Consider the following 230686-nt stretch of genomic DNA (forward strand, 5'->3'; position numbering starts at 1 on the left):
TGTTTTTTTTTCTTTAGGTGGGGGTCGTTGCTCGCCGGGACAGGCCCCCCCCGCGCCCCCCCCCCCCCCCCCCCCCGGGCCGGCGCCCCCCCCCCCCCCCCCCCCCCCCCAACTCCCCCCGCGATGATGTCAGAGCAAGCGCCCCAACCCTTCAAGCAAACGCTGCAAGGCCCCCTGGTTGGCCTTCATCACCGCCAACCCCGCCGCGCCCATGCGCTGCGCATCCTGCGGCAACTCAATCAGGCGGCGAACTTCGGCCGCCAGCCCCTGGGCATCATCGACTTCCTGCAAGGCGCCGGCCTCGCGCAGCATCGCCGCAATTTCCAGGAAGTTGAACAGGTGCGGGCCACTGAGCACCGGCAGCGACAGCGCCGCCGGCTCCAGCAGGTTGTGCCCGCCATTGGCCACCAGGCTGCCGCCTACGAAGGCAATATCCGCCAGGGCATAGAGAAACAGCAGCTCGCCCATGGTGTCGCCGAGCAGCACTGCGGTATCAGCCGCGACCGCTTCACCACTGGAACGGCGCACGGTCGGCAACTGCCCGCGGCACAACTCGAACACGCTGCTAAAGCGCTCCGGGTGACGCGGCACAAGGATCAGCAAGGCGTCGGCATGGTGTTCGCGCAACTGCCGGTGGGCGGCGAGAATGATCGGGTCCTCGCCTTCATGGGTACTGGCCGCGATCCATACCGGCCGCTGGCCGGCCTGCCACCGCTCACGCAGGGCTCGGGCGCGCGGCAACAGCTGCTCGTCAATGCTCAGGTCGAACTTGATCGAGCCGGTTACCTGCACGCATTCCGGACGCGCGCCCAACTGGCGAAAGCGCTGGGCTTCGGTTTCGGTCTGTACCGCGATCAGGCTCATCTCGGCCAGCATCGGTCGGGTCAGGCCAGCAAAGCGCGCATAGCCCCGCGCCGAACGCTCGGACAACCGCGCATTGGCCAGGGCCACCGGAATACCGCGCTTGGCGCACTGATGAATGTGGTTAGGCCACAGCTCGGTCTCCATGATCACCGCAAGCCTGGGCTGCACGTGATCGAGAAAGCGCCCGGCGGCCCAGGGCAAGTCGTAGGGCAGGTAGCAGTGCTGGATTCGCGGCTCGTCGGCGAACATCGCCCGCACCCGCTCGGAACCGGTCGGGGTCATGCAGGTGATGGTGATCGGCAGCTGTGGATAAGCCTGCAGCAAGGCGCGAATCATCGGCGCGGCGGCAATGCTCTCGCCCACCGACACCGCGTGCACCCAGATGCCGCCCCTGGCCATGGCCGGCAGCTTGCAGGCAAAACGCTCGGCGATGCGCTGCCCATAGGCCGGCGCCTTGCGCGAACGCAGGAACAGGCGCAGCGCAACCAGCGGCAGGCCCAGGTGAAACAGCAAGGTATAGAGGGTTCTGTTCATGGCGCCGAAGTGTACTAGCCAATGGCGCGCAAGTGCACTGCGAAGCGTTCGGCCAACCACTGCGCGGCGGGCCCCAGTGGCTCGTCACGGCGCCACACCAGCTCGACCACCAGTGCCGGCGGTGTCCATTCACTGGCAAGCTCGACCATCTGCGCCTGATAGGTCGGGTACTGCACCACATGCCGCGGCAACCAGGCCCAGCCCAGGCCACGCATCAGCAACTCGGCCATGGCGTAGAAGCTGTCGGCGCGCCAGATCTGCGGGCTGATCGGCTCGCCACCGGGGTAGCCGCTTTCCTGCGGGGTGATCAGCAACTGGCGGTGGCGGGCCAGGTCCTGACGGCTGACGCGCTCAAGACGGGTCAAGGGATGATCCACGGCGCAGGCAGTAACCATCTCGATCCGCCCCACCGCCCGGCGCTCGAGGGATACCGGCATCTGGTCATGGTGGAACAGCAGGCCAAGATCGGCGCGCCGCTCGATCAGCTTGCGCGCCACGTCGCCCTGGGCGCCGCTGGCCATCTGCACTTCGAGCAAGGGGAACTGTCGGGCCAGCTCATCGAGGCTGTCGATCACCGGTTGATAGGGCATGGCCTCATCCTGGGCCACCCGCAATTGCGCCTCTTGCCCGCGCATCAGCGCCAGGGCCCGGCCATCCAGGCGCTCGCACTGGCGCAGCAGCTCGCGGGCATCTTCCAGCAAGGTTGCGCCGGCTTCGCTCAGGCGCGGCTGGCGGCCGCTGCTACGCTCGAACAGGGTCACCCCCAGGTCAGTCTCAAGCAAAGCGATGCCGTTGCTCACCGCCGATTGCGCCTTGCGCTGTTCACGGGCTACTGCCGAGAACGAGCGCAGTTCGGCGACCCGCACGAACATGCGCAACTGCTCCAGATTCCACTGCTCGGCCATCAACCTATCTCCAGAAAAGATAGGTAATGACTTTACCCCATTCAGGCTTGCTCTAGAATGCCCAGCCAGAACAGAGGATCACCGTCATGAATGCCTACACCTACCTGGCTATCGCCATCTGCGCCGAAGTCATCGCCACCGCCTCAATGAAAGCCGTCAAGGGCCTGAGCACGCCCCTGCCGCTGCTGCTGATGGTCTGTGGCTATGCCGTGGCGTTCTGGATGCTGACCCTGGTGGTGCGCAGCATTCCGGTGGGCATTGCCTATGCCATCTGGTCGGGCCTGGGCATCGTCCTGATCAGCATCGCCGCGCTGGTGATCTACGGCCAGAAGCTGGACCTGCCGGCAATGCTCGGCATGGCCATGATCGTCGGCGGCGTGGTGGTGATCCAGGTCTTCTCGAAAACCGCCGGGCATTGATCGGCAACAGGTGCAATGGCTCACAGGCTGTATACTGGGCGTCTGTCCACGCTTGTGAGGTTCATGCATGCCAACCGTAATTTCCACCGATGTGCTGATCGTCGGCGCCGGGGTCGCAGGCCTCTGGCTCAATGCCCGCCTGCGCCGGCTCGGCTATTCGACAGTTCTGGTGGAACGCGCCAGCCTCGGTGGCGAGCAGACCCTCAAATCCCAGGGGATCATCCACGGTGGCGCCAAGTACGCGCTGCACGGTGCCCTGACCGGCGCCTCGGAAGCCATCGCCGACATGCCCCGGCGCTGGCGCGAGGCCCTGGCCGGCAATGGCGAGCTGGACCTGTCCGGCGTGCGCCTGCTGTCCGAAGCCCACTACCTGTGGTCACCTGGCACCCTGGCCGGCAACCTCACCAGCTTCTTTGCCAGCAAGGCCGTGCGCGGCCGGGTCGATCAGGTCAAGGGCGAGCAGTTGCCACCCGCCCTGCAGGACCGTGCCTTCAAGGGCAAGGTCTATCGCCTGGCCGAATTGGTCGTCGATGTGCCAAGCCTGCTCAACAAGCTCGCGGAACTGGCCGGTGACAGCCTGCTTGCCGGGCAAAGCATCGAACCGTTTGAAGAGAATGGCGAACTGGCCGGCCTGCGCGTCGATGGCCGCGAAATTCGCGCCCAGCGCGTGGTGCTCAGCGCCGGTGCCGGCAACGCCGCCTTGCTCGAAGCCTTGGGCCTGAGCCAGCCAGCCATGCAGCGCCGGCCGCTGCACATGGTCATGGCCAAGGGCGCCAGCCTCAAGCCGCTGTACGCCCATTGCCTGGGCGGCGGGCCGAAGCCGCGCATCACCGTCACCAGCCACCCGGGCGCCGATGGCCAGTGGGTCTGGTACCTGGGCGGCGACCTGGCCGAAGCCGACGGCGTAGCCCGCGAGCCTGAAGCGCAGATTGCCGCGGCGAAAAAAGAAGTCAGCAACCTGCTGCCCTGGATCGACCTCAGCCAGGTGCGCTGGGCCACCGTGCGCATCGACCGCGCCGAGCCTGCGCAATCGGGCCTGGTGCGCCCCGACAACGCCTTCCTCGCCGAGCAGCAACGCCTGCTGGTGGGCTGGCCGACCAAGCTGGCCCTGGCGCCGGACTTCAGTGACCGGGTGCTGGCCAACCTTGAGCGCGACGGCATCAAGCCAGGCGGCCAGCCGGCCCTGCCCGAATTGCCGCGACCGCCCATGGCCCTGCCGGTGTGGGAGCAACTGCTGCCATGAGCCTGCCGAGCCTGCACGATTTGCATCGGCCCCTCGGCAGTACCGGTCTGACGGTTTCGCCACTGGGCCTGGGCACGGTCAAGCTTGGCCGCGACCAGGGCGTCAAATATCCCAGCGGCTTCACTATTCCCGACGACCACGAAACACGGATGCTGCTGGCCCAGGCTCGCGAGTTGGGCATCAACCTGATCGATACCGCACCCGCTTATGGCCGCAGCGAAGAACGCCTCGGCCCGCTGTTACGCGGCCAGCGCGACCAGTGGGTGATCGTCAGCAAGGTCGGCGAGGAGTTCGAAGACGGCCAGTCGCGATTCGACTTCAGCGCAGCGCACACGCGCTTTTCCATCGAGCGTAGCCTCAAGCGCCTGGAAACCGACTGCATCGACCTGGTACTGGTGCATTCCGACGGCAACGACTTGCACATCCTTGAGCACGAGGAGGTTTACCAAACCCTCGAAGCCCTCAAGCAGGAGGGCAAGATCCGTGGTTTCGGGCTGTCTGGCAAAACCGCAGCGGGCGGTCTCAAGGCGCTCGAGCGCGGCGATTGCGCCATGGTCACCTACAATCTGAACGAGCAGGCCGAACGGCCGGTGATTGATTACGCCGCCAACCACGGCAAGGCGATCCTGGTGAAAAAGGCCCTGGCCAGCGGCCATGTGTGCCTTAGCCCCGGTGTCGACCCGGTGCGTGCCAGCTTCGAACTGCTGTTCGCCCACCCCGGGGTCAGCAGTGCTATTGTCGGCACCATCAATCCGCTGCACCTGGCCCATAACGTGGCAACCGTTGCCAAGGTGCTGCGCCGCTGACACTCACGCCGCCGCCGCGGCCGACCCCAACGCAAGACGGAGCCGACATGCCGCGAACGCTGATCCGCAAGAACCCGAGCAACTTCAAGACCCTGCCCTTGCACGTCGAGGCCAGCCCCGAAGGGCTGGTGTACCAGAGCATCGGCATGCCGCTGAACTTCGCCCAGACCCTGCAACGGCGCAAGCCGATCCAGGTTGCCGACAGCCAGCACTTTGCTGTCGAACTGGCCAACCTCGGCGTCTCGGTGCGCCTGACCCTGCGCTGGCAGAACCGCGATTACTGGGTGCTGGTACGCCAGCGCCGCCAGGACCGTGGCGATGTCGTGCTGAAACTGATTTCAGGCTATGTGCCGGCCCAGGAGCTGAACCTGCCGCTGCATACGGCAATTCAGGAGGTGGCCGAGGAATGCCTGCTGGAAACCCCGGAAGGCTGGCTGGGCGGGCGCTTCAACGATACCTGGCTGCCGGCGCCCTACGCCGACGCCCTGCACTACCGCGAAGCCCTGCCCTTTGTGCTGACGCCGCAGTCCGGCGCCGCACGGCCGGTACGCTGCGCCAACCTGCAGTTGCTGGAACGGCCACGGGCATATGTGCACTTGCCAACCGCCTCGCTGCAGCTGATCTACGACCTGTGCCTGCAAGTACCACGCGAGGCCAAGTCACTGAGCCTGTTCCACGTCGACGAACGCCTTGAAGGCGACCAACTGGTCGCGCGCCTCAACCGTAAACGCCCCGACCTGTACCTGATGCCGCTGGAAGACGGCCAGCCACGCGCCGAGCTCTACACCCTGAGCAAGGATCGCCTGGTGCCGGCCAGCACCCGCGGGCTGTACCTGGCAGAAAGCTTTGCCCAACAGGATGGCTGGCTGGTCAGGGATGAGCGGATTCGCTGGAAGGATTGGGTCAGGCAGCAAGGCCTGACACCCGCAAAACCGGACAGCGGCTTGAAGCGGCTGACCGGCAGGGCGAGGGAGTTGTTGCAGATGGCGCGTGGCGGGCTGCGAAAGTAGAACCGGTCGCGGGGCAACTTGCCCCGCGATGCTTCAGTTCTTGCGGATCTTCTCGACGATGGCGGTGGTCGAGCTGTTTTCCACCAGCCCCAGCACCTTCACGGTACCGCCGTAGGCCTTGACGATGTCGGCGCCGACCACCTGGTCGATGCCATAGTCACCACCCTTGACCAGCACATCCGGCTTGACCTGGCTCAGCAGGTTTTCCGGGGTGCCCTCAGGGAAGCTGATCACCCAGTCCACGGCGCCGAGGCCAGCGAGTACGGCCATGCGCCGGTCAACGCTGTTGATCGGCCGGCCCGGGCCTTTAAGGCGGCTGACCGAGGCGTCGTCGTTGACCGCGACGATCAGGCGATCGCCCTGGGCCCGGGCCTGCTCCAGGTAGGTCACGTGGCCGGCATGGAGAATGTCGAAGCAGCCGTTGGTGAAGACGATCTTCTCGTTGTGCGCGCGGGCATCGTCGATGGCCAGCAGCAACTGGTCGAGGCTCAGTACGCCACGCTCGGAACCCTCTTCGCGCTGGATCGCGCGGCGCAGCTCGGGGGCACTGATAGCTGCAGTACCCAGCTTGCCCACCACGATACCGGCGGCAAGGTTTGCCAGGCCGACCGCATGAGGCAGCTCTTCACCGGCAGCGATGGCGGCGGCGAGGGTCGAGATCACCGTGTCACCGGCACCGGTCACGTCGAACACTTCACGGGCCCGGGCCGGCAAGTGCAAGGCCGGGTGATCGGGGCGCAGCAGGGTCATGCCGTGCTCGCCACGGGTCACCAGCAAGGCACCCAGTTCCAGCTCGCTCATCAACTGGGCGCCCTTGGCCACCAGCTCGGCCTCGTCGGCACAACGGCCAACGATGGTTTCGAACTCGCTGAGGTTCGGGGTGATCAGGCTGGCGCCTCGGTAGATCGAGAAATCCTTGCCCTTGGGGTCGGCCAGCACCGGAATGCCTTTGGCGCGGGCGGCCTGGATCAGGCTCTGGTGGTTTTTCAACGCGCCCTTGCCGTAGTCCGACAACACCAGCACCTTGACGCCGTCGAGCAAGGTATCGACCTCGGCGCCCAGGGACAGCGGGTCGGTGGCGAAGGGTTCTTCGAAATCGATACGCAGCAACTGCTGGTGGCGGCTCATGACCCGCAGCTTGACGATGGTCGGCTGATGGGCGATACGCTGGAAGATCGAGCGCACACCGGCAGCCTGCAGGCTGTTGGCCAGGCTGTCGGCAGCCTCGTCCTGGCCGGTCACCCCGACCAGCGCCGCCGGCGCGCCAAGGGCAGCGATGTTCAAGGCGACGTTGGCGGCACCGCCCGGACGGTCCTCGATCTGTTCGACCTTGACCACCGGCACCGGCGCTTCAGGTGAAATCCGTGAGGTACCGCCATGCCAGTAGCGGTCGAGCATGACATCGCCCACCACCAGTACCGGGGCTTGATCGAAACGCGGCATGGACAACTTCATGGGCAACCCATATACAAAATAATTAACAGGGGCAGGATATTAGCACAGGCAAAGCGACGGCTTGTTTACCGCCTTGTTGCCAGGCATTCCAGGGAAACGCTGCCGGGGCACAAGGCCCCGGCGCGGTTGACTCAGGTGATGTCGACCTTGGCCGGCTCGTCCAGGCCCATGGCGTGCAGCCTGGCGTAAAAGCCGTTGGCTGCCAGCAGCTCGGTATGGGTGCCACGCTCGACCAGCTTGCCCTGGTCCATGACCAGGATCATGTCGGCCTTCTCGATGGTCGACAGGCGGTGGGCGATCACCAGGGTGGTGCGGCCTTTCATCACATGATCCAGGGCTGCCTGGATGTGTCGCTCGGACTCGGTATCCAGGGCCGACGTGGCCTCGTCGAGAATCAGCAATGGCGCATTCTTGAGCAACGCCCGGGCAATCGCCAGGCGCTGGCGCTGGCCACCGGAGAGCAGCACGCCGTTTTCACCGACCTGGGTGTCGAAGCCTTGCGGCAACTGCTCGACGAACTCCTTGGCATAGGCATCGGCGGCAGCGGCTTCGATCTCGGCCCGCGGCGCCCCGGCCAGGTCGCCATAAGCGATGTTGTTGGCCACGGTGTCGTTGAACAGGGTCACGTGCTGGGTCACCTGGGCGACGTGCTTGCGCAGGTTGCGCAGGCGGTAGTTCTCGATCTCCACGCCGTCGAGGAGGATCTGTCCGTCATCGTGGTGATAGAAGCGTGGTATCAGTGCCGCGAGGGTCGACTTGCCGCTACCTGAACGCCCCACCAGGGCGATCATCTGCCCGGGCTCTGCGGTAAAGGAAATATCGGTCAGCACCTGGCGGTCAGTACCCGGATAGGTAAAGTTCAGGTTGCGCACCTCGAGACGCCCGACCACACGGTCCAGCTCGACGGTGCCGCTGTCGACCTCCGGCGCCTCGTCCAGTTGCTCGAAGATGCTTTCGGCACCGGCCAGGCCTTTCTGGATGGTCGAGCTAACCTCCGACAACTGCCGAATCGGCTTGGGCAACAGGCCCGCTGCGGTAATGTAGGCTACCAGGTCACCGGCAGTAGCCTCGCCGCGCAGGAACAGCACCAGGAACATCAATGCCGCCATGGCGGTGTAGATCACCAGTTGCAGCATCGGCGTGTACACCGCGCCGGTCTTGGTCATGCGCAGCTGCTTGTCAGTGTTGCTCTGGCTGGCGTTGGCAAAGCGCTGCTGCTCGTAGCTCTCGCCACCGAAGCTGCGCACCACGCGGTAGCCCTGGATGGTTTCCGAGGCAACATGGGTGACATCACCCATGGCCACCTGGATCTTCTTGCTCTGCTTGCGGAATTTCTTGCTCGCGGTACCGACCATTACGGCGATGATCGGCAGGATCGCCAGCATCACCAGGGTCAGTTTCCAGTTCATCCACAGCAGGTAGATGAACAGGAAGACCACGGTCAGGCCTTCGCGGATCACCACCTTGATGGCATCGGTCGCAGCACCGGTGACCATGGTCACGTTGAAGGTGATGCGCGAAATCAGGTGGCCGGAATTGTGGCTGTCAAAGTAGCGGTTGGGCAGCACCAGCAGCTTGTTGAACAACTCGACCCGCAGGTCGTGAACCAGACCCAGGGAAACCTTGGCCAGGAAGTAGTTGCCCAGGAACGAGCCCAGACCCTGCCAGGCGGCGATCAGCACGATCAGCAGCGGCACGGCCTGCAGCAGTTGCAGGTCCTTGAGATACGGCACGTTGGGGAACAACACCGCCTGCGGGTTGCTCAAGCCATCGACGAAGTACTTGAGGATGCCGGCCAGCATCGGCTGGGTCGAGGCAAAGATCACGAAGCCGATGATACTCAGCAGAAAAATGCCGATATACGGCTTCACGTAGCTCAGCAGCCGGAAGTAGATTTTCAGGCTGGAGCTCTGCTCCGCCTCTCGCGGTGTTTCGGCCATCGTCGAGCTCGCTGTTCAGATAGAACCGGAAATTTTATCACAGCCTGGCGCCCGGGCACGTACCCAGACCAGGACAGTGGCCAGGCCGACCGGCAGCCAGCTGATGAACCACTCTGCACGCGGGGTGCCGGTCAGGCTTGCGGCGTCGAACTGCATGGCCAGGGTCGAGAACAACCACAGGCCCATCAGACCTTTGCCAAAGGCTGTATCGCGGGCTTTCCAGATTTCGCGCAAGGTGCACAGCCACACCGCCAGCCACAACAGCATGCCGGGGATACCCAGTTCGATGGCAATGTGAGTGAACATGTTGTGGGTGTGGTCGAACTGCATACCGGCGGCGCTGATGGAGTAGAACGACCCCAGGCCCAGGCCGGTCCAGGGATGTTCACCGATCATCTGCAGGCTTACCTCGAAGATCTCCGGCCGGTAGGACGCCCCTCGGTACATGACCAGCGAGTACAACAGCGCAAAACCAATGGCAGCGCCTACCAGCGCTGTTGCAGCAATCACCCGGCTTCTGCGGTCACGGCACCAGAGCGGCATGGCCAGCATCGTGATCAGCAAGCCCAAGGCCGCACCACGACTCTGGCACAACAACACGAACGCCCCCAGGCAGAGCAGGGCAACACCCCAGAGCAACTGCATCAGGCGTTGTTTAACTGGCCAATGGATCATCCAGACAATCGCTGCGCCGATGACGTAAGAACCAAGGATTGGGTGGGAAATTTCACCGATGCCATACAGCCTGGATGCCCACTCCTCGCCGCGGACCAGATAAAACTGCACGATCGACAATACGGCACCGATAGCCAGCCCCGCCCCACCCAGAAGCATCAGCAGGCGAATGCGCTGCTCCCCGAGTTGGGCCAACAGGGGGAAGAACAGCAGGAATACCGCTATGTACAGCAGGCGCTTGAGTTCACGCCCGGGCTCCTCTGTGGCGGCCCACGACAAGCTCAAAGCGGTCCAGCCGAGCATCAGCAGCAACGCCAGGCACAGTGCCTTTTGTGCATGCCAAAGCTCGACCAGCAATGCGCGGGCAGACCACAGCATGACCAGCGTAGGCAGCCACAGAAACGCAACCAGCCCTTGCTGGTAAAGCTTGTTGCTTGGCGCCAGGGCAATGCCCACCAAAAACCAGAAAAAGCCAATTGCCAGCCAGGCCTGCGCCCAGCGCCTCGAATACATCATGCACTTCCCCATTGATTCAACAACACCGGCATGGTGCAACCCTGAACTTTTCGGCATTATTGCCGGTCATTTTGCTTGCCCGCTAACAAGGCCCCTACCATGCAATGTTCCCGGCTCCCCCAAGTCGACTTCAATCAGCTGACGCTTGGTGCCCAGATACTGGAGGCCGACAGCTACGGCGCTAAAGTCTACCTGTTAACAGACGGCAATATCCTCAAGCTCTTCAGGCGCAAGCGGTTAATTTCATCTGCGCTGCTGCGACCTTACTCCCGACGCTTTATCGATAACGCGGTGATGCTAAAGAAAAAGGGAATTCCTACGCTTGAGGTGCTGGAGTACTACAAGCTGGACGCACCTGGAATGACGGCGGTACTGTACCGTCCACTGCCCGGCAAAACCTTGAGCCAGCTGTCTCGCGAGCCCGGTTTCAGCTGGCAGGAACGCCTTCCGGATCTGATCGGACTGGTGCGCCACCTGCATCAGGCGGGTATTTACTTCCGCTCACTGCACCTTGGCAACATTGTTGTTACGCCTGAGCAGCAACTTGGCTTGATCGATGTCGCCGACATGCGTTTCCTGCGAGCCCCGTTGTCCAGCCGAATGATTCGACGCAACGTGCAACATTTTGCCCGGTACATTGCCCGGGAACAGTTGGCTGACCAGTTTCCCCTGGCTGAGCTTGAGCGCGCACTGCTGCCGTAGAGAACTCAGGCCCTGCCCAGTAACGCCCTGGAAGCCTGACTGAAGCGTTGCCAGGCCTGCTCGGGCTGCAGGGCCTGGTATTGAGCGTTGGCAACAGTGCTTGCCTGAAGATCCGAGCACGCGGCAATCGCGTTGCTCCAGGCGCCGACATCACCCGCCGGCGCATAGTAGCCTGCGATTCCCAACTGCTCGCGAAACACCGGCAACTCGCTGCACAGGACAGGCACATCGGCCATTACCGCCTCTTGCAGCACCAGGCCCAACCCTTCGGAGTGCGAAGGAATCAACAGCCAGTCAAATGCCCTGTAGAGCTTTTCCAGCCCGACACAGTGCCCTGGCATCGAGACTTTCTGAGCCAGATCAAGCGCCTGGATCCGCGCCTGCAACTGTGAGCGCAAGCCGCCCTCACCGAGGATCACCAGGCGCAGATCAGCTTGCTGCCGAGCAGCCTGGGCAAAGGCATCGAGCAAGTAGTCAAAACCCTTGCTATCGACCAACCGGCCGACTGCGCCCAGGACACGTACGCCGTGCTCCGCGAGCCCCAGCGCCTGACGTGCCTGTTGCCGGCCTAGCAAGTTGCGACGAAAGCCATCTGGTTCAAGGGCGGTACGCAACACCTGCACCGGCACCCCGAGGTCTTGCTCCAATGCATCGGCAAGGGTTTGTGAGACGGCGACAAACGTCAGCCGAGAGGCAGGAAAAGCGCGCAACAAGGCAATATCGGCCCGGCGCAGGCGGGTCTTGCCATGAAACACGACGGTTGCCCGCAAGTCCGGCATGACCTTGAGCAGCGGCAGTATCAAACGCGACACGCCCAACCCGTCAAGCAACAGCACCTGAGCATTGGCTTGTTCCAGCGCATCGCGAAACCGCCCCCGCAACCAGGGACGCAATGCGCGCCAGACATGCCGCCCCTTGAGCAGGCGATGGGACAAATGCCACTCGCGCGTTGACTCACCGCCATAGCAGGCACCCTGCCCCTGCAGCAGCCAACTGCTGATTTTCGCCCCAGGCCCGGCCTGGGACAGAATTTGTTGATGCACCTTGTGCACCGAGACATACGGCGAACCGCCAGCCCACATAATGTTGACGATATTCACGGGGATGTACCCCTTGTATCGGACTGGATCACTGGCAAGCCAGTTGAATCAATTCGCAAGAAAGCCAATAGCCACTCCCACTGCCAAACCGATCAACAAGGCAGCTGCCAGCTTGACCCGCTCGCGCTGACGCCGGCGTGCTTTGCGCTGACGCTCTTCAGGCAGGCTGACGTGCATGCCGAAGCCGGTATGCAACACGGCATCACCTTCCAGGCTCACGCCGGTCAGGTTCAATTCTGCATAGCGCTTTGACAGTGCCTTTTCACCAGCATAGGCGGCGAACGGCGCACAGCGCTGATAATCGCTCAAACGGCGCAACCCCGGGTTCAGAGAAAAGCTCTGCCACTCAGGCTTGTCCGACAACAACGGGTAGCAGGGCACGCCGGCAATCACTTTGCGTTCGCCAAGATGAATATAGGGGCTGTGCAACTTCAGGTCGTAGACATAGCTACGCAGCCAGACCTGAAGCAGTTCAGGGCTGACCGCCAGAATGGCCTGCGAGTCCTCGACGAAGCCCGGCCGGTAGAACTCCCAGTCATCTTCACAATGGAAGATGTACGAAGTTTTTACATGGCTGTAAGCGAGATCAATCGAGGCCAGCTGACCCAGTTTCGGACGATTGACGAAGACCTTGCAGTGCGGCTTCCAATGCTCGGGCACAGCCTGGTGAACAGCGTCATCTCCCGAATCTTCGGTGATGAACACTTCACGGATAGGCGCGGTATTGAAGCGGTCAAAGCTTTCCAGCGTAAGTTTTAGCAAATCGAAGCGTCCGCAACTGGTGACAACCAGTGTTACGTCGCTATCTTGGCAGAATCGCACCGGACTCCCTCCCCATAAACTGTATTCAAATGTTCGAGACTACTTGCCTGGTTTCAGGACAGCCGGCTCATATGCCCAGTCTCAAACGCAAGCGTTGCCAGCCGGTCAGGGCTGGACGGGGACGAAGAGGTGGCTGCATTTTTTCCACGATGCTACGACCTACCTGGGCGAAGCTGAATTGCGAGACGGCCAGATCACGGCCGTTGTTGCCGATACGCTCGACCAGCCCGGGGTCGGCACGCAATACTTTCAGCTTCTCTTGCAACTGGGCAATGCTGTCATAGAGCACCACGTTATGCATGTCTTTCAAACCCAGGGCGCGATTTTCCGCCTCACCCTGGTCAAAGGCCAGCAAAACGCAGCCACAGGCCATCGCCTCGAAATTCTTGATCATGTATTCGCCCATGCCGACATCCGCGCTAACAAAAAAACGGATGCGGTTGAGCGTGTCGCAATACTCTTCACCGGACTTGGTACGGGTTACCAGCAGGTTTTCCACCTGCGCCAATTCATCGAGCAACGCCTTGCGGCCACTGTAGGCAACGCTGTTGGTGCTGCCGACAAAAGCCAGCTCGATATCCCGTTCACGACCCTGGTCGGCCAACAGCTGCTGGTCGTAGCCCTTGGGTACGAACTCGGCATCGAACCCCTCCTGGCGCAGGCGCTCACTGACCATGTAACCGGAACTGATGACCCGCGCCCAAGGCAGTTGGCGGTAATGGGCGCTGAACTTGCCGGTGTACTTGCAGGGGATGTAGTTCTGGTAGGCATCATGTTCGAGGATGACCAGATTGGGCACCGTACGAATGAAACCGACCTGGCGAATCTCTTGCTTGAAGCGCAGGAAAAACACGATCCGGTCGTACTTGTCGACGTCGACTTCGCGGCGGAAGTAGCGGCGCAGGTTGCGCTGCTCGTCACTGCTCAGCCAGCGCAGGTCGCAGTCGCTGTGCGCAGCAACGCCGTCATACAAACGGTCGAGGATCGCCCGTTGTTCTTTCTGCACCAGAAATAGAACTTTCATTGTCTTCCTTGCGGCGCTCAGGCCACAGCTTTCAATCTTGTAGCATCGTGATCAGAGCTCACGACGCCAGAACAATTCGTGTCGACGCACAGCCTTGCGAAAGAATTCGTTCTCGCCATAGGGCGAAGGACGACGCCCGGCCAGCCAGCGTTGCAGCAGGCGGCGCAGGCGGCGCTTGAACGGCGCAGGCGGCTGCAGGTCGTGCATCATGCCCAGGGCCATGGCTTTGTCGCGCTGGGCGGGCAGGCCCAGCACCAGGCAGTAGGGAGACCAGGCCTGGGCTGCTTGCAGTTGCGGCGGCAAAGCAATGCCTGCACCGCTATCACCCATGGGCCAGCGGTCGTTGTCATGCAGGTGATTGGCATAGCACAGCAGGGTTTCAGGCTGCCACTCAAGGCCTTGCAGCGCTTCGAGCACAGCAGCCTGGGCGCAGATATGATCAGGGTGCGGATCGAGGGTCGGGTGCGGCATCACCAGCACCTGCGGCCGGGCCCTGAGCAACAGTGCACGCAGATCGGCCAGCAGGTTGTTCCAGGTTGGCGCGCCGTCTTCATCACCCGGCAGGGTCAGCGGGTTGAACTGGCGAAACAGGCGGGTATCGGCAAGCCCGGCCTCGCGCGAAGCCATTGGCTCTGCAGGCGCGGCCTGCATGGCCGGGAGTTGCAAGCAGAAATACCCCAGCTGCACGCAGCGAGACTCGGGCACCCCGGCCCAACGCGGCACAGCGATGCTGTCCCAGGCTCGTAAACGGCCTTTCAGGCGCGCAGCATCGGCCTTTTCCAGGCCCATTTGCTGGTAGTGTTCGGCTTCGATTTCACCGGCAGTCAAGGTCACCACCCAGGTCTCCTCGGCCTGGCTGTAGAAGCCAAAGGCTGCGAGCTCGGCATCATCGGCATGGGGCGCAATGACCATGACCCGGCGCTGGCGAAGATCGGCTTCTGGTGCAACCCATAGCGTTGCCTCGCCCACCAGGCGGCAATGCCGGCCACGCAGGCGCAACTGTCCAGCCATCAACGCCTCGGCCAGCCCAGTGAGGTTCAGGTAACGCAGGCCGTTCACGCCCCGCTCGAACGTCTGAACGTCGTCACTGCCCAGGCTTACCGCAGGATCAAGAAACCGCCCCAGCCAATTGCTCTTGAGGCGCAACTGCAAAATCAGCGTTTGCTCGGCGCCAAGCGGCAGCGGCGATGGCAGACGCAGCAAGCCGTCGACCAACTCGAGCGGATAGGCCAGGCAGTCTGGAGGGAACTGATACTGATAGTCTTCAGCTGGTGAATAGAACAGGTGGTCGGCAAACCACGCCTCATGGGCCACCCACAACAACGGCACCAGCAGCAGCGGCAGCCACCACTGGACAAAAACGCCCAGGGCGAGCAGCACCAGCAGGCCAATCAGCAGCCCCAGGCGCTTATTGCGCCGGTGGCGCTTGAGCAACTGCTGCTTGCGGCTCACACCTGAAACACCGGCACGGGGTTGCACCAACGGTCCTTGTACTCGCGATCGGCACGGCCGAAGGAGAACCGCAGCGGTTTGTTACGCGCACGGGCATCTTCCCAGGCAGCCTGGGTATTGAGGAAGCTGAGCACGCTACCTGGGCTGAAAGCCTTGGTTTGCGGATCGACACCACCGTTGATGTACTCGACGCTGATCCACGCTGGCGCCTCGACCCGATAAACCAACTGGATGGCAATCGGCGCATCGTCAAGAAACAGCACCGAACCGATCAACAGCTCGCGCAGGCGCTCGATCACCTCGGCCATGCGCTCGGCGCCAGTAGCCGGAAACTCCCAGCGGCGCTGGAACAGGTCGCAGTAGATCGCCGCAAGTTCGCTACTGGAAAAATCCGTGACCGGCCGCACCTGGCCGCCCGCCTCTTCCAGCAAGCGCAATTCACGGCGCTGGTTGTAGCGAAACTTCTTCGACAGGTCTTCCGGCGTACGCGCCATGGCCAGCGATTCGGCCTGCGCCTTGAGGTTGGCAAAACGGCCCTGGTTGAGCTCGGACAGATAACGCCCGGCATGACGCAGCGGCGCCTGGGCATCGGCAGCGGCGGGCAGGATCAGCTCGGCATTGCCCAGGTCGTACAGGCCTTTTTTGCCCTGACGCTTAAGCACATCCTTGGACAGCGCCAGGTAGCGACCCCAGGTGGGAATCGCAGCCTTGAGCTCGCCGTTTTGCTCCCAGCCCAGGTAACGCACCGGGATCTGCGCCAGGTCAGCCAGCTGTTCAACAACCAGTGGATGGGTGGCGACACTGCCGCCAAACTTTTCCCAGGCCAGGGCGTAGGTTGGCGCATCGATCTGCGTCCAGCCGCGCTCGCGCCAGCCCTGAATATGGTTGAGCATCAGGCCTCCGCTGTCAGGGCACGAACGTGCGGCAGTTGCCAGAAGGACTCGCGCACTGCGGCATCGGAGAAGCGCTCACGCAAACGCTCAAGCATGCGCCCGGCGCACTCCTGGCGCTGCCCGGCATCCAGTGCGGCCAGGTGCTGCAAACCTTGCCCAAGACGCTCGGCGTCGCCCAGCGGGAAGAGGATGCCGACACCCTCGACCACCTCGACCGCACCGCCGCAGGCCGTAGCCAGTAGCGGCACGCCGGCGACCATGGCTTCGAGCAGGACCATGCCGAACGGCTCATGGTCGGAGCTCAAGGCGAAGGCGTCAAAAGCACGAAAGTAGCGACGAGCGTCAGGCACCTGACCGAGAAAGTCCACGTGCGCGGCGATTCCCAGTTCGGCGGCCTGCTCTTTGAGTTGCTGCTCCAGGCGACCCTTGCCAAGAATGGCCAGGCGAGCGCCGGCCGGCAGTTGCGGCAAGGCCTGGGCAAAACCACGCAGCAAGGTGGCCTGGTCTTTGTCTGGATGCAGGCGGCCGACGTTGCCGACGATCCACGCTTGCGGGTCCAGGCCCAACGCCTCGCGCGCCTGCGCGGCGGGCACCTGGCTGGCCTGCAGCGCCTCGATGTCGATGCGGTTGTAGAGGGTCTGGATACGCTCGGCCGGCCACTTGCGCAGGCATTTGCGCATGTCGTCGCGCACTGCGTCAGAAACACCGAGCAGGCTCAGGCGTTTGCTGAACAGGTTGGCAAACAGCTGGCGGCTGCGGCGCAGGTAGTCACCGAAGGCGTGGTGCACGCCGATCACTGGCAAGTTGCTGCCGAGCAAGGCGATATAGATCGGCTTGAAGCGGTGCGCGATGCAGAAGCTGAACTGGCGGCTGGCGACGATCCGCCGCAAGGCGCGGATCGCCCCCAGCTTCAGGCCACGAATGGCCTTGGAGCTGAACTCGAGGAAGATCACCTCGTCCGAGGCGCAGCCGGCCGCGACCTGAGGGTCGGCAGCGCCGGTCAGGAACACCGTCGTGACCTTGTAGCCGCTACCGTCGAACAGGCTGGCGTACTGGCGCGCACAGTCCAGGAACGGACCGTCATAACCATGACAGAACTGCAGGACGCGTTTTTCAGCCCTGGACGTCATAAGTGTCCGCGCCGTCCTTGACCACCAGGATGTCTTCCATGATCAGGTACTGCAGGTCCGAGCCGAAGAACATGTTCAGCGCATCGGTCGGCGAGCAGATCATCGGCTCGCCACGACGGTTGAGCGAAGTATTCAGCGACACGCCGTTGCCGGTCAGGGTCTCCAGCGCCTTCATCATGTCGTAGTAGCGCGGGTTGTACTCGCGCTTGAGCACCTGGGCGCGCGAGGTGCCGTCTTCGTGGACGACTTCCGGCACGCGGGTCTTCCACTCTTCAGCCACTTCGAAGGTGAAGGTCATGAACGGCGCCGGGTGATCGATCTTGATCATCTGCGGCGCGACGGTGTCGAGCATCGACGGGCAGAAAGGCCTCCAGCGCTCGCGGAACTTGATCTGGTGGTTGATGCGGTCGGCAACGCCTTCCACGCTCGGGCAACCGATGATCGAACGACCGCCGAGGGCACGCGGGCCGAACTCCATGCGGCCCTGGAACCAGGCCACCGGGTTGCCGTCGACCATGATCTTGGCGATCTGCTCGGGCATGTTCTCCAGCTTGCGCCATTTTGGCTGGCTCGGATGACGGGCACAGGCGGCGATCACGTCTTCGTTGGAGTACGCAGGGCCGAGGTAGACGTGCTCCATCTTCTCGACCGGTACACCACGGGCGTGGGACACATAAGCAGCAGCTCCGACCGCGGTGCCGGCGTCGCCGGAAGCCGGCTGGACGAACAGTTCCTTGAGGTCAGGGCGGGCAATGATCTTCTGGTTGAGCTTGACGTTCAGCGCGCAGCCGCCAGCGAAGGCCAGTTTGCCGGTCTCCTTGAGGATGTCGCCCAGGTAGTGGTCGATCATCTGCAGGGCGAGCTTCTCAAACAGCGCCTGCATGCTCGCGGCGTAGTGGATGTACGGCTCGTCGGCGATGTCGCCTTCGCGTTTCGGGCCCAGCCACTCGATCAGTTTTGGCGAGAAGTAGAAACCCTTGCCCTTCTCTTTATAACGACGCAGGCCGATGACATTGGCGTAGTCGGTGTTGATCACCAGCTCGCCGTTTTCGAACGAGGCCAGGCGCGAGAAATCGTACTTGCTGGCGTCGCCGTAAGGCGCCATGCCCATGACCTTGAACTCGCCATCGAGCATTTCGAAACCGAGGAACTCGGTGATCGCGCCGTACAGGCCACCGAGGGAGTCCGGATCGAAGAATTCCTTGATCTTGTGGATCTTGCCGTTTTCGCCGTAGCCAAAGAAGGTCGTGGCGTATTCGCCCTTACCGTCGATACCGAGGATCGCGGTTTTCTCTTTGAAACCGGAGCAGTGGTAGGCACTGGAGGCGTGGGCCAGGTGGTGCTCGACCGGCTCGATCTTGACCTTTTTCGGGTCGAAGCCCAGTTGCTCCAGGCACCAGACGATCTTCTTGCGGTAGCGCTTGTAGCGACGGTTGCCCATCAGGATCGCGTCAAGGGCGCGGTCCGGGGCGTACCAGTAACGCTTGGCGTAGTGCCAGCGAGCCTCGCCGAACAGGCTGATCGGGGCGAACGGAATCGCCACCACATCAACGTCGGACGGCTTGATACCGGCCTGTTCCAGGCAGAACTTCGCCGATTCGTAGGGCATGCGGTTCTTTGCATGTTTATCGCGCACGAAGCGCTCTTCTTCAGCGGCGGCAATCAGCTTGCCGTCGATGTACAGGGCCGCGGAAGGGTCATGACTAAGGGCGCCGGACAGGCCAAGAATCGTCAATGCCAAGGGTCTAGCCTCTTCAATCTGTAAAAGTGCGCCTCGGCCCGGAGGGCGGATGGCAGCGAAAGGGCGGGATTATAGCGCATTCACCTGCAACGCGGCACCGGGTGGAATTGGACAGATCGCAGGTGATGAATGAAGGCACCGCGCGGTCATTGCCCGAACGAAAGCCCCACAACGGCATGCACTCATACGACTTCAGCGAAAAGAAAAAGAAAAAGAAAAAGAAAAAGAAACAACTTACATTGCCGTGAGAAGTTTCTATATATACACAAAAGCCCGATAAGAATTAGATAGTCAACACCAGACGACCATCAACAAACAAGGGCACACACATGCAAATTGAACTTGCACCCACAATTGTTTACCCAGATGACTATGGAACCCCTACTTCAAAAGGCGGACAAACACCGCCAGGGCACCCCCTGGTTATTGCCAGAATGTGGAGCCAGCGAAACGAGGCTTATCTATCTGGCAATTGGTGGTCAATGCTTTGCCTCGACCTAAAAAGAGCGCAATACAACAAGCCTCCCTTCTCCCCCGGCCTAATGACCCTGGATCTTATTTGCGCCCACCCCGCCGACCAACTAAAAGCGCTCGACCCGACACTAGAAAACAAAGTGGCATGGCATAAGGGGCGCATCAGGGCCAATACTTACGGAGCAGACAAATCACCATCCCTGACAACCGAAGTGCAATTTTCCGGAGGAATTTTTACCGCCACAAAAGCCATCGCGCATGCCATCTATGGCAAAGGGGCAAAAGCCACAGTCTCTCTGAAAGACATCGGAATCTCTCCCAGCGTCGAAAAAATCCCAGAACTCAAGAGTCTAATCGAGGCTGCAGAAATTGGCTCAACACAAATTGACATCAATGTACCGTATTACACAGGCCAAGACTCGTTCGTAGCTAGGACCTATCTCGGCAATATAACATTACGAATTATTGGCACAATAACTCGAGACAGCGAGGGAAACGTCAGCTTCTCGGGACAGGCAAAAGCGTACAACGATCTATACGATGCAGAAGCAAGCGATCACAGAATACCTCTCGACGAATCAGCTACTACGGCATTGAGAAGCATGTTCAAAGTCACCAATGCAGTGAGCTACGAAATTGAAATGCCGGGCTCATTGCCAATCAACTATTCAACGACCCCATGAAAGCGCCAACCCTTATAACGACGGCAACTCTACTTCTACCCTCATTACTTCTGACACTAGCATGGATCAGCCTTACATTGGCCGTTCAAGGCATCCCTGAAAACCCGGACGATCCACTCGACACCAGAGGGGTGCCGGCCTCCGCAATCTGGACGGTTATTATCGCCATGCTCGGAGCACCTAGCATCGCGCTCTCAAGCATTGCAAATTTTTTAGCCAACAAGATAAGACACAAAGTGATAAGCCGATCAGTGAGCCTGCTGGCAAACCTTCCGACAATAGCGACTTCATTAGTTGGGTTATTTGTTACGACAAGCTATGGCAGCGTGTCTATCGCCACAATACTTCCCGGAGCCTTGTTCCTGGCAAGCGCTGCAGCATCGAGCATCCTGATCCGGGCCCGCTTCAAAGCACCTAGCCAGTAACTGTGGGCAATCAAAGTCTGATTGCCTACCGCTCCTGCCGCGCTTATTCGGCGATCAGCCAATCCATCCGCCAGCTACCCTGGGTCTGCGCCAGCACCTGCGACAGCCATGGCAACAGCGTGCGCAGCTCTTCTTCCAGGCCCCATGGCGGGTTGGCGATGGCCAGGCCCGAGCCGTTGAGACCCTGCGGACTGTCCTGAGGGTGCACGTACAGCTCGACCCGCAGCAGCTTGGGCGCGCCGGTGCTGGTCAGGTCCTGGTAGAAGCGCACCAGCTGGCGCTGGTCCTTGATCGGGTACCAGATGGCCGCGACAGTCTGGCGCATACGACTGATGGTCTCTTTCATCGCCTGGGTGCAACGCTTGAGCTCATCCGCCTGCTCGAACGGCGGGTCGATGAGCATCACCGCACGTTTTTCCTGCACCGGCAGCAAGGCCCGCGGCACATGCCAACCCTCGCCCAGGTGCACGGCAACGCGCGGGTCCTTCTTCATGTTGTCCTTGAGCAGGCGACCGTCTTCGGGGTGCTTCTCGTTGAGCAGCACGCGATCCTGCTGGCGGGCCAGACGCCGCGCCAGCTCCGGGGAACCCGGGTAATAGCGCAGCTCGCCGTCGGGGTTCATCTTACGCAGGATGCGCAGGTAGTCCGCGGTGATTTCCGGCAGGTCGTCGCGCCCCCAGAGGCGGCCGATACCTTCCAGCCACTCGCCGGTACGTGTCGCCTGATCGCCCTGCAGGTCGTAAAGACCCAGGCCTGCGTGGGTGTCGAGGTAGGCAAACGGCTGCTCCTTGCGCGACATCAAGGCGATAAGGCGGGTCAGCACAAGGTGTTTGAAGACGTCGGCGTGGTTGCCGGCGTGGAAGGCGTGACGATAGTTCATGGCAACTCCTGCAAGACCGCGCAGTTTACCTTGTCATGCACAACAGGGGGAGCGGCGATGCGCAGATGCGGCTTGACCCGCGATGTCAGCCATCGCGGGTCAAGCCCAGTGGGAGCGGGCTTGCCCCGCGATGAGACCAATGCCGCCAGCCCACCTGCTGCTACCTGAATTGCGACCGCTTCGCGCTCGATCGCGGGACAAGGCCCGCTCCCACAAGAAGGCCGGGCCGTGGTCAGGCGAAGCTCAACAGTCGATCAATGACCGGCCTTGAACGCCTCGTCGGCGGCTTCGAAGCGCGAAACCATCGCCTTCGACGGGCTGCCGGCCCGGCTGACGAAGTAGATCGCCAGGGCGCCGAGGATGAAGCCCGGGATGATTTCGTACAGACCCCAGATGGAGAAGTGCTTCCACACCACCACGGTGATCGCACCGACCAGGATACCGGCCAGTGCGCCGTCACGGGTCATGCCTTTCCACAGTACCGAGATCAGTACCACCGGACCGAAGGCAGCACCGAAGCCGGCCCAGGCGTAGCTGACCAGGCCCAGCACGCGGTTCTCAGGATTGGAGGCGATCAGGATGGCGACCACGGCCACCAGCAGCACCATGGCGCGACCGACCCAGACCAGCTCCAGCTGCGAGGCACCCTTGCGCAGGAAGGTCTTGTAGAAGTCTTCGGTCAGGGCGCTGGAGCACACCAGCAGCTGGCAGCTCAGGGTACTCATGACAGCCGCCAGGATGGCCGACAGCAGGACACCGGCAATCCATGGGTTGAAGAGGATCTTGGCCAGCTCGATGAACACACGCTCGTGGTTCTCGGTGACCGGGCCAGCAACTTCAGGGTGCGCCGAGAAGTAGGCGATACCGAAGAAGCCAACGGCGCAGGTACCGACCAGGCAGAGGATCATCCAGGTCATGGAGATGCGACGGGCCTTGGCGATCGACTTGACCGAGTCAGCGGCCATGAAGCGCGCCAGGATGTGCGGCTGGCCGAAGTAGCCCAGACCCCAACCCATCAGCGAAATGATGCCGATGAAGGTAGTGCCCTTGAGCATGTCGAAGTTGCCTGCGTCCTTCAGCTCGATAGCCGCGAAGGTGGTATCGAAACCACCGGTTGCGATCAGAACGATCACCGGGGTCAGGATCAGGGCGAAGATCATCAGCGTAGCCTGGACGGTATCGGTCCAGCTCACCGCCAGGAAGCCACCCACGAAGGTGTAGGCAATGGTTGCCGCCGCACCAGCCCACAGCGCTGTCTCGTAGGACATGCCGAAGGTGCTTTCGAACAGGCGGGCGCCGGCGACGATGCCGGAAGCGCAATAGATGGTGAAGAACACCAGGATCACCACGGCGGAGATGATCCGCAGCAGCCCGCTGTTATCTTCGAAGCGGCTGGAGAAGTAATCCGGCAGGGTCAGCGCATCACCGTTGTGCTCGGTCTGCACCCGCAGGCGGCCGGCGACGAACAGCCAGTTCAGGTAGGCACCGATGATCAGGCCGATGGCGATCCAGCTTTCCGACAGGCCCGACATGTAGATGGCGCCCGGCAGGCCCATCAACAGCCAGCCACTCATGTCCGAGGCACCGGCCGAAAGCGCGGTAACCACGCTGCCGAGGCTGCGACCGCCAAGAATGTAGTCAGAGAGGTTGTTGGTAGAGCGATAGGCCATGAAGCCGATCAGCACCATTGCCGCGATATAGATCACGAACGTGATCAAGGTTGGATTGCTTACACTCATTGTTGCGCCCTGGCGTTTGTTTTTATGTAGCGACAGCCTCGAAGAGGTTGCACCCAGGCCGCGAATCCTATGCAACAACGCAAAGAGGGTGCAACCTGTTTTTACAATCAAGTTGCACCTCGTCGGAAATTTTGCGTAACAGCGGGTTTTTGCTCCCTTTTGGAGCAAGAAGACCTGTTTTCAGAAGAAAATGCACCACAAACAGCCATTTTTGCTGTGTGGTTTTACCCTCCGGACGAGTAGCACTTTTTTCCTGCATATTTTGGGTTGCACTAGGTTGCACCCAAAATCGCGCACGGCTAATCTTGGCGCCAGCTTAAGCCACAGCCTGTGGCAATAATGAGGATAAGAAATGGCGACGACCACCCTTGGGGTCAAACTCGACGACCCTACCCGTGAGCGACTCAAAGCAGCTGCGACCTCTATCGATCGCACGCCGCACTGGTTGATCAAGCAAGCGATCTTCAACTATCTGGAGAAGCTCGAGGGTGGCGCCACCCTGACCGAACTCAACGGTCAGCCCGGCCTTCATGCCGACGATGCCGGCGAAGTACAGGCCGACCACGCCCACCAGTGCTTCCTCGAATTTGCCGAAAGCATCCTGCCGCAGCCGGTCTTGCGCTCGGCCATCACCGCCGCCTACCGCCGCCCTGAGCCGGAAGTGGTACCGATGCTGCTGGAACAGGCGCGCCTGCCGGCCGCCATGGCCGAGGCCACCAACAAGCTGGCCGCCGGCATCGCCGAAAAACTGCGTAACCAGAAGAGCGCTGGCGGCCGTGCCGGCATCGTTCAGGGCCTGCTGCAGGAATTCTCCCTGTCGTCGCAGGAAGGCGTGGCGCTGATGTGCCTGGCCGAAGCCCTGCTGCGCATCCCCGACAAAGGCACCCGCGACGCCCTGATCCGCGACAAGATCAGCACCGGCAACTGGCAGCCGCACCTGGGCAACAGCCCGTCGCTGTTCGTCAACGCCGCCACCTGGGGCTTGCTACTGACCGGCAAACTGGTCTCGACCCACAACGAATCCGGCCTCACCTCTTCGCTCAGCCGCATCATCGGCAAGAGCGGCGAGCCGATGATCCGCAAGGGCGTCGACATGGCCATGCGCCTGATGGGCGAGCAGTTCGTGACCGGCGAAACCATCGCCGAAGCCCTGGCCAACGCCAGCAAGTTCGAAGCCAAAGGCTTCCGTTATTCCTACGACATGCTCGGCGAAGCGGCGCTGACCGAACATGACGCGCAGAAATACCTGGCGTCCTACGAGCAGGCTATCCATTCGATCGGCAAGGCTTCCCACGGTCGCGGCATCTATGAAGGCCCGGGCATCTCGATCAAGCTCTCGGCCCTGCACCCACGCTACAGCCGCGCCCAGTACGAGCGCGTCATGGACGAGCTGTACCCGCGCCTGCTGTCGCTGACCCTGCTGGCCAAGCAATACGACATCGGCCTGAACATCGACGCCGAGGAAGCCGACCGCCTGGAGCTGTCGCTGGACCTGCTCGAGCGCCTGTGCTTCGAGCCGCAACTGACCGGCTGGAACGGTGTCGGTTTCGTCATCCAGGCTTACCAGAAGCGCTGCCCGTATGTGATCGACTATGTCATTGACCTGGCCCGCCGCAGCCGCCATCGCCTGATGATCCGCCTGGTAAAAGGTGCTTACTGGGACAGCGAGATCAAGCGCGCCCAGGTCGAAGGCCTGGAAGGCTACCCGGTGTATACCCGCAAGGTGTACACCGACGTTTCCTACATTGCTTGTGCACGCAAACTGCTGTCGGTGCCGGAAGTCATCTACCCGCAGTTCGCCACCCACAACGCCCACACCCTGTCGGCCATCTACCATATCGCCGGCCAGAACTATTACCCGGGCCAGTACGAATTCCAGTGCCTGCACGGTATGGGTGAGCCACTGTACGAGCAGGTTGTCGGCAAGGTCGCCGATGGCAAGCTGAACCGTCCGTGCCGCGTGTATGCCCCGGTCGGCACCCACGAAACCCTGCTGGCCTACCTGGTTCGCCGCCTGCTGGAAAACGGCGCCAACACCTCGTTCGTCAACCGTATTGCCGACCAGTCGATCTCGATCCAGGAACTGGTTGCCGACCCGGTCGCCACCATCGAACAGATGGCTACCCAGGAAGGCAATACCGGCCTGCCGCACCCGCGCATTCCGCTGCCGCGTGACCTGTATGGCACCGAGCGGGCCAACTCCGCCGGTATCGACCTGGCCAACGAACACCGCCTGGCTTCGCTGTCCTGCGCTCTGCTGGCCAGCGCCCACAACGACTGGAAAGCCGCGCCTATGCTCGGTTGCGCCGCCAGCAACGAAGCAGCTGCGCCGGTGCTGAACCCGGCTGACCTGCGCGATGTGGTCGGTCATGTCCAGGAAGCCAACGTCACTGACGTCGACAACGCCATCCAGTGCGCGCTCAATGCCGCGCCGATCTGGCAGGCCACCCCGCCGGCCGAACGCGCCGCGATCCTGGAGCGTGCCGCCGACCTGATGGAAGCCGAGATCCAGCCGCTGATGGGCCTGCTCGCCCGTGAAGCCGGCAAGACCTTCGCCAACGCCATCGCCGAAGTGCGTGAAGCCGTCGACTTCCTGCGTTACTACGCCGTCCAGGCGCGCAACGATTTCAGCAACGACGCTCACCGCCCGCTGGGTCCGGTAGTGTGCATCAGCCCATGGAACTTCCCGCTGGCGATCTTCAGCGGCCAGGTTGCCGCGGCCCTTGCCGCCGGTAACCCGGTGCTGGCCAAGCCGGCCGAACAGACCCCGCTGGTTGCCGCCCAGGCCGTGCGCCTGCTGCTCGAAGCCGGTATCCCCGAAGGCGTAGTGCAACTGCTGCCGGGCCGCGGCGAAACCGTCGGCGCCCGCCTGGTCGGTGACGATCGGGTCAAAGGCGTGATGTTCACCGGCTCTACCGAAGTCGCCCGCCTGCTGCAACGCAACATCGCCGGCCGCCTGGATGCCCAGGGCCGTCCGATCCCGCTGATCGCCGAAACCGGCGGCCAGAACGCAATGATCGTCGACTCCTCGGCGCTCACCGAACAGGTGGTCATCGACGTCGTATCTTCTGCCTTCGACAGCGCTGGCCAGCGTTGCTCGGCCCTGCGCGTACTGTGCCTGCAGGAAGATTCTGCCGACCGCGTCATCGAAATGCTCAAGGGCGCCATGGCAGAAAGCCGCCTGGGCAACCCTGAACGCCTGGCCGTGGACATTGGCCCAGTGATCGACGCCGAAGCCAAGGCCGGTATCGAGAAACACATCCAGGGTATGCGCGACAAAGGCCGTACCGTGTACCAGATGGCAATCGCCGATGGTGAAGAGATCAAGCGCGGCACTTTCGTGATGCCAACCTTGATCGAACTGGAAAGCTTCGACGAACTGCAGCGCGAGATCTTCGGCCCGGTCCTGCACGTGGTGCGCTACAACCGCAAGAACCTCGACCAGTTGATCGAGCAGATCAACGCCTCCGGCTACGGCCTGACCCTGGGTGTCCACACCCGGATCGACGAAACCATTGCCAAGGTCATCGACAACGTCAATGCCGGTAACGTCTACGTCAACCGCAACATCGTCGGCGCCGTGGTCGGCGTGCAGCCATTCGGCGGTGAAGGCCTGTCCGGTACCGGCCCGAAAGCCGGTGGCCCGCTGTACCTGTACCGCCTGCTGTCGACCCGCCCGGCGGGCGCCATCGAGCAGTCGTTCCAGCGCACCGACGGCGAAAACGCCCCGGACACCCGCCTGCGCGACAGCCTGAGCAAACCGCTGCAAGCCCTCAAAGCCTGGGCGGCGAGCAATCAGCTGAACGACCTGAGCGGCCTGTGCGAGCAGTTCGCCCAGCAATCGCAAAGCGGTATCAGCCGCCTGCTGGCGGGCCCGACCGGCGAGCGCAACAGCTACACCATCCTGCCGCGCGAGCACGTGCTGTGCCTGGCCGAGGTCGAAGCTGACCTGCTGACCCAACTGGCGGCGGTACTGGCCGTGGGCAGCTCGGCGGTGTGGCCGGAAGGCGAGCTGAGCAAGACCCTGCGCAATCGCCTGCCGAAGGAAGTGCAAGCGCGCATCCAGCTGGTGACCGACTGGAACAAGGATGACGTGGTATTCGACGCCGTCCTCCACCATGGCGACTCCGACCAACTGCGCGCCGTGTGCGAGCAGGTGGCCAAGCGCGCCGGTGCCATCGTCGGTGTTCACGGCCTGTCGTCGGGTGAAACCGCGATTGCCCTGGAGCGCCTGGTAATCGAGCGCGCACTGAGCGTCAACACTGCTGCTGCCGGTGGTAACGCGAGCCTGATGACTATCGGCTGATAGCCAGCAGCGCCTCTATCGCGGGTCAAGCCCGCTCCTACAGCGTAGGAGCGGGCTTGACCCGCGATGCTTTCTAGCCCAGAAACTTCGCACGTTGATGACGCACCAGCCACCCCAGGCTACCCGCCTTCACGACCTCGGAAGCAATGACGAAAACCAGGGGATCTGACCGCCACGAAAACTACCCTGGACATAAAAGACTATAAAAAATGCATCCATCCCACCCCACCAAAACCGGGTCATACGTGGGAGCTGATTCATAGGCTGACGACTGAAGGCCTCAGACATCAACAAAGATCCCGATGAAAAAACCTGCCAGCAAAACCACGAGAAAAGACACCAGCACTATCCAAACCAGAATCCCGACCGACATCCAGGCCCAATTCAGGAGTGACAAGCGGGAATTAGACTGGCCTTTCGGGTCGCCTACGCAGGTGTTTATCGCCCCCTGAATCCTGGCCATTACCCAAAGAATCACGACATCCATAGCCAATACCGCACTCAACAACGGCAGCGGCGCCAGCTCCATCATCTGGTTTGCCCACAACGAGAGCGCTGTCAGCAGGATCAAGGCGCATACCAACCAGAACGGTGACCACCTGTAGCTACGACCAGACAGGTGTAATTGCCGATCGACCCTGCTCAGCAGGCTGTAAAGAAACAGAATGCCGAAGATGCTTCTTACCAGCGGCAACACTCGCTCCCCGGTTTCCCGCCGGTAGAGCGCCCAGCTTTGGTAATGGCAAAAAAGCCAATAAAAACCAAAGGTGAACAGGTTCATCACGATCAACTTTCTGATCGATACGACGAAGAACATTGGCCCCCTGCCTGTGGCATCAGAGAGATCAGGGCTCATCGAAGCGGTGCTGTTAGTGGTCATGGCTACGGCCTTCGGTAATGGGCCGACTATCTAAGCCTGCTCGTGCATCACAGATCTGCCCTCTGGCTCCGAAGCAAGGGTACGAACATTCCTAAACGCCTTGTGCCTTGCCATCACCCGTATCTATTTCACTGTGCAGTAGCATCGTCACTACCTAGACTCGGCCCATCCCCAGACAGGAACGCCGCCATGTCCGAGACCCTGCTCAGCGCCCGCAACCTGGCCTTCGAACTCTACGAAGTGCTCGATGCCGAGGCCCTGACCCAACGCCCGCGCTTTGCCGAGCACAACCGCGAAACCTTCGATGCCGCTCTGAGCACTGCGCGGACCATCGCCGAGAAGTATTTCGCCCCGCATAATCGCAAGGGCGATGAGCACGAGCCACGCTATGAAAATGGCGAGGCGCTGTTGATCCCCGAGGTCAAGCCTGCGGTCGATGCCTTCCTTGAAGCCGGCTTTCTCAACGCCAGCCGCGACTTCGAAGCCGGTGGCATGCAGTTGCCGACCTTGCTCTCGCAAGCCTGTTTCGCCCACTTCCAGGCGGCCAACGCCGGGACCACGGCGTACCCGTTCCTGACCATGGGCGCCGCCAACCTGATTGAAAGCTTTGGCAGCGACGAGCAGAAGCGCCTGTTCCTGCAACCGATGATCGAAGGCCGCTTCTTCGGCACCATGGCCTTGACCGAGCCGCACGCTGGCTCGTCCCTGGCCGATATTCGCAGCCGCGCCGAGCCAGCCGGCGATGGCAGCTATCGGCTGCGCGGCAACAAGATATTCATTTCCGGCGGCGACCATCCGTTGTCGGAAAACATCGTGCATATGGTCCTGGCCAAGCTGCCCGATGCGCCGCCCGGGGTGAAGGGCATTTCGCTGTTTATCGTGCCCAAGTTCATGGTCAACGCCGACGGCAGCCTCGGCCCGCGCAACGATGTGTTGCTGGCCGGGTTGTTCCACAAGATGGGCTGGCGCGGCACCACCTCGACGGCGCTGAACTTCGGCGACAACGGCCAGTGCGTCGGCTACCTGGTGGGCAAGCCACACCAGGGCCTGGCCTGCATGTTCCAGATGATGAACGAGGCGCGTATCGGCGTCGGCATGGGCGCGGTGATGCTGGGTTATGCCGGCTATCTGTACTCGCTGGAGTACGCCCGCCAGCGTCCGCAAGGGCGCCTGCCAGACAACAAGGATCCGGCCACCGCTGCCGTGCCGATCATCAATCACAGCGACGTCAAGCGCATGCTGCTGACCCAGAAGGCCTACGTCGAAGGCGCCTTCGACCTGGGCCTGTACGCCGCGCGGCTGTTCGATGACACCCAGAGCGGCGAAAGCGATACGGTTCGCCAGCAGGCCCATGAACTGCTCGACCTGCTGACGCCGATCGTCAAGTCCTGGCCTTCGGAGTTTTGCCTCAAGGCCAACGAGCTGGCCATCCAGATTCTCGGCGGTCATGGCTACACCCGCGAGTACCCGGTCGAACAGTACTACCGCGACAACCGCCTGAATCCGATTCACGAAGGCACCCACGGCATCCAGTCGCTGGACCTGCTCGGGCGCAAGCTGGCGCAGAACGGTGGTGCCGGGCTCAAGCAACTGGTCCGCCTGATCGCCAGCACCTGCGAGAGAGCCCATCCGCACAGCAGCCTGGATCGTCTGCGGGTACCGCTGGAGCAGTTGCTCAATCGCCTGCAGGAAGTGACCCTCGGCCTGCTCGGCGATCTGGCCCAGGGCCAGGTCAATGCCGCCCTGGCCAACTCGGCGCTGTATCTAAAGGCTTTCGGTCACTGCGTGATCGGCTGGCGCTGGCTGGAGCAGGCAATCCACGCCGAACAAGGCCTGGCCCGGGGCAACCCGGCCGATCGCGACTTCTACCTGGGCAAATTGCAGGCCGCGCGTTATTTCCTGACCTGGGAAGTGCCGGGCTGCCATAATGAGCTGGCATTGCTCGCGGCCCGTGACGATACCTGCCTGAGCATGCACGATGAGTGGTTCTGAGGGGGAACCACCGCGCACACGGAGGTTCCCGCATGTTCGAGTTGACCGCATTGCTGCGCCAGCGCTTCGCCGCCCTGCGCAGCAGTGGCGAATTTTTCTCCCTGCGTTATGTGCAACAAAGTCAGCAACACCTGTCGGTGCGCAAGAATATCGCCGAGCCGCCGTTTCTCAGCCGCGACGAAGGCGCGATGCTCACCGTGCGCGTCAATGGCGTGGAAACCTACGCCGCCACCGCCGACCTCTCGCAAGCCGGCTTGCAGCGTGCCCTGGAGCAGGCCGAAGCGCTGGCCCGGCAAATAGCCGGGCGTGCCCTGCTCGACCTGCGCGAGCAACCGCTGGCCACAGGCCGCGCCGATTACTGCTCGCCCAACCTTGAGCAAGCCTTCCCGTCCCTGGCCGACTGCTACGCCCTGCTTGCCCAGGAATCTGCCAGCGTGCCGGACGACAGCCGCCTGGTGAACTGGCAGGCAAGCCTGGGCATCAGCACTATCGAGCAGATCTACCTGAACACCGCCGGCGCCGAACTGCGCCAGGCCCAGCGCTTTATCTACCCGGGTTTCAGCACCACCGCCTTCGACGGCCAGGACAGCCAGACCCGCACCCTGGGCCGGGAAAACTTCGGCCAGCAGGGCGGCCTCGATGTGATCGAGCGTTGCGGCCTGGTGGGTGCCGGGGCCAAAGTCGCCGAGCAGGCCCTGCAACTGCTGCTGGCGCCGAACACCCCCAGTGGTGTGCGCGACCTGCTGTTGATGCCCGACCAGATGATGCTGCAGATCCACGAATCGATCGGCCACCCGCTGGAAATGGACCGCATCCTCGGCGACGAGCGTAATTACGCCGGCACCAGCTTTGTCAAAGCCAGCGACTTCGGCAGCCTGCAGTACGGCTCGAAATTGCTCAACGTAACCTTCGACCCGTCGATCCGCGAAGAGCTTGCCAGCTACAGCCACGACGATGACGGCAGCGCTGCGCACAAGCAGTTCCTGATCAAGGACGGTTTGCTGATTCGCCCGCTCGGTGGTGCCCTGTCGCAGTTCCGTTCCGGTCTTGAAGGGGTGGCCAACAGCCGCGCCTGCGGCTGGAACCGCGCACCGATCGACCGCATGGCCAACCTCAACATCGAGCCGGGGGACAAGACCCTGGCGCAACTGATCGGCGGTATCGAGCAGGGCATCCTGATGCGCACCAACCGCTCGTGGTCGATTGATGATGCGCGCAACAAGTTCCAGTTCGGCTGCGAATGGGGCCAACTGATCGAAAACGGCGAGCTCAAGGGCGTGGTCAAGAACCCCAACTACCGCGGCATCTCCGCCCGGTTCTGGGGCAATCTCAGCGCCGTCGGTGACGCCAGCACCTTGCAGGTACTGGGCACGCCAAACTGCGGCAAGGGCGAGCCGAACCAGGTGGTACGCGTGGGCCACGCCTCCCCCGCCTGCGTATTCAGCCAGATCGACGTATTCGGAGGAGACGCCTGATGGCTGCCACCCCACTGCAAAGTTTCCAGCACCTGGTCGCCAGCCTGCGCGACGCGGTGTGCGCGCCAGAGCATTTCACCTTGAGCTACAGCGGCGAGCACTCGCAGTTCATCCGCTTCAACCACGCCAGGGTGCGCCAGGCCGGCGAAGTGCAACAGGCCAGTTGCGTGCTCAAGCTGGTCGCCGACGGGCGCCAGGCCGAGCTGCAGTTCACCCTCGGCAACGATGCCGAAGTCGATCAGCTGCGCCTGCAACAAGCCCTGGAGCAACTGCGCCAGACCCTGCCGCTGCTTGAGCCCGACCCTTACCTGCAACTCAATGACAGCGCCTGGCACAGCCATAGCGTGCAGGATCAAGCGCTGCCAGACAGCGCTGCGGTGCTGGCGCAGATCGAGCAAGGCGCGGGAGATCTGGACCTGGTTGGCATCTACGCCGCGGGCCCGATCTGCCGGGGTTTTGCCAGCTCGTTCGGGGCCTTTGGCTGGCACCAGGCCAACAGTTTCAACTTCGACTGGAGCCTGTTCCACAGCAACGGCGAGGCGGTCAAAGCCAACTATGCCGGCCAGACCTGGGACGGCGAAGCCTTCGCCCTGCGCCTGCAGCAGGCCCGCGAACAGCTCGACTACCTCGGCCGCCCGCTGAAAAAACTCGCCCCCGGCCAATACCGCGCCTACCTGGCACCGGCAGCGCTGGACGAGATCATGGGCATGCTCTGCTGGGGCGGCTTCTCGGCCCAGGCCATCGCCACCAAGAACAGCCCGCTGCAACGCCTGTACAGCACCGATGCCAGCCTCAGCCCGATGGTCCACATTAGCGAACAAGTCAGCGGTTCGCTGAGCCCGTCGTTCTCGGACGAAGGCCTGGTGCGCAGCGACCTGCGCCTGATTGACCAGGGCCGGGCCCACGATCGGCTGATCTGCGCCCGTAGCGCCGCCGAGTTCGAACTGGCGGCTAACGGTGCCGATAGCTACGAGTCGCCATGCGCGCTGAGCATGGCCGGCGGCGAGCTTGCGCAGAGCGAAGTCCTCGCCCGCCTGGGCACCGGCCTGTACATCAGCAACCTCTGGTACCTGAACTACTCGGACCTGCCCGCTGCGCGCATGACCGGCCTGACCCGCTTCGCCACCTTCTGGGTCGAGAACGGCGAGATCCAGGCACCGGTGAGCACCATGCGCTTTGACGACAGCGTCTACAGTTTGCTGGGTTCGCAACTGGAGGCATTGACGACCGAACGCGAGCTGATTCTGTCGACCAGTACCTACGGTCAGCGCCAGACCAGTTCGAGCCATTTGCCGGGAGCTTTGGTCCAACGCCTGACGTTGACGTTGTGATAACCCCGATCGCTGGCAAGCCAGCTCCCACAAGGGTCTGTGTGAACTTGTCCCTGTGGGAGCCGGCTTGCCGGCGATGAGGCCCTCGACCTTGTAGAGATGCCCATGCCCAACCGCGCCCCGCTGGACCCGACCACCGCCCGCTGGATTCCCTGGGTCGTGGCCATCGCCTTTTTCATGCAGTCGCTCGACGGCACCATCCTCAACACCGCCCTGCCGGCCATGGCCCGCGACCTGGCCGAAGACCCGCTGCGCATGCAGTCGGTGATCATCGCCTACATGCTCACCGTGGCCCTGCTGATCCCGGCCTCGGGCTGGATTGCCGACCGCTTTGGCACCAAGCGCATCTTCTTCGGCGCCATCCTCCTGTTCAGCCTTGGTTCGCTGCTCTGCGCCCTGGCCAGCAGCCTCGGCATGCTGGTAGCGGCACGGGTGATCCAGGGCCTGGGCGGTGCCTTGATGCTGCCGGTCGGGCGTCTGGTGGTACTGCGTGCCTATCCGCGCTCGGAGCTGGTGCGGATCATGAGCTTCATCACCATCCCCGGCCTGCTCGGGCCGTTGCTGGGCCCGACCATGGGCGGCTGGCTGGTGGAAATTCTCAGCTGGCACTGGATTTTCCTGCTCAACCTGCCGGTTGGTGCCATCGGCTGTTACGCAGTATGGAAGTTCATCCCCGACCTGCGCGGCTCGGAGCGTACCCGCTTCGACGGCATCGGCTTCGTGCTGTTCGGCGCGGCGATGGTGTTGATCACCATTGCCATGGAAGGCCTGGGCGAGCTGCACCTGCCGCACCTGCGGGTAATGCTGCTGCTGTTTGCCGGCATGGCCTGCCTGGCCGCCTACTGGCTGCGCGCCGGCAGCGTCGACAACCCGCTGTTTTCGCCAAAACTGTTCCGCACCCGGACCTTTTCAGTGGGTATCCTCGGCAACCTGTTTGCCCGCCTGGGCAGCGGCGCCCTGCCGTTCCTGGTGCCGCTGTTGCTGCAAGTGGCGCTGGGTTACTCACCGTCCCAGGCCGGCATGAGCATGATCCCCCTGGCTGCGGCGGCGATGGTCGCCAAGTCGATTGCCCGGCCGCTGATCGAGCGCTTCGGCTATCGCAATATTCTCACCGGCAATACCCTGCTGCTGGGCCTGCTGCTGGCAAGCCTGGGCCTGGTCGACGAACAGACGCCCTACGCCCTGTTGCTGTTGCAACTGGGCTTGCTCGGCGCGGTCAACTCGATGCAGTTCACAGCGATGAACACCGTGACCCTGATCGATCTCGACGACAACAGCGCCAGCAGCGGCAACAGCCTGCTGTCGGTGGTCGCGCAATTGTCGCTGAGCCTCGGTGTGGCCTGTGCCGGCGCCCTGCTTGGCGGTTTTACCGCAGCGGGCAGTGTCGAAGGCGTCGAGAGCACCCTCGGGGCGTTCCAGCTGACCTTTGTGACCATCGGCCTGATGGCCATGCTGGCGGCGGCGATCTTCATGCAGTTGTCCAGGGCAGACGGAAGGCGTGCCCCTCGTCCGGAACCGGAGATCGAGCCTTAGGGCTAAAGGCCATGAGGCTGGTACACTGCGCGACATTTTGTTTTGCAGGCCAGTCTCGTGACCACCATTGCCACCGCCTTCGCCACTTTGCCGCTGTCCGCCGCCATGCTGGCCAACCTGGACGCCCTCGGCTACGCCCAGATGACCCCGATCCAGGCCCAGAGCCTGCCGGTGATGCTCAAGGGCATGGACCTGATCGCCCAGGCCAAGACCGGCAGCGGCAAGACCGCCGCCTTCGGCATCGGCCTGCTCAACCCGCTCAACCCGCGTTACTTCGGGTGCCAGGCGCTGGTGTTGTGCCCGACCCGCGAGCTGGCCGACCAGGTGGCCAAAGAGCTGCGCCGCCTGGCCCGCAGCGAAGACAACATCAAGATCCTGACCCTCTGCGGTGGCGTTTCCCTGGGCCCGCAGATCGCTTCGCTGGAGCACGGCGCGCACATCATCGTTGGCACCCCGGGCCGCGTGCAGCAGCACCTGAGCAAAGGCACCCTGGTGCTCGATGGCCTCAACACCCTGGTGCTCGATGAAGCCGACCGGATGCTCGACATGGGCTTCTACGACGCCATCGCCGACATCATCGGCCAGACCCCGAAGCGCCGCCAGACCCTGCTGTTCTCCGCCACCTACCCGGCCGGCATCAAGCAACTGGCCTCGGCGTTCATGCGCGACCCGCAAACCGTCAAGGTCGAGTCGCAGCACGCCGACAGCCAGATCGAGCAGCGCTTCTACGAGATCACCCCGGAACAGCGCATGGACGCGGTGAGCAAGCTGCTCGGGCACTTCCGCCCGCAGTCGTGCGTAGCGTTCTGCTTCACCAAGCAGCAGTGCCAGGAGCTGGTCGAGCACCTGCAGGCCAAGGGCATTGCCGCCCAGGCCCTGCATGGCGACCTGGAGCAGCGTGACCGCGACCAGGTCCTGACCCTGTTCGCCAACCGCAGCCTGTCGGTGCTGGTAGCCACCGATGTCGCCGCCCGCGGCCTGGATATCGACGCCCTGGACATGGTCATCAACGTCGAGCTGGCCCGCGATGCCGAGATCCACGTGCACCGCGTCGGCCGTACCGGCCGTGCCGGCGAGAAAGGCCTGGCGGTGAGCCTGGTGGCCCCGGCCGAAGGCCATCGCGCCCAGGCCATCGAAGACATGCAGAAGGCCGCCCTGCGCTGGGAACAGCTGGACAGCCTCAAGGCCCAGAATGGTGCACCGCTGCTGCCGACCATGAGCACCCTGTGCATCGCTGCCGGGCGCAAGGACAAGCTGCGCCCTGGCGACATTCTTGGCGCCCTGACCGGCGATGCCGGACTGCCGGGCACCCAGGTCGGCAAAATTGCCATCTTCGACTTCCAGGCCTTCGTCGCCGTCGAACGCGCGGTGGCCAAGCAGGCGCTGCAGCGACTCAACAGCGGCAAGATCAAGGGCCGCTCGTTGCGGGTGCGGATCGTCTGATTACTTTTTTCGCGGGGCAAGCCCGCTCCTACACACCCTCCCTGTAGGAGCGGGCTTGCCCCGCGATCGCTTCACCACCGAATTCTCGAGGATTTTGCAGTGCGTTCCACCGAAGTGATCATCATCGGCGCTGGCGCCGCCGGCCTGATGTGCGCCCTGAGCGCCGCCAAACGCGGCCGTCAGGTGCTGCTGCTCGACCACGCCAACAAACCGGGCAAGAAGATCCTCATGTCCGGCGGTGGCCGCTGCAACTTCACCAACATGTACACCGAGCCGAGCAATTTCCTCTCGCACAACCCGCACTTCTGCAAATCGGCCCTGGCCCGCTACACCCAGTGGGACTTCATCGAGATGGTCGGCAAGCACGGCGTGCCCTACCACGAGAAAAAGCTCGGTCAGCTGTTCTGCGATAACAAGTCCAGCGACATCCTCGGCATGCTTCTGGACGAGTGCGACAACGCTGGCGCCGAGCTGCGCATGGACACCCGCATCGAGCAGATCGAAAAACTCGACAGCGGCTACCTGCTGGAAACCAGCGCCGGCCAGTTCCAGTGCCAGTCGCTGGTCATCGCCACCGGCGGCCTGTCGATCCCGACCCTGGGCGCCACCGGCTTCGGCTACCAGGTGGCCCGCCAGTTCGGTCACACCCTGCTGCCGACCCGTGCAGGCCTTGTGCCGTTCACCATCACCGAGCCGCAGCTCAAGGCGATCTGCACTGAACTGTCGGGCACCTCGGTGGATTGCGTGGCCAGCTGCAACGCCAGCAGCTTCCGCGAAAACCTGCTGTTTACCCACCGCGGCCTGAGCGGCCCGGCGATCCTGCAGATTTCTTCGTTCTGGCAGGCCGGCGACACGGTTGAGATCAACCTGCTGCCCGAGCACGACGCCCTGAGCTGGCTGCAACAGCAGCAAGCCGAGCGCCCCAACAGCGAGCTCAAGACCCTGCTCGGCGAGATCTTCACCAAGAAGATGGCCAACCTGCTGGCCGAGCACTGGTTCGTCTCCAAACCGATGAAGCAGTACACCCCGGCGGAACTGGCCCAGGTCAGCGACAAGCTCGGGGCCTGGCAGGTGGTGCCGGCCGGTACCGAGGGCTACCGCACCGCCGAGGTAACCCTGGGCGGCGTCGATACCCGCGAGGTTTCGTCGAAAACCATGGAGTCGCTGAAAAGCCCGGGGTTGTACTTCATCGGTGAAGTGCTCGACGTCAGCGGCCACCTGGGCGGCTTCAACTTCCAGTGGGCCTGGGCCTCGGCGTACGCGGCCGCGCAGTTCGTCTAACCTTCGCGGTAGAATCAGCGCATCAAGGAACAAATTTTGCTGGTCAGATGGCGGCGGTAACACCGCTGCCATCTGACTGGCTCAATTTCGATCATCGCCCAAGGCCTGCCGACCCGACATGTCATCTTCCTCGTTCAGCCAATCGTTGCGCCGCCTCTGGGCCCTGGACAAGTTCAGCTACGCCATCCGCGTTCTCATCGCCCTGACCGGCAGCATGCTGCTGTGCTGGTACAAGGACGAGATGAGCCTGCTGATCCCGCTGTTTCTGGGGATTATCGCCAGCGCCCTGGCCGAGACCGACGACAGCTGGCAGGGGCGCCTGAATGCCCTGGCGGTGACCCTGGTGTGCTTCACGGTTGCCGCGCTGTCGGTGGAGTTGCTGTTCCCCTACCCGATCATCTTCGGCTGCGCCCTGGCCCTGGCCAGCTTTGCCCTGACCATGCTCGGTGCGCTCGGCGAGCGCTACGGCGCGATTGCCTCGGCGACGCTGATTTTGTCGGTGTACACCATGATCGGCGTCGACCAGCGCGGCGGCGAAGTCACTGACTTCTGGCACGAGCCGTTGCTGTTGGTGGCCGGCGCCGCCTGGTACGGCCTGCTTTCAGTGCTATGGCAGGCGCTGTTTTCCAACCAGCCGGTGCAGCAGAGCCTGGCCCGGCTGTTCCGCGAGCTGGGTCGCTACCTCAAGCTCAAGGCCACCCTGTTCGAGCCGATCCGCCAGCTGGATGTCGAAGCCCGGCGCCTGGAACTGGCGCAGCAGAACGGCCGGGTGGTGGCCGCACTGAATGCGGCCAAGGAGATCATCCTGCACCGGGTCGGCAATGGCCGGCCTGGCTCGAAGGTCAGCCGCTACCTGAAGCTGTACTTCCTGGCCCAGGACATCCATGAGCGTGCCAGTTCTTCGCACTACCCCTACAACGCCCTGACCGAAGCCTTTTTCCACAGCGACGTGCTGTTCCGCTGCCAGCGCCTGCTGCGCCAGCAGGGCGTTGCGTGCCAGCAGTTGTCCGAATCCATCCAGCTGCGCCAGCCGTTCACCTACGACACCAGCTTCGCCCAGGCCCTGGAAGACCTGCACGCCTCGCTCGAACACCTGCGCATCCAGAGCAACCCGGCCTGGCGTGGCCTGCTGCGTTCGCTGCGGGCGCTGGCGGCAAACCTGGCGACCCTCGACCGCCTGCTCAGCGATGCCAGCAACCCCGACAACCTTGCCGATGCCAGCGACAGCAGCCTGCTCGACCGCTCGCCGCGCAATTTCAAGGACGTCTGGAGCCGCCTGCGCCAGCAACTGACGCCGACCTCGTTGCTGTTTCGCCACGCCTTGCGCCTGCCTCTGGCGCTGTCGATCGGCTATGGCATGGTGCACCTGATTCACCCGACCCAGGGCTACTGGATCATCCTCACCACCCTGTTCGTCTGCCAGCCCAACTACGGCGCCACGCGGCGCAAGCTGGTGCAACGGATCATCGGTACGGGCATCGGCCTGACCGTCGGCTGGGCGTTGTTCGACCTGTTCCCCAGCCCGATCATCCAGTCACTGTTCGCCGTGGCCGCCGGGGTGGTGTTCTTCGTCAACCGCACCACCCGCTACACCCTGGCAACCGCAGCGATCACCCTGATGGTGCTGTTCTGCTTCAACCAGATCGGCGATGGCTACGGGCTGTTCCTGCCGCGCCTGTTCGATACCCTGGTGGGCAGCCTGATCGCCATCCTCGCGGTATTCCTGTTCCTCCCGGACTGGCAGGGCCGGCGCCTGAACAAGGTGCTGGCCAATACCCTGAGCTGCAACAGCACCTACCTGCGCCAGATCATGCAGCAGTACGCCCAGGGCAAGAGCGACGACCTCGCCTACCGCCTGGCCCGGCGCAACGCCCACAACGCCGACGCAGCGCTGTCGACCACCCTGGCCAACATGCTCATGGAACCGGGGCATTTTCGTAAGGAGGCCGACGTCGGTTTCCGTTTTTTGGTGCTGTCGCACACCCTGCTCAGTTATCTGTCGGGCCTCGGCGCGCACCGCGACACGGCCCTGGATGCCGAGGTTCGCCAGCAATTGATCGATGGCGCCGGGGCCAGCCTGGCCAGCAGCCTGGATGAAATCGCCGAAGGCCTGGCCAGCAAGTTGCCGGTGGCGATCCACAGTGATGCCGAAGAGGCCCTGGCCAATGAGCTTGAGCAGATGCCCGAAGAGCTCGACGAAAACCAGCGCCTGGTGCAAACCCAGCTGGCGCTGATCTGCCGGCAACTGGCGCCACTGCGCACCCTCGCCGCACACCTGATCAAGGACAGCGCGCCGGCCTGATTACAGGCCGTGCTGCTTGAGCAGCCGGGCATAACTGCCATCGGCTTTCATCTGGGCAATGGCGCGGTCGAAACCGGCGACGATCTGCTGGTGCTCAGGGTTCTTCAGGCTGACGAGGATATGCAGGCTGTTCTCGCTGACCGGCTTGTCGAAGAACTCCACCGCCTCGCGCACCTCTTTCGGTTCGCGCTTGAGGTAATAACCGGCAACGAACTCGTCCTCCAGCGCCAGGCGTACACGCCCGGCGGCGAGCATGCCGACAGCAACGGAAAAACTGCGCACCGGAACCTTCTGCAATTGGGCGTCACTGTCGAACTCGGGCGAGTAGGCGTAATCGCGCACCACGGCGACAGGGAACGGATGGAGGTCGCTCAAGGCATTGAAGCGCAGCGCATCGCCTTTGCGCTTGAGCAGGCGAATACGGTTGGTCAGGTAGCTGGCGGAGAACTGGCCAATTTGTGTACGCGAGTCGTTGTACCAGGCGTTGACCAGCACATCGTAGCGGCCTTCCCCCACCCCCAGCAGCGCCCGGGCCCAGGGCACCTGCTCGTACTGGCTGGTATAGCCGGCACGGGTCAGGGCGGTGGTGACGATGGCTGTGGCCAGACCGCCGTTGGCCATGCTGGCATCGGTGAACGGTGGCCAGCTGTCGGCCACCAGCCGCAGCCGGGTGGCCTGCGCCGATGTGCTCAGCAGTAGCAGTATTCCCATTGAAGCCAAGACTCGAAGCAATGGCCGCATGCTCAAATCCTTTAGCGAACCCCTGGTTCGCGCCGTTGATTTCAACTGCTTGAGAATGTTCAGTGCCTATCAGCCATCGCAGGTTACACAAAGAAGAAGTAATCGGGCAGAGGCAAATGATATCAAATGGCCTCTATTCCGGTCGACTTCGAGCCTGTATTGACCTGGCGCAATTAGACCCTCGCCGCGCAGTCTGCCATGATCAGGGCTATCAACCGCTTGAGAGACGCCCATGGCCATCGACTGGATCTGCAAACACCACAGTGACATTGGCAAGGAACAACTCTATGCCATTCTGCGACTGCGTACCGAAGTGTTCGTGGTCGAACAGAAATGTGCCTACCAGGAAGTCGATGGCCAGGACCTGGAAGGCGACACCTGCCACCTGATGGCCTGGGAAGGTGACCAGTTGCTGGCGTACCTGCGTTTGCTCGATCCACAGTCCCAGGGCGGTGACGTGGTCATAGGCCGGGTGCTGATCGCCCCCCAGGGACGTGGTCGTGGACTGGGCCATGAACTGATGGAGCATGGGCTCAAGTACGCAGAGCATTACTGGCCTGAAGTGCCGGTGTACCTGTCAGCCCAGGCGCACTTGCAGGGCTACTATGCACGCCATGGTTTCAAGGTGGCGGGAGAGGAGTATCTGGAAGACGATATCCCGCATATCGGTATGCGTCGCGGCTGAAATTCAGGGCTGCTGCGCAGCCCATCGCTGGCAAGCCAGCTCCCACAGGAGTCACTCAGAACCTTGTGGGAGCTGGCTTGCCAGCGATGGGGCCCTCAGGGATACCCCAGCACCTCGCGAACACTGCGCAAATGCTGGGTGATCCACTGCTTGTCGATCGCCCCCCAGTCGCGAATCCGGTAGTGCCCGGCATGATTGCGCGCGCCTGCCTGCTGCTCGAACTCACAGACGATGTCCAGGTCGGCCAGGGCGGCAATGGTGTCCTGGGCGGTGCGCCGCGGCATGCCGGTGGCTTCCATCAAGGCCGGGACGGTGCTGGCAGTCTGGCTGTCGATCAGCCAGGCGACATACAGCCGGCGGTAGAAACTGCTCTTGGTCTTGCTCACTTCCATTGGCAAATCCTCAGGGCCTACAGGCTGGCGGGCAGCTCGCGGTAGGTCAGGTAAACGCGCAGGTCGAATTCCAGTTGATGGTAGCCCGGCTGCATATATTCACAGAGCTGGTAGAACGCCTTGTTGTGATCGGACTCTTTCAGGTGCGCCAGTTCGTGCACCACGATCATCTTCAGAAACTGCGGCGCCGCCTCCTTGAACAACGAAGCGATGCGGATTTCCTTCTTGGCCTTGAGCTTGCCGCCCTGCACCCGCGACACCGCCGTGTGCAGGCCGAGCGCGCGGTGGGTGAGGTCAAGGCGGTTGTCGAACAGCACCTTGTCGAGGTTCGGCGCGTTGCGCAGGTGCTCCTGCTTGAGCGCCTGGGCATAGCTGTACAGCGCCTTGTCGCTTTGTACCGCGTGCCGGTCCGGGTAGCGCTGCTGCAAGTAGTCGCCCAGGCGATTGCTGGCAATCAACTGGCGAACCTGGTCTTGCAGGGCGGGCGGATAGGCTTGCAGGTACTTGAGCACGGTCATGGGCAAAACGGCTGACGGTAAAGGCGCAGTGTACCCAACTACAGCTGCTGCCAGGCAAAAAAGCCCGGAAACGCCCCGGCATCACTGGCCGTCATCGGTCGCGCCACCAAAAAGCCCTGCACATATTCGCAGCCGTTGGCCTGCAGCCAGTGCGCCTGCTCGAGGGTTTCGACACCTTCGGCGATCACGCTGATTGCATACTGGCGACACAGGTCGATGACGCAACACACCAGCGCCGCGTCCGCTTGCGAGCCGGGCAAGCGTGCGACCAGGTGGCGGTCGAGTTTAAGCGTGTCGATTGGCAGGTCGCGCAGCAGCCGCAGCGAACAATCGCCCGCACCAAAATCGTCGAGGGCGATGCGCACGCCCAGCTCGCGCAACTTGTGCAACTGTTTCAAAGCCACCTCGTTATTGACCATCAACGACGTCTCGGCCACCTCGACCTCCAGCTGCGCCGGATCAAGGCCCTGGATGGCGATCACCCGGCCCAGTTCCTCGGCCAGGTTGGGCATGGCGAACTGCACGCGGCTGAGGCTAATGCCCAGCACCAGTGTCGGCTCGAAGCATTCCTGCCAGTCACGCCGCTGCGCCGCGCCCTGGGCGTATATCCAGCTGGCCAGGCGCGAAATCAGCCGCGCCTCTTCCAGCAAGGGCAGGAACAACCCCGGCGGCACGTCGCCGACACTGGGGTGCTGCCAACGCAGCAGCGCCTCGAAGCCGCGTAGACGGCCGTCGGCAAATGCCACCTGGGGCTGGTAGACCAGGCTGAAATCCTTGTGCTCGATGGCGCTGCGCACCGAATCTTCGAGCATCAGCCGCGAGCGCGCCCGGCCATTGAGGTCCTGGTCGTAGTAGCGATACTGCTGGCGCCCGGCCTGCTTGGCCGCATACATCGCGGCGTCGGCCGCGCGCAGCAGGCCGTCGAGGTTGGCACCGCAATCGGGGTAGGTGGCAATACCGATACTCACGCCGAGGGTCACTTCCATACCCTCTATCTGCTGGCAGATCGACATGCGCTCGATCACCCGCTCGGCGAAACGCGCCGCCTGCTCGGGGTACTCCAGGGCATCAAACAACGCGGTGAACTCATCGCCGCCCATGCGCGCCAGGATCGCATTGGCGCCCAGGCAATCCTTGAGCTGCTCGGCGACCCAATGCAATACCCGGTCGCCGGCCTCATGACCGAGAAAATCATTGATGCGCTTGAAACCGTCCAGGTCCAGGTACATCAACGCCTGGGTCTTGTCGCTGCGCTCATTGCGCACCAGGGCGCTTTCAGCGGCCTGGTAGAAGCCACGGCGGTTGAGCAGCCCGGTCAAGGGGTCGGTAACCGCCTGAAACTCCAGTTGCTGGTGCAGGTGACGCACCACCGACATGTCCAGCACCGTCACCACCATGGCGCGCTGGCCGTCGGTCAATGGCGAGCACGACAGCGCTACCGGCACCGGCTGGCCGCCGGCGGTACGCAGCAGGGCATCGTGGATACGGAAGATCTGCCGCTCCAGGTAGGCCTGGTAGAACGCCGATTCGGCCCACAAGGTCATCCCCGGCGACTGCACGAAATCCAGCAGGTTGGCACCTTGCAGCAGCTCGACCGGGGCTTGGAGCAATTGCGAAATGGCCGGGTTGGCAAAGCTGATCTCACCCTTTTCGCCCACCACCAGGATGCCTTCGGCGGCATTGTTGAGCACCGACGCGTTGAACGCCCGCGCCGCTTCCAGGTCGCGGCTCAAGCGCTGCAGCGAGCGCCGGTTGCGCTGCTGCTCGAGCAGGGCCTGAACCTTGGGCTTGAGGATCTGCGGATCGAAGGGTTTGAACAGGTAATCCACCGCACCACTGGCATAGCCCTTGAGCACAGCGGCCTGGGACTGTTCGTTGGCGGTGAGGAAGATGATCGGCGTCAACCGCGTACGCTGGCTACCGCGCATCAGGCGGGCAACCTCGAAACCGTCCATGCCCGGCATCTGCACATCGAGCAGCACCAGGTCCACTTCATGTTCGAGCAGCGCGCTCAGGGCTTCCGTCCCCGAGCTCGCGGTGAGTACTTGCCAGTCCTGGCGGGCCAGCAAGGCCCGCATGCTGATCAGGTTTTCCGGATAATCGTCAACGACCAGCAGTACTGAGCCGCTATCGTGTGACTGAGGTTGCGCGCAATCCATGCTGCTTCTCTTAAGGCACCAATGCCGGGCTTCGGCTGAAATCTGTGCGTAACTCTAGACCCGGCTGCCATAAATCTGAAGTCAGCACATTGCCATCATGGGCGGAATGGCCTGTTAGCCGACTAACGGTCTGTCCGTCCGGGCCATGCGCATTGCCTTCCTGGCGCGCAGGCACAAAAAAGCCCGCATCGCTGCGGGCTTTTCTGTTCAGGCTTAGTTGACCTTGGCGGCCAGCTCACCTTTGGCGTAGCGCTGGAACATCGCTTCGAGGGAGATCGGCTTGATCTTCGAGGCGTTACCAGCAGTGCCGAAGGCTTCGTAACGGGCGATGCAGACGTCGCGCATGGCCTTGACGGTTTCGCCGAAGAACTTGCGTGGGTCGAATTCGCTCGGGTTGGTGGCCATCAGGCGACGCATGGCACCGGTGGACGCCAGGCGCAGGTCGGTGTCGATGTTGACCTTGCGCACGCCGTACTTGATGCCTTCGACGATTTCTTCAACCGGCACGCCGTAGGTTTCCTTGATGTCGCCGCCGTACTGGTTGATGATCGCCAGCCACTCTTGCGGTACCGAGGACGAACCGTGCATCACCAGGTGGGTGTTGGGGATGCGCTTGTGGATTTCCTTGATGCGGTCGATCGCCAGCACGTCGCCAGTAGGCGGCTTGGTGAACTTGTAAGCACCGTGGCTGGTACCGATGGCGATGGCCAGAGCATCGACCTGAGTGCGCTTGACGAAGTCGGCAGCTTCTTCCGGATCCGTCAGCATCTGGCTGTGATCCAGTACGCCTTCGGCGCCGATACCGTCTTCTTCACCGGCCATGCCGGTTTCCAGCGAACCAAGGCAGCCCAGCTCGCCTTCAACCGAAACGCCGCAGGCGTGAGCCATGGCAACGGTTTGCTGGGTAACACGGACGTTGTAGTCGTAGTCAGTCGGGGTCTTGCCGTCTTCGCCCAGCGAGCCGTCCATCATCACCGAGCTGAAGCCCAGCTGGATCGAGCGCTGGCAGACGTCAGGGCTGGTGCCGTGGTCCTGGTGCATGCACACCGGGATGTGCGGGAATTCTTCGATCGCAGCCAGGATCAGGTGGCGCAGGAACGGCGCGCCGGCGTATTTGCGGGCACCGGCCGAGGCCTGGACAATCACCGGGGAGTCGGTCTTGTCAGCGGCTTCCATGATGGCGCGCATCTGCTCGAGGTTGTTGACGTTGAAAGCTGGAACGCCGTAGCCGAATTCAGCGGCGTGGTCCAGCATCTGGCGCATGCTAATGAGTGCCATTGTGTATCTCTCTCCCGACAAGCGTCGTTTTTCGTGCAAGCCTGCCGCAGCGGCGGTTGCTATTCAAGTAGTGTGGGCCTTCGAGGCCCGGCCAGTCACGGCGCCTTGCAGCCCCGCCCTATCAAATCGTTGGTGGCGACCCAGTACACCAGGCCTTCGTCACCCTTGCTGTGGAACGCCAGCACTCCATCGCTGTACAACGCACCCGAGCCACTGGGCTCCGGCTTGAGCCGGTAGACCTGGTCGCCGCCACCCAGGCGTACGTCCACCTCCTGCTGGCTGCTGTCGGCAAAGCGCCAGAGCACTTCAACCTGGCTGTCGCAGACCCAGCGGGTCCAGTTGTCGGCCGGTGCCGGCGCAGGCTTGAGGCTTGCGCAACCACCGAGTACTGCCAGGGCCATCAAGGCCGCAACCGCTTTCATCCAATATCCTCTAGCAGACCACAAACCGGCCGGTAGGTTGCCGTGAACCGATCAAGGGCAACCCTGGGCCCGGCGCTGATGTTCGTCGTCGTATTTTTCCAGGCCATCCGGGCCCAGCCTTTTGTTGATCACCGGTGCCGTTTCAGCCTGCCATTCAGACTGATAGCAGCCGCCTTTCGGCGCGCCGGGCTTTGCCGGCGCCTGCTCCGGGTTACTGGAGCAAGCGCCGAGCAGACCGGCCAGGATAATCACAGGCAATTGCTTGACCATGCAGGTCGCTCCCTTTGCCAGGCCGAATGGATCAGGCCTTGGCTCGCTGTTCCAGCACTTCAACGGCCGGCAGCACTTTACCTTCGACGAACTCGAGGAAAGCACCGCCACCGGTAGAAATGTAGGAGATTTGCTCGGCAACGCCATATTTGTCGATGGCCGCCAGGGTATCGCCACCACCGGCAATGGAGAACGCCGCGCTCTCGGCGATGGCCTGGGCCAGGACCTTGGTGCCATTACCGAACTGGTCGAATTCAAACACGCCGACCGGGCCGTTCCAGAGGATGGTCTTCGACGACTTCAGCAGCTCGGCGAAGTTGGCCGCGGTTTGCGGGCCGATGTCCAGGATCATGTCGTCTTCGGCAACGTCGGCAACCCGTTTGACGGTCGCGGCGGCGCTTTCGGCGAATTCCTTGGCAACCACGACGTCCACTGGCAGCGGTACGTTGACCTTGGCAGCGATGGCCTTGGCGGTGTCGATCAGGTCAGGCTCGTACAGCGACTTGCCGACCGGGTGACCGGCCGCAGCCAGGAAGGTGTTGGCGATGCCGCCGCCGACGATCAGCAGGTCGCAGATCTGGCTCAGGCTGTTGAGCACGTCCAGCTTGGTCGACACCTTGGAGCCGGCAACGATCGCCGCCATCGGCTTGGCCGGGGCTTTCAGGGCCTTGCCCAGGGCATCCAGCTCGGCCGCCAGCAGCGGGCCGGCAGCAGCGACCTTGGCGAACTTGGCTACGCCGTGGGTCGAGCCTTCGGCGCGGTGAGCGGTACCGAAGGCGTCCATCACGAACACATCGCACAGGGCGGCGTACTTCTGCGCCAGCTCATCGGCGTTCTTCTTCTCGCCCTTGTTGAAGCGCACGTTCTCGAACAGGACGATGTCACCGGCCTTGATTTCGACACCGTCGAGGTAGTCGGCAACCAGCGGCACGTCGCGGCCCAGGGCCTTGCTCAGGTACTCGGCGACCGGCTTGAGGCTGTTCTCGGCAGAGAACTCGCCTTCGCTCGGGCGGCCCAGGTGCGAGCAGACCATCACGGCCGCGCCCTTTTCCAGGGCCAGCTTGATGGTCGGCAGCGAAGCGAGGATGCGCGCATCGCTGGCAACCACACCGTCCTTCACAGGCACGTTGAGGTCTTCGCGGATCAGTACGCGCTTACCTTGCAGATCGAGGTCGGTCATCTTCAACACGGTCATGAATGCAGTCCTTCAGGGCTGTTTACAAGTGGAGCGGGTTTGATTGACGACGTGCAGAAAGTGATCGGCAACGTCGAGCATACGGTTGGCAAAACCCCATTCGTTGTCGAACCAGGCCAGCAGGTTGACCAGCCGGGGGCCGGAAACGCGGGTCTGGCTGGCATCGACAATCGCCGAATGCGGGTCATGGTTGAAATCACAACTGGCGTGCGGCAGTTCAGTGTAGGCCAGCAGCCCCTGCAGCGGGCCGCTCAGGGCGGCTTCGCGCAGCACCCGGTTGACCTCGCCGGCGGTGGTGTCGCGGGCGGTCTGCAGGGTGATGTCCAGGCACGACACATTGACAGTCGGCACGCGTACGGCTTTGGCCTGAATTCGCCCGGCAAGTTCCGGCAGCAGCCGTTCGATACCACGGGCAAGGCCCGTGGACACCGGGATCACCGACTGGAACGCCGAACGGGTACGGCGCAAGTCTTCGTGGTGATAGGCGTCGATGACCGGCTGGTCGTTCATCGCCGAGTGGATGGTGGTAATCGACACGTACTCCAGGCCAAAAGCCTGGTCCAGCACCCGCAACAGCGGCACGCCGCAGTTGGTGGTGCAGGAGGCGTTGGACACCAGCTTCTCGCTGCCGTCCAGGCAATCCTGGTTGATTCCGTAGACCACCGTGGCGTCGACATCCGCCTCGCTGGCCATGGGCTGGGAAAACAGCACCCGCGGCGCACCGGCGTCGAGAAAACGCATGGCATCGGCGCGGGTGTTGTAGGCGCCGGAGCACTCCAGCACCAGGTCGACGCCCAGCGCCGCCCAGTCGATCCCTTCCGGGGTGGCACTGCGCAAGACTTTCACGCAGTCGCCATTGATATGCAGACAATCGCCGTCGACCTTCACCTCTCCGGGGAAACGCCCGTGGGTGGAGTCGAAGCGTGTCAGGTATTCGATACTGGCCTGGTCGGCCAGGTCGTTCAGCGCAACGATCTCGAAGCCCGCCTTCGCCCCCCGCTCAAAGAGTGCGCGCAAGACGCAACGACCAATACGGCCGTAGCCGTTGAGTGCAACTTTGTAAGGACGCGATTGGGGCATGGGATGCTCACGGAACAGAAGCGTTATCTGCAATCGCGGGGCAAGCCCGCTCCTACAGAACTGTAGGAGCGGGCTTGCCCCGCGATGATTCCAGCACTGTTGATCAGTCTTCCAGCAGCTCTTCAGCAGTACCCAGGATGTTTTCCAGGGTGAAACCGAACTCTTCGAACAGGGCCGATGCAGGTGCCGACTCGCCGTAGGTGGTCATGCCGATGACGCGGCCTTCGAGGCCGACGTACTTGTACCAGAAGTCGGCGTGGGCCGCTTCGATGGCGATCCGCGCGCCGACTTGCAGTGGCAGTACCGACTGCTTGTAGCCAGCATCCTGGGCATCGAACACGCTGGTCGACGGCATCGACACGACGCGGACCTTGCGGCCTTGCTCGGTCAGCTTGTCGAACGCCTGAACCGCCAGGCCGACTTCGGAACCGGTGGCGATCAGGATCAGCTCAGGCTCGCCGGCGCAGTCCTTGAGGACGTAGCCGCCGCGGCTGATGTTGGCGATCTGCTCGGCATCACGCTCTTGGTGCTGCAGGTTCTGACGCGAGAAGATCAGCGCCGACGGGCCGTCTTTACGCTCCAGGGCAAACTTCCAGGAGACCGCCGACTCGACGGCATCGGCTGGGCGCCAGGTGTCCAGGTTCGGGGTGCTGCGCAGGCTGGTCAGTTGCTCGATTGGCTGGTGGGTCGGGCCGTCTTCGCCAAGACCAATGGAGTCGTGGGTGTAGACGTGGATGACCCGCTGTTTCATCAGCGCCGACATGCGCACCGCGTTGCGGGCGTATTCCATGAACATCAGGAAGGTCGCGCCGTAAGGCACCAGGCCGCCGTGCAGGGCGACGCCGTTCATGATCGCGGTCATGCCGAACTCGCGCACGCCGTAGAACATGTAGTTGCCGCTGGCGTCTTCAGCGCTGACGCCTTTGCAGCCTTTCCACAGGGTCAGGTTGGAACCGGCCAGGTCAGCCGAGCCGCCGAGCAGTTCAGGCAGCAGCGGGCCGAAGGCGTTCAGGGCGTTCTGGCTGGCTTTACGGCTGGCGATGGTCTCGCCCTTGGCCGCGACTTCAGCGATGTAGGCTGCTGCTTTCTCGGCGAAATCGGCCGGCAGGTCACCGCTCAGGCGACGCACCAGTTCGTTGGCCAGCTCCGGGTGAGCGGCGGAGTAGGCAGCGAAACGCTGGTCCCACTCGGCTTCAACGGCCTTGCCGGCTTCCTTGGCGTCCCACTCGGCGTAGATCTCGGCCGGGATTTCGAACGGGCCGTGGTTCCAGTTCAGCTCTTTGCGCGCCAGGGCGATTTCGTCGTTGCCCAGCGGAGCACCGTGGCAGTCTTCCTTGCCCTGCTTGTTCGGCGAGCCAAAACCGATGATGGTCTTGCAGCAGATCAGGGTCGGCTGCTCGCTCTTGCGCGCGGTATCGATGGCGGTGCGGATTTCGTCGGCGTCGTGGCCGTCGACATTGCGGATCACCTGCCAGTTGTAAGCTTCGAAACGCTTGGGGGTGTCATCGGTGAACCAGCCTTCGACTTCGCCGTCGATGGAGATGCCGTTGTCGTCGTAGAAGGCGATCAGCTTGCCAAGGCCCAGGGTACCGGCCAGGGAAGCGACTTCGTGGGAAATGCCTTCCATCATGCAACCGTCACCCAGGAACACATAGGTGTGGTGGTCGACGACGTTGTGGCCTTCACGGTTGAACTGGCCAGCCAGGACTTTTTCCGCCAGGGCGAAACCGACGGCGTTGGCCAGGCCCTGGCCCAGCGGGCCAGTGGTGGTCTCGACGCCCGGGGTGTAACCGAACTCCGGGTGGCCCGGGGTACGGCTGTGCAGTTGACGGAAGCTTTTCAGGTCGTCGATCGACAGGTCGTAGCCAGTCAGGTGCAGCAGCGAGTAGATCAGCATCGAACCGTGGCCGTTAGACAGCACGAAGCGGTCGCGGTCGGCGAAGTTCGGGTTGGTCGGGTTGTGCTTCAGGTAGTCACGCCACAGAACCTCGGCGATATCCGCCATGCCCATAGGGGCACCGGGGTGGCCGCTGTTGGCCTTTTGCACGGCATCCATGCTGAGGGCACGAATGGCGTTGGCACGCTCACGACGGCTGGGCATCGCTTATCTCCTGGGTGTTGAATTAGTTACGAAACGAAAAAAGGCGGCCATTTTCGCCCAGGCACGTGTCCGGGGGCAATGACGGATGGTCGATGCAGCATGATTTTCCTGTGATTGAGCAAAGAATCAGGCGTTAACCCGGGCAAACAGCCGGATCGGTCGCTTGGCCTGCGACGAATTGCCCCGCCTATCGAGCAATATCAAAACTTTTTGATATTGGCCTTGCGAGGCAATCGTTGCCTGACTAGACTGCCGCTCCATGAACCTACCCGTGCCGTCGATCCGCCAAGAGCAAAGCGATGCGCTGGCTGCCCTGTGCAAAGCCGGCGGCGATCCGCTGCGCCTTAACGTATTGCGCGCCCTGGCCAGCGATTCGTTCGGCGTACTGGAACTGGCGCAGATCTTCGCCATTGGCCAGTCGGGCATGAGCCATCACCTCAAGGTGCTGGCCCAGGCAGGCCTGGTCGCGACCCGCCGCGAAGGCAATGCGATCTTTTACCGCCGCGCCCTGCCCGATGGCCTGAGCCTGGGCGGCAAGCTGCATGCGGCATTACTTGAAGAAGTCGACGGGCTGAGTCTGGCCGATGAGGTCCAGGCCCGTATCGCCCAGGTGCAACAACGCCGGGCTGCCACCAGCCAGGACTTTTTCCTGCGTGTCGAAGAGAAATTTCGCGCCCAGCAGGATTTGATTGCCGGCTTGCCGCAGTACCGCGAAAGCTTGCTGGCCCTGCTCGACAAGCTCAGTTTTGAAGCCGGCGCCGAGGCCCTTGAAGTGGGCCCCGGCGATGGCGAGTTTCTTCCCGAGCTGGCCCGGCGCTTTGCCCGGGTCACCGCCCTGGACAACAGCCCGACCATGCTCGACCTGGCCCGTAGGGTCTGCGAGCGTGAAGGTCTGGCTAATGTGAACCTGCAGTTGGCCGATGCACTCAGTGCAACGGATGTGGAAGCCGACTGCGTAGTGCTGAACATGGTCCTGCACCATTTCAGCGCCCCGGCCGAAGCCCTGCGGCAGCTGGCCAACCGCGTGAAACCAGGCGGAAGCCTGTTGGTAACAGAGTTGTGCAGCCACGACCAGAGCTGGGCCAGAGAGGCCTGTGGCGATATCTGGCTGGGCTTCGAGCAGGACGACCTGGCCCGTTGGGCCAGCGCTGCGGGACTGGCTCCCGGGGACAGCCTCTATGTGGGCTTACGTAATGGTTTCCAGATTCAGGTCCGCCATTTTCAGCGACCGGCTGGCGACATCACCATCGGTAAATTTTAGGAACCCGTCGAGATGAGCGAATACTCCCTTTTCACCTCCGAGTCCGTGTCTGAAGGGCATCCGGACAAAATCGCCGACCAGATTTCGGATGCGGTGCTGGACGCCATCATCACCCAGGACAAATTCGCCCGAGTGGCGTGCGAAACCCTGGTAAAAACCGGCGTCGCGATCATCGCTGGCGAAGTCACCACCTCGGCCTGGGTCGATCTGGAAGACATCGTTCGCAAAGTCATCGTCGATATTGGTTACAACAGCTCCGACGTTGGCTTCGACGGCGCGACCTGCGCGGTCATGAACATCATCGGCAAGCAATCGGTAGACATCGCCCAGGGCGTTGACCGCAGCAAGCCTGAAGACCAGGGCGCCGGCGACCAGGGCCTGATGTTCGGCTACGCCAGCAACGAAACCGACGTGCTGATGCCAGCACCGATCTGCTTCTCGCACCGTCTGGTCGAGCGCCAGGCCGAAGCGCGCAAGTCCGGCCTGCTGCCGTGGCTGCGCCCGGACGCCAAATCGCAGGTTACCTGCCGTTACGAAGGCGGCAAGGTAGTGGGTATCGACGCCGTGGTGCTGTCGACCCAGCACAACCCTGAAGTGTCGCAAAAAGACCTGCAGGAAGCGGTGATGGAGCTGATCGTCAAGCACACCCTGCCGGCCGAACTGCTGCACAAGGACACCCAGTTCCACATCAACCCGACCGGCCAGTTCATCATCGGTGGCCCGGTAGGCGACTGCGGCCTGACCGGTCGCAAGATCATCGTCGACAGCTACGGCGGCATGGCCCGTCACGGCGGTGGCGCGTTCTCCGGCAAGGACCCGTCCAAGGTTGACCGCTCCGCCGCCTACGCCGGGCGCTACGTGGCCAAGAATATCGTCGCCGCCGGCCTCGCCGAGCGTTGCGAGATCCAGGTTTCCTACGCCATTGGTGTCGCTCAGCCGACGTCGATCTCGCTGAACACCTTCGGCACCGGCAAGATCTCCGACGACAAGATCGTCCAGCTGGTGCGCGAGTGCTTCGACCTGCGTCCGTACGCGATCACCACCATGCTCGACCTGCTGCACCCGATGTACCAGGAAACCGCTGCCTACGGTCACTTCGGCCGTATCCCGCAGCAGAAGACTGTCGGCGACGACACCTTCACCACCTTCACCTGGGAACGCACCGACCGCGTCGACGCCCTGCGCGCTGCTGCCGGTCTGTAAGGGCTGAAGCTACAAGCTGCAAGTTGCAAGCTGCAAGCGAAGCCCCGGCCGGGTGACTGGTCGGGGCTTTTTCATTGGCCTAGACACATGACCTGACATGTTGAACACCTTCAAGGCGCTCAATCTTTCCTAGGCTTGGTATTCCACCCCGCCGAGCAAGGATGCTCGCCATGCTGCACACGTCCCTGCTGTCCCTTCTGCTCTTCTTCTGGCTGCTTCCGGCACACGCGCAGACTTGCCCCGACTGGCCGCCTGTTCAGGCCCGGGCTGAAATCCGCCAGCTCCAGCAGACGCTTGCCGACTGGGACGATCACTATCACCGTCAGGGTGTCTCGCTGGTCGCTGACGAACTCTATGACCAGAGCCGCACACGCCTGGGCCATCTGCAAAGCTGCTTCCCGACGCCAGCCAGGCCGCAGGACAGCCCGTTGAAAACCGCTGTCGGCCCCTTGCGCCACCCGATTGCCCATACCGGCCTTGGCAAGCTGGCCGACGATGCGGCGGTCAAAGCCTGGATGCACGGCAAGCAAGAGCTGTGGATTCAGCCCAAGGTCGATGGCGTGGCCGCTACCCTGGTTTATCGCGACGGCAAGCTGGTGCAACTGATCAGCCGCGGCGACGGCGTCCATGGCCACGACTGGAGCCGGCACATCCCGGCCCTGGGCACACTCAACCAGCAGTTGCCCGAGCCGCTCGACCTGGTGCTCCAGGGCGAACTGTTCTGGCGCCTGGACGGCCACGTACAGGCCAATGCCGGCAGCCTCAACGCCCGCGGCAATGTCGCCGGCCTGCTGGCGCGCAAACGTATCAGTGCCGAACAGGGCGCGGTGGTCGGCTTGTTTGTCTGGGCCTGGCCACTGGGGCCGGCCGATCAGCGCGAACGACTCAAAGGCTTGAGCGCGTTGGGTTTTGAGCATAGCGAGCGTTACAGCGAGCCCTTGAGCAGCTTCGCCGAGGCTGCCCGCTGGCGCGAACACTGGTACCGCAGCCCGCTGCCCTTCGCCAGCGACGGCGTGGTGCTGCGCCAGGGCCAGCGCCCACACGGCAGTCGCTGGCAAGCGCGCGACCCGTACTGGGCAACCGCGTGGAAATACCCCTTTGCCCAGGCGCTGGCGCAAGTCCGGGGCGTACACTTCAACATCGGCCGTACCGGGCGTATCACCCCGGTGCTGAAGATCGAGCCGGTGCAACTGGATGACCGGCAGATCCGCCAGGTCAGCCTCGGCTCCTTCCAACGCTGGCAGCAGCTGGACATCCGCCCCGGCGACCAGGTGGCCATCAGCCTCGCCGGGCTGACCATTCCACGCCTGGATGAGGTGGTGCACCGCAGTGTTCAACGCATGGACATCGCAACCCCTGACCCTGCCCACTACCACTCGCTAAGTTGCTGGCAACCCGACGCTGGCTGCCGTAGCCAATTCGTCGCCCGCCTCAATTGGCTCAGCTCCAAGCAAGGCCTGAACATGCCCCGTTTGGGCCCAGGCACCTGGGAAAAACTCATCGACAGTGGCCATGTGCAAGGCCTGGGCGACTGGCTCGACCTGCAGGATGAAGACTTGCAATCGGTGCCAGGGCTTGGCGAACGCAGCCGCCAGCAGTTACTGCAAGCCTTCGACCAGGCCCGCCGGCAACCCTTTGTTCGCTGGCTCAGTGCCCTCGGCGTTCCAGCCGCGACGCCCTTGGCAGCGGACACCACCTGGGCAGACCTGCGCCAGCGCGATGCCGGGCAATGGCTGGCCGAGCCGGGTGTTGGCCCAGGCCGCAGCGCGCAATTGCTGGCATTTTTCCGCTCACCGCAGGTGCAGATAGTGGCCGAACAATTGCGCAGACACACAATCGAGGGTTTCTAATTTCGCCGGATCAGGGCAGCATCATGGATTCTGCCAAGCCCGCGACAACGGAGCCCCTAATGAAACTGCTTTCCCCGCTTGCCCTGTTCACCGTCTGTTCACTCCTGGCCACGCCCCTGCTGGCTGCCGAACAACAGCCAGGCCTGACCGGTTGCGCAGCCAAGAAGCAAGCCATCAGCGAACAGATCGAACAGGCTCGCGCCCATGGCAACAGCAATCAGCAAGCCGGCCTGGAAAAAGCCCTCAGCGAAGTGACCGAGCATTGCACCGATGCCAGCCTGCGCAAAGAGCGCGAACAGAAAGTCCTCGATGCCCGTCACGAAGTGAACCAGCGCACCAAGGACCTGGACAAGGCCATGAAAAAAGGTGACGCCGAGAAGATCAACAAGCGCAAGGACAAGCTGGCAGAGTCCAAGCAGGAGCTGCAAGACGCTCTGAAAGAGCTGGAGAAGTAACTGACAGCGTTATTGTCGGAGCGGACTTATCCGCTCCCGCAGCCACTCAGTGATTTCGAAACTCGGTATGACAGGCTTTGCACGCCGCCTCGACCTTGTCCATCGGCGCAGCCAGGTCAGCCGCCTTGAGCGGCTGGGTGCGGGTCACCGCGACCAGTTCGGCGGTACTGGCCTCCATCTGCCGAGCCAGGTCCTGGAAGCGTGCCTGCTTCTCCCAGACATCGGCGCGGGCGCTGGTATCATCCTCTTCGCGAACCTGTGGAAAGTGCTTCCAGGGCTCGCGGGACAGGCTGTCGAGCTTGACCGCGCCATCGGCGAACTTCTGCCCATCGAAGGCCAGGCGCCCACGCAGCATGCCGCCGAGGTCTTCACTGGTCTTGAGCATTTGCTTGAAGATCGTCTTGCGCTGGCCCAGTGGCGAGTTGGGATCGACCCCGCCACAGGCACTCAGGGTCAAACACGCCAGCAGTACAACAGAAAGTCGCTTGAGCATCTTGATCACTTCGGCTCACGGAAAAAGGCGGCCAGTATCCTCGCCTCACCGGCAAAGACCAATACCCTTATTAAAACTACGGTTTGCGAAAACGGCTGCAAGCCACGCCAACCGTCGAGGAACCCCGTTGATGAAACTTCCTTTGCGCCACCTCGGCTGGACCCTGTCAGTGCTGGCCCTGCTGGCAGGCTGCAACGGCAGCGCGCCGGAAAAACCCAAGCCACACCCGCTGGCTACCTACGTCGGCGCCACCTGGGAAGACCTGCCACAGGTCAGCGACAGCGACCTGGTCGCCGGTTTCGAGTCCTGGCGCAGTGCCTGCGAGCGGCTCAAGCGCGATGCGATCTGGGCCAACACCTGCAGCGCAGCGGCAGCCATTGCTGCCAGCCCGGCTGAAGTACGCAGCTTTCTTCAGGCGCAGCTGGACGTCTACAGCATGCGTTCGGCCGAGAACAACGCCAACGGCTTGATCACTGGTTACTACGAGCCGGTCTACCCCGGTAGCCTGACCCAGACCGACAGCGCCACTGTGCCGGTCTATGGCGTACCGGACGACATGATCGTGGTGGCGCTGGACAGCGTCTATCCCGAACTCAAGGGCAAGCGTCTGCGTGGCCGCCTCGAAGGCCGGGTACTCAAACCCTACGACACCGCAGAAACCATCAATGCCCAGGGCGCCAAGGCACCGGTACTGGCCTGGCTGACCGACCCGATGGACCTGCAGTTCCTGCAGATCCAGGGTTCTGGCCGCATCCAGCTGGAAGACGGCCGCCAACTGCGCATCGGCTATGCCGACCAGAATGGCCACCCCTATCGCCCGATCGGCCGCTGGCTGGTGGAACAAGGGCAATTGAAGAAAGAAGAAGTGACCATGGGCAGCATCCATGCCTGGGCCCAGAGCAATCCGGCGCGGGTTCCGGAACTGCTGGCGAGCAACCCCAGCTACGTGTTCTTCAGCACCCGCCCGGACAGCAACGAAGGCCCGCGCGGCTCGCTCAATGTGCCATTGACCGCCGGCTACAGCGTGGCGATCGACCGCAAGGTGATTCCGCTGGGCAGCCTGCTGTGGCTCTCGACCACGCGCCCTGATGGCGCGCCGGTGGTGCGTCCGGTGGCCGCACAGGATACCGGCGGGGCGATCACCGGCGAAGTGCGCGCCGACCTGTTCTGGGGCACTGGCACTGAAGCCGGCAAACTGGCCGGCGACATGAAGCAGCAAGGCCAGATCTGGCTGCTGTGGCCCAAGGGCGCAGCCTTGCCGGCCGTGCCCCAGGTGCCGTGACGCGGCTCAGATCGAGACGAAGAAGAACGACGCGATCAGGCCCAGGCCGACGAACCACACCAGCGAACGCAGGGCGGCCCAGTCGGCCAGGTAGCAGATGATGTAGAGCAGGCGGCTGGTGATGTACAGCACCGCCAGCACGTCCTGGGTCACCTGCTCGGCGTTGCCGACGATGTCGGCGATGATCACTGCCGCAGCGAACGCCGGGAAAGCTTCGAAGCTGTTCAATTGCGCCGCGTGGGCCCTGCGCGGCAAGCCTTCGAGTTTGTCGAGGAAAGCCCGCGGGTCGTGGTTCTGGCGCAGGTTGAAGCGCCCGCTGGCAACCTTGGCGATGCTGGTACAGACAATGGGCAAAAACAACGCAATCAGTACACACCAGAAGGCAACGGTCATGGCCAAGTCCTTGTCAGTAGAATTATCAGAGTTTCATGATCAGCATGCCGATCAGCACCAGGGCACAGGCTAAGAGCCTCGGCCCGCCAAAAGGTTCTTTGAGGTAGCGCATGCCGAACAGCACCACCAGAATCACGCTGACCTCGCGCAGCGCCGCCGCCTCGGCCACCGACCCCAGTTGCATGGCCCAGAGCACCAGGGCATAGCTGAACAACACGCAAAAACCCACCGCCAGGCCCAAGCGCCACTGCAGCCGCCAGAACAGCATGAACGGCGCGCGCCGGGCCACCCCGGCCAGCAGCGGAAACGGCCAGGCACTGATCAGCGTCAGCCATACAAGATAGTCCAGCGGCTGTGACCACAGGCGGATCGCCTGGCCGTCGAGCCAGGTGTAGCAACCGATGCACAGGCCGATCAAGGCCACCACCGGCAGCATCGACCAGGGCAGCCGGTCACCGCCGCCGCCCTGCCAGAGCAGGCAGGCCATGCCACAGGGAATGAGCAGGATGCCGATGATCTGCTGGCTGCTCAGGGCTTCGCCGGCAAAGGTCAGGGTCAGCGCCAGCACCACCAGCGGCGACAGGCCGCGCATCAACGGATAGACCAGCCCCAGGTCACCGACCCGATAGGCCTGTATCAGCAGGAACCGGTAGAAGAGTTCAAACACTGCCGAGGCCAGCATCCACGGCCAGACCTCGGCCGGCGGCACCTGGACGAACGCGACCATGGCGAGGGCAAATACCAGCGCCACCACGTCCATGCTGGCAATCACCAGCAGGCGTTCGCCGCTGAATTTGATCAGGGTGTTCCAGGTCGCGTGCAGCAGCGCCGCGACCAATACCAATGAGGTGGCTAACACGCAATGGTCCTTGGCAAGGCAGGTGAGGTCATCAATGGCCAGGCGCTATATAACCACTTCAGCACAGGCGGCTGGAAACGAAATCGAAAGAACGCGGTCAACGAAACCAGTCAAAAGTGTGTCCCGAAGCCCTCGGCAGGTCATCAAAGAAATGCCCGAGGCTATCGGGTGTCGACTTGGAAGCCACTACAGGACCTAGGATGCTTGAGCTCGTTGCTGCGTTTATCTGTTTGACCACCCTCCTCACCTATGTAAATTACCGTTTCATCGGCCTGCCCCCAACCATCGGCGTGATGGTCACCGCCTTGCTGTTCTCGCTGCTGCTGCAAGGCTTGAGCGTGATCGGCTACCCCGGCCTGGAAGAGCGCGTGCAGGGCTTGATGAACCAGATCGACTTCAACGATCTGCTGATGCACTGGATGCTGTCGTTCCTGCTGTTCGCCGGCGCCTTGCACGTGAACCTTGCCGACCTGCGCAGCTACCGCTGGCCGATCGGCCTGCTGGCGACCGTCGGCGTGCTGATCGCCACCGTGGTCATCGGCTTTCTCGCCCACTGGATTTTTGCCCTGTTCGGCTGGCATGTGAGCCTGCTCTACTGCCTGCTGTTCGGTGCCTTGATCTCGCCGACCGACCCGATCGCGGTTCTCGGCGCACTGCGTACCGCCAATGCCTCCAAGCCACTGAAGACCACCATCGTTGGCGAGTCGCTGTTCAACGACGGCACTGCAGTCGTGGTGTTCACCGTATTGCTGGGCATCGCCCAGCTTGGCGAAACACCGACGGTGGCCGACACCGCGATCCTGTTCGCCCGCGAAGCCATTGGCGGCATTGTGTTCGGCGGTCTGGTGGGCTACATCACCTACCGCATGATCAAAAGCATCGAGCAGTACCAGGTCGAGGTCATGCTGACCCTGGCACTGGTGATCGGCGGTTCGGCCATGGCCTATGAGCTGCACGTTTCGGCGCCGATCGCCATGGTCGTGGCCGGCCTGATCATCGGTAACCTGGGCCGCAACCTGGCGATGAACGACATGACCCGCCGTTACATGGACGGTTTCTGGGAACTGATCGACGACATGCTCAACGCCCTGCTGTTCGCCCTGATCGGCCTGGAGCTGTTGCTGCTGCCGTTCTCGTGGATGCACCTGGCGGCGGCCGGCGTGCTGGCAGTGGCGATCCTGCTGTCGCGCCTGCTGACCGTGGCACCGGCCATCCTGATGCTGCGCCGTTGGCGCACCGTTCCGCGCGGTACCGTGCGGGTGCTGACCTGGGGTGGCCTGCGTGGCGGTGTGTCGGTGGCCCTGGCGCTGTCGCTGCCATCGGGCACCGAGCGTGATCTGCTGCTGAGCATCACCTACATCGTGGTGCTGTCGTCGATCCTGCTGCAGGGCCTGACGATCGGGCGGGTGGTGCGCGGGGTTACCGAGCAGCCTTGAGACCGCTATCGCTGGCAAGCCTGCTCCCACAGGGATATATGGGAGCCAGCTTGCCGGCGGCGCCTATCACTCCACGGCGGTATCGAACTGATCCTTGATGTACTTGATCTCAGTGCGCCCGTGCGGCGCCGGCAAGCCGTCTTCACCGAGGTTGACGAAGACCATGCGGTCGACGGTGAGGATGCTCTTGCGGGTGATCTTGTTGCGCACTTCGCACTTGAGGGTGATCGAGGTGCGGCCGAATTCGGTGGCGGTGATGCCCAGTTCGATGATGTCGCCCTGGCGCGAAGCGCTGACGAAGTTGATCTCCGAAATGTACTTGGTCACCACGCGCTGGTTGCCCAGCTGGACGATCGCATAGATCGCCGCCTCTTCGTCGATCCAGCGCAGCAGGCTGCCGCCGAACAGGGTGCCGTTGGGGTTGAGGTCTTCGGGTTTTACCCATTTGCGGGTGTGGAAATTCATATCTGCTCCTGACCGTCTTGCCAATCGATGTGGGTAATGATGGCAGAGCCTGACCCCCTCCTCCATTTAACATCGACTATGGTCTCGATTAATCGACAGAAAACCTTGGGCAGTTGCGCTGGCGCAGCTATAATCGCCAACGCTTCAATACGGTCATCGTCATCCGCGACCGTTCCCGCCACCTGTCCGAGGGGCGCTGCAGCAGGTTCAACCTGTCAGGCTCGGATGGGGCGTTGTCCCGCCAGGCCTGCCTGCGGACACTAAACGCACAACGGCGCCCATTCGCACACTACGAATGGAGGCTCTCAATGAGCGCTGTAAACACGCCTGCTGGTTTTACCGATTACAAAGTCGCCGACATCTCCCTGGCTGCCTGGGGCCGTCGCGAGACCATCATTGCCGAATCGGAAATGCCAGCGCTGATGGGCCTGCGCCGCAAGTACCTTGAAGAGCAACCGCTCAAGGGTGCGAAAATCCTCGGCTGCATCCACATGACCATTCAGACCGCCGTGCTGATCGAAACCCTGGTCGCCCTGGGTGCCGAAGTACGCTGGTCGTCCTGCAACATCTTCTCGACCCAGGACCAGGCCGCTGCCTCCATCGCCGCTGCCGGCATCCCTGTGTTCGCCTGGAAAGGCGAGACCGAGCAAGAGTACGAGTGGTGCCTGGAGCAGACCATCCTCAAGGATGGCCAGCCATGGGACGCCAATATGATCCTCGACGACGGCGGCGACCTCACCGAACTGCTGCACAAGAAATACCCGGCGGTACTGGAGCGCGTCCACGGCGTCACCGAAGAGACCACCACCGGTGTGCACCGCCTGCTCGACATGCTGGCCAAGGGCGAGCTGAAAGTCCCGGCGATCAACGTCAACGACTCGGTCACCAAGAGCAAGAACGACAACAAGTACGGCTGCCGTCACAGCCTCAACGATGCCATCAAGCGCGGCACCGACCACCTGCTGTCGGGCAAGCAGGCGCTGGTCATCGGTTACGGTGACGTGGGCAAGGGCTCGGCCCAGTCGCTGCGTCAGGAAGGCATGATCGTCAAGGTTTCCGAAGTTGACCCGATCTGCGCCATGCAGGCCTGCATGGACGGCTTCGAGCTGGTCTCGCCGTTCATCGACGGTATCAACAACGGCACCGAAGCGAGCATCGACAAGGCCCTGCTGGGCAAGATCGACCTGATCGTGACCACCACCGGTAACGTCAACGTTTGCGATGCCAACATGCTCAAGGCCCTGAAAAAGCGCGCCGTGGTCTGCAACATCGGCCACTTCGACAATGAAATCGACACCGCTTTCATGCGCAAGAACTGGGCCTGGGAAGAAGTCAAACCACAGGTACACAAGATCCACCGTACCGGCCACGGCGACTTCGACCCACAGAACGACGACTACCTGATCCTGCTGGCCGAAGGCCGCCTGGTGAACCTGGGCAACGCTACCGGTCACCCAAGCCGGATCATGGACGGCTCGTTCGCCAACCAGGTCCTGGCACAGATCTTCCTGTTCGAACAGAAGTACGCCGACCTGCCAGCCGCTCAGAAAGCCGAGCGCCTGACCGTTGAAGTCCTGCCGAAGAAACTCGACGAAGAAGTGGCCCTGGAAATGGTCCGCGGCTTCGGTGGTGTAGTGACCCAACTGACCCCGCAACAGGCCGAATACATCGGCGTGACTGTTGAAGGGCCATTCAAGCCACACGCCTACCGTTACTGAAAGTTGGTAGCTGCAAGCTGCAAGCTGCAAGCGGTTCGCGCCGCTTCTGCTTGTCGCTTGCGGCTTGTAGCTTGCCGCTGAAGAGAACCTTCTATGTCTCAGGAACGTCGTTACAGCTTCGAGTTCTTCCCGACCAAGACCGATGCTGGACATGAAAAACTGCTCGCCACTGCCCGCCAGCTGGCCAGCTACAACCCGGATTTCTTCTCCTGCACCTACGGTGCCGGTGGCTCGACCCGCGACCGCACGTTGAACACCGTGCTGCAGCTGGAAAGCGAAGTGAAAGTCCCCGCCGCCCCGCACCTGTCGTGCGTCGGCGACAGCAAGGACGACCTGCGCTCGCTGCTGACCCAGTACAAGGCAGCCGGCATCCAGCGCATCGTCGCCTTGCGCGGCGACCTGCCGTCGGGCATGGGCATGGCCAGCGGCGAGCTGCGCTATGCCAACGAACTGGTGGAGTTCATCCGTCAGGAAAGCGGCGATCACTTCCATATCGAAATCGCCGCCTACCCGGAGATGCACCCCCAGGCGCGCAACTTCGAGGATGACCTGAAGAACTTCGTGCGCAAGGCCAACGCCGGTGCCGACAGCGCCATCACCCAGTACTTCTTCAACGCCGACAGCTACTTCTACTTCGTCGAGCGCGTGCAGCAGATGGGTGTGGATATTCCGGTAGTACCGGGGATCATGCCGATCACCAACTACAGCAAGCTGGCGCGCTTCTCTGACGCTTGCGGCGCCGAGATCCCACGCTGGATCCGCAAGCAGCTGGAAGCCTACGGCGACGATGTGAAGAGCATCCAGGCCTTCGGTGAAGACGTCATCACCCGCATGTGCGAGCAACTGCTGCAAGGCGGCGCTCCAGGGTTGCACTTCTACACCTTGAACCAGGCCGACCCGAGCCTGGCGATCTGGAACAACCTCAAGTTGCCCCGCTGATCGAACCGCTACACCGCAGGTAACAATTGCGTCAGAATACTGAAAAGGCCTTTAGCTTACGCTAAGGGCCTTTCTGCATTCCTGCCCCCAGACGGATTTTCGTGCCTTCCATGCGCCAAGGACTTACCCCTGCTCGACCGCAACTCGTTTACCTGGTCTTCGGGCCGCCCACCTACCACCAGGAAGCCCAGTTCAGCATCGTCAGCGCCCTGGCCAACCTGCGCAAGACACCCGGGGAAGCACTTGATATCCAGGTCTACAGCGACAATCCCGAACCCTACCAGCACCTGCCGGTAAGCGTTCATTCACTCGACGCCGCCACCCGTGAAGCCTGGAACCAGCCCTACGGCTACCACTTTCGCAGCAAGCACGTGGTGCTGCGTCAGGTGCTGGCCAGCGCGCCCATGGCCGTGCTGATCGATACCGACACGTTCTTCCATCAGTCGCCCATCGAGCTGTTCCGCCGGGTCAAGCCAGGCACCCTGCTGTGCAATGCCATCGGCAGTACCTATGGCAATGATCCTCAGTGCCCGCTGTTCCAGAGCCTGGCAGCAATGCTCGAAGAACGCGGGCTGGCCGACCGGCACATGCCGCTGCTGAACTCCGGGGTGATTGGCCTGATGCAGGAAGATGCGCCATTGCTGGAGCGCTCCATCGCCTTGATGGACGAGTACTACCCCCACGCCAACGGCGCCTACACCCTGGAGGAGTTCTGCCTGGGCGTGGCCGCCTACCGGCAGATGCAGGTTAACCAGTGCACCGACCTGATCCATCACTACTGGAGCCGCAAGCAGCTGTTCCGGGCCAAGGTCCAGGCCTGGCTGGCCAAGCACCAGCACGCCCCCCTGAGCGAAGAGGCACTGGTGGATGTCACCCGCGTCAACGCCCAGTTGCCCAAACCGCCGACCTTGCAACGCCTGGGCTACAAGGCGCTGAGCCTGGCCCTGCCGAGCGAACAGCGCCAGTTCATGCGCGAGTTGCTCAATGGCTGCTACGACTACCCCAACGAGTTCGACCGCGCCTGCGCTACGGCCTGGTGGGACAAGGCCCTGGACAACGCCAGGGCTCGCCATCCGCGGCCGATCTGCGCCGATACCCTGCAGCGATGGTTCGAGCACCCAGGCATGCGCCTGTCGCTGGGCCGCAAGCACCGCACGGTGCGTGATTCACTGTTAAAGCGATCACAGCGCTGACACCCAGGCTGGCTCGACATGCACGGCTACTAGCCATAGCCGTGCACACGTCGTAATCTCCAGCCATGCCCGATTTCACCCGCCTGTTGACCGCGCTGATTCTCACTTGCCTGAGTGCCTTTGCCCACGGCGAGAAGCTGCGTATCGTCACCGAACCCTGGGCCCCCTACGTCTATCTCGAAGACGGCCAGGCCAAAGGCATCGACTATGAGGTCACCGCCGAGGTATTCAAGCGCCTGGGGGTCGAGGTGGAATGGCAGTTCCTGCCCTGGAAGCGCTGCCTGGCGATGATCGAGCAGGGCCTGGCCGATGGCGTGCTGGACATTTTCCAGACCGAACAGCGCGACAGCCAGTTGTTCTACCCCAGCGAGCCGCTGTCCGACGTCGAATTTACCCTGTTCTATGCCAACGCCCGCCCGCACAAGGTCAAGCGCCTGGAAGACCTGAGCGGCCTTACCGTCGGCACTTCGCCCGGTTACAGCTATGGTGGCGCGTTTATCGACTCACCGCTGTTCACCCGCGAGCCGGCACCCACTCACGAGGCCAACTTCGGCAAGCTCCAGCGCGGACGTATCGACCTGTTGATCACCGACCGCCGTGTGGGCCGCTATATGATCAAGACATTGGGCCTGGAACAGCAGATCAGCGAACTGCCTCTGGTGATCAGCCGCCACAGCCAGTACCTGGCGGTGCGCCGCAATGTCGGCATGGACCTGCTGGCCCAGCGCTTTGCCGCCGAGCTGCGGCGCTTCAAGCGCGAGCCGGCCTATGCCGCGCTGCATGCACGCTACGCCGGCACTGCGGAAAACTTTCCAACCGCCGTTGAGCAGCAGGAAAGCAGCATGCGCTGAATGCTCTGTTATACTCGGGCCTTCCCGCCAGGCTTACGCCCGGACGCTCGGCCTTGCAAAAGGCATCCCGACCGGCAGGACAGCGCGGCCCAGAGCCCGCCCGCCGCCCCGGATGCGCATTGAAGACCCTGCTGGACCGGACGCGATAGCATCAGCTGATGCCCGTCGCGCCAGGCAAGATTATCCCATCGGGCTCAGCCCCCATTAGAACAGGATTACTCATGTCCTTTGCTTCCCTCGGTCTCTCCGAGGCTCTAGTTCGCGCCATCGAGGCTGCGGGCTACACCCAGCCCACTCCGGTGCAACAGCGGGCCATTCCCGCCGTGTTGCAAGGCCGCGACCTGATGGTTGCCGCCCAGACAGGTACTGGTAAAACCGGCGGTTTCGCCCTGCCGATCCTTGAACGCCTGTTCCCCGGTGGTCACCCGGACAAATCCCAGCGCCATGGCCCACGCCAGCCGCGGGTACTGGTGCTGACCCCGACGCGCGAACTGGCCGCCCAGGTTCACGACAGCTTCAAGGTTTACGCCCGCGACCTCAAATTCGTCAGCGCCTGCATCTTTGGTGGCGTCGGCATGAACCCACAGGTTCAGGCCATGGCCAAGGGTGTCGACGTGCTGGTGGCCTGCCCCGGCCGCCTGCTGGATCTCGCCGGCCAGGGCAGCGTTGACCTGTCCCACGTCGAGACCCTGGTGCTCGACGAAGCCGACCGCATGCTCGACATGGGCTTCATCCATGATGTGAAGAAGGTCCTTGCCCGCCTGCCGGCCAAGCGTCAGAACCTGCTGTTCTCGGCGACCTTCTCCAAAGACATTACTGACCTTGCCGACAAGCTGCTGCACAACCCCGAGCGCATCGAGGTCACGCCGCCGAACACCACGGTCGAGCGTATCGAGCAGCGCGTCTACCGCCTGCCGGCCAGCCACAAGCGCGCCTTGCTGGCACACCTGATCACCACCGGTGCGTGGGAACAGGTGCTGGTGTTCACCCGTACCAAGCATGGCGCCAACCGCCTGGCCGAGTACCTGGAAAAACACGGCCTGACCGCCGCCGCGATCCACGGCAACAAGAGCCAGAACGCGCGCACCAAGGCCCTGGCCGACTTCAAGGCCGGCAGCGTGCGCATCATGGTTGCCACCGATATCGCCGCCCGTGGCCTGGACATCGACCAGTTGCCGCACGTGGTCAACTTCGAACTGCCCAACGTTGAAGAAGACTACGTTCACCGTATCGGCCGTACCGGTCGTGCCGGTCGTTCGGGCGAGGCCATCTCGCTGGTCGCGCCGGATGAAGAAAAACTGCTCAAGAGCATCGAGCGCGTTACCCGCCAGAAGATCCCGGATGGCGACCTGATGGGCTTTGATGCCTCCAAGGTCGAAGCCGAGAAACCCGAGACCCGTGAGCGTCCGCAAAACAATCCGCGTGGTGGCCGTGGCCAGCGCGCCGATGGCAGCAATGCCGGCAGCGGCGGTCGCAAGGACAAGGGTAAGGACCAGGGCAAAGACAAAGGCCGCGACAAGGACAAGGAAAAAACCGCGGAGAAATCCGCCGGTGGTCGCCAGGAGCGCAAGCCCCGCGACAACAAACCGCGTCAGGCCCAGTCGGGCCAGCCAGGTGTTCCGCAAGTTCCGGCCAATCGTGATCCGGAAGAGTTCCTGGATGACGAAGTCGACAACTTCGGCAACCGCGCCGACTACGTCAGCCCTTACCAGAACAAGGGCAACCAGGGCCGTAACCGTCGTCCGGGCGCACCTGCCCAGACCGGCACCGGCGCCAGCACCGGTGGCCAGCCACGTGGCGGCCAGCCGCGCAGCAACAACGGCCCGCGCAGCGGTGGTGGTGCTTCGGCCAATGGCGAGAAGCGCGGCGGCGGTGCCCGTAATGGTGGCGGCAGCCGCGACGGTGGCGGTCGCAATCGCCGCCCGGCGCGCGACGATCAAGCGAGCAAAGAGCCGGCCGTACGCAATCCGCGTGAAGGCCAGCCGCAGCCGAAGATCGTCCACAAGGAGTCGAAGGTCGACCGCTTCCCGACTGCCGAACAGCTCGAGCAGCTGCCAAGCCGTCCACGTGGCGAGAAGCCTGCGCTGCTGACGCGTAACCGCTGATTCAGCGACCGTGCCAACAAAAACGCCGCCCCTAGGGGCGGCGTTTTCGTTTATGCAGCAAGCATTACTTCTGCTTGATACCTTCGATCGAGATGTCCAGATCCAGGGTCTGCGAAGACGGGCCTGGGCCTTTGATGCCGAAGTCGTTCAGGTTCAGCGTGGTCTTGGCGTTGAAGCCGGCGCGTTCGCCACCCCATGGATCCTTGCCTTCACCGTTGAAGGTGGCCTTGAAGGTCACTGGCTTGGTAACGCCGTGCAGGGTCAGGTCGCCAGTCACGTCAGCAGTTTTCTCGCCGGTCGATTTGACAGCGGTGGAGACGAACTTGGCCTCTGGGAACTTGCTCACATCGAGGAAATCTTTGCTGGCGATGTGCTTGTCACGCTCGGCGTGGTTGGACCACAGGCTGGCGGTTTTCAGGTCGACGGCGATCTTGCTGGCTTCAGGCTTGGCGGCGTCCCAGCTGAAGGAGCCATCGAAGTCCTTGAAGGTGCCGTGGATGAAGCTGTAGCCCAGGTGGCTGATCTTCCAGTCAACGAAGGCGTGCTGGCCTTCCTTGTCGATCTTGTAGTCTGCTGCCATTGCCTGACCGGCCGAGAACAGTGCGGTACCGAGCGCCAGAGCGGCAAAAGTCTTTTTCAACATGCGTCTATATCCCTTTTGGAGTTGAGGTTGAACATCAAGCTTTGCGGCCCAGCATGCGGATCAGGGTCGCGTCACGGTCGATAAAGTGGTGTTTCAGGGCTGCCAGGCCGTGCAGCCCGGCAAAGATCACCAGGCCCCAGGCCAGGTAGAAATGGATCTCGCCGGCGACATCGGCCTGATCGGGCAGGTTGCTGACCAGCGCCGGCACTTCAAACAGGCCGAACACCGGGATGCCAACGCCGTCGGCGGTAGAAATCATGTAGCCGGCGAACATCACCGCGAACAGCCCCAGGTACAGCAGGCCATGGCCGGCCTTGGAGGCGAGGCGGGTGAGTTTGCCGTGGTTGGGCAGCGCTGGCGGCGGTGGGCTGAGAAAGCGCCAGAGCACGCGCAGGAGCATCACACCAAGCAGCACCAGGCCGATACTTTTGTGCAGGTCGGGGGCGTCTTTGCGCCATGGGCTGTAGTAGTCCAGGCCCATCATCCACAGGCCCAGGCCGAACAGGCCGAATACAGCCAGTGCAACACCCCAGTGCAGGACGATGCTGACAAAGCCATAACGAGAAGGTGAGTTGCGCAGTTGCATTGCCGTGTTTCCCTGTAAGAACTGTGCTCAGACTAACGATTTATTAATCGAATAAAAGCAGAAAAACTTGCTCTGAAATATCGAGAAATATGATCTTTAGTATGAAACGAAGCTATTAAGGAAACATTAACTACGTGGGAAGGGAAGACCCTGCGGGCCTTGGGGTCGCTGCGCGGCCCATCGCCGGCAAGGCTGGCTCCCACAGGTTCGGTGTGTACTTGCCCCTGTAGGAGCCGGCGTTGCCGGCGATGAAGTCAGCGCATTACTGCGCCTTGGCCTGGGTATTGGCTACCGGCTTTTTCACTGGTTCCGCCTTGGCGGCGGCTTTTTTCGCAGGTGCCGCCTTGGCTGCGGTTTTCTTCGGCTGTTGCGCCTTGGCTGCCGGCTTTTTCGCCGGTGCCTGCTTGGCCGCTGGTTTGGCCGGAGCGGCTTTCACCGGCGCCTTGGCTGGCTCTTCCTTGGCAACCGGGGCGACCGCAGGTGCTGGCGCAGCCGCCGGCGCAGGGGTCGGAGCCACCTCGGCCTGCTTGGCCGCTGGCTGCTCGGCAGGCTTGTCATCGCTACCGAACATGCGCTTGAAGAAGCCTGGCTTGCCCTCATCCTTCTTCACCGGCTCTTCGGCCTTGGCCGGCTTGTCGGACGAGCCGCCAAACAGGTTGCTGAAGAAATTGCCTTTGCTCGCCGCTGCAGCTGCGGTGCCGGCAGCGGCCGTGGCGGCAACCGCCTTGACCGGCTCGAATGACTTGCCCGCGGCCAGGTCCTGGACCTGGCTGGCAGCGCGCTGGCCGCTGCGCAGGGCGCCTTCGAGGGTGCCTGGGTACATCGCATCGGTGTGCTCGCCAGCAAAGGCAACCCGCTGCACCGGACGCTCCCACAGGCGCCAGTACTTGCTGATCTGCCCAGGGCCATAGGCCAGGTAGGCGCCACCGGTACCCACGTCAGTGCTGTAACGGCGTACTTCGTAGCCGGTGAAGGCGCCACGGGCTTGCGGGTAGAAGGCGTGCAGGCGGATCAACACCTGGTCGACCATCTGCTTGTCGCCAAAAGCCTGCAGCAGGCGCGCGTTGTCACCGGAGAGGTTGATCACCACGTTAGCGCCGCCCTTGAGCGCAGGCTCGATCCAGAGCATGCCCAGGCCGGTGTTGCTGTAGATCTCGCCAGACATCCGCGCGCGGCTTTCCCACACCGGGGTCTTGAACTTGAGCATCAGCTGGTCGCGCCAGCCGTAGTTGGTGCCCCTGAGGGCGGCCAGGTGCTTGGTGTCCAGGCCCGGAGTCATCTGGATCTTCGACAGCGCGCGCAGCGGTACGGCCAGCACGACGTAGTCGGCCTGGTAACCGACGCTGCCAACCTTGACGGTGACGCCGTCCTTGTCCTGGATGATGGCGCTGACCGGCGACTGGGTCTTGATGGTTTTCAATTGCTTGACGAAGGCCTGGGCCAGCACCGGGCTACCGCCTGGCAGGCGTGCGGCGCGCAGGTCACGGTCGCTGACGCCGCGGTAGACGCGGGTCTGCTGGGCGAAATAGAGCAGCGACAGGCGCGACGGCTCGTCATAGCGGGTACGGATCTGCTGGTTGACCAGCTGGCGCGCGGTGGCCGGCAGTTGCAGCTTGTCGAGCCAGCCGGAAACGTTGAGCTGGTCGAGGGCGAACAGGGTGCTGTTGGCCGCCGGGTTCAGCGGATCGTCGATCGAGCGTGCGAGGTCGTCGAGGGTCTTCTCGTAACGCTTGAGCGCTTCGGCGGTGGCCGGTTGCTTGGTGCTGAGGTCGGCGGCGCTGAAATACTCGCCATCGATCAGGTAACCCGGGGTACGCACGAACTCAGGTGCCGGCAAGGTGCTGAGCTTGAAGGCATCCAGGTACTGGTTGAGCACCGGCTGGGCCTTGCTGTTGCCGATCCATTCACTGGTGGCCAGGCCCGAGCGCCCGCCCATACCGGTCTTGGCTTCCAGCAGGGTCACCTGCCAGCCCTTGTTCTGCAACTCATAGGCGGCTGTCAGGCCGGCCAGACCGCCACCGACGACGATTGCCGTCGGGGCCTTGTCCTTGGCCAGCGCAGTGCCGCTGAACAGTCCTATCATTACCAGCGCACAGGCGCGCAGCCAACCAGCAGACATTCGGCGAACTCCGGATCAAAGCAGAAGTGTTTGGGGGGATCCCCCAGAAAGAGTAGCCGAAGGATACGCCACGCCAAGCGCCCCCGCCAGCAACGCCAGCACCCTGATTGCGGCGCACGGGTTGTTCTCGACCGGCGCATTGCATAGGCTTGCGCGGCATGTCCGAGCCGCCGTCGCCAGGAGAATCGAAATGGGCCTCAACCAACAGTGGATGCAACGTGACCTCAAGGTCCTGTGGCACCCCTGCACCCAGATGAAAGATCACGAACAACTGCCGCTGATTCCGATCAAGCGCGGCGAAGGCGTGTGGCTGGAAGACTTTGAAGGCAAGCGCTACCTCGACGCCGTCAGCTCCTGGTGGGTCAACGCCTTCGGCCATGCCAACCCGCGCATCAACCAGCGCATCAAGGACCAGGTCGACCAGCTTGAGCACGTGATTCTCGCAGGCTTCAGCCACCAGCCGGTGATCGAGCTGTCCGAGCGCCTGGTGCAGATCACCCCCGAAGGCCTGGACCGGGTGTTCTACGCCGATAATGGTTCGTCCTGCATCGAAGTGGCGCTGAAAATGAGCTTTCACTACTGGCTGAACAAAGGCCAGCCAGAGAAGAAGCGCTTCGTCACCCTGAGCAACAGCTATCACGGCGAGACCATCGCGGCGATGTCGGTCGGCGACGTGCCGTTGTTCACCGAGACCTACAAGGCGCTGCTGCTCGACACCATCAAGGTGCCAAGCCCCGATTGCTACCTGCGCCCCGAGGGCATGGGCTGGGAAGAGCACTCGCGCAACATGTTCGCGGCCATGGAGCAGACCCTGGCTGAACACCACGCCACGGTCGCCGCGGTGATCGTCGAACCGCTGATCCAGGGCGCCGGTGGCATGCGCATGTACCACCCGGTATACCTCAAGCTGCTGCGCGAGGCCTGTGACCGCTATGGCGTGCACCTGATCCACGACGAGATCGCCGTGGGCTTTGGCCGCACCGGGACGATGTTCGCCTGCGAACAGGCCGGCATCCGCCCGGATTTCCTGTGCCTGTCCAAGGCCCTGACCGGCGGCTACCTGCCGCTGGCCGCGTGCCTGACCACCAACGAGGTGTACAGCGCCTTCTACGACGATTACCCGACCCTGCGCGCCTTCCTCCACTCGCACAGCTACACCGGCAACCCACTGGCCTGTGCCGCGGCGCTGGCGACCCTGGATATCTTCGCGCAGGACAATGTCATCGAGGCCAACAAGGCCCTGGCCCAGCGCATGGCCAGCGCCACCGAGCACCTGGTCGACCACCCGCATGTTGGCGAAGTGCGCCAGACCGGCATGGCCCTGGCCATCGAGATGGTCCAGGACAAGGCCAGCAAGACCGCCTACCCGTGGCAGGAACGCCGTGGCCTGAAGGTCTTCGAGCACGCCCTGAGCCGTGGCGCCCTGCTGCGCCCGCTGGGCAGCGTGGTGTACTTCCTGCCGCCATACGTGATCACCCCGGAGCAGATCGACTTCCTCGCCGAGGTGGCCACCGAGGGTATCGACATCGCCACCAGCAGCCGCGTCAGCGTGGCAGTGCCGGCTGATTTTCACCCTGATTTCCGCGATCCGGGCTAACAGCATCGCGGGGCAAGCCCGCTCCTGCAAAGATCCCTGTAGGAGCGGGCTTGCCCCGCGATGAAGCCCGCACTGCCAACACATTTTTAGAGTTAGTACATGAGACTGTCCCGCTTTTTCATCGACGCCCCCCTGAGCCTCGGCGCCCACGACCTGCCCGAAGCCCAGGCCCACTACATCGGCCGCGTGCTGCGCATGGCGGTTGGCGATGCCGTGCAACTGTTCGACGGCAGCGGCCAGGAGTTTCGCGGCCAATTGCTGGAAGTCGGCAAGAAAACCGTCCGCGTGCAGCTCGACGAAGCCTTCGCCGGGCAAGCCGACTCCAGCCTGCAAGTTCACCTCGGCCAGGGCCTGTCGCGCGGCGAGCGCATGGACTGGGCAATCCAGAAGGCCACCGAACTGGGCGTCAGCGCTATCACCCCGATCGTCAGCGAGCGCTGCGAAGTACGCCTCAAGGATGAACGCGCCGACAAGCGCATGGCTCATTGGCGCCAGGTGGCGATCAGCGCCTGCGAGCAATGCGGGCGCTCCAGCGTACCGGTCATCCACCCACCACAGCCGCTGGCAGACTGGCTCAAGGCCTGCGACCAGGACCTCAAGCTGGTCCTGCACCCGGTCGCCGAACCCATGGTCAGCCATCAGCAGCCCGCCAGCCTGGCGTTTTTGATCGGCCCAGAAGGCGGCCTCAGCGAGGCCGAAGTCGAGCAGGCCAAGGCCACCGGCTTCCATGCCGCACGCCTGGGCCCGCGCGTATTGCGCACCGAAACCGCGCCAGTCGTGGCCCTGGCCGTCGCCCAGCAGCTGTGGGGCGACTTCTAGAGCACGTAGAAGAACACCGCGATGAAGTGCAGCAGGCTGCCGGCGATCACGAACAGGTGCCAGATGCCATGCCAATGGCGAAAGCGGCTGTCGTAGGCAAAGAAGATGATGCCGATGGTGTAGAACGCGCCACCGGCCGCCAGCCAGGCAAAGCCTGCGGCGCCGAGGCTGGCCAGCAGCGGCTTGACCGCCACCAGCACGATCCAGCCCATCAGCGCATAGATGATGATCGACATGACCCGCGCTTCGGAGCGCGGCTTGATCTCTTGCAGCATGCCGATCACCGCCAGCCCCCAGACCACCCCGAACAGGCTCCAGCCCCAGGGCCCGCGCAGGCTGACCAGGCAGAACGGCGTATAACTGCCGGCAATCAACAGGTAGATCGACAGGTGATCGAGCTTGCGCATGATCACTTTGGCCTTGCCGCGCACGCTGTGATAAAGGGTCGAGATGCTGTAGAGCAACAGCAGGGTAAAGCCATAGATCGCCAGGCTGACGATCTTCCAGGGGTCGCCTTGCAGGCTCGCCACCACTAGCAGCCAGATGGCGCCGATGCAGGCCAGAACGGCGCCGACCAGATGGGTCCAGGCGTTGAAACGTTCACCGTGATACATGCAACAGGATCCTCCTGACTTAAAACAGGTCTCCCATCCTACACAGGCAAATGCGTCAAACCACCCCTGCGTCTACCAACAGTTGCTCCAGCGCGGGCAGGTCCGGCACCCGTGCCACCTGTTCGCCCACCTGTACCGCTGCCAGCTCCAGGCCGGCCAGCGGCACATCGACGTAGTTGAGCTGGCTGTCGAGCTTGCACGAGCGCGGAATACCCTGCACCAGCAAGGCGACAAAGCGCAGCGAGCTGTTGCCCAGGGCATTGAGCACAACGATCCGCGCCCGCTCGCCCACCTGCAACTGGCCGTCGCAGGCCGACTCGAAACTCAGCAGCGGCAGGCGCTGGCCGCGCCAGTCGATCCAGCCAAGCATCCACTCGGGCGCGTCCAGCGCCGGGCTGCCGGCCTGAAAGCCGATCAGTTCGGCCACGGCCACGTTGGGCAGTACCAGGCAGCGATCGCTCAAGGGCAGCAGCAGGCCGGTGAGGCTGCTGCGCCGGTTTTGCCGGGCCGGTTGTTCAAGCATCGCGGCGACTCCATTGGGCGATGCTCTGCAGCAGCACCGATTCCTGATAGGGCTTGCCCAGGTAGTCATTGACGCCGATGGCCATGGCCCGGTCGCGGTGTTTCTGGCCGGTACGCGAAGTGATCATGATGATCGGCAGGTCCTTGAGCCTGGGGTCGTGGCGGATCTGCGTGGCGACTTCAAAGCCGTCCATGCGCGGCATCTCGATATCCAGCAGGAGAATGTCCGGGCGATGCTCCTGCAGCAGGGCCATGGCATCGACCCCGTCCTTGGCGGTCAGTACGTTCATGCCGTGGCGTTCGAGCAGGCGCCCGGTAACCTTGCGCACCGTCACCGAGTCATCCACCACCATTACCAGCAGCGGCCGTTGCGGCAAGCTGCCATGGCTGTCCCGGCGCAGGCCTTCGCTGCTGTGCTGGTGCAGCGCCAACTGCTGCTGCAAACCGCGCAACTGGCCGAGCAGATCGAGAATCAGCACCACCCGGCCATCGCCCAGCAAGGTCGCCCCGGACAAGCCCTGGACCGCGGCAAACTGCGGCCCCAGGCTTTTGACCACGATCTCGCGGCTGGCCGCCAGGCCATCGACCTGCACAGCGTATTGCTGGTCGTGGGAGTGCACCAGCAGCACCGGCAGCGGCAGGCTCTGGCCCAACAGTTTCGGCTGCGCCGCCCCCTGCAGCAGCTCGCCCAGGTAGCGCAGCTCGTAGCGATGCCCGGCGTACTGGTAATGCGGCGGATCAAGCTGATAGCACGCCTCGAGTTCGGCCGGCGGCACGCGGACGATGCCTTCGATGGTATTGAGCGGAATCGCGTACTGCTCTTCGCCGTAGTGCACCATCAAGCCGCGGTTGATCGACACCGTGAATGGCAGGCGAATCAAAAAGCGCGCGCCCTTGCCCGGCTTCGACTCGATCACCATCGAACCTCCGAGCTGCTTGACCTCTTCATGGACCACGTCCATGCCCAGGCCGCGCCCGGAAATCTGGGTGATCTTCTCGGCGGTGGAAAACCCTGGCTGGAGGATGAACTGCATGATCTCGTGGTCACTGAGCACCGCTGCAGGGTCGAGCAAACCGCGCTTGATCGCCTTGCGCCGCACGGCTTCCAGCGGCACCCCAGCACCGTCGTCGGTCATTTCAATGACGATGTCGGCGCCTTCATGCAGCAGGTTCAGCGAGATCAGCCCGTGCGCAGGCTTACCCGCTGCCAGGCGCGCCTCGCGCGACTCCAGGCCATGGTCGACGGCGTTGCGCAGCATGTGCTCCAGCGGCGCCATCATGCGTTCCAGAACGCTGCGGTCCATCTCGCCCTCGGCATTGCCGACCACCAGTTCGACCTGCTTGCCCAGCTCGCTGGAGACCTGCCGCACCACCCGCTGCAAGCGCGGCACCAGGCGCTCGAACGGCACCATGCGGGTGCGCATCAGGCCTTCCTGCAGGTCGCTGTTGACCCGCGCCTGTTGCTGCAACAGGCTGTGCGCGTCATGGGCGCGCACGCTCAGGGTTTCCTTGAGGTCGAGCAGGTCGGAGGCCGATTCGAACAACGCCCGCGACAGTTGCTGCAGCTGCGAATGGCGGTCCATTTCCAGCGGGTCGAAATCGTCGTAGGCCTGGCCGTCGCCATCGGCCTGGCGGCTGAGGATGCGCCCCTGGGTTTCGGTATCCAGGCGGCGCAACTGGTCGCGCATGCGCTCCAGGGTGGTTTCCATCTCGTTCAGGGCCACTTGCGCGTCGTTGACCTGCTGCTCAATGCGGCCACGGATGATCGAATTCTCTCCGGCCAGGTTGCCCAGGTCATCAAGCAGCTCCGAGGCCACCTTGACCATATCCCCGGCGCCACGCTCAGGGGCGGTCACCGGCAGCTCTGGCGGCGCCGTATCCGCGTGCGCCTGGCCGGCGGCGGTGTCGGCCAGTGCCGCGCTGCTGAAGTTGCGGATGTAGTCGATCAGCGCCGTGGCCGCGTGCAACGGCTGTTGCAGGCGTACTGCATCGAGCATGTGCGCCAGGCGGTCGTGGCAATTCTGCAGCAGGCTGAACAGCGCCGGGCTCGGTTGCAACTGGCCGGCGGCGAGCAGTTCGTAGAGAAACTCCAGTTCATGGGCCAGATCGCCGATCGGCCCGATCTCGACCATCCGCGCACCGCCCTTGAGGGTGTGCAGGTCGCGCAGCAGGTTCTCTACCTCAACGCCATTACGCGGCTCGGCCTGCCAGCGCAGCAAGGCCGCGCTGGAGCTTTCGACCAGGTCCAGGCTTTCTTCGAGGAAGATCTCCAGCAGCTCTTTGTCGCCGGCATCCTGCTGCGCTTCGACGGGTTTATCCACAGGCACCGGCGGCGGCGCCTCATGACGAAACTCGCGCAGCGCCGCCAGCAGCTCTACCTGGGCAGCCGGCACCTGGCCTTGCTGCAGTTGTTCGAGCATCTGCGCCAGTTGCCGGTGGCTGCGCTTGAGCAGGGCAAACAGCTCGGCGCCAGGGCTGAAGCGCCGGTCCACCAAACCTTCGTAAAGCAGCTCAAGCTCTTGTGCCAGCACCTCGAACGCGCCCATGGCGGCCATCTGCGCGCCCCCCTTGAGGGTTTGCAGGTCGCGGGCCAGCGACGACAGCGCCGAGGCGTTGTCGGTATCCAGTAGCCAGCGCGCCAGGGCCTGGTCGGCGCTGTCGAGAATGTCGCTGGCTTCATCGAGAAACAGTTCGAGCATGGCCGGGTCCGGCGCTTGGGCCGCAAGTTCGGCGGTGGCACTGGCAAGCTCGGTGATTGTCCCGCCCTGGCTGCTGACCAGGCCCATGGCCGCTGGGTCGAGGCCTTCGTCAAGCAGCTCGCGCAAGGCCTGCAGGCGTTCCGGACGCGGGTCGACTTCCTGGCCGGCGGCGATCTGGTCGAGCATGTCGATCAGCGCTTCATGGGCGCTTTGCGCCTCGCTGAAGAACCGCGGGCTGACCGCCAGGCTGCTCTCCTCCACGGCGCCATAGAGGTCGAGCAAGGCTTCACAGAGCTCATCCACCTGCCACAGGTCGGCCAGGTGTGCGCTCTGGCCGAGGGTGGTCAGTTCATCAAGCAGGGCATTGAGTTCCTGGCGCTCGCCCGGGTGCTCCTGCCAGCGCAAAAGCAACGATTCGGCGTCGAGCAGGATGTCCATGCCCTGGGCCAGGAAGCTGGCAATCAGTTGCGGGTCGCGCTTGACCCGCAGGCCCTGGCTTGGCGCCTCGAGCAAAGCTTGCAGGCGCGCATCGACCACCTGGTGAATATCGGCGATCAGCGTCGCGGCCCCGGCAATCGGCGCCAGAGGCGCGCTGGAGAGCTGCTGCACGCCACGGCGCAGCAGCGGCTCGGCAGTTTCCAGCAGGTAGATTTCTTCCAGGTCGAAGGCCAGCTGATGGGCCTTGAACTCCCGCGCCAGCAAGTCCAGGGCGCCGGCCAGCTCGGCAATCGGTACTACCCCGGCCATCGCCGCACTGCCCTTGAGGGTGTGCAGGGCACGCTGCAGGTTATCGCTGACCGCCAGCGGCAACTGCTTGTCGGCCTCGTGCAGGAAGGCTTCGAGACTGTCCAGGTGACCCAGGGCTTCGTTGCGAAAGATCTCCAGCAATTGCGGGTCGATGGCTTCGCCGGCCTCGGCCTCGCTGCGCGGATCGTTCATGGCCAGGGCGTGCAGGTGCGCGGCCAGTTGTTCAACCTGCGGATGCGCCGGCGCCAGTGCCTGGGCAAACTCGCCGAGCAAGCCAGGCAGTGTGTCCAGCGCTTGCTGCAAGGCGGCCAGGGGCGCTGCACCGATATCTACCCGGCCCTCGAGCACGCGATTGAGCAGGTGCTCCGCCGCCCAGGCCAGTTCCCCCAGCACCTGGGCGCGGACCATCCGCCCGCTACCCTTGAGGGTGTGCAGACCGCGGCGCAGTTCGATCAGGGCGTCACGATCGGCGCCGTCGGCTTGCCAGCGCGTCCACATCTGATTGAGCAAAGGCAGAAGTTCGTGGGCCTCTTCGAGGAAAATTTCCCGCAGCTCGTCGTCGATTGGTGCTTCTTCATCCGCCGCAACAACAGGCGCTTCCACCAACGCCGGTTCCGGCTCGGGCCGATAACCCAAAGCAGCCAGGCTGTGCTGCGCCGCCTCGAGGAACCGCGAAGGGTTGGCCTGGGGATCGGCAATCAGCCATTGCAGGGAGCATTCACAGGCACTCACGGCCTCGGCCAGGTGGCTCAGGGCTGCAGTATCCGCCAGGGTCTCGCTGCCCAGCAGCTGTGCATGCACGTAGTCGCCGCACTGCCCGATCAACGCCGCTGCGCGCGGCAGCATCAGCATCGCCAGCGCGCCACGCACCTGTTGCAGCAGGCCCGGCACTGGCTGCAGACGCTGCGGCTGCCAGCCGGCGTCGAGGCAATCGCCGATCAGGTCCTTGACCTGCTGCAGCACGGCGAAGGCTTCCTCCAGCACCAGCTGGCGAATCTCCGCCAGGTCGGTGCCCGGCAGCGGGCTCTGGCTGTTCTGCTCCAGCGGCCCGACCATGCCGGCCAGGGTGGCCTCGACATACAACAGCGCGCCGGCGATATCCATCAGCAGCGCATCGGCAGGCTCGCGCTGACCCTGGGCCAGGCTTTGCAGCACCAGCACCTGGTCGATGATCACCCGCCGCGGCTGGCCAAAGCCGAGGACCGCCAGGGTGTCGGCGATCTGGCGCAGCGGCGCCAGTAACGGTTCCAGTTCCTCCAGATGCTGGCGGTCGCCGCGCACGAACTGGTCGAGGCGCTCCTTGACCCGCTTTAGGTCTTCGCACAGGGCGGCGACCACCGAACGCAAGGCATCACGATCGGGCCCGGCCTGCAGGCGATCGCGCCAGGTGCCCAGGTACAGGTCGAGGTTGGCCAGCTCTTCGGCGTCGGCCGGGCTGCTGCTCAGCAGGCTGTCCTGGGCCAGGGCCTGGGCACCGCGCTCGGCACGCAATTGGTTGAGCACTGGCAACACCACCAGCGGCAAGTCGCGGCGGGCGCTGCGCAGGCGCTCCAGGTACAGCGGCAATTGCTCAAGGCCGCGAAACAACGCGCCCAGCGCTTCACCGCGCTGGCTGGCGCGGCCCTGGCGCAAGGCCAGGCCCAGTTGTTCCATTTCTTCGGCGAGCAGCGCCGCGCCGTGCAGTTCGAGCATCAGCAGGCAGCCGCGCACCTGGTGCAGCTGTTCGACGAATCCGTCGAGCACCGCTTCATCGCCGGGCTCGGCGGCAAAGTGTTCAAGGGTCAGGCGTGCCTGGCCCAGGCAGTCGGCGATCGCCCCTCTGACCCAGGCCAGCGCCACCGTATCGTGCCGATCCGCCATAACTGCTCCCATCACCATGATGCCCTCAACGCGGTGGCGTCGGCGGCAGGGTAAAACCGGACACCGAGCGGCGCATTTCACTGGCCATGCGCGCCAGGTTACCGATGCTCTCGGCGGTGGCGGTGGAGCCGGCCGAAGTTTGCGAGGTGATCTGCTGGATCACCGACATGGTATGCGAGATCTGCCCGGCCGAAGAGGTCTGCAGCTGGGCGGCGTCGGAGATGCTGTGAATCAGGTCGGCGAGGGTCTGCGACACGCCTTCGATTTCGGCCAGGGCGACCCCGGCATCCTGGGCCAGGCGCGCACCGCGCACCACTTCGGCGGTGGTCTGCTCCATGGAGATCACCGCTTCGTTGGTGTCGGCCTGAATGGTACGCACCAGCGCTTCGATCTGCCGCGTGGCCGACGATGAGCGTTCGGCCAGGCGCTGTACTTCGTCGGCAACCACGGCAAAACCGCGCCCGGCTTCACCGGCCAGCGAAGCCTGGATTGCCGCGTTGAGGGCGAGGATGTTGGTCTGGTCGGCAATGTCGTCGATCAGGCTGACGATATCGCCGATCTCCTGGGACGACTCGCCCAGGCGCTTGATCCGCTTGGCGGTGTCCTGGATCTGCTCGCGGATGTTGTCCATGCCGTTGATGGTGTTGTGCACCACCTCGTTGCCCTTGTTGGCGATAGCCACCGAACGCTCGGCCACCTTGGCCGATTCGTAGGCGTGGGTGGAAACGCGGTCGATGGATTCAGCCATGTCGCCCACCGCCACCGAGGCATCGCTGATCTGCTGGGCCTGGTGCTCGGAGGCCTTGGCCAGTTGGCGCGCGGTGTTCTGGGTGTCTTGCACGGCGGCGGCAACTTCCTCGGCGCTGAGGTTGATGGTCGCCACCAGGTCGCGCAGCTGGTCGATGGAGTAATTGATCGAATCGGCAATGGCGCCGGTGAAGTCTTCGGTCACCGACACGGTTACGGTCAGGTCGCCGTCAGCAAGGTCTTCAATTTCGTCGAGCAGGCGCATGATCGCCTGCTGGTTGCGCTCGTTCTTCTCGGCAGTTTCGTGCAACTGGCGGTGGGTGGTGCGAACCATCACCAGGCCGATGAGAATGATCGACGCCAGCGCCAGCAAACCCAGTACATAGCCGCCGACGGTATCCAGGGTTCGGCCGCCAGCCAGGTTTTCAAACCCGGTGGCCAGGCGCGAGGCTTCATCGAGCAGGGTTTGCGAAAGGCCGAAGATGCTCCCGGCGGCTTCGCGCACACGGAACAGCTCGGGCGAGGTTTCGAGGATTTCGTCGACGGAGCCTGCGACAAACTGGAACAGCTCGGCGATCTCGCCCAGGCGCGCGCGGGCGTCCGGATCCTGCACGCGGGTAACCTGGATCGCTTCGTTACCGCCGAGCATGGCCTCGAGTACCTGGCCGAAACGGCTGGCGTCGCGGCCGAAGGCATCGGCGGCCTGCACAGCGGTGTCGTCGCCGGCCAGTACGGTATTCACCGAGCCAAGAATACGCTCGGCCAGCAACGACTGGCGCTGGGCCACGGCCACCTGGCTGGCCGGCGCACCGCTTTGCAGGAGGATCTCGACGACCTTCTCGTATTCCACCTGCAACTGCGGCACGGTTTCGGCCAGGGTCGCGGCGACCTGGTGCAACGACAGCACGGTCTGCTCGCTGGCCAGGATGGTGTCGGTGTTCTTGCGCAGGTTTTCCCAGTCACGCAGCACTGCGTCCATTTCCTTGCGCACCGCCGGCGGCGCAGCGGGCAGGCCGGTGCTGGCATCGCCCTTTTTCAGGTAGCCCCAGCGCTGTTCGAAGTCGTTGCGCGCCTCGCTCAACAGGCGGAAGGCCACGGCCTTGCCGGCCGCCGCTTCAGTGGCGTTCTTGGCGATGCGCTGGGACAGCACCCGCAGTTCGCCGGCATGGCCGATGTACTGCTTGTCGTAGTTGGCCTGGGTGTTGAGGTAGGCGAAGTTGGCGAACAGCAGGATGATCGACAGGATCAGCACCACGAACAGCGCCGCGATCTGCGCGCTGCTGCGGGAACCCTGGGGCGATGGAGCCGTCTTGGTCGTGGTCACGGAGGTGGCATTCCTTTACAGCGCGACATCAAGGAAACCCGGCGCCTGGGCCAGGGCGAAGGGGCTGAAGATCGCCCAGCTGCGCTCACGCTGGAAATGCCCCTGGACGAAGGGCGCGGCCGCACTGAGCAACGGCGTTGGCGGCGACAGGTCCAGACTGTGCAGCGGGAAATGCTGCAAACCCAGCACTTCATCGACCAGCAAGCCGGCAAACAACTCGTCATGGTCGAGCACCAGCACTCGTCGCTGCTTGCGCGGTGCCGACAGGCCCAGGGCGAAGAAACCGCAGAGGTCCATCACCGGCAGCAGCCGGCCACGCAGGTTGGCGACACCGCTGACCCAGGGCTTGACCCCGGGGATGCGGCTCAGGCGCGGCTCGTGCAGCACTTCGGCGACTTCGCCCATGGGCGCGACGAACCACTGTTCGGCAATGCGAAAGCCGATGCCGCTCCAGCTTTGCAGGCGGGTTTCCTGCAACGGCAGGTCGGCGGCCAGCAGCCGGCAGCGCCGGTCGATGTCCAGCAGCAGCTCGAAGGCCGTCAGCGACTCGCCCATGGGCTGGGTGGTCAACCTTTGAGCACGTCGTTGAGCTTTTTGATCAGGGTGTCTTCGTCCACCGGCTTGGTCAGGTAGTCCTTGGCGCCCTGGCGCTGGCCCCAGACCTTGTCGGTCTCCTGGTCCTTGGTGGTGACGATGATCACCGGGATATGCGCGGTTTCCGGGTCTTTGCTCAACTGGCGGGTAGCCTGGAAGCCGTTGACCCCGGGCATGACGATGTCCATCAGTACCGCATCGGGCTTTTCGTGGCGGGCCAGGGCTACGCCATCGGCGCCGTTTTCGGCCTTGAGCACTTCATGCCCGTGCTTTTCGAGCATACCGGTCAGTTTGTACATTTCGGTCGGCGAATCGTCGACGATCAGAACTCGGGCCATGCTGTTCCCCATAAGGAATAGACGCCTGCGCGGCGGCGCAACGTCAGGGTGCGTGTTGTTCTTCTGCGGCGAATCCGGGCACATGGGCCTTGATTGCGTCCAGCAGCTCTTCCTTGCTGAAAGGTTTGGTCAAAAATTGATCAGAGCCGACGACACGGCCACGGGCCTTGTCGAACAGGCCATCGCGGGACGACAGGAGAATCACCGGCGTGTCCTTGAAGGTGCTGTTCTGCTTGATCAGGGCGCAGGTCTGGTAGCCGTCCAGACGCGGCATCAGCACGTCGACGAAAATGATCTGCGGCTGGTGGTCGATGATCTTGGCCAGGGCATCGAAACCGTCGATGGCCGTGATGACCTCACATCCTGCTTCACCGAGCAATATCTGGGCGGTGCGGCGAATCGTCTTGGAGTCGTCGATCACCATCACCTTCAATGCCGCGCCGGGCTGTTCCATAATTGCTCTACCATCGCTGCTCGCTATGAGCGGCAAGCTACAAGTTTCTGGCGGCAAGAAAAAGCAGGGTGAACGCGGCGTGCTTTTTCTTGTGGCTTATGGCTTGTGGCTTGCAGCTGGAGACGGCCGTGCAGGCCACGTGCCAGGCCTTTTTAGCACACTCTGGGGGGTGCATTCCATCGGCCCGCGCCGACGCCCGGCGCAGCGCCGCCCAGGATGCGTTTTTCCCTTGACCGCCAGCGCTGCGAGCGCCACCCTGACGCCACTTTTCATTCGAGCCAATGCGGCCCATTGCCGCTGAGAGGATTTTGCCCATGAGCGTTCGCCTCGGGATTGTCATGGACCCCATTGCGCGCATTTCCTATAAAAAGGACAGCTCGCTGGCCATGTTGCTGGCCGCCCAGGAGCGCGGCTGGTCGCTGTTCTACATGGAGCAGCAGGACCTCTACCAGGGCGCCGGCCAGGCCCGCGCACGCATGCGCCCGCTGAAAGTGTTCGCCGACCCGGAGCACTGGTTCGAGCTGGACGCCGAGCAAGACAGCGCCCTGAGCGAGCTGGACGTGATCCTGATGCGCAAGGATCCACCGTTCGACATGGAGTTCGTCTACAGCACCTACCTGCTGGAACAGGCCGAAGCCGCCGGCGTGCTGGTGGTCAACCGCCCGCAGAGCCTGCGCGACTGCAACGAAAAGCTGTTCGCCACGCTGTTCCCGCAGTGCACGCCACCGACCCTGGTCAGCCGCCGCGCCGATATCCTGCGCGAATTCGTCAACCAGCAGGGCGACACCATCCTCAAGCCGCTGGACGGCATGGGCGGCACCTCGATCTTCCGCCATCGCCCGGGCGACCCGAACCTCTCGGTAATCCTCGAGACCCTGACCGGCAACGGCACCCAGCAAATCATGGCGCAAGGCTACCTGCCGGCCATCAAGGACGGCGACAAGCGCATCCTGATGATCGACGGCGAGCCGGTGCCCTATTGCCTGGCGCGCATTCCGGCCTCGGGCGAAACCCGTGGCAACCTCGCCGCCGGCGGCCGTGGCGAAGCCCGCCCGCTGACCGACCGCGACCGCTGGATCGCCGCACAGGTCGGCCCGACCCTGCGCGAGAAGGGCCTGCTGTTCGTCGGCCTGGACGTGATCGGCGAGCACCTGACCGAAATCAACGTCACCAGCCCGACCTGCATCCGCGAGATCGACAACGCCTTCGGCACCCAGATCGGCGTGCAGTTGATGGATGCCATTGATCGCAAGCTCAAGGCGCGCTGACAGCCGACGCGGAGCAACCGCGCAGAGTGGGGTATCATGCCGGTCGTTTTTATGACCTGGGCACCTGCTCTGCCGGTTCCCCCCGGTCTTTGCAGCTGCTGGATACCTGATGACGCTTCCTGCTGACATCCCTGCCGACTTCTCTCCACCCCGCGTACGCCCGGTGGATCGCCTGGGTTTTACCCTGTTCCTGGCAGCGCTGCTGCACCTGGCGCTGATTCTCGGTGTCGGCTTCACCTTCGCCAAGCCCGAAGAAATCCGCCGGACCATGGAAATCACCCTGGCCACCTTCAAAAGCGAGAAAGCGCCGCAGAAGGCCGATTACCTGGCCCAGGACAATCAGCAAGGCAGCGGCACCCTGGACAAGAAGGCGGTGCCGAAAACCACCGAAGTAGCGCCCTTCCAGGACAGCAAGATCAACAAGGTCACCCCGCCGCCGGCCGCCAAGCCCGAAGTACAACCGCAACCGACGCCGCCCAAGGCAGTAGTGGCGACCAAGGCGCCGAAGCCGGAAAAGGTCGAAACCCGACCCAAGGAAGCCAAGCCGCAGCCCAAACCCAAGGCCGCGACCCCGGACTTCGACAGCTCGCAGCTGTCCAGCCAGATCGCCAGCCTCGAAGCCGAACTGTCCAACGAGCAGCAGCTGTACGCCAAGCGCCCGCGCATCCACAGGCTTAATGCCGCCTCGACCATGCGCGACAAGGGTGCCTGGTACAAGGACGAGTGGCGCAAGAAGGTCGAGCGTATCGGCAACCTCAACTACCCCGACGAAGCCCGGCGCCAGCAGATCTACGGCAGCCTGCGGCTGATGGTGTCGATCAACCGCGACGGTTCGCTGTATGAAGTGCTGGTGCTGGAGTCCTCCGGCCAGCCGCTGCTCGACCAGGCCGCCCAGCGCATCGTGCGCCTGGCCGCACCGTTCGCGCCGTTCACCGGCGACCTGGCCGATATCGACCGGCTGGAGATCATCCGTACCTGGCGTTTCGCCCGCGGCGACCGGCTGCAGAGTAATTGATCTAAGGCTCCGCCTGATGGCAAAACAATAGCCATTTTGCGATGATGCGCGCCCGTATATCCCCCTCAAGAAAGGATTCTGTTGATGTCGCGCATCAATTTCGCCCGCAAAACAGCCGCCCTCGGCCTGGCCCTGGCGGCCTGCGTCCTGCCTGCTGCTGCCTTCGCCGACGCCGCCGAGCTGTCGCAGAAGCTGTACAACGAAGTTGGCGAGTACAAGTACGACGAAACCCCGGCGCGCCTGGCCAAGATCCAGGCCCTGCTCGACCAGGGTGCCGATCCGAAAGGCCAGCCGATGTTCCTGGCCGCCTCCTACAAGATCGTCGCGCCGTTCGAGCTGTTCCTGCCAAAGATCGGTGACGTCAACACACCGATCCAGGAAAACGGTGAAACCCTGCTGCTGTTCGTCCTCAACCAGGCCGAGCAATCGAAGGCCTCCGAGGCCGACCTGCGCATGGTCAAAGGCCTGATCAAGGCCGGCGCCGACGTCAACGTGCTGGCCCAGGGCGATTCCGCTACGCCGCTGAACACCGCAGCAGGCAAGGGCTCAGCCGAACTGATCAAGCTGCTGCTGGCTTCCGGCGCCGATGCCAAGGCCGTCCGGCCGAACGGCTTTACCCCATTGACCGGACCGGGTGCCTCGAACCTGGAGGTGATCAAGCTGCTGGTCGCTGCCGGCGCCAATCCCTACCAGGTAACCCTGACCGGCACGACGCCGCTGCACCATGTTTGCGAACGCACCTTTGAGATGAACGGCCAACCTGACCCACAAGCGGCCGAGCGCATTGCCCTGCTGCTGAAAAAAGGCAGCTCGATCGATGCCTACCACGAGCAGCACGGCACCTTCCCGGTCGGTACGCCGCTGGAAGAAGCCGCCCGCACGGACAACCCGGACTGCGTCGCCGCGCTGATCAAGGCCGGCTCCAGCCTCAAGGCCCCGGCGTTCCCGGAGAGCTACCTGGCCAAGTACCCGCAGGCCAAGCAGCAAACCGTCCAGGAGTACGTGCTGTCGGCCGCTGAAGAGTCGCCAACCCTGTACACCGAAGAAGTGGTCAAGCTGTTCAAGTAACCCCGCAGTAAAGCTGACAAGGTGACGCCAGCACCTTGTCAGCGTGGCCACTCACCGCCACACTATCAGGCATGAAGAACCTCAGCCCGGATTACCTCAAGCATCAGTTCCTGATTGCCATGCCACACATGGCCGACCCGAACTTCGCGCAGACCTTGACCTACATCGTCGAGCACAACGCCAATGGGGCGATGGGGCTGGTGGTCAATCGGCCACAAGACCTCAACCTGGCCGATATCCTCGAACAGCTGCGCCCGGACGTCGAACCGCCGGCCAGTTGCATTCATGTACCAATCTATATGGGCGGCCCGGTGCAAACCGACCGCGGCTTCGTCCTGCACACCAGCGAGCGCAGCTTCCAGGCCACCGTCGAACTCGACGGCCTGTCGCTGACCACCTCCCAGGACGTGCTGTTCGCCATCGCCGACGGCCTGGGCCCGAAACAGAGCCTGATTACCCTCGGCTATGCCGGCTGGGAAGCCGGGCAGCTGGAAGCGGAGCTGGCCGACAACGCCTGGCTGAACTGCCCGTTCGACCCCGAGATCATCTTCGGCATGGCCTGTGAGCAGCGCCTGGCCGCTGCGGCGGCAAGCCTGGGGATCAACCTCAGCCTGCTGACCAGCCAGGCGGGGCACGCCTGATGGCCGAAGTACGTCTACTGCTGGGCTTTGACTACGGCAGCCGCCAGATCGGCGTCGCCGTCGGCCAGGTGATCACCGGCCAGGCCCGCGAGCTGTGCACCCTCAAGGCGCAGAACGGCACGCCGGACTGGGCCCAGGTGGAAAAACTGATCAAAGAGTGGAAACCCGACGCCCTGGTGGTCGGCCTGCCCTTGAACATGGATGGCAGCCCCAGCGAGATGAGCGACCGCGCAGAAAAATTTGCCCGCCGCCTCAATGGCCGTTTCAACCTGCCGGTCCACACCCACGACGAACGCCTGACCACTTTCGAAGCCAAGGGCGAGCGCATGGCCCGTGGCGGCCAGCGCGGCAGTTACCGCGACAATCCGGTGGATGCCATTGCCGCCGCCTTGCTGCTGCAGGGCTGGCTGGAGGCCAATACCGGGGCCTGAGACCCGATCATCGCATTCAAGCCGGGCCAGCGCACCGCTCCCCGGCCTCTTGAGGAGCAAGCATGAGCCTACCCAATCCCGCCGAACTGATCCGGCAGATGGCCGTCGACCTTCGCGCCCATCTGGCCCGCCGCGCCATTGCCGAGCCGCGTTTCATCGGCATCCGCACCGGGGGTGTCTGGGTCGCCCAGGCCCTGCTCGAAGAGCTGGGCAGCGACGCCGCCCTGGGCACGCTCGACGTTTCCTTCTACCGCGACGACTTCAGCCAGAACGGCCTGCACCCGCAGGTGCGCCCGTCCGACCTGCCGTTCGAGATCGAAGGCCAGCACCTGGTGCTGATCGACGACGTACTGATGAGCGGGCGTACCATCCGCGCCGCCCTCAACGAGCTGTTCGACTATGGCCGCCCGGCCAGCGTGACCCTGGTCTGCCTGCTCGACCTGGATGCCGGCGAATTGCCGATCCGGCCGAATGTGGTCGGCGCCACCCTGTCGCTGGCTGCCCATGAACGGGTAAAATTGACCGGACCCGCACCGCTCGCCCTCGAGCGCCAGGACCTCGCCTCCGCTTCCGCCCTTTAAGAGTCCCCCGCGATGACGCCAATCGACGCCAAGCGCCCGCTGCAGCTCAATGATCAGGGCCAGCTGCGCCACTTTCTCTCGCTCGACGGTTTGCCCCGCGAACTGCTGACCGAAATCCTCGACACCGCCGACTCGTTCCTCGAAGTCGGCGCCCGGGCCGTGAAGAAGGTCCCGTTGCTGCGCGGCAAGACCGTCTGCAACGTGTTCTTCGAGAACTCCACGCGCACCCGCACCACCTTCGAACTGGCCGCCCAGCGGCTGTCGGCCGACGTCATCACCCTGAACGTGTCGACCTCTTCGACCAGCAAGGGTGAAACCCTGTTCGACACCCTGCGCAACCTCGAAGCCATGGCCGCCGACATGTTCGTCGTGCGTCATGCCGACTCGGGCGCCGCGCACTTCATCGCCGAGCACGTGTGCCCGGAGGTGGCGATCATCAACGGCGGCGACGGCCGCCACGCCCACCCGACCCAGGGCATGCTCGACATGCTCACCATTCGTCGGCACAAGGGCGGCTTCGAGAACCTCTCAGTGGCCATCGTCGGCGACATCCTGCACTCGCGGGTGGCGCGCTCGAACATGCTCGCGCTGAAAACCCTGGGCTGCCCGGACATCCGCGTGATCGGCCCGAAAACCCTGCTGCCGATTGGTATCGAGCAGTATGGGGTGAAGGTCTACACCGACCTCGAGCAAGGCCTCAAGGACGTCGACGTGGTGATCATGCTGCGCCTGCAGCGTGAGCGCATGGCCGGCGGCCTGCTGCCCAGCGAAGGCGAGTTCTACCGCCTGTTCGGCCTGACCACCGCGCGCCTGGCCGGGGCCAAGCCGGATGCCATCGTCATGCACCCGGGCCCGATCAACCGCGGCGTCGAGATTGAATCAGCGGTGGCCGACGGCGCCCACTCGGTGATCCTCAACCAGGTCACCTACGGCATCGCCGTGCGCATGGCGGTGCTGTCCATGGCCATGAGCGGGCAGACCGCGCAACGTCAATTCGAGCAGGAGAACGCCCAGTGACCCTCAGTATTCTCGGCGCCCGGGTCATCGACCCGCTGAGCGGCCTGGACCAGACCACTGACCTGCACATCGATGCCGGCAAGATCATCGCCATCGGCGCCGCCCCGGCAGGCTTCAAGCCGGCGCGCAGCATCGACGCCCAAGGCCTGGTAGCCGCCCCCGGCCTGGTCGACCTCAACGTCGCCCTGCGCGAGCCCGGCTACAGCCGCAAGGGCAGCATCGCCAGCGAAACCCGCGCTGCCGCTGCCGGTGGCGTCACCAGCCTGTGCTGCCCGCCGCAGACCAAGCCGGTGCTGGACACCTCGGCAGTGGCCGAGCTGATTCTCGACCGCGCCCGCGAAGCCGGGCACAGCAAGGTCTACCCGATCGGCGCCCTGAGCAAAGGCCTTGAAGGCGAGCAGCTTGCCGAGCTGATTGCCCTGCGCGACGCCGGCTGCGTGGCCTTTGGCAACGGCCTCAATGCCTTTGCCAACAACCGCACCCTGGCCCGCGCCCTGGAATACGCCGCGACCTTCGACCTGACGGTGATCTTCCACTCCCAGGACCGCGACCTGGCCCAGGGTGGCCTGGCCCACGAAGGCGCCATGGCCAGCTTCCTCGGCCTTCCGGGCATCCCGGAAACCGCCGAGACCGTGGCCCTGGCGCGCAACCTGCTGCTGGTCGAACAGACCGGCGTGCGTGCGCACTTCAGCCAGCTGACCAGCGCCCGCGGCGCGCGGCTGATCGCCCAGGCCCAGGAACTGGGCCTGCCGGTGACCGCCGACGTGGCCCTGTACCAGCTGATCCTCACCGATGAAGCGCTGCGCGACTTCTCCAGCCTCTACCACGTGCAACCGCCGCTGCGCACCCGCGCCGACCGCGACGGCCTGCGCGAGGCGGTGAAGTCCGGGGTGATCCAGGCGATTTCCAGCCATCACCAGCCCCACGAGCGGGATGCCAAACTGGCACCGTTCGGCGCCACCGAGCCGGGCATCAGCAGTGTCGAACTGTTGCTGCCGCTGGCCATGACCCTGGTGGAAGACGGCCTGCTCGATTTGCCAACTTTGTTGCAACGTTTGTCTGCAGGCCCTGCAGCAGCGCTGCGCCTGCCAGCGGGCGAGCTGAAGGTAGGCAGTGCCGCAGACCTGGTGCTGTTCGACGCCAAGGCCTCGACCCTGGCCGGCGAGCAATGGCGCTCGAAGGGCGACAACTGCCCGTTCATCGGCCACTGCCTGCCGAGTGCGGTGCGTTATACCTTGGTCGATGGGCATATCAGCCACGAAGCCTGAGTTTGCGCTGCTACATCGCGGGTCAAGCCCGCTCCCACAGGATTTCACCCATCTCTGTGGGAGCGGGCTTGACCCGCGATAGCCATTACCACTCATCCTGCAAGGTTGAAATCCTTCCCACCACCCCCATATGAGTCTGCATCAGGCATTTTCGCCCCGCTGCGTGGAGACTCTCCCTTGACCACCATCGTTTCAGTTCGCCGCCACGGCAAAGTCGTCATGGGCGGCGACGGCCAGGTTTCTCTCGGCAACACCGTGATGAAAGGCAACGCCAAGAAAGTCCGCCGCCTGTACCACGGCCAGGTCATCGCCGGTTTCGCCGGTGCCACCGCCGACGCCTTCACCCTGTTCGAACGCTTTGAAGGGCAACTGGAAAAACACCAGGGCCATCTGATCCGCGCCGCCGTGGAGCTGGCCAAAGAGTGGCGTACCGACCGCTCCCTGAGCCGCCTGGAAGCCATGCTGGCGGTAGCCAACAAGGACGCATCGCTGATCATCACCGGCAACGGTGACGTGGTCGAACCCGAAGATGGCCTGATTGCCATGGGTTCCGGTGGCGCCTACGCCCAGGCCGCCGCCCGCGCCCTGCTGCAAAAGACCGACCTCTCGGCCCGCGAAATCGCCGAGACCGCGCTGAACATCGCCGGTGACATCTGTGTGTTCACCAACCACAACCTGACCATCGAGGAGCAGGACCTGGCCGAGTAATTCAGCTGTTCTGGCGCCCGGCCCCGGTGGCCGGGCTTTTCCACGCTGACTTATCGAGCCCAAGGACCATCACTATCATGTCCATGACCCCCCGCGAGATCGTCCACGAACTCAACCGCCATATCATCGGCCAGGACGACGCCAAGCGCGCCGTCGCCATCGCCCTGCGCAACCGCTGGCGGCGCATGCAGCTGCCGGCCGAGCTGCGCGTTGAAGTGACGCCGAAGAACATCCTGATGATCGGCCCGACCGGCGTCGGCAAGACCGAAATCGCCCGGCGCCTGGCAAAGCTTGCCAACGCCCCGTTCATCAAGGTCGAAGCGACCAAGTTCACCGAAGTCGGCTATGTCGGCCGTGACGTCGAGTCGATCATCCGCGACCTCGCCGATGCGGCGATCAAGATGCTCCGCGAGCAGGAAATCATCCGCGTCGGCCACCGCGCCGAAGATGCTGCCGAAGAGCGCATCCTCGACGCCCTGCTGCCACCGGCGCGCACCGGCTTCAACGAAGACCAGGTCGCCAGCCAGGACTCCAACACCCGCCAGCTGTTCCGCAAGCGCTTGCGCGAAGGCCAGCTGGACGACAAGGAAATCGAGATCGAAGTGGCCGAGGCCGTGGGTGTCGATATTTCCGCGCCGCCGGGCATGGAGGAGATGACCAACCAGTTGCAGAACCTGTTCGCCAACATGGGCAAGGGCAAGCGCAAGAGCCGCAAGCTCAAGGTCAAGGAAGCGCTCAAGCTGGTGCGCGACGAAGAAGCCGGGCGCCTGGTCAACGAAGACGAGCTCAAGGCCAAGGCCCTGGAAGCGGTCGAGCAGCACGGCATCGTGTTCATCGACGAAATCGACAAGGTTGCCAAGCGCGGTAACGTTGGCGGCGCCGATGTTTCCCGTGAGGGCGTGCAGCGCGACCTGCTGCCACTGATCGAAGGCTGCACGGTGAACACCAAGCTGGGCATGGTCAAGACCGACCACATCCTGTTCATCGCCTCCGGTGCCTTCCACCTGAGCAAGCCGAGCGACCTGGTGCCCGAGCTGCAAGGTCGCCTGCCGATTCGCGTCGAACTCAAGGCCCTGAGCCCGGAAGACTTCGAGCGTATCCTCAGCGAACCGCACGCCTCGCTCACCGAGCAATACCGTGAGCTGCTGAAAACCGAAGGCCTGAACATCGAGTTCGCCGCCGACGGCATCAAGCGCCTGGCCGAGATCGCCTGGCAGGTCAACGAGAAAACCGAGAACATCGGTGCCCGTCGCCTGCACACCTTGCTCGAGCGCCTGCTCGAAGAGGTGTCGTTCAGCGCCGGCGACCTGGCCAGCGCCCACAGCGAAGCGCCGATCCGCATCGACGCCGACTACGTCAACAGCCACCTGGGCGAATTGGCGCAGAACGAAGACCTGTCTCGCTACATTCTGTAGCTCAGCGGCAAGCGGCAAGCTATAAGCTACAAGCTGGACACCGGTGTCTTGTAGCTTGTAGCTTGCAGCTTGTAGCCCAAGAGCCCTTATCCATGACCAGAATCCCCACCGGCATCAACCTGCACAAAGCCTCCAAGACCCTTACCCTGACCTACGGGCCAGGCGAGGTGTACAACCTGCCCGCCGAATTCCTGCGCGTGCACTCCCCTTCCGCCGAGGTCCAGGGCCACGGCAATCCGATCCTCCAGTACGGCAAGCTTGGCGTTGGCTTGAGCGGGCTGGAACCTGCCGGCCAGTACGCACTGAAACTGACCTTCGACGACGGCCACGACAGCGGCCTGTTCACCTGGGAATACCTTGAGCAGTTGTGCCTGCGCCAGCAGGAACTCTGGGATGACTACCTTGGCGAGCTGAAAAAAGCCGGCAAATCCCGCGACCCCAACGAGTCGATCGTCAAGCTGATGCTCTAGCTCGGGCCCCTCAGGGTTTAGAGCGCATTTTCTAATTCTATTTGCTTGAATGCCTGCACCACGGCCAATGAGTGGCCGTCTTGCGCTATACCAAAAAGTCGGGTAACCAATGGATCTGGCAAGTTCCCTGCATCGGATTTAATGCAGGGTCGGGCTGGTATGTAGAGGTCGCGAGCGAAAGCAGGCAGTCTTCTCACGCAGAAAAAACCCGCATGGCTCATCGTCGTTTGCATCCGGCCGCAGGACCGCAGTTCGTTATCACTGGTCACCCGAGCAGCAGTACCGGGCGTTCGTCTGTGTAACGCGCACAGTCAAACCGGTACTCGTCTCAGGACAACGGAGCGTCGTAGATGAGTAACAAGAATAACGATGACCTGCAGCGCCAAGCCTCGGAAAACACCCTGGGTCTGAACCCGGTGATCGGCTTGCGCCGCAAGGATTTGCTGACATCTGCTCGAATGGTCCTGCGTCAGGCCATTCGTCAACCGCTGCACAGTGCCAAGCATGTCGCCCATTTCGGCATGGAGCTGAAAGATGTGATCTTCGGCAAGTCGAGCTTGCAGCCCGAGGGCGACGACCGCCGTTTTCACGACCCGGCCTGGAGCCAGAACCCGCTGTATCGCCGCTACCTGCAGACCTACCTGGCCTGGCGCAAGGAACTGCACGACTGGATCGATACCAGCAACCTCTCCGACCAGGACATCAGCCGCGGCCACTTCGTCATCAACCTGATGACCGAGGCCATGGCGCCGACCAACACCGCAGCCAACCCGGCGGCGGTCAAGCGCTTCTTCGAAACCGGTGGCAAGAGCCTGCTCGACGGCCTGTCGAACCTGGCCAAGGACATGGTCAACAATGGCGGCATGCCCAGCCAGGTGAACATGGACGCCTTCGAAGTCGGCAAGAACCTCGGCACCAGCGAAGGCGCGGTGGTGTTTCGCAATGACGTGCTGGAACTGATCCAGTACCGGCCGATCACCGAGCAGGTGCTGGAAAAGCCGCTGCTGGTGGTGCCGCCGCAGATCAACAAGTTCTACGTCTTCGACCTCAGCCCGGAAAAGAGCCTGGCGCGTTTCTGCCTGCGCTCCAACGTGCAGACCTTCATCGTCAGCTGGCGCAACCCGACCAAGTCCCAGCGCGAATGGGGCCTGTCGACCTACATCGACGCGCTCAAGGAAGCGGTCGACGTGATCCTGGCGATCACCGGCAGCAAGGACCTGAACATGCTCGGCGCCTGCTCCGGCGGTATCACCTGCACTGCGCTGGTGGGCCACTACGCGGCGCTGGGCGAAAAGAAGGTCAACGCCCTGACCCTGCTGGTCAGCGTGCTCGATACCACCCTCGATACCCAGGTGGCCCTGTTCGTCGACGAGCAGACCCTCGAGGCGGCCAAGCGCCATTCCTATCAGGCCGGTGTGCTCGAAGGCCGAGACATGGCCAAGGTATTCGCCTGGATGCGCCCCAACGACCTGATCTGGAACTACTGGGTCAACAACTACCTGCTGGGCAACGAGCCGCCGGTGTTCGACATCCTGTTCTGGAACAACGACACCACGCGCCTGCCGGCCGCCTTCCACGGCGACCTGATCGAAATGTTCAAAAACAATCCACTGCTGCGCCCCGATGCACTGGAAGTGTGCGGTACGCCGATCGACCTCAAGCAGGTGACCACCGACATCTTCAGCGTCGCCGGTACCGCCGATCACATCACCCCGTGGCAGTCATGCTACAAGTCGGCGCAGCTGTTCGGTGGCAAGGTCGAGTTCCTGCTGTCCAACAGCGGCCATATCCAGAGCATCCTCAACCCGCCGGGCAACCCCAAGGCGCGCTACATGACCAACAGTGAAATGCCCGCCAGCGCCCTCGACTGGCAAGAGAACTCGACCAAGCACACCGATTCCTGGTGGCTGTACTGGCACACCTGGCTGGCCGAGCGTTCCGGCAAGCTGAAAAAAGCCCCGGTCAACCTTGGCAACAAGGCCCATGTGGCCGGTGCCGCAGCGCCAGGGACCTACGTTCACGAGCGTTGATAGCGAACACCGCCGCAGCTCGCGAGGGCTGCGGCGTTTATCCACCACAGGGCTTCGCGCATGCCGCAACCGTATATTTTCAGGACCGTCGACCTGGATGGCCAGACCATCCGCACCGCCGTCCGACCCGGCAAGCCGCACTTGACGCCCTTGCTGATCTTCAATGGCATCGGCGCCAACCTGGAGCTGGTGTTCCCCTTCATCCAGGCCCTGGACCCGGACCTTGAGGTAATTGCTTTCGACGTGCCGGGGGTCGGCGGTTCATCGACCCCGCGCCACCCCTACCGTTTTCCGGGCCTGGCCAAGCTTACCGCGCGCATGCTCGACTACCTCGACTATGGCCAGGTCAATGTCATTGGCGTGTCCTGGGGCGGGGCGCTGGCCCAGCAGTTCGCCCATGACTACCCCGAGCGCTGCAAGAAACTGGTGCTGGCCGCCACCGCCGCTGGCGCGGTGATGGTGCCGGGCAAGCCCAAGGTGTTGTGGTTGATGGCCAGCCCAAGGCGCTACGTGCAACCGTCCCATGTGATCCGCATCGCCCCGCAGATCTACGGCGGCGCCTTTCGCCGGGACCCGGACCTGGCCCTGTCGCACGCGGCCAAGGTGCGCTCAGGCGGCAAGCTCGGTTACTACTGGCAACTGTTCGCCGGGCTTGGCTGGACCAGCATTCACTGGCTGCACAAGATCCAGCAGCCGACCCTGGTGCTGGCCGGTGACGATGACCCGTTGATTCCCTTGATCAACATGCGCCTGCTGGCCTGGCGAATTCCCAATGCCCAGCTACACATAATCGACGACGGCCACTTGTTCCTGATCACCCGGGCCGAGGCCGTCGCCCCGATCATCATGAAGTTTCTCCAGCAAGAGCGCCAACGCGCCGTCATGCACCCTCGGCCCGCCCCCAGCAGCTGAGACGCCTGCCACACCCGAGCCCATGGCAGGATGCCAGGCACCCCGGGTGCGCGGCGTGAGGTTGGTGTCGCTCTTGCATTGATGTGTTTGTTGATGGCCTGACGACGGAGTGTTGCCTGATGAAAGACAAACCCGCTAAGGGATCGCTACCGGTCCCCGCCACCTATATGAACGTGCAGAGTGCAATCAGCGGTCTGCGCGGCCGCGACCTGCTCTCGACCTTGCGCAGCGTCAGCCGTCATGGCTTACGCCATCCGCTGCATACCGCCAAGCACATGCTCGCCCTGGGCGGTCAGCTGGGCAAGGTGCTGCTGGGTGAAACGCCCTACCAGCCCGGCCCTCGCGACAACCGCTTCAAAGACCCCGCCTGGAGCCAGAACCCGCTCTACAGTCGCGGCCTGCAGGCCTACCTGGCGTGGCAGAAGCAGACCCGCCTGTGGATCGACGAAAGCCAGCTGGCACCCGATGATCGCGCCCGCGCACACTTTCTGTTCACCCTGCTCAACGATGCCGTGGCGCCGAGCAACTCGCTGCTCAACCCGCTGGCGGTCAAGGAGCTGTTCAACTCCGGCGGCCTGAGCCTGGTGCGCGGCATCAACCACCTGCTCGATGATTTGCGCCACAACGACGGTCTGCCGCGCCAGGTCAATCCGCAGGCCTTCGAAGTCGGCCGTAACCTGGCCACCACGCCGGGCTCGGTGGTGTTTCGCAACGAGCTGCTGGAACTGATCCAGTACAAGCCGATGAGCGAAAAACAGTACGCCAGGCCGTTGCTGATCGTGCCGCCGCAGATCAACAAGTTCTACATCTTCGACCTCAGCCCGGCCAACAGCTTCGTCCAGTACATGCTCAAGAACGGCCTGCAGACCTTTATGATCAGCTGGCGCAATCCCGACCCGCGCCACCGTGAGTGGGGCCTGTCGAGTTATGTCGAGGCGCTGGAGGAAGCACTCAACGTGTGCCGGGCGATCACCGGCAGCCGCGAGGTCAACCTCATGGGCGCCTGTGCCGGTGGCCTGACCATGGCGGCGCTGCAAGGCCATTTGCAAGCCAAGCGCCAACTGCGCCGGGTCAGCAGCGCCACCTACCTGGTCAGCCTGCTCGACAGCCAGATCGACAGCCCGGCAAGCCTGTTCGCCGACGAGCAGACCCTCGAAGCGGCCAAGCGCCGTTCCTACCAGCAAGGCGTGCTCGATGGCCGCGAGATCGCCCGGGTGTTCGCCTGGATGCGCCCCAACGACCTGATCTGGAACTACTGGGTCAACAACTACCTGCTGGGCAAGGCGCCACCGGCGTTCGACATCCTTTACTGGAACAACGACAACACCCGCCTGCCGGCGGCGCTGCACGGCGACCTGCTGGACTTCTTCAAGCACAACCCGCTGGCCCGCGCCGCAGGCCTTGAGGTATGCGGCACGCCGATCGACCTGCAGAAGGTCAACGTCGACAGCTTCAGCGTCGCCGGCAGCAACGACCACATCACCCCCTGGGATGCGGTGTACCGCTCGGCGGCACTGCTCGGCGGCGACAAGCGCTTCATCCTTGCCAACAGCGGCCATGTGCAAAGCATCATCAACCCGCCGGGCAACCCCAAGGCGCACTACGTCGACAACCCGCGCCTGAGCAGCGACCCGCGGGCCTGGCTCTACGATGGCAAGCAGGTCGACGGCAGCTGGTGGCCGCAGTGGCTGGAGTGGATTCAGGCACGCTCCGGCGTGCAGCGCGAAACCCTGATGGCCCTCGGCAACCAGAACTACCCTCCCATGGACCCCGCGCCCGGCAGCTACGTGCAGGCGCGCTGAACAAGAAGAACGGATGAAAACCCGCGACCGTATCCTCGAATGTGCCCTGCAACTGTTCAACCGCCAGGGCGAGCCGAATGTCTCGACCCTGGAGATTGCCAACGAAATGGGCATCAGCCCGGGCAACCTCTACTACCACTTCCACGGCAAGGAGCCGCTGGTGCTGGGGTTGTTCGAACGCTTCGAGGACGAGCTCACGCCGCTGCTCGACCCGCCGCTGGAAGTGCGCCTGGATGCTGAGGACTACTGGCTGTTCCTGCACTTGATCGTCGAGCGCATGGCCCAGTACCGGTTTCTGTTCCAGGACCTGTCGAACCTGACCGGGCGCCTGCCCAAGCTGGCCCGCGGCATGCGCAACCTGCTCAACGCGCTCAAGCGCACCCTGGCGGCGCTGCTGGCCAGCCTCAAGGCCCAGGGCCAGGTGCTCAGCGATACGCGGGCGCTGGGGCAACTGGTGGAACAGATCACCCTGACCCTGCTGTTCTCGCTCGATTACCAACGGGTGCTGGCTCGCGAAGGTGAAGTCGGAGTGGTGGTCTACCAGGTGATGATGCTGGTGGCGCCGCACCTGGAGGCGGGGTCGCGGTATGCGGCAGAGCAGCTGGCCTTGAGGTATCTGGATGGCTGACCCTAGGACTGCTTCGCAGCCCGTTCGCCGGCAAGGCCGGCTCCCACAAACCCGGTACAACACCCATAATGAAAACGCCCGGCACAAGGCCGGGCGTAGACTGACAGCCGCCTGAAATCAGGCCTGGCTGGTCGGGCTTGCCGATGGCGACGACGCCGGTGCGACCGCTGCAGCACTGGCTGCTGGCGCCGGGCTTGGCGACGGTGCAGCGCTGGCCGCAGGGGCCGCCGGCTTCGCCGCTGCAGGTTTAGCTGCTGGCTTGGCCGCTGGCTTTTTCACTGCCGGCTTCTTCGCCGCAGCCGGTTTGGCTGCAGGCTTGGCTGCTACCGGTTTGGCTGCTGGCTTGGCCGCAGGTTTAGCCGCTGCGGTTTTCGCCGCTGGCTTGGCTGCAGGTTTTGCCGCCGCAGTTTTCGCTGCTGGCTTGGCTGCAGGCTTGGCCGCAGGTTTCGCTGCAGCCTTGGCCAATGGCTTGGCTGCGGTCTTGCTCGCTGCCGGTTTCTTCGAGATAGGCGTAACCGATGCACCGGTCAGCTTCTCGATCTGCTTGGTCAGCGTATCGACCTTCGAATGCAGCGCCTTGACCTCACTGCGGCTCGGTACGCCAAGACGCGAGATCGCACTGTTAAGGCGCTTGTCGAAAGCACCTTCGAGCTCGTCCCACTTGCCCAGGGCGCGGTCCTTGACGTCGCTGATGCGCGAGGTCGCCGACTTGGCGGTTGCCTTGGCGGAGTCGACAGAGCCCTTGGCGAGTTTTTCAGCTTTCTCACCCTCCTTGACCAGGTTGTCAAACACCTTGCTGCCATCCTGATCGATCTTGGAGTAGATACCCAAACCAGCCAGCCAGATCTTGCGGGAATACTTCTCGATCCCCCCGACCCAGGAGCTGCCTTCTTTTTCAGTATTCTTCTTGCCAGCCATCCCGCTCTCCTTATTGTTTACGTGCGACACGTTCAAGCAATGCCGTGAGCTCATCGAGCTTGACAGAGAGTGTCTCCACGTCATGTTTAGACGGAATGCCGATGCGATTCAAGGCGCTCGCGACCCGTGTGTCGAAAGCCTTTTCGATTTTGTCGAGTTGAACCTCGACCTTGCCCTTCACGCTGCTCAGTTCGCCCTTCACCGAATCGATCTCGGAGTTGGCGGCATCGACCTTGGCATCGAGCTTTTTCTTGCCGCGTTTTTCTACCGATTCACCGGCCTTGACCAGCTCTTTCAGGTAGTCGGCACCTTCCTGGCCGACCCGGGTGTAAGCCCCGAGGCCTGCCAGCCAGATCTTGCGCGCGTAGCTGCGCACTTCACCCAACGTGCGCTGGGCGTCGTCTTTTTTCTTCAGGATAACTTTGGCCATGCTCTGCACCTCACGCTCTGAACGGAAATGGAGGAACTGCCCAGGGAAGTTGGGCTTGAGCACAAGGTAGGGGGAAAAATTAGAATTGGCACACTAATAAAGGGGGCAGCGACAAGCTTCAAGCGGCAAGAAAGGCAGCGGTGATCTTGAAACTGTCGTGCCCCTCCCACTCACCGCGAACCACTTGCAGCTTAAAGCTTGCAGCTCCCCACTTGAGCCGCTAGGCGAGCGCCTTATCCAGCGCCCGCTCGATTTCGCTTTTGATGGTCCCGCTCATCATCGACAGCATCATGCCCAGCTTCAGCTCGACCTTGATGCTGTCCTCGCCAATCTGCACGCTGCCGTTGGCGCCGCTGCGCTTGACCTCGACCCTGTCGCCGTTCCAGCTGGCCTTGAGGTCGTATTCGCGGGCCAGCTTGTCGACCAGGGCCTCGGCCTTTTGCCGGGCCGCGTCGCGGCCCAGGCTGTGTTTGCGTTCAACGCTGATCTGGGTCATTCATTCAATCCTGGGTTCGAAGGCATACTTATATTATGCCCGCGCCCCACCTGCGACACACCCCGCCAAGACAAATCCGACCGTACGCCCTAGAATGGCCAGTAATTTTTTCCGGTGAAGCGATATGAACGATCAGCGCAAAGGCGACCACGCCGAACCCACCACCCACTTCGGCTACAAAGACGTGCCGGAAAGCCAGAAGGCCGAGAAAGTCGCCGAGGTGTTCCACTCGGTGGCGGCCAAGTACGACCTGATGAACGATGTGCTCTCCGGCGGCATGCACCGCCTGTGGAAGCGCTTCACCATCGAGCTGTCGGGCGTGCGTCCGGGTAACCGGGTGCTCGACATCGCGGGCGGCACGGGCGACCTGGCGGCCAAGTTCTCGCAACTGGTCGGCCCCACCGGCCAGGTGGTACTGGCCGACATCAACGAGTCGATGCTCAAGGTTGGCCGCGACCGCCTGCTCGACCGCGGCGTGGCCGGCAACATCGAGTTCGTCCAGGCCGACGCTGAAAAACTGCCGTTCCCGGACAACCATTTCGACTGCGTGACCATCGCCTTCGGCCTGCGCAACGTCACCCACAAGGAAGACGCCATCCGCTCCATGCTGCGGGTGCTCAAGCCCGGCGGCCGCCTGCTGGTGCTGGAATTTTCCAAGCCGACCAACAAGCTGATGTCCAAGGTCTACGATGCCTATTCGTTCGCCTTCATGCCGCTGGCCGGCAAGCTGATCACCAACGACTCGGAAAGCTATCGCTACCTGGCCGAATCGATCCGCATGCACCCTGACCAGGAAACCCTCAAGGCGATGATGGTCGAGGCCGGTTTCGACCGCGTCACCTACCACAACATGACCAGCGGCATCGTCGCCCTGCACCGCGGAATCAAGCCCTGATGCTCCTGGCCGGCCTGCTCGCCAGCGTCGAACACGGCCTCAACCGTGTTTTGCGCCTGGACAGCACAGCGCTGCCGCGCCTGCGCCCGCTCGACGGCAAGGTGATTGCCATCGACTGCCGCCAGCCGGCCCTGCAGCTGTTCATCCTGCCCAGTGACGAAGGCCTGATGCTTGCCACGCACTGGGCCAATGAGGCCGACTGCACCTTGCGCGCGCCGGCCAGCAGCCTGCTGCGCCTGGCCCTGAGCCAGGACAAGAGCGCCGTGTTGCACAGCCCGCAGGTCGAGCTTGAAGGCGACAGTGCGGTGCTGCTCGACCTGGTGGCGGTACTGCAGGACCTGGAGCTCGACTGGGAGTACGAAGTCTCGCGCTGGCTCGGCCCGGTCGCCACGCAACTGCTCAGCGGCCACTTGCGCAGCCGCGCCAACTGGACCCGCCAGGGCCTGGCGGCGCTCAACCAGAACCTTTCCGAGTACCTCGCCGAAGAGGCCCGGACCCTGGTCGGCCAGCGCGAAGCCGAAGCCCGTTTCAGCGAACTCGACACGCTCAAAGTCGATATTGAACGCCTTGAGGCGCGCATCGAGCGCCTTGCCCGATCCCTTGATACCAGCGATAACGCATGAAGCTGCTTGCCGTCCGCCGTCTGTTGCGCATCCAGCGCGTCGTGATCCGTTACCGTCTCGATGACCTGCTGTTCGCCCTGCCCCTGCCCTGGTGGCTGATGGGCCTGCGCTATGCCATGCCCTGGCGCTGGCTACCGCGCAAGGAGCTGCAGCTTAGCCGTGGCGCGCGCCTGCGCCTGGCGCTGCAGGACCTGGGACCGATCTTCATCAAGTTCGGCCAGTTGCTCTCGACCCGCCGCGACCTGCTGCCCGAAGACATCGCCGATGAGCTGATGCTGCTGCAAGACCGGGTTCCGCCGTTCGATCCGCAAAAAGCCATCGCCCTGATCGAAGAACAGCTCGGTGCGAAAATCAGCGAAGTGTTCAGCCGCTTCGACGTCGAGCCGCTGGCTTCGGCGTCGGTAGCCCAGGTCCACGCGGCCAAGCTCAAGAGCGGTGAAGAGGTGGTGGTCAAGGTCGTGCGCCCGGGCCTCAAGCCGATCATTGCCCAGGACCTCGCCTGGTTGTTCCTGATCGCCCGCGGTGCCGAACGGGTTTCGGCCGATGCGCGCCTGCTGCACCCGGTGGAAGTGGTCAACGACTACGAAAAGACCATCTACGACGAACTCGACCTGTTGCGCGAGGCGGCCAACGCCAGCCAGCTCAAGCGCAACTTCGAAGGCTCGGAGATGATGTACGTGCCCCAGGTCTACTGGGACTGGTGCCGGCCGAAAGTGCTGGTGATGGAGCGCATCTACGGTATTCAGGTCACTGACCTTGCGACCCTGGCCGACCAGCGCACCGACATGAAGATGCTCGCCGAGCGCGGCGTGGAGATCTTCTTCACCCAGGTGTTTCGTGACAGCTTCTTCCACGCCGACATGCACCCTGGCAACATCTTCGTCAGCACGGTCAAGCCGTGGAGCCCGCAGTACATTGCCATCGACTGCGGCATCGTCGGTAGCCTGACCCCCGAGGACCAGGACTACCTGGCGCGCAACCTGTTTGCCTTCTTCAAGCGCGACTACCGCCGTGTGGCGCAGTTGCACATCGATTCGGGCTGGGTACCGGCGCAGACCAAGCTCAACGAATTCGAAGCGGCGATCCGCACCGTGTGCGAGCCGATCTTCGAAAAACCGTTAAAGGATATTTCCTTCGGCCAGGTGCTGATGCGTCTGTTCCAGACCGCGCGGCGCTTCAACATGGAAGTCCAGCCGCAGCTGGTGCTGCTGCAGAAAACCCTGCTCAACATCGAAGGCCTGGGCCGCCAGCTGTACCCCGACCTCGACCTGTGGAGCACCGCCCAGCCGTTCCTCGAACGTTGGATGCGCGAGCGCGTCAGCCCCAAGACCCTGCTGCAGAACCTGCATGGCCAGGTCGAGCAGATCCCGCACCTGGCCGGCATGACCCGCGACCTGCTCGAACGCATGTCGCAGCCGCACCTGTCCGACCCGCCAGCGCCCTGGCAGCACAAGAGCGATCACTGGGCCCTGCGCCTGCTCGGTGCCGGCCTGCTTGGCGGCGGCGCCACTCTGGCAGCCGGCGCGGTGAGCCTCAGCGCCCCTGCTGCCTGGCCGGCCTGGCTGATGCTGGCCGCCGGCCTCTACCTGATCGTGCGTCGATAGCCAGCCGGGCCGCTGGCTGGCACACTAGCGCAAGGGTTCGGCGAAGGATCGAACCCGGTTTTGGAGTCGAAGATGAAAGACTGGCTGGACGAGATCAACTGGAACAGCGATGGCCTGGTACCGGCTATCGCCCAGGACCACAAGACCGGGCGCGTGCTGATGATGGCCTGGATGAACCGCGAATCGCTGGCGCTGACCGCCGCTGAGCAGCGGGCCATCTACTGGTCACGTTCGCGTGGCAAACTGTGGCGCAAGGGCGAAGAGTCCGGCCACGTGCAAAAACTGCACGAAATGCGCCTGGACTGCGACGCCGACGTGATCATCCTGATGGTTGAACAACTGGGTCATATCGCCTGCCATACCGGCCGCGAAAGCTGCTTCTACCGGGTCTTCGAGCACGGTGAGTGGAAGACCGTCGACCCCGTCCTCAAGGACCCGAATGCTATCTACAGCGCAGGACACTGACATGAGCGACACCCTGACCCGCCTGGCCGAAGTACTGGAAGCGCGCAAAGGCGCCGAGCCCGACAGCTCGTACGTGGCCAGCCTGTATCACAAGGGCCTGAACAAGATTCTGGAAAAGCTCGGCGAAGAGTCGGTCGAGACCATCATCGCCGCCAAGGACGCCGCCCACAGTGGCGACTGCAGCGATGTCATCTACGAGACCGCCGATCTGTGGTTCCATAGCCTGGTCATGCTCGCCCAACTGGGCCAGCACCCGCAGGCGGTGCTGGACGAACTGGACCGCCGCTTCGGCCTGTCCGGGCACGCCGAGAAAGCAGCGCGTCAGCCGTCGGCCTAACTGAATTATTTCGAGGGATTGCACCATGGGTATTTTTGACTGGAAACACTGGATCGTCCTGCTGGTGGTGGTGGTACTGGTGTTCGGTACCAAGAAGCTGAAGAACTTCGGCAGCGACCTGGGCGAGTCGATCAAGGGCTTCAAGAAAGCCATGAACGAAGAAGAGTCCAAGCCGGCCGAGCAGACGCCACCGCCAGTGCAACCGGTCCAGCCCCAGGCCGCTTCGCCGCTGAACCAGCCGCAGACCATCGACGGCCAGGCCCACAAGGTCGAAGAGCCGATCAGGAAAGATTGATCAATGTTCGGGATCAGCTTCAGCGAACTGTTGCTCGTGGGCCTGGTGGCCCTGCTGGTGCTCGGCCCCGAGCGCCTGCCGGGTGCCGCGCGCACCGCCGGGCTGTGGATCGGCCGGCTCAAGCGCAGCTTCAATGCGATCAAGCAGGAGGTCGAGCGCGAAATCGGCGCCGATGACATCCGTCGTCAGTTGCACAACGAGCACATCCTCTCCATGGAGCAGGAAGCGCGCAAGATCCTCAACCCCAACAGCGTCACGCCCGAGCCACCGGCAACCCCGGCAGCTACCAGCGAAAGCGCCCCGGCGCCCGCCCCGGTCAGCAGCGAACCCACGTCGCCAGCCACCAGCGCGCCCACCGAACCGACACAGCCACCGCGAGCCCCATGAGCGATATTCCGGAAAACGACCAGCCGATGCCGCTGGTTTCGCACCTCACCGAGTTGCGTACACGCCTGCTGCGCTGCGTCGCGGCCATCTTCCTGATCTTCGCCGGGCTGTTTTCCTTCGCGCAGCAGATCTACACCCTGGTCTCGGCGCCATTGCGCGCACACTTGCCGGCCAACGCGACGATGATCGCCACCGACGTCGCCTCGCCGTTCCTGACGCCGTTCAAGCTGACCATGATCGTTTCGCTGTTCCTGGCCATTCCGCTGATCCTGCAGCAGATCTGGGGCTTCATCGCGCCGGGCCTGTACCGCCATGAAAAGCGCATCGCCATTCCGTTGCTGGTGTCGAGCATCATCCTGTTCTACGCCGGCATGGCCTTCGCCTATTTCCTGGTGTTCCCGCTGATCTTCGGCTTCTTCGCCAGCGCCACCCCGGAAGGGGTGTCGATGATGACGGACATTTCCAGCTACCTGGATTTCGTCATGACCCTGTTCTTCGCCTTCGGCGTGGCCTTCGAGATCCCGGTGGCCGTAGTGCTGCTGGTGTGGATCGGCGTGGTCGACGTGAAGTACCTGAGAAAGATCCGCCCGTACGTGATCATCGGCTGCTTCGTGGTCGGCATGATCCTCACCCCGCCGGACATCTTCTCGCAGACCCTGCTGGCGGTGCCTATGTGGCTGCTGTTCGAGATCGGCGTGCTGTTTGGCGGGCTGATCCGCAAACGCAGCGAGCATCCGCAAGACGCTGCCGACGACCATAACGACCAGCCGCCAGCGACCCAGCCGTGAACCTGCTGTTACTCGAAGAAGCCGATTTCATCGCGGCCGACCGTGTGGTGCTGGCTGACCGGCGCTTCACCCACATGCAGGAAATCCACCGCGTGGCAGTGGGCGACAGCCTGCGGGTCGGGCGTATCGGCGGGCTGATGGGCCAGGCCGAAGTCCTGCGCCTGGAAGGCCATGAAGCAGAACTCAAGGTCAGTTTCGACCAGCCGCCTCCGACCAAACTGCCGCTGACCCTGGTGCTGGCGCTGCCACGGCCGAAGATGCTCCGCCGGGTGTTCCAGACCGTTGCCACCATGGGCGTGCCGAAGGTCATCCTGGTCAACAGCTACCGGGTCGAAAAGAGCTTCTGGCAAACACCGTTCCTCGAACCCGAGGCGATCCGCGAACAGCTGATCCTCGGCCTTGAGCAGACCCGCGACACGGTGCTGCCCGAAGTCATCATCGAAAAGCGTTTCAAGCCGTTTGTCGAAGACCGCCTGCCAGCCATCAGCGCCGGCACCCTCGGCCTGGTTGGCCATCCTGGCCAGTACCCGCCGTGCCCACGCGGGTTGAACGAGCCCGTTACCCTGGCCATCGGCCCGGAAGGCGGCTGGATTCCCTACGAGATTGACCTGCTGGGCAAGGCTGGCCTTGCCCCGGTACAGCTTGGCGAACGCATCCTGCGCGTCGAGACCGCGGTCACCGCGCTATTGGCACGCTTGTTCTGACTTCAGTTTTGCCGCTCCAGGCCGATGCATTGGCACCAGAACAATAATCGCCTCTGCCGATCGCAATGGAGTCCCACCATGTACCGTTGGTTAGCCCAGCACCTGGGTAACGTGAGCGTCAATCTCAAACTCGGCATCGGCTTCGGCCTGGTCCTGTTGCTGACCCTGGCCATTACCCTGACCGGCTGGCAGGGCCTGAACGGCATTACCGAGCGTGGCGACACCCTGGGCGGCATCTCCCAGGTGCACCAGGCCACCCTGGAGCTGCGCATTGCCCGCCAGGGCTTCCAGCTCAAGGGCGACGAGGCTGCAGCGCAGGGTCTGAGCAACGCCCTGGCGGCGCTTGAACGCCAGCTGCAAGCGGTCGACCAACGTATTGTCCTGCCCGAGAACCGCCGCCGTATCGAGCAGCAGCACGACGCCGTGCGCCAGTACCACCAGGCCCTGACCAGTGCCGACAAAGCCGCCCAGCAGCGCGAAGCCGCTCGCGCCGTGCTCGGCAGCAGCGCCGACGAGGCCGCAGCGCTGATCGCCCAGGTCGAGCAACAACTGCTCGGCGGTAGCGACCTGAACCTGTTCAACAGCGTGGTCGGCGCCAGCAAACTGCTGCAACAGGCGCGCTTCCAGGTGCGTGGCTATACCTACAGCGGCAAGCCCGAGTTCCAGCAAACGGCGCTTGAAGCCATCGACCAAGCCACCTCGCAGCTCAAGACCCTGGCCGAAGTGCTGCCGGCCAGTTACACCAGCAACTTCAACCAGGCCGCCCGTGCCCTGGGCAACTACCGTGGCGCGGTGGTCGAGTTCGGCAATGCGCAAAGCGCCTCCGAGCAGGCCGCGCAGCACATGATCGTGCTCGGCCAGAGCCTGATCGAGCAAAGCCAGCAACTGACCACCACCCTCACCGGCCTGCGCGATGCCGAGTCGCAGCATGCCAAGTCGATGCTAGCCCTGGCCACCGTGCTGGCCCTGTTGTTCGGCCTGCTGGCCGCCTGGGCGATTACCCGGCAGATCGTCATCCCCCTGCGCCAGACCCTCAACGCCGCCGACCGCGTCGCCAGTGGCGACCTGCGCCACGACCTCAAGGTCGATCGCCGTGACGAGCTGGGCCAATTACAGCGCAGCATGCAGCGCATGACCGTGAGCCTGCGCGAACTGATTGGCGGCATCGGTGACGGCGTCACCCAGATCGCCAGCGCCGCCGAAGAGCTGTCGGCAGTCACCGAGCAGACCAGCGCCGGGGTCAACAATCAAAAGGTCGAGACCGACCAGGTAGCCACCGCCATGAACGAAATGGCCGCCACTGTGCAGGAAGTCGCGCGCAACGCCGAGGAAGCCTCCGAGGCGGCGGTAATGGCCGACCAGCAGGCCCGCGAAGGCGATCGGGTGGTCGGCGAAGCCATCGCCCAGATCGAGCGCCTGGCCAGCGAGGTCAACCACTCCAGCGAAGCCATGGGCCAGCTCAAGGCCGAAAGCGACAAGATCGGCAGCGTGCTCGATGTGATCAAGTCGGTGGCCCAGCAAACCAACCTGCTGGCCCTCAACGCCGCCATCGAAGCCGCCCGCGCCGGTGAAGCCGGGCGTGGTTTTGCCGTGGTCGCCGATGAAGTACGCAGCCTGGCCCAGCGCACCCAGCAGTCCACCGAAGAGATCGAACAGCTGATCGCCGGCCTGCAAAACGGCACCCAGCAGGTTGCCACGGTCATGGACGCCAGCCGCGGCCTGACCGACAGCAGCGTCGAGTTGACCCGCCGCGCCGGCACCTCGCTGGAAACCATCACCCGCACCGTGTCGTCGATCCAGGCGATGAACCAGCAGATCGCCGCTGCTGCCGAGCAGCAGAGCGCGGTGGCCGAAGAGATCAACCGGAGCGTGATGAATGTGCGCGACGTGTCGGACCAGACCTCGGCCGCCAGTGAAGAGACCGCGGCGTCGAGCGTCGAGCTGGCGCGGTTGGGGACGCATCTGCAGACGCTGGTCGGCAAGTTCCAGCTGTAGAAAGCATCGCGGGTCAAGCCCGCTCCCACATAAGTGGGAGCGGGCTTGACCCGCGATGAGGCCCTAGAGCACCTGGCGCAAAAACGCCTGGGCGCGCAGGTCCTTGGGTGAAGTGAAGAACGCCTCCGGCGGCGAATCTTCCAGCAGCTTGCCGTGATCGAAGAACAGTACCCGATCCGCCACTTCCCGGGCGAAGCCCATTTCGTGGGTGACGCAGACCATGGTCATGCCTTCCAGGGCCAGGGTCTTCATCACATCGAGCACTTCGCCGACCATTTCCGGGTCGAGCGCCGAGGTCGGCTCATCGAACAGCATCACCTTGGGGTCCATGGCCAGGGCGCGGGCGATCGCCACCCGCTGTTGCTGGCCACCGGACAAGCGTGATGGGTACTCGTTGGCCTTCTGGGCGATACCAACCTTCTCCAGCAGCGCACGGGCCTTGGCTTCGCGCTCGGCCTTGCCGCGCTTGCGCACGACTTTTTGCGCCAGGCACAGGTTCTCCAGCACGGTCATGTGCGGGAACAGGTTGAAATGCTGGAACACCATGCCGACTTCGCGGCGGTAGGCGTTGACGTCGGTCTTCGGGTCGGCCAACTGCAGGCCGTCGATGGCCACGGTGCCTTCATCGAACGACTCCAGGCCGTTCAGGCAGCGCAGGAAGGTCGACTTGCCCGAACCCGAAGGGCCGAGCACTACCAGCACTTCGCCCTTGGCCACGTCGGTGCTGACGTGATCGACCGCGCGCACCACCTGCCCACGGGTATCGAAGACTTTTACCAGGTCACGGACTTCAATCACTTTGCGCAAGCCTCCGCTCAAGCCGGCTGGCCATGTGCGACAGCGGCAGGTTGATCAACAGGTACAGGCCGGCGACGCAGAACCAGATCTCGAAGGTCGAGAACGAAGTGGTGATCGCCTCGCGACCGCTTTTGGTCAGTTCGGTGATGGCGATCACCGAGACCAGCGAGGTGTCCTTGACCAGGCTGATGAACTGCCCGGCCAGCGGCGGCAGCACGCGCTTGAAGGCTTGCGGCAGCACCACATGACGCATCGACTGGCCAGCGCTCAGGCCCAGCGAACGGGCCGCTTCACCCTGGCCCCTGGCAATCGACTGCACCCCGGCACGGACGATCTCGGCGACGTAGGCGCCGGTAAACAGCGCCAGCGCCGCCACCCCGGCAAACTCCCGGGACAGGTTGAGCACGGTGCCGATGAAGAAGTAGAAGATAAAGATCTGCACCAGCAGCGGCGTGCCGCGCACCAGCTCGACATAGACCGTCGACAGGTCGCGCAATGTCGGGTTGTTCGACAGCCGGCAGAGCCCGGCAAACAAGCCGATCAACAGCCCCAGCACACCGGAGGCGACCGAGATCCATACCGTGGTCCACAGGCCCCAGGCCAGCGGGCCCGCGGCCCAGTGGTGGGTAACGCCGATCAGGTCGCCTTCGGCCACATCGTCGCCGCGCGACAGCTGTACGCTGGCCTGCTCGACCTCGAAGACCTGCTCGCCACCGCTCTCGTCACGTACGGTGACGCTGGCCATGTCGCCCTTGCTGACGATGGCTTCGATGGTGCCGTTTTCACTCACGCGCTGGGCGACTTCGGCCTGGTAGGCGAAATACTGCGGCACCCGGTTCCAGCGCCACTCGTAGGACATCAGCGAGGTCGCGTAATACAGGCTGATCGCCAGGCCGATCAGGACCAGCGCGGTCAGCCCGTGCCAGGGCCACTGGGCTTTGTTGTGTTTGATCACGAGGGTACTTCCGTAAAAGCGAACGCGCAGGACCAGCCTGCGCGTCGGGTTTCAAGCCAGGCGTGGGGCCTTGGCCTTATTCCATGTCCTTGAGCCAGGCGGTGTCCTTGAACCACTTGTCGTGGATTCGATCGTAGGTACCGTCGTGCTTGATCTGGTGCAGGAAGTTGTTGATGAAGTTGAGGCTGTCGTAGTCGCCCTTCTTCAGGCCGAAGGCCAGCGGTTCGAAGGTGAACGGCTTGTCGAGGAACAGCAGCTTGCCAGCGCCAGCCTTGTTCACCGCCACGACGTTGTACGGCGCGTCATAGACGAAGGCGTCGGCCTTGCCGTTGACCACGTCCATCACCGCTTCCTGCTCGTTGTCATAGCCGTGGTACTTGGCTTTGCCGATCAGCTTCTTGGCGACCATTTCGCCGGTGGTGCCGAGCTTGGAGGTCAGGCGGTACTTGTCGTTGTTCAGGTCTTTGTAGGACTTGATCTCGTCTGCCAGTTCCTTGCGGATCAGCAGGGTCTGGCCGACCACGATGAAGGGTTCGCTGAAGTTCAGCTTGAGGTTGCGTTCCTGGGTCAGGGTCATGCCGCTGCCGATCATGTCGAACTTGTCGGTCATCAGCGCCGGGATGATGCCGTCGTAGGCGGTGGAAACCATCTCCAGCTTGACGCCCATGGACTTGGCCATGGCCTTGAGGATATCGACCTCGAAGCCGATGATCTCGCCGCGCTTGTTGGTCATCTGGAACGGCATGTAGGTAGGGTCCATGCCGACACGCAGGGTGCCGCGCTTGACCGCGTCATCGATGGCACCAGCCGCCTGCGCGGCACTTACCGCAACCAGCGCCGTGACGCCGACCAGCAGCATCGACAGATACTTCTTAATCATCACCAGATCCCCTAGCAGGAAAGCTCGAATTTTATTTTTGGCGCGAACCGTCCGACAGCGACGGGTGCGAGATATTCGGGGTGGGATGCTAACGCATGAACGGCACGGTACATATAGCCGAAGATGACTTTGTTACGCATTGATACCAGAAAAAGCATCGCCGGCAATACCGGCTCCCCCAAGGTCAGTTGTGCATACAACCCTGTGAGAGCCGGCGTTGCCGGCGATTGCTTGAGCCTGTCAGACGATCAGGCGCTGGCCATCGAAGGCTGCGCCGCAGGCTCTGGATGCAACGGCAGCAGCGGCGAGTGCGGATCGTTGGCGATCGACTGGCGCCAGACGCCCAGCCAGGCCTCATTCTGCCCATCCCAGACTGCTGTGTGCAGGCGCGCCAGGGCGACCGGGTCGCTGAGCAGGGCCAGGCGGGTGTTGCCGTCCAGGCCGTTCGGGCCGACCTCCAGGGCTTTGGCGATACGCTCGGCACGCAGTGCCTCGATCGGCGCCGCGACACCGTGGCGAGCAGTGGCCAGGGCACAAGCCAGGGCGTTCTGCTGCGGATCGACCACGGCACGTACGAAACCGTCGTGCATGGCATGCCAGCGGTTCTCGTGGGTGTACTGGTCGGTGGCCAGCAGCTCCTGCGGCGTGGCGTATTCCTCTGGAATCAGGAACAGGCTTTCGTCCTTGGCACGCAGGCCCAGGTGCACGCGGCTGGAGATCACCGAGACCGGGATCGACAGCATCAGCGAACCGACGATCGGCACCAGCCACCACAAAAAGCTCGGGTTGAGCCAGGCCACCAGCAGTGCCCAGGCCACGCCCAGCAGGGTTTGCGGACCATGGCGGCGTACCGCTTCGCTCCACGGGGTGGAGTCGTCGTCACGCTGCGGCGAGTTCCAGGTCGCGGCCCAACCGAGGAACGCGGCGAGCACGAAGCGGGTGTGGAAAATCATCCGCACCGGCGCCAGGAGCATGGAGAAGAGCATCTCCAGCAGCATCGACACGGTGACCTTGAAGCGCCCGCCGAACTCTTTCGCGCCCTTGGCCCAGATCAGGATGACGCTGAGCAGCTTGGGCAGGAACAACAGCACGATGGTGGTGGAGAACAGCGCGATGGCTTTCTCCGGGTGCCACTGCGGCCACAACGGGTAGAGCTGGCGCGGTTCGAGGAAGTACTGCGGCTCCATCAGGGTGTTGGTCGCCAGCAACGCGGTCGACAACACCAGGAAGAAGAACCACAACGGCGCCGACAGGTACGACATCACCCCGGTGAGGAACACCGCACGGTGTACAGGGTGCATGCCCTTGACCAGGAACAGGCGGAAGTTCATCAGGTTGCCGTGACACCAGCGTCGGTCGCGCTTGAGCTCATCGAGCAGGTTCGGCGGCAGTTCTTCATAGCTGCCCGGCAGGTCGTAGGCAATCCACACGCCCCAGCCGGCACGACGCATCAGCGCCGCTTCAACGAAGTCGTGGGAGAGGATCGCACCGGCAAAGGCACCCTTGCCCGGCAATGGCGCCAGGGCGCAGTGCTCGATGAAGGGCTTCATGCGGATGATCGCGTTGTGGCCCCAATAGTGCGACTCGCCGAGCTGCCAGAAGTGCAGGCCGGCGGTGAACAGCGGGCCGTAGACGCGGGTGGCGAACTGCTGCATGCGCGCATACAGGGTGTCCATGCCCGAGGCTTTCGGCGCGGTCTGGATGATCCCGGCGTCCGGGTTGGCCTCCATCAGGCGCACCAGGCTGGTCAGGCATTCGCCGCTCATTACGCTGTCGGCATCGAGCACGACCATGTAGCGGTAGTCGCCGCCCCAGCGCCGGCAGAAGTCGTCGAGGTTGCCGCTCTTGCGTTTGACCCGGCGACGTCGGCGACGGTAGAAGATCCGCCCGAAACCCTTGGACTCGCGGCAGACTTCCAGCCAGGCCTGTTGCTCGGCCACGGCGATGTCGGTGTCGTTGGTGTCGCTGAGCACGAAGAAGTCGAAACGGTCGAGGTCACCGGTGGCGGCCACCGACTCGAAGGTCGCCCGCAGGCCGGCGAACACCCGTGGCACGTCTTCGTTGCAGATCGGCATGACGATCGCGGTGCGGGCACCGGCCTCGATCGGCTCATTGCCGGCACTGCTGCCGGAGATGCGGTATTTGTCCCGCCCGGTGAGCAGCTCAAGGAAGCCCATCAGCGCGGTCCAGAAACCCGCCGAGACCCAGCAGAAGAGGATCCCGAAGAGAATCAGGATGCTGGTCTGCAGGGCATACGGCCAGACTTGCGTGGCGGTTTGCAGCAGCGGCTGGTGCATGACCTCGTCGAGGTCGACGAACGACCAGCCCTGGTACGGCAGGATGCCCTTCATGTACCAACCGGCGACGATGGTCTGGCCGAGCATCAGCGCCAGCAGGATGTAGCGGCGCATCGAACCGACCCAGCGCCAGCGTGCCTTGGGCAGCTCGCGTTTTTCCGGGGCCGGGGCGTTGGTGCGGCCGGTCAGGCGGCGCCAGGCGCGGATCAGGATGTTGGTCCGCCACGGCTCGGGGATGACCCGGGTGCGCCGGATCGGCGGCGTGGCCTTCAGGCACACCCGGCCGCTGCCGTCCACCGCGAGCATCTCGGCGTCTTGCAGCTCTTCGGCGCAGGTCACGTGCAGGCGCTCGCCCACCGAGGCCTGGACGGCCTCGGCAGCGTCGGCGCCCGGCTGGGCAGACAGGCGTTGATGCAGCTCGCTGAACGAGGAGCAGCGGGCGAGTTCCGCGCGCTGCTCGTCGCTCAGGGGCAGGTGGGCCAGGTATTCGCTGAGCGATTCTGGCCGGGTATGGGCATTACTCATCGGCAGGCAACTGATAGCTCCAGGTCTCGGTCAGCACCTGTTCGGTGGTGGCCGGTGCCCCGGTGGTGGAGGCCGCGTCGGCGGCAGGTTGCTCGGCAGGCTTGTCGGCCTTGGCGTGTTTGGCCGCGGCTTTGTCCTGCTTGCTTGGTTTGGCAGGCTTGGCCGGCTCGACCGGAACGTCACGCAGCAGGGCGGCGCGCATTTCCACGGACTTGCCCGGATCCTTGATCTTCAACCGCAGGGTCAGGCGCCAGCCCTTGATGTCCGGGTTGTAGCGCAGGTTGTTCTCGACCACTTCGGCATTGTCGCCAACGCTGACCTGGCTGCGCACGGCGGTGTCTTCCGGCAGTTTAGCCAATACCGGGCCTTCGAAGTCGACCAGGAAGGCCACGCTGCCATCGGGCTGACGGATCAGGTTGGACTGCTTGACGTCACCGGTCGAGCGCAGGGTCTGCTTGACCCAGCCCAGGTTCGGCGAATGCAGGTTGGACTCGTCGATGGTCCAGTGCAGGCGGTAGGCGTATTCGAACGGGGTGCCTGGCTCCGGCAGTTTCTCCGGGCTCCAGAAGGCCACGATGTTGTCGTTGGTTTCGTCGGCAGTCGGGATCTCGACCAGATCGACGGTACCCTTGCCCCAGTCACCGACCGGCTCGATCCAGGCGCTTGGACGCTTCTGGTAGTTGTCGTCGAGGTCTTCGAACTGGCTGAACTCGCGCTGGCGTTGCAGCAGGCCGAAACCACGCGGGTTCTCGACGCTGAAGTTGCTCACGGCCAGGTGTTTCGGGTTGTTCAGCGGGCGCCACAGCCACTCGCCATTGCCGGCATGGATCGACAGGCCTTCGGAGTCGTGCAGGGCCGGACGGTAGTTGAGTACTTTGGACGGCTGGTTGCCGCCGAACAGGAACATGCTGGTCAGCGGGGCGATGCCCAGGCGGCTGACGTGGTCACGCAGGAACACCTTGGACTGCACGTCGACAATGGTGTCGCTGCCCGGACGCAGGGTTAGGCGGTAGGCACCGGTGGAACGCGGCGAATCGAGCAGCGCGTAGATCACCAGTTGTTTGTCGGCAGGTTTCGGGCGCTCGACCCAGAACTCGGTGAAGCGCGGGAATTCTTCGCCCGATGGCAGCGCGGTATCGATCGCCAGGCCACGAGCCGACAGGCCATACACATGGCCCTTGCCGACCACGCGGAAATAGCTGGCGCCCAGCAGGGTCATGATTTCATCCTGCTTGTCGGCCTTGTTGATCGGGTAAAGCACGCGGAAACCGGCGTAACCCAGTTGCTCGGTGGCCTTGGCGTCGAACTGCAGGTCGCCGAAATCGAAACGACTCGGGTCGTACTTGATCTCTTTCACCGCCTTGGTGGTGATTTCGTTGATCTTGACCGGTGTGTCGAAATGCATGCCCTGGTGGTAGAAGGACAGCTTGAACGGCGTCTTGTCCTTGGCCCACTCGGCTTTTTCGTTGAGGAAGCGGATTTTCTGGTAGTCCGCGTACTTCATGTCACGGAACACCGCCGGCAGATTGCTTTTCGGCGCTTCGTACTTTTGTCCGGCAAGATCCTTCGCCTTGGCCGCGACATCGTCAAGGTTGAACGCCCAGAGCTGGCCTGCGCCGAGCAGGCTTACCAGCGTTGCGCCTGCCAACAGCGCCGTGCGCAGCCGATTGCCAGGAGTTCTTGGTGCATTACAGGGACTTACAATCACGAGCAACCCTCGCCGAAAACAGATCATAAAACCAACGGCCAGCGACATATGCCAGGTTGGCGAGCACTGTTCGGACTCCGAAAGGGCGCAATGATTCCCCAAACGGTTCCGGACAGTCTCAAGTCAGAGTGAAACGAACCCACGAACGCAGGCCCACATGGCGCGCGATTATCCAGCAGGCTGCGTTACAACGCATCAGGCTGATCAAACTATTTATGCTACAAAACCCCTTGTTTTCCCGCAAACAGGGGTTTTTTGCCATCAGATTTGTAACATAAATGTTACGGGGCCATCATTGACCAGGTGCACTTGCATGTCAGCACCGAACTGACCACTGGCAACCGTCGCATGTTGCGCCTGCGCCTGGGCCAGCAAATAGTCGAAAAGCTCGGCCCCTAGCGCTGGCGGCGCAGCCGTCGAAAAGCTCGGGCGCAGGCCGCTCTGGGTATCGGCGGCCAGGGTGAACTGCGACACCAGCAGCAGGCCGCCGCCGATATCCTTGAGCGACAGGTTCATCTTGCCCTGTGGGTCGCTGAACACCCGGTAGTTGAGCAGCTTGTGCAGCAGCTTGTCGGCATGGCCGCGGGTATCGCCGGGCTCGACCGCGACCAGCACCAGCAGGCCCTGGTCGATCGCGCCAACGGTTTTGCCCTCGACATCCACCCGCGCGCCACGCACGCGTTGCAGCAAGCCCTTCATGCTTCTTCCAGGGGCAGGTCGAGCAGGCGCCGGGCCATCTGGTCGGCGGCGCGCACCAGGGCGTCGGTGATGCCGGGCTCCGAGGCCGCGTGGCCAGCGTCGCGAATCACCTTAAGCTCACTGTTCGGCCAGGCCTGGTGCAGCTCCCAAGCGTTGTCCAGCGGGCAGATCACGTCGTAGCGACCATGCACGATCACCGCCGGCAGGTGGGCGATCTTCGGCATGTCGCGGATCAGCTGGTCCGGTTCAAGGAAGGCATTGTTGGTGAAGTAGTGGCATTCAATCCGGGCGATCGACAGCGCGCGCTGTGGCTCGGAGAAGCGATCGACCACCAGCGGGTTGGGCCGCAGGGTCGCGGTGCGCCCTTCCCAGGTCGACCAGGCCTTGGCTGCGTGCATCTGGGCGATCTGGTCGTTGCCGGTGAGGCGCTTGTGGAAAGCCTTGACCAGGTCGCCGCGCTCTTCGGCCGGAATCGGCGCGATGTAGTCCTGCCAGTAATCGGGGAACAGGCGGCTGGCGCCGGCCTGGTAGAACCACTCGATCTCTTGCGGGCGGCACAGGAAGATGCCACGCAAAATCAGCCCATGCACGCGCTCGGGGTGGGTCTGGGCGTAGGCCAGGGCCAGGGTCGAGCCCCAGGAGCCGCCGAACAGTACCCACTTTTCGATACCCAGGTGCTTGCGAATGCGCTCCAGGTCTTCGACCAGGTGCCAGGTGGTGTTGTTTTCCAGGCTGGCATGCGGGGTCGAACGGCCGCAGCCGCGCTGGTCGAAGGTAATGATGCGGTACAGGTTGGGGTCGAAGTAGCAGCGGCTCTGGGCATCGCAGCCGGCACCCGGGCCACCATGGATGAACACCACCGGCAGACCTTCCGGCGAACCGCTTTCATCGACATACAGCACATGCGGTGCTTCCACGGCCAGATCGTGCCGGGCGTAGGGTTTGATCTGCGGGTACAAGGTCTGCATTACGCACTCCGTGTGGGAATTATTCTGCCGTTGGGCATCATAAACCTGAATTGCGCTTTGAGCATGTACCTGTGATGGCTTTGGGGCCTCATCGCGGGGCAAGCCCGCTCCAACGAGAACTGTGGGAGCGGGCTTGCCCCGCGATGCAGGCGCCGCGCAATCAGCGCGAATAGCGCTCCTTGCCCCACGCCAGCAAGGTCTGGAGCAACTGCTTCAACACCACCTGGGTCGGCGCCGCCAGGTCCTCGCGGTACTTGAACGGCTCGACCTCTTCCATGTAGGTGCTCTGCGCCAGCTCCAGCTGCACCGCATGAATGTTGTTGGCCGGGTCGCCATAGTGGCGGGTGATATGCCCACCCTTGAAGCGGCCATTGAGCACGTGACTGTACTGCTCAAATTTTGCACAAACACCTTGCAGCCGTTCGGCCAGTTGCGGATCACAACTGGCGCCATTGAAGGTGCCGAGGTTGAAGTCCGGCAGCTTGCCGTCGAACAGGTGCGGGATGTGTGAACGAATCGAGTGGGCATCCCACAGCAAGGCATAGCCGAACTGCTCGCGCAGGCGCGCCAGCTCGCTGCGAATGGTGTCGTGGTAGGGCCGCCAGATGGCTTCCAGGTACCCCGCCCGCTCCTGTGCCGACGGCGCCTGGCCGTCCTTGAACAACGGCTCGCCCTCAAACAGCGTGGCCGGGTACAGGCCGGTGGCGGCGCCAACGTACAGCGGCTTGTCGTCGTCCGGGCGGTTCAGGTCGATGACGAAACGCGAGTACTCGGCGGCGACCACGCTCACGCCCAGGCCTTGGGCAAACTCATATAGCTGCGGAATGTGCCAGTCGGTGTCCGGCAAGCTTTGCGCCTGCCCGACCAGGCCGTCCTGCACCGCTGGGGTCAGCTTCAAACCGGCGTGGGGCATGCTGATCAGCAGCGGCAGCGTGCCCTGGTGAAATTTCAGTACCTTGTCCATACGCCCTCTCTCAATTGGAAATTTCATGGCCCAGGCGCACCACCCGCTTGGGCAGGTCACCGCCGAGCCAGTAGGCCAGGTCGGCCGGTCGTTCGATCTGCCAGGCGACAAAGTCGGCAACCTTGCCCGCTTCCAGCGAACCGTGGCTGTCGCCCAGGCCGAGGGCGGTTGCCGCATGCAGGGTGACACCGGCCAGGGCTTCTTCCGGGGTCATGCGGAACAAGGTACAGGCCATGTTCAGCATTAGCCGCAGCGACAGCGCCGGCGAAGTGCCGGGGTTGAGGTCGCTGGCAATGGCAATTTTCACCCCATGCTTGCGCAGCGCGTCCATCGGTGGCAACTGGGTTTCGCGCAGGAAGTAGAACGCACCGGGCAGCAACACCGCTACGGTCCCGGCCGCCGCCATGGCGATGGCGTCGTCTTCGGTCATGAATTCCAGGTGATCGGCCGACAGCGCCTGGTAGCGTGCCGCCAGGCTGGAGCCTGCAAGCGACGACAGTTGCTCGGCATGCAGCTTGACCGGCAGGCCCAGTTCGCGAGCCTTGATGAACACCCGCTCGACCTGGGCCGGAGAGAACGCCAGGTACTCGCAGAAGGCATCCACTGCATCCACCAAACCCTCGGCCGCCAGGGCCGGGAGCATTTCGTCACAGATATGGCTGATGTAATCGTCAGCCCGATCCTTGTATTCCGGTGGCAAGGCGTGGGCTGCCAGGCAGGTGCTGCGCACGGTGAGCGGCAGCTCCTCGCCAAGGCGGCGGATAACCTTGAGCAGCTTGCGCTCGCTGGCCAGGTCAAGGCCGTAGCCGGACTTGATCTCCAGGGTGGTGACGCCATCATGCATCAGCGCTTGCACGCGCTGGCGGGCACTGGCGAACAGCTCGTCTTCGCTGGCCGCGCGGGTCGCCCGCACGGTACTGGCGATGCCGCCGCCCTGGGCGGCGATCTCGGCATAGCTGACGCCTTGCAGGCGCTGCTCGAACTCGCCGCTGCGGTTGCCGCCAAACACCGCGTGGGTGTGGCAGTCGATCAACCCCGGAGTGACCCAGGCGCCGCCCAGGTCCACGGTTCTGTCAGCGACCAGGGCCGGCAGCTGCTGGCGCGGCCCGATCCATTCGATATGGCCGGCGCTGGTGACAATCGCCGCATCCTCGATGATCGAGTAAGTACCTTGCGCCATGCTTGCCACATGGCAATGCTGCCAGAGGGTTTTCATCCAGAGTCTCCTTGATCAGAGTTGAGAAGGTTCCTGCACCAGCGGCTGCTCGGCGGCAACCACCTGCGGCTTGCACCAGAGCTTGTAGGCCACCACCAGGAACAATACCCAGACCACGCCGACCAGCAGCGCGGCTTGAGTATCAGGGAAGTACCCGAGTACGCCAAAGACGAACAGCATGAAGGCAATCGCTGCCGCCGGGCCATAAGGCCAGAACGGTACCGGGAATTTCAGCTGGGCAACTTCTTCACGGCTCATGCTGCGGCGCATGGCAACCTGGGTTACCAGAATCATCAGCCACACCCAGACGGTCGCAAAGGTGGCGATCGAGGCAATCAGCAGGAACACGTTTTCCGGGATCAGGTAGTTGAGTACCACACCGCCGAGCAACGCTGCGCCCATGACCAGCACGGTCATCCATGGCACGCCATGCCGGGAGATCTTGGCAAAGCCTTTGGGCGCCTGACCTTGCTGGGCCAGGCCGTACATCATGCGCCCGGCGCCGAAGATGTCGCTGTTGATCGCCGAGACCGCGGCGGAAATCACCACGATGTTCAGCACGGTCGCCGCCGAGCCAATCCCCAGGTTACTGAAGATCTGCACGAATGGGCTGCCCTGGCTGCCGATCTGCGGCCATGGGTACAGGCACATCAATACGAACAGGGTCAGCACATAGAACAGCAGGATGCGCATCGGCACGGCGTTGATTGCCTTGGGGATAACGCGCTGCGGGTCCTTGGCTTCACCGGCGGTGATACCGATGATTTCGATACCGCCAAAGGCAAACATCACCACGGCAAACGAGGCGATCAGGCCACCAATGCCGTTGGGCATGAAGCCGCCATGCTCGAACAGGTTGCTGATGCCCACGGCGTTATCGGCAGCGGCATTGCTCAGGCCGAAGGCCATGATGCCGAAACCGGCGAGGATCATCGCGACGATGGCGCCGACCTTGAGCAGCGACAGCCAGAATTCCATCTCGCCGAACACCTTGACGTTGCACAGGTTCAGGCCGCCGATCAGGAAGACGATGCCCAGCACCCAGATCCAGCGCGCCACTTCCGGAAACCAGAAGCCCATATAGATGCCGAAGGCGGTGACGTCGGCGAGGCAGACGATGATCATTTCAAAGGCATAGGTCCAGCCGAGGATAAACCCCGACATCGGCCCCAGGTAGGTACTGGCGTAGTGGCCGAAGGAGCCGGACACCGGGTTGTGCACGGCCATTTCGCCCAGCGCGCGCATGACCATGAAGACCGCTGCACCACCGATCAGGTAGGCCAGCAGTACTGCAGGGCCGGCCATCTGGATGGCCGAGGCGGAGCCGTAGAACAGCCCGGTACCGATCGCCGAGCCCAGCGCCATGAAACGAATGTGTCGCGCGGTCAGCCCGCGCTTGAGTCCTTGAGCTTCTTGCATGTCACGTCCTTATTCTTGTTCTGGTCGTGAGAATGAACGGGCGCGCCAATCCCGGCGCAAGCCCGCCCCAAATGAGGGAGCGGGCTTGCCCCGCGAAGGGCCCCGGGAGCAATTACAGGCTAGGCAGGACCTTGGCCGGCAGCAGGCCGGTCAGGCGCCCTTCGGCCAGCAGGGCGATGGCCGCCTCGATGTCCGGGGCGAAGAAGCGGTCTTTGTCGTAGTAGGCAACCTTGCTGCGCAGGGTTTGACGCGCCTGTTCCAGCTTCGGCGAGGTCTTCAGGCCTTCGCGCAGGTCCAGGCCCTGGCAGGCAGCCAGCCATTCGATGGCAAGGATACCGCGCACGTTGTCGCTCATTTCCCACAGGCGCTTGCCGGCAGCCGGGGCCATCGACACGTGGTCTTCCTGGTTGGCAGACGTTGGCAGGCTGTCAACACTGTGCGGGTGCGCCAAGGCTTTGTTCTCGCTGGCCAGGGCCGCGGCGGTAACCTGGGCGATCATGAAGCCGGAGTTGACCCCGCCATTGGCAACCAGGAACGGCGGCAGCTGGGACATGTGCTTGTCCATCATCAGCGAGATGCGGCGCTCGCTCAGCGAACCGATTTCGGCGATGGCCAGGGCCATGTTGTCGGCGGCCATGGCCACCGGCTCCGCGTGGAAGTTACCACCGGAAATCACGTCGCCTTCGGCGGCAAATACCAGCGGGTTGTCGGACACGGCGTTGGCTTCGATCACCAGCACTTCGGCGGCCTGGCGGAACTGGGTCAGGCAGGCGCCCATGACCTGTGGCTGGCAACGCAGCGAGTACGGGTCCTGGACTTTGCCGCAGTTCTCGTGGGAGGCGGAAACTTCGCTGCCATCACCCAGCAGGTCGCGGTAGCACGCGGCTGCATCGATCTGGCCGCGCTGGCCACGGGCTTCGTGGATGCGCGCATCGAACGGCGAACGCGAACCGAGCACGGCTTCGACGGTCAGGCCACCGACCGACATGGCCGCGGCGAACAGGTCTTCACCTTCGAACAGGCCGCGCAGGGCAAAGGCGGTGGATGCCTGAGTGCCATTGAGCAGTGCCAGGCCTTCTTTGGCCGCCAGGGTCAGCGGCTCAAGGCCAGCAACCGCCAGGGCTTCGGTGGCCGACAGCCATTGGCCGTTGTGACGCGCCTTGCCTTCACCCAACAGTACCAGCGACATGTGCGCCAGCGGGGCGAGGTCGCCGGACGCGCCGACCGAACCCTTGAGCGGGATGTGTGGATAGACTTCGGCGTTGATCAGCGCGATCAGGGCGTTGATCACCTTGCGGCGGATGCCGGAGAAACCACGGCTCAGGCTGTTGACCTTGAGCACCATGATCAGGCGCACCAGGGCGTCGTCGATCGGTTGGCCGACGCCAGCGGCGTGGGACAGCACCAGCGAACGCTGGAGGTTTTCCAGGTCGTGGCTGGCGATACGGGTCGAGGCCAGCAGGCCGAAACCGGTGTTGATGCCGTAGGCGGTGCGGTTTTCCGCGAGAATCTGCTCGACGCAGGCGACGCTGGCGTCGATCTGCTGGTCAGCGCTGGAATCCAGCTTGAGTTTTACCGGCTGCTGGTAGATCGCACGCAGCTGAGCCAGGGTCAGGGTGCCAGGCTTCAGGGTCAATTCAGTCACGTTAATGCTCCGTACTCGTGAGGCGTAGGCGCCTGCATAGATATCAGTATCAACCATTCAGCGCAGATCAGCGCGTGATCATCGGCAGGTTCAAGCCTTGTTCCTTGGCGCAGTCGATGGCGATCTGATAACCGGCATCGGCGTGACGCATGACACCGGTAGCCGGGTCGTTGGTCAGTACCCGGGCGATCCGCTCGGCAGCTTCGTCGGTACCGTCGCAGACGATGACCATGCCCGAGTGCTGGGAGAAGCCCATGCCTACGCCACCACCGTGGTGCAGGGACACCCAGGTCGCACCGCTGGCGGTGTTGAGCAGGGCGTTGAGCAGCGGCCAGTCGGAGACGGCGTCGGAGCCATCCTGCATCGATTCGGTTTCACGGTTGGGGCTGGATACCGAGCCGGAGTCCAGGTGGTCGCGGCCGATAACGATCGGCGCCGACAACTCGCCGCGGCGGACCATTTCGTTGAACGCCAGGCCCAGCTTGGCGCGCTGGCCCAGGCCGACCCAGCAGATACGCGCCGGCAGGCCCTGGAAGCTGATGCGCTCGCGAGCCATGTCCAGCCAGTTGTGCAGGTGGTCGTCGTCCGGGATCAGTTCCTTGACCTTGGCGTCGGTCTTGTAGATGTCTTCGGCATTACCCGACAGCGCCGCCCAGCGGAACGGGCCGATACCACGGCAGAACAGCGGACGAATGTAGGCCGGTACGAAGCCCGGGAAGTCGAAGGCATTGGCAACGCCCTCTTCCTTGGCCATTTGACGGATGTTGTTACCGTAGTCGAAAGTCGGCACGCCCTGCTTCTGGAACTCGAGCATGGCTTGAACGTGGACAGCCATCGATTGCTTGGCGGCCTTGACCACCGCAGCCGGTTCGGTCTGCGCACGGTCGCGGTATTGCTCCCAGGTCCAGCCGGCTGGCAGGTAGCCATTGAGCGGGTCGTGGGCGCTGGTCTGGTCGGTGACCATGTCCGGGCGCACGCCACGCTTGATCAGTTCAGGCAGGATTTCGGCGGCGTTGCCCAGCAGGGCAATGGAGATGGCCTTGCCTTCGGCGGTGTATTTGGCGATGCGCGCCAGGGCGTCGTCCAGGTCCTTGGCTTGCTCGTCGACATAACGGCTGCTCAGGCGGAAGTCGATGCGGCTCTGCTGGCATTCGATGTTCAGCGAGCAGGCGCCGGCCAAGGTCGCCGCCAGTGGCTGGGCGCCGCCCATGCCGCCCAGGCCCGCGGTCAGTACCCACTTGCCCTTGAGGCTGCCGTTGTAGTGCTGGCGGCCGGCTTCGACGAAGGTTTCGTAGGTGCCCTGGACGATGCCCTGGCTGCCGATGTAGATCCAGCTGCCGGCGGTCATCTGGCCGTACATGGCCAGGCCCTTGGCATCCAGTTCGTTGAAGTGTTCCCAGTTGGCCCAGTGCGGTACCAGGTTGGAGTTGGCGATCAGTACGCGTGGGGCGTTGCTGTGGGTCTTGAACACGCCGACCGGCTTGCCCGACTGCACCAGCAGGGTTTCGTCGTCGTTCAGGTTGGTCAGGCTCTCGACGATCTTGTCGTAGCACTCCCAGTTACGCGCGGCACGGCCAATACCGCCATACACCACCAGCTCTTTCGGGTTCTCGGCGACTTCCGGGTCGAGGTTGTTCATCAGCATGCGCAACGGTGCTTCAGTCAGCCAGCTTTTGGCGGTCAGCTTGTTGCCGCGCGCTGCGCGGATTTCGACGTCACGGAATTTCTTGAAGTTGTTGTCAGTCACGGAAATGGCTCCTAAGCGATCGGTCCAGAGCAACCCAGGCATTGGGTGGGTCATGGCACTTATACAAACACATCTTTACTTGTATGTACAAGCATAGGCAATTGAAGTGCCAACTCCTGATCAGTGCGCTTTTCCCGGCGCCAACGCAGGTGCTAGAGCCCCGCGATGCGCGGGCTGTGGCGAATTAAAATTTTTTCCAGGAGATGAGCGGTCGAACCAAGGGGATCAGTGGCGTTGCACCACTTTGGGTCAATCGGTAACAGCCTCGGCCGCGCTGAACGGCCGAGGCGTAACACACTCAGCGCGGGCTGAGCTCGATCAGGCAGCAGCGCCCCTGAATGTTCAAGGTCTGCAGGCCCTGACTCGCCTCCAGGTGCAAGCAGTCATAGCGCCCAAGCAGCTGCACACCGCTGTCCAGCGTCACCTCGACCTGGGAAGCCACGGCAAACAGCAGCACGGTCGTGGCCGAACTGAACAGCCGCTGGCTGCCATCGAGCCACTGCAGGCGCGCGTTGTAGCGCTCGGGAGAATAGATCAGGTTGAAATCGCGAATTGCACCACCGAGCAGCGTGCAACTGACCTGGCTCTGGCCGCTGAAGGCAAAGGCGTCGAACGGCAGCAACGGCCGCGTCGGCTGGCCATCGACCTGCAGGCGCATGCCCTCACCCTCGAGCACGGTGATGATCCGCTGATACCCGGCAAAGCTGGAAAAGCCACCGGACTCGCTGATATCGGCAATCGACAGGCGCCAGCCGAAGCCGTCCAGGCCGACGCCGGCATCGCGGGCAATCTCTTCGGTGCTGCCGCCGCCGTTCTTCCATGGCATGCGGGGGTAGTCTTTGGCGCGTAATACCTGCAACTGGCTCATTTGCTGAAGCGTCCTTCCAAGCGATGACGGGATCCGGGATGAATCAGACGAGCGGCAGTCACTGGCTGGCGCCCAGACCAGGTGCGGCGGCGGATCAGCAGGCACGGCTCGCCCGGTTCGATTTGCAGCAGGCGGCATTCATCCGGGTCGGCAAGAATCGCCTCGACCACGTGTTCGCCCTCGGTCAAGGGTGCGACTTGGGACAGGTAGGCGTAGGGCGTTTGCCGGGTGAAGTCCTGCTGGAGGTATTCGGGCGCTACCGCAGCATTAACGAAGCGGTCTTCGATCTGCACGGCGACGCCGTTCTCGTAATGCACGATCAGCGAGTGGAACACCCGCTGGCCTTCACGCATGTCCAGGGCCAGGGCGCGCTCGGAACCGGCGGCCTCTTCGGCGAGGATGATCACCTTGCAGCTGTGCTCGTGGCCACGGGCGGCGATCTCGTCGGCAATGTTGTTGACCTCGAACAGCGCCGAACGGCTCTTGGGCTCGGCAACAAAGGTGCCGACGCCCTGCATGCGCACCAGCAAGCCTTCGGCAGTGAGCTCGCGCAAGGCGCGGTTGATGGTCATGCGGCTGAAGCCCAACTGGTTGACCAGTTCGCTCTCGGACGGCACCCGGTGATGCGGCGGCCAGCTGCCATTCTGGATCTGCTGGGCGATCATCTGTTTGACCCGGGCGTACAGCGGCGCCGGACCCTCGCCCATCTGGGCAACCAGCGCGGAGACAGGAGGTGTCGGCACGGAAGATATCCTTGTTCGGTTGAATGAACGGTAGCTTGCCGGAGTTTACCCAGCAGGCAAACGTCTGTATATGTATATACAAATAATCACAATGAGGTGCCGTGCCGATGTCCGTCTTCTTTGCCGAACGTGCTTTGCTGCCTACAGGCTGGGCCGAAAACGTCCGAATCGAGGTCGGCGCCGACGGCCTGCTGACCCGCATCGAGGCCAACGCCTCGGCCGAAGGCGCCGAGCACCTGGCCGGCCCGCTGCTGCCGGGCATGCCCAACTTGCACTCGCACGCCTTCCAGCGCGCCATGGCCGGGCTTGCGGAAGTGGCCGGCAACCCCAATGACAGCTTCTGGACCTGGCGCGAGCTGATGTATCGCCTGGTCGGCAAGATCAGCCCTGAGCAGCTGCAGGTCATTGCCCGCCAGCTGTACATCGAGATGCTCAAGGCCGGCTATACCTCGGTCGCCGAATTCCACTACGTTCACCACGACACCCAGGGCCAGGCCTACGCCGACCCGGCGGAGCTGTCGCTGCGCATCAGCGCTGCGGCGCGCGCCAGCGGCATCGGCCTGACCCTGTTGCCGGTGCTGTACAGCCACTCCGGCTTTGGCGGGCAAGCACCGAACGAAGGCCAGCGGCGCTTTATCAACAGCACCGAACAGTACCTGAACCTGCAGGCACGCCTGGCACCGCTGCTCGCCGAGCAGCCGGCGCAGGCCCTGGGCCTGTGTTTCCATTCGTTGCGCGCGGTGACTCCGGAGCAGATCGCCGAGGTCATGGCTGCCAGCGACAAGGCCTGTCCGGTGCACATCCATATCGCCGAGCAACAGAAAGAAGTCGACGACTGCCTGGCCTGGAGCGGGCGCCGGCCGTTGCAGTGGCTCTACGAGAACACCGAAGTAAATCAGCGCTGGTGCCTGGTGCACGCCACCCATGCCGAGCCCGACGAAGTCGAGTTGATGGCCCGCAGCGGCGCGGTCGCCGGCTTGTGCCTGACCACCGAGGCGAACCTGGGCGACGGCATCTTCCCGGCCGTGGATTACCTGGCCCGCGGCGGGCGCCTGGGGATTGGTTCGGACAGCCATGTGTCATTGAGCGTGGTAGAGGAATTGCGCTGGCTGGAATATGGCCAGCGTTTGCGTGACCAGCGCCGTAACCGCCTGTACCGCGGCGATCAGCCAATGGTCGGGCGCACCCTGTACGACGCCGCCCTGAGTGGCGGCGCCCAGGCCATGGGCCAGCCGATTGGCGAACTGGCGGTGGGCAAGCGCGCGGACTGGCTGGTGCTCGATGGCAACGACCCGTACCTGGCGACAGCCAGTGAAGACGGCATTCTCAACCGCTGGCTGTTTGCCGGCGGTGACCGTCAGGTGCGCGATGTGATGGTCAACGGCCAGTGGGTCGTGCGCCAGGGTCGCCATGCCCAGGAAGAAGACAGCGCACGGGAATTTGCCGGGGTGCTGCGCAGCCTGTTGGGCTGATTACGCCATCGCGGGGCAAGCCCGCTCCTACACTGTCGGAGTTGGCTTGCCAGCGATTTGGGTATCAAGGCTTGTGCGCCGCCATGTCCTTGTCCGTCACCCGCCAGATCAGCCGCTGGGTGTCGTAGCCCTGCTGGCGCGCCTTGGCCAGCAGGCTTTCGCGCTGCAACGCCGGAATGGTCGGGGTGCGCGAAAGTATCCACAGGTACTTGCGATCCGGATTGCCGACCAGCGCAGTCTGGTACTTGTCGTCGACGTAAAGGATCCAGTAGTTGCCCTTGGCGACCCCAGGCAGCAAGGTCGAGAACCAGTTGTCGAACTCCACCCAGAGCTTGTCGGTCTTGCCCGGCACCTGCGCAGTGGCCGTGCCGCTGGCCTCCTGCCATTCACCTTGCAGGGTCTGGCAGCGGTTGAGCACCCCGACATTACCGTCCGGCTTGAGGTTGTAATGGGCCTCGGACTGGGCGCAGTCGCGCTGGAAGAACATCGGCAGCCGCGCCAGTTCATACCACTTGCCCTGGTAGCGTTTGAGGTCGACGCTGCCGGCAGTCTTGGGCTCCAGCGAGCCTGCGCCGGTGCTGGCACAGCCGCCGAGGATCAACCCGGCGCACAGCGCCAGCAGCAGATGCAACCGCTTCATTTGAGGCCCTGCCCGGAATACATCAGCACTTTGTCACCGGCGTACTGGACACTGATAAAGGTCTTCTCGTCACCCCAGGTGCAGCTGGACATGCCCAGGGCGCCCGAGCAATCGGTCGGCGCGCCGAGCAGTTTTTCGACCTCGGCCTTGGCCATCCCGGACTTGAGCTGTGAATAGTTTTCCTGGTTGATCTTGTTGCACGCAGTGAGGAACACGCACAAGGACAGCAGGGCGAGGGAACGCAACGACATGAAGGGTCACTCCTGGACATGAGGGTGCAGGCGCGGTGGCCTACCGACAGCTTAGAAGGGAAAAAGCTCATCCGGTTCCCGAGCGCCCAGGTTTTGTTGGCGTCAAAGCCCCGCCATTGGTCGACTGGTGAGTTCTGCGATTAATCTTTTGCCCATAACGGACGACACAGGAAGGCGCTGCGACCGATTGCCGCGCCCCACCCGTTGACCCGCCTTGTGCAGACAGACCTCGCAATGACAAAAAACCTGAAGTTCAGCCACAAGATTCTGCTCGCCGCCGCCCTGGTGGTCGCTGTCGCCTTCACCTGTTTCATCCTGTTCAACGATTACCGACAGCGCCAGACCCTGCGCAGCAACACCGAAGCCTCGATGCAGGAGCTCGGCAGCCTGACCAGCAGCAATATCCAGACCTGGCTGCAAAGCCGCATGCAGCTGCTGCAGTCGCTGTCCCAGCAAGTCGCCATCGATGGCGCCAGCAAGGACAGCCTGACCCGCAGCCTGAGCTTGCCGGTGTACGGCAGCAATTTTTTGCTGACCTACTTCGGTGGCCAGGACGGCTACATGCAGTCGGTGCCGCTGGGCAATCGCGCCGCCGACTACGACCCGCGGGTGCGCGGCTGGTACAAGGCCGCCACCAGCGCCGGCCAGACCATCATTACCGAGCCGTACATTTCAGCGTCGGCCAACAAGCTGGTGATCACCCTGGCCACCCCGGTGCAGCACCAGGGCCGGCTGATCGGCGTCAACGGCGTCGACACCGACCTGGACAGCATCAGCGCGATCATCAACGCGCTGAACTTCGACGGCCACGGCCAGGCCTTCATCGTCAACGGCGCCGGCAAGATCCTCGTCCACCCGCAAGCCGAGCTGGTGCTGAAGAACCTCAGCGACGCCTACCCGCAAGACACCCCGCAGGTCGGCAGCGGCCTGAAAGAAGCCGAGCTCAACGGCCACAAGCAGTTCATCACCTTCACCAAGGTCAACGGCGTGGCATCGGCGGACTGGTACGTGGCGCTGGAGCTCGACCAGGATTTCGCCTTCGCCATGCTCAGCGAACTGCGCACTTCTGCAGTGGTGGCCACGGTGATTGCCGTGCTGATCATCATCGCCCTGCTCGGCGTGCTGATTCGTGTGCTGATGGAGCCGCTGCACGTGATGGGCCGGGCCATGCACGACATCGCCGAAGGCGAAGGCGACCTGACCCGGCGCCTGCGCATTCATGGCCAGGACGAATTCGGTAGCCTCGGCCAATCGTTCAACCGCTTTGTCGAGCGTATTCACGAGTCGATCCGCGAAGTGGCCTCGGCCACCGGCCAGGTCAACGAAGTGGCGCTGCGCGTGGTCAGTGCCTCGAACGCCTCGATCCACAATGCCGACCAGCAGTCGAGCCGCACCAGCAGCGTCGCTGCGGCGATCAACCAGCTTGGCGCCGCCGCCCAGGAAATCGCCCAGAACGCCGCCCTCGCCTCGCAACATTCCAGCGACGCGCGCAACCTGGCAGCGCAGGGCCAGCAGGTGGTCGAGCAGACCATCGAAGTGATGAACCAACTGTCGGCGAAAATCAGCGACTCGTGCGGCAACATCGAGACGCTCAATGCCAACACGGTGAACATCGGCCAGATTCTCGAGGTGATCAGCGGCATTTCCCAGCAGACCAACCTGCTGGCGCTCAACGCCGCCATCGAAGCGGCCCGTGCCGGCGAGGCCGGACGCGGCTTTGCCGTGGTGGCCGACGAAGTCCGCAACCTCGCCCACCGCACCCAGGATTCGGCCCAGCAGGTTCAGCGCATCATCGAAGAGCTGCAGGCCGGCGCCCAGGTGGCGGTCAGCACCATGACCGAAAGCCAGAGCCACAGCCAGCACAGCGTCGGCATCGCCAACCAGGCCGGCGAGCGGCTGGGCAGCGTAACCCTGCGTATCGGCGAGATCGACGGCATGAACCAGTCGGTAGCCACCGCCACCGAAGAGCAGACGGCCGTGGTCGAGTCGATCAATGTCGATATCACCGAAATCAATACGCTGAATCAGGAAGGGGTAGAGAACCTGCAGGCAACCTTGCGCGCCTGCAATGACCTGGAGAATCAGGCCAATCGTTTGAAGCAGTTGGTGGGGAGTTTCAGGATCTGATGTGAAGCTGATCGCGGGGCAAGTCGAGTCGTCGCACCGCCGCTCCCACAGGCAATGCAAATCTCTGTGGGAGCTGGCTTGCCAGCGATGAATTCAACTCAAAACCTTGAGCCCGGCTCCAGCAGAAAATCCATCTCTTCATCGGTACTCGGCCGATTCAGCAACAGATTGCGATGCGGGAAGCGGCCAAAGCGGGCAATCACCCGCTGGTGCTGCTCGGCGTAGTCAAGGAACCCTTCGAACAAGCGCCGATCGGCATCCGGCTGGGCATCGAGCAGCAACTGGTAACGCTCGACGCTGATGTTCTGCCAGTCCAGTACCTCGGCATGCTCCAGCACCAACAGGACGAACACCCGCTGGATCGGCAGCAGCTGGTAATCCCAGGCCTTGTCCAGCCCCTGCATCACCAGCACCTGGGCACGTCGGTCGCCATCGAAGGCGCGCGGCGTGTCGCGGTGGATCATGCGCGGCAACTGGTCGAGCAGCAACACCAGGCCAAGCCAGCCCTGCGGGCTTTGCAGCCACTCATCGAGGCCGCCGGCCAGCGCTTGCTCGACCAGCTCGCCGAAGCGCTCACGCGCTTCGTCGTCGTGGTGCTTGCCGAACCACAAGGTGCTCTTCTCGTCAGCCACATCCTGGGGGCTGGTGCCCCAGCCAAACCACCACTCCAGCAAAGGCTGCCAAGGTGCGAGCATGATTTACTCCTTGTGATAACCGGTAACGCGCTCGACTTCCTGCTTGGAGCCGAGGAACACTGCCACGCGCTGGTGCAGGCTCTCTGGCTGGATGTCGAGGATGCGCTGGCGACCGTCGGTGGAAGCACCGCCGGCCTGCTCGATGATGAAGGACATCGGGTTGGCTTCGTACATCAGACGCAGCTTGCCCGGCTTGGATGGTTCGCGGGCATCGCGCGGGTACATGAACAGGCCGCCACGGGTCAGGATGCGGTGCACATCGGCAACCATCGAGGCGATCCAGCGCATGTTGTAGTTCTTTTTCAGCGGACCGGTTTCACCGGCCAGCAGCTCGCCCACGTAGCGGGTCACCGGCTCTTCCCAGTGGCGCTGGTTGGACATGTTGATGGCGAATTCGGCGGTGGTTTCCGGCACCTGAATGTTCTCGTGGGTCAGTACGAAACTGCCCAGTTCGCGGTCCAGGGTGAAGCCCTTGACGCCGTTGCCCAGGGTCAGGATCAGCATGGTTTGCGGGCCGTAGATCGCGTAACCGGCGGCAACCTGCTTGGTGCCTGGCTGCAGGAAGGCCTGCTCGTTGAGGCTCTCGTTCTGGCTCAGGTATTCGTTCGGGCAGCGCAGTACCGAGAAGATGGTGCCGACCGAGACGTTGACGTCGATGTTCGACGAACCGTCCAGCGGGTCGAAGACCAGCAGGTAGGCGCCTTTCGGGTATTTGCCCGGGATCTGGTAGGCGTTGTCCATCTCTTCGGAAGCCATGCCGGCCAGGTGACCGCCCCACTCGTTGGCTTCGAGGAGGATGTCGTTGGAGATCACGTCGAGTTTCTTCTGGACTTCGCCCTGCACGTTCTCGGTGCCCATGCTGCCCAGGACACCGCCCAGCGCGCCTTTGGAGACGTTGTGGCTGATTTCCTTGCACGCACGCGCCACCACTTCGATCAGGAAGCGCAGATCGGCAGGGGTACTGTTGCTGCGGGTCTGCTCAATCAAATAGCGACTCAGGGTAACGCGGGACATGTAAGGCTCCGAAGGAAGGGGGTAATAAAAACCCACGCAGTTTACAGGGAGAGTGAAGCGCTAGCGAGCAATCAGACACGCTTGGCCGATCAGACGGCACATCGGCCCGAGAGTTCAGCGCTCCCGGGCCGGCCTTTGCAGCTTAGTCGAGGGCTTTCCAGATATCGGTTGCGTACTCGCGGATGGTCCGGTCCGAAGAGAACCAGCCCATGCGCGCGCTGTTGAGCACTGCCATGCGCCACCACTGCCTGGGCTCGCGCCAGAGCGCTTCGACGCGCAATTGCGCTTCCCAGTAGGCATCGAAATCGGCGCACACCAGGAAGCGATCATAAGCCACCAGCGAGTCGACCAAACCGACATAGCGGGCCGGGTCATCCGGTGAAAACACCCCGCCACGAATGGCCTGGAGCACGTCGTTGAGCCGATGGGAGGCACCGATCGCGGCACTGGCGCCAAAGTCGCCGCTGCGCTTGCGCGCCTCCACCTGCTGGGAGGTCAGGCCGAAGATGAACATGTTCTCGGCACCGACCTGCTCGCACATTTCGACATTGGCGCCGTCCAGGGTGCCGATGGTCAGCGCGCCATTGAGGCCGAATTTCATGTTGCTGGTGCCCGACGCCTCGTAGCCGGCGGTAGAAATCTGCTCAGACAGATCGGCCGCCGGAATGATGCTCTCGGCCAGGCTGACGTTGTAGTTGGGCAGGAACACCACCTTGAGCAAGCCGCGCACGGTCGGGTCGTTGTTGACCACCTTGGCGATGTCGTTGCTCAGTTTGATGATCAGCTTGGCCTGGTGATAGCTGGCGGCGGCCTTGCCGGCGAAGATCTTCACCCGCGGCGCCCAGCCGCTGCCAGGTTCGGCGCGGATGGCCTGGTACAGGGCCACGGTGTGCAGCAGGTTGAGCAACTGGCGTTTGTACTCATGGATGCGCTTGACCTGCACATCGAACATCGCCTCGGGGTTGAGGGTAATGCCCAGGCGCTCCTGGACCAGGCTGGCCAGGGCCTTTTTGCTGTGCAGGCGCTGGGCGGCGAACTGCTTGCAGAACGACGCCTTGTCGGCAAACGGCTCAAGGTCGCGCAGGCGTCCCTGCGGGTCATCGAGCAGGTCGGCGCCGAGGGCCTCGACCAGCATGCCGGTCAGTTGCGGGTTGGCCTGGAACAGCCAGCGCCGGAAGGTGATGCCGTTGGTCTTGTTGTTGATTCGCTCGGGGTAGAGCTTGTGCAGTTCGGCGAACACCGTGCTGCGCATCAGCTTTGTGTGCAGCGCCGACACACCGTTGACGCTGTGCGAACCGAGGAACGCCAGGTTGCCCATGCGCACCCGGCGGCCGTTGTCTTCCTCGATCAGCGACACCGCGCGCAGCACGTCGAAGTCGTGGATGCCCTTGGCGCGCAAGGCGTCGATATGAAAGGCGTTGATCAGGTAGATGATCTGCATGTGCCGCGGCAACATGCGCTCCATCAAACCCACCGGCCAGGTTTCCAGGGCTTCGGGCAGCAAAGTATGGTTGGTGTAGGCCAGGGTCTCGACGGTCAGCTGCCAGGCGGTGTCCCAGGGCACTTCGTGCTGGTCGACCAGCAGGCGCATCAGCTCGGCGACCGCGATCGAGGGGTGGGTGTCGTTGAGCTGGATCGCCGCCTGCTGCGGCAGGTTGAGCAGGCTGTCATGCATGTTCAGGTGCCGGCGCAGCAGGTCCTGCAGCGAGGCGGAAACAAAGAAGTACTCCTGCCGCAGGCGCAGCTCCTGGCCGGCCTCGGTACTGTCGGCCGGGTACAGCACCCGCGAGATACTTTCGGCGCGCGCCACTTCGGCGACAGCGCCAAGGTGATCGCCGGCATTGAAGCGCTCCAGGTGTAGTTCTTCCAATGCCCGCGCCCGCCACAGGCGCAAGGTGTTGACGCTGGCACCGCGCCAGCCGACCACCGGCGTGTCGTAGGCCACCGCACGCACCGTCTCGGCCGGCCACCACACCTGGCGCTGCTGGCCACTGGCATCGTGCACGGTCTCGACACTGCCACCAAAGCTGATCGGGTAGATCACCTCGGCCCGCTCGAACTCCCAGGGGTTGCCGAAATCCAGCCAGTTCTCGGTCTGCTCCTGCTGCCAGCCATCGACTACCGCCTGGCGGAACAGGCCGTGCTCGTAACGAATGCCGTAACCGTGGGCGGCGATGCCAAGGGTCGACATGCTCTCCATGAAACACGCCGCCAGACGCCCCAGGCCGCCGTTACCCAGCGCCGCATCGGGCTCCAGCAGGCGAATGCGCTCAAGGTCGACGTTAAGCCCGTCCAGCGCTTCACGGGCAACATCGAGCAGGCCGAGATTGCTCAGGCTGTCGTACAGCAGACGGCCGATCAGGAACTCCAGCGACAGGTAATACACCCGCTTCTGGCTCTTGCGGTAGATCTGCCGGGTATGGTCCATCCAGTGGTCGACCATGTGATCGCGGGCAGCCAGGGCAATGGCTTCGAACCAGTCGTGATCGAAGGCATGCTCCGGGTCCTTGCCGACCGCGTAGGTCAATTTATCCAGCACAGCGGTGCGAAAAGCGGCCACCTCTGCGTCACGAGCGAGCGGTTCCTGAGACATGCGACGTCCTCGGGCAAGTTGACGAATGCGGATGGAGATTTCTCAGCCTAGACCGTTCGACACAGAGGGGAAGCTCTGGTTCGCGACTTTCTTGCGGCCAGCGGCAAACAAACCCGGAATAAAGCGGCAAATGGTTGTTCACAATTTGATCAACTCCGGTATCATCGCGCGCCCACAAGACTCTTCTAGCCTGAGCCCGATGAAACCGACCCTGATTGCCGCCGCCGAAGTCGACCGACTGGAAACCTGGCAGAAGTACCAAAGCCATATGTGCGGAGGCTGCAACTCGACCTGCTGCACCTTGCCGACGGAAGTGAAAATCAAAGACCTGATCCGCATGGGCGTGGTAGATGAGTTCGAGGTGGGCGAGCCGCCGAAGAACATTGCCAAGCGCTTGCAGAAGGACGGGATCATCCAGCGCTTCAACCAGAAGTCGGGGATTTTCACCCTGGCGCAGATGAGCAACGACGATTGCCTGTACCTGGACCGTAAAAGTCGCATGTGCACCATTTATGACAAGCGCCCGGACACCTGCCGCAACCATCCACGGATCGGCCCGCGGCCGGGTTATTGCGCGTACATCCCCAAGCCAGCGGCGCGCCGCTAAAAGCATCGCTGGCAAGCCAGCTCCCACAAGGTTGTACATGATCCTGTGGGAGCTGGCTTGCCAGCGATGAAGCCAACCCGGTTTCATGTCCCGCACAAACAAAAACGCCCCCGGCCTTGCGACCGGGGGCGTTTTCATTCAGCCGGAACTAAGACTCAGTTCTTGGCTTTCTTGGCAGCGCGGGTACGCTCGCCTTCGTCGAGGATCTTCTTGCGTAGACGGATCGACTTAGGAGTCACTTCGCACAGCTCGTCGTCCTGGATGAATTCCAGAGCCTGTTCCAGGGTGAAGCGAACAGGTGGAACCAGGGCGATGGTTTCGTCTTTACCCGAAGCACGCATGTTGTCGAGCTTCTTGCCCTTGGTAGGGTTGACGCCCAGGTCGTTGTCACGGCTGTTCAGACCAACGATCTGACCGTTGTAGATCTCCTGGCCGTGCTCGACGAACAGCTTGCCGCGCGCCTGCAGGGTTTCCAGGGAGTAGGTCAGGGCCTTGCCGGTTTCAACCGAAACCAGTACGCCGTTCTGACGGCCGGACATGTGGCCGGACTTCATCGGAGCGTAACGGTCGAAGATCGAGGTCAGGATGCCTGCACCGTTGGTCAGGGTCAGGAACTGGTTACGGAAACCGATCAGACCACGGGCTGGAATGTTGTATTCCAGGCGTACACGGCCCTTGCCATCCGGAACCATGTTGGTCAGGTCGCCTTTACGCAGACCCATTTCTTCCATGACCTTGCCCTGGGAGTCTTCAGGGATGTCGATGGTGACGTTTTCGAACGGCTCGTGCTTGGCACCGTCGACTTCACGGATGATCACTTCCGGACGACCAACACCCATTTCGAAGCCTTCGCGACGCATGGTTTCGATCAGAACCGAGAGGTGCAGCTCACCACGGCCAGAGACCTTGAACTTGTCAGCCGAGTCGCCTTCTTCAACGCGCAGTGCAACGTTGTACAGCAGCTCTTTGTCCAGACGTTCCTTGATGTTGCGGGAAGTCACGAACTTGCCTTCTTTACCGCAGAACGGCGAGTCGTTGACCTGGAAGGTCATCGAAACGGTTGGCTCGTCAACGGTCAGCGGCTTCATCGCTTCAACTGCGTCCGGGGAGCACAGGGTGTCGGAGATGAACAGCTCGTCGAAACCGCTGATGCAGACGATGTCGCCAGCCTGGGCTTCTTCGACGTCAACGCGGTGCAGGCCGTGGTGACCCATCAGCTTGAGGATACGACCGTTGCGCTTCTTGCCATCGACGTCGATAGCCACCACCGGGGTGTTCGGCTTGACGCGACCGCGAGCGATACGGCCAACACCGATAACACCGAGGAAGCTGTTGTAGTCCAGTGCCGAGATCTGCATCTGGAACGGACCGTCACGGTCAACAGCAGGGGCCGGTACGTTGTCGACGATCGACTGGTACAGCGGGGTCATGTCTTCGGCCATTTCGGTGTGGTCCAGACCGGCAATGCCGTTCAGGGCCGAGGCGTAGACGACTTTGAAGTCCAGCTGTTCGTCGGTGGCACCGAGGTTGTCGAACAGATCGAAGATCTGGTCCAGAACCCAGTCAGGACGCGCGCCCGGACGGTCGACCTTGTTGATCACCACGATTGGACGCAGGCCGGCTTCGAAAGCCTTCTTGGTCACGAAACGGGTTTGCGGCATAGGGCCGTCTTGAGCGTCGACCAGCAGCAGTACGGAGTCGACCATCGACATTACACGTTCAACCTCGCCACCGAAGTCGGCGTGGCCGGGGGTGTCGACGATGTTGATGTGGTAGCCGTTCCAGTTGATGGCGGTGTTTTTCGCCAGAATGGTAATACCGCGCTCTTTTTCCTGGTCGTTGGAGTCCATGACGCGCTCGTCGTTGAGCTCGTTACGCTCCAGAGTGCCGGACTGACGCAGGAGTTTGTCGACCAGGGTGGTTTTACCATGGTCAACGTGGGCGATGATGGCGATGTTACGCAGATTTTCGATCACGTGTGTATCTCGATCAGAGGATTCGGGTTGCCGCCCAGTCTAGGCGGCGAATATGAATGAATGGCGCTCAAACGGCCCGGTGGTCGGGAGGGCGATGGCGGATGCTCCCGCCATATAGCCCCGGCGTCTTATGTCGGACGATAAACGCGCACATTGGCATGTCCCTCACTGAGCAGATGATGGGCATGCAGGCGACTCATTACTCCCTTGTCGCAATACAGCAGGTACTGGCGCGTGGCATCCAGCTCCTTGAAGCGACTGTTCAGGGCGTAGAACGGCAAGGCCTGGACCTCGATGCCGTCCAGTTCCAGGGGCTGGTCTTCCTGGGCATCAGGGTGGCGAATGTCGATCACCACCTGCCCGGCCAGCGCCTGGCTGACTTCTTCGATCTGGATATCCTGGCTGAGTTCATCGATCACGTGGTCGATGGAGATCAGCCGAGCGCGCTCCAGGGCACGCTCGAGCACCGCCATGTCGAACTGCTTCTCTTCATGCTCGAGGCGATGACGCTTGGCGCAAGTGGTCGGGTTCACCGAAATCACGCCGCAGTATTCAGGCATGTGCTTGGCGAACTCGGCGGTGCCGATCTGCTGGGCCTGGTCGATGATGTCCTGCTTGTGGCTGGCCAGCAGCGGGCGCAGCACCAGCTTCTCGGTGGCCGAGTCGATCACCGCAAGGTTCGGCAGGGTCTGGCTCGAGACCTGGGAGATGGCTTCACCGGTCACCAGGGCGTCGATCTGCAGGCGGTCGGCGATATTGGTCGCCGCGCGCAGCATCATGCGCTTGAGGGTCACGCCCATGTAGCTGTTGTCGACCTTGCCGAGGATCTCGCCGACCACTTCTTCGAACGGCACGCTGACGAACAGCACGCGCTGGCTGCTGCCGTACTTTTTCCACAGGAAGTGGGCGACTTCCATCACCCCCAACTCGTGGGCGCGGCCGCCAAGGTTGAAGAAGCAGAAGTGGGTCATCAGGCCGCGACGCATCATCTGGTAGGCGGCGACGGTGGAGTCGAAACCACCGGACATCAGCACCAGGGTCTGCTCCAGCGCGCCCAGCGGGTAACCGCCGATGCCTTTGTGCTGGTTGTGGATGACGTACAGGCGCTTGTCGCGCACCTCGATGCGTACCTCGACTTCGGGCGTGCGCAGATCGATACCGGCGGCGCCGCATTGCTGGCGCAGCTGGCTGCCGACGTAGCGGTCGACGTCCATCGAGGTGAAATCGTGGTGACCGCCGCGCTTGCAGCGTACGGCGAAGCGCTTGCCCGCCAGCAGGTAACCGAAGTGCTGCTTGCACTTGGCGACGATGTCGTCGAAATCACCCAGCGGGTATTCGTCGACCTGCAGGAAATGGGCAATGCCCGGCGTGCAGCTCAGACGCTCGGTCATCTCGCGCAGGACCTTCTCGTCCTCGATGTGAGTGATCACTTCGAGGTTATCCCAGACACCGTTAACCGCGAGCGCAGGATCGAGGTCCTTGAGCACGTTGCGGATGTTGCGGGCCAGTTGACGGATGAAGCGCTTGCGAACCGGCCGGCTCTTGATGGTGATCTCTGGGAAGACTTTTACGATTAGTTTCATGAAAAACAGCGCGCGAGGTGCCGACTAAAAAAGTGGGGCGCGGATTATAGCGGAAATTGCTCAAGCTTTGAGCAACTTTTGTACAGAAGGTTTTTCTCGCACCGTTATGGTGCATCATGGCTATTTAGCGCATCGTAAGGGTGCAGAAAAAACCGCTGATTTCAGCGAATCGGGCGAAAACGCTTGGGTTTGGGGCAAAAATCCCAACTCGGGGCACTGGCATGCAATTTGCTCCCTTGTGAGGCAGGTTGCCTTGGCCGACTATTCGCGCCCGGCATCACCCAAATTAAAGGGCTGCACAGGCAAGCTCTACCCCACCCGGAGGACACTATGTCGAAGTCGGTTCAACTCATCAAAGATCATGACGTTAAATGGATTGATCTGCGCTTCACTGACACCAAAGGCACTCAGCACCACGTGACCATGCCAGCTCGTGATGCGCTGGATGAAGATTTCTTCGAAGCCGGCAAGATGTTCGACGGTTCCTCCATCGCTGGCTGGAAAGGCATCGAAGCCTCCGACATGATCCTGATGCCGGACGACTCCTCCGCCGTGCTCGACCCGTTCACCGAAGAGCCGACCCTGATCCTGGTCTGCGACATCATCGAACCTTCGACCATGCAAGGCTACGACCGCGACCCACGCGCCATCGCCCGCCGCGCCGAAGAGTACCTGAAGACCACCGGTATCGGTGACACCGTGTTCGTCGGCCCAGAGCCTGAGTTCTTCATCTTCGACGAAGTGAAGTTCAAGTCCGACATTTCCGGCTCGATGTTCAAGATCTACTCCGAGCAAGGCTCGTGGATGTCCGACCAGGACGTCGAAGGCGGCAACAAAGGCCACCGTCCAGGCGTCAAAGGCGGCTACTTCCCGGTACCACCGTTCGACCACGACCACGAAATCCGTACTGCCATGTGCAACGCCATGGAAGAAATGGGCCTGGTCATCGAAGTCCACCACCACGAAGTGGCAACTGCCGGCCAGAACGAAATCGGCGTGCAGTTCAACACCCTGGTGAAGAAGGCTGACGAAGTTCAGACCCTCAAATACTGCGTGCACAACGTTGCCGACGCCTACGGCCGCACCGCTACCTTCATGCCTAAGCCACTGTACGGCGACAACGGCTCGGGTATGCACGTGCACATGTCCATCTCCAAAGATGGCAAGAACACCTTCTCCGGCGAAGGCTATGCCGGCCTGTCCGACACCGCCCTGTACTTCATCGGCGGTATCATCAAGCACGGTAAGGCCCTGAACGGCTTCACCAACCCGGCTACCAACTCCTACAAGCGTCTGGTACCAGGCTTCGAAGCACCGGTCATGCTGGCCTACTCGGCGCGCAACCGTTCCGCCTCGATCCGCATCCCGTACGTTTCCAGCCCGAAAGCCCGCCGCATCGAAGCGCGCTTCCCGGACCCGGCTGCCAACCCGTACCTGTGCTTCGCAGCACTGATGATGGCCGGCCTGGACGGTATCCAGAACAAGATCCACCCAGGCGATGCCGCCGACAAGAACCTGTACGACCTGCCGCCTGAAGAGGCGAAAGAGATCCCACAGGTTTGCGGCAGCCTGAAAGAAGCCCTGGAAGAGCTGGACAAAGGCCGTGCGTTCCTGACCAAGGGCGGCGTGTTCTCCGACGACTTCATCGATGCCTACATCGCGCTGAAAAGCGAAGAAGAAATCAAGGTCCGCACCTTCGTACACCCACTGGAATACGAGCTGTACTACAGCTGCTAAGCCAGTGACGCTCGCGCAAGCGGCGTAGCTTGAAAAAAGGCCTCCTTCGGGAGGCCTTTTTCATACATATTCTTCAGATGTTCCCGATAGGTCAGCCTCCTGACCTCGACCATGCTGGCTCAGCAATCCACGCCCGAGCCCATCATGACCCGCACCCCGATCACACTCACCCTGCTTGCCTTGCTGACAGGCTGCAGTACCCCGCCAGCACCGCTCGAATCACAGGTGCTGCTACGCACCAACACCGCCTGGGACGGCAGCCCCTACCCGCGCTACCCCGACGGGCCAGCGGAGCTGACCCTGGTTAAAATCCACATTCCGCCTGAAACAACCCTCGACTGGCACAGCCATCCGCTGCCCAACGCCGGCTACCTGCTTGCAGGTGAACTGCTGGTGGAAACCCGCGACAGCAACAAACAGGTAAGCATCAAGGCCGGAGACGCCCTCGCCGAGATCGTCGATGGCGTGCATCGCGGGCGTACAGGCGCGCAAGCGGCCGAACTGATTGTTTTTTATGCCGGCAGCCAGGGTGTGCCGCTTTCCCAGCCCGCGCCAGCCACCACACCACTCACCGCCTTGCTCGACAGCATCGACCAGCGCCTGCACATCGCCCACGCGGTTGCCCTGAACAAATGGGACTCGGGCCAGCCAGTAGAAGCGCCTGAACGCGAGCAGCAGGTGATTGCCAATGCCCAGTCCCAGGCCCTGCGCTTTGGTGTCGACGGGCAACGGGCAGCGCTGTTCTTCGCCGATCAGATCGAAGCCAACAAGCTGCTGCAGTACAGCGCGCTGTCGCGCTGGCATGCCGTCGGCAGCGCACCGCAAACCCCGCGGGTCGATCTGGGCAGCCAGCTGCGCCCGCAGCTGGATCGCCTGCAGCGCACCCTGCTCAGCCAGTTGGCCGAGTTTGATCGCAACCGCCCGGCCCATTGCCCGGCAACCCTTGCCCAGGCCATCGCGCAACGAGCCCGAGACCCGCAGCAATCCGTGGCGCTGATCCGCGCCACCACGCATTTGTGCTCGCCGCAGTAATCCTTCCTCTATGCTCTATATTGGTGCACGCATCTGCCTGCACCTGAGCAACTCAGCCCATTTTGGTTCACAAGAAGCGTCATCTCAGGACTTTGTAGGCATTTTTCGCGCAAATACAGGTCTTAATCCGGAAATTCCGCTTCTTTTCGGAGCCTTGGTTTGCTTTTTGCATTTTCTTTGTACCAGCGGATTACCAGCGACCGCGACTTGGGCCCAGGCCGAGGTTGTATGAGCCAAAAGAGGTCAACGACGCCCCATGACCATCAGCGATGCACTGCACCGACTGCTACTGGACAACCTGACCACCGCCACCATCCTGCTCGATGCCGAACTGCGCCTTGAGTACATGAACCCGGCAGCGGAGATGCTCCTGGCCATCAGCGGCCAGCGCAGCCATGGTCAGTTCATCAGCGAGCTGTTCACCGAATCGCCCGAGGCGCTGAACTCCCTACGCCAGGCAGTGGAGCAGGCGCACCCCTTCACCAAGCGCGAAGCGCAACTGACCTCGCTGACCGGCCAGACCCAGACCGTCGACTACGCGGTAACGCCGATCCTCAGCAAGGGCGCGACCCTGCTGCTGCTCGAAGTGCACCCGCGTGACCGCCTGCTGCGCATCACCAAGGAAGAGGCCCAGCTGTCCAAGCAGGAAACCACCAAGATGCTGGTGCGCGGCCTGGCCCACGAGATCAAGAACCCGCTCGGTGGCATTCGCGGCGCCGCCCAGTTGTTGGCCCGCGAACTGCCCGAGGAAGGCCTGAAGGACTACACCAATGTAATCATTGAAGAGGCCGACCGCCTGCGCAACCTGGTCGACCGCATGCTCGGCTCGAACAAGCTGCCGTCGCTGGCCCTGACCAATATTCATGAGGTGCTGGAGCGGGTCTGCAGCCTGGTCGAGGCCGAAAGCCAGGGTGGCATCACCCTGGTGCGCGATTACGACCCGAGCCTGCCGGACGTGCTGATCGACCGCGAACAGATGATCCAGGCGGTGCTCAACATCGTGCGCAACGCCATGCAGGCCATCAGCGGCCAGAACGAGCTGCGCCTGGGCCGCATCAGCCTGCGCACCCGGGCCATGCGCCAGTTCACCATCGGCCACACCCGTCACCGCCTGGTGGCCCGCATCGAGATCATCGACAACGGCCCGGGCATCCCTGCCGAGCTGCAGGAAACCATCTTCTACCCCATGGTCAGCGGCCGCCCGGACGGTACCGGGCTGGGCCTGGCCATTACCCAGAACATCATCAGCCAGCACCAGGGCCTGATCGAATGTGACAGTCACCCTGGCCACACCACCTTCTCGATCTTCCTGCCGCTGGAACAAGGAGCCACCGCCTCATGAGCCGAAGTGAAACTGTCTGGATCGTCGACGATGATCGTTCCATCCGCTGGGTGCTGGAAAAGGCCCTGCAACAGGAAGGCATGACCACCCAGAGCTTCGACAGCGCCGACGGGGTCATGAGCCGCCTGGCCCGGCAACAGCCGGACGTGATCATTTCCGACATCCGCATGCCCGGCGCCAGCGGCCTGGACTTGCTCGCGCAGATCCGCGAGCAGCACCCGCGCCTGCCGGTGATCATCATGACCGCCCATTCCGACCTCGACAGCGCGGTGGCGTCCTATCAGGGCGGCGCCTTCGAATACCTGCCCAAGCCATTCGATGTCGACGAGGCGGTATCGCTGGTCAAGCGCGCCAACCAGCACGCCCAGGAGCAACAGGGCCTGGACGTCGCCCCGAGCCTGACCCGCACCCCGGAGATCATCGGCGAAGCGCCGGCAATGCAGGAGGTGTTCCGCGCCATCGGCCGCCTGAGCCACTCCAACATCACCGTGCTGATCAACGGCGAGTCCGGTACCGGTAAAGAACTGGTCGCCCACGCCCTGCACCGTCACAGCCCGAGGGCGGCGTCGCCGTTCATCGCCTTGAACATGGCGGCGATCCCCAAGGACCTGATGGAATCGGAACTGTTCGGCCACGAGAAAGGCGCCTTCACCGGCGCTGCCAACCTGCGCCGCGGACGCTTCGAGCAGGCCGATGGCGGCACGCTGTTCCTCGACGAGATCGGCGACATGCCGGCCGATACCCAGACCCGCCTGCTGCGGGTGCTGGCCGATGGTGAGTTCTACCGGGTAGGCGGCCATGTGCCGGTCAAGGTTGATGTGCGAATCATTGCCGCCACCCACCAGAACCTGGAAACCCTGGTGCAGGCCGGCAAATTCCGCGAAGACCTGTTCCACCGCCTGAACGTGATCCGCATCCACATCCCGCGCCTGGCCGATCGTCGCGAAGACATCCCGACCCTGGCCCGCCACTTCCTCGGCCGCGCCGCCCAGGAACTGGCGGTGGAGCCGAAATTGCTCAAGGCCGAAACCGAGGAGTTCATCCGCAACCTGCCGTGGCCGGGCAACGTGCGCCAGCTGGAAAACACCTGCCGCTGGATCACGGTGATGGCCTCGGGACGCGAAGTGCATATCGGCGACCTGCCGCCCGAGCTGCTCAACCTGCCGCAAGATTCAGCGCCGGTGACCAACTGGGAACAGGCCCTGCGCCAGTGGGCAGACCAGGCCTTGGCCCGCGGCCAATCGAGCCTGCTCGACAGCGCCGTGCCGAGTTTTGAGCGGATCATGATCGAGACCGCCCTCAAGCACACCGCCGGCCGCCGCCGCGATGCCGCAGTGCTGCTGGGCTGGGGCCGCAACACCCTGACGCGCAAGATCAAGGAGTTGGGGATGAAGGTCGATGGCGGCGACGAGGAAGGTGACGACGAGGCCTGACCTGTGGGAGCTGGCTTGCCAGCGATCGAGCGCGAAGCGGTCGTCCGGCCTGTAGAGTGCACAGACTGCATTGACCTCATCGCTGGCAAGCCAGCTCCCACAAGATTGCAATTTGCCCCATTGATGCACCGACCCTGCTATCGGTGCACCGCCTGAAGGCACAAATCCCCGGCAAAACCCCGCCTAACCCCTTAAAACCCGCCATTTCCCGCACTGCAACAAAACTGGCACACACCCTGCATTAGTATCAGTACTTCCAGTTTTGGGGACCTTGGTACAGGCAGGCCGGGGAATCCCCTCTTTTATTCGCGCAGTTTCACCTGCACCCGCCAGCGTCCGCCCTCCTCTGCACCGGCCCATTCGCCATGCAGAGGGCGGGCCGCGACCAGGGTCACAAGCAAGCCGCCGTCACTGTGCTGCACCCGCCAGCTCACCGGTTTGCCCTGCAACTGCAACTGACCCCGCGCAACCTTGCCCTCGGCCTCGAACAGTAGCGCCAGGGTACCTTCGACTTCTTCGCCGTGCAGCTTGGGCTCTTCATTGAACCACAGGTTCAAGCCCGCCTCGACCACCTCGACCTGCTCCAGCACCCGTGGCTCTGGCGCAGTCAGGCGACCGATCATCAGCCCCACCAGCATGCCGAACAGCGCCAGGGAAAACAGCACGCGCGGCCATAGCTGCGAACGCGGGTCCGGTTCAGGAGTAGAATGCTCGACATCTTTATGTTCGGAGCCGTGCATGTTTCACGTCATCCTCTTTCAACCAGAGATTCCGCCGAATACCGGCAACATCATCAGACTGTGCGCCAACAGCGGTTGCCACCTGCACCTGATCGAGCCGATCGGCTTCGAGCTGGACGACAAGCGCTTGCGCCGGGCCGGTCTGGACTACCACGAGTATGCCACGCTCAAGCGCCACCCAGACCTGCCCAGTTGCCTGGAAAGCCTTGGCCAGCCGCGGCTGTTCGCCTTCACCACGAAGGCCTCGCACCCTTACCACGAAACCGCCTTCCAGCCGGGCGACGCCTTCCTGTTCGGCCCCGAAAGCCGTGGCCTGCCGGCCGAGGTGCTGGACAGCCTGCCCGCCGAGCAGCGCCTGCGCCTGCCGATGCGCCCGGGCTGCCGCAGCCTGAACCTGTCCAACACGGTGGCGGTGACGGTGTACGAAGCCTGGCGCCAGCAAGGGTTTGCCTGAGCCAAGAAAAAAGCGCCCCGAGGGGCGCTTTTTGCTTCATCGCAACAGGCTTATTGCAGCGAAGGGGCTTCGCCAGCTTCCTGCATGCGTTGCATTTCCTGAGCGTACAGGGCGTCGAAGTTGACCGGCGAGAGCATCAGCGCCGGGAACGAACCCCGGGTCACCAGGCTGTCCAGCGCTTCACGGGCGTACGGGAACAGGATGTTCGGGCAGAACGCGCCCAGGGTGTGGCTCATCGACGCCGGGTCGAGGTTCTTGATCAGGAAGATACCGGCTTGTTGCACTTCAGCGATGAAGGCCACTTCGTCGCCGTTCTTCACGGTCACCGACAGGGTCAGCACGACTTCGTGGAAGTCGCCTTCCAGGCCTTTCTGCTTGGTGTTCAGGTCCAGGGCAACGCTTGGCTCCCACTGCTGACGGAAGATCGCCGGGCTTTTTGGCGCTTCGAACGACAGGTCGCGCACGTAGATGCGCTGCAGGGAGAATTGCGGAGCGTTGTCGTCGGCTGCGGCTGCGGCGTCGTTGTTCTGTTGATCAGTCATGACAGATCCTTCTTTCCAGAGTCTTTAATGGGTTTCTGATTCAGGCCTTGAGCAGCGCATCGAGCTTGCCGGCGCGCTCCAGGGCATACAGGTCGTCGCAACCGCCGACGTGGGTGGAGCCGATCCAGATCTGCGGCACCGAGGTACGACCGGCCTTCTGGCTCATTTCGGCGCGCACCTGAGGCTTGCCATCGACCTTGATCTCTTCGAAGGCCACGCCTTTGCTTTCAAGCAGGTATTTTGCCCGCGAGCAGTAAGGGCAGTAATCGCTGGAGTAGACGATGACGTTGCTCATGTCACTTCACCAACGGCAGGTTATCGGCCTTCCAGCTCGACACGCCGCCCGACAGCTTGGCCGCGGTGAAGCCGGCCTTGAGCAGTTCGCGCGCGGTGGTGCCGGCGTGCTGGCCCATGGCGTCGACGATGATCAGGGTCTTGTTGGCCTTGTGCTTTTCCAGCTCGCCGATGCGCGCGGCGACCTTGTCCTGGGGAATGTTCACGGCGCCCACGATGTGACCGGCGGCGTAGTCCTTGCTCGAACGGATGTCGATCACCAGGCCCTTGTCGGCGTTGACCAGCGCGGTCAGTTCGCCAGTGCTGAGGCTGCGGCCGCCCTTGCGTGCTTCGGTGACGATCAGCAAAACCAGCAGAACGACGAAGATACCGACCAGCAGATAGTGATTTGTTGCGAATTCAATCAGGTGAGCAACCATCGGAGGGTGTTCCAGGCCATTAAAAATGTTGGCCAGTATACACAGCCCCCAAGGTCGGCCAAAGCCCGCCGGGCAGGGTTATCGCCAGTAATTCTCATTGCCGGGCTACAGCCCGTCGGCCCGCGCCGTCGGGCCTGCAAGGTTAATTCGTCATTCGTGGCCAATTTGCCCTAAAATGCGTGTCTTTATCATCTGAACAACCGTGAGTGTGGGATTGATGACGAGCACGCCAAAACCCTTGGTCCTGATCATCCTCGATGGTTTCGGTCACAGCGAAAGCCACGAATACAACGCCATCTATTCGGCCAACACGCCAGTCTACGATCGCCTGCGCGCCACCCAGCCGCACGGCTTGATCTCTGGCTCCGGCATGGATGTCGGCCTGCCGGACGGGCAGATGGGCAACTCCGAGGTCGGCCACATGAACCTCGGTGCTGGCCGCGTGGTTTACCAGGACTTCACCCGGGTGACCAAGGCGATCAAGGACGGCGAGTTCTTCACAAACCCCGTGCTGTGCGGCGCGGTCGACAAGGCCGTCGGCGCCGGCAAGGCGGTGCACATCCTTGGCCTGCTGTCCGATGGCGGCGTGCACAGCCACCAGGACCATCTGGTGGCCATGGCCGAGCTTGCCGCCAAACGCGGTGCCGAGAAAATCTACCTGCACGCCTTCCTCGACGGTCGCGACACCCCGCCGAAAAGCGCGCAATCCTCGATCGAACTGCTCGACGCCGCCTTCGCCAAACTGGGCAAGGGCCGCATCGCCAGCCTGATCGGCCGCTACTACGCCATGGACCGCGACAACCGCTGGGACCGCGTATCGGCTGCCTACAACCTGATCGTCGACAGCAGCGCCGAATTCACTGCCGACACCGCCCTGGCCGGCCTTGAAGCCGCCTACGCCCGCGACGAGAGCGACGAATTCGTCAAGGCCACGCGCATTGGCGAAGCGGTAAAGGTCGAAGACGGCGACGCGGTAATCTTCATGAACTTCCGTGCCGACCGCGCCCGCGAGCTGTCGCGGGTGTTCGTCGAACCGGACTTCAACGAATTCCCACGGGCACGCCTGCCAAAACTGGCTGCCTACATCGGCCTGACCCAGTACTCGGCAAAAATCCCGGCGCCGGCCGCCTTTGCCCCTGGCAGCCTGAACAATGTGCTCGGCGAATACCTGGCGAAAAACGGCAAGACCCAGCTGCGCATCGCCGAAACCGAGAAGTACGCCCACGTCACCTTCTTCTTCTCCGGTGGTCGCGAAGAGCCGTTTGAAGGCGAAGAGCGCATCCTTATCCCGTCGCCGAAGGTCGCCACCTATGACCTGCAGCCGGAAATGAGCGCACCGGAAGTCACCGACCGCATTGTCGAAGCCATCGAGCAGCAGCGTTACGACGTGATCGTGGTCAACTACGCCAACGGCGACATGGTCGGCCACAGCGGCGTGTTCGAGGCCGCGGTCAAGGCCGTCGAGGCCCTGGACCTGTGCGTCGGGCGCATCGTCGAGGCGCTGGACAAGGTCGGCGGCGAAGCGCTGATCACCGCCGACCACGGCAACGTCGAGCAGATGGAAGACGAATGCACCGGCCAGGCGCACACTGCGCACACCACCGAGCCGGTGCCGTTCATCTATGTCGGCAAGCGCAAGGTGCAGGTCCGCGAAGGCGGCGTGCTGGCCGACGTGGCGCCGACCATGCTCAAGCTGCTGGGCCTGGAAAAACCGGCAGAAATGACTGGCACCTCGATTCTGATCGACGGCTAAAGCCGTTAGCGACAAGCTGCAAGCCGCAAGAAAGAGCCCATTGACCCGCTTTTCTTGCCGCTTGTGGCTTGCCGCTTGTAGTTAAAGCCGTTTTTTTTGCCGCCTATGGCGGGCATACTAGGCCAGTCTCTATGCCTGGTGCCGCCCACCCCATGTTTCGCGCCCTGATCGTACTCGCCCTGTCTTGCCTGCTCAGTCCGGCTTTTGCCGATGAGCGCGCGCAAACCCAGCAGCAACTGGACGCTACGCGCCAGGACATTGCCGAGCTGAAAAAGATGCTTGGCAAGCTGCAGGAAGAAAAATCCGGCGTGCAGAAAGACCTGCGCTCAACCGAAACCGACATCGGCAAGCTGGAAAAGCAGGTGGAGGCCCTGCAACTCGAACTAAAAAAGACCGAAGGCGAACTGGAGCGCCTTGATACCGAGAAAAAAAAACTCCAGAGCGCCCGCATTGAACAGCAACGACTGATCGCCATCCAGGCCCGTTCGGCCTATCAGAATGGCCGCGAGGAGTACCTGAAGCTGCTGCTCAACCAGCAGAATCCGGAAAAATTCGCCCGCACCCTGACTTATTACGATTACCTGAGCCAGGCACGCCTGACCCAGCTGCGTAATTTCAACGAGACCTTGCGCCAATTGGCCAACGTCGAAAAAGACATCAACCTGCAGCAGGCCCAGTTGCTGGCCCAGCAAGGCACCCTCGACAGCCAGCGCCAGGCGCTGGAAAAAGTCCGCACCGAGCGTAAAGAGGTGCTGGCCAAGCTCAACAACGACGTCAAGGCCCGCGACCAGAAGCTGCAGGCCCGCGAGCAGGACCAGGCCGACCTGAGCAAGGTGCTCAAGACCATCGAGGAAACCCTCGCCCGTCAAGCCCGCGAGGCCGAAGAAGCACGGCAAAAAGCCCTGCTCGCCGCCCAGGAAGCGGAAAAACAACGCCAGCGCGAAGCCCTCGCCGCCAACAGCAGCGACGCGCCGAAAAAGCCCAAGGCGCTTCCCGGCCCGCTGGTGTCCAGCAGCGGCGAAACCTTCGGCGGGGCTTTTTCTGCTGCACGGGGAAAACTTCCATGGCCCGTCAATGGTCGATTGCTGGCACGCTTTGGCGAAACCCGCGGCGATGACTCACGGGCCAAGTGGGACGGGGTAATGATCAGCGCCTCCCAAGGCAGCCAGGTGCGCGCCGTGCATGGCGGCCGGGTAGTGTTTGCCGACTGGTTGCGCGGCGCTGGACTTCTGGTCATTCTCGACCATGGTAATGGTTACCTGAGCCTGTACGGCCATAACCAGAGCTTGCTCAAGAGCGCCGGCGATGTGGTCAAGGCCGGTGAGGCCATCTCCACCGTCGGCAACAGCGGTGGCCAGGACAGCTCGGGGCTGTATTTCGCCATCCGCCAGCAGGGCCGCCCCAGCGACCCCGCACAATGGTGCCGTGCCCAGGGATAGGCAACACCCCTTATTTGACGGCGTAGCGCAACTTCGGGCTGCGCCGATGCTCTACGGAGCGCTACCAGGATCAGGAGTTCGTTCGACATGCTGCAATCGCCTCGCCTCACCTCGCTGGCCCTGACCATCGCCATGGTCCTCGGCGCGCCCCTGGCCCGCGCGGCCGAGCCGGCCAAGCCCGCCGCGATTCCAGCGACGACGGTCTCGGCACCCTCGGCCAAGGCACCGCTGCCGCTGGAAGAGCTGCGCACCTTCGCCGAGGTCATGGACCGCATCAAGGCTGCTTATGTCGAACCGGTAGACGACAAGACCCTGCTGGAAAACGCCATCAAGGGCATGCTCAGCAACCTTGATCCGCACTCGGCCTACCTCGGCCCGGAGGACTTCCTCGAACTGCAGGAGAGCACCAGCGGCGAGTTCGGCGGCCTGGGCATCGAAGTGGGCATGGAAGACGGCTTCATCAAGGTGGTCTCGCCGATCGACGAGACCCCGGCCTCGCGCGCCGGCATCGAAGCTGGCGACCTGATCGTCAAGATCAACGGCCAGCCGACCCGTGGCCAGACCATGACCGAAGCGGTCGACAAGATGCGCGGCAAGGTCGGCGAGAAAATTACCCTGACGTTGGTGCGCGACGGCGGCAACCCGTTCGATGTCACCCTTGCCCGTGCGGTCATCCAGGTCAAGAGCGTCAAGAGCCAGATGCTCGAAGACGGCTACGGCTACATCCGCATCACCCAGTTCCAGGTCAAGACCGGCGAAGAAGTCGGCAAGGCCCTGGCCAAGCTGCGCAAGGACAACGGCAAGAAGCTGCGTGGCCTGGTCCTGGACCTGCGCAACAACCCAGGCGGCGTACTGCAATCAGCCGTGGAAGTGGCCGACCACTTCCTCACCAAGGGCCTGATCGTCTACACCAAGGGCCGCATCGCCAACTCCGAGCTGCGCTTCTCCGCCGACCCGGCCGATGCCAGCGAAGGCGTGCCATTGGTGGTGCTGATCAACGGCGGCAGCGCCTCGGCCTCGGAAATTGTCGCCGGCGCCCTGCAAGACCAGAAACGCGGCGTGCTGATGGGCACCGACAGTTTCGGCAAGGGCTCGGTGCAAACCGTACTGCCGCTGAACAACGACCGCGCACTGAAGATCACTACCGCGCTGTACTTCACCCCCAACGGCCGCTCGATCCAGGCCCAGGGCATCGTCCCGGACATCGAGGTGCGCCGCGCCAAGATCACTGCCGAGCAGGACAGCGAGAACTTCAAGGAAGCCGACCTGCAAGGTCACCTGGGCAACGGCAACGGCGGCGCCGACCGTCCGTCAGGCAAGGCCGGCAGCGCCAAGCCGCGCCCACAGGACGATGACTACCAGCTGAGCCAGGCCCTGAGCCTGCTCAAGGGCCTGAGCATCACCCAGGGTAAATAAGGCCAGTCGATGCGTTACCTGCTGTTGACCCTGTTGTACCTGATGAGCGGCGTCGCCCTGGCGGCGCCGGCTCATGCGGGCAAGGCCTACCTGACACTGATCATCGACGACCTGGGGCAGAACCCTGCGCGCGACTCACGCACCCTGGCCCTGCCCGGGCCGGTGACCCTGGCGATCATGCCCGATACCCCGCATGCCACCGACTTCGCCCGCCAGGCCCATCGCGCCGGCAAGACGGTGATCCTGCACATGCCCATGGACCCGGCGACCGGCCCCTACGCCTGGCACCCCGGCACGCCGCTGCCGGAGCTGGAACGACGGCTGAACGCGGCGCTCGACAAAGTCCCCTATGCCGTCGGCATCAACAACCACATGGGCAGCCGCATGACCGCCGAGCCTGCGGCTATGGCCTGGTTGATGGGAGAATTGCAGCGCCGCGGCCTGTTCTTCGTCGACAGCCGCACCAGCGCCGCTACGGTAGCCGCCAAATCCGCGCAGGACATCAGCCTGGCCAGCGTCTCGCGGGATGTCTTTCTCGATGACGTGCGCACCACCGACGCCATTGCCGGCCAGCTGCAACAGGGCATCGCCCTGGCGCGCAAGCAGGGCACGGCAGTGCTGATCGGTCACCCTTATCCACAGACCCTGGAAGTCCTTGAGCGCGAACTGCCCAAGCTCAAGGCCCAGGGCATCGAATGGATCGAAATTGCGCAGATGATCGCCGAGCGCGGCAATCGGGCGATGCCGGCTCACGGCAAGCAGGGCCTTTACAGCCCTGCTCGTGCGGCCCAGTGAGCCTTCGTCAATCCCAGGGAAGGATTCGTTCGAGCTGACTGGCCTTCAGGTCTGCCCGATAGATCTCCAGGAACTGCTGGTTAGTCTTCGCCGCCTGCAACTGTGTCTCGCGTCCCCACGTGCGCTCGGCCCAGAGTTTCAGATGGCCTTTGCTGAACTGACGCCGGTTGGCGGCCTGGGAGCTGTAGTGCAGATGCACTTCCCATAAACCGCTGTCCCGCACAGGCCCTTGCGCCTTGCGTACCTCATAGACATCCAGGTAATCGTCAGCTGCCAGCCTCTTGCGCTCAATGGTCCTTGCGATGGTGATCTGCCCTTCAGCGTGAAGGTAGGCAAGACTTTCACCCGTCGGTCGACTGCTGGCCAGATGCAGCGTCTTCAGCAGAGTGCGCTTGCGCTCATTCAAGTGGCTGATGCTCTGCTCCACAGTTGCTCGCAATGCACTGTCATTGGCTGCGGCGTCTGTGCCTTCAAGCATTTTGGCTACGCGCTGCAGTTTCTCGACATGACGTTCGATGACAAAAGACAAGCTGTGTGGTTCGTTCGAGGCGATGTAGCGCTTTGCCAGGGCGATTACACCGGCAACCTCGTTGTTCAGGCGCAGAGCCTGGGTACGTGCCTGCACCCGCTGACTGGGGGTCACGGGGGCGGACTCAACCGGGAGCGTGGCCGGCACCACTTCGACCCAGACGTCACCCTGCTGGTGGTAGGTGCCGAGCACCTTTTTGCTCACGGGGTCACGCTGCTCAACCACTAGCTCGCCGAGCAGTTGCGTCTCTTCGCCGACCAGTGTTTTGCCACCTCGTAAATGGACCACACGACGCAGGCCGGTCCGTGGCTTGTACGGCAAACGCTTGAACGGTAGCGGGGTCTTCCATTGCTGCTCACGAACGGCCGCCTCCAGCTCAAGCTCCGCCGTCGCTTTAACCAGCCGCACCTGCTCCTTGTAATAGTTGAGTGCCTGCTTGTTTACCGCCACACCACCAAAGCGTTCCAGATAGTCGACCATGGTCAAGACATTGGCATACTCACGCTGCACGGTTTGCAGGCCGCTGATGGTTTCTTCGGGGGTAAAGTTGCCGCTGATCAATTCATCCAGGGTACTGCCAGCACCGCTGACGGACGTGCCAATCAGGTAATCATTGGTGGAAACAAGGGTCTGCTCATCGGCGCCCGATAGTCGTTCAAGCGAGAGCTCGGCAAAATCCCCGATCAAGCCGATTCTCAGTTGCAGGGTCGTCACTGAGCGCTGGCCAACAATATTGTGGACCTGCTCCTGCTTGCCGTCATAGGCAATAGTGCCGTCGGTCAATGTATCAATCAGCAGCACGTCCAGTTTTTCCATTACCTCCTGTAGACGCAGCTGCAATGGCACCACCGCCATATGCCTCGCTCGGTAGGTGTTGTACGCCGCTACCTGTTCCGGGGTTGCCGGCAAGGTTACTACCTGTTTGCGAAGCGCAGCTAACTCATCGAGCCCGACCAACAATATCAGTTCATCATGGAGCAACACATAGTTCCTGAGGATCTGCCTACGCACCGTACCCCGTCGCTGTTTCATCGGCCTTGCCGCGACTTCGGGCATGAATTTGGCGAACTTCGGCGTGAGCAGCTCTTTCATGCTGACCTCCACCTTCAGGTCAATACTGATTGACTGTTCCAACGTGTCGATCAGCGCCCTGCGTGTCGTGTCCAGCATGCTCTTCTTATCAGCAATCTTCATATCTGTACTGTCGACCAATGCGCCCAGGCCTACAGCGCTATCGCCTTGATCAATACGCGCCTGCAAGCTATCGCGCAGGTTCAGCAACCTCTGCAACGCACTCGAATGCTCCGCCATCGATTCCCACGTCGGTCTCAGTTGGGCAGCCAGTACATTGTTCTTCAAGTCCAGTTCACCGATCTCGGACTGCAGCTTGCGGACCGCTTCCTGGTTGACGTCCTGTTGCCCGGCCACTCGCCGCTTGGGCCCCCCACCTCTGAGCCGCAGCCTCAGGTCAAACTGCCATGAATTGTTGTCCAGGGTCAGCCAGGGGCCAGGCTGGCTTTGCTCGTCGACTACCTGCACCCCCTGGGCGTCCGCCCTGACGGCATAAACATGACCTTCAATCGACGCGTAGTATCGTTCCCCAAGCAGGTAAAGCCCCCGGTACGACCCTTGGCTCAACGGCGGATGATTCTCCAGTGAAGTCGCTGAGCGGTAACTGGAGAGCGGTCGAGGATAATCCATCGAGCTCGACTTGAGCCCCCGTGGCCCATACCAGGAAAAGTCCAGCTCCAGGTCCGCTTTCCCCCGCAGAGCAGCGCGCGGAAAGGTTTTGCCCTGGACAGCATTGACCCGGGGGAGGGAGGGAATGACCCGGCGACCCGGACCAAAGACCGCGATCTCACGCTTGTCTGCGGCAACTGGCGGCTCGACCTTCGGCAGGCTGGCGTGAAACAACACCATGACCAGGTTGAGCAGCAGATCGACCACTGCCGTTGATTTTTCGAACTCATTGCCATTTTTCAATGCACCTGCATCAGCATGCACCGTCAGCGCGCCCTGAACGAGCCAGGCAACCACAGCCACTGGACCCCGTAAAAACGGCGTCGCCACGCTGAACAGCAGGTTGAACAACAGGCCCGCACCCTCGAGCAGCATCGCCCAGCGGTCCTCGGCATTGGAAATTGTCTCGCGCTCGGCCAGTTCCACCAGCATCTGCGTATTGGCCATGTACAAGTTGGTGTCCGCCCCCGGTTGCCAGCCCTGCAAGTCCAGCTGTGCCGGCTGGACGGGCTCCAGGTCCAGCTGAGTATCGAGGATTGGCCGACGTAAATGCGGCTCCTGGAAACCGCCATGGGCATATACCCGCTGAGCGTCGCTGCTCATCCAGGCCAAAATGCCTTGCTGCAGACCCTCGTCTGCCAGGATCTGTTCAAGCAACGCCTGCTGGTTGGCAAACTCCTGGAAAGGTTTTTCAGCGCTCATTGGCCGGTAGAGCACGACGTTTCCCGCAGCGTGCGCCGAGATAAACACAAAGGTGTTGGTCACTCGATCGGCTTCGCTGGCAGCCTCCTCACGCTTGAACGCCAAAGGCGCCAACAGGCTTTGACCCTCACCGCTGTCCGCTCGAAAGAACGCGACAACACGCTGGTAACCGGTTTCAGACAGGTCTCCATCGATTTTGGCCTTGAGCGCAAGGAGCGGCAACTGGCTTGCCTGCTCCATGGCAAACAGGCTTATCCGCTCAACGTTCTGCTCCGCATCCTGAAGTTTTTTGCTCAGGTACTGGGGGTAGGTGCGACCGATATCTGCACGCTGCACCAGCGCTTTCAGGTAATCGGTAGTCAACCAGGACCACAGCTGCTGGTCGGTTTTGTGCGTGATTTTTTCCAACCTGGCGCCCTTGGCCGAGCCCAGGTTGCCAATGGCAAATTCAGTCAGGGACAACCGTTTGATCTCAACGCTCCCTGACGATGTACCCGCAACCCCACGTGCCAACCAGAACTCCAGCACCAGGTCGTCGGCATCATAATTGGCCTCAGTCAGATGGTCAGCGCGCATCAGTTCAAGCAGGGACTTGCGCGTAAAGGCGCGTAGATCAAGGATGCCATCAAGGGAGGATCTGCCGTTGGAGCTGGCTTGCGCGACCAGCAGATCCAGCACCCGCGCACGGTACTCCAGTCGATCAGCCAGGGAAGCTTGACGCAACCATTGCGGCAGTTCGGATTCGCCCTGGCGTAACTGCAAGAGCCGGTAAGGATGTGCGCTGAAGAAAGACGCTGGATCGGTCAACGCAGCGTACCCCTGCTCCAGCTCGACTACGGTACTGAAATGCCGCCCGCTCACGGGCTCCAGACCTTCAAGCAGCAGGTTCAGGAGCACTGCCCCCTGCATCGCGAACATGTCGGTGGTGATGGGATATCGATCCCAACCGAGTGAATCAAGCTGATACTGATGGGCTAGCCCATCACTCAGGCCCTGGGCCATGCTGTCCAGCGAATCAAAGGCATCGATATGCCCACTGGGCTTGCACAACAGAACGATGTTGCGATTTGCCAAAGTCCGCGTCACCAACAGGTCCGGCAGCAACTGCTGGTAACGGGCCTCGCCACTAGCCACCGTGACATCAAGCAAAAAAACTTCAGGCACCCCGCTGGGGTTGTGCCACGTGGTGCTGTTACTCGCCGCCAACAGCGCATAGATGCAGTTGCGTTGTTCATCATCCAGGCCTTGTGCTTCAACCCCGCTGGCCAGGGCGGCCTTGAGCATGTGACCCACCTCCTGCAGAGGCGTACCACCCAAACGGCTTCGCGCCTGCCAGAAATCGACCTGGGCGCGTTGAAGAAACGGCTCGACATTGGTCAGCAGCTCATTGAGCGCGTCAGTGACCAGGGTCAGATCGGGAAGTCTGTCCAGACCACTGGCCGGGTCGCGGTCATAAATGGGTCGGGGCGTAGGGGTAAAGCTCAGGAACAAATTGGTCAGCGCAATCCCGGCGAAATTGAAGGTTGTTTGCGAGATGAGCTTTTCGAGAAAGACTTCGGCCAGTGACTTTATCGTCACTGTGTCGAGATCTTCAGGCGCTCGCGTACAGAGATAAATCTCTCTTGACTCGCGCAGTTGCGGGTAGTTTTTGTCGATTTCGGGGTATTGCTTGGCCAGCCGCTGCACCAATTGCTGATGCACTACAGCGCGCAGCGTTGGCCGGGAAGCAAACGCCAGGCCGACGGCTTGCTCAAAGGAGTCCAAAGCGATGGTCATTGTCGTTGTCTCTGGGTAAGGGACCCGTGACGATAACGACACCTACCGCATTGCCTGCGTTAACTATTGCTCAGGACTTTTACAGGTAACGAGCGAACACCTGCTCGACAAAGCCGTCGCGGCGCATCTGCTCAAGGGCCTGCTGCAGCTTGTTCACCACCTCGTCCGACACTTCGCGGTTGAGCGCCAGGTACAGCTCGGCACCGTGAAAACGCAGCACCGTCTTGAGCTTGCTCACACCTACCTGACGCGCCAGGTAGCGACCAGCCGGATCGCCACTGGCCCACAGGTCGATTTCGCCGTTCAGCAGTTTTTTCGCGTTGTCGCGGTCGCGCAGCACCAGTACCGGGCTAAGGCCTTGCGCGGCCAGGTACTCGGCGATCGCATCGCCCTTGTAGGCCCCGATGCGGTAGCGCTTGGCTTCCTGGAGGGTGCTGACGGCAATCGGACTGCCTTCGGGGGCCAGCAAAATCCAGTCATCCGGCCCCAACGGCCCGACCCACTTGAACAGCTTTTCCCGCTCGGGCTGGCGGGCCATGACGAATACGCCGTAGCCGGGGGTTTGCAGGGCCTGCTCGTAGATGCGCTGCCAGGGGAAGCGCAAGGTCATGCTGTAGGGCACCCCGGCGCGCTTGAACATCTCGCGCACCAGGTCCGCGGCAATGCCGTTGATGCCATCGTCACGGGCGAAGCTCTTGCCGTTGATGGCCATGTTGTAGGGCGGGAAGTTTTCGGTGAGCAGCACCACAGGCTCGCTGGCGCGGGCGAGATGGCTGAACGACAGGCAACTGCACAACAACAGGACAAGACGCTTGAACATGATGGCACCGGGCTCCTTGGCAACGCCAAGAGTGCCGGGGCCTGCTGCGCCTGTCCAGTCTGCACCGGTATCACAACAAAAAGGGCCCTGTTCCTGCGAACAGAGCCCTTGCGGTGCATCAGCCGTTATCAGCTATAGACACGCCCCAGCAGCTGGCGGTGGCTTTCGAACTGATCGAGCACATCACGGGTGATCTGCTCCGGAGTGAAGCCCATCAAGTCGTACTCCTGGCTGCCGTTGTGCAAGTACACCTCGGCGCGGTAGAAGCGCTGGCGCACTTCCGTCTCGCCTTCCACCGGTGCCTCGCTCGGCGCGGCCAGGTAACCGTCCAGGCTCACTTCATAAACGAACGGATTGCCTTCTTCCATGTCGATGCGCAGGCCCATGGCCGAGCGCGACTGGCCGACCCGGGTCTGCACCTGGAAGCCCAGGGTCTGCAGCTGCGCAGCCGCTTCCTTGAGCGCCGGGCTGACGCGCTTGTCCATGAAGCGCTGAACGATGGCCTGGGTTGGCTGCAGGTCAAGCTGGCTCAGGCGCTCGCTGAAACCGCGACGACCACGGGCAGCCAGTTCTGCCTGCTCCTGCTCGACCTGGCTGTCCTGCTTCATGGCCTTGTACAGGCCGAACATGAACAGTACCAGCACCACCGAGAACGGCAGCCCCGCCAGTACCACCATGGTCTGCATGGCCTGGAAGTTACCGGCCAGAAGCAAACCGATGGTGACCACGGTAATGATCGCCGACCAGAGGATACGCAGCCAGTTCGGTGCATCTTCGTCGACATGGCCGCCTTTGCAGGAAAGGTTGGCCATCATCACCGCGCCGGAGTCGGCCGGGGTCAGGAACAGTACGAAGCCAACGAAAATCGCGACACCGACCACGATCTTGGCGAACGGATAGTGCTCGAGCAACTGGTAGATCGACATCGCCGGCTGTTCCAGCGCTGTTCGCCCAAGCTCCACCGCGCCCTGGTTCATGACCAGGTCCAGCGCCGAGTTGCCGAAGATCGACAGCCAGGCCAGGGTGAAGCCCAGCGGGATCAGCAGCACGCCAGCGACCAGCTCGCGCACGGTACGACCGCGCGAGATGCGGGCAATGAACATACCGACGAACGGGCCCCAGGAAATCCACCAGGCCCAGTAGAACACGGTCCACAGGCCCAGCCAGCGCTCGGACTTGTCACTGTCGCCTTCATAGACGTACAGGTCGAAGGTCTTGAGCACCACGCCGTTGAGGTAGTCGCCGATGTTCTGCACGAAGCTGTTGAGCAGGTGCAGGGTCGGGCCGTTGAGCAGCACGAACAGCAGCAGGCCGCTGAACAGGATGATGTTGAGGTTGGACAGGCGGCGGATGCCGTTCTCCACACCCGACACGGCGGCGATGGTCGCCACGGTGCTCATCACCAGAATCACGATCAGCAGGTTGGTGTCGCTGTGCTGCATGCCGAACAGGTACTCAAGACCCGAGGACACCTGCATCGAACCGATGCCCAGGTTGGTCACCAGGCCCAGCAGGGTCACGAACATGCCGAAGATATCGACAGTGTGGCCTGCGGCGCCCTTGACCCAACGCTCGCCGACCAGCGGGTACAGCGCCGAGCGCAGGGCCAGCGGCTGGTTGTGGCGGTAAGCGAAGTAGGCAACGGACAGGCCGACCAGGGCATAGATCGCCCAGCCATGCAGGCCCCAGTGCAGGAAGGTCAGTTGCAGGCCTTCACGGGCCGACTGCAGGCTGGCCGGTGCGCCTTCAGGCGGGTTGAAGTAGTGATCCAGCGGCTCGGACGCACCGAAGTACAGCAGCGAGATACCGATACCGGAGGAGAACAGCATCCCGGCCCAGGCACCGTAGCTGAAGTCCGGCTTGTCATCCTTGCCGCCAAGCTTGAGCTTGCCGAAGTTGGAGAAGGCCAGAACGATGACGAACAGCAGGTAGCCGCCAATCACCAGCATGTAGTACCAGCCGAAGCTGCGCGACAACCAGGCCTGAGCCTCGTTCAGCACGCGGCCGGCGGTTTCGGGAACTGCGATCAGCAAGGCAGTCAACAACAGGATCAGCAACGTCGAGGTGAAGAACACCACGCTGTTGACCCGGACCCTCTCGGCAGGGGTCTTGATTAGGGAGGCAGAACTCATTGCACATATGCTCCGGGCAGTGCGAGAGAAACACGAAACAATCGTTACCCGAGCAAATGGTGCAATAGCCCCACAGCTGCAGGTGTTATAAAAGCACCTTGAAAAAACCGTGATCCCGAATCGATTGCGTTGAAAAAAACAGGCCGAAAACCCCGTCCCGAGGGTTGGCCGCGCGGTGCTATACCGCTCGGCAGATCTGTTCAACGCGCCGTTTACACCCGTCAACACCTTGTATTCCGGGGGTTCCACGTCTTTTTGGGGTGCCAATTTGTGCAAACCGCAGGTAGGAAAAACCTGTCAATTGCACAGATTGTCGCAGAGCTTATTCTTTGTTGATTGAACGTTCAATCAAAACAAAATAGACTGGCCTTCGCCGAGGCAGCCGCTCGTCGACTGCTCGCAGGCCTGAGGAGATTTGCAAGATGCCCAAGGTCGGTATGCAACCCATCCGCCGTCAGCAGTTGATCGAAGCCACGTTGCTGGCCATCGACCAGGTCGGCATGGGTGACGCCAGCATTGCGCTGATCGCCCGTTTGGCCGGTGTGTCGAATGGCATCATCAGTCACTACTTTCAGGACAAGAACGGCCTGATCGCAGCGACCATGCGGTACTTGATGAGCGTGCTGAACGAGAACGTCGTCGCCAACCGGCAGGCGCTCAAGGACAACAGCCCGCGCGCCCACCTGCAGGTGATCATCGAAGGCAACTTCGACGCCAGCCAGGTCAACGGCCCGGCAATGAAAACCTGGTTGGCCTTCTGGGCCTCCAGCATGCACCAGCCGTCTTTGCACAGGTTGCAGCGGATCAACGATCACCGCTTGTATTCCAACCTGTGCTGCCAGTTCCGCCGCGCCCTGCCGTTGCCAGAAGCACGCAGCGCGGCCCGCGGGCTGGCAGCCTTGATCGACGGTCTGTGGCTGCGCGGTGCGCTGTCCGGAGACGCTTTCGACACCGACCAGGCGAAACAAATCGCTTACGAATACATGGATTTACAACTGGCGAAACAGACGAGCCCGGACACGCAAAACCAGGCCTCTGAACCACCGCGCGCCGCGATTGCCAAACAAGCAGGAGCGCTGCACGGATAGCCAAACACACATATGCACTTGCGAGGACACTATGGCCCGTTTCGAACTGCAAAAACTCTACATTGATGGTGGTTATGTCGACGCTTCCAGCGACGCTACCTTCGACGCCATCAACCCGGCCAACGGCGAAGTCCTCGCCCAGGTGCAACGCGCTACCGAAGCCGATGTCGAGCGCGCGGTAGAAAGCGCCGAACGTGGCCAGAAAGTCTGGGCAGCGATGACCGCCATGCAGCGTTCGCGCATCCTGCGCCGCGCCGTCGACATCCTGCGCGAGCGCAACGATGAACTGGCCGCCCTGGAAACCCTGGACACCGGCAAGTCGTACTCCGAAACCCGCTACGTCGACATCGTCACCGGCGCCGACGTGCTGGAATACTACGCAGGCCTGGTACCGGCCATCGAAGGCGAGCAGATCCCGCTGCGCGACAGCTCGTTCGTCTACACCCGCCGCGAGCCGCTGGGCGTGACCGTCGGTATCGGCGCCTGGAACTACCCGATCCAGATCGCCCTGTGGAAATCCGCACCAGCCCTGGCGGCCGGTAACGCGATGATCTTCAAGCCGAGCGAAGTCACCTCGCTGACCACCCTGAAACTGGCCGAGATCTACACCGAAGCCGGCCTGCCGGACGGCGTGTTCAACGTCCTGACCGGCAGCGGCCGCGAAGTCGGCACCTGGCTGACCGAGCACCCGCGCATCGAGAAAATCTCCTTCACCGGCGGTACCACCACCGGCAAGAAAGTCATGGCCAGCGCTTCGAGCTCGACGCTCAAGGAAGTCACCATGGAACTGGGCGGCAAGTCGCCGCTGATCATCTGCGACGACGCCGATCTGGATCGCGCCGCTGACATCGCCATGATGGCCAACTTCTACAGCTCGGGCCAGGTCTGCACCAACGGCACCCGCGTGTTCGTTCCTGCCTCGATGAAAGCGGCTTTCGAAGCCAAGATCGCCGAGCGCGTTGCACGCATCCGCGTTGGCAACCCTGAAGACGAAAACACCAACTTCGGCCCGCTGGTCAGCTTCGCCCACATGGAAAGCGTGCTGGGCTACATCGCCAAGGGCAAGGAAGAAGGCGCACGCGTTCTGTGCGGCGGCCAGCGTCTGACCGAAGGCGAATTCGCCAAGGGCGCATTCGTGGCACCGACCGTGTTCACCGACTGCCGCGATGACATGACCATCGTCAAGGAAGAAATCTTCGGCCCAGTAATGAGCATCCTCTCCTACGAGACCGAAGAAGAAGTCATCCGCCGTGCCAACGACACCGAATACGGCCTGGCCGCGGGCGTCTGCACCAACGACATCAGCCGCGCCCACCGCATCATCCACCAGCTGGAAGCCGGCATCTGCTGGATCAACGCCTGGGGTGAGTCGCCAGCCGAAATGCCGGTTGGCGGTTACAAGCAATCCGGTGTTGGCCGCGAAAACGGCGTGAGCTCGCTGGCTCAGTACACTCGTATTAAATCGGTGCAGGTGGAACTGGGTGCGTACAACTCGGTTTTCTGAGGTGACACGTAGCCAGATGCTCTGAAGCCTCAAGCTTCGAGCTGCAAGCTGCAAGTAAAAGCCGGTGCGCGTTATGCCAACCGGCACTTGCAGCGCCCACTAAATCGCGAGCCTTGCACGACCGCTTTTTCTTGCGGCTTGTAGCTTGAGGCTTGCAGCTGCTTTCGGAGAAAGCCATGGAATATGACTACATCATCGTCGGTGCCGGCTCTGCCGGTAACACCCTGGCGACCCGCCTGACCGAAGACGAAGGCGTTACCGTCCTGCTGCTCGAGGCCGGTGGCCCAGACTACCGCATGGACTTTCGCACCCAGATGCCAGCCGCGCTGGCTTTCCCGCTGCAAGGCCGTCGCTACAACTGGGCCTACGAGACCGACCCGGAGCCGCACATGGACGGCCGCCGGATGGAATGCGGTCGCGGCAAGGGCCTGGGTGGCTCGTCGCTGATCAACGGCATGTGCTACATCCGCGGCAACGCCATGGACTTCGACGGCTGGGCAAAACTGCCAGGCCTGGAAGACTGGAGCTACCTGGACTGCCTGCCGTACTTCCGCAAGGCGGAAACCCGCGACATCGGCGCCAACGACTACCACGGCGGCGAAGGCCCGGTCAGCGTGACCACGCCTAAAGCCGGCAACAACCCGCTGTTCCACGCCATGGTCGAAGCCGGCGTACAAGCCGGTTACCCGCGCACCGAAGACCTCAACGGCTACCAGCAGGAAGGTTTCGGCCCAATGGACCGTACCGTCACGCCTAAAGGCCGTCGCTCCAGCACCGCTCGCGGCTACCTGGACATCGCCAAGAAGCGTTCGACCCTGACCATCGTCACCCACGCCCTGAGCGATCGCGTGCTGTTCGACGGCAAGCGCGCCGTTGGCGTGAGCTACCTGGTCGGCGCCAGCGAAGAGCGTGTCGAAGCCCGTGCGCGCAAGGAAGTGATCGTCTGCTCCGGTGCCATCGCCTCGCCGCAACTGCTGCAACGCTCCGGCGTCGGCCCGCGCACCCTGCTCGAAAGCCTCAACGTACCGGTGGTTCACGACCTGCCGGGCGTGGGCGAAAACCTGCAGGACCACCTTGAGCTGTACCTGCAGTACGCCTGCACTCAACCGGTATCGCTGTACCCGTCGCTGCTCTGGTACAACCAGCCGGCCATCGGTGCCGAGTGGCTGTTCAAGGGCACCGGTATCGGCGCCAGCAACCAGTTCGAAGCGGGCGGTTTTATCCGTACGCGCGAAGAGTTCGAATGGCCGAACATCCAGTACCACTTCCTGCCAGTAGCGATCAACTACAACGGCAGCAATGGCGTACAGGAACACGGCTTCCAGGCCCACATGGGGTCGATGCGCTCGCCTAGCCGCGGCCGTATCCAGCTCAAATCGAAAGACCCGCGCCAGCACCCGAGCATCCTCTTCAACTACATGGCCACCGAGCAGGACTGGCAGGAATTCCGTGACGGCATCCGCCTGACCCGCGAAATCATGGCCCAGCCGGCACTGGACGCCTACCGTGGCCGCGAAATCAGCCCGGGCGCCGACGTGCAGACTGACGAAGAACTGGACAAGTTTATCCGCGAGCACGCCGAAACCGCGTTCCACCCGTCCTGCTCGTGCAAGATGGGCGACGACGACATGGCCGTGGTCGACGGCCAGGGCCGCGTGCATGGCATGCAGGGCCTGCGTGTGGTCGATGCCTCGATCATGCCGATCATCATCACTGGCAACCTCAATGCCACCACGATCATGATCGCCGAGAAAATCGCCGACAAGATCCGCAACCGCCAGCCGCTGCCACGCAGCACCGCCAAGTACTACGTCGCCAACGGCGCGCCGGTCAAAGGCAAGGCGATGCGTGAGGTCAAGCAGGCGTAAAACCCTGCAACGCCCATCGCTGGCAAGCCAGCTCCCACAAGGGCTGTACCATTCCTGTGGGAGCTGGCTTGCCAGCGATGGCGTCAGCGCAAGCAACACAAAGAAGGCACCTTGCGAGGTGCTTTTTTTGTCCCCGCGATTAACCCTTTACAGCCCGCCAACCCCTCAGGTTAGAATCCTTGGCACGCGACCTGCTTGATATTCAGAGCAAACCGCCCCTCCTTCCTGCTTTCCCCCGGAGTACTGCCTTTGGATGCGTCCACCATCAATAGCCTGTTCTTGATCGGCGCATTGCTGGTAGGTGCAAGTATTCTGGTCAGCTCACTGTCATCGCGCCTGGGCATCCCGATCCTGGTCATCATCCTTGCGGTCGGCATGATTGCCGGGGTCGACGGTGGCGGCATCATCTTCAACAATTACCCGACCGCCTACCTGGTGGGCAACCTGGCGCTGGCGGTGATCCTCCTCGACGGCGGCCTGCGCACGCGGGTGGCGAGTTTCCGCGTGGCCCTGTGGCCGGCGCTGTCGCTGGCCACAGTCGGCGTGCTGATCACCACCGGCCTGACCGGCATGGTCGCCGCCTGGCTGTTCGACTTGAGCCTGATCCAGGGCCTGCTGATCGGCGCCATCGTCGGCTCCACCGACGCCGCAGCGGTATTCTCGCTGCTCGGCGGCAAAGGCCTGAACGAGCGGGTGACGGCAACCCTGGAGATTGAATCGGGCAGCAACGACCCGATGGCGGTGTTCCTCACCGTGACCCTGATCGAGATGATCGCCAGTGGCCAGACCGGCCTGCACTGGAGCCTGCTCACCCACCTGCTGCGCGAGTTCGGCATCGGCGGCCTGCTGGGCCTGGGTGGCGGCTGGCTGCTGCTGCAACTGGTCAACCGCATCAACCTCGCCGGCGGCCTCTATCCGATCCTGGTAGTGGCCGGCGGCCTGGTGGTGTTCTCGCTGACCAACGCCCTGCACGGCAGCGGCTTCCTCGCCGTGTACCTGTGCGGCCTGGTGCTCGGCAACCGGCCGATCCGTAGCCGCCATGGCATCTTGCACATGCTCGACGGCATGGCCTGGCTCGCGCAGATCGGCATGTTCCTGGTCCTCGGCCTGCTGGTCACACCGCACGACCTGCTGCCCATCGCCCTGCCGGCACTGGGCCTGGCGCTGTGGATGATCATCTTCGCCCGGCCACTGTCGGTAATCGCCGCCCTGCTGCCGTTCAAGGCGTTCCATGGCCGCGAAAAAGCCTTTATTTCCTGGGTCGGCCTGCGCGGCGCGGTACCGATCATTCTCGCGGTGTTCCCGCTGATGGCCGGGCTGCCCGATGCGCAGCTGTTCTTCAACCTGGCGTTCTTCATCGTGTTGGTCTCGCTGCTGGTGCAGGGCACCAGCCTGCCGTGGGTGGCCAAGCTGCTGAAAGTGACAGTACCGCCAGACCCGGCGCCGATCTCCCGCTCGGCCCTGGAAGTGCACATCACCAGCGAGTGGGAGCTGTTCGTCTATCGCCTGGGCGCCGAAAAATGGTGCATCGGCGCCGCCCTGCGCGAGCTGAAAATGCCCGAAGGCACCCGCATCGCGGCACTGTTTCGCGGCCAGCAACTGCTCCATCCGTCGGGAAGTACCACCCTGGAAGTCGACGACCTGCTCTGCGTAATCGGCCACGAACACAACCTGCCGGCCCTCGGCAAGCTGTTCAGCCAGGCGCCGCAGCGAGGCCTGGACCTGCGCTTCTTTGGTGACTTCGTGCTCGAAGGGGACGCAGAACTGGGGGCTGTAGCGGCGTTGTACGGTTTGCAGCTCGACGGTCAGGACCCGCACATGCCACTCAGCCGCTTCATCGCGCAGAAGGTTGGCGGCGCGCCGGTGGTCGGCGACCAGATCGAATGGAACAGCACCTTGTGGACGGTTGCAGTGATGGAAGGGAACAAGATCCTCAAAGTGGGCGTCAAATTCCCCGAAGGTACTCGACCCGGCCCAGGGTTGTTCCTTTAAACTCCGTTCTTCGCCTCTGCCTGTACGAATTTTCTGCCTATGTCCCTGCGCACGTTTTTAAGCGCAGCCCTGATCGGGCTGTGCCTGTCCTTCTCCCCGGTGTGGGCGGCGGAACCGCCGACCACGGCAGCGATCCAGAAAAGCCTGGACAAGATCGCCGAACGCAAGCTGCCCGAGGCTGAACAGAAAGCCCTGCAGCAGGTGCTCGAAAAGACCCTGGCCTTCCTCGGCAACAAAGAGGACAGCGAGAAGAAGCTCGCCGCGCTCAAGCACCAGCTCAACGACGCGCCGCGCCAGACCAGCGAAAACCAGCGCGAGCTGGCCAAGCTCAAGGACAGCAAGGTGATCCCGGTCACCCAGCGCTACGCTGCCTCCAGCGTGCCGCAGCTGGAGCAATTGCTGGCCGAGCGCACCACCGAGCAGGGCGAACTGCAAAAAGCGCTGTCCGAGGCCAACAGCCTGACCATCACCGCGCAGACACGCCCCGAACGGGCCCAGGCAGAAATCAGCGCCAACCAGACCCGCACCCAGCAGATCAACACCAGCCTGAAGATCGGCAAGGACGGCGGCAAGCCGCTCAGCGCCGACCAGCGCAATCAGCTCAACGCCGAACTCGCCGCGCTCAACGCCCTGACCCTGCTGCGCCGCCAGGAACTGGCCGGCAACAGCCTGCTGCAAGACCTGGGCAACAGTCAGCATGACCTGTTGATCGAGCGCGCCGCGCGCCTGGAACAGGAGATCCAGGACCTGCAGACGCTGATCAACCAGAAGCGCCTGGCCCAGTCCCAGCAAACCGTCACCGAACAGTCGATCGAAGCCCAGAAAGCTGGCGGCAGCACCCTGCTGGCCACCGAAAGCGCCGCCAACCTCAAGCTCTCCGACTACCTGCTGCGCAGCACCGACAGCCTCAACGATCTGACCCAGCAGAACCTCAAGACCAAGCAGCAGCTGGACAGTCTGACCCAGAGCGACCAGGCCCTCGACGAGCAGATCAGCGTGCTCAAGGGCAGCCTGCTGTTGTCGAAGATCCTCTACAAGCAAAAGCAGGCGCTGCCGCACCTGAAGCTCGACCGCGACCTGGCCGACCAGATCGCCGACATCCGCCTGTATCAGTTCGAGATCAACCAGCAGCGCGAGCAGATCAGCAGCCCGAGCAGCTATGTCGACAAGCTGCTCACCGCGCAACCGCCCGAGACCGTCACCCCGCAACTGCGCAAGGCCCTGCTGGAAGTGGCGATCACTCGCAGCGACCTGCTCGAACGCCTGAACCGTGAACTGAGCGCGCTGCTCAACGAATCGATCACCTTGCAGTTGAACCAAAAGCAACTGTTCAGCACCGCACAAAACCTGCGTGCAACCCTTGATGAGCAGATGTTCTGGATTCCCAGCAACAAGCCACTGGACCTGGAATGGCTGCGCAGCGTGCCCGAGCGCCTGCAAAAACAGGTTGTCAGCCTGCCCTGGGGTTCAGGCCTGCGCGAGCTGACCGATGGCCTGGCCCAGCGCCCGTTGCTGTTCCTGCCCTTGCTGTTGCTGATCGGCACCCTGCTGTGGCGGCGCAAATACCTGTATGCGCGCCTGACCAAGGTTCACCAGGATGTCGGCCACTTCAAGCGTGACAGCCAGTGGCACACGCCCCAGGCGATCCTGATCAACATCCTCCTGGCCATGCCCCTGAGCCTGGGCCTGGCCCTGTGCGGCTATGCCCTGCAGGTCGACGCCCGCGGGCAGAACGCCAACCTCGCCTCGGCGCTGTTCCAGGTGGCCCAGGCCTGGCTGGTGTTCTACACCGCCTACCGAATACTCGCCCCGGGCGGCGTGGCCGAGCTGCACTTTCGCTGGGAAAAGCCCCAGGTCGAATTCCTCCGTGGCTGGATCCGCCGCCTCGGCACCGTGGTCCTGGCCCTGGTCGGGGTGGTGGCGGTGGCCGAACATCAACCCTCGGCGCTGGCTGAAGACGTGCTCGGCATCGGCGTGGTGCTGACCTGCTATGCGCTGATGGCCTGGTTGCTCAGCCGCCTGTTGCTGAGCAGCCCCACCCACCGCAACACCTCGCTGTTTCGCAAGGCCGTGGGCGTGGCCTTTACCGCGTTGCCGGTGGCGCTGTTCATCGCCGTGTGCTTTGGCTATTACTACACCGCGCTCAAGCTCACAGACCGCCTGATCGATACCCTCTACCTGCTGATGTTCTGGCTGGTGATCGAAGCCGCCTTCGTCCGCGGCCTGGCCGTGGCCGCCCGGCGCCTGGCCTACCAGCGGGCGCTGAGCAAGCGCCAGGCAGCCAAGGAAGGCCTGGATGGCGAAGTGCTGGTCGAAGAGCCGACCCTGGACATCGAACAGGTCAACCAGCAGTCCCTGCGCCTGATTCGCCTGGCCCTGCTCGGCGGCTTCATCGCCGCCCTCTACTGGGTCTGGTCGGACCTGATCAGCGTGTTTGCCTACCTCGACAACATCACCCTGTACGAGTACACCAGCGGCACCGGCGCATCCATGAGCATGGTGCCGATCAGCCTGCGCGACCTGCTGGGTGCACTGGTGATCATCGGCATCACCATTGCCCTGGCCGGCAACCTGCCGGGCCTGCTCGAAGTACTGGTGCTGTCACGCCTGAACCTGGCCCAGGGCAGTGCCTACGCCACCACCACGTTGCTGTCCTACGTGATTGCCGGGGTCGGCTTTGTCTCCACCCTGTCAGCCCTGGGCGTCAGCTGGGACAAACTGCAATGGCTGGTGGCGGCGCTGTCGGTGGGCCTGGGCTTCGGCATGCAGGAGATCTTCGCCAACTTCATCTCCGGGATCATGATCCTGTTCGAGCGCCCGGTGCGCATCGGCGACACCATCACCATCGGCAACCTCTCGGGCACGGTGAGCAAGATCCGCATCCGCGCCACCACCATCACCGACTTCGACCGCAAGGACATCATTGTCCCGAACAAGACCTTCATCACTGGGCAACTGATCAACTGGTCGCTGACCGACACCATCACCCGGGTAACCCTCAAGCTCGGCGTCGACTACGGCTCGGATCTGGACCTGGTGCGCACCCTGCTGCTCAAGGCCGCCAACGACAACCCGCGGGTACTCAAGGAACCGGCGCCGATCGTCTACTTCCTGAACTTCGGCGAAAGCACCCTGGACCACGAGCTGCGCATGCACGTGCGCGACCTGGGCGACCGCAATCCGGTGCTCGACGAGATCAACCGCTACATCAACAAAGAGTTCAAGAAGCAACACATCAACATCTCCTTCCGGCAGATGGAGATCTACCTGAAGAACATGCAGGGCCAGGAATACAAGATGGTCCCGGTGGAAAACCTCGACAAGACCGTGCTGCCAAACGCCAGCAATGGCGAGAAGCCCGGCGACGAGGCCAGCGGCAAACCGGCCTGACTGGACGCCAGCGGCCATACCCTTGCAGAATGCTCAGGTTTTCTTCAGGAGATGGCCGTTGAAAGCCCTCGACGAACTGACTTTCGATAACCGTTTCGCCCGCCTGGGCGATGCCTTCTCTACTTCGGTGCTGCCCGAGCCGATTGCCGAGCCGCGCCTGGTGGTCGCCAGCGAGGCAGCCATGGCGCTGCTCGACCTTGAGCCCACCGAGGCCCATTCGCCGATATTTGCCGAACTGTTCAGCGGCCACAAGCTGTGGGCCGAGGCCGAACCGCGGGCTATGGTTTACTCCGGGCACCAGTTCGGCTCCTACAACCCGCGCCTTGGCGATGGCCGCGGGCTGTTGCTGGGCGAGGTGCGCAACGACGCCGGCCAGTCCTGGGACCTGCACCTCAAGGGCGCCGGGCAGACGCCTTACTCGCGCATGGGTGATGGCCGCGCCGTGCTGCGTTCATCGATTCGCGAGTTCCTTGCCAGCGAGGCCCTGCCGGCCCTGGGCATCGCCAGCAGCCGCGCGCTGTGCGTGATCGGCTCGAGCACGCCGGTATGGCGCGAAACCCAGGAGCGCGCGGCCATGCTGCTGCGCCTGGCGCCGAGCCATATCCGCTTCGGGCATTTCGAGTACTTCTACTACACCCGCCAGCCCGAGCAGCAGCGCATCCTCGCCGATCACGTGCTCAACAGCCACTTTGCCGAGTGCAAGGACGAACCCGAGCCGTACCTGGCGATGTTCCGCACCATCGTCGAGCGCAATGCCGAGCTGATTGCCCGCTGGCAGGCCTATGGTTTTTGCCACGGGGTGATGAACACCGACAACATGTCGATTCTGGGCATCACCTTCGACTTCGGCCCCTACGCCTTCCTCGACGACTTCGACGCCAATTTCATCTGCAACCACTCCGATGACCAGGGCCGCTACAGCTACAGCAACCAGGTACCCATCGCCCACTGGAACCTCAGCGCCCTGGCCCAGGCCCTGACGCCGTTTATCAGCGTCGAAGCGCTTAAGGAAACCCTCGGGCTGTTCCTGCCGTTGTACGAGGCCCATTACCTGGACCTGATGCGCCGGCGCCTGGGCCTGACCCAGGCAGAAGACGACGACAAGCTGCTGATCGAGCGCCTGCTGCAACTGATGCAGCCCGGCGCGGTGGACTACACCCTGTTCTTCCGCCATCTCGGCGACCAGCCTGCCGAGCAGGCCCTGCAGGTGGTGCGCGACGACTTCATCGATCTGGCCGGTTTTGACCTGTGGTCAGCCGATTACCTGGCGCGCCTGCAGCGCGAACCCGGCAACGCCGAGGGCCGGCGCGAGCGCATGCATGCGGTCAACCCGCTGTACATCCTGCGCAACTACCTGGCCCAGCGCGCCATCGAGGCGGCCGAGGGGGGGGACTACGAGGAAGTACGCCGCCTGCACCAGGTGCTGAGCAAACCGTTCGACGAGCAGCCGGGCATGCAGGCCTACGCCCAGCGGCCGCCGGAATGGGGCAAGCACCTGGAGATCAGTTGCTCGTCGTGAGGCTTACGCCTCAGCTGTCGAGCCACCAGTTGAGCAGGGTTTCATCCTCATCATCGTCCAGGTTGCGATAGATATTGGCGTAGTACCACTCGACACCGGTGCATTGGCGAAAGCGGTCGAACACTTCACGGATGGCTGCAAAACCGTTACGCGAGGGGATGGCAAGAGTCAGGTTGCCCTTGTAGCGACCATCCAGAGTACCACCGAGCAGCGTCTGCACTTCGTCTTGCAGCGTGTCGACAGCCTCCTGGGGCAGGTCGTCGGCATAAATATGAATGCAGAAGTTGCCACCGCGCTGCAGCACTTCGGCACGCTGGTTCGGGTGGTTGATGCGAATGGTATCGCCACGAGCCAGGTCGAGTGCCAACCCTGGTGACGACAGCAGCTCAAAGGTATTGGCATCGATCTGACGGACCGGCACGCTCTCGAAAGCTGGTTCGCCATTGGATCGGAAATCGACAAAAATGCGGATATGCGCTGAATGCTGGCAATCCATCGGGCACTCCATGGCCGGTGTACAAGGCGCACATGCTAAACCATTGAACATAAAGGCGCGGGCTTGAACCGCGGACGACCGTAAACCGGTCGCAATTCCCGGAGCTGTCATGACTGACCCATTACTTATCCCCTGCCCCCACTGCAACGGCCTCAACCGCATCCCCGGCGAGCGCCTCGGCGACAGCCCTAAATGCGGCCGCTGCAAGAACCCGGTGCTGCTGAGCACGCCGTTCGATCTGCAACAGGGCGATTACGCCAGCCAGATCAGGGGCGACCTGCCGTTGCTGATCGATGTCTGGGCCGACTGGTGCGGGCCGTGCAAGTCGTTTGCGCCGATCTTTGCCCAGGCCGCCGCTCAGCTGAGCGGGCGCTGCCGCCTGGCCAAACTGGACAGCGAGGCCAACCAGCAACTGGCCGGGCAATTGGCGATTCGCTCGATCCCCAGCCTGATCCTGTTCAAAAACGGCCGGGAAGTGGCGCGCCAGAGCGGTGCATTCCCACTCCAGCAACTGCTGGAGTGGCTGCGCAGCCAGGGCGTCTAGGCGTTTTCTTCGAGCAGAGTGTGCAGCTCGACAAACTGCTGGGTCAGTTTATGCCGAGGCTCCAGGTGAATCAGCGGCAGGCTGGCCTGGTGTGATTCGCGCATCTTCACCGAGCTGTTGAGGTACACCGGCAGCACCGGCAGGCCCTCGGCGATCAACTCGTCGAGCATCTGCTGGGGCAGGCTGGCGCGGGCCTGGAACTGGTTGACGACGATGCCTTCGACCTGCAGCTCTTCGTTGTGATCGTCCTTGAGTTCTTCGATCTCGGCCAGCAGGCCGTACAGGGCCTGGCGAGAGAAGCTGTCGCAATCGAAGGGGATCAGCACACGATCGGCAGCGATCAGCGCCGAAACCGCATAAAAATTCAGCGCTGGCGGAGTGTCCAGGTAGATCCGGTCATAGTCCTCGTCCAGCTCATCGAGCAGTTTGCGCAGCTTGTTGATCTTGTGCTTGGCCTCAAGCTTGGGCTGCAGGTCGGCAAGCTCGGCGGTGGCAGTCACCACATGCAGGTTGTCGAAGGGCGTTTCGTAGATATCGACCTTGTTCTTCTTGGCAAACGGCCCGGACGACAGGGTCTGCTTGAAGAAGTCGGCAATGCCCATGGGAATGTCCTCGCCGGTCAGCCCGGTGAGGTACTGGGTCGAATTGGCCTGGGCATCCAGGTCGATCAGCAGGGTCCGATAGCCTTCATTGGCACTCACCGCTGCCAGGTTGCAGGCAATGCTCGACTTGCCAACGCCACCTTTCTGATTGAATACCACGCGCCGCATGGAAAGACCTCCGTGTGTCTGGGGATGAGCGAGTATGTGCGGCCAATGACGGCTTGACCAGCCGCCAATGGCTCAAGTTTTCGGCGATCCGACCGAATAAACAACACCGCCATTGGTCGGGAAACCTCGGATCGGTCCGACGAATCTTCGGGACCGCTGTCTGTTGCAGACGACAATCCGTACAACCAATATTTGCTACACACCAACTCCACCGGGATAATGCGCGCCACTCGGCGATTGCGCCACACCCCTGTCAGGTCGTTGTTCCGAGTCACTCCCTCGGCAAGGAAGTCCCTCAGGGCGGGAAGTACAGCTAAGTGATCACATTCAATATCAGCCAGTGGCGCGCGTGGGCGCCAGGCCTGCAGACGGCTGCCGATTGGCAGGCCTGGAGCCAGGCACAGCACTGCCCGGCAGTGGCTGAACAGGCACCGGATGTGTCGTTTTTGCCGGCCATGCAGCGCCGGCGCCTGAGCCGACTGGCGCGCATGGCCTTTGCCGTGGGCTGGCCATTGGCCGAAGGAATGCAGGATTTGCCGCTGGTGTTCGTCTCCCGGCATGGCGAAACCCCACGCACCTTCGAGATACTCAGCGACCTGGCCAACGAGCAGCCGCTGTCGCCAACCCAGTTCAGCCTGTCGGTACACAACGCGGTGATCGGCCTGTGGTCGATCATGCGTGGCGAAACCAGCGAAATGACCGCCCTGGCCGCTGCCGGTGACGGTTTCGAACACGGCGTGATGGAAGCCGCCTGCCTGCTGCGCGAAGGCGCCCCGGCAGTGCTGCTGATAATCACTGAAGAACAGCCGCCCGCGGCCTACGGCCCGTGGATCGATGACGTACCGTTTGCCTACGCCCTGGGCCTGCTGCTGACGCCTGGCGACGACTGGCAACTGACCCTGGGCGATAACAGCGCCGGCACAGCCGCGAGCGAACCCCATGCCCTGAGCTGGTTGCGTTGCCTGCTCAAGGGCGAAAGCACCTGTACCCACACCTGGAAGAGTCGCACATGGAACTGGCAACGCAAGCCATAAGCAGACCACACGACGCCTATTACTGGCGCCTGCTCGCCACCGCCGTCAGCTTCCTGCTGTTCGGTGTCGGCGGCCTGTGCCTGCGCCTGCTGGTGTTCCCGCTGCTGGCCTGCCTGCCCGGCGACGGCGTACGCCATCGCCAGCGCGCCCGGCACACCATCAGCTGGCTGTTCTGGCGTTTCATTCGTTTCATGGCCGCCAGCGGCGTGCTCACTTATGAGGTCAAGGGCGCGGAAAGACTCGGCCGCCCGGGGCAGATGATCATTGCCAACCACCCGTCGCTGATCGACGTGGTGTTCCTCATCGGCCTGGTTCGCCAGGCCAACTGCGTGGTCAAGCAGAGCCTCTGGCACAACCCCTGCACCCGCGGCCCGGTGCGTTCGGCCGAATACATCAGCAACGACGGCAGCATGGACATGCTCGACAGCGCCGTCGGCGCCCTACAAGGCGGCCAGACCCTGATCATTTTCCCTGAAGGCACCCGCACCCAGCCGGGCCAGCCGCCTGCCTTCCATCGCGGCGCAGCGGCCATCGCCCTGCGCGGTGCGCAGATCATTACCCCGGTAACCATCAAGGTCACCCCCAGCACCCTGACCAAGGCCGAACCCTGGTACCGCATACCCCAGCGCCGGGTGCATTTCAGCCTGCAGGTCGGTGCCGACATCGACCCGCAGGCCTTCGCCGCACAAGGCCCCGCCCCGCAGGCCTCGCGCAAACTCAACGACTATTTGCATCAGCACTTCACCAAGGAGCTCGCCGAAGATGAGCGATCCACAGAACACCCTTAACCACGACATCAAGCTGTTGATCATCGACGCCCTGGGCCTTGAAGACATCAGCGCCCAGGACATCGGCGACGAGCAGACCCTGTTCGGCGAAGGCCTGGGCCTGGATTCGGTGGACGCCCTCGAACTCGGCCTGGCGATCCAGAAGAAGTACGGCATCAAGATCGACGCCGACGCCAAGGACACCCGTAACCATTTCACCAGCGTGGCCAGCCTTGCGGCTTTCGTCACCGCCAAACAGGCAGCCTGAGACAGCACCATGCAAACCCGCGAAGACATCTTCAACACCCTGCGCGATGCCCTGGTCGAACTGTTCGAACTGGACCCGGCCAGCATCAGCCTGGAATCGAACCTGTATCAGGACCTGGAAATCGACAGCATCGACGCGGTCGACCTGATCGATCACATCAAGCGCCAGACCGGCAAAAAAATCGCCGCCGACGAGTTCAAGGCCGTACGTACGGTCAACGACGTGGTCGAGGCGGTCTACCGCCTGGTCAACAACGCGGCATGAAACGCCTGATCGGCCTCGGCCTGCTGCTGGCCGGTCTGCTGTACCCCTTTGCGGTGCATTTTGGCATGGCCCACTTTGCCCCCTGGCAGTTCGGCCTGTTGCTCGGCGGCCTGTGGCTGGCGCGCGCCTTGAGCGAACCGCGGCGCCCCGGCGGGCACTGGATGGCCGTGGCGGCGATTGCCTTCTGCGCGTTGCTGGCGCTGTTCAACAGCCCGCAGCTGCTGCGTTGGTACCCGGTGTTGATCAGCGCGTTCATGCTTGGCCTGTTCGGCCTGAGCCTGAAATTCGGCCCGCCGGTGGCCGAGCGCCTGGCGCGCCTGCGCGAGCCGCAACTGCCCGAGGTGGCGATCCACTACACACGCCAGGTGACCAAGGTCTGGAGCCTGTTCTTCCTGGCCAACGGCCTGGTCGCCGCCGCCCTGACCCTGTGGGCGCCGCTGAGCTGGTGGACCCTGTACAACGGCCTGATCGCCTACGGGCTGATGGGCCTGCTGTTTGCCATTGAATGGCTGATAAGACAACGCGTGCGAGGACGCTCATGAAATGGATTGCTCTTGAGCAACTGCTGCACCCGAGCGACGCGCCGCGCCCGGTAACCTTCGCCCCGGCGCTGGACCACGCGGGCCTGCGCCAGCAAGCCCTGCAACTGGCCGCTGGCCTTGAGCGCCGTGGTGTGAAGCGCATTGCCGTGCACCTGGAAGACGCCGCCGAGCTGGCCGTGGCCCTGCTCGGCGCCTGGCGCGCCGGCGTACAGGTGCTGCTGCCGGCCGACCTGCAAGTCCAGACCCGCCAGCGCTGGCAAGGCGAAGTCGAGCTGTGGCTGAGCGACCAGGCGCAAGACACTGCGCTGGATGCACTGCTGGAAACGCCCCTGGCCGCTGCCCAACTGGACCTGGACGCTTGCCTGCTGAGCCTGTGCACCTCCGGCTCCAGCGGCGAACCCAAGCGCATCGACAAGAGCCTGCGCCAGCTGGCCAATGAAGTGCAGGCCCTGGAACAGCTATGGGGCACAGAGCTGGGCGCTGCGTGCATCATCGGCAGCGTCGCCGCCCAGCACATCTACGGCCTGCTGTTTCGCGTGCTCTGGCCGCTGTGTGCCGGGCGCCCGTTCGTGCGTCGCCAGTTGCCCTTCCCCGAAGACCTGCAGCGCGCCAGCCGCGAGCACCCGGCCTTTGCCTGGGTGGCCAGCCCGGCGCTGCTCAAACGCATGGGCGACAACCTCGACTGGCCCGCGTTAAGCGCGGTACGCCGGGTGTTTTCCTCCGGCGGCGAGCTGCCGGCCAGCGCCGCCCAGGCCTTGCACCAGCGCCTGCAGCAATGGCCGAGCGAAATTCTCGGCAGCTCGGAAACCGGCGGCATTGCCTGGCGCCAGGGCGACAGCCTGTGGCAACCCTTTGCCGAGGTGCGCCTGAGCCAGAATGAACAGGGTGCGCTGCGTATCGAATCGACCTATTTGCCACCCGGCCATATCGAGCAAAGCGCCGATGCCGTCGAGTTCACCGCTGACGGGCGCTTTCGCCTGCTCGGGCGCCTGGACCGGATCGTCAAGCTGGAAGAAAAACGCATCTCCCTACCAATGCTCGAACAGGCCCTGGTCGCCCACGATTGGGTCAAGGAAGCGCGCCTGGCGGTGATCCAGGAAAACCGCGCCAGCCTCGGCGCCCTGCTGGTGCTCAGCGCCGCAGGCCTGCACGCCCTGCGCAATCAGGGCCGACGCGCACTCACCGAAGGCCTGCGCCAGCACCTCAGCCAGCACTGCGAAGCCCTGGCCCTGCCCCGACGCTGGCGGCTGCTGCGGCAACTGCCGTTCAACGCCCAGGGCAAACTGCCCCAGGCCGAACTCGAAGCCCTGCTGCTGGCACCACGGCCCAAAGGCCCGGAAGTGCTGAGCCAGGCCGAGGTCAATGGCGAACTGCAGTTGCAACTGGCGGTGTCGGCAGACCTTGCCTATTTCAACGGCCACTTCCCGCAGACGCCGGTACTGCCGGGGGTAGTCCAGGTCGACTGGGCGCTGGCGCTCGGGCAACAACTGCTCGACCGGCCACGCCAGTTCGCCGGCATGGAAGTGCTGAAGTTCCAGCAACTGGTGCGCCCCGGCGACCCGCTGCAACTGACCCTGCGCTTCGATGCCGAGCGCGGCAAGCTCTACTTTGCCTACAGCAATGCCGGGGCAGCCTGCTCCAGCGGCCGCATCGTGCTGGAGGCCATCGGTGAATAAACCCTGCGCGGTGATCCCGGTGTACAACCACGAACTGGCGGTGCCAGCGGTAGTTGCCGACCTGCTCGCAGCCGGCCTGCCTTGCGTACTGGTCGACGACGCCAGCAGCCCGGCCTGCGCCGCCGTGCTGCGCCAGCTGGCCGAACAGCAGCAGGTTTATCTGGTGACATTGCAGGTCAACCAGGGCAAGGGCGGCGCGGTCATGGCCGGCCTGCGCGAAGCGGCGCGCCTGGGCTTCAGCCATGCCCTGCAGGTGGATGCCGACGGCCAGCACGACCTGACCGATGTCAGCCGTTTTCTGCAGCAGTCGCAGGCTTATCCACAGGCGCTGATTTGCGGTTATCCACAGTACGACGCCAGCGTGCCCAAAGGCCGCCTGTACGCGCGCTACCTGACTCACGTATGGGTGTGGATCAACAGCCTGTCGCTGCAGATTCCCGATTCGATGTGCGGCTTTCGCGTCTACCCGCTGCCGCCGACCCTGGCGCTGATCGACGCGGTCAAGCTCGGCAAGCGCATGGACTTCGACCCGGAGATCCTCGTGCGCCTGGCCTGGCGCAACCAGCCGATGCGCTGGCTGCCGACCAAGGTGCATTACCCGGCTGATGGCCTTTCGCACTTTCGCCTGTTCCACGACAACGCACTGATCTCGAAGATGCACACCAAGCTGTTCTTCGGCATGTTGCTGCGTGCCCCGGCGATCCTCTGGCGGCGGTGGCAGGCATGAGCAACGGCGAACAACACTGGGCCGACCACCAGGAGCGCGGCAGCTTCTGGCTGATGAAGCTGACCGCCTTCGGTATCAAACTGCTCGGCCGACGCCTGCTCAGCCCGGTGCTGTATGGCATCGTCCTGTACTTCTTCGTGTTTGGCCGCCGCGCCCGGCAGAGCATCTGGCAATACCAGCAGCGCCTGGCCGACTGGAGCGGGCAAGCCGGCCTGCGCCCCAGCCAGCGGCGGGTGTTCGGCCAGTTCATGGCCTTTGCCGAGGCCCTGCTGGACAAGCTCGACGTGTGGAACGGCAAGCTGCGCCTGGAGCAGATCGAAATCGTCGACCCGGCGCAATTGCGCACTCAACTGCGCGCCGAGCGCGGGCAGATGCTGGTCGGCGCGCACCTGGGCAACCTTGAAGTCTGCCGCGCCCTGGCCGAGCTCGGCGAGCAAGTGACCATGAACGTGCTGGTGCACACCAAGCACGCCGAACGCTTCAATCGCCTGCTCGGTGAATCGGGGGCGAGCAACCTGCGCCTGATCCAGGTCAGCGAGCTGGACCCGGCGATCATGCTGCAACTGAGCCAGCGCCTGGACCGCGGTGAATGGCTGGCGATTGCCGGTGACCGCGTGCCACTGCATGGCGCGCGCACGGTCGAGACGGATTTTCTCGGCCACCGCGCCGCCTTCCCGCAAGGCCCGTGGTTACTGGCCGGGCTGCTCAAGTGCCGACTCAACCTGTTCTTCTGCCTCAAGCAGCAAGGCCGCTACCAGGTGATTCTCGAACCCTTCGCCGAGGCCATCGAATGGCGCCGCGGCCAGCGCGATCAGGTGATCGCCGACTGGGCCGGGCGCTATGCCGAGCGCCTGGGCCACTATTGCCTGCAAGCGCCGCAGCAATGGTTCAATTTCTACCCTTTCTGGAAGACCGATGACGATGCATCCGCATAAGCCCGTGACCTTCGGCGCGTTGCCGCTGGCAATCGAAGACGTCCTCGCCCTGGCCAATCGCCAGACCGAAACCCGCCTGCAGGACGACGCCGAGTACCGCGCGCGGATTGCCCGTGGCGCGCAGTTCCTCGACTCGCTGCTGGACAAGGAAGGGGTAATCTACGGCGTGACCACCGGCTACGGTGACTCGTGCGTGGTGGCGGTGCCGCTGGAGCATGTTGAAGCGCTGCCCAAGCACCTGTACACCTTCCACGGCTGTGGCCTCGGCCAATTGCTCGATGCACCGGCCACCCGCGCGGTGCTGGCCGCCCGCTTGCAGTCGCTGTGCCATGGCGTGTCCGGGGTGCGCGTCGAGCTGCTGGAGCGCCTGCAGGCGTTTCTTGCCCACGACATCCTGCCGCTGATTCCCCAGGAAGGCTCGGTGGGCGCCAGCGGCGACCTGACGCCGCTGTCCTACGTGGCCGCCACGCTGTCGGGCGAGCGCGAGGTCCTGTACCGGGGCGAGCGCCGCAGCGCCGCCGACGTCCATCGTGAACTGGGCTGGCAGCCGCTGGTGCTGCGGCCCAAGGAAGCCCTGGCGCTGATGAACGGCACCGCGGTGATGACCGGCCTGGCCTGCCTGGCCTTCGCCCGCGCCGATTACCTGCTCAAGCTGGCCACGCGCATCACCGCGCTGAACGTGGTCGCCCTGCAAGGCAACCCGGAGCACTTCGACGAGCGCCTGTTCGCCGCCAAGCCCCACCCGGGGCAAATGCAGGTGGCCGCCTGGTTGCGCCAGGATCTGGCCATCGACGCACCGACCGCGCCGCTGCACCGCCTGCAGGACCGCTACTCGCTGCGCTGCGCACCGCATGTGCTCGGTGTGCTGGCTGACAGCCTGGGCTGGCTGCGCGGTTTTATCGAGACCGAACTGAACAGTGCCAACGACAACCCGATCATCGACGCCGAAGCCGAACGCGTGCTGCACGGCGGGCATTTTTACGGCGGCCATATCGCCTTCGCCATGGACAGCCTGAAGAACCTGGTGGCCAATGTCGCCGACCTGCTCGACCGCCAGCTCGCGCTGCTGGTCGACAGCCGCTACAACCATGGCCTGCCGAGCAACCTGTCGGGCGCCAGCGCCGAGCGGGCGATGCTCAACCACGGCTTCAAGGCGGTGCAGATCGGCGCCAGCGCATGGACTGCCGAAGCGTTGAAGAACACCATGCCGGCCAGCGTATTCTCGCGCTCCACCGAGTGCCACAACCAGGACAAAGTGAGCATGGGCACCATCGCCGCCCGCGATGCCCTGCGCACGCTCGAACTGACCGAACAGGTTGCCGCCGCGACCTTGCTGGCGGCCAACCAGGGTGTCTGGCTGCGCGGCCGCGAAGCCGACGCCCGCGACCTGCCGCCGGCGTTGGCCGAGATGCATGCCGCGCTGCTCGAAGACTTCGCCCCGGTCATCGAAGACCGTGCCCTGGAAGGCGACCTGCGCCTGTGCCTGAGCCGAATTGCCGAACAACACTGGAGGCTGCATGCGTAGTCAGGGAGTGCTGCACGTCGATAGCGAAGTGCTGGTGCCGTTCTTCGATGTCGACAGCATGCTGGTGGTCTGGCACGGCCATTACGTCAAATACCTCGAGGTAGCGCGCTGCGCGCTGCTCGACAGGCTCGAACACAACTACCTGCAGATGCAGGCCTCCGGCTTCGCCTGGCCGGTGATCGACCTGCAGCTGCGTTATGTGCGTGGCGCCACCTTCGGCCAGCGCCTGAACGTACGCGCCAGCCTGGTGGAGTGGGAGAACCGCCTTAAGATCAACTACCTGATCAGCGATGCCGTCACTGGCGCACGCATGACCCGCGCCAGCTCGGTGCAGGTCGCGGTCGAGATCGCCAGCGGCGAGATGCAACTGGCCTCGCCGCAGGTGATGATCGACGCTGTGAACAAGGTGCTGCCATGAAGACGCTGTTGCGTGGCCTGCTGTGCCTCGGCCTGCTGGCCAGCTGCACCCTGGCCCACGCCTTTGGCCTCGATGACCTGAGCAAGCAACTGGGCGAACCTGCGGTCATCAAGGGCCCGTTCATCCAGGAAAAGCACCTGCGCGCCCTGCCACAGCCATTGGTCAGCAAAGGCCAGTTCGTGCTCGCCCGTGACCATGGCCTGCTGTGGCTGCTGCAAACGCCGCTCAAGCAGGACTACCGCCTCAACGCCCAGGGCATCGCCCGCCGCGACCCGTCCGGTTGGCAGATGCTGCCGGGCAAGAGCGCCGGCGCCGAGCAGAACCGCCTGTTCTTCGCCGTGCTGCAAGGCGACAGCAGCGGCCTGCAGCGTGACTTCGAGCTGAGCCTGCAAGGCGATGCCCAGCACTGGCAACTGCGCCTGACTCCGCGCTCGCTGCTGCTCAAGCAGGTGTTCAGCCAGATCGATATCGAGGGCGGGCGCTACGTCGAACGCATCCAGTTGCTGGAAACCCAGGGCGACAGCACGGTGCTGCGCATGCCATCGAGCAGCAGCGCCAGCCTGACCGACACGGAGCGCCGCGATTTTGCCGAGTGAGCGCCTGTTGCCAAGGCTGTTTTTGCTGTTGCTGATCGCTGTGCTGGCCCTCGCCGGCTGGCAATGGCACCGCGCCGCGCCGTTGTCTGCCGACCTGATGACGCTGGTGCCCGGCGCCACCCAGGACCCGCTGGTGCAACGCGCCGAACAGCGCATGCAGGAGCCGCTGAACCGCGAGATGCTGGTGCTGGTCGGCCATCCCCAGCGTGACCAGGCCATCGCCCTGGCCCAGCGCCTGGCCGGGCAATGGCAGGCAAGCGGCCTGTTCGAGAAGGTCCAGTGGAGCCTGCAAACCGACCTGCAGGCACTGCGCGAGCAGTTGCTGCAAGGGCGCCTGGCGATGCTCTCGCGCGCCGACCGCAGCAGCCTGGTCGATAACCCGCAAGGCTTTATCGAGCAGCGCGTGCAGAGCCTCTACGATCCCTTTGCCGGCTTCAGCCTGGTGCCCAGCCAGGACGACTGGCTGGGCCTGACCGGGCGCATCCAGAACAGCCAGCCACGCCCTGCTGCGGTACAACTGGACACCGCCAGCGGCGCGCTGCTGGCCGAGGCCGACGGCCAGCACTGGGTGCTGCTGCGCGCGCGCACCCTGGGCAATGCGTTCGACCTGCAACTGCCGCTGCAGGTCGCCGACCTGCTCGCCGCCAGCCGGGTTGAAGCCGGGCAGCGCGGCGCCCGCCTGCTGGCCGCCAGCGGCTTGCTGTATGCCGCCAACGGCCAGCGCCAGGCCAGCCAGGAAATCACCTGGGTTGGCGGCGGCGCCACGGTCGGCATCCTCTTGCTGTTGCTGCTGGCGTTCCGGCGCCTGCGGGTGTTGCTGGCGTTCATGCCGGTGCTGGTCGGCATGCTGTTCGGTGCGGTGGCCTGCGTGGCGCTGTTCGGCCAGATGCACGTGATGACCCTGGTGCTCGGCTCAAGCCTGATCGGTGTCGCCGTCGACTACCCGCTGCACTACCTGTCCAAGAGCTGGAGCCTGCGCCCCTGGCGTGCCTGGCCGGCCTTGCGGCTGACCTTGCCGGGCCTGAGCCTGAGCCTGGCCACCAGTTGCATCGGCTACCTGGCCCTGGCCTTCACGCCGTTCCCGGCCCTGACCCAGATCGCCGTGTTTTCCGCCGCCGGCCTGGTCGGCGCCTACCTCAGCGCCGTGTGCCTGCTGCCGGCATTGCTCAAGGGTATCGAGCTGCAGCCGGCGCAATGGCCGCTGCGCATTGCCCAATGGTTGGTGGACCTGCGTCTGAAGCTACTGAACAAGGTGCCAAGCCCGGTGTTGCTCGGCCTGCTGATCCTGTTTTGCGCGGCGGGCCTGTGGCAGCTGGACAGCCGCAACGACATCCGCCAGTGGGTCGGCAGCCCGCCGCAACTGCTCGAAGAAGCCCAGGCCGTGGCACGCATCACCGGTTACCAGCCCACCAGCCAGTTCTACCTGGTTCGCGGCGCCGACCAGACGCAGTTGCTGGGTCGCCTGCAAGCGCTGAGCACGCGGCTCGATGAACTGGTCGAAACCGACAAGCTCAAGGGCTACATGGCCCTCAGCCAACTGGTCGCCAGCCCTGCCGAGCAGCAACAGGTACGCGATGCACTGGGCAGCCTGCCACTGCAGCCGCTGCTGGCCCTGGGCGTACCGCAAAGCGCGTTACAGGCGGAACTGGCAAAAGTGCAGGCCTTGCCTACCCTCGACATCGATCACGCCCTCAGCGGCCCGCTGGGCGAGCCCTGGCGCACCCTGTGGCTGGGCGCCGATGGCCAGGGCGTGGCCGCCATCGTCAGCCTCCAGGGCTTGAACGATCCGGCATTGCTGCGCCTGCAAGCCGACGACCTCGACGGCGTGCAACTGGTCGACCGCCTCGGCGACCTCAACCGGGTGTTTGCCGCCACCCAGGTCAGCGCCGCCGAGCTCAAGCTGTTGTCGTGCGCGCTGATCGTGGTGTTGCTGATCCTGCCGTTCGGCCTCGGCGGTGCCCTGCGCATCGTCGCCCTGCCGCTACTCGCCGCGTTGTGCAGCCTGGCCTGCCTGGGCTGGCTGGGCCAGCCGCTGACCCTGTTCAGCCTGTTCGGCCTGCTGCTGGTGACCGCCATCAGCGTCGACTACGCGATCCTCATGCATGAGCAAATCGGCGGCGCCGCCGTGAGCCTGCTCGGCACCCTGCTGGCGGCGACCACCACCTGGCTGTCGTTCGGCCTGCTGGCGGTGTCGAGCACCCCGGCGGTGAGCAACTTTGGCCTGGCGGTGAGCCTCGGCCTGGCCTTCAGTTTTGTCCTGGCGCCCTGGGCTGCCACCGGCCACAAGGAACAGGCGGCATGAGTATCGTGTTGTTCTGGGTCCTGGCCCTGGCACTGTTCTGGATCGCGAGCGAGCTGGGCCGGCGCCTGGGGCTGATCCCGATTGTCAGCCAGTTGTTGCTGGCGACCCTCGGCCTGCCGCTGCTGATGCTGTTCTGGGTCGAGCCGCACTGGCAGCTCAGTGGCGCTGCGCTGGTGGCGCCGTCCTGGCTGAAAACCCTGTATGGCCTGAGTTTCGCCCTGCTGCTGGGGCATATTCTGGCTGACGTGGTGGAACTGAAGTTCGACCGCCAGAGCCTGAAGATCGCCCTGCCGAGCTTCTTGGTGCCCTTTGCCTGTGGCCTGGCCTGCGGCGCCTTGCTGCTGCCGACGCAGCCCTGGCTGACCACCCTGGCGCTCGGGCTGGTGTTCGCCATCACCGCCATTCCGGTGCTCTACCTGTACCTGCGCAACATCGACTATCCGCCTGCAGCGACCCGCCGGCTGATGCAGTCGGCGATCCTTATCGACCTGACCTGCTGGCTGCTGTTTGGCCTGGGCAAGGGCAGCCTCGACCCCGTGAGCCTGCTGCTACCCGTGCTGGGCGCCTGCCTGCCGCTGCCGCTCTACGCCCTTGGCCTGCGCCGGCCGTGGGTCTACAGCCTGGGCTTTTTCGCCCTGCTGTTCGTTGCCGAGCACTACCGCCTCAATGCGTTGATCTTCGGTATCGGCTACCTGTGCTGCCTGGCCTGGCTCAAGCTGCCACTGCACATGCCGCTGTCGGCGCTGTGGATAAAACGCCTGCAGAACGGCATCGCCATCCCGCTGATCATGACCTTCGGCATCATCCAGATCGATATCCACAACGTGCTGCAAGGCTTCGATGCCATCCAGTTGAGTGCCTTGCTGCTGTTACCGATCGTCAGCAAGCTGCTCGGCAACTGGCTGGGCCTGTGCTGGGCGACGCCGTCGTTCGCCGGCGCGAGCAAATGGCGGGAGAGCCTGCTGCTCAATATTCGCGGCTTGAGCGAGATCGTCTTTCTCAACCTGCTGCTGCAACAACAGCTGATCAGCCCGGCGCTGTACTTCGCGCTGATGCTGATGAGCCTGGTCGCCACGCTGATGCCCGCGCTGGCCGGCCTGCACCGGATTCCATTGAAGACTGCCCAACCGGCAAGGAGGCCTTATGCCGAACACTGAACTGCAACAACGGCAGGTATTGATCATCGGCGCCGGTCCGTCCGGCGCCATCGCCGGGGCCTTGCTCAAGCGCAATGGCCACGACGTACTGATCATCGAGCGCCAGCGCTTTCCGCGCTTTTCCATCGGCGAGAGCCTGCTGTCGCACTGCATCGACTTCGTCGAGGAAGCCGGCATGCTCCCGGCCCTCGAAGCCGCGGGCTTCCAGCGCAAGAACGGCGCGGCCTTCGCCTGGGGCGAGGAATACAGCGCGTTTGATTTTGGCGACACCTTCAGCAACGGCAAGCCAAGCACCTTCCAGGTCCAGCGCGCCCAGTTCGACCAGTTGCTGGCCGACCAGGCCGCCGCCCAGGGCGTGGAAATCCGCTACGAAGAAGAGATCATCGCCGCCGACTTCGAGCGTGCCCGCCCGCAGCTGCGCGTGCGCCGCCTGGATGGCAGCGAGTACCGCGTCGAAGCTGAGTTTGTCCTCGATGCCAGCGGTTATGGCCGCGTCCTGCCGCGCCTGCTGGACCTCGAAGCGCCGTCGAGCTTTCCGGTGCGCCAGGCGGTGTTCACCCACATCGAAGACCGCATCGACCACCCGGCGTTCGACCGCGAAAAAATCCTCATCACCACCCATCCGCAGCACCGCGATATCTGGTTCTGGACCATTCCCTTCAGCAACGGCCGCTGCTCCCTGGGCGTGGTCGCCGCCGCCGAGCACTTTGCCGCCGCGCCGGCTGACCTGGATGCCTGCCTGAAAGACTTCGTCGCCCAGACCCCAAGCCTGGCCAAGGTGCTGGCCAACGCCGTGTGGGACACCCCGGCGCGAACCATCGGCGGCTACTCGGCCAACGTCAAGACCCTGCACGGCCCGGGCTTTGCCCTGCTCGGCAACGCCGCCGAATTCCTCGACCCGGTGTTTTCCTCCGGGGTGACCATCGCCATGCGCTCGGCGAGCATGGCCGCCGGCGTGCTGCACCGCCAGCTGCAAGGTGAAAACGTCGACTGGCAGAGCGAGTTCGCCGAGCCGCTCAAGCGCGGCGTCGATACCTTCCGCGCCTATGTCGAAGGCTGGTACAACGGCAGCTTCCAGGACGTCATCTACCACCCGGCCAGCTCGCCGGAAATCCGCGCGATGATCAGCTCGATCCTCGCCGGTTATGCCTGGGACCCGCGCAACCCGTTCGTGGCCGAGCCCAAGCGGCGCCTGCGCATGCTCGCCGAAGTCTGTGCAAGGACGGCAGCATGAGCCAACAACCCTTCCTCAGCGACAGCTACGTCGAGGAAACCCGCTTCGGCTTCTGGTTCCTGCGTAGCCATACCTGGCAGCATCACGTGCTGCGGGTGGCGATCAACGACCTGCGCCGGCTGTTCGACGCGCCGCTGCCGCAAGCACCGGTGCTGCTCGATGCCGGCTGCGGCCAGGGCAAGTCGTTCCAGTACCTGCAGCAGGTGTTCAGCCCCGGCCAGTTGCTGGGCACCGACGCCGACCCGCACAGCCTCGAACTGAGCCAGGCCGAGGCCCGGCGCCTGGGGCTGAATGTCGAGCTGCGCGGCAGTGACTGCGCGGCCTTGCAGTTTGCCGACAACAGCGTCGACATGCTCTTTTGCCACCAGACCTTCCACCACCTGGTCGAGCAGGAAAAGGCCCTGGCCGAGTTCTACCGGGTACTCAAGCCCGGCGGCTACCTGCTGTTCGCCGAGTCTACCGAAGCCTATATCGACACCTGGGTGATCCGCTGGCTGTTCCGTCACCCCATGCATGTACAGAAAAGCGCCGAACAGTACCTGCAGATGCTGCGCGACCAGGGCTTCGAATTCGGCGCGCAGAATGTCTCTTACCCGTACCTGTGGTGGAGCCGTTCCAGCGACTTCGGCCTGCTCGAACGCTTCGGCCTGCGCAAGCCGCCGCCCGTCGGCCAGCGCGAAGAAACCCTGGTCAACGTGGTGGCGCGCAAACCATTGAACCCCACCGAGCCGAGTGCATGAAACGCCTGTTGCTGATCCTCGCCTTTGCCCTGCTGAGCGCCTGCGCCAGCCGGGTGCCGCTGCCCACGCAAATGCCGGCGCTGACGCTGCCGATGCAGCTGCATATTCAGCGCCAACAGGCGGGGCAAAGCCAGGACTGGCTGCTGGTGATCCAGCGCGAAGACGCCAGCCTGCGCTGGTCGTTGCTGGACTTGCTGGGCATTCCGCAAGCACGGCAGTTGCTCAACGACGGCCAGTGGCACGCCGATGGCCTGCTGCCACCCAACCCGGGTGCCCGTGAACTGTTCGCCGCCCTGCTGTTCGCCATGACCCCGGCCGAGCAGGTGCAAACGCTCTACCCCGGCGCCCGCCAGCAAGGCCAGCAACGCTGGCTGGGTGAGCGCTGGCATGTCGACTACCGACAAGCCGACGACTTCACCTTGAACCTGGGCCAGGGCCTGCGTTATCTAGTCAGCCCACTGCCCAGCGAGAACACGCCATGACCGCTTACCTCAATGCCCTGGGCCTGGTCTGCGCCCTGGGGCGCGGCCAGGCCGAAGTTGCCCGCAAACTGTTTGCCGGCGACTGCTCGGGGATGCGCGTGGAAGACGGCTGGGTGCCGGACCGCAGCCTACCGGTGGCGGGCGTGCAAGGCGAGCTGCCTACGTTGCCAGCCGAGATGCAGGCCCATCACAGCCGCAACAACCAGTTGCTGTACGACGCCTGCCTGCAGATCGGCGCCCCGATCGAAGCGGCCATCGCCCGCTTTGGCCGCCAGCGCATCGGTATCGTCCTGGGCACCAGCACCTCGGGCATCAAGGAGGCCAGCGAGGGCATCGCCCACTACCTGCGCGAGCAACAATTTTCGCCCAGCTACGACTATGCCCAGCAGGAGCTCAGCGCCCCGGCCAATTTCCTTGCCGACTGGCTGCAATTGAGCGGCCCGGCCTATGTGATTTCCACCGCCTGCACTTCCAGCGCCCGGGCCTTGATGAGCGCCCGGCGCCTGCTCGACCTGGGGCTGTGCGATGCGGTGATCTGCGGTGGTGTCGACAGCCTGTGCAAGCTCACCCTCAACGGCTTCAGCGCCCTCGAGGCGGTGAGCGCCGAGCGCTGCAACCCGTTCTCGGTCAACCGCAACGGCATCAATATCGGCGAAGCCGCGGTGCTGTTCCTGATGACTCGCAATGCCAACCACGAAGGCCCCGGCATTGCCCTGCTCGGTGCCGGTGCCAGCTCCGATGCGCACCATATCTCGGCGCCAGAGCCCGGCGGCAAGGGCGCCTTGCAGGCCATGCGCAAGGCGCTGGACAATGCCTGCCTGCAACCACAAGACATCGACTACCTGAACCTGCACGGCACCGCCACCCGGCACAACGACGCCATGGAAAGCCTGGCCGTGCATGAACTGTTTGGCAGCCAGCTGGCCTGCTCGTCGAGCAAGCCGATGACCGGCCACACCCTGGGCGCCGCCGGTGCACTGGAAGCGGCGTTCTGCTGGCTGAGCCTGGCCGCCGGCAATACCGAAGGGCGCCTGCCGCCGCATGTCTGGGATGGCGTCGATGACCCGCAGTTGCCAGCCCTGAACCTGGCCGATGCCAGCCAGCGCCTGCCGGCCAGCGGCCCGCGACGCTTGATGAGCAATTCGTTCGCCTTCGGTGGCAACAATGTCAGCCTGATTCTCGGAGACACCCCATGATCACCTGGCCACTGGCCGAACTGCTGCCGCACGCCGGCGACATGATCCTTATCGATCAGGTCGAGTCGTTCGATGAAGAGCAGATCCATACCCACCTGACCGTACGCCCCGGCGGCCTGTTCAACCGCGCCGACGGCAGCCTGCCGGCCTGGGTCGGCATCGAGCTGATGGCCCAGAGCGTGGCCGCCTATGCCGGTTGCCGCGCGCGCCAGCAAGGCCAGCCGGTGGAGCTGGGCTTTTTGCTCGGCACGCGTAAATTCGAATGCAATGTCGAACATTTCCCTGCCGGTGCCCACTTGCGCATCCATGCCCTGCGCTCGCTCGAAGACGACAACGGCATGGGCGTGTTCGAGTGTCACCTGCGCGGCCCGGGCATCCATGCCATGGCCCGTTTGAACGTTTTTCGCCCGCCGCAGGTGGCCAGCTACCTGGCCGAAGCGGGCCCTGAGGAGTCCCCCCATGACTGACACCATCCTGGTCACCGGTTCCAGCCGTGGCATTGGCCGGGCCATTGCCCTGCGCCTGGCGCACGCCGGTTTCGACCTGGTCCTGCATTGCCGAAACGGGCGCAGTGAAGCCGACGCCGTTGCCGCAGAAGTCCGGGGCCTGGGCCAGCAAGCCCGCGTGCTGCAGTTCGACGTCGCCGACCGCGCCGCCTGCGCGGCCATCCTCACTGATGACGTAGAAACCCACGGCGCCTACTACGGTGTGGTCTGCAACGCCGGCCTGACCCGCGACGGCGCCTTCCCGGCGCTGACCGAGGACGACTGGGACCAGGTGCTGCGCACCAACCTCGACGGTTTCTACAACGTCCTGCACCCGCTGATGATGCCGATGATCCGCCGGCGCAAAGCCGGGCGCATCGTCTGCATCACCTCGGTGTCGGGCATGATCGGCAACCGTGGCCAGGTCAACTACAGCGCCTCCAAGGCCGGCGTCATCGGCGCCGCCAAGGCCCTGGCAATCGAGCTGGGCAAGCGCAAGATCACCGTCAACTGCGTTGCCCCGGGGTTGATCGATACCGCCATGCTCGATGAGCACGTACCGGTTGAAGAGCTGCTGAAGATGATCCCGGCACAACGCATGGGCACCCCGGAAGAAGTCGCCGGCGCGGTGAACTTCCTGATGTCGGCCGAAGCCGCCTACATCACCCGTCAGGTGCTGGCGGTCAACGGAGGCCTGTGCTGATGAAACGTGTGGTCGTCACCGGCATGGCCGGTATCACCTCGCTGGGCAGCGACTGGCAGACCATTGCCGGCAACTTCGCCAGCAACCGCAGCGGCATTCGCCGCATGGATGAATGGGACCGTTTCGAGGAGCTCAATACGCGCCTGGCCGGCCCCATCGACGATTTCAAGGTGCCGAGCGGCTGGACCCGCAAGCAGCTGCGCAGCATGGGTCGGGTCTCGCGCCTGGCCGTGGCGGCAGCGCAGAACGCCCTGGGCGACGCCGGCCTGCTCGACGACCCGTCGATCCGCGACGGGCGCATGGGCGTGGCCTGCGGCTCGTCCACCGGCAGTACCGACGAGATCAAGGCGTTCGGCAACATGCTGCTCAACTCGGTGGCCGAAGGCCTCAACGCCAACTCCTACGTGCGCATGATGCCGCACACCACCGCAGCCAATATCAGTATCTTCTTCGGCCTCACCGGGCGCCTGATCCCGACCTCCAGCGCCTGCACCAGCGGTAGCCAGGGCATCGGCTATGCCTACGAAGCGATCAAGTTCGGCCGCCTGCCGCTGATGCTCGCCGGCGGCGCCGAAGAGCTGTGCCCGACCGAGGCTATGGTCTTCGACGCGCTGTACGCCACCAGCCTCAAGAACGACACCCCTCACAAGAGCCCGAGCCCCTACGACAGCGGTCGCGATGGCCTGGTGATCGGCGAAGGCGGCGGCATGCTGGTGCTCGAAGAGCTCGAGCACGCCCTGGCCCGGGGCGCGCACATTTATGCCGAGATCGTCGGCTTTGGCAGCAACGCCGACGGCCAGCACACCACCCGCCCGGAGCAGGCGACCATGCGCCGGGCCATGGAGCTGGCGCTGGAAGACGCAAACCTCACGCCGGCTGCCATCGGCTACGTCAACGGCCACGGCACCGCCACCGAGCAGGGCGACATCGCCGAAACCCTGGCCACCAGCAGCCTGTTCGGCCCGCGCATGCCGATCAGCTCGCAAAAAAGCTTCCTCGGCCACACCCTCGGTGCTTGCGGCGCGCTGGAGTCCTGGTTCAGCATCGAGATGATGAACAGCGACCGCTATGTGCACACCCTCAACCTTGAGCACATCGACCCGCGCTGCGGCGAGCTGGACTACCTGTGCGGCGAGTTTCGCAGCATGAGTCATGACTACGTGATGAACAACAACTTCGCCTTTGGCGGGGTCAACACCTCGCTGATTTTCCGTCGCTGGACCTGACCTCAAACCTGCTGGAGAGAAAGGAATGTCTTCATTGATTCGCGCCGCTGTCCTCGGCCTGGCCCTGGCGGGCCTGGCTGGTTGTACCTCAAAGCCGGTACTGACCCCGCAAGAGCAACTTGTGGTCGGCCATAACTACAGCCACGAGCAAGTTCAGCAGGCCATCCTCGAGGCCGTCGCCGAGCGCGGCTGGACCGCACGCACGGTCAGCCCGAACCTGATCCAGGCCGACATCCTGGTGCGCAATACCTTCTATGCCGCCATCGACATCCGCTACAGCGTCAGCAACTTTCGCATCAACTACCGCGACAGTCGCGAACTGGGCTACAAGAACGGCAAGATTCACCGCAACTACAACCGTTGGGTGAACAACCTCGACAAAAGCATCCTGCAAGAGCTGAACAGGATGGAAGCGCAAAACATGGTGCAACGCGCCATCAACGAACAGCACTCGAACACTGTCAAATAATCAAGGAACGACACAATGCGTCTGAAAACCTGGACCGCCACCGCCACTTTGCTGCTCTGCGCCCTGCCCGGCCTGAGCCAGGCCCGTGACACCACTCACTACCTGCCGTTCGAGAAAGTCGTGGCGCAGATGACCGCCGAGAACAAGCTCGACGGTTCGGTGAAGTTCTACCTGGCCGGCGTGCAGCCAAAAGGCAAGGTCACCGTGGTCAGCCCGGCGGCGATCACCAACAAGAAGACCAACGCCTTCAACAAGACTGACGAAGCGGCCTGTGAATGGGCCCTGCAATCGGCGCTGCTGACCATGCAGGACGCCGCGCGCAAGGTCGGCGCCAACGCCGTGACCAACATCAGCAGCTACTACAAGCGCAACGAGCGCAAGGACGCCACCACCTACGAATGCCACGCCGGCGCAGTCATGGCGGGCGTTGCGCTGAAGGGCGACCTGGCCAAGGTCCAGTAACTCAGCTGCGTAACAGGGCTTGCCGGGTCAACAGCTCGGCAAACGCCCTGGCCATCGCCGACGGCGCAGCGCGGCGCTGCACCAGCCATACCGCCGTCACCGCGTCGTCGTCGAGCAGGGTCCGGTACACCACGCCATCGATACGCATGCGCTGGAACGAGGCCGGCAACACCGACACCCCCAACCCCGCGGCCACCAGGCCGATGATAGTCATCGCCTCCCCCGCCTCCTGGGCAAAATGCGGACTGAACCCGGCCTGACGCGCCAGGCTCAGCAGTTGCGCATGCAGGCCACTGCCGTAGCTACGCGGAAAAAACACAAAGGGTTCGTGGGCCAGCTCGGCCATGTGCACCCCGGCTTCGCTGCCCTCGGCCAACGGGTGAGCGGCATTGATCACCGCCACCAGCGGCTCGCGAAACAGCTCGACGGCATTCAGGCTCTCGGGCAACGCCAACGGCCGCATCAGGCCGACTTCGATCGACTCGTCGAGCAAGGCATCGGCCACGTCGCGGCTGCTCATTTCCTTGAGGTTCAGGTGCACGGCCGGGAAGCGCTGGCGAAAGGCGTGAATGGCCTTGGGGATGCTCGAATTGAACGGCGCCGATGACGTGAAACCGATCTTCATCTCGCCCAGTTCGCCCAATTGCGCGCGCCGGGCGACATCGGCGGCCTTGTCGACCTGCGCCAGCACCAGCCGCGCCTCTTCAAGGAATAGCCGCCCGGCCTCGCTGAGCTCGACCCGACGATTGGTACGCTCGAACAGGCGCGCCCCCAGCTCCTGCTCCAGGGCCTGAATTTGCTGGCTCAACGGTGGTTGGGAGATCCCCAGGTTCTGCGCCGCCCGGCCAAAATGCAGCTCTTCGGCGACGGCAATGAAGTAGCGCAGGTGACGCAGTTCCATGGCGGCTCCAATAGGTCGTAAAACCTCTTAAACAGGTCGAACAATATATTGGAAATGATCATTAGCCAGCTATATGCTTTTTTCACTGCCTGACAGGCCGTAGCGCCCCCGAGGTCCCCCGTGAAAACTGCTGTTGCGCCACACGCCCACGAACTGCCCCCTGCTCCGCTCGACGAAATCGTCGCCACCCTCAATGAAAGCTGGATCGAAAAAGGCACTCCGGCCTTTTTGCGCACCGTACTGGCGCTGTTCTGCGGCGGCTTTGCCACCTTTGCCCTGCTGTATTGCGTGCAGCCAATGATGCCGCTGCTGTCGCAGGAATTTTCCATCAGCGCCGCGCAGAGCAGCCTGATCCTCTCGGTGTCCACCGGCATGCTGGCCTTCGGGCTGCTGATCACCGGGCCGATTTCCGACCGCATCGGGCGCAAGCCAGTGATGGTCTTCGCCCTGTTCTGCGCCGCGCTGTGCACCATCGTCAGCGCCCTGATGCCCAGCTGGCAGGGCGTGCTGCTGACCCGCGCGCTGCTCGGGTTGTCGCTCAGCGGCCTGGCGGCGGTAGCCATGACGTACCTGAGCGAAGAGATCCACCCCCAGCACATTGGCCTGGCCATGGGCCTGTACATCGGTGGCAATGCCATCGGCGGCATGAGCGGGCGGTTGATCACCGGGGTGCTGATCGACTTTGTCAGCTGGCACACGGCGATGTTGGTGATCGGTGGCCTGGCGCTGATTGCTGCGGCGGTGTTCTGGAAGATCCTCCCCGAATCGCGCAACTTCCGCCCGCGCTCGCTGCACCCGCGCAGCCTGCTTGATGGCTTCACCCTGCACTTTCGCGATGCTGGCCTGCCGTGGCTGTTCCTCGAAGCCTTCCTGCTGATGGGCGCGTTCGTCACCCTGTTCAACTACATCGGCTATCGCCTGCTGGCCGAACCCTATCACATGAGCCAGGCGCTGGTCGGGCTGCTGTCGGTGGTGTACCTGTCGGGCATCTACAGCTCGGCGCAGATCGGCGCCCTGGCCGACAAGCTGGGCCGGCGCAAGGTGTTCTGGGCAACCATTTTGCTGATGTTCAGCGGCTTGTTGATGACCCTGCTCAGCCCCTTGGCGCTGATTATCGTCGGCATGCTGGTGTTCACCTTCGGCTTTTTCGGCGCGCATTCGGTGGCCAGCAGCTGGATCGGCCGCCGGGCGACCAAGGCCAAGGGCCAGGCGTCGTCGTTGTACCTGTTCAGTTACTACGCGGGGTCGAGTGTGGCGGGTACAGCGGGCGGGGTGTTCTGGCATCAGGCGGGGTGGAACGGCATCGGCCTGTTCATCAGCAGCTTGCTGGTGGTGGCGTTGCTGGTGGCAGTGCACTTGAGCCGGTTGCCGGCCAAGGCTTGAGCTCAGGGCCGCTGCGCGGCCCATCGCCGGCAAGGCCGGCTCCCACAGGAGCTGGCCTGCCACTGGATCAGTTGATCACTTCAACCAGGTCGACATCCACTTCACGGCTCATCAGGTGCTTCTCGACTTCACCGGTCAGCTTGACCTTGGTCTTGTCGTTGAAGGCCACCGGCGGCAGGTCTTCGTCATCGATCTCGACGGTGATGGTGCCGGTGGTGTCCTTGAACTCGTACTTGTCATCGTTGTTCACTTTCTTGATGACGTAGCCTTGCAGCACAACCGGGGTGTCGTCAGCGGCGTCGTTAGCGGCGGCCACCGTGGTCACCGACTGGGCGCCAGGGCCGGTGTAGCCGGCGGCCAGGGCAGCGGTGCTGAACAGCGGGGCAAGCAGCAGAGCGAGGTAACGGGTTTTCATGGTGAAGATCCTGTCTGGGTTTCGATGGAGCCAGATTACCCAGGCAGGCTGAATTGAACCTTAATGGCTGTGGGAGCGGGCTTACCCCGCGATTGCGCTGGTTCAGTCAGGTCGCAATCGCGGGTCAAGCCCGCGCCTACTAGTGGTATTGCGCCGACAGCTCGTGCACAGCGTTGATGAACGCGCCGGCGTGCTCCGGATCAACCTCGGGGGTGATGCCGTGGCCAAGGTTGAACACATGACCGCTGCCCTTGCCGTAGCTGGCGAGGATGCGCCCGACTTCGGCACGAATGGCCTCAGGCTTGGCGTACAGCACGGTCGGGTCCATGTTGCCCTGCAGGGCAACCTTGCTGCCGACGCGCTGACGGGCTTCGCCGATGTCGCAGGTCCAGTCCAGGCCCAGGGCATCAGCGCCGGCATCGGCGATGCTTTCCAGCCACAGGCCGCCGTTCTTGGTGAAGAGAATGACCGGCACCTTGCGCCCTTCGTGCTCGCGGATCAGGCCGCTGACGATCTTGCGCATGTAGGCCAGGGAGAACTCCTGGTAGGCCGCCGCCGACAGGTTGCCGCCCCAGGTGTCGAAGATCTGCACCGCTTGTGCGCCGGCGAGGATCTGCCCGTTGAGGTAGCTGATGACCGACTGCGCGAGTTTGTCGAGCAGCAGGTGCATGGCTTGCGGGTTGTCGTAGAGCATGGCCTTGGTCTTGCGGAAGTCTTTCGACGAGCCGCCTTCGACCATGTAGGTGGCCAGCGTCCAGGGGCTGCCGGAGAAGCCGATCAGCGGCACGCGGCCGTTGAGCTCGCGGCGGATGGTGCTGACCGCGTCCATGACGTAGCCCAGGTCCTTTTGCGGATCAGGGATCGGCAGCGCCTCGATATCGGCCAGGGTGCTGACGACCTTCTTGAAGCGCGGGCCTTCGCCGGTTTCGAAATACAGGCCCTGGCCCATAGCGTCAGGGATGGTGAGGATGTCCGAGAACAGGATCGCGGCGTCCAGCGGGTAGCGGTCCAGCGGCTGCAGGGTGACCTCGCAGGCAAACTGCGGGTTCATGCACAGGCTCATGAAGTCGCCGGCCTTGGCGCGGCTGGCGCGGTATTCCGGCAGGTAGCGGCCGGCCTGGCGCATCATCCACACCGGGGTGACGTCTACGGGTTGCTTGAGCAGGGCGCGCAGAAAACGATCGTTCTTCAAGGCAGTCATGTCGGCATCCGGAAAAAAAGTGGGGGCATTTTCTCAGAGCCCAACGTAAAAGGCACGGTATCAACCGTGCCTTTTGTCTATCGACTTGTGACAGGTCAATAGATTTTGTTGAATTCATCGCGGGTCAAGCCCGCTCCTACACAGGTTCTGTAGGAGCGGGCTTGTCCCGCGAAGCTGTTTCAGACGCCCAGGTAATCCAAGATCCCCTCGGCGGCATTGCGCCCCTCGAAGATCGCCGTCACCACCAGGTCGGAACCGCGGACCATGTCGCCACCGGCGAAGATCTTCGGGTTGCTGGTCTGGTGCTTGTAGGTGTTCTTCTCCGGCGCCACCACGCGGCCCTGGCTGTCGGTCTGGATGCTGAACTGCTCGAACCACGGCGCCGGGCTCGGACGGAAACCGAAGGCGATGACCACGGCATCGGCCGGGATGATCTCTTCGGAACCCGGGATCGGCTCGGGGCTGCGGCGGCCACGGGCGTCCGGCTCGCCGAGACGGGTCTCGACCACCTTCACACCTTCGACCTTGTCTTCCCCGACGATCGCGATCGGCTGGCGGTTGTAGAGGAACTTCACCCCCTCTTCCTTGGCGTTCTTCACCTCTTTGCGCGAGCCGGGCATGTTCGCCTCGTCACGACGGTAGGCACAGGTCACGGCCTTGGCGCCCTGGCGGATGGAGGTGCGGTTGCAGTCCATCGCCGTGTCGCCACCACCGAGGACCACGACCTTCTTGCCCTTCATGTCGACGAAATCTTCCGGCGACTTTTCAAAGCCCAGGTTGCGGTTGACGTTGGCCACCAGGAAGTCCAGGGCATCGTGCACGCCCGGCAGGTCTTCACCGGGGAAGCCGCCCTTCATGTAGGTGTAGGTGCCCATGCCCATGAACACCGCATCGTATTCCTCGAGCAGTTGCTCCATGCTGACATCCTTGCCCACCTCGGTATTGAGACGGAACTCGATGCCCATGCCGGTGAAGACTTCGCGGCGATTGCTCAGCACGGTCTTTTCCAGCTTGAACTCGGGGATGCCGAAGGTCAGCAAGCCGCCGATTTCCGGGTTGCGGTCGAACACCACCGGGGTTACCCCGCCGCGCACCAGTACGTCGGCGCAGCCCAGGCCGGCCGGGCCGGCGCCGATGATGGCGACGCGCTTGCCGGTCGGCTTGACCTTGGACATGTCCGGGCGCCAGCCCATGGCGAAGGCGGTGTCGGTGATGTACTTCTCCACCGAACCGATGGTCACCGCGCCGAAGCCGTCGTTAAGGGTACAGGCACCCTCGCACAGGCGGTCCTGCGGGCACACCCGGCCGCAGACTTCCGGCAGGGTGTTGGTCTGATGCGACAGCTCCGCGGCGGCGAGGATGTTGCCTTCGGAAACCAGCTTCAACCAGTTGGGGATGAAGTTGTGCACCGGGCACTTCCACTCGCAGTACGGGTTGCCACAACCCAGGCAGCGGTGGGCCTGCTCGGCCGATTGCTGGGGTTTGAAGGGTTCGTAGATTTCCACGAACTCTTTCTTGCGTTGACGCAACAGTTTCTTCTTCGGATCCTTGCGCCCGACCTCGATGAACTGGAAGTCATTGCTGAGACGTTCAGCCATTTTCAATACCTCTTTACCGCAGTTGCTAGCTTCAAGCTGCAAGCTGCAAGACGATCACGTGGGCCGGCAAACCTCGTACTGCTTTGAACTTGCAGCTTGAGGCTTGCCGCTTGCCGCTACTGCGGGTTGGCACGGGTGCTGGACAGCAGGTTCTTCAGGTTGGCCGCCTTCGGCTTGACCAGCCAGAAGCGCCGCACGTAATCGTCCAGGTTTTCCCAGAGCTCACGACCCCATTCGCTGTTGGTTTCTTCGACGTATTCAGCCAGCACGCGCTGCAGGTGGCTGCGATAAGCCTCCATGGCCTCGCCGCTGATGCGCTGGATCTCGACCAGTTCGTGGTTGAGCTTGTCGACGAAGCTGTTGTCCATGTCCAGCACGTAGGCAAAACCACCGGTCATGCCCGAGCCGAAGTTGTAGCCGGTCTTGCCCAGAACGCAGACAAAGCCACCGGTCATGTACTCACAGCAGTGATCGCCCGTGCCCTCGACAATCGCGTGGGCACCGGAGTTGCGCACGGCAAAGCGCTCGCCCGCGGTACCGGCGGCGAACAGCTTGCCGCCCGTGGCACCATACAGGCAGGTGTTACCGATGATGGCGCTGTGCTGGGTGGCGAACGGGCTGCCCGCAGGCGGCACAATCACCAGCTTGCCACCGGTCATGCCTTTGCCGACGTAGTCGTTGGCATCGCCTTCGAGGTACATGTTCAGGCCACCGGCGTTCCACACCCCGAAGCTCTGCCCGGCAGTGCCCTTGAAGCGGAAAGTGATCGGTGCCTTGGCCATGCCCTGGTTGCCGTGCAGACGGGCGATTTCGCCGGAGATCCGCGCGCCGATGGAGCGGTCGCAGTTGCAGATGTCCAGCTCGAACTCGGCGCCCGACAGGTCGCGAATGGCCGGCAGGGCCATGTCGACCATTTTCTCGGCCAGCACGCCCTTGTCGAACGGCGGGTTGCGGTCGACTTCACAGAACTGCGGCTTGTCGGCCGGCACGTGCGGGCTGCCCAGCAACGGGCTGAGGTCCAGGTGCTTCTGCTTCTCGGTTTCGCCGGGGAGCATTTCCAGCAGGTCGGTACGCCCGATCAGCTCGCCGAGGCTGCGCACGCCCAGCTTGGCCAGCCACTCGCGGGTTTCTTCGGCGACGTAGGTGAAGAAATTTACCACCATGTCGACGGTGCCGATGTAGTGATCCTTGCGCAGCTTGTCGTTCTGGGTGGCGACGCCGGTGGCGCAGTTGTTCAGGTGACAGATACGCAGGTATTTGCAGCCCAGGGCGATCATCGGCGCGGTACCGAAACCGAAGCTTTCGGCGCCGAGGATGGCCGCCTTGATCACGTCCAGGCCGGTTTTCAGGCCGCCGTCGGTCTGCACCCGGACCTTGCCGCGCAGATCGTTGCCGCGCAGGGTCTGGTGGGTTTCGGCCAGGCCCAGTTCCCACGGCGCACCGGCGTACTTGATCGAGGTCAGCGGCGAAGCGCCGGTGCCGCCGTCGTAGCCGGAGATGGTGATCAGGTCGGCATAGGCCTTGGCCACGCCGGCGGCGATGGTGCCAACACCGGCTTCTGCCACCAGCTTGACCGAGACCAGCGCCTGCGGGTTGACCTGCTTGAGGTCGAAGATCAGCTGCGAGAGGTCTTCGATCGAGTAGATGTCGTGGTGCGGCGGTGGCGAAATCAGGGTCACGCCAGGCACGGCGTAACGCAGCCGGGCGATCAGGCCGTTGACCTTGCCGCCTGGCAACTGCCCGCCTTCACCCGGCTTGGCGCCCTGGGCAACCTTGATCTGCAGCACTTCGGCGTTGACCAGGTACTCGGGAGTGACGCCAAAACGGCCGGTGGCCACCTGCTTGATCTTCGAGCTCTTGATCGTCCCGTAGCGGGCCGGGTCTTCGCCGCCCTCACCGGAATTGGAGCGCGCGCCCAGGCGGTTCATCGCCTCGGCAAGGGCTTCATGGGCTTCCGGCGACAGCGCGCCGAGGGAGATACCGGCCGAGTCGAAGCGCTTGAGGATCGCTTCCAGCGGTTCGATCTCGCTCAACTCCAGCGGCTGCTCCAGGGTTTTCACCTTGAGCAGGTCGCGGATCATCGACACCGGGCGCTTGTCGACCAGTGCGGTGTATTCCTTGAACTTGGCGTAGTCGCCCTGCTGCACGGCGGCCTGCAGGGTGTTGACCACGTCCGGGTTGTAGGCGTGGTACTCGCCACCGTGGACGAACTTCAGCAGGCCACCCTGCTGGATCGGCTTGCGCGCGCTCCAGGCTTCGGCGGCGAGCAGCTTCTGCTCGTTCTCGATGTCGACGAAGCGTGCGCCCTTGAGGCGGCTGGCAACGCCACGGAAGCTCAGGTTGACCACTTCTTCCGAAAGGCCGACGGCTTCGAACAGCTGTGCACCCCGGTAGGAACCGACGGTCGAGATGCCCATCTTCGAGAGGATCTTCAACAGGCCCTTGGAGATGCCCTTGCGGTAATACTTGAAGACTTCTTCAAGATCACCGAGCACTTCGCCGGTACGGATCAGGTCGGCCAGCACTTCGTAGGCCAGATACGGGTACACCGCCGAAGCGCCGAAGCCGATCAGCACGGCAAAGTGATGCGGGTCGCGGGCGGTGGCGGTTTCCACCAGGATGTTGCTGTCGCAGCGCAAGCCCAGTTCAGTCAGGCGGTGATGCACCGCACCAACGGCCAGCGAGGCATGCACCGGCAGTTTGCCCGGGGCGATATGGCGGTCGCTCAGCACCAGCTGGGTCTTGCCGCTGCGCACGGCTTCTTCGGCCTGATCGGCGATGTTGCGCACCGCCGCTTCCAGGCCCAGGCTCTCGACGTAGTTGAGGTCGATCAACTGACGCTCGAAGCCGGGGCGGTCGAGGTTCATCAGCGAGCGCCACTTGGCGGGCGAGATCACCGGCGAGCTGAGGATCACCCGCGAGGCGTGCTCTGGGGATTCCTGGAAGATGTTGCGCTCGGCGCCCAGGCAGATCTCCAGCGACATGACGATCGCTTCACGCAGCGGGTCGATCGGCGGGTTGGTGACCTGGGCGAATTGCTGGCGAAAGTAGTCGTAGGTCGAGCGCACGCGCTGCGAAAGAATCGCCATCGGCGTGTCGTCGCCCATCGAGCCGACCGCTTCCTGGCCTTGTTCGCCGAGCGGACGCAGCACCTGGTCACGCTCTTCGAAGGTGACCTGGAACATCTTCATATACTGCTTGAGCTGGTCAGCATCGTAGCTGGCCACGCCCTGGTCATCGCTGAGGTCGGCCTGGATGCGCAGGGCATTCTGGCGCAGCCAGCGCTTGTACGGATGGCGCGACTTGAGGCGGTTGTCGATGGCGTCGGTGTCGAGGATTTGCCCGGTTTCGGTGTCCACGGCAAAGATCTGCCCCGGGCCGACCCGGCCCTTGGCGATCACGTCTTCAGGCTTGTAGTCCCACACGCCGATTTCCGACGCCAGGGTGATGTAGCCGTTCTTGGTGGTGACCCAGCGCGCCGGGCGCAGGCCGTTGCGGTCGAGCAGGCACACCGCATGGCGGCCTTCGGTCAGTACCACGCCGGCCGGGCCGTCCCATGCTTCCATGTGCATGGAGTTGTATTCGTAGAACGCGCGCAGGTCGGCGTCCATGGTCTCGACGTTCTGCCACGCCGGCGGAATGATCATGCGCACGCCGCGGAACAGGTCGATGCCGCCGGTGACCATCAGTTCGAGCATGTTGTCCATGCTCGAGGAGTCGGAACCGACGCGGTTGACCAGCGGGCCGAGTTCTTCGAGGTCCGGGATCAGGTCGTTGGCGAACTTGGTGCGCCGCGCCTGGGCCCAGTTGCGGTTACCGGTGATGGTGTTGATCTCGCCGTTGTGGGCGAGGAAGCGGAACGGCTGCGCCAGCGGCCATTTCGGCAGGGTGTTGGTGGAGAAGCGCTGGTGGAACACGCAGATCGCGGTTTGCAGGCGCTCGTCGCTGAGGTCCGGATAGAAGGCGGCGAGGTCCGCCGGCATCATCAGGCCTTTGTAGATGATGGTTTTGTGCGAAAAGCTGCAGATGTAGTGGTCGGTGTCGGCGGCGTTGGCCACCGAAGAGCGACGACGCGAACTGAACAGCTTGATGGCGAATTCCTGATCGCTCAGGCCTTCACCGCCAATGAACACCTGCTCGATCTGCGGCAGGCGCTCCAGGGCCAGGCGGCCGAGGACGCTGGTGTCGATCGGCACTTTGCGCCAGCCCACCAGTTGCAGGCCGGCCGCGAGGATCTCGCGGTTCATGTTGGCGCGCGCGGCTTCAGCCTTGGCGTTGTCCTGATTGAAGAACACCATGCCGACCCCATATTGCTTGGGCAGCTCAGTGGCGAACTGTTCGCGGGCCACGGCACGCAGGAACTGATCGGGCTTTTGCATGAGCAGACCGCAACCGTCGCCGGTCTTGCCGTCGGCGTTGATCCCACCGCGGTGGGTCATGCAGGTCAGGGCCTGGATGGCCGTTTGCAAAAGGTGGTGGCTGGGTTCGCCCGTCATATGGGCGATCAGGCCGAAACCACAGTTATCCTTGAATTCTTCGGGATGGTACAGACCTGTTTTCATAGACACTTTCTCACCAGGTTCGCCTCTCACCAAGGCAAATCTTTTTTTAGTACAACCACTTACCATCCACGCCGAACGAATGCCAGCTTTGCGGGGGCAATAGGGGAGCCATTGTTGCACAGCGACAGGGAAGCCCACAAATTTACGACGAATTGCCGTAAGTCCATGTCGCATTTTTGAATGTTTTTAAGCGTGCGCCGTGGTAACGGCATGGCTTGAGTCTGAAGCGTTTCAGCCTGGACTGCAAGAACGGCTTGTGGCCGGCAGTCTGGGACAGAAAAGCCTGCCGCGCAGTACGCAGCAGGCTTGACCGATGTTCAGGAGTCGCTCAGCAGGTGGCGGGGGTAGTGCCACCAGGCTATATCAGCGGGTCGAGGCCAGTTCTTGTTGGACGCTGGCGACGGTACGAGGCCAAGGTTTACCAGCCTGGACCTTGGCTGGCAAGGCCTTGATTGCAGCCAGGGCGGCATCACGGCTGGCGAAGTTGCCGTAGGTGATGACGTACAGCGGCTTGCCCTGCAGGGTTTTCTTGAAGTAGCGATAGTCGCCACCCTGAGCCTTGACGTAGGCCTGGGCCGATGCTTCGGAGCTGGTGCCGAGGATTTGCACGACATAATTGCCCGGCTTCTGCCCGGCGTACCAGCTACCACCGGCTGCGGGCTTGGCGGCCGGCTTCTCGACAGGCTTGGGCGCAGGCTTGGCGGTTGCAACCTGGGTTGGCGCAGGCTTGGCTGCAGGAGCAACCGGCTTGCTGGCAACAGGTGCTACCGACTGCTGCACAGGTGCAACCGGTTGCGCAGGGGTTGGTGCGGGGCCAGCGGTGACACCTGCCGGTGGCGCGATAGTGGTGACGGTCGGCGGAGTAGACGGCTGCAGCGCGGTTTCGCCGGCTGGCGTCGACTCTTCGCCTTCACCCATGCCGGTAGACTCGGCCAGCGGGCCACGCATGACCGGTTGCGACTGACCTACCAGCGGCAGTGGCATCGGCTGCGAATTGCCGGCGAATTCGATCGCCGGGCCGCCGTTGTTCGATTGGGCATTGCCTGGCTGACCTTCGCCCAGCGGCAGTTGCGCCTGTTCGGCAGGGGCAGTTGGCGCCTGATCACCCTTCTTCGGCATCAGCACGGCGGCCGCGACGGCGACCACGACAACTGCAGACAGCGCCAGCACATGTTTCTTCGGCATATTGAACCCCATTGATGGTCGCTTCGCCGTGGTCCGGCTGGCGATCATGGCTTCGATCAAGGTATCGCGGGCAACCTGGTTGATAGTCCCGGGCCAGCCGTCAGAGTTTTGGTGAATATCAACGATCTGCTCACTGCTGAACACTTCGATGCCCCGCCCGGCACCTTCCAGGCGCTGCTCGAGGTATTCACGGGTTTCTTCTTCGCTGTAGGGCTCAAGCTCGATGACATGAAAGCGCTCCTGCTCGGCATTGAGCTCTTCCAGCCCGGCGATCAGTGACGGCTCGCCAAACAGGAAGACATGCGGACGCCCTTCCGGGGTACCCGCCGCCAACTCCAGCAAGGCTTGGAGTGCCGACTCGCCAAGTTGTTCCGCATCGTCCACCAGCAGATAGACTTCCTGCCCGGTCAGCGCCAGTTGTACCACCTGGGCAAGGATGTCCGGGACTTCAGCCTGGGCCACGCCCAATGACTGGGCCACCTGGCCGAGCAGGCTGGCGGCATCGCTGGCGCCACGGGCGGAAACCACCACGCTCTGCACCGATTGCTTGTTGGTGCTGGCCACCAGGGCCTGGCGCAGCAGGGTCTTGCCACTGCCTTGAGGGCCAGTGACCACCAGCAGCAACTGGCTGTAGCGGGCCAGGTGGTGCAATTGGCCGAGTACCGGCTTGCGCTGGGCTGGGAAGAATTTGAAACCCGGCACCCGTGCAGCGAAGGGGTCGTGGTTCAACTGGTAATGGCCGAGAAAGGCCTCGTCGGCATGCAAACTAGTCATCGGACGCTCATCAACCTCAAAGCTGGGCCACGATCGCGCGGTAATCCGCGGCCAGCGTGGCCTGAAGAATCTCTTTCGGATAGTCGTCGGTGACCACCGCTTCGCCCATGCGGCGCAGCAGGACCAGACGCAGACGACCGTCGAGTACCTTTTTATCTACTGCCATGTGTTCCATGAACTGCGCCGGGGTCATCTCGGCGGGCGGCACCACCGGCAAGCCTGCGTTCTGGAACAGACGGATACCACGGTCACGCTCCTGCTGGCTGATCCAGCCCAGGCGCATGGACATTTCCAGGGCCATTACAGTGCCCGCCGCGACGGCCTCACCGTGAAGCCACACACCATAGCCCATGTGGGTCTCGATGGCGTGACCGAAGGTGTGGCCCAGGTTCAGCGTGGCACGCACGCCCGACTCGCGCTCATCGGCGCCCACTACCGCAGCCTTGGCCGCGCAGGAACGACGAATGGCCTCGGTCAGCGCCACCTGGTCAAGGCCGCGCAAGGCCTGCATATGCTCTTCGAGCCAGCCAAGGAAGGGTTCGTCACAAATCAGGCCGTATTTGATCACTTCGGCCAGGCCCGCCGACAGCTCGCGCGGCGGCAGGCTATTGAGGCTGCGGGTGTCGATCAGCACCGCGTTGGGCTGATAGAAGGCACCGACCATGTTCTTGCCCAGCGGGTGGTTGATGCCGGTCTTGCCGCCTACCGACGAATCGACCTGGGACAACAAGGTAGTCGGCACCTGGATGAAATCCACGCCGCGCTGGTAGCAGGCGGCGGCAAAGCCGGCCATGTCGCCGATCACCCCGCCGCCAAGCGCTACCACGGTAGTGCGGCGGTCGTGGCGGGCGGTCAGCAGCGCATCGAAGATCAACTGCAGGGTTTCCCAGTTCTTGTAGGCCTCGCCGTCGGGCAACACCACCGGCAGTACCGAATAGGCACCCAGGGTCTTGCTCAGGCGTTCGAGATAGAGGGGTGCGACAGTCTCGTTGGACACGATGGCGACCTGCCGGCCAGCGATATGCGGCGCCAGCAGTTCAGGTTGATCCAGCAGGCCTTCGCCAATGTAGATCGGGTAGCTACGTTCGCCCAATTCGACCTTTAGTGTCTGCATGTGTCCCCACAATGAACTAGGCGCGGCATCGATGGCTCGAACCGCGCGATAACGGTGTGCCCTGTCACGGCATGACTGGTCGCCGAGGATAGTCCTGGCTTAACGGGGCGGCAACTTCTGCAAGCGCTCGAGAATATCCTGCACCACCATTCGCGGTGGCCGTTCGTCGGTTTCCACCACCAGATCGGCGATCTCGCGATAAAGCGGGTCACGAACTTCCAGCAGCGCGCGCAAAGTCGCCTCCGGGTTGGCGGTACGCAGCAACGGCCGGTTGCGATCACGCGAGGTGCGTCCGACCTGCTGCTCGACCGAGGCGTGCAGGTACACCACTCGCCCGCCGGCATGCAGGGCCTGACGGTTGGCATCGCGCATTACCGCGCCGCCACCGGTAGCCAGCACCACGCCATCGAACGCGCAGAGCTCGGCGATCATCGCCTGCTCGCGGTCACGAAAGCCCGGCTCGCCTTCCTTATCGAAGATCCACGGGATATTGGCGCCGGTGCGCAATTCAATTTCCTTGTCGGAATCCTTGAACGGCAGGCGCAGCTCTTTGGCCAGCAGGCGGCCGATGGTGCTTTTGCCAGCACCCATCGGCCCCACAAGTATCAAATTTCGCACAGAATCAACGACTCACAGCAATCGCCTGGTCACTCATGATACGCGGAGTCAGGAAGACCAGCAGCTCGGATTTTTTCTCTTGTAGAACATCGCGACGAAACAGCCGCCCAACATACGGCACATCGCCGAAAAATGGCACCTTGTCGACAACTTTACTTTGCACCGTCGAGTACACGCCGCCGATGACGATGGTCTCACCATCATTGATACGCACCTTGGCGTTGACCTCGTTTTTACGGATCGCCGGCACGTGATCCAGGGCGTTGAGGTAGTCGGGCTCGTCCTTGGTCACCTTGACTACCATGATTACCCGGTTGTCCGGGGTGATCTGCGGGGTGACCTCAAGGGACAGCGAGGCCTCGCGGAAGGTCACCGAGGTAGCGCCGCTGCCGCTGGTTTCCTGATACGGCACCTCGGTGCCCTTGAGGATCCGCGCAGTTTCCTTGTCAGCGGTGACGACCTTGGGCTGGGAAATGATTTCGCCGTTGCCGGTGCGCTCCATGGCGCTCAGTTCCAGGTCGAGCAGCGCACTGTTGCGCACCAGGCCAAAGCCGATACTCGACGATGCCCGGTCCGCGCCAAGGTCGACGAAGGTATCGCCACCGCCCAGGCTCAAGCCCTTGCCCAGCTGCACCTGGCCGCCCCAGCGCACACCCAGGCTCTTTTCAAAATCGACGTTGGCCTCGACGATCCGCGCCTCGATCATGACCTGGCGTACCGGCACATCGAGTTCGCCGATCAACCTGCGCAGCTCTTCCAGACGTTCCGGCGACTGGCTGGCGACCAGGGTGTTGGTGCGCTCATCGACACTTAGCGAACCATGGCTGGCGCCGCCGGCCTCATGGGCCATCAGGCTGTGGAAAAGCTCGGCGATATCGGTGGCCCTGGCGTGGTGGATCGGTATCAGCTCGCGCCGCGACGGCGCGGACCCGGCCAGTTCGGCAAGCGGTGCGACCAGCAATACATTGCCATCCTTGCGCTGCTCCAGGCCCTTGCTGCGCAGCACCAGCTCCAGCGCCTGGTCCCAGGGCACATCCTGCAAGCGCAAGGTCACCTTGCCCTGCACCGCATCACTGGCCACCAGGTTGACCCCGGAAAAATCAGCCAGCACCTGCAGTACCGTACGCACCTCGACATCCTGAAAATTCAATGACAGCGGCTCACCGCCGTACAGTTGCTTGCCCGCAAACGCGCCGGCAGACAGGCAACAGCCTATCAGCACCGCAACCACAGCTCCCTTGCCCATCGATGACCTCCCTGGTCGGCACCTTCAGCGCAGGGCGAGAGTTCGCCGCCGCGCTTGCCAGCCTTGGCCGGCAACAAAAACCTGCTGGATGACCTCGACATGGCGCTCGCCAATCTCGGCCACCTGCCCCTGGTCACGACCCAAGCGGTCACCGACCTGCAGCCGATGCACGCGGCCATCAGCCTGGATCAGCGCGTAGCGCACGCCGCGACTGGCGAGGCTGCCGACCATTTCCAGCTGCTCCAGCGCCAGGCGCTGCAAGACATCGGCCTGCACCGCCAGCGCAGATGGAGCGAATGGATTGCGCAGCATCGCAACCGGCCGTCGCTGCGCCGCCTGTGGCTGCGCGCCAGGGGCCAACTGCGGCTGCGAGCGAGGCTGGTATGAGCGAACCTGCAATTCCATGTGCAGCAACTGCGCATCGGCCGGCTTCAGCGAAAGCCCTTGCACGGTAATCAGCCGCGGCTGCGCGGCCAGGTCCGCGAAAAATTCGGCAAGCGCCGAAAAGGCGCCACGCAAGCGCAGTTGCACGGGCAGTTCCAAGTAATGCTCAGCGGTCGACGCTTGGACTACCTGCAACTGTTCAATGGCCACTTCATGGGCCTCGGCCAGGCGGGAGAGCAACTCGAACACGGCAGGCTCGGCGCTCCCTGCCGACAATTGCCAGCGCGCTTGCTGCAAGCCGCTGTGCAATTCGGCCGTTGGCTCAACGCTGTCTGCGTTGGCGTGCGCCAAGGCATCGACCATCAGCGCCGCCTGCGTCATCAGCGGCCGTAAATGCACGGCGTAAGCCAGGCCTGCCAGAAGCGCCAGCAAGCCCGTCAGTATCAACGCCTGTACTGGCCAGGCTCGACTTGCCAGCACACCGCAGAAGCTCAAGGTGCAACCTCAAGGGCTGCTACCAGCTCAAACGCATGCCCCTCCTCGACCGCACTTAGCTGCTGCAATTCGGCAGTACTGATCAAGGATGAAGACTTCAGGCGGTCTGCCAGTTCCGCAACCAGGGCAGCCGAACCGGCCATGCCGGCAAGCCTCAGCCCAGCTGGCTCCTGGCTCAGTGCGGTCAGGTACACGCCATCGGGCATGGCCCGCTCAACCTGCTCGAAGACATCCACGGCGAAATGCCGGCCAGCCTGCAAGCGTTGCAACTGCCTCAGTTCCTGCCGCAAAGCCTCGGGCTCCAGTTGCCCGCCGGGCGGGCTGAGCGACTGCTGCTGCATGACGCCACGAAAATGCTGGTCGATGAGACCACTGGCAACGGCAACCAGCAGCACAACACTTGCACAGCCTGCCTGAAACCCTCGAGTACGCAGACGCTGGCGGCGCTCGCGCCATGGCAACAAATTAAGTCGCACGCCGCCCATGGCCAGGGCGCAGGCCACGCTCAGGCTCGAGCCCGCGTGGTCCAGTTCGGCGTCGAGCGCTACTGCCGGAGCACGCCGCAGCGCCTGGCTATCGATCTCCAGCACCCGTGCATTGAGCCCGGCGACTTCAAAGGTGGCCTCAAGTGTTTCCAGCAAACCGCGATGACAGGCCGCGACCTGAACGCTCACCGCATCAGCGCCAGCCGGCGCCTGCAGCCGGTAATCCAGCGCGGTGTCTTCAAGGTCGAAGGGAATGAACTGCTCAGCGGCATCGTGCACCTGCGCAGCCACTTCAGCATCGGCCAGACCCGCTGGCAGGCTTATCGATTTGCTGATAGCCCGCGCCGCCGGCAAGGCCACGGCGGCTTGCCGACAGCGGCTGCCACTGCGCTGCAGCGCGCGTTTCAGGGCCAGGCCGACCACCTCAGGGTCGGCAATCCAGCCGTCGAGCATGGCCCCGACAGGCAGCGGTTCAAGCGCCCAGGCCCGCACGCGCCACGCGCCTTTGCGCCGGTGCAATTGCACCAGTCGGATAGACGGCGGGGCAATTTCTACCCCCAGGAGTGAACCGGCATCCATGCCGAAGCGTCCAAGCATTGGTTTTTTCCTTGCTGGCGACAGCCGCGTGCGTAACGCGGCGAGTTGAAAAATGCTTATAATGCCCAGCGTTTATCCTTTGTCCGCTGGCCCCGCGCGCAACCCATTCTTTTATCTGGACGCCCTAAAGCCTTGATACGCCTGCTGAAGTTCTTCTGGTGGTCTTTCGTCGCAGTCATCTGCGCGCTCGTGCTCGGTCTGAGCGGCGCATTTCTGTATCTTAGCCCCAGCTTGCCCTCGGTAGAGGCCCTCAGAAGCATCCAGTTGCAGATCCCTTTGCGGGTCTACAGCAGCGACGGCAAGCTGATCGCCGAGTTCGGCGAAATGCGCCGCTCGCCCATCCGTTTTGCCGACATTCCGCCGCATTTCATCCAGGCTTTGCTGTCGGCTGAAGACGACAATTTCGCCAATCACTACGGCGTTGACCCCAGCAGCCTGATGCGTGCTGCAACACAATTGCTCAAGTCCGGGCACATCCAGACCGGCGGCAGCACCATCACCATGCAGGTGGCGAAGAACTTCTTCCTCAGCAGCGAACGCAGCTTCTCGCGCAAGACCAACGAGATTCTCCTGGCCCTGCAGATCGAACGCGAACTGACCAAGGACGAGATCCTCGAGCTGTACGTCAACAAGATCTACCTGGGCAACCGCGCCTACGGCATCGAGGCCGCCGCGCAGGTGTACTACGGCAAGTCGATCCGCGATGTCAGCCTGGCGCAGATGGCGATGATCGCCGGCCTGCCGAAAGCGCCGTCGCGCTTCAACCCACTGGCCAACCCGGTGCGCGCCAAAGAGCGCCGCGACTGGATCCTGGGGCGCATGTACAAGCTCGGCAAAATTGATGAAGCCAGCTACCAGACAGCATTGGCCGAACCGATCAACGCCAGCTACCACGTGCCGACCCCAGAAGTTAACGCACCCTACATCGCCGAGATGGCCCGCGCCGAAATGGTCGGCCGCTACGGCAGCGATGCCTACACCGAAGGCTTCCGCGTCACCACCACGGTGCCGAGCGACCTGCAGGAAATCGCCAACAAAGCCGTACTCAACGGCCTCACCGCCTACGACGAGCGTCATGGTTACCGCGGCCCCGAGTCGCGCTTCCCGGGTAAGACCCGTGACGCCTGGCTGCAGGAACTGAGCAAGCAACGCCCGCTGGGCGGCCTGGAGCCGGTGATCGTCACCGAAGTCAGCAAGACCGGCCTGCAGGTGCTGACCCGCGCCGGTAACCAGGAGTCGGTGGCCTGGGAGACCATGAAGTGGGCCCGCCCGTTCCTCAACACCAACAGCCAGGGCCGTGCACCACAGCAGCCTGCCGACGTTGCCCAGGTCGGCGACCTGATTCGCGTGCAGCGCCTGGACGACGGCAGCCTCAAATTCAGCCAGGTGCCGGGGGCGCAGAGCGCGCTGGTATCGCTGGACCCGAACAGTGGTGCGATCCGCGCCCTGGTCGGCGGTTTCTCGTTCGAGCAGAGCAACTACAACCGCGCCATGCAGGCCAAGCGTCAGCCGGGCTCGAGCTTCAAGCCGTTCGTGTACAGCGCCGCGCTGGACAACGGCTACACCGCCGCCAGCCTGGTCAACGACGCGCCGATCGTATTTGTCGACGAATACCTGGACAAGGTCTGGCGGCCGAAAAACGACACCAACACCTTCCTCGGCCCGATCCGCATGCGCGAGGCGCTGTACAAGTCGCGCAACCTGGTATCGATCCGCCTGCTGCAGGCCATGGGCGTAGGCCCGACCATCGACTACATCAGCAAGTTCGGCTTCAACAAGCAGGACCTGCCGCCCAACCTGTCGCTGGCCCTGGGCACCGCAACCCTGACGCCGATGGAAATCGCCACCGGCTGGAGCACCTTTGCCAACGGCGGCTACAAGATCAGCCCATACCTGATCGAACGCATCGAGAGCCGCAACGGCGAGACCCTGTTCACTGCCAACCCGCCACGGGTCCCGCAAAGCGAACAGGTCGAAGCCGGCATCGCCGCCCCCGAGCAGCCGATCAGCACCCAGCTGCCGGGCGAAGGCCTGAGCACCGTGGCCAGCGATCCGGCCGCCGCCGTCGCCCAGCCGCCGGCCGTGGCCGAGCGCATCATTGACGGGCGCACCAGCTATATCCTCACCAGCATGCTCCAGGACGTGATCAAGCGCGGTACCGGGCGCCGCGCCCTGGCCCTGGGCCGTACCGACCTTGCCGGCAAGACCGGTACCACCAACGAATCCAAGGACGCCTGGTTCTCCGGCTACAACGCCGACTACGTAACCACCGTCTGGACCGGCTTCGACCAACCGGAAACCCTCGGCCGCCGCGAGTATGGCGGCACCGTGGCCCTGCCGATCTGGATGAGCTACATGGGCGCTGCACTCAAAGACAAGCCCAACCATGCCCCGGCCGAGCCGGAAGGCATCCTCAGCCTGCGCGTCGATCCGGTCAGCGGCCGGGCGGCGACGCCAAGCACGCCGAACGCCTACTTCGAGCTGTTCAAGGCCGAAGACACGCCGCCGTCGGTCAACGAGCTGGGTAACGGCAGCGCACCAGGCAGCCCGCTGCCAGCAGACGAAGCGGCGCCGATCGATCTGTTCTGATGACAGAGGCTCCCACAGATTCTTTGTGGGAGCTGGCCTTGCCAGCGATGAAGCCAACACCCACCCACAGACGATCCGCCACAAAAAAGCCCCGACTCTCGCGAGCCGGGGCTTTTTGTTATGACGCTACAACAGCTTAGCCGTTGAACACGTCATCCACGCTTTTCAGCGGGTAGTTCTTCGGATACGGCAGGGTCGCCACACCGGTCTCGATCGCAGCCTTGGCCACGGCATCGGAAACCACGGTGATCAGGCGAGCGTCCATTGGCTTCGGAATGATGTACTCACGGCCGAATTCCAGGGCGTCGACGCCGTAGGCTGCGCAGACTTCCTTAGGCACTGGCAGCTTGGCCAGGTCTTTCAGGGCGTTGGCGGCGGCGATCTTCATTTCTTCGTTGATGCGCTTGGCACGAACGTCCAGGGCACCGCGGAAGATGAACGGGAAGCCCAGTACGTTGTTGACCTGGTTCGGGTAGTCGGAACGACCGGTAGCCATGATCACGTCGTTACGGGTGGCGTGGGCCAGCTCCGGGGAGATCTCTGGATCAGGGTTCGAGCAGGCGAACACGATCGGGTTCGGCGCCATCGACTTCAGGCCTTCAGGGCTCAGCAGGTTCGGGCCGGACAGGCCGACGAACACGTCAGCGCCTTGCAGGGCGTCAGCCAGGGTGCGCTTGTCGGTAGCGTGGGCGAACACCGCCTTGTACTGGTTCAGGTCGTCACGGCCAGCGTGGATCACGCCAGTACGGTCAACCATGAAGATGTTCTCGATCTGTGCGCCCATGCTCACCAGCAGTTTCATGCAGGAGATGGCGGCGGCACCGGCGCCCAGGCAGACGATCTTGGCGTCGGCCAGGGTTTTGCCAGCGATTTCCAGGGCGTTGATCATGCCGGCGGCGGTAACGATCGCGGTGCCGTGCTGGTCATCGTGGAATACCGGGATGTCGCACTGTTCGATCAGCGCGCGCTCGATTTCAAAGCACTCTGGCGCCTTGATGTCTTCCAGGTTGATGCCACCGAAGGTGATCGAGATGCGCTTGACGGTGTCGATGAAGGCTTGCGGGCTCTCGGAGTCGACTTCGATGTCGAACACGTCGATACCGGCGAAACGCTTGAACAGAACGCCCTTGCCTTCCATGACCGGTTTGGAGGCCAGTGGGCCGAGGTTACCCAGGCCGAGGATGGCGGTGCCGTCGGAAATGACTGCTACCAGATTGCCCTTGCCGGTGTACTTGTAGGCCAGCTCCGGATCGCGACCGATTTCGCGAACCGGCTCAGCCACGCCAGGGCTGTAGGCCAGCGCCAGGTCGCGAGCAGTCGCGGTAGGTTTGGTGAGCTCGACGCTCAGTTTCCCCGGACGAGGTTGAGCGTGATATTCGAGAGCGGCAGTTTTCAAATCTGACATGGTGGGCATTCCGCTATTTACTGTTCTGACGGACCGCCGAGGATACGCAAAGAGCAAAGGGCCGACAAGACTGCCCGGTCACTTGTGTCAAGGCCTTTAACCTACGACTTTCCGCCAAGAGCCACGGCCTGCAAGGGTTTCGATGTGTACAATCGAAATAAAAAATGTAGACAATTTTTTATCTTTCGACCCTTTCCAGCATCGACGGATCGGTCAGGGGCAGCAACCAGCGTTGCTGTCCCGGCTTCAGGCCACCTTTGCGGGAACGATCCAGCACCCAACCGCGGGCTTCGATCGATCGACCTTTCAGATCAGTGAAGAACGAAGAGGGGAAATTGCGCTGCAGGCGTGCCGGCACCTGAAGCACCAGAGAATCGTCGATTTCGATCCAGATACCCCCGCGATTGCGCTGGATATCCATCACCTTGCCACTTATCAGGGCAAAACCGGACTGACGCACGGCGCTTGCCGGGGTCAATGGCGATTGCCGCCACAGGCCTTTGCCGGCCTGACGAGCGGCGCGCTCGGCCTGACCCTGGCAGCCGGCCAACGCGACGTTGGGGGCCACCGCAACCCGGTAGCCAAGGCCTTCACTGAGCAGTTGTGCTTCGAAATTGTCGCCAGAGCGGCCGTAGACATGCGCCAGAGTACGGCCATATTTGTCCCGCGCCTCGACGCCAGGAACCAGCCCCACCTGCCCGCCGCTGGCCTTGACCAGGGCCTGCAAGCGCTGCCGTGCAGCCTCGGCGAAGGCTTCACTGCTGCGACCTTTGCGACCGATTTCCGGTGCATTGATACCAATCAGGCGAACACTGCGGCCATCATTCAGACGCAAGGTATCGCCATCGACCACCTGGCGCACGCTGACCACCTGCGCATCGACCGGTGCCGCGCAGAATGCCAGGGCCGGCAACTGCCAGATCGCGCCCATAAAAAAGGCGCCCACGAGGGACGCCTTTTTCAGCAGCAATGCCAAACCCATCGGGCCAGCGTCGCGCAATCTTACTTCTTGGCACCGAACATGCCGAAGCGATCGGCGAACTTCTGTACGCGGCCGCCGGTGTCCAGGACCTTCTGCTTACCGGTGTAGAACGGGTGGCAGAGGTTGCAAACGTCGATCGGCAGGGCCTTGGCCAGAGTCGAACGAGTTTCGAATTTGTTACCGCAGCTGCAGGTAACTTCTACAGCTTCGTATACCGGATGGATATCGGCTTTCATGGTGTTTCCTCAGTGCTGACGTGCCGCCACTCAACACCATTGTTGAATACCGCACGCAAAATAGGGTCGGAATAATACCAGAGCAAACAGCCAACGCAAGTTGTCGCTTAGACCGGCGGTCGTCTGCTAGGCTCGCCGGACCTTGGAATTCCCCCTGCAGAGAACCTTTCGCGTGTCCGACGTCATTCTACGCCTTGCCCTGCCCTCGCCCCTGCGGCGGCTGTTCGACTACAGGGCACCGGCAAGCATGGCGCGCCAGGCACTGACCCCGGGCATGCGTATCCGCGTGCCGTTTGGTCGACGCGAGATGATCGGTATCCTGATCGAGATCAGCGACACCAGCGAGGTGCCGGCCGACAAGCTCAAGCCCGCAATCGCCCTGCTCGATCCAGTGTCGCCGCTGCCGCCGGCACTGTTCAAGCTGTGCCTGTGGACTGCGCAGTATTATCAGCACAGCCTCGGCGATACCCTGAGCTGGGCCCTGCCGGTGCTGCTGCGCCAGGGCGAACCGGCGCAAGCGCGCCAGGAGCGCTTCTGGCAAGTGGCCCCAGGCGCGCGCCTGGACGACCCGCGCATCGCCCGCGCGCCGCGCCAGCGCGAAGCCCTGGCAACCCTGGCGCAGCACCCCCATGGCGTGGCCCATACCCTGCTGAGCAAGCTGATGCTGAGCAAGGACAGCCTCGACCTGCTGCTGGCCAAGGAGCTGGTGCAGGTCGAGGTGCGCCGCCACTTGCCCCAGGAGCGCCACGAACACTGGCTGGCGCAGCCGGAGCTGCCGCTCAACGACGAGCAGCGCACCGCCTTCAATGCGGTACGCTCAGGCTTCGACAGCTTTCATGCCTTCTTGTTGGCCGGGGTCACCGGCAGCGGCAAGACAGAGGTTTACCTGCAGCTGATCCGCGAAACCCTGGAGGCCGGCAAGCAGGCGCTGATTCTGATCCCGGAGATCAACCTGGGGCCGCAAACCCTGGCGCGCTTCGAGCAGCGTTTTAACGCGCGCATCGCCCTGCTGCACTCGGCGGTCAATGACCGCGAGCGCCTGGATGCCTGGCTGGCCGCCCGCGACGGCGAGGCCGACATCATCATCGGCACCCGCTCGGCATTGTTCACACCGATGAAAAACCCCGGCTTGATCATCATCGACGAAGAACACGACGGCTCGTATAAACAGCAGGAAGGCCTGCGCTACCACGCTCGCGACCTGGCGCTGGTGCGCGCGCGCCAGGAGAACATCCCGATCCTGCTGGGCTCGGCCACGCCGTCGCTGGAGAGCCTGCATAACGCCCACAGCGGCCGCTATGGCCTGCTGCGCCTCAACCAGCGCGCCGGCGGCGCCCAGCAGCCGCGCTTCCTGCGCCTGGATGTGAAGAGCCGGCCGTTGGACAGCGGCATCAGCGGGCCGATGCAGCAAGCCATCGGCCAGACCCTGGCGGCCGGCCAGCAGGTACTGGTGTTCCTCAACCGCCGCGGCTTTGCGCCGACGCTGCTGTGCCATGACTGCGGCTGGATGTCCGAATGCCCACGCTGCGATGCGCGCATGACCGTGCACCAGCGCTCCAACGAGCTGCGCTGCCATCACTGCGGCTACGATGAGCGCGTGCCGCGCCAGTGCCCGCAGTGCAACAAAGTCGACCTGCGCCCGGTGGGTGCCGGCACCGAGCGCGCCGAGGAGCGCCTGAGCATTCTTTTTCCGGATTACCCGGTGCTGCGGGTCGACCGCGACAGCACTTCGCGCAAGGATGCGATGAACCAGTTGTTCGCCACCATCCAGCGCGGCCAGCCGTGCATCCTGGTTGGCACCCAGATGCTCGCCAAGGGCCACCATTTTCCGCGGGTGACCCTGGTGTCGATCCTCGATGCCGACGGCGGCCTGTTCTCCGGCGATTTTCGCGCCAGCGAGCGCATGGCGCAGATGATCGTCCAGGTCGCCGGCCGCGCCGGGCGCGCCGAGGAGCCGGGCAAGGTGATCATCCAGACCCACCTGGCCGACCATCCTTTATTGGTGCAACTGACCGAGCAGGGGTACTTCGCCTTTGCCGAGCAGGCCCTGAGCGAGCGCCGCGCCGCCGGCCTGCCGCCTTTCGCGCACCTGGCGCTGCTGCGCGCCGAAGCGCACAAGCCGGGGCAGGCCGAGGGGTTTCTCGATGAAGCCTGCAGCGCCGCCGAGCAATTGCTAGCCGAACAAAACCTGCACGGCATCGAGCTGCTAGGTCCGGTACCGGCGCCGATGGAACGCCGTGCCGGGCGGTTTCGTGCGCAATTGTTGCTCCAGGCCAATGCCCGGGCACCTTTGCATCGACTGATCAGCGCCTGGTTGCTAGTGTTGGAACAGATGCCGTCCGGGCGCCAGGTGCGTTGGTCGCTGGATGTCGATCCGGTGGATTTGTACTGACAGCATTGGCCCAAAGGTTGGCAACCTCGCCCCGGCAACGGATAATGTCCAGTTTTTCCACCTGCGCATCGAAGCGCCGCCGCGCTTGCGGTCGAAAGAGAAGCCCATGAAAGACACCATTCGCCAGCTGATCCAGCAAGCCCTCACCCAACTCGTCACCGACGGTGTGCTGCCTGAAGGGCTGACGCCGGCGATCCAGGTGGAGAACGCCCGGGACAAGACCCACGGCGACTTCGCCAGCAACATCGCGATGATGCTGGCCAAGCCTGCCGGCATGAAACCGCGCGACCTGGCCGAGAAGATCATCGCCGCCCTGCCTGCCGACGAGCAGGTGAGCAAGGTCGAGATCGCCGGCCCAGGCTTTCTCAACTTCTTCCAGAACACCCAGGCCCTGGCCTCGCGCCTGGATGCGGCCCTGGCCGACGCCAAGCTTGGCGTGAAGAAAGCCGGCCCGCAGCAGAAGGTGGTGGTCGACCTGTCGGCCCCTAACCTGGCCAAGGAGATGCACGTCGGCCACCTGCGTTCGACCATCATCGGTGACGCCGTATCCCGCGTGCTGGAGTTCCTCGGCGATGACGTAATCCGCCAGAACCACGTTGGCGACTGGGGCACCCAGTTCGGCATGCTGATGGCCTACCTGCAGGAAAACCCGATCACCAGCGACGAGCTGTCGGACCTGGAGAACTTCTACCGTGCGGCGAAAAAACGCTTCGACGAGTCCGAAGAGTTCGCCGACCGCGCCCGTGGCCTGGTGGTCAAGCTGCAAGCCGGCGACCCGGAATGCCTGAAGCTGTGGACCCGCTTCAAGGACATCTCGCTGTCGCACTGCCAGAAGACCTACGAACTGCTCAACGTCAAACTGACCATGGCCGACGTCATGGGCGAAAGCGCCTACAATGACGACCTGGCCAATGTCGTCAGCGACCTCAAGGCCAAGGGTCTGCTGGTCGAGAGTAAGGGCGCCCAGTGCGTATTCCTTGAAGAATTCAAAACCGCCGAAGGCGAGCCACTGCCGGTGATCGTGCAAAAAGCCGACGGCGGCTACCTGTACGCCACCACCGACCTCGCTGCCGTGCGCTACCGCAGCAACGTGCTCAAGGCCGACCGCGCCCTGTACTTCGTCGACCAGCGTCAGGCCCTGCACTTCAACCAGGTGTTCGAAGTGGCTCGCCGCGCCGGTTTCGTCGGCCACCCGATGCAAATGGAGCACATGGGCTTCGGCACCATGAACGGCGCCGACGGCCGTCCGTTCAAGACCCGCGACGGCGGCACGGTGAAGCTGATCGACCTGCTCACCGAAGCCAAGGAGCGTGCCTACGCCCTGGTCAAGGAGAAGAACCCGGAGCTGGCCGAGGCCGACCTGCGCGCCATCGGCGAAGTGGTCGGCATTGGCGCGGTGAAATACGCCGACCTGTCCAAGCACCGCACCAGCGACTACAGCTTCAACTTCGAACTGATGCTCAACTTCGAAGGCAACACCGCGCCTTACCTGCTGTACGCCTACACCCGCGTCGCCGGTGTGTTCCGCAAGCTGGGCAAGAGCTTTGAAGAAGTCGACGGCCAGATCATCCTGCAAGCACCGCAGGAGCAGGACCTGGCTGCACGCCTGGCGCAGTTCGGCGAGATCCTCAACAACGTCGCCGAGAAGGGCACGCCGCACGTGCTGTGCGCTTACCTGTACGACGTTGCCGGCCTGTTCTCGAGCTTCTACGAGAACTGCCCGATCCTCGCCGCCGACACCCCTGAACAGCAGCAGAGCCGCCTGCGTCTGGCCGCCCTGACCGGTCGTACCCTCAAGCAAGGTCTGCAACTGCTCGGCCTGGAAACCCTGGAGCGCATGTAAGTTGGCTGCCAAGAAAAAACCCGCACCCAAGCGCGGCGCGAGTCGCTATCAGGCACCTGCCAAGCAGCCGATCCCGGGCTGGCTGTGGCTGGCAATCGGCTTGTCGGTGGGCGCCTTTGTCGTGTTCCTGATGAAGCTCGAGCCTGGCAACGGCGAGGTCAAGCGTACCAAGCCCGAGCAGCAGAAGGCCGAGAAGGTCGCCGAAGCCAACAAGACCGCACCAAGCCCGCAGCAGCCGGTGAAGCCCAAGTACGACTTCTATACCTTGCTGCCGGAATCGGAAGTGATCGTGCCGCCTGAAGCGGTGCCGGAGAAAACCCCGCCGGTACCGGCGCAACCTCCGGTCACCCCGGCGGAAGCGGCGAAGATCGACACCGCTCGTGCCCAGGCCGCGTTGATGGGCCAAACGCCACCACCCGCACCACCGGTGATCAAGCCGGCGGCGACCACCCAGTTCTTCCTGCAGGCCGGCTCGTTCCGCAAGCAGGCCGACGCCGATAAGGTCCGCGCGCAGATTATCCTGCTCGGCCAGGCGGTCAAGGTGGAGTCCGGCACGGTGAAGGAAGAAACCTGGTACCGCGTGCTGGTTGGCCCGTTCAGCAACCGTGAGCAGCTGACCGTGGCGCAAAAGCAACTGGCTGGCAGCGGCTTCAGCAACCTGCTGTTGCAGCAGCGCCAGACCCGCCAGTAACCCCGCCGCAAAAGCCTTGTCGCATTCGCTGCGACAAGGCTTCAGGCCTTAACGCCGCTGGGCGTTGGCCAGTGACACCTGGGTATTGAGCGTCCAGAAGTCATACAGCACCCCCACCAGGAATAACCCGCCGGTGCACAGGTAGATCAGGCCGGTGATCCACTTGCCCTGGTACATGCGGTGCACGCCAAACACCCCGAGGAAGGTCAGCAGGATCCACGCCAGGCTGTAGTCCAGTGGGCCCGGCTGAAAGCGCAGGTCGGCTTCGCGGTCCATCGCCGGAATCAGAAACAGGTCGATCAACCAGCCGATGCCGAGCAGGCCCAGGGTAAAGAACCAGATCGTGCCGGTGACCGGCTTGCCATAGTAGAAGCGGTGCGAACCGGTGAAGCCGAAAATCCACAGCAGATAACCGATCACCTTGCTGTGGGTGTCGTGTAGCTGACCGCCCTGTTGATAACTGTTCATTCATAGCCCCTGTGGGTTATCGATAAATTTTCTAAAGAAAAATGTGACTTTTCTGTGGCAAGCCGACGTGTGGTCATTTGCCACCCTACCCGCCGCAAACCCCTATCCTGTCTGGCCCGCGCCTTTCGAATGCAGGCCAATCGCCGCTTCTGCCGGTTTTTGCCGCCCCCTGGAATCGACCAACGGATCAGAATTTGATCAAAAAGCTGTTATAAAGTTGCGCGCTAACCAACCAGAGCCCTGCCTATGCGTCCTTTTTTCAAGACATGGCTGACCATCTGCCTATTATTGCCACTGGCTGCCCACGCCACCAATCGTGAGCAACGGTTACCCAACGGTTTCTCCGGGTACACCTCCAATTCCACTGCTGCGCGTCCACACAAGAACGTCAGCAGCAACAAAGTCCAGCACAGCCCCAAGCGCAGCGCTCGCCCGGGCAAGCCGCTGCCGGTTGCCGCGGCCATGTCGCCGCAGCAGAGCAGCGATGTGCTCAGCCGCGCGGTCAACGTGCTCGGCACCCCGTATCGCTGGGGCGGCAGCAGCCCGAGCAAGGGCTTTGACTGCAGCGGCCTGGTCAAGTACGCCTTCAACGACATCGATGAAGTCGACCTGCCCCGCACCTCCAACGCCATGGCCAGCGGCCACGGCATAAAAGTCGATCGCAACGACCTCAAGCCCGGCGACCTGATCTTCTTCAATATCAAGAGCCGCCGGGTCAACCACGTCGCCATCTACCTGGGCAACGACCGCTTCATCCACGCGCCGCGCACTGGCAAACGGGTAAGCATCGACACCCTGAACAAGCCGTACTGGAACAGCCGTTACGTGGTTGCCAAACGTGTCTTGCCAAAAAGCCAGCAACTGGCCCTGGCCAAACGCTAGAAACGCCCCGGCGCCCGCTCTCGGGCGCTTTCAGGGCTGACCAGCCCTTGACGCACCAGGCCCTGCAGACACGCGTCGAGGGTCTGCATCCCCTGTGCCCCGCCTGTCTGTATCGCCGAATAAATCTGCGCCACCTTGCCCTCGCGCACCAGGTTGCGCACCGCAGGCGTTGCCAGGAGTATCTCGTGGGCTGCCAGCCGGCCGCCGCCAACCTTCTCCACCAGAACCTGCGAGACCACTGCCTGCAGCGACTCGGCGAGCATGGCGCGTACCAGTTGCTTCTCTTCGGCGGCGAACACATCCACCAGGCGGTCAATGGTTTTCGCCGCCGAGCCGGTATGCACCGTGGCCAACACCAGGTGCCCGGTTTCCGCTGCAGTCAGGGCCAGGCGAATGCTCTGCGGATCGCGCAGTTCACCGAGCATGATCACATCCGGGTCCTGACGTAATGCTGCGCGCAAGGCCTGGGCAAAACCCCGGGTGTGCCGGCCGATCTCGCGCTGGCTGATGCGGCTGCGCTGCGAGCTGTGGATAAATTCGATGGGGTCCTCGAGGGTGACGATGTGCAGCGCCCGCTCACGGTTCAGGTGATCGACCAGAGCCGCCAGGGTGGTCGATTTGCCCGACCCTGTGGGCCCGGTAACCAGCACCAGCCCGCCCGACAGCTCGGCAATTTGCCGAAACACATCCCCCAGGTCGAGTTCTGCCAGGCTGCTGACCTGCGCCGGAATCACCCGCAGCACTGCAGCGGCGCCATGCAGTTGCTGGAAAGCATTGACCCGAAAGCGCGCCAATGCTGGCACGGCAAAGGCAAAGTCGATATCCAGATGTGTTTCAAAATCCTTTTGCTGCGCCGCGGACATCACCTGTCCGAGCATTTCGTCCATGTCTTGCGGCGTCAGCGCCGGCAACTCCAGCGGCCGCAAACACCCCCCAAAACGCAGCGCCGGCACCTCGCCCGCCGCCAGGTGCAGGTCACTGGCACCGGCTTGCACAGCCAGCGCCAGCAGTTCAGTCACATCCATGAGACTCCCCAAAGGCCGCCAAGCAGGTAGAATGCCGCAGACCCAAAGAGCCGCTGGCATCGATCAATGTCCACCATAGCAGACAACCTTTCCACGCTCGCCGCACGCATCCGTGCCGCCGCGCTGGCCGCCGGGCGCGAGCCTGCGGCCGTGCAGCTGCTGGCCGTGAGCAAGACCAAACCCGCCGCTGCCGTGCGCGAAGCCTTCGCCGCCGGGGTGCGCGATGTCGGCGAGAACTACCTGCAGGAAGCCCTGAACAAACAGGGCGAATTGACCGACCTGCCCTTGACCTGGCACTTCATCGGCCCCATTCAGTCGAACAAGACTCGTGCGATTGCCGAGCACTTTGACTGGGTACATTCCGTGGACCGTCTGAAAATCGCCCAACGCCTGTCCGAGCAACGCCCTGGCAACCTCGCAGCGCTGAACATCTGCCTGCAGGTCAACGTCAGTGGCGAAGCCAGCAAGTCTGGCTGCACGCCCGAAGAGCTGCCGGCCCTGGCCAGCGCCATCGCCGCGCTGCCACGCCTGCGCCTGCGCGGGTTGATGGCGATTCCCGAGCCGACCGACGACGAGGCCGCCCAACAAGCGGCCTTCGCCCGGGTTCGCGAGTTGCAGGCGAGCCTTCAGTTACCCCTCGACACCCTGTCCATGGGCATGAGTCATGACCTGGAAGCCGCGATTGCCCAGGGCGCGACCTGGGTGCGCATCGGCACCGCGCTGTTCGGTGCCCGCGACTACGGCCAGCCCTGACCCATGCTTTTTCCCTCTTTCCCTATCAAGGACCTGACATGAGCAAGACTCGTATTGCCTTTATCGGCGCCGGCAACATGGCTGCCAGCCTGATCGGCGGCCTGCGCGCCCAGGGCCTGGAAGCTTCGCAGATCCGCGCCAGCGATCCGGGCGCCGAGCAGCGGGCGAAAATCCATGCCGAGCACGGCATCGAGATGTTCGCCGACAACGCCCAGGCCATCGAAGGCGCCGATGTGGTGGTATTGGCGGTCAAGCCACAGGCAATGAAAGCCGTGTGCGAAGCGCTCAAGCCCACGCTCAAGCCCGAGCAACTGGTCGTCTCGATCGCCGCCGGGATCACCTGCGCGAGCATGAACAACTGGCTCGGCGCCCAGCCGATCGTGCGCTGCATGCCCAACACCCCGGCGCTGCTGCGCCAGGGCGTCAGCGGCCTGTTCGCCACCGCGCAGGTTTCGCCGGCCCAGCGCCAGCAGGCTGAGCAACTGCTGTCGGCCGTGGGCATCGCCCTGTGGCTGGACAACGAACAACAGCTAGATGCCGTGACTGCGGTGTCCGGCAGTGGCCCGGCGTATTTTTTCCTGCTGATCGAGGCCATGACCGCCGCCGGCGAGAAACTCGGCCTGCCACGGGAAACCGCCGCCAAGCTGACCCTGCAAACCGCCCTGGGCGCTGCGCACATGGCGGTCAGCAGCGATGTTGACGCCGCCGAACTGCGCCGTCGGGTCACCTCACCGGCCGGCACCACGGAAGCGGCGATCAAGTCGTTCCAGGCCAATGGATTCGAAGCGCTGGTGGAACAGGCGCTGGGTGCCGCTGCGCACCGCTCGGCCGAAATGGCTGAACAACTGGGCAACTAAGGAGCCGAAGATGATCGGATTGAACACCGCTGCAATCTATGTGCTGCAGACCCTCGGCAGCCTGTACCTGCTGATCGTGGTGCTGCGCTTTGTCCTGCAACTGGTGCGCGCGGACTTCTACAACCCGCTCAGCCAGTTCGCCGTACGCGCCACCCAACCGCTGCTCAAGCCGATGCGCCGGGTGATTCCGAGCCTGTTCGGCCTGGACATGTCGTCGCTGCTGCTGGCGATCATCATCCAGCTGCTGGTAATGGGCCTGACCCTGCTGCTGGCCTACGGCACCACCGGCAACCCGCTGCAATTGCTGGTCTGGTCGATCATTGGCGTGACCGCGCTGTTTCTGAAGATTTTCTTCTTCGCCCTGATCATCAGCGTGATCCTCTCTTGGGTCGCGCCGGGCAGTCACAACCCGGGCGCCGAGCTGATCAACCAGATCTGCGACCCGTTCCTGGCACCGTTCCGCCGTATCCTGCCGAACCTCGGCGGCCTGGATATCTCGCCGATCCTGGCGTTCATGGCGCTGAAGCTGATCGACATGCTGGTGATCAACAACCTGGCGGCGATGAGCGGGATGCCGGAGATTCTGCGACTGCTGGTCTGATCTCTCGCGGGGCAAGCCCGCTCCCACAGCACTTCTGTAGGAGCGGGCTTGACCCGCGATGCTTTCCTTGCCGCACTTCGCAGTGGTCTTTAGACTTACGCCTCATTCAAGCGTGAGCAGGGTCGATGTCCACTGTCTTTCCCGAAGATTCGGTCGGTCTGGTAACACCGCAACTGGCACAGTTCAGCGAGCCGCTGGCGCTGGCCTGCGGTCGCTCGCTGGCCGCCTATGAACTGATCTACGAAACCTACGGCACGCTCAACAGCAGCGCCAGCAACGCCGTGCTGATCTGTCATGCGTTGTCCGGCCATCACCATGCCGCCGGCTACCACAGCCCCGACGATCGCAAGCCGGGCTGGTGGGACAGTTGCATCGGCCCCGGCAAGCCGATCGATACCAATCGTTTCTTCGTGGTCAGCCTCAACAACCTTGGCGGTTGCAACGGCAGCACCGGCCCCAGCAGCATCAACCCGCTCACCGGCAAGCCCTACGGCGCCGATTTCCCGGTGCTGACCGTGGAAGACTGGGTGCACAGCCAGGCGCGCCTGGCCGATCGCCTGGGTATCCAGCAATGGGCCGCCGTCGTCGGTGGCAGCCTGGGCGGCATGCAGGCGCTGCAGTGGACCATCACCTACCCCGATCGCGTGCGTCATTGCCTGGACATCGCCTCGGCACCCAAGCTCTCGGCACAGAACATCGCCTTCAACGAGGTGGCACGCCAGGCCATCCTCACCGACCCGGAATTCCACGGCGGCTCGTTCCAGGATCAGGGCGTGATCCCCAAGCGCGGCCTGATGCTGGCGCGCATGGTCGGGCACATCACCTACCTGTCCGATGACTCCATGGGCGAGAAATTCGGCCGCGAGCTGAAAAGCGACAAGCTCAACTACGACTTCCACAGCGTCGAGTTCCAGGTTGAAAGCTACCTGCGCTATCAGGGCGAGGAGTTCTCCGGGCGTTTCGACGCCAACACCTACCTGCTGATGACCAAGGCACTGGATTACTTCGACCCGGCCGCCAGCCACGGCGGCGACCTGGCAGCGACTCTTGCGCATGTCACCGCGGATTACTGCGTGATGTCGTTCACCACCGACTGGCGCTTCTCGCCAGCGCGCTCGCGGGAGATCGTCGATGCGCTGATCGCCGCACGCAAGAACGTCTGCTACCTGGATATCGATTCGCCCTATGGCCACGATGCCTTCCTGATCCCGACCCCGCGCTACATCACGGGATTCACGAACTACATGAACCGCATCGTCTGCTGAGGAGCCTATGAGAGCCGACCTGGAAATCATCCAAGACTGGATCCCCGCCGGCAGCCGGGTACTCGACCTCGGTTGCGGTACCGGTGAACTGCTGGCGTCGCTGCGCGACCACAAGCAGGTGGCCGGCTACGGCCTGGAAATCGACCCCGACAACATCGCCCAGTGCGTGGCCAAGGGCGTCAACGTCATCGAGCAGGACCTCGACAAGGGTCTGGGCAACTTTGCCAGCAACAGTTTCGACGTGGTGGTCATGACCCAGGCCCTGCAGGCCGTGGAATACCCCGACCGCATTCTCGACGAAATGCTGCGCGTCGGCCGCCAGTGCATCATCACCTTCCCCAACTTCGGCCACTGGCGCTGCCGCTGGTACCTGGCGACCAAAGGTCGCATGCCGGTTTCCGACTTCATGCCGTATACCTGGTACAACACGCCGAACATCCACTTCTGTACCTTCGAAGACTTCGAGGCCCTGTGCAGCGAACGCCGCGCCCAGGTCCTCGACCGCCTGGCGGTCGACCATTTGCACCGCCACGGGTGGGCGAGCAAGCTATGGCCTAATCTTCTAGGTGAGATCGGCATTTACCGTGTCAGCAGCCCCGGCCTTACCGAACACAAGGTCGCGGTTTAACCCGCACACCGGAGGAGAACGATCATGGGTCGCTTGTTGAGTTTTTTACTGACTGCCTGCCTGAGTGTGACGGCGGCCGCCGCCGATGCCATCAAGGGCGAACGCCAGGAAGTGTTCGGTGATACCACGGTGCACTACAGCACTTTCATTTCGACCTTCCTGCAACCAGATATCGCCAAGGCTGCGGAACTGGTGCGCAGCAAGAACCAGGGCGTGATCAACGTCTCGGTGATCAAGGCTGGCAAGCCACTGGTCACCCAGGTCAGCGGCACCGTCAAGGACCTGACCAGCAACTCGGTGCCGTTGAAGTTCAAGCAGATCACCGAACAGGGCGCCATCTACTACATCGCCCAGTTCCCTGTTGAACAACAGGAAACCCGGACCTTCACCATCGACGTTGGCATTGGTGGCAAGACCGAAACCATCAGCTTCAACCAAGAGCTTTTTCCAGGCGAATGATGACTTTTCAGCAAATCGTATTGGCCAGCCATAACGCCGGCAAACTCAAGGAACTGCAGGCCATGCTCGGTGACACCGTGCAACTGCGTTCGATTGGCGAATTCAGCAGCGTCGAGCCGGAAGAAACCGGCCTGTCGTTCGTCGAAAACGCCATCCTCAAGGCGCGCAATGCCGCGCGCATTTCCGGCATGCCGGCGCTGGCCGATGATTCGGGCCTGGCGGTGGACTTTCTCGGCGGCGCGCCGGGCATCTACTCCGCTCGTTATGCCGATGGCAAAGGCGATGCGGCAAACAACGCCAAGTTGCTCGATGTGCTCAAGGACGTCCCGCAGGAGCAGCGCGGCGCCCAGTTCGTCTGCGTCCTGGCCTTGGTCCGGCATGCCGACGACCCGCTGCCGATCCTCTGCGAAGGCCTGTGGCACGGGCGCATCCTGACCCAGGCCAGCGGCGAGCACGGCTTTGGCTATGACCCACTGTTCTGGGTCCCGGAGCGCGATTGCTCGAGCGCCGAGCTGAGCCCTGCCGACAAGAACCAGATCAGCCACCGTGCCCGCGCCATGAGCCTGTTGCGTCAACGTCTGGGCCTGGCATGACCGAGCGTTCGCCGGCACAGCCACTGCACCTGGGCGAGGCTGGCTTTACTTCCCAAGTACCGCGGGCGGCCCTGCCACAGCTGCCGCCCCTGGCGCTGTACATCCATATCCCCTGGTGCGTGCGTAAATGCCCGTACTGCGACTTCAACTCCCACGCCGCCACCCCCGAACTGCCGGAAGAAGCCTACGTCGACGCCCTGCTCGCCGACCTCGACCAGGAGCTGGGCAACGTCCATGGCCGCCCGATCAGCTCGATCTTCTTTGGCGGCGGCACCCCGAGCCTGTTCAGCGCCCGCGCGCTGGGGCGCTTGCTGGTCGGTGTGGAGCAACGCATACCGTTTGCCAGCGACATCGAAATCACCCTGGAGGCCAACCCCGGGACCTTCGAGCAAGAGAAGTTCAAGGCCTACCGGCAATTGGGCATCAATCGCCTGTCGATCGGCATCCAGAGCTTCCAGCAAGCCAAGCTCGAAGCCCTGGGCCGCATCCACAACGGTGACGAGGCGATTCGCGCCGCCGACATGGCGCGCAATGCCGGCTTCGACAACTTCAACCTCGACCTGATGCATGGCCTGCCCGACCAGTCGCTGGACGACGCCCTGGGCGACCTGCGCCAGGCGATTGCGCTGAACCCCACGCACCTGTCCTGGTACCAGTTGACCCTGGAACCGAATACGGTGTTCTGGAACCAGCCGCCGCTGCTGCCCGAAGACGACATCCTCTGGGACATCCAGGAAGCCGGCCAGGCCCTGCTGGCCAGCCACGGCTACGCCCAGTACGAAGTCTCGGCCTACGCCCAGCCGGGACGTGCCGCGCGGCACAACCTCAACTACTGGAGCTTTGGCGACTTCATCGGTATCGGCGCCGGCGCCCACGGCAAACTCAGCCACCCGGACGGGCGCATCCTGCGCACCTGGAAAACCCGCCTGCCCAAGGACTACCTGAACCCGGCCAAGCCCTTCAAGGCCGGCGAAAAGCTGCTGCCGGTGGACGAGCTGCCCTTCGAGTTCCTGATGAACGCCCTGCGCCTGACCCAGGGCGTAGACATCGAGCTGTTCAGCCAGCGTACCGGCCTGCCCCTGGAGCAACTGGCGGCGGCGCGGCGTGAAGCCGAACAAAAAGGGCTTTTGCAGGTCGAACCGACGCGACTGGTCGCTACCGCGCGCGGCCAGTTGTTCCTCAACGACCTGCTGCAGTATTTCTTGACCTAAGGATTGCGAATGGACCTGGTACTCGACCTGCTCTCGACCGTTTCCCGCTGGAGCCGCAGCAACCTGTCGGAGATTTCCCTGGCCTTGGTGGGCTGTTTGCTGGTGCTGTTTGGCACCGACATCAAAGGCTGGGTCGAACAACGCCTGGGCGGCCTTGCAGGCGCCTTGCGCGTACCGTTCATGGCCTTGCTGGTGATGATCGGCAGCGGTGCGGCGCTGATCTATGCCACCCCGTGGGTGGTGAAGGGGCTGGCGCAGTTCAACAACTATGCGTTGGCGCCAGTGTTGCTGATTGTGCTGGTGTTGATTGGCGTGGTTGCTGATCGGCGCTGACCACCCGTCGGCACCTGATATTTTTGTCAGTATCGCCACGCTCTCAAGCAGTGCTTAGATGATCTCGAGTTTGGTAGCGGCAACTGTGCCGCTGCGAACGTCCCCTGCGCCATGCCATTAAGCCGTTGCGTCGCGCCGGATCGACTTTCAGGCAAGCCTCTTGAGGGACCAGGGTATGTCACTACTACCTTATCTGGACTTTTCTCCATTCGCAGACGAAGACTGGCAGGGCTGGGAAAAAGGCCCTAATGGCGCGCAACTCAAAATGCTCAATGAATCAGGTAATTACTACCTGCGTTTTGAGAATCCGCAAGGCCACATCACCGGTCGGATTCTGAGCAAAACGGTTTCCGGTTTCATTCCCGGCAACCTGTACCGCTTCAGCGTCGACTTTCGCAGAAACATGGAGCAGGACTATTGGCAACCGGTTGTTGAATTGACCGTTTCGGGGATTGGCCGCGCGCCCGACCAAGCCATAGTCGAACCGCATTGGGTGACCTTCTCGTTTGATTTCGTGGCCACCGACAGCACCCACAGGCTGGATATAGCAACGTTCGACCGCGCACCTGACGCGAATGCCTGTTCACCCGAGACGGCAACGTCCAGTGTGCCGCCGGACGCGGTCTCCGCTGACTACAGCCTCGATCAAATTCGCGTTTTCGAACCCGGCCCTGTGACGGAGAATTTCGACAGCTATCCAGACACACACGTCTGGCCCGGTGAAGGCTTCTCAACGGAACACATGAGTATCAGCCTCGCCTCCGACCAGCCCGGCAGCATTGCCCTGCACCAGGCCAGGGAAGAGGATCCCGGTTATGCGCAGCGTCAGGTACTTTGCCTGGGCCACAACACCGGCAATATCTACCCCCCGCAAACCACCCGGTTCGACCTGCCCAGGGTCTGCCAAGCACTGACCTTCGATTGGGCAGATATCCGCCAGCCCGCCCAGGCCAATGCCTATGATGCCGATGGCAACCTGCTCGCCTCTGAGGACTTTGACCCAGGCAGCAATACCTTGAATGCCAAGGTTCAGCTGAATGCCCCGCGTGATGCGCTTATCAGCCGATTCGAGCTCACTACGCGCAACCGTACATCGGTCGATCATTTTGACTTTGCTGCGGATTGATCAATAGCCAGGCAGGTCGCTCTGAGGAGATAACCATGGACATCAAGGCACTGGAATCCACACCTTTTAATACCGACAACTGGAACAACTGGGAAAAAACCGCGGCAGGTATAGACTTGGAGATACTTGAAGACGTCTTCCCCGATGCTCGCCACATAGTGGGCCCTCGGGAGGGGGTCATACAGCAATTGCCTGGTACATTGCTACGCAAGAAAGTCAGCGGTTTCATCATCGGTGCGACGTATAAAATGGCAGCCCTGGTGCGAAATCACCAACAATCAAGTGGGCCGACATCGATTCAGTTGGGGGTAGAGGGTCTTCCCTCAGGTACTTCAGCGGCTGTGGGCAACGGAAGTTTCGCTCAGGTAAATCACTACTTTATCGCCAGGCAATCGCTCCAGACATTGACCATTGGTACTTCGGGCGGGGATAAAAACAACGCCTTCTATCTGGACAGTACCAGTACCGTGCAAGTCCCCAGCATTACTGAAACTTTCAACACGTTACCCGATAGTCCAACCATTACCGCCGGAGGCACGATCGGGACTCCGCATATGGATATTCATTTACCCGCCGGGCAACCTGGAATGGCGCAGATTCATAGCGACGAGCCTTTTGGGGATATGCGCAGCGGTCAGTGCATTTGCCTCTACCATTACCAAAGCGTCCCTGTGCCCACACCACAGCGTGCGCGCATTACCTTAAAAGAAGTCTGTGCCAGCCTGAAGTTCTCGCTGACCCGCGCAACCGCAAACACCAAGGTCTGGGTTTATGACAATAATGACCAGTTACTTGCTGAAAGAGATATACCGCTAGCCGATCAATGGCTAACGTTTGACAGCCTGCCTGGGCGCTTTATCAAACATTTTGAAGTGCAGGTCACAAGTACCACCCTCATCGACAATGTCATGATGATCAACCAGTGAACCGGGTGGGAGGCCCAGGAACGGCCTCCCAGCGCGGTGAGTTGCTTATGCCAGCTTTTCGAACTTCAGATCCCACACCCCATGCCCAAGTCGCTCGCCACGGCGTTCGAACTTGGTGATCGGGCGCTCGGCCGGACGCTCTACGCACTTGCCGTCGGCGGCCAGGTTGCGATAACCCGGCGCCACGTTCATCACTTCCAGCATGTATTCGGCATAGGGCTCCCAGTCGGTGGCCATATGGAACACACCGCCCACCTTGAGCTTGCTGCGCACCAGCGCGGCGAACTCCGGCTGGACGATGCGGCGCTTGTGGTGACGGCTCTTGTGCCACGGGTCGGGGAAGAACAGCATCAGTCGGTCGAGGCTGTTATCAGCCACGCACTTGTTCAGCACTTCGATGGCATCGCAGTCATACACCCGCAGGTT

202 protein-coding genes, 2 pseudogenes and 1 riboswitch (1 of these 205 running past the window's edge) are annotated in these 230686 nt (G+C 63.2%); of the genes and pseudogenes, 114 read left to right on the forward strand and 90 right to left on the reverse strand.

The features are described 5' to 3' along the window. Positions 1-129: 129 nt before the first annotated feature. Both waaA and ACIOVF_RS07210 read right to left on the reverse strand, forming a co-directional pair. A complete protein-coding gene (waaA, locus tag ACIOVF_RS07205; protein ID WP_401288467.1) occupies positions 130-1398 on the reverse strand; it encodes a lipid IV(A) 3-deoxy-D-manno-octulosonic acid transferase in 1269 nt (422 codons plus the stop codon). A gap of 14 nt (positions 1399-1412) precedes the next feature. Next, complete coding sequence (locus tag ACIOVF_RS07210) at positions 1413-2303, reverse strand: LysR family transcriptional regulator (RefSeq protein WP_401288470.1); 891 nt, start codon at positions 2301-2303, stop codon at positions 1413-1415. Between the two features lie 86 nt (positions 2304-2389). Between ACIOVF_RS07210 and ACIOVF_RS07215 the strand changes: the two genes are divergently transcribed. From ACIOVF_RS07215 to ACIOVF_RS07230, 4 genes are all read left to right on the forward strand, one after another. After that, positions 2390-2722 (forward strand): multidrug efflux SMR transporter, encoded by a 333-nt coding sequence (locus ACIOVF_RS07215; RefSeq protein WP_028945643.1) that lies wholly within the window; start codon positions 2390-2392, stop codon positions 2720-2722. A 67-nt stretch (positions 2723-2789) separates the two neighbouring features. Next, positions 2790-3965, forward strand: coding sequence for an FAD-binding oxidoreductase (locus ACIOVF_RS07220; protein WP_093376795.1), 1176 nt, complete (start codon positions 2790-2792; stop codon positions 3963-3965). After that, on the forward strand, positions 3962-4771 hold the full coding sequence (locus ACIOVF_RS07225; protein WP_401288474.1) for an aldo/keto reductase: 810 nt from the start codon (positions 3962-3964) through the stop codon (positions 4769-4771). The genes ACIOVF_RS07220 and ACIOVF_RS07225 overlap by 4 nt, the downstream gene beginning before the upstream one ends. 47 nt (positions 4772-4818) lie before the next feature. Then, positions 4819-5781, forward strand: coding sequence for a hypothetical protein (locus tag ACIOVF_RS07230; RefSeq protein WP_045193775.1), 963 nt, complete (start codon positions 4819-4821; stop codon positions 5779-5781). A 33-nt stretch (positions 5782-5814) separates the two neighbouring features. Here ACIOVF_RS07230 and hldE read toward each other — a convergent pair whose 3' ends face one another. The 3 genes from hldE to ACIOVF_RS07245 all read right to left on the reverse strand — a co-directional run bounded on the left by hldE (position 5815) and on the right by ACIOVF_RS07245 (position 10367). Then, the gene (hldE, locus tag ACIOVF_RS07235) at positions 5815-7236 is read right to left on the reverse strand and encodes a bifunctional D-glycero-beta-D-manno-heptose-7-phosphate kinase/D-glycero-beta-D-manno-heptose 1-phosphate adenylyltransferase HldE (protein WP_045193776.1); all 1422 of its coding nucleotides are present in this window, start codon (positions 7234-7236) and stop codon (positions 5815-5817) included. Positions 7237-7367: 131 nt separating this feature from the next. Beyond that, the gene (msbA, locus tag ACIOVF_RS07240; RefSeq protein WP_045193777.1) at positions 7368-9176 is read right to left on the reverse strand and encodes a lipid A export permease/ATP-binding protein MsbA; all 1809 of its coding nucleotides are present in this window, start codon (positions 9174-9176) and stop codon (positions 7368-7370) included. 15 nt (positions 9177-9191) lie between these two features. After that, a complete protein-coding gene (locus ACIOVF_RS07245; protein WP_045193778.1) occupies positions 9192-10367 on the reverse strand; it encodes an O-antigen ligase in 1176 nt (391 codons plus the stop codon). Between the two features lie 99 nt (positions 10368-10466). Between ACIOVF_RS07245 and ACIOVF_RS07250 the strand changes: the two genes are divergently transcribed. Further along, complete coding sequence (locus ACIOVF_RS07250; RefSeq protein ID WP_045193779.1) at positions 10467-11069, forward strand: toluene tolerance protein; 603 nt, start codon at positions 10467-10469, stop codon at positions 11067-11069. A 5-nt stretch (positions 11070-11074) separates the two neighbouring features. Here the strand turns inward: ACIOVF_RS07250 and ACIOVF_RS07255 are convergent, their stop codons facing one another. The 7 genes from ACIOVF_RS07255 to ACIOVF_RS07285 form a co-directional block, all read right to left on the reverse strand. Then, complete coding sequence (locus ACIOVF_RS07255; RefSeq protein WP_045193780.1) at positions 11075-12169, reverse strand: glycosyltransferase; 1095 nt, start codon at positions 12167-12169, stop codon at positions 11075-11077. Between the two features lie 48 nt (positions 12170-12217). Next, a complete protein-coding gene (locus ACIOVF_RS07260; protein ID WP_195885537.1) occupies positions 12218-12991 on the reverse strand; it encodes a glycosyltransferase family 2 protein in 774 nt (257 codons plus the stop codon). A gap of 67 nt (positions 12992-13058) precedes the next feature. Next, the gene (locus tag ACIOVF_RS07265) at positions 13059-14015 is read right to left on the reverse strand and encodes a glycosyltransferase (protein ID WP_045193782.1); all 957 of its coding nucleotides are present in this window, start codon (positions 14013-14015) and stop codon (positions 13059-13061) included. 51 nt (positions 14016-14066) lie between these two features. Then, on the reverse strand, positions 14067-15467 hold the full coding sequence (locus ACIOVF_RS07270; RefSeq protein ID WP_045193783.1) for a PIG-L deacetylase family protein: 1401 nt from the start codon (positions 15465-15467) through the stop codon (positions 14067-14069). Continuing rightward, complete coding sequence (locus ACIOVF_RS07275) at positions 15464-16360, reverse strand: antimicrobial resistance protein Mig-14 (protein ID WP_401288482.1); 897 nt, start codon at positions 16358-16360, stop codon at positions 15464-15466. Before ACIOVF_RS07275 ends, ACIOVF_RS07270 begins: the two co-directional genes overlap by 4 nt. Beyond that, the gene (locus tag ACIOVF_RS07280; RefSeq protein WP_258716226.1) at positions 16360-17490 is read right to left on the reverse strand and encodes a glycosyltransferase; all 1131 of its coding nucleotides are present in this window, start codon (positions 17488-17490) and stop codon (positions 16360-16362) included. Before ACIOVF_RS07280 ends, ACIOVF_RS07275 begins: the two co-directional genes overlap by 1 nt. After that, positions 17474-19231: a carbamoyltransferase gene (locus ACIOVF_RS07285; RefSeq protein ID WP_038997493.1), complete on the reverse strand. Its 1758-nt coding sequence runs from the start codon at positions 19229-19231 to the stop codon at positions 17474-17476. The genes ACIOVF_RS07280 and ACIOVF_RS07285 overlap by 17 nt, the downstream gene beginning before the upstream one ends. A gap of 125 nt (positions 19232-19356) precedes the next feature. Here ACIOVF_RS07285 and ACIOVF_RS07290 point away from each other — a divergent pair, with 125 nt between their 5' ends. Together ACIOVF_RS07290 and ACIOVF_RS07295 are read left to right on the forward strand one after the other, a co-directional pair. Continuing rightward, positions 19357-19479, forward strand: a complete 123-nt coding sequence (locus ACIOVF_RS07290) for a hypothetical protein (RefSeq protein ID WP_401288486.1) — start codon at positions 19357-19359, stop codon at positions 19477-19479. A gap of 81 nt (positions 19480-19560) precedes the next feature. Continuing rightward, positions 19561-20388 carry a lipid II-degrading bacteriocin gene (locus ACIOVF_RS07295; RefSeq protein ID WP_401288489.1) on the forward strand — a complete coding sequence of 276 codons (828 nt, stop codon included), beginning with the start codon at positions 19561-19563 and terminating at the stop codon, positions 20386-20388. Positions 20389-20856: 468 nt separating this feature from the next. Here the strand turns inward: ACIOVF_RS07295 and ACIOVF_RS07300 are convergent, their stop codons facing one another. Both ACIOVF_RS07300 and putP read right to left on the reverse strand, forming a co-directional pair. Continuing rightward, a complete protein-coding gene (locus ACIOVF_RS07300; protein WP_045193787.1) occupies positions 20857-21693 on the reverse strand; it encodes a 23S rRNA (adenine(2030)-N(6))-methyltransferase RlmJ in 837 nt (278 codons plus the stop codon). A 254-nt stretch (positions 21694-21947) separates the two neighbouring features. Beyond that, complete coding sequence (gene putP, locus ACIOVF_RS07305; RefSeq protein WP_195885531.1) at positions 21948-23432, reverse strand: sodium/proline symporter PutP; 1485 nt, start codon at positions 23430-23432, stop codon at positions 21948-21950. 352 nt (positions 23433-23784) lie between these two features. Here putP and putA point away from each other — a divergent pair, with 352 nt between their 5' ends. Beyond that, a complete protein-coding gene (gene putA / locus ACIOVF_RS07310; protein ID WP_401288494.1) occupies positions 23785-27738 on the forward strand; it encodes a trifunctional transcriptional regulator/proline dehydrogenase/L-glutamate gamma-semialdehyde dehydrogenase in 3954 nt (1317 codons plus the stop codon). Between the two features lie 280 nt (positions 27739-28018). Here putA and ACIOVF_RS07315 read toward each other — a convergent pair whose 3' ends face one another. Beyond that, positions 28019-28618 carry a hypothetical protein gene (locus tag ACIOVF_RS07315; RefSeq protein ID WP_195885528.1) on the reverse strand — a complete coding sequence of 200 codons (600 nt, stop codon included), beginning with the start codon at positions 28616-28618 and terminating at the stop codon, positions 28019-28021. A 189-nt stretch (positions 28619-28807) separates the two neighbouring features. On the opposite strand from ACIOVF_RS07315, the gene ACIOVF_RS07320 reads away from it, so the two are divergent. The 7 genes from ACIOVF_RS07320 to yccS all read left to right on the forward strand — a co-directional run bounded on the left by ACIOVF_RS07320 (position 28808) and on the right by yccS (position 39975). After that, positions 28808-30610 (forward strand): acyl-CoA dehydrogenase, encoded by a 1803-nt coding sequence (locus ACIOVF_RS07320; RefSeq protein ID WP_401288498.1) that lies wholly within the window; start codon positions 28808-28810, stop codon positions 30608-30610. Positions 30611-30642: 32 nt separating this feature from the next. Next, positions 30643-32085, forward strand: a complete 1443-nt coding sequence (locus ACIOVF_RS07325; RefSeq protein WP_401288501.1) for a TldD/PmbA family protein — start codon at positions 30643-30645, stop codon at positions 32083-32085. Next, complete coding sequence (locus ACIOVF_RS07330) at positions 32085-33416, forward strand: TldD/PmbA family protein (RefSeq protein ID WP_401288504.1); 1332 nt, start codon at positions 32085-32087, stop codon at positions 33414-33416. The genes ACIOVF_RS07325 and ACIOVF_RS07330 overlap by 1 nt, the downstream gene beginning before the upstream one ends. A gap of 105 nt (positions 33417-33521) precedes the next feature. After that, positions 33522-34949 (forward strand): multidrug transporter subunit MdtD, encoded by a 1428-nt coding sequence (mdtD, locus tag ACIOVF_RS07335; RefSeq protein WP_401288507.1) that lies wholly within the window; start codon positions 33522-33524, stop codon positions 34947-34949. Between the two features lie 105 nt (positions 34950-35054). After that, positions 35055-36392: an ATP-dependent RNA helicase DbpA gene (gene dbpA / locus ACIOVF_RS07340; protein ID WP_249744453.1), complete on the forward strand. Its 1338-nt coding sequence runs from the start codon at positions 35055-35057 to the stop codon at positions 36390-36392. A 99-nt stretch (positions 36393-36491) separates the two neighbouring features. Continuing rightward, entirely contained in the window at positions 36492-37673 is a 1182-nt protein-coding gene (locus ACIOVF_RS07345; RefSeq protein ID WP_045193795.1) for an NAD(P)/FAD-dependent oxidoreductase, read from the forward strand. Positions 37674-37791: 118 nt separating this feature from the next. Continuing rightward, a complete protein-coding gene (gene yccS, locus ACIOVF_RS07350; protein WP_093376854.1) occupies positions 37792-39975 on the forward strand; it encodes a YccS family putative transporter in 2184 nt (727 codons plus the stop codon). On the opposite strand, the gene ACIOVF_RS07355 is transcribed toward yccS, so the two are convergent. Next, on the reverse strand, positions 39976-40716 hold the full coding sequence (locus ACIOVF_RS07355; RefSeq protein WP_093376858.1) for an ABC transporter substrate-binding protein: 741 nt from the start codon (positions 40714-40716) through the stop codon (positions 39976-39978). A gap of 232 nt (positions 40717-40948) precedes the next feature. Here ACIOVF_RS07355 and ACIOVF_RS07360 point away from each other — a divergent pair, with 232 nt between their 5' ends. Then, complete coding sequence (locus ACIOVF_RS07360; RefSeq protein WP_401288511.1) at positions 40949-41401, forward strand: GNAT family N-acetyltransferase; 453 nt, start codon at positions 40949-40951, stop codon at positions 41399-41401. A 95-nt stretch (positions 41402-41496) separates the two neighbouring features. On the opposite strand, the gene ACIOVF_RS07365 is transcribed toward ACIOVF_RS07360, so the two are convergent. The 9 genes from ACIOVF_RS07365 to tkt all read right to left on the reverse strand — a co-directional run bounded on the left by ACIOVF_RS07365 (position 41497) and on the right by tkt (position 50816). Then, positions 41497-41793, reverse strand: coding sequence for a helix-turn-helix domain-containing protein (locus tag ACIOVF_RS07365; protein WP_045193802.1), 297 nt, complete (start codon positions 41791-41793; stop codon positions 41497-41499). Between the two features lie 17 nt (positions 41794-41810). Continuing rightward, a complete protein-coding gene (locus ACIOVF_RS07370; RefSeq protein WP_045193804.1) occupies positions 41811-42311 on the reverse strand; it encodes a YgjP-like metallopeptidase domain-containing protein in 501 nt (166 codons plus the stop codon). A 38-nt stretch (positions 42312-42349) separates the two neighbouring features. After that, on the reverse strand, positions 42350-44470 hold the full coding sequence (locus ACIOVF_RS07375) for a putative bifunctional diguanylate cyclase/phosphodiesterase (RefSeq protein WP_401288515.1): 2121 nt from the start codon (positions 44468-44470) through the stop codon (positions 42350-42352). A 213-nt stretch (positions 44471-44683) separates the two neighbouring features. Next, positions 44684-45748 carry a class II fructose-bisphosphate aldolase gene (fba, locus tag ACIOVF_RS07380; protein WP_043863595.1) on the reverse strand — a complete coding sequence of 355 codons (1065 nt, stop codon included), beginning with the start codon at positions 45746-45748 and terminating at the stop codon, positions 44684-44686. A 95-nt stretch (positions 45749-45843) separates the two neighbouring features. Continuing rightward, the gene (locus ACIOVF_RS07385; protein ID WP_045193810.1) at positions 45844-46170 is read right to left on the reverse strand and encodes an MliC family protein; all 327 of its coding nucleotides are present in this window, start codon (positions 46168-46170) and stop codon (positions 45844-45846) included. A gap of 51 nt (positions 46171-46221) precedes the next feature. Further along, positions 46222-46440, reverse strand: a complete 219-nt coding sequence (locus ACIOVF_RS07390; protein WP_045193812.1) for a hypothetical protein — start codon at positions 46438-46440, stop codon at positions 46222-46224. 31 nt (positions 46441-46471) lie between these two features. Further along, a complete protein-coding gene (locus ACIOVF_RS07395) occupies positions 46472-47635 on the reverse strand; it encodes a phosphoglycerate kinase (RefSeq protein ID WP_401288520.1) in 1164 nt (387 codons plus the stop codon). A 12-nt stretch (positions 47636-47647) separates the two neighbouring features. Then, positions 47648-48715: an erythrose-4-phosphate dehydrogenase gene (gene epd, locus ACIOVF_RS07400; protein ID WP_045193814.1), complete on the reverse strand. Its 1068-nt coding sequence runs from the start codon at positions 48713-48715 to the stop codon at positions 47648-47650. Between the two features lie 103 nt (positions 48716-48818). After that, on the reverse strand, positions 48819-50816 hold the full coding sequence (gene tkt / locus ACIOVF_RS07405; RefSeq protein WP_401288523.1) for a transketolase: 1998 nt from the start codon (positions 50814-50816) through the stop codon (positions 48819-48821). 259 nt (positions 50817-51075) lie between these two features. On the opposite strand from tkt, the gene ACIOVF_RS07410 reads away from it, so the two are divergent. From ACIOVF_RS07410 to ACIOVF_RS07425, 4 genes are all read left to right on the forward strand, one after another. Next, positions 51076-52077 carry a metalloregulator ArsR/SmtB family transcription factor gene (locus ACIOVF_RS07410; protein ID WP_045193817.1) on the forward strand — a complete coding sequence of 334 codons (1002 nt, stop codon included), beginning with the start codon at positions 51076-51078 and terminating at the stop codon, positions 52075-52077. 12 nt (positions 52078-52089) lie between these two features. Next, positions 52090-53280 (forward strand): methionine adenosyltransferase, encoded by a 1191-nt coding sequence (gene metK, locus ACIOVF_RS07415; RefSeq protein ID WP_038997515.1) that lies wholly within the window; start codon positions 52090-52092, stop codon positions 53278-53280. Between the two features lie 161 nt (positions 53281-53441). Further along, positions 53442-55130, forward strand: coding sequence for an NAD-dependent DNA ligase LigB (gene ligB, locus ACIOVF_RS07420; RefSeq protein WP_401288527.1), 1689 nt, complete (start codon positions 53442-53444; stop codon positions 55128-55130). A 59-nt stretch (positions 55131-55189) separates the two neighbouring features. After that, a complete protein-coding gene (locus ACIOVF_RS07425; protein WP_045193820.1) occupies positions 55190-55585 on the forward strand; it encodes a DUF1090 domain-containing protein in 396 nt (131 codons plus the stop codon). Positions 55586-55631: 46 nt separating this feature from the next. On the opposite strand, the gene ACIOVF_RS07430 is transcribed toward ACIOVF_RS07425, so the two are convergent. Beyond that, positions 55632-56078: a cytochrome c gene (locus ACIOVF_RS07430; RefSeq protein ID WP_045193982.1), complete on the reverse strand. Its 447-nt coding sequence runs from the start codon at positions 56076-56078 to the stop codon at positions 55632-55634. A gap of 130 nt (positions 56079-56208) precedes the next feature. Here ACIOVF_RS07430 and ACIOVF_RS07435 point away from each other — a divergent pair, with 130 nt between their 5' ends. Next, positions 56209-57360, forward strand: coding sequence for a murein transglycosylase A (locus tag ACIOVF_RS07435; RefSeq protein WP_045193821.1), 1152 nt, complete (start codon positions 56209-56211; stop codon positions 57358-57360). A gap of 6 nt (positions 57361-57366) precedes the next feature. Here ACIOVF_RS07435 and ACIOVF_RS07440 read toward each other — a convergent pair whose 3' ends face one another. Both ACIOVF_RS07440 and ACIOVF_RS07445 read right to left on the reverse strand, forming a co-directional pair. After that, positions 57367-57753 carry an MAPEG family protein gene (locus tag ACIOVF_RS07440; protein WP_093376890.1) on the reverse strand — a complete coding sequence of 129 codons (387 nt, stop codon included), beginning with the start codon at positions 57751-57753 and terminating at the stop codon, positions 57367-57369. 25 nt (positions 57754-57778) lie between these two features. Beyond that, positions 57779-58612 (reverse strand): EamA family transporter, encoded by an 834-nt coding sequence (locus ACIOVF_RS07445; protein ID WP_045193824.1) that lies wholly within the window; start codon positions 58610-58612, stop codon positions 57779-57781. Between the two features lie 200 nt (positions 58613-58812). On the opposite strand from ACIOVF_RS07445, the gene ACIOVF_RS07450 reads away from it, so the two are divergent. Next, entirely contained in the window at positions 58813-60048 is a 1236-nt protein-coding gene (locus tag ACIOVF_RS07450; RefSeq protein ID WP_401288533.1) for a cation:proton antiporter, read from the forward strand. 66 nt (positions 60049-60114) lie between these two features. Here the strand turns inward: ACIOVF_RS07450 and ACIOVF_RS07455 are convergent, their stop codons facing one another. Then, the gene (locus ACIOVF_RS07455; RefSeq protein ID WP_010221517.1) at positions 60115-60513 is read right to left on the reverse strand and encodes an acyl-CoA thioesterase; all 399 of its coding nucleotides are present in this window, start codon (positions 60511-60513) and stop codon (positions 60115-60117) included. A gap of 182 nt (positions 60514-60695) precedes the next feature. Continuing rightward, a riboswitch (S-adenosyl-L-homocysteine riboswitch) is annotated at positions 60696-60800 on the forward strand. A gap of 21 nt (positions 60801-60821) precedes the next feature. Between ACIOVF_RS07455 and ahcY the strand changes: the two genes are divergently transcribed. From ahcY to ACIOVF_RS07480, 5 genes are all read left to right on the forward strand, one after another. Continuing rightward, positions 60822-62231, forward strand: a complete 1410-nt coding sequence (ahcY, locus tag ACIOVF_RS07460) for an adenosylhomocysteinase (protein WP_045193826.1) — start codon at positions 60822-60824, stop codon at positions 62229-62231. A gap of 93 nt (positions 62232-62324) precedes the next feature. Next, a complete protein-coding gene (metF, locus tag ACIOVF_RS07465) occupies positions 62325-63170 on the forward strand; it encodes a methylenetetrahydrofolate reductase [NAD(P)H] (protein ID WP_258716213.1) in 846 nt (281 codons plus the stop codon). A 110-nt stretch (positions 63171-63280) separates the two neighbouring features. After that, positions 63281-64363: a hypothetical protein gene (locus tag ACIOVF_RS07470; protein WP_401288538.1), complete on the forward strand. Its 1083-nt coding sequence runs from the start codon at positions 63281-63283 to the stop codon at positions 64361-64363. A gap of 65 nt (positions 64364-64428) precedes the next feature. Beyond that, positions 64429-65214 carry an ABC transporter substrate-binding protein gene (locus tag ACIOVF_RS07475; RefSeq protein WP_213602654.1) on the forward strand — a complete coding sequence of 262 codons (786 nt, stop codon included), beginning with the start codon at positions 64429-64431 and terminating at the stop codon, positions 65212-65214. 221 nt (positions 65215-65435) lie between these two features. Further along, positions 65436-67319 (forward strand): DEAD/DEAH box helicase, encoded by a 1884-nt coding sequence (locus ACIOVF_RS07480; protein ID WP_045193831.1) that lies wholly within the window; start codon positions 65436-65438, stop codon positions 67317-67319. A gap of 64 nt (positions 67320-67383) precedes the next feature. Here the strand turns inward: ACIOVF_RS07480 and ACIOVF_RS07485 are convergent, their stop codons facing one another. The 3 genes from ACIOVF_RS07485 to ACIOVF_RS07495 all read right to left on the reverse strand — a co-directional run bounded on the left by ACIOVF_RS07485 (position 67384) and on the right by ACIOVF_RS07495 (position 70667). Beyond that, complete coding sequence (locus tag ACIOVF_RS07485) at positions 67384-67962, reverse strand: YceI family protein (RefSeq protein WP_045193832.1); 579 nt, start codon at positions 67960-67962, stop codon at positions 67384-67386. A gap of 34 nt (positions 67963-67996) precedes the next feature. After that, the gene (locus tag ACIOVF_RS07490) at positions 67997-68548 is read right to left on the reverse strand and encodes a cytochrome b (RefSeq protein ID WP_045193834.1); all 552 of its coding nucleotides are present in this window, start codon (positions 68546-68548) and stop codon (positions 67997-67999) included. Between the two features lie 262 nt (positions 68549-68810). After that, entirely contained in the window at positions 68811-70667 is a 1857-nt protein-coding gene (locus ACIOVF_RS07495) for a flavin monoamine oxidase family protein (protein ID WP_401288543.1), read from the reverse strand. Positions 70668-70857: 190 nt separating this feature from the next. On the opposite strand from ACIOVF_RS07495, the gene ACIOVF_RS07500 reads away from it, so the two are divergent. Together ACIOVF_RS07500 and ACIOVF_RS07505 are read left to right on the forward strand one after the other, a co-directional pair. Then, positions 70858-72264: an adenosylmethionine--8-amino-7-oxononanoate transaminase gene (locus ACIOVF_RS07500; RefSeq protein ID WP_401288546.1), complete on the forward strand. Its 1407-nt coding sequence runs from the start codon at positions 70858-70860 to the stop codon at positions 72262-72264. A gap of 99 nt (positions 72265-72363) precedes the next feature. After that, positions 72364-73083: a 16S rRNA (uracil(1498)-N(3))-methyltransferase gene (locus ACIOVF_RS07505; protein WP_045193840.1), complete on the forward strand. Its 720-nt coding sequence runs from the start codon at positions 72364-72366 to the stop codon at positions 73081-73083. Here the strand turns inward: ACIOVF_RS07505 and ACIOVF_RS07510 are convergent. From ACIOVF_RS07510 to ACIOVF_RS07545, 8 genes are read right to left on the reverse strand one after another with little or no spacing between them, the layout of a single operon-like run. Then, complete coding sequence (locus tag ACIOVF_RS07510; protein ID WP_045193841.1) at positions 73080-73697, reverse strand: hemolysin III family protein; 618 nt, start codon at positions 73695-73697, stop codon at positions 73080-73082. The genes ACIOVF_RS07505 and ACIOVF_RS07510 overlap by 4 nt on opposite strands. A 55-nt stretch (positions 73698-73752) precedes the next feature. Then, positions 73753-74220, reverse strand: a complete 468-nt coding sequence (locus tag ACIOVF_RS07515) for a chemotaxis protein CheW (protein WP_258716209.1) — start codon at positions 74218-74220, stop codon at positions 73753-73755. Further along, the gene (locus ACIOVF_RS07520) at positions 74213-79525 is read right to left on the reverse strand and encodes an Hpt domain-containing protein (protein WP_401288550.1); all 5313 of its coding nucleotides are present in this window, start codon (positions 79523-79525) and stop codon (positions 74213-74215) included. Before ACIOVF_RS07520 ends, ACIOVF_RS07515 begins: the two co-directional genes overlap by 8 nt. 25 nt (positions 79526-79550) lie before the next feature. Continuing rightward, positions 79551-81596: a methyl-accepting chemotaxis protein gene (locus ACIOVF_RS07525; RefSeq protein WP_045193845.1), complete on the reverse strand. Its 2046-nt coding sequence runs from the start codon at positions 81594-81596 to the stop codon at positions 79551-79553. Positions 81597-81611: 15 nt separating this feature from the next. Then, positions 81612-82166 carry a chemotaxis protein CheW gene (locus ACIOVF_RS07530; protein WP_082075373.1) on the reverse strand — a complete coding sequence of 185 codons (555 nt, stop codon included), beginning with the start codon at positions 82164-82166 and terminating at the stop codon, positions 81612-81614. Beyond that, positions 82163-82528 (reverse strand): twitching motility response regulator PilH, encoded by a 366-nt coding sequence (pilH, locus tag ACIOVF_RS07535; protein WP_045193983.1) that lies wholly within the window; start codon positions 82526-82528, stop codon positions 82163-82165. Before pilH ends, ACIOVF_RS07530 begins: the two co-directional genes overlap by 4 nt. 43 nt (positions 82529-82571) lie before the next feature. Beyond that, entirely contained in the window at positions 82572-82982 is a 411-nt protein-coding gene (gene pilG, locus ACIOVF_RS07540) for a twitching motility response regulator PilG (protein WP_045193849.1), read from the reverse strand. A 37-nt stretch (positions 82983-83019) separates the two neighbouring features. Further along, positions 83020-83298, reverse strand: coding sequence for a hypothetical protein (locus ACIOVF_RS07545; protein WP_177329128.1), 279 nt, complete (start codon positions 83296-83298; stop codon positions 83020-83022). On the opposite strand from ACIOVF_RS07545, the gene gshB reads away from it, so the two are divergent. From gshB to ACIOVF_RS07620, 15 genes are all read left to right on the forward strand, one after another. Then, positions 83297-84250 (forward strand): glutathione synthase, encoded by a 954-nt coding sequence (gene gshB / locus ACIOVF_RS07550; RefSeq protein ID WP_045193851.1) that lies wholly within the window; start codon positions 83297-83299, stop codon positions 84248-84250. The genes ACIOVF_RS07545 and gshB overlap by 2 nt on opposite strands. Positions 84251-84359: 109 nt before the next feature. Next, positions 84360-85265, forward strand: a complete 906-nt coding sequence (locus ACIOVF_RS07555; RefSeq protein ID WP_038997538.1) for an energy transducer TonB — start codon at positions 84360-84362, stop codon at positions 85263-85265. Between the two features lie 84 nt (positions 85266-85349). Beyond that, complete coding sequence (locus tag ACIOVF_RS07560) at positions 85350-86333, forward strand: ankyrin repeat domain-containing protein (RefSeq protein WP_401288559.1); 984 nt, start codon at positions 85350-85352, stop codon at positions 86331-86333. A gap of 71 nt (positions 86334-86404) precedes the next feature. Continuing rightward, positions 86405-86974 carry a YqgE/AlgH family protein gene (locus ACIOVF_RS07565; RefSeq protein ID WP_045193852.1) on the forward strand — a complete coding sequence of 190 codons (570 nt, stop codon included), beginning with the start codon at positions 86405-86407 and terminating at the stop codon, positions 86972-86974. Further along, positions 86974-87405, forward strand: coding sequence for a Holliday junction resolvase RuvX (ruvX, locus tag ACIOVF_RS07570; RefSeq protein WP_401288562.1), 432 nt, complete (start codon positions 86974-86976; stop codon positions 87403-87405). Before ACIOVF_RS07565 ends, ruvX begins: the two co-directional genes overlap by 1 nt. A 62-nt stretch (positions 87406-87467) precedes the next feature. After that, entirely contained in the window at positions 87468-87986 is a 519-nt protein-coding gene (gene pyrR, locus ACIOVF_RS07575; RefSeq protein ID WP_010221492.1) for a bifunctional pyr operon transcriptional regulator/uracil phosphoribosyltransferase PyrR, read from the forward strand. A 12-nt stretch (positions 87987-87998) separates the two neighbouring features. After that, positions 87999-89003, forward strand: coding sequence for an aspartate carbamoyltransferase catalytic subunit (locus ACIOVF_RS07580; protein WP_010221491.1), 1005 nt, complete (start codon positions 87999-88001; stop codon positions 89001-89003). After that, positions 89000-90271, forward strand: a complete 1272-nt coding sequence (locus ACIOVF_RS07585; RefSeq protein ID WP_213602663.1) for a dihydroorotase — start codon at positions 89000-89002, stop codon at positions 90269-90271. The genes ACIOVF_RS07580 and ACIOVF_RS07585 overlap by 4 nt, the downstream gene beginning before the upstream one ends. Before the next feature lie 177 nt (positions 90272-90448). Beyond that, positions 90449-90979 carry an ATP-dependent protease subunit HslV gene (gene hslV, locus ACIOVF_RS07590; protein ID WP_028945572.1) on the forward strand — a complete coding sequence of 177 codons (531 nt, stop codon included), beginning with the start codon at positions 90449-90451 and terminating at the stop codon, positions 90977-90979. A 77-nt stretch (positions 90980-91056) separates the two neighbouring features. Next, a complete protein-coding gene (gene hslU, locus ACIOVF_RS07595; RefSeq protein ID WP_045193855.1) occupies positions 91057-92394 on the forward strand; it encodes an ATP-dependent protease ATPase subunit HslU in 1338 nt (445 codons plus the stop codon). 92 nt (positions 92395-92486) lie between these two features. Beyond that, a complete protein-coding gene (locus tag ACIOVF_RS07600) occupies positions 92487-92864 on the forward strand; it encodes a gamma-butyrobetaine hydroxylase-like domain-containing protein (RefSeq protein WP_045193856.1) in 378 nt (125 codons plus the stop codon). A 350-nt stretch (positions 92865-93214) separates the two neighbouring features. After that, positions 93215-94894, forward strand: coding sequence for a class II poly(R)-hydroxyalkanoic acid synthase (phaC, locus tag ACIOVF_RS07605; RefSeq protein ID WP_195885504.1), 1680 nt, complete (start codon positions 93215-93217; stop codon positions 94892-94894). Between the two features lie 60 nt (positions 94895-94954). After that, entirely contained in the window at positions 94955-95806 is an 852-nt protein-coding gene (phaZ, locus tag ACIOVF_RS07610; protein ID WP_045193860.1) for a poly(3-hydroxyalkanoate) depolymerase, read from the forward strand. 119 nt (positions 95807-95925) lie between these two features. Further along, positions 95926-97608 (forward strand): class II poly(R)-hydroxyalkanoic acid synthase, encoded by a 1683-nt coding sequence (phaC, locus tag ACIOVF_RS07615; RefSeq protein WP_093376960.1) that lies wholly within the window; start codon positions 95926-95928, stop codon positions 97606-97608. Positions 97609-97621: 13 nt separating this feature from the next. After that, on the forward strand, positions 97622-98236 hold the full coding sequence (locus ACIOVF_RS07620; protein WP_045193863.1) for a TetR/AcrR family transcriptional regulator: 615 nt from the start codon (positions 97622-97624) through the stop codon (positions 98234-98236). A gap of 117 nt (positions 98237-98353) precedes the next feature. Here ACIOVF_RS07620 and ACIOVF_RS07625 read toward each other — a convergent pair whose 3' ends face one another. The 3 genes from ACIOVF_RS07625 to ACIOVF_RS07635 form a co-directional block, all read right to left on the reverse strand. After that, the gene (locus ACIOVF_RS07625; protein ID WP_045193864.1) at positions 98354-99154 is read right to left on the reverse strand and encodes a phasin family protein; all 801 of its coding nucleotides are present in this window, start codon (positions 99152-99154) and stop codon (positions 98354-98356) included. Between the two features lie 10 nt (positions 99155-99164). Next, positions 99165-99584 carry a phasin family protein gene (locus ACIOVF_RS07630; protein ID WP_045193865.1) on the reverse strand — a complete coding sequence of 140 codons (420 nt, stop codon included), beginning with the start codon at positions 99582-99584 and terminating at the stop codon, positions 99165-99167. A gap of 220 nt (positions 99585-99804) precedes the next feature. Next, positions 99805-100080: a polyhydroxyalkanoic acid system family protein gene (locus tag ACIOVF_RS07635; RefSeq protein WP_045193867.1), complete on the reverse strand. Its 276-nt coding sequence runs from the start codon at positions 100078-100080 to the stop codon at positions 99805-99807. Positions 100081-100204: 124 nt separating this feature from the next. Here ACIOVF_RS07635 and ubiE point away from each other — a divergent pair, with 124 nt between their 5' ends. The 11 genes and pseudogenes from ubiE (at position 100205) to ACIOVF_RS07690 (ending at position 108173) form a co-directional block, all read left to right on the forward strand. Continuing rightward, on the forward strand, positions 100205-100975 hold the full coding sequence (ubiE, locus tag ACIOVF_RS07640; RefSeq protein ID WP_045193869.1) for a bifunctional demethylmenaquinone methyltransferase/2-methoxy-6-polyprenyl-1,4-benzoquinol methylase UbiE: 771 nt from the start codon (positions 100205-100207) through the stop codon (positions 100973-100975). Further along, complete coding sequence (locus ACIOVF_RS07645) at positions 100975-101598, forward strand: SCP2 domain-containing protein (RefSeq protein WP_123564872.1); 624 nt, start codon at positions 100975-100977, stop codon at positions 101596-101598. The genes ubiE and ACIOVF_RS07645 overlap by 1 nt, the downstream gene beginning before the upstream one ends. Continuing rightward, a complete protein-coding gene (ubiB, locus tag ACIOVF_RS07650) occupies positions 101595-103202 on the forward strand; it encodes a ubiquinone biosynthesis regulatory protein kinase UbiB (RefSeq protein WP_401288574.1) in 1608 nt (535 codons plus the stop codon). The genes ACIOVF_RS07645 and ubiB overlap by 4 nt, the downstream gene beginning before the upstream one ends. A 72-nt stretch (positions 103203-103274) precedes the next feature. After that, positions 103275-103667, forward strand: a complete 393-nt coding sequence (gene hisI, locus ACIOVF_RS07655) for a phosphoribosyl-AMP cyclohydrolase (protein WP_038997556.1) — start codon at positions 103275-103277, stop codon at positions 103665-103667. Position 103668: 1 nt separating this feature from the next. Further along, a complete protein-coding gene (locus ACIOVF_RS07660) occupies positions 103669-104004 on the forward strand; it encodes a phosphoribosyl-ATP diphosphatase (protein WP_010222337.1) in 336 nt (111 codons plus the stop codon). 25 nt (positions 104005-104029) lie between these two features. After that, positions 104030-104299, forward strand: coding sequence for a twin-arginine translocase TatA/TatE family subunit (locus tag ACIOVF_RS07665; RefSeq protein WP_045193875.1), 270 nt, complete (start codon positions 104030-104032; stop codon positions 104297-104299). Positions 104300-104302: 3 nt separating this feature from the next. Next, positions 104303-104686 carry a Sec-independent protein translocase protein TatB gene (gene tatB, locus ACIOVF_RS07670; protein WP_401288578.1) on the forward strand — a complete coding sequence of 128 codons (384 nt, stop codon included), beginning with the start codon at positions 104303-104305 and terminating at the stop codon, positions 104684-104686. Further along, the gene (tatC, locus tag ACIOVF_RS07675; RefSeq protein ID WP_045193879.1) at positions 104683-105474 is read left to right on the forward strand and encodes a twin-arginine translocase subunit TatC; all 792 of its coding nucleotides are present in this window, start codon (positions 104683-104685) and stop codon (positions 105472-105474) included. Before tatB ends, tatC begins: the two co-directional genes overlap by 4 nt. Further along, positions 105471-106178: a 16S rRNA (uracil(1498)-N(3))-methyltransferase gene (locus tag ACIOVF_RS07680; RefSeq protein ID WP_401288583.1), complete on the forward strand. Its 708-nt coding sequence runs from the start codon at positions 105471-105473 to the stop codon at positions 106176-106178. The genes tatC and ACIOVF_RS07680 overlap by 4 nt, the downstream gene beginning before the upstream one ends. 78 nt (positions 106179-106256) lie before the next feature. Continuing rightward, positions 106257-107318 (forward strand): annotated as a pseudogene (locus ACIOVF_RS07685) (methyl-accepting chemotaxis protein); the annotation flags it as partial. A 141-nt stretch (positions 107319-107459) separates the two neighbouring features. Beyond that, a complete protein-coding gene (locus tag ACIOVF_RS07690; RefSeq protein WP_010222329.1) occupies positions 107460-108173 on the forward strand; it encodes a methyl-accepting chemotaxis protein in 714 nt (237 codons plus the stop codon). Between the two features lie 63 nt (positions 108174-108236). On the opposite strand, the gene ACIOVF_RS07695 is transcribed toward ACIOVF_RS07690, so the two are convergent. From ACIOVF_RS07695 to hutC, 14 genes are all read right to left on the reverse strand, one after another. After that, a complete protein-coding gene (locus ACIOVF_RS07695) occupies positions 108237-108971 on the reverse strand; it encodes an amino acid ABC transporter ATP-binding protein (protein WP_038999651.1) in 735 nt (244 codons plus the stop codon). Next, positions 108964-109926: an amino acid ABC transporter permease gene (locus ACIOVF_RS07700; protein ID WP_045193883.1), complete on the reverse strand. Its 963-nt coding sequence runs from the start codon at positions 109924-109926 to the stop codon at positions 108964-108966. Before ACIOVF_RS07700 ends, ACIOVF_RS07695 begins: the two co-directional genes overlap by 8 nt. A gap of 76 nt (positions 109927-110002) precedes the next feature. Further along, on the reverse strand, positions 110003-110803 hold the full coding sequence (locus tag ACIOVF_RS07705; RefSeq protein ID WP_176794300.1) for a transporter substrate-binding domain-containing protein: 801 nt from the start codon (positions 110801-110803) through the stop codon (positions 110003-110005). A 251-nt stretch (positions 110804-111054) separates the two neighbouring features. Further along, positions 111055-113628: a glucans biosynthesis glucosyltransferase MdoH gene (gene mdoH / locus ACIOVF_RS07710; protein ID WP_045193885.1), complete on the reverse strand. Its 2574-nt coding sequence runs from the start codon at positions 113626-113628 to the stop codon at positions 111055-111057. After that, the gene (locus ACIOVF_RS07715) at positions 113621-115336 is read right to left on the reverse strand and encodes a glucan biosynthesis protein G (RefSeq protein WP_093387197.1); all 1716 of its coding nucleotides are present in this window, start codon (positions 115334-115336) and stop codon (positions 113621-113623) included. Before ACIOVF_RS07715 ends, mdoH begins: the two co-directional genes overlap by 8 nt. 261 nt (positions 115337-115597) lie before the next feature. Next, a complete protein-coding gene (gene dtd, locus ACIOVF_RS07720) occupies positions 115598-116035 on the reverse strand; it encodes a D-aminoacyl-tRNA deacylase (RefSeq protein WP_045193886.1) in 438 nt (145 codons plus the stop codon). Next, the gene (gene pip / locus ACIOVF_RS07725; RefSeq protein ID WP_123564864.1) at positions 116032-117003 is read right to left on the reverse strand and encodes a prolyl aminopeptidase; all 972 of its coding nucleotides are present in this window, start codon (positions 117001-117003) and stop codon (positions 116032-116034) included. The genes dtd and pip overlap by 4 nt, the downstream gene beginning before the upstream one ends. 160 nt (positions 117004-117163) lie before the next feature. Continuing rightward, complete coding sequence (gene hutG, locus ACIOVF_RS07730) at positions 117164-117967, reverse strand: N-formylglutamate deformylase (RefSeq protein WP_401288589.1); 804 nt, start codon at positions 117965-117967, stop codon at positions 117164-117166. A gap of 10 nt (positions 117968-117977) precedes the next feature. Next, on the reverse strand, positions 117978-119183 hold the full coding sequence (hutI, locus tag ACIOVF_RS07735) for an imidazolonepropionase (RefSeq protein ID WP_401288592.1): 1206 nt from the start codon (positions 119181-119183) through the stop codon (positions 117978-117980). Positions 119184-119198: 15 nt separating this feature from the next. Next, positions 119199-120602: an amino acid permease gene (locus tag ACIOVF_RS07740; RefSeq protein WP_093377005.1), complete on the reverse strand. Its 1404-nt coding sequence runs from the start codon at positions 120600-120602 to the stop codon at positions 119199-119201. Between the two features lie 112 nt (positions 120603-120714). Further along, a complete protein-coding gene (gene hutH / locus ACIOVF_RS07745; RefSeq protein ID WP_045193891.1) occupies positions 120715-122247 on the reverse strand; it encodes a histidine ammonia-lyase in 1533 nt (510 codons plus the stop codon). A gap of 67 nt (positions 122248-122314) precedes the next feature. Next, positions 122315-123994: a urocanate hydratase gene (gene hutU / locus ACIOVF_RS07750; RefSeq protein ID WP_045193892.1), complete on the reverse strand. Its 1680-nt coding sequence runs from the start codon at positions 123992-123994 to the stop codon at positions 122315-122317. Positions 123995-124292: 298 nt separating this feature from the next. Then, entirely contained in the window at positions 124293-124862 is a 570-nt protein-coding gene (locus ACIOVF_RS07755) for a HutD family protein (RefSeq protein ID WP_093377014.1), read from the reverse strand. After that, complete coding sequence (hutC, locus tag ACIOVF_RS07760; protein ID WP_176794301.1) at positions 124859-125569, reverse strand: histidine utilization repressor; 711 nt, start codon at positions 125567-125569, stop codon at positions 124859-124861. Before hutC ends, ACIOVF_RS07755 begins: the two co-directional genes overlap by 4 nt. A 143-nt stretch (positions 125570-125712) precedes the next feature. Here hutC and ACIOVF_RS07765 point away from each other — a divergent pair, with 143 nt between their 5' ends. Beyond that, entirely contained in the window at positions 125713-127077 is a 1365-nt protein-coding gene (locus tag ACIOVF_RS07765) for a formimidoylglutamate deiminase (RefSeq protein WP_401288597.1), read from the forward strand. A 64-nt stretch (positions 127078-127141) separates the two neighbouring features. Here the strand turns inward: ACIOVF_RS07765 and ACIOVF_RS07770 are convergent, their stop codons facing one another. Both ACIOVF_RS07770 and ACIOVF_RS07775 read right to left on the reverse strand, forming a co-directional pair. Continuing rightward, positions 127142-127717 carry a lipocalin family protein gene (locus ACIOVF_RS07770; RefSeq protein WP_045193896.1) on the reverse strand — a complete coding sequence of 192 codons (576 nt, stop codon included), beginning with the start codon at positions 127715-127717 and terminating at the stop codon, positions 127142-127144. Then, positions 127714-127968: an outer membrane protein assembly factor BamE gene (locus ACIOVF_RS07775; RefSeq protein ID WP_010222308.1), complete on the reverse strand. Its 255-nt coding sequence runs from the start codon at positions 127966-127968 to the stop codon at positions 127714-127716. The genes ACIOVF_RS07770 and ACIOVF_RS07775 overlap by 4 nt, the downstream gene beginning before the upstream one ends. Positions 127969-128202: 234 nt before the next feature. On the opposite strand from ACIOVF_RS07775, the pseudogene ACIOVF_RS07780 reads away from it, so the two are divergent. Next, positions 128203-129240: pseudogene (locus ACIOVF_RS07780) on the forward strand (cache domain-containing protein); the annotation flags it as partial. Positions 129241-129306: 66 nt separating this feature from the next. Beyond that, positions 129307-130095, forward strand: a complete 789-nt coding sequence (locus tag ACIOVF_RS07785; RefSeq protein ID WP_371128662.1) for a methyl-accepting chemotaxis protein — start codon at positions 129307-129309, stop codon at positions 130093-130095. Positions 130096-130193: 98 nt separating this feature from the next. Here ACIOVF_RS07785 and ACIOVF_RS07790 read toward each other — a convergent pair whose 3' ends face one another. The 3 genes from ACIOVF_RS07790 to ACIOVF_RS07800 all read right to left on the reverse strand — a co-directional run bounded on the left by ACIOVF_RS07790 (position 130194) and on the right by ACIOVF_RS07800 (position 134397). Beyond that, entirely contained in the window at positions 130194-130790 is a 597-nt protein-coding gene (locus tag ACIOVF_RS07790; protein WP_401288601.1) for a DUF924 family protein, read from the reverse strand. A gap of 3 nt (positions 130791-130793) precedes the next feature. Continuing rightward, entirely contained in the window at positions 130794-131804 is a 1011-nt protein-coding gene (locus ACIOVF_RS07795; RefSeq protein ID WP_045193898.1) for a class 1 fructose-bisphosphatase, read from the reverse strand. Between the two features lie 142 nt (positions 131805-131946). Beyond that, positions 131947-134397, reverse strand: coding sequence for a glycogen/starch/alpha-glucan phosphorylase (locus tag ACIOVF_RS07800; protein WP_045193899.1), 2451 nt, complete (start codon positions 134395-134397; stop codon positions 131947-131949). Positions 134398-134596: 199 nt separating this feature from the next. Here ACIOVF_RS07800 and ACIOVF_RS07805 point away from each other — a divergent pair, with 199 nt between their 5' ends. Next, positions 134597-135004, forward strand: a complete 408-nt coding sequence (locus tag ACIOVF_RS07805; protein ID WP_038615479.1) for a YkgJ family cysteine cluster protein — start codon at positions 134597-134599, stop codon at positions 135002-135004. A 155-nt stretch (positions 135005-135159) separates the two neighbouring features. Here the strand turns inward: ACIOVF_RS07805 and typA are convergent, their stop codons facing one another. Together typA and thiI are read right to left on the reverse strand one after the other, a co-directional pair. Then, complete coding sequence (gene typA, locus ACIOVF_RS07810; protein WP_045193901.1) at positions 135160-136980, reverse strand: translational GTPase TypA; 1821 nt, start codon at positions 136978-136980, stop codon at positions 135160-135162. 128 nt (positions 136981-137108) lie between these two features. Further along, positions 137109-138563: a tRNA uracil 4-sulfurtransferase ThiI gene (gene thiI / locus ACIOVF_RS07815; RefSeq protein WP_045193902.1), complete on the reverse strand. Its 1455-nt coding sequence runs from the start codon at positions 138561-138563 to the stop codon at positions 137109-137111. A gap of 330 nt (positions 138564-138893) precedes the next feature. On the opposite strand from thiI, the gene glnA reads away from it, so the two are divergent. The 4 genes from glnA to ntrC all read left to right on the forward strand — a co-directional run bounded on the left by glnA (position 138894) and on the right by ntrC (position 144107). Next, positions 138894-140300, forward strand: a complete 1407-nt coding sequence (glnA, locus tag ACIOVF_RS07820) for a glutamate--ammonia ligase (protein WP_038997584.1) — start codon at positions 138894-138896, stop codon at positions 140298-140300. A gap of 144 nt (positions 140301-140444) precedes the next feature. Then, a complete protein-coding gene (locus ACIOVF_RS07825) occupies positions 140445-141332 on the forward strand; it encodes a chorismate mutase (RefSeq protein WP_093377049.1) in 888 nt (295 codons plus the stop codon). A gap of 256 nt (positions 141333-141588) precedes the next feature. Continuing rightward, the gene (gene glnL / locus ACIOVF_RS07830; protein WP_045193903.1) at positions 141589-142674 is read left to right on the forward strand and encodes a nitrogen regulation protein NR(II); all 1086 of its coding nucleotides are present in this window, start codon (positions 141589-141591) and stop codon (positions 142672-142674) included. After that, the gene (ntrC, locus tag ACIOVF_RS07835) at positions 142671-144107 is read left to right on the forward strand and encodes a nitrogen regulation protein NR(I) (RefSeq protein WP_045193904.1); all 1437 of its coding nucleotides are present in this window, start codon (positions 142671-142673) and stop codon (positions 144105-144107) included. Before glnL ends, ntrC begins: the two co-directional genes overlap by 4 nt. Positions 144108-144409: 302 nt before the next feature. On the opposite strand, the gene ACIOVF_RS07840 is transcribed toward ntrC, so the two are convergent. Further along, positions 144410-144847: a hypothetical protein gene (locus ACIOVF_RS07840; protein WP_045193905.1), complete on the reverse strand. Its 438-nt coding sequence runs from the start codon at positions 144845-144847 to the stop codon at positions 144410-144412. On the opposite strand from ACIOVF_RS07840, the gene ACIOVF_RS07845 reads away from it, so the two are divergent. After that, complete coding sequence (locus ACIOVF_RS07845; RefSeq protein ID WP_195885493.1) at positions 144846-145301, forward strand: tRNA (cytidine(34)-2'-O)-methyltransferase; 456 nt, start codon at positions 144846-144848, stop codon at positions 145299-145301. The two genes, ACIOVF_RS07840 and ACIOVF_RS07845, sit on opposite strands and share 2 nt — an antisense overlap. Before the next feature lie 50 nt (positions 145302-145351). Here the strand turns inward: ACIOVF_RS07845 and secB are convergent, their stop codons facing one another. The 3 genes from secB to ACIOVF_RS07860 are packed head-to-tail and all read right to left on the reverse strand — an operon-like array spanning position 145352 to position 146556. Continuing rightward, positions 145352-145843 carry a protein-export chaperone SecB gene (gene secB / locus ACIOVF_RS07850; RefSeq protein WP_045193907.1) on the reverse strand — a complete coding sequence of 164 codons (492 nt, stop codon included), beginning with the start codon at positions 145841-145843 and terminating at the stop codon, positions 145352-145354. Positions 145844-145883: 40 nt separating this feature from the next. Then, entirely contained in the window at positions 145884-146138 is a 255-nt protein-coding gene (grxC, locus tag ACIOVF_RS07855) for a glutaredoxin 3 (protein ID WP_045193908.1), read from the reverse strand. Position 146139: 1 nt separating this feature from the next. After that, entirely contained in the window at positions 146140-146556 is a 417-nt protein-coding gene (locus ACIOVF_RS07860; protein ID WP_010222286.1) for a rhodanese-like domain-containing protein, read from the reverse strand. A 217-nt stretch (positions 146557-146773) separates the two neighbouring features. On the opposite strand from ACIOVF_RS07860, the gene gpmI reads away from it, so the two are divergent. The 4 genes from gpmI to ACIOVF_RS07880 all read left to right on the forward strand — a co-directional run bounded on the left by gpmI (position 146774) and on the right by ACIOVF_RS07880 (position 151959). Then, complete coding sequence (gpmI, locus tag ACIOVF_RS07865) at positions 146774-148309, forward strand: 2,3-bisphosphoglycerate-independent phosphoglycerate mutase (RefSeq protein WP_093377059.1); 1536 nt, start codon at positions 146774-146776, stop codon at positions 148307-148309. A 152-nt stretch (positions 148310-148461) separates the two neighbouring features. Continuing rightward, positions 148462-149748: a murein hydrolase activator EnvC gene (locus tag ACIOVF_RS07870; protein WP_258608968.1), complete on the forward strand. Its 1287-nt coding sequence runs from the start codon at positions 148462-148464 to the stop codon at positions 149746-149748. 87 nt (positions 149749-149835) lie between these two features. Then, complete coding sequence (locus tag ACIOVF_RS07875; protein WP_045193911.1) at positions 149836-151164, forward strand: S41 family peptidase; 1329 nt, start codon at positions 149836-149838, stop codon at positions 151162-151164. Positions 151165-151173: 9 nt separating this feature from the next. After that, a complete protein-coding gene (locus ACIOVF_RS07880) occupies positions 151174-151959 on the forward strand; it encodes a divergent polysaccharide deacetylase family protein (RefSeq protein ID WP_045193912.1) in 786 nt (261 codons plus the stop codon). Positions 151960-151966: 7 nt separating this feature from the next. On the opposite strand, the gene ACIOVF_RS07885 is transcribed toward ACIOVF_RS07880, so the two are convergent. The 3 genes from ACIOVF_RS07885 to betT all read right to left on the reverse strand — a co-directional run bounded on the left by ACIOVF_RS07885 (position 151967) and on the right by betT (position 159658). Next, the gene (locus tag ACIOVF_RS07885; protein ID WP_045193913.1) at positions 151967-156706 is read right to left on the reverse strand and encodes a dermonecrotic toxin domain-containing protein; all 4740 of its coding nucleotides are present in this window, start codon (positions 156704-156706) and stop codon (positions 151967-151969) included. Between the two features lie 79 nt (positions 156707-156785). Continuing rightward, the gene (locus tag ACIOVF_RS07890; RefSeq protein WP_045193914.1) at positions 156786-157526 is read right to left on the reverse strand and encodes an ABC transporter substrate-binding protein; all 741 of its coding nucleotides are present in this window, start codon (positions 157524-157526) and stop codon (positions 156786-156788) included. A gap of 128 nt (positions 157527-157654) precedes the next feature. Further along, positions 157655-159658: a choline BCCT transporter BetT gene (gene betT, locus ACIOVF_RS07895; protein WP_045193915.1), complete on the reverse strand. Its 2004-nt coding sequence runs from the start codon at positions 159656-159658 to the stop codon at positions 157655-157657. Positions 159659-160080: 422 nt separating this feature from the next. On the opposite strand from betT, the gene betI reads away from it, so the two are divergent. The 6 genes from betI to selO all read left to right on the forward strand — a co-directional run bounded on the left by betI (position 160081) and on the right by selO (position 171019). Further along, positions 160081-160746: a transcriptional regulator BetI gene (gene betI / locus ACIOVF_RS07900; protein ID WP_045193916.1), complete on the forward strand. Its 666-nt coding sequence runs from the start codon at positions 160081-160083 to the stop codon at positions 160744-160746. A 31-nt stretch (positions 160747-160777) separates the two neighbouring features. After that, the gene (gene betB / locus ACIOVF_RS07905; RefSeq protein WP_045193917.1) at positions 160778-162250 is read left to right on the forward strand and encodes a betaine-aldehyde dehydrogenase; all 1473 of its coding nucleotides are present in this window, start codon (positions 160778-160780) and stop codon (positions 162248-162250) included. 176 nt (positions 162251-162426) lie between these two features. Further along, on the forward strand, positions 162427-164118 hold the full coding sequence (betA, locus tag ACIOVF_RS07910) for a choline dehydrogenase (protein ID WP_401288616.1): 1692 nt from the start codon (positions 162427-162429) through the stop codon (positions 164116-164118). 249 nt (positions 164119-164367) lie between these two features. Next, positions 164368-166110 carry a potassium/proton antiporter gene (locus ACIOVF_RS07915; protein WP_258608958.1) on the forward strand — a complete coding sequence of 581 codons (1743 nt, stop codon included), beginning with the start codon at positions 164368-164370 and terminating at the stop codon, positions 166108-166110. Between the two features lie 39 nt (positions 166111-166149). After that, complete coding sequence (gene mscK / locus ACIOVF_RS07920; RefSeq protein ID WP_401288620.1) at positions 166150-169500, forward strand: mechanosensitive channel MscK; 3351 nt, start codon at positions 166150-166152, stop codon at positions 169498-169500. Between the two features lie 58 nt (positions 169501-169558). Beyond that, on the forward strand, positions 169559-171019 hold the full coding sequence (selO, locus tag ACIOVF_RS07925; RefSeq protein WP_401288623.1) for a protein adenylyltransferase SelO: 1461 nt from the start codon (positions 169559-169561) through the stop codon (positions 171017-171019). Between the two features lie 10 nt (positions 171020-171029). Here selO and ACIOVF_RS07930 read toward each other — a convergent pair whose 3' ends face one another. Next, positions 171030-171515, reverse strand: coding sequence for a DUF4265 domain-containing protein (locus ACIOVF_RS07930; RefSeq protein WP_258608952.1), 486 nt, complete (start codon positions 171513-171515; stop codon positions 171030-171032). Between the two features lie 109 nt (positions 171516-171624). On the opposite strand from ACIOVF_RS07930, the gene trxC reads away from it, so the two are divergent. Further along, positions 171625-172059 carry a thioredoxin TrxC gene (gene trxC, locus ACIOVF_RS07935; RefSeq protein ID WP_401288627.1) on the forward strand — a complete coding sequence of 145 codons (435 nt, stop codon included), beginning with the start codon at positions 171625-171627 and terminating at the stop codon, positions 172057-172059. Here the strand turns inward: trxC and ACIOVF_RS07940 are convergent. Beyond that, complete coding sequence (locus tag ACIOVF_RS07940; RefSeq protein WP_401288630.1) at positions 172056-172829, reverse strand: ParA family protein; 774 nt, start codon at positions 172827-172829, stop codon at positions 172056-172058. The genes trxC and ACIOVF_RS07940 overlap by 4 nt on opposite strands. Positions 172830-173146: 317 nt before the next feature. Here ACIOVF_RS07940 and ACIOVF_RS07945 point away from each other — a divergent pair, with 317 nt between their 5' ends. From ACIOVF_RS07945 to ACIOVF_RS08050, 22 genes are read left to right on the forward strand one after another with little or no spacing between them, the layout of a single operon-like run. Continuing rightward, positions 173147-173863, forward strand: coding sequence for a beta-ketoacyl synthase chain length factor (locus ACIOVF_RS07945; protein ID WP_401288633.1), 717 nt, complete (start codon positions 173147-173149; stop codon positions 173861-173863). Next, positions 173839-174651, forward strand: a complete 813-nt coding sequence (locus ACIOVF_RS07950; RefSeq protein WP_401288636.1) for a lysophospholipid acyltransferase family protein — start codon at positions 173839-173841, stop codon at positions 174649-174651. Before ACIOVF_RS07945 ends, ACIOVF_RS07950 begins: the two co-directional genes overlap by 25 nt. Beyond that, positions 174626-174898: a phosphopantetheine-binding protein gene (locus tag ACIOVF_RS07955; RefSeq protein ID WP_010222262.1), complete on the forward strand. Its 273-nt coding sequence runs from the start codon at positions 174626-174628 to the stop codon at positions 174896-174898. Before ACIOVF_RS07950 ends, ACIOVF_RS07955 begins: the two co-directional genes overlap by 26 nt. 9 nt (positions 174899-174907) lie before the next feature. Further along, positions 174908-175162 (forward strand): acyl carrier protein, encoded by a 255-nt coding sequence (locus tag ACIOVF_RS07960; protein WP_045193926.1) that lies wholly within the window; start codon positions 174908-174910, stop codon positions 175160-175162. Beyond that, positions 175159-175704: a hypothetical protein gene (locus tag ACIOVF_RS07965; protein ID WP_195885482.1), complete on the forward strand. Its 546-nt coding sequence runs from the start codon at positions 175159-175161 to the stop codon at positions 175702-175704. Before ACIOVF_RS07960 ends, ACIOVF_RS07965 begins: the two co-directional genes overlap by 4 nt. Continuing rightward, positions 175701-177380, forward strand: coding sequence for an AMP-binding protein (locus ACIOVF_RS07970; RefSeq protein ID WP_401288640.1), 1680 nt, complete (start codon positions 175701-175703; stop codon positions 177378-177380). Before ACIOVF_RS07965 ends, ACIOVF_RS07970 begins: the two co-directional genes overlap by 4 nt. Beyond that, the gene (locus ACIOVF_RS07975; RefSeq protein ID WP_401288643.1) at positions 177373-178107 is read left to right on the forward strand and encodes a glycosyltransferase family 2 protein; all 735 of its coding nucleotides are present in this window, start codon (positions 177373-177375) and stop codon (positions 178105-178107) included. Before ACIOVF_RS07970 ends, ACIOVF_RS07975 begins: the two co-directional genes overlap by 8 nt. Continuing rightward, positions 178104-179042, forward strand: a complete 939-nt coding sequence (locus ACIOVF_RS07980; protein WP_045193930.1) for a glycosyl transferase — start codon at positions 178104-178106, stop codon at positions 179040-179042. Before ACIOVF_RS07975 ends, ACIOVF_RS07980 begins: the two co-directional genes overlap by 4 nt. Beyond that, a complete protein-coding gene (gene hutH / locus ACIOVF_RS07985) occupies positions 179023-180567 on the forward strand; it encodes a histidine ammonia-lyase (protein ID WP_401288646.1) in 1545 nt (514 codons plus the stop codon). The genes ACIOVF_RS07980 and hutH (ACIOVF_RS07985) overlap by 20 nt, the downstream gene beginning before the upstream one ends. Then, the gene (locus ACIOVF_RS07990) at positions 180560-180985 is read left to right on the forward strand and encodes a thioesterase family protein (protein ID WP_045193932.1); all 426 of its coding nucleotides are present in this window, start codon (positions 180560-180562) and stop codon (positions 180983-180985) included. The genes hutH (ACIOVF_RS07985) and ACIOVF_RS07990 overlap by 8 nt, the downstream gene beginning before the upstream one ends. Then, a complete protein-coding gene (locus tag ACIOVF_RS07995; RefSeq protein WP_093377106.1) occupies positions 180982-181581 on the forward strand; it encodes an outer membrane lipoprotein carrier protein LolA in 600 nt (199 codons plus the stop codon). The genes ACIOVF_RS07990 and ACIOVF_RS07995 overlap by 4 nt, the downstream gene beginning before the upstream one ends. Next, positions 181571-183883, forward strand: coding sequence for an MMPL family transporter (locus tag ACIOVF_RS08000; RefSeq protein WP_045193934.1), 2313 nt, complete (start codon positions 181571-181573; stop codon positions 183881-183883). Before ACIOVF_RS07995 ends, ACIOVF_RS08000 begins: the two co-directional genes overlap by 11 nt. Beyond that, positions 183880-185040, forward strand: coding sequence for a sodium:proton antiporter (locus tag ACIOVF_RS08005; RefSeq protein ID WP_195885477.1), 1161 nt, complete (start codon positions 183880-183882; stop codon positions 185038-185040). Before ACIOVF_RS08000 ends, ACIOVF_RS08005 begins: the two co-directional genes overlap by 4 nt. After that, the gene (locus tag ACIOVF_RS08010; RefSeq protein ID WP_045193936.1) at positions 185027-186274 is read left to right on the forward strand and encodes an NAD(P)/FAD-dependent oxidoreductase; all 1248 of its coding nucleotides are present in this window, start codon (positions 185027-185029) and stop codon (positions 186272-186274) included. The genes ACIOVF_RS08005 and ACIOVF_RS08010 overlap by 14 nt, the downstream gene beginning before the upstream one ends. Beyond that, positions 186271-187014: a class I SAM-dependent methyltransferase gene (locus tag ACIOVF_RS08015; protein ID WP_045193937.1), complete on the forward strand. Its 744-nt coding sequence runs from the start codon at positions 186271-186273 to the stop codon at positions 187012-187014. Before ACIOVF_RS08010 ends, ACIOVF_RS08015 begins: the two co-directional genes overlap by 4 nt. Further along, a complete protein-coding gene (locus tag ACIOVF_RS08020; RefSeq protein WP_258608926.1) occupies positions 187011-187496 on the forward strand; it encodes a hypothetical protein in 486 nt (161 codons plus the stop codon). The genes ACIOVF_RS08015 and ACIOVF_RS08020 overlap by 4 nt, the downstream gene beginning before the upstream one ends. Continuing rightward, positions 187493-188692 (forward strand): beta-ketoacyl-[acyl-carrier-protein] synthase family protein, encoded by a 1200-nt coding sequence (locus ACIOVF_RS08025; protein WP_401288653.1) that lies wholly within the window; start codon positions 187493-187495, stop codon positions 188690-188692. Before ACIOVF_RS08020 ends, ACIOVF_RS08025 begins: the two co-directional genes overlap by 4 nt. Further along, positions 188689-189159: a hotdog family protein gene (locus tag ACIOVF_RS08030; protein WP_093377133.1), complete on the forward strand. Its 471-nt coding sequence runs from the start codon at positions 188689-188691 to the stop codon at positions 189157-189159. The genes ACIOVF_RS08025 and ACIOVF_RS08030 overlap by 4 nt, the downstream gene beginning before the upstream one ends. Continuing rightward, entirely contained in the window at positions 189152-189880 is a 729-nt protein-coding gene (gene fabG / locus ACIOVF_RS08035) for a 3-oxoacyl-ACP reductase FabG (protein ID WP_045193941.1), read from the forward strand. Before ACIOVF_RS08030 ends, fabG begins: the two co-directional genes overlap by 8 nt. Then, positions 189880-191106: a beta-ketoacyl-ACP synthase gene (locus tag ACIOVF_RS08040; protein WP_045193942.1), complete on the forward strand. Its 1227-nt coding sequence runs from the start codon at positions 189880-189882 to the stop codon at positions 191104-191106. The genes fabG and ACIOVF_RS08040 overlap by 1 nt, the downstream gene beginning before the upstream one ends. 25 nt (positions 191107-191131) lie before the next feature. Continuing rightward, positions 191132-191575 carry a hypothetical protein gene (locus ACIOVF_RS08045; RefSeq protein ID WP_401288658.1) on the forward strand — a complete coding sequence of 148 codons (444 nt, stop codon included), beginning with the start codon at positions 191132-191134 and terminating at the stop codon, positions 191573-191575. A 15-nt stretch (positions 191576-191590) separates the two neighbouring features. Next, positions 191591-192037 carry an excinuclease gene (locus tag ACIOVF_RS08050; RefSeq protein WP_401288661.1) on the forward strand — a complete coding sequence of 149 codons (447 nt, stop codon included), beginning with the start codon at positions 191591-191593 and terminating at the stop codon, positions 192035-192037. Position 192038: 1 nt separating this feature from the next. On the opposite strand, the gene ACIOVF_RS08055 is transcribed toward ACIOVF_RS08050, so the two are convergent. Next, the gene (locus ACIOVF_RS08055; RefSeq protein ID WP_401288664.1) at positions 192039-192938 is read right to left on the reverse strand and encodes a LysR substrate-binding domain-containing protein; all 900 of its coding nucleotides are present in this window, start codon (positions 192936-192938) and stop codon (positions 192039-192041) included. 153 nt (positions 192939-193091) lie between these two features. Here ACIOVF_RS08055 and ACIOVF_RS08060 point away from each other — a divergent pair, with 153 nt between their 5' ends. Then, entirely contained in the window at positions 193092-194321 is a 1230-nt protein-coding gene (locus tag ACIOVF_RS08060; RefSeq protein WP_401288847.1) for an MFS transporter, read from the forward strand. A 67-nt stretch (positions 194322-194388) separates the two neighbouring features. Here ACIOVF_RS08060 and ACIOVF_RS08065 read toward each other — a convergent pair whose 3' ends face one another. The 10 genes from ACIOVF_RS08065 to pilM form a co-directional block, all read right to left on the reverse strand. Continuing rightward, positions 194389-194736 carry a YgiW/YdeI family stress tolerance OB fold protein gene (locus ACIOVF_RS08065; RefSeq protein WP_038997632.1) on the reverse strand — a complete coding sequence of 116 codons (348 nt, stop codon included), beginning with the start codon at positions 194734-194736 and terminating at the stop codon, positions 194389-194391. A gap of 139 nt (positions 194737-194875) precedes the next feature. Continuing rightward, positions 194876-195937 (reverse strand): uroporphyrinogen decarboxylase, encoded by a 1062-nt coding sequence (gene hemE, locus ACIOVF_RS08070; RefSeq protein ID WP_045193947.1) that lies wholly within the window; start codon positions 195935-195937, stop codon positions 194876-194878. Between the two features lie 179 nt (positions 195938-196116). After that, the gene (locus tag ACIOVF_RS08075) at positions 196117-197535 is read right to left on the reverse strand and encodes an FAD-dependent oxidoreductase (RefSeq protein ID WP_045193948.1); all 1419 of its coding nucleotides are present in this window, start codon (positions 197533-197535) and stop codon (positions 196117-196119) included. Between the two features lie 116 nt (positions 197536-197651). Next, the gene (gltB, locus tag ACIOVF_RS08080) at positions 197652-202097 is read right to left on the reverse strand and encodes a glutamate synthase large subunit (protein ID WP_401288668.1); all 4446 of its coding nucleotides are present in this window, start codon (positions 202095-202097) and stop codon (positions 197652-197654) included. Positions 202098-202460: 363 nt separating this feature from the next. After that, positions 202461-204056, reverse strand: a complete 1596-nt coding sequence (locus tag ACIOVF_RS08085; RefSeq protein WP_045193950.1) for an SPOR domain-containing protein — start codon at positions 204054-204056, stop codon at positions 202461-202463. A gap of 16 nt (positions 204057-204072) precedes the next feature. Continuing rightward, positions 204073-205170 carry a 3-dehydroquinate synthase gene (gene aroB / locus ACIOVF_RS08090; protein WP_010222232.1) on the reverse strand — a complete coding sequence of 366 codons (1098 nt, stop codon included), beginning with the start codon at positions 205168-205170 and terminating at the stop codon, positions 204073-204075. A gap of 99 nt (positions 205171-205269) precedes the next feature. Next, positions 205270-205788 carry a shikimate kinase AroK gene (aroK, locus tag ACIOVF_RS08095; protein ID WP_010222231.1) on the reverse strand — a complete coding sequence of 173 codons (519 nt, stop codon included), beginning with the start codon at positions 205786-205788 and terminating at the stop codon, positions 205270-205272. A 4-nt stretch (positions 205789-205792) separates the two neighbouring features. After that, a complete protein-coding gene (locus ACIOVF_RS08100; protein WP_401288673.1) occupies positions 205793-207034 on the reverse strand; it encodes a type IV pilus secretin PilQ in 1242 nt (413 codons plus the stop codon). 24 nt (positions 207035-207058) lie between these two features. After that, positions 207059-207913 (reverse strand): pilus assembly protein PilP, encoded by an 855-nt coding sequence (locus tag ACIOVF_RS08105; RefSeq protein WP_401288676.1) that lies wholly within the window; start codon positions 207911-207913, stop codon positions 207059-207061. Beyond that, the gene (gene pilM / locus ACIOVF_RS08110; RefSeq protein WP_052676458.1) at positions 207910-208995 is read right to left on the reverse strand and encodes a pilus assembly protein PilM; all 1086 of its coding nucleotides are present in this window, start codon (positions 208993-208995) and stop codon (positions 207910-207912) included. The genes ACIOVF_RS08105 and pilM overlap by 4 nt, the downstream gene beginning before the upstream one ends. 135 nt (positions 208996-209130) lie before the next feature. Between pilM and ACIOVF_RS08115 the strand changes: the two genes are divergently transcribed. Continuing rightward, positions 209131-211584, forward strand: a complete 2454-nt coding sequence (locus ACIOVF_RS08115) for a penicillin-binding protein 1A (protein ID WP_177329133.1) — start codon at positions 209131-209133, stop codon at positions 211582-211584. A 136-nt stretch (positions 211585-211720) separates the two neighbouring features. Here ACIOVF_RS08115 and ACIOVF_RS08120 read toward each other — a convergent pair whose 3' ends face one another. The 3 genes from ACIOVF_RS08120 to rpmE form a co-directional block, all read right to left on the reverse strand. Beyond that, complete coding sequence (locus tag ACIOVF_RS08120; protein ID WP_045193954.1) at positions 211721-212989, reverse strand: malic enzyme-like NAD(P)-binding protein; 1269 nt, start codon at positions 212987-212989, stop codon at positions 211721-211723. Between the two features lie 178 nt (positions 212990-213167). Then, positions 213168-213989 carry a thermonuclease family protein gene (locus tag ACIOVF_RS08125; protein WP_045193955.1) on the reverse strand — a complete coding sequence of 274 codons (822 nt, stop codon included), beginning with the start codon at positions 213987-213989 and terminating at the stop codon, positions 213168-213170. Between the two features lie 2 nt (positions 213990-213991). Next, entirely contained in the window at positions 213992-214207 is a 216-nt protein-coding gene (gene rpmE / locus ACIOVF_RS08130; RefSeq protein ID WP_010222223.1) for a 50S ribosomal protein L31, read from the reverse strand. Positions 214208-214379: 172 nt separating this feature from the next. Between rpmE and ACIOVF_RS08135 the strand changes: the two genes are divergently transcribed. The 3 genes from ACIOVF_RS08135 (at position 214380) to ACIOVF_RS08145 (ending at position 219133) form a co-directional block, all read left to right on the forward strand. Next, entirely contained in the window at positions 214380-216599 is a 2220-nt protein-coding gene (locus tag ACIOVF_RS08135) for a primosomal protein N' (RefSeq protein WP_045193956.1), read from the forward strand. Between the two features lie 106 nt (positions 216600-216705). Beyond that, the gene (gene argS / locus ACIOVF_RS08140; protein ID WP_045193990.1) at positions 216706-218442 is read left to right on the forward strand and encodes an arginine--tRNA ligase; all 1737 of its coding nucleotides are present in this window, start codon (positions 216706-216708) and stop codon (positions 218440-218442) included. Between the two features lies 1 nt (position 218443). Next, positions 218444-219133, forward strand: coding sequence for an SPOR domain-containing protein (locus ACIOVF_RS08145; protein WP_038997644.1), 690 nt, complete (start codon positions 218444-218446; stop codon positions 219131-219133). Positions 219134-219181: 48 nt separating this feature from the next. Here ACIOVF_RS08145 and ACIOVF_RS08150 read toward each other — a convergent pair whose 3' ends face one another. Next, positions 219182-219601 carry a TM2 domain-containing protein gene (locus tag ACIOVF_RS08150; protein WP_045193957.1) on the reverse strand — a complete coding sequence of 140 codons (420 nt, stop codon included), beginning with the start codon at positions 219599-219601 and terminating at the stop codon, positions 219182-219184. Between the two features lie 246 nt (positions 219602-219847). Here ACIOVF_RS08150 and ACIOVF_RS08155 point away from each other — a divergent pair, with 246 nt between their 5' ends. After that, on the forward strand, positions 219848-220483 hold the full coding sequence (locus ACIOVF_RS08155; protein ID WP_045193958.1) for a C40 family peptidase: 636 nt from the start codon (positions 219848-219850) through the stop codon (positions 220481-220483). On the opposite strand, the gene ACIOVF_RS08160 is transcribed toward ACIOVF_RS08155, so the two are convergent. Further along, a complete protein-coding gene (locus ACIOVF_RS08160) occupies positions 220480-221508 on the reverse strand; it encodes a type IV pilus twitching motility protein PilT (RefSeq protein WP_401288685.1) in 1029 nt (342 codons plus the stop codon). The two genes, ACIOVF_RS08155 and ACIOVF_RS08160, sit on opposite strands and share 4 nt — an antisense overlap. Positions 221509-221574: 66 nt before the next feature. Here ACIOVF_RS08160 and ACIOVF_RS08165 point away from each other — a divergent pair, with 66 nt between their 5' ends. From ACIOVF_RS08165 to ACIOVF_RS08215, 11 genes are all read left to right on the forward strand, one after another. Next, positions 221575-222261: a YggS family pyridoxal phosphate-dependent enzyme gene (locus ACIOVF_RS08165; RefSeq protein ID WP_195885463.1), complete on the forward strand. Its 687-nt coding sequence runs from the start codon at positions 221575-221577 to the stop codon at positions 222259-222261. Between the two features lie 38 nt (positions 222262-222299). Continuing rightward, a complete protein-coding gene (gene proC, locus ACIOVF_RS08170; protein ID WP_401288688.1) occupies positions 222300-223118 on the forward strand; it encodes a pyrroline-5-carboxylate reductase in 819 nt (272 codons plus the stop codon). 10 nt (positions 223119-223128) lie between these two features. Further along, complete coding sequence (locus ACIOVF_RS08175; protein ID WP_045193962.1) at positions 223129-223719, forward strand: YggT family protein; 591 nt, start codon at positions 223129-223131, stop codon at positions 223717-223719. Positions 223720-223844: 125 nt separating this feature from the next. Next, the gene (locus ACIOVF_RS08180) at positions 223845-224984 is read left to right on the forward strand and encodes a homoserine O-acetyltransferase (RefSeq protein WP_045193963.1); all 1140 of its coding nucleotides are present in this window, start codon (positions 223845-223847) and stop codon (positions 224982-224984) included. A gap of 7 nt (positions 224985-224991) precedes the next feature. Continuing rightward, on the forward strand, positions 224992-225612 hold the full coding sequence (gene metW / locus ACIOVF_RS08185; RefSeq protein WP_038997652.1) for a methionine biosynthesis protein MetW: 621 nt from the start codon (positions 224992-224994) through the stop codon (positions 225610-225612). Positions 225613-225636: 24 nt separating this feature from the next. Continuing rightward, complete coding sequence (locus ACIOVF_RS08190; protein WP_401288693.1) at positions 225637-226071, forward strand: DUF4426 domain-containing protein; 435 nt, start codon at positions 225637-225639, stop codon at positions 226069-226071. Beyond that, positions 226068-226664, forward strand: coding sequence for an RdgB/HAM1 family non-canonical purine NTP pyrophosphatase (gene rdgB, locus ACIOVF_RS08195; protein ID WP_045193965.1), 597 nt, complete (start codon positions 226068-226070; stop codon positions 226662-226664). The genes ACIOVF_RS08190 and rdgB overlap by 4 nt, the downstream gene beginning before the upstream one ends. Next, positions 226661-227875 (forward strand): radical SAM family heme chaperone HemW, encoded by a 1215-nt coding sequence (gene hemW / locus ACIOVF_RS08200; protein WP_045193966.1) that lies wholly within the window; start codon positions 226661-226663, stop codon positions 227873-227875. Before rdgB ends, hemW begins: the two co-directional genes overlap by 4 nt. Positions 227876-227884: 9 nt before the next feature. Continuing rightward, the gene (locus tag ACIOVF_RS08205; protein ID WP_010222202.1) at positions 227885-228208 is read left to right on the forward strand and encodes a DUF3392 domain-containing protein; all 324 of its coding nucleotides are present in this window, start codon (positions 227885-227887) and stop codon (positions 228206-228208) included. A gap of 175 nt (positions 228209-228383) precedes the next feature. Beyond that, positions 228384-229334 (forward strand): hypothetical protein, encoded by a 951-nt coding sequence (locus ACIOVF_RS08210; protein ID WP_401288698.1) that lies wholly within the window; start codon positions 228384-228386, stop codon positions 229332-229334. A 35-nt stretch (positions 229335-229369) separates the two neighbouring features. Next, a complete protein-coding gene (locus ACIOVF_RS08215) occupies positions 229370-230260 on the forward strand; it encodes a hypothetical protein (protein WP_401288701.1) in 891 nt (296 codons plus the stop codon). Between the two features lie 45 nt (positions 230261-230305). Here the strand turns inward: ACIOVF_RS08215 and trmB are convergent, their stop codons facing one another. Then, positions 230306-230686 carry the 3' portion of a tRNA (guanosine(46)-N7)-methyltransferase TrmB gene (gene trmB / locus ACIOVF_RS08220; protein ID WP_401288704.1) on the reverse strand. Its footprint extends 342 nt past the window's final position, so the window shows 381 of its 723 coding nt (coding positions 343-723); the start codon falls outside the window, past its right edge; its stop codon occupies positions 230306-230308.

This window comes from Pseudomonas sp. NPDC087612 (assembly GCF_044743505.1).
In the GTDB taxonomy this organism is placed as follows: domain Bacteria; phylum Pseudomonadota; class Gammaproteobacteria; order Pseudomonadales; family Pseudomonadaceae; genus Aquipseudomonas.

Excerpts from the sequence above, each read along its gene's own strand:
- ACIOVF_RS07660 (WP_010222337.1), top strand. The coding sequence starts at position 103,669 with ATGAGCGACACCCTGACCCGCCTGGCCGAAGTACTGGAAGCGCGCAAA.
- hutG (WP_401288589.1), bottom strand. The coding sequence starts at position 117,967 with ATGGACAAGGTACTGAAATTTCACCAGGGCACGCTGCCGCTGCTGATC.
- betT (WP_045193915.1), bottom strand. The coding sequence starts at position 159,658 with ATGAGTTCTGCCTCCCTAATCAAGACCCCTGCCGAGAGGGTCCGGGTC.
- secB (WP_045193907.1), bottom strand. The coding sequence starts at position 145,843 with ATGACTGATCAACAGAACAACGACGCCGCAGCCGCAGCCGACGACAAC.
- ACIOVF_RS07220 (WP_093376795.1), top strand. The coding sequence starts at position 2,790 with ATGCCAACCGTAATTTCCACCGATGTGCTGATCGTCGGCGCCGGGGTC.
- pyrR (WP_010221492.1), top strand. The coding sequence starts at position 87,468 with ATGAGCCTACCCAATCCCGCCGAACTGATCCGGCAGATGGCCGTCGAC.
- ACIOVF_RS07245 (WP_045193778.1), bottom strand. The coding sequence starts at position 10,367 with ATGATGTATTCGAGGCGCTGGGCGCAGGCCTGGCTGGCAATTGGCTTT.
- metW (WP_038997652.1), top strand. The coding sequence starts at position 224,992 with ATGAGAGCCGACCTGGAAATCATCCAAGACTGGATCCCCGCCGGCAGC.
- ACIOVF_RS07645 (WP_123564872.1), top strand. The coding sequence starts at position 100,975 with ATGCTCCTGGCCGGCCTGCTCGCCAGCGTCGAACACGGCCTCAACCGT.
- ACIOVF_RS07770 (WP_045193896.1), bottom strand. The coding sequence starts at position 127,717 with ATGAAGCGGTTGCATCTGCTGCTGGCGCTGTGCGCCGGGTTGATCCTC.
- ACIOVF_RS08190 (WP_401288693.1), top strand. The coding sequence starts at position 225,637 with ATGGGTCGCTTGTTGAGTTTTTTACTGACTGCCTGCCTGAGTGTGACG.
- ACIOVF_RS07435 (WP_045193821.1), top strand. The coding sequence starts at position 56,209 with ATGAAACTTCCTTTGCGCCACCTCGGCTGGACCCTGTCAGTGCTGGCC.
- thiI (WP_045193902.1), bottom strand. The coding sequence starts at position 138,563 with ATGAAACTAATCGTAAAAGTCTTCCCAGAGATCACCATCAAGAGCCGG.
- ACIOVF_RS07290 (WP_401288486.1), top strand. The coding sequence starts at position 19,357 with ATGAATGAAGGCACCGCGCGGTCATTGCCCGAACGAAAGCCCCACAAC.
- ACIOVF_RS08155 (WP_045193958.1), top strand. The coding sequence starts at position 219,848 with ATGCGTCCTTTTTTCAAGACATGGCTGACCATCTGCCTATTATTGCCA.
- ACIOVF_RS07800 (WP_045193899.1), bottom strand. The coding sequence starts at position 134,397 with ATGTCTCAGGAACCGCTCGCTCGTGACGCAGAGGTGGCCGCTTTTCGC.
- epd (WP_045193814.1), bottom strand. The coding sequence starts at position 48,715 with ATGCCCCAATCGCGTCCTTACAAAGTTGCACTCAACGGCTACGGCCGT.
- ACIOVF_RS07325 (WP_401288501.1), top strand. The coding sequence starts at position 30,643 with ATGTTCGAGTTGACCGCATTGCTGCGCCAGCGCTTCGCCGCCCTGCGC.
- ACIOVF_RS07880 (WP_045193912.1), top strand. The coding sequence starts at position 151,174 with ATGCGTTACCTGCTGTTGACCCTGTTGTACCTGATGAGCGGCGTCGCC.
- ACIOVF_RS07620 (WP_045193863.1), top strand. The coding sequence starts at position 97,622 with ATGAAAACCCGCGACCGTATCCTCGAATGTGCCCTGCAACTGTTCAAC.
- ACIOVF_RS07740 (WP_093377005.1), bottom strand. The coding sequence starts at position 120,602 with ATGCAAGAAGCTCAAGGACTCAAGCGCGGGCTGACCGCGCGACACATT.
- tatB (WP_401288578.1), top strand. The coding sequence starts at position 104,303 with ATGTTCGGGATCAGCTTCAGCGAACTGTTGCTCGTGGGCCTGGTGGCC.
- metF (WP_258716213.1), top strand. The coding sequence starts at position 62,325 with ATGTCTCAGGAACGTCGTTACAGCTTCGAGTTCTTCCCGACCAAGACC.
- ACIOVF_RS08015 (WP_045193937.1), top strand. The coding sequence starts at position 186,271 with ATGAGCCAACAACCCTTCCTCAGCGACAGCTACGTCGAGGAAACCCGC.
- ACIOVF_RS07490 (WP_045193834.1), bottom strand. The coding sequence starts at position 68,548 with ATGCAACTGCGCAACTCACCTTCTCGTTATGGCTTTGTCAGCATCGTC.
- ACIOVF_RS08040 (WP_045193942.1), top strand. The coding sequence starts at position 189,880 with ATGAAACGTGTGGTCGTCACCGGCATGGCCGGTATCACCTCGCTGGGC.
- hemE (WP_045193947.1), bottom strand. The coding sequence starts at position 195,937 with ATGACTGCCTTGAAGAACGATCGTTTTCTGCGCGCCCTGCTCAAGCAA.
- ACIOVF_RS07890 (WP_045193914.1), bottom strand. The coding sequence starts at position 157,526 with ATGTTCAAGCGTCTTGTCCTGTTGTTGTGCAGTTGCCTGTCGTTCAGC.
- pilM (WP_052676458.1), bottom strand. The coding sequence starts at position 208,995 with ATGCTTGGACGCTTCGGCATGGATGCCGGTTCACTCCTGGGGGTAGAA.
- rpmE (WP_010222223.1), bottom strand. The coding sequence starts at position 214,207 with ATGAAAGCCGATATCCATCCGGTATACGAAGCTGTAGAAGTTACCTGC.
- ACIOVF_RS07320 (WP_401288498.1), top strand. The coding sequence starts at position 28,808 with ATGTCCGAGACCCTGCTCAGCGCCCGCAACCTGGCCTTCGAACTCTAC.
- putA (WP_401288494.1), top strand. The coding sequence starts at position 23,785 with ATGGCGACGACCACCCTTGGGGTCAAACTCGACGACCCTACCCGTGAG.
- hldE (WP_045193776.1), bottom strand. The coding sequence starts at position 7,236 with ATGAAGTTGTCCATGCCGCGTTTCGATCAAGCCCCGGTACTGGTGGTG.
- ACIOVF_RS07805 (WP_038615479.1), top strand. The coding sequence starts at position 134,597 with ATGAAACCGACCCTGATTGCCGCCGCCGAAGTCGACCGACTGGAAACC.
- ACIOVF_RS07410 (WP_045193817.1), top strand. The coding sequence starts at position 51,076 with ATGAACCTACCCGTGCCGTCGATCCGCCAAGAGCAAAGCGATGCGCTG.
- ACIOVF_RS08175 (WP_045193962.1), top strand. The coding sequence starts at position 223,129 with ATGATCGGATTGAACACCGCTGCAATCTATGTGCTGCAGACCCTCGGC.
- ACIOVF_RS07250 (WP_045193779.1), top strand. The coding sequence starts at position 10,467 with ATGCAATGTTCCCGGCTCCCCCAAGTCGACTTCAATCAGCTGACGCTT.
- ACIOVF_RS08055 (WP_401288664.1), bottom strand. The coding sequence starts at position 192,938 with ATGGAACTGCGTCACCTGCGCTACTTCATTGCCGTCGCCGAAGAGCTG.
- ACIOVF_RS07860 (WP_010222286.1), bottom strand. The coding sequence starts at position 146,556 with ATGGTTGCTCACCTGATTGAATTCGCAACAAATCACTATCTGCTGGTC.
- ACIOVF_RS07520 (WP_401288550.1), bottom strand. The coding sequence starts at position 79,525 with ATGGCGGATCGGCACGATACGGTGGCGCTGGCCTGGGTCAGAGGGGCG.
- metK (WP_038997515.1), top strand. The coding sequence starts at position 52,090 with ATGAGCGAATACTCCCTTTTCACCTCCGAGTCCGTGTCTGAAGGGCAT.
- ACIOVF_RS08065 (WP_038997632.1), bottom strand. The coding sequence starts at position 194,736 with ATGAAAACCCGTTACCTCGCTCTGCTGCTTGCCCCGCTGTTCAGCACC.
- ACIOVF_RS08215 (WP_401288701.1), top strand. The coding sequence starts at position 229,370 with ATGGACATCAAGGCACTGGAATCCACACCTTTTAATACCGACAACTGG.
- ACIOVF_RS08020 (WP_258608926.1), top strand. The coding sequence starts at position 187,011 with ATGAAACGCCTGTTGCTGATCCTCGCCTTTGCCCTGCTGAGCGCCTGC.
- ahcY (WP_045193826.1), top strand. The coding sequence starts at position 60,822 with ATGAGCGCTGTAAACACGCCTGCTGGTTTTACCGATTACAAAGTCGCC.
- mscK (WP_401288620.1), top strand. The coding sequence starts at position 166,150 with ATGTCCCTGCGCACGTTTTTAAGCGCAGCCCTGATCGGGCTGTGCCTG.
- ACIOVF_RS07625 (WP_045193864.1), bottom strand. The coding sequence starts at position 99,154 with ATGGCTGGCAAGAAGAATACTGAAAAAGAAGGCAGCTCCTGGGTCGGG.
- ACIOVF_RS07845 (WP_195885493.1), top strand. The coding sequence starts at position 144,846 with ATGTTTCACGTCATCCTCTTTCAACCAGAGATTCCGCCGAATACCGGC.
- ACIOVF_RS07690 (WP_010222329.1), top strand. The coding sequence starts at position 107,460 with ATGAACGAAATGGCCGCCACTGTGCAGGAAGTCGCGCGCAACGCCGAG.
- gltB (WP_401288668.1), bottom strand. The coding sequence starts at position 202,097 with ATGAAAACAGGTCTGTACCATCCCGAAGAATTCAAGGATAACTGTGGT.
- ACIOVF_RS07870 (WP_258608968.1), top strand. The coding sequence starts at position 148,462 with ATGTTTCGCGCCCTGATCGTACTCGCCCTGTCTTGCCTGCTCAGTCCG.
- ACIOVF_RS07875 (WP_045193911.1), top strand. The coding sequence starts at position 149,836 with ATGCTGCAATCGCCTCGCCTCACCTCGCTGGCCCTGACCATCGCCATG.
- ACIOVF_RS07960 (WP_045193926.1), top strand. The coding sequence starts at position 174,908 with ATGCAAACCCGCGAAGACATCTTCAACACCCTGCGCGATGCCCTGGTC.
- ACIOVF_RS07505 (WP_045193840.1), top strand. The coding sequence starts at position 72,364 with ATGAGACTGTCCCGCTTTTTCATCGACGCCCCCCTGAGCCTCGGCGCC.
- ACIOVF_RS07280 (WP_258716226.1), bottom strand. The coding sequence starts at position 17,490 with ATGACGTCCAGGGCTGAAAAACGCGTCCTGCAGTTCTGTCATGGTTAT.
- ACIOVF_RS07475 (WP_213602654.1), top strand. The coding sequence starts at position 64,429 with ATGCCCGATTTCACCCGCCTGTTGACCGCGCTGATTCTCACTTGCCTG.
- pilG (WP_045193849.1), bottom strand. The coding sequence starts at position 82,982 with ATGGAACAGCCCGGCGCGGCATTGAAGGTGATGGTGATCGACGACTCC.
- ACIOVF_RS07365 (WP_045193802.1), bottom strand. The coding sequence starts at position 41,793 with ATGGAAGTGAGCAAGACCAAGAGCAGTTTCTACCGCCGGCTGTATGTC.
- dbpA (WP_249744453.1), top strand. The coding sequence starts at position 35,055 with ATGCTGGCCAACCTGGACGCCCTCGGCTACGCCCAGATGACCCCGATC.
- ACIOVF_RS07755 (WP_093377014.1), bottom strand. The coding sequence starts at position 124,862 with ATGAGCCAGTTGCAGGTATTACGCGCCAAAGACTACCCCCGCATGCCA.
- ACIOVF_RS07765 (WP_401288597.1), top strand. The coding sequence starts at position 125,713 with ATGTCCGTCTTCTTTGCCGAACGTGCTTTGCTGCCTACAGGCTGGGCC.
- ACIOVF_RS08120 (WP_045193954.1), bottom strand. The coding sequence starts at position 212,989 with ATGTCAGATTTGAAAACTGCCGCTCTCGAATATCACGCTCAACCTCGT.
- ACIOVF_RS07555 (WP_038997538.1), top strand. The coding sequence starts at position 84,360 with ATGACGCTTCCTGCTGACATCCCTGCCGACTTCTCTCCACCCCGCGTA.
- ACIOVF_RS07545 (WP_177329128.1), bottom strand. The coding sequence starts at position 83,298 with ATGGGCAAAATCCTCTCAGCGGCAATGGGCCGCATTGGCTCGAATGAA.
- ACIOVF_RS08025 (WP_401288653.1), top strand. The coding sequence starts at position 187,493 with ATGACCGCTTACCTCAATGCCCTGGGCCTGGTCTGCGCCCTGGGGCGC.
- ACIOVF_RS07955 (WP_010222262.1), top strand. The coding sequence starts at position 174,626 with ATGAGCGATCCACAGAACACCCTTAACCACGACATCAAGCTGTTGATC.
- ACIOVF_RS07630 (WP_045193865.1), bottom strand. The coding sequence starts at position 99,584 with ATGGCCAAAGTTATCCTGAAGAAAAAAGACGACGCCCAGCGCACGTTG.
- ACIOVF_RS07790 (WP_401288601.1), bottom strand. The coding sequence starts at position 130,790 with ATGCTCGCACCTTGGCAGCCTTTGCTGGAGTGGTGGTTTGGCTGGGGC.
- ACIOVF_RS07665 (WP_045193875.1), top strand. The coding sequence starts at position 104,030 with ATGGGTATTTTTGACTGGAAACACTGGATCGTCCTGCTGGTGGTGGTG.
- ACIOVF_RS07360 (WP_401288511.1), top strand. The coding sequence starts at position 40,949 with ATGGCCATCGACTGGATCTGCAAACACCACAGTGACATTGGCAAGGAA.
- ubiB (WP_401288574.1), top strand. The coding sequence starts at position 101,595 with ATGAAGCTGCTTGCCGTCCGCCGTCTGTTGCGCATCCAGCGCGTCGTG.
- ACIOVF_RS08165 (WP_195885463.1), top strand. The coding sequence starts at position 221,575 with ATGTCCACCATAGCAGACAACCTTTCCACGCTCGCCGCACGCATCCGT.
- pip (WP_123564864.1), bottom strand. The coding sequence starts at position 117,003 with ATGCAGACCTTGTACCCGCAGATCAAACCCTACGCCCGGCACGATCTG.
- ACIOVF_RS07600 (WP_045193856.1), top strand. The coding sequence starts at position 92,487 with ATGACCAGAATCCCCACCGGCATCAACCTGCACAAAGCCTCCAAGACC.
- tatC (WP_045193879.1), top strand. The coding sequence starts at position 104,683 with ATGAGCGATATTCCGGAAAACGACCAGCCGATGCCGCTGGTTTCGCAC.
- trxC (WP_401288627.1), top strand. The coding sequence starts at position 171,625 with ATGACTGACCCATTACTTATCCCCTGCCCCCACTGCAACGGCCTCAAC.
- mdoH (WP_045193885.1), bottom strand. The coding sequence starts at position 113,628 with ATGAGTAATGCCCATACCCGGCCAGAATCGCTCAGCGAATACCTGGCC.
- pilH (WP_045193983.1), bottom strand. The coding sequence starts at position 82,528 with ATGGCCCGAGTTCTGATCGTCGACGATTCGCCGACCGAAATGTACAAA.
- ACIOVF_RS07995 (WP_093377106.1), top strand. The coding sequence starts at position 180,982 with ATGAAGACGCTGTTGCGTGGCCTGCTGTGCCTCGGCCTGCTGGCCAGC.
- glnL (WP_045193903.1), top strand. The coding sequence starts at position 141,589 with ATGACCATCAGCGATGCACTGCACCGACTGCTACTGGACAACCTGACC.
- ACIOVF_RS07470 (WP_401288538.1), top strand. The coding sequence starts at position 63,281 with ATGCGCCAAGGACTTACCCCTGCTCGACCGCAACTCGTTTACCTGGTC.
- yccS (WP_093376854.1), top strand. The coding sequence starts at position 37,792 with ATGTCATCTTCCTCGTTCAGCCAATCGTTGCGCCGCCTCTGGGCCCTG.
- ACIOVF_RS08010 (WP_045193936.1), top strand. The coding sequence starts at position 185,027 with ATGCCGAACACTGAACTGCAACAACGGCAGGTATTGATCATCGGCGCC.
- fba (WP_043863595.1), bottom strand. The coding sequence starts at position 45,748 with ATGGCACTCATTAGCATGCGCCAGATGCTGGACCACGCCGCTGAATTC.
- msbA (WP_045193777.1), bottom strand. The coding sequence starts at position 9,176 with ATGGCCGAAACACCGCGAGAGGCGGAGCAGAGCTCCAGCCTGAAAATC.
- ACIOVF_RS07940 (WP_401288630.1), bottom strand. The coding sequence starts at position 172,829 with ATGCGGCGCGTGGTATTCAATCAGAAAGGTGGCGTTGGCAAGTCGAGC.
- ACIOVF_RS07965 (WP_195885482.1), top strand. The coding sequence starts at position 175,159 with ATGAAACGCCTGATCGGCCTCGGCCTGCTGCTGGCCGGTCTGCTGTAC.
- ACIOVF_RS07210 (WP_401288470.1), bottom strand. The coding sequence starts at position 2,303 with ATGGCCGAGCAGTGGAATCTGGAGCAGTTGCGCATGTTCGTGCGGGTC.
- phaC (WP_195885504.1), top strand. The coding sequence starts at position 93,215 with ATGAGTAACAAGAATAACGATGACCTGCAGCGCCAAGCCTCGGAAAAC.
- ACIOVF_RS07355 (WP_093376858.1), bottom strand. The coding sequence starts at position 40,716 with ATGCGGCCATTGCTTCGAGTCTTGGCTTCAATGGGAATACTGCTACTG.
- ACIOVF_RS07970 (WP_401288640.1), top strand. The coding sequence starts at position 175,701 with ATGAAATGGATTGCTCTTGAGCAACTGCTGCACCCGAGCGACGCGCCG.
- ACIOVF_RS07300 (WP_045193787.1), bottom strand. The coding sequence starts at position 21,693 with ATGAACTATCGTCACGCCTTCCACGCCGGCAACCACGCCGACGTCTTC.
- hslU (WP_045193855.1), top strand. The coding sequence starts at position 91,057 with ATGTCCATGACCCCCCGCGAGATCGTCCACGAACTCAACCGCCATATC.
- ACIOVF_RS07990 (WP_045193932.1), top strand. The coding sequence starts at position 180,560 with ATGCGTAGTCAGGGAGTGCTGCACGTCGATAGCGAAGTGCTGGTGCCG.
- ACIOVF_RS08180 (WP_045193963.1), top strand. The coding sequence starts at position 223,845 with ATGTCCACTGTCTTTCCCGAAGATTCGGTCGGTCTGGTAACACCGCAA.
- ACIOVF_RS07275 (WP_401288482.1), bottom strand. The coding sequence starts at position 16,360 with ATGCTCAACCATATTCAGGGCTGGCGCGAGCGCGGCTGGACGCAGATC.
- ACIOVF_RS07440 (WP_093376890.1), bottom strand. The coding sequence starts at position 57,753 with ATGACCGTTGCCTTCTGGTGTGTACTGATTGCGTTGTTTTTGCCCATT.
- argS (WP_045193990.1), top strand. The coding sequence starts at position 216,706 with ATGAAAGACACCATTCGCCAGCTGATCCAGCAAGCCCTCACCCAACTC.
- grxC (WP_045193908.1), bottom strand. The coding sequence starts at position 146,138 with ATGAGCAACGTCATCGTCTACTCCAGCGATTACTGCCCTTACTGCTCG.
- ACIOVF_RS07390 (WP_045193812.1), bottom strand. The coding sequence starts at position 46,440 with ATGGTCAAGCAATTGCCTGTGATTATCCTGGCCGGTCTGCTCGGCGCT.
- ACIOVF_RS07775 (WP_010222308.1), bottom strand. The coding sequence starts at position 127,968 with ATGTCGTTGCGTTCCCTCGCCCTGCTGTCCTTGTGCGTGTTCCTCACT.
- hisI (WP_038997556.1), top strand. The coding sequence starts at position 103,275 with ATGAAAGACTGGCTGGACGAGATCAACTGGAACAGCGATGGCCTGGTA.
- rdgB (WP_045193965.1), top strand. The coding sequence starts at position 226,068 with ATGATGACTTTTCAGCAAATCGTATTGGCCAGCCATAACGCCGGCAAA.
- ACIOVF_RS08150 (WP_045193957.1), bottom strand. The coding sequence starts at position 219,601 with ATGAACAGTTATCAACAGGGCGGTCAGCTACACGACACCCACAGCAAG.
- proC (WP_401288688.1), top strand. The coding sequence starts at position 222,300 with ATGAGCAAGACTCGTATTGCCTTTATCGGCGCCGGCAACATGGCTGCC.
- ntrC (WP_045193904.1), top strand. The coding sequence starts at position 142,671 with ATGAGCCGAAGTGAAACTGTCTGGATCGTCGACGATGATCGTTCCATC.
- mdtD (WP_401288507.1), top strand. The coding sequence starts at position 33,522 with ATGCCCAACCGCGCCCCGCTGGACCCGACCACCGCCCGCTGGATTCCC.
- gpmI (WP_093377059.1), top strand. The coding sequence starts at position 146,774 with ATGACGAGCACGCCAAAACCCTTGGTCCTGATCATCCTCGATGGTTTC.
- ACIOVF_RS07485 (WP_045193832.1), bottom strand. The coding sequence starts at position 67,962 with ATGTTGAAAAAGACTTTTGCCGCTCTGGCGCTCGGTACCGCACTGTTC.
- ACIOVF_RS08050 (WP_401288661.1), top strand. The coding sequence starts at position 191,591 with ATGCGTCTGAAAACCTGGACCGCCACCGCCACTTTGCTGCTCTGCGCC.
- ACIOVF_RS08075 (WP_045193948.1), bottom strand. The coding sequence starts at position 197,535 with ATGGCTGAACGTCTCAGCAATGACTTCCAGTTCATCGAGGTCGGGCGC.
- ACIOVF_RS07795 (WP_045193898.1), bottom strand. The coding sequence starts at position 131,804 with ATGTCCCGCGTTACCCTGAGTCGCTATTTGATTGAGCAGACCCGCAGC.
- putP (WP_195885531.1), bottom strand. The coding sequence starts at position 23,432 with ATGAGTGTAAGCAATCCAACCTTGATCACGTTCGTGATCTATATCGCG.
- ACIOVF_RS07265 (WP_045193782.1), bottom strand. The coding sequence starts at position 14,015 with ATGAAAGTTCTATTTCTGGTGCAGAAAGAACAACGGGCGATCCTCGAC.
- ACIOVF_RS07230 (WP_045193775.1), top strand. The coding sequence starts at position 4,819 with ATGCCGCGAACGCTGATCCGCAAGAACCCGAGCAACTTCAAGACCCTG.
- ubiE (WP_045193869.1), top strand. The coding sequence starts at position 100,205 with ATGAACGATCAGCGCAAAGGCGACCACGCCGAACCCACCACCCACTTC.
- fabG (WP_045193941.1), top strand. The coding sequence starts at position 189,152 with ATGACTGACACCATCCTGGTCACCGGTTCCAGCCGTGGCATTGGCCGG.
- ACIOVF_RS07430 (WP_045193982.1), bottom strand. The coding sequence starts at position 56,078 with ATGCTCAAGCGACTTTCTGTTGTACTGCTGGCGTGTTTGACCCTGAGT.
- ACIOVF_RS07330 (WP_401288504.1), top strand. The coding sequence starts at position 32,085 with ATGGCTGCCACCCCACTGCAAAGTTTCCAGCACCTGGTCGCCAGCCTG.
- ACIOVF_RS07215 (WP_028945643.1), top strand. The coding sequence starts at position 2,390 with ATGAATGCCTACACCTACCTGGCTATCGCCATCTGCGCCGAAGTCATC.
- betB (WP_045193917.1), top strand. The coding sequence starts at position 160,778 with ATGGCCCGTTTCGAACTGCAAAAACTCTACATTGATGGTGGTTATGTC.
- ACIOVF_RS07580 (WP_010221491.1), top strand. The coding sequence starts at position 87,999 with ATGACGCCAATCGACGCCAAGCGCCCGCTGCAGCTCAATGATCAGGGC.
- hutI (WP_401288592.1), bottom strand. The coding sequence starts at position 119,183 with ATGAAAACCCTCTGGCAGCATTGCCATGTGGCAAGCATGGCGCAAGGT.
- ACIOVF_RS07980 (WP_045193930.1), top strand. The coding sequence starts at position 178,104 with ATGAGCAACGGCGAACAACACTGGGCCGACCACCAGGAGCGCGGCAGC.
- phaZ (WP_045193860.1), top strand. The coding sequence starts at position 94,955 with ATGCCGCAACCGTATATTTTCAGGACCGTCGACCTGGATGGCCAGACC.
- ACIOVF_RS07370 (WP_045193804.1), bottom strand. The coding sequence starts at position 42,311 with ATGACCGTGCTCAAGTACCTGCAAGCCTATCCGCCCGCCCTGCAAGAC.
- tkt (WP_401288523.1), bottom strand. The coding sequence starts at position 50,816 with ATGCCCAGCCGTCGTGAGCGTGCCAACGCCATTCGTGCCCTCAGCATG.
- ACIOVF_RS07375 (WP_401288515.1), bottom strand. The coding sequence starts at position 44,470 with ATGGATTGCGCGCAACCTCAGTCACACGATAGCGGCTCAGTACTGCTG.
- gshB (WP_045193851.1), top strand. The coding sequence starts at position 83,297 with ATGAGCGTTCGCCTCGGGATTGTCATGGACCCCATTGCGCGCATTTCC.
- ACIOVF_RS07515 (WP_258716209.1), bottom strand. The coding sequence starts at position 74,220 with ATGCTTGAACAACCGGCCCGGCAAAACCGGCGCAGCAGCCTCACCGGC.
- ACIOVF_RS08005 (WP_195885477.1), top strand. The coding sequence starts at position 183,880 with ATGAGTATCGTGTTGTTCTGGGTCCTGGCCCTGGCACTGTTCTGGATC.
- ACIOVF_RS08210 (WP_401288698.1), top strand. The coding sequence starts at position 228,384 with ATGTCACTACTACCTTATCTGGACTTTTCTCCATTCGCAGACGAAGAC.
- ACIOVF_RS08205 (WP_010222202.1), top strand. The coding sequence starts at position 227,885 with ATGGACCTGGTACTCGACCTGCTCTCGACCGTTTCCCGCTGGAGCCGC.
- ACIOVF_RS07930 (WP_258608952.1), bottom strand. The coding sequence starts at position 171,515 with ATGGATTGCCAGCATTCAGCGCATATCCGCATTTTTGTCGATTTCCGA.
- ACIOVF_RS07455 (WP_010221517.1), bottom strand. The coding sequence starts at position 60,513 with ATGAATTTCCACACCCGCAAATGGGTAAAACCCGAAGACCTCAACCCC.
- phaC (WP_093376960.1), top strand. The coding sequence starts at position 95,926 with ATGAAAGACAAACCCGCTAAGGGATCGCTACCGGTCCCCGCCACCTAT.
- ACIOVF_RS07840 (WP_045193905.1), bottom strand. The coding sequence starts at position 144,847 with ATGCACGGCTCCGAACATAAAGATGTCGAGCATTCTACTCCTGAACCG.
- hutH (WP_401288646.1), top strand. The coding sequence starts at position 179,023 with ATGACGATGCATCCGCATAAGCCCGTGACCTTCGGCGCGTTGCCGCTG.
- ACIOVF_RS08100 (WP_401288673.1), bottom strand. The coding sequence starts at position 207,034 with ATGGGCAAGGGAGCTGTGGTTGCGGTGCTGATAGGCTGTTGCCTGTCT.
- ACIOVF_RS07450 (WP_401288533.1), top strand. The coding sequence starts at position 58,813 with ATGCTTGAGCTCGTTGCTGCGTTTATCTGTTTGACCACCCTCCTCACC.
- ACIOVF_RS07295 (WP_401288489.1), top strand. The coding sequence starts at position 19,561 with ATGCAAATTGAACTTGCACCCACAATTGTTTACCCAGATGACTATGGA.
- ACIOVF_RS08160 (WP_401288685.1), bottom strand. The coding sequence starts at position 221,508 with ATGGATGTGACTGAACTGCTGGCGCTGGCTGTGCAAGCCGGTGCCAGT.
- ACIOVF_RS07825 (WP_093377049.1), top strand. The coding sequence starts at position 140,445 with ATGACCCGCACCCCGATCACACTCACCCTGCTTGCCTTGCTGACAGGC.
- ligB (WP_401288527.1), top strand. The coding sequence starts at position 53,442 with ATGCTCGCCATGCTGCACACGTCCCTGCTGTCCCTTCTGCTCTTCTTC.
- ACIOVF_RS07885 (WP_045193913.1), bottom strand. The coding sequence starts at position 156,706 with ATGACCATCGCTTTGGACTCCTTTGAGCAAGCCGTCGGCCTGGCGTTT.
- ACIOVF_RS07510 (WP_045193841.1), bottom strand. The coding sequence starts at position 73,697 with ATGTATCACGGTGAACGTTTCAACGCCTGGACCCATCTGGTCGGCGCC.
- ACIOVF_RS07425 (WP_045193820.1), top strand. The coding sequence starts at position 55,190 with ATGAAACTGCTTTCCCCGCTTGCCCTGTTCACCGTCTGTTCACTCCTG.
- ACIOVF_RS07480 (WP_045193831.1), top strand. The coding sequence starts at position 65,436 with ATGTCCTTTGCTTCCCTCGGTCTCTCCGAGGCTCTAGTTCGCGCCATC.
- ACIOVF_RS07500 (WP_401288546.1), top strand. The coding sequence starts at position 70,858 with ATGGGCCTCAACCAACAGTGGATGCAACGTGACCTCAAGGTCCTGTGG.
- ACIOVF_RS07495 (WP_401288543.1), bottom strand. The coding sequence starts at position 70,667 with ATGTCTGCTGGTTGGCTGCGCGCCTGTGCGCTGGTAATGATAGGACTG.
- ACIOVF_RS08085 (WP_045193950.1), bottom strand. The coding sequence starts at position 204,056 with ATGACTAGTTTGCATGCCGACGAGGCCTTTCTCGGCCATTACCAGTTG.
- ACIOVF_RS07385 (WP_045193810.1), bottom strand. The coding sequence starts at position 46,170 with ATGAAAGCGGTTGCGGCCTTGATGGCCCTGGCAGTACTCGGTGGTTGC.
- ACIOVF_RS08045 (WP_401288658.1), top strand. The coding sequence starts at position 191,132 with ATGTCTTCATTGATTCGCGCCGCTGTCCTCGGCCTGGCCCTGGCGGGC.
- betA (WP_401288616.1), top strand. The coding sequence starts at position 162,427 with ATGGAATATGACTACATCATCGTCGGTGCCGGCTCTGCCGGTAACACC.
- waaA (WP_401288467.1), bottom strand. The coding sequence starts at position 1,398 with ATGAACAGAACCCTCTATACCTTGCTGTTTCACCTGGGCCTGCCGCTG.
- ACIOVF_RS07565 (WP_045193852.1), top strand. The coding sequence starts at position 86,405 with ATGAAGAACCTCAGCCCGGATTACCTCAAGCATCAGTTCCTGATTGCC.
- ACIOVF_RS07635 (WP_045193867.1), bottom strand. The coding sequence starts at position 100,080 with ATGACCCAGATCAGCGTTGAACGCAAACACAGCCTGGGCCGCGACGCG.
- hutC (WP_176794301.1), bottom strand. The coding sequence starts at position 125,569 with ATGGGCGAGGGTCCGGCGCCGCTGTACGCCCGGGTCAAACAGATGATC.
- ACIOVF_RS07395 (WP_401288520.1), bottom strand. The coding sequence starts at position 47,635 with ATGACCGTGTTGAAGATGACCGACCTCGATCTGCAAGGTAAGCGCGTA.
- glnA (WP_038997584.1), top strand. The coding sequence starts at position 138,894 with ATGTCGAAGTCGGTTCAACTCATCAAAGATCATGACGTTAAATGGATT.
- ACIOVF_RS07225 (WP_401288474.1), top strand. The coding sequence starts at position 3,962 with ATGAGCCTGCCGAGCCTGCACGATTTGCATCGGCCCCTCGGCAGTACC.
- dtd (WP_045193886.1), bottom strand. The coding sequence starts at position 116,035 with ATGAAGGGCTTGCTGCAACGCGTGCGTGGCGCGCGGGTGGATGTCGAG.
- ruvX (WP_401288562.1), top strand. The coding sequence starts at position 86,974 with ATGGCCGAAGTACGTCTACTGCTGGGCTTTGACTACGGCAGCCGCCAG.
- ACIOVF_RS07560 (WP_401288559.1), top strand. The coding sequence starts at position 85,350 with ATGTCGCGCATCAATTTCGCCCGCAAAACAGCCGCCCTCGGCCTGGCC.
- ACIOVF_RS07950 (WP_401288636.1), top strand. The coding sequence starts at position 173,839 with ATGGAACTGGCAACGCAAGCCATAAGCAGACCACACGACGCCTATTAC.
- aroB (WP_010222232.1), bottom strand. The coding sequence starts at position 205,170 with ATGCAGACACTAAAGGTCGAATTGGGCGAACGTAGCTACCCGATCTAC.
- ACIOVF_RS08030 (WP_093377133.1), top strand. The coding sequence starts at position 188,689 with ATGATCACCTGGCCACTGGCCGAACTGCTGCCGCACGCCGGCGACATG.
- hemW (WP_045193966.1), top strand. The coding sequence starts at position 226,661 with ATGACCGAGCGTTCGCCGGCACAGCCACTGCACCTGGGCGAGGCTGGC.
- ACIOVF_RS07315 (WP_195885528.1), bottom strand. The coding sequence starts at position 28,618 with ATGACCACTAACAGCACCGCTTCGATGAGCCCTGATCTCTCTGATGCC.
- betI (WP_045193916.1), top strand. The coding sequence starts at position 160,081 with ATGCCCAAGGTCGGTATGCAACCCATCCGCCGTCAGCAGTTGATCGAA.